Source organism: Thalassovita aquimarina (genome assembly GCF_018219815.1).
Lineage (GTDB): Bacteria > Pseudomonadota > Alphaproteobacteria > Rhodobacterales > Rhodobacteraceae > Thalassobius > Thalassobius aquimarinus.
This window is the reverse complement of sequence record NZ_JADMKU010000002.1, coordinates 169696-351433: the sequence shown is the minus strand read 5'-3', so window position 1 is coordinate 351433 and position 181738 is coordinate 169696. Positions and strand designations below refer to the sequence as shown.

174 protein-coding genes, 2 tRNA genes, 1 pseudogene and 1 riboswitch (1 of these 178 cut by a window edge) are annotated in these 181738 nt (G+C 62.9%); of the genes and pseudogenes, 86 read left to right on the top strand and 91 right to left on the bottom strand.

Features of this window, described 5'->3' with window-relative positions:
* Positions 1–543: 543 nt before the first annotated feature.
* Positions 544–630 (bottom strand) — tRNA-Leu (locus tag IT775_RS04200).
* A 147-nt stretch (positions 631–777) separates the two neighbouring features.
* On the opposite strand from IT775_RS04200, the gene IT775_RS04195 reads away from it, so the two are divergent.
* Positions 778–1761 (top strand): complex I NDUFA9 subunit family protein, encoded by a 984-nt coding sequence (locus IT775_RS04195; RefSeq protein ID WP_212699821.1) that lies wholly within the window; start codon positions 778–780, stop codon positions 1759–1761.
* Between the two features lie 48 nt (positions 1762–1809).
* On the opposite strand, the gene IT775_RS04190 is transcribed toward IT775_RS04195, so the two are convergent.
* Complete coding sequence (locus IT775_RS04190; RefSeq protein WP_212699820.1) at positions 1810–2613, bottom strand: undecaprenyl-diphosphate phosphatase; 804 nt, start codon at positions 2611–2613, stop codon at positions 1810–1812.
* Positions 2614–2838: 225 nt separating this feature from the next.
* Here IT775_RS04190 and IT775_RS04185 point away from each other — a divergent pair, with 225 nt between their 5' ends.
* Positions 2839–4272 carry an NAD(P)-dependent oxidoreductase gene (locus tag IT775_RS04185; protein ID WP_212699819.1) on the top strand — a complete coding sequence of 478 codons (1434 nt, stop codon included), beginning with the start codon at positions 2839–2841 and terminating at the stop codon, positions 4270–4272.
* An 88-nt stretch (positions 4273–4360) separates the two neighbouring features.
* A complete protein-coding gene (gene gltB / locus IT775_RS04180; protein WP_212699818.1) occupies positions 4361–8899 on the top strand; it encodes a glutamate synthase large subunit in 4539 nt (1512 codons plus the stop codon).
* Positions 8900–8957: 58 nt separating this feature from the next.
* Here the strand turns inward: gltB and IT775_RS04175 are convergent, their stop codons facing one another.
* On the bottom strand, positions 8958–9464 hold the full coding sequence (locus IT775_RS04175; RefSeq protein WP_212699817.1) for a hydrolase: 507 nt from the start codon (positions 9462–9464) through the stop codon (positions 8958–8960).
* Between the two features lie 118 nt (positions 9465–9582).
* On the opposite strand from IT775_RS04175, the gene mtgA reads away from it, so the two are divergent.
* From mtgA to msrA, 5 genes are all read left to right on the top strand, one after another.
* Complete coding sequence (gene mtgA / locus IT775_RS04170) at positions 9583–10308, top strand: monofunctional biosynthetic peptidoglycan transglycosylase (RefSeq protein WP_212699816.1); 726 nt, start codon at positions 9583–9585, stop codon at positions 10306–10308.
* A gap of 65 nt (positions 10309–10373) precedes the next feature.
* Complete coding sequence (gene fzlA / locus IT775_RS04165; RefSeq protein WP_212699815.1) at positions 10374–11039, top strand: FtsZ-binding protein FzlA; 666 nt, start codon at positions 10374–10376, stop codon at positions 11037–11039.
* A 75-nt stretch (positions 11040–11114) separates the two neighbouring features.
* Positions 11115–12164 (top strand): tRNA epoxyqueuosine(34) reductase QueG, encoded by a 1050-nt coding sequence (gene queG, locus IT775_RS04160; protein WP_212699814.1) that lies wholly within the window; start codon positions 11115–11117, stop codon positions 12162–12164.
* Between the two features lie 66 nt (positions 12165–12230).
* Positions 12231–12677: a peptide-methionine (R)-S-oxide reductase MsrB gene (gene msrB, locus IT775_RS04155; protein WP_212699813.1), complete on the top strand. Its 447-nt coding sequence runs from the start codon at positions 12231–12233 to the stop codon at positions 12675–12677.
* Entirely contained in the window at positions 12674–13174 is a 501-nt protein-coding gene (msrA, locus tag IT775_RS04150) for a peptide-methionine (S)-S-oxide reductase MsrA (RefSeq protein ID WP_212699812.1), read from the top strand. Before msrB ends, msrA begins: the two co-directional genes overlap by 4 nt.
* Positions 13175–13223: 49 nt before the next feature.
* Here msrA and IT775_RS04145 read toward each other — a convergent pair whose 3' ends face one another.
* Together IT775_RS04145 and IT775_RS04140 are read right to left on the bottom strand one after the other, a co-directional pair.
* Entirely contained in the window at positions 13224–13814 is a 591-nt protein-coding gene (locus IT775_RS04145) for an outer membrane protein (protein WP_212699811.1), read from the bottom strand.
* 139 nt (positions 13815–13953) lie between these two features.
* Complete coding sequence (locus tag IT775_RS04140; RefSeq protein ID WP_212699841.1) at positions 13954–15474, bottom strand: malonate--CoA ligase; 1521 nt, start codon at positions 15472–15474, stop codon at positions 13954–13956.
* A 129-nt stretch (positions 15475–15603) separates the two neighbouring features.
* Here IT775_RS04140 and IT775_RS04135 point away from each other — a divergent pair, with 129 nt between their 5' ends.
* Positions 15604–16527 carry a DMT family transporter gene (locus IT775_RS04135; protein WP_212699810.1) on the top strand — a complete coding sequence of 308 codons (924 nt, stop codon included), beginning with the start codon at positions 15604–15606 and terminating at the stop codon, positions 16525–16527.
* Positions 16528–16603: 76 nt separating this feature from the next.
* Here IT775_RS04135 and IT775_RS04130 read toward each other — a convergent pair whose 3' ends face one another.
* From IT775_RS04130 to IT775_RS04110, 5 genes are all read right to left on the bottom strand, one after another.
* Positions 16604–17932: an NAD(P)/FAD-dependent oxidoreductase gene (locus tag IT775_RS04130; RefSeq protein ID WP_212699809.1), complete on the bottom strand. Its 1329-nt coding sequence runs from the start codon at positions 17930–17932 to the stop codon at positions 16604–16606.
* A complete protein-coding gene (locus tag IT775_RS04125) occupies positions 17932–18747 on the bottom strand; it encodes an ABC transporter permease (protein WP_212699808.1) in 816 nt (271 codons plus the stop codon). The genes IT775_RS04130 and IT775_RS04125 overlap by 1 nt, the downstream gene beginning before the upstream one ends.
* On the bottom strand, positions 18744–19634 hold the full coding sequence (locus IT775_RS04120; RefSeq protein ID WP_212699807.1) for an ABC transporter permease subunit: 891 nt from the start codon (positions 19632–19634) through the stop codon (positions 18744–18746). Before IT775_RS04120 ends, IT775_RS04125 begins: the two co-directional genes overlap by 4 nt.
* A gap of 1 nt (position 19635) precedes the next feature.
* On the bottom strand, positions 19636–20763 hold the full coding sequence (locus IT775_RS04115) for an ABC transporter ATP-binding protein (RefSeq protein ID WP_212699806.1): 1128 nt from the start codon (positions 20761–20763) through the stop codon (positions 19636–19638).
* A gap of 66 nt (positions 20764–20829) precedes the next feature.
* Positions 20830–21915 (bottom strand): polyamine ABC transporter substrate-binding protein, encoded by a 1086-nt coding sequence (locus tag IT775_RS04110; RefSeq protein WP_212699805.1) that lies wholly within the window; start codon positions 21913–21915, stop codon positions 20830–20832.
* A gap of 147 nt (positions 21916–22062) precedes the next feature.
* Here IT775_RS04110 and IT775_RS04105 point away from each other — a divergent pair, with 147 nt between their 5' ends.
* Both IT775_RS04105 and IT775_RS04100 read left to right on the top strand, forming a co-directional pair.
* A complete protein-coding gene (locus tag IT775_RS04105) occupies positions 22063–22740 on the top strand; it encodes a GntR family transcriptional regulator (RefSeq protein WP_212699804.1) in 678 nt (225 codons plus the stop codon).
* Positions 22741–22849: 109 nt separating this feature from the next.
* Positions 22850–24247 carry an aspartate aminotransferase family protein gene (locus tag IT775_RS04100; protein WP_212699803.1) on the top strand — a complete coding sequence of 466 codons (1398 nt, stop codon included), beginning with the start codon at positions 22850–22852 and terminating at the stop codon, positions 24245–24247.
* Positions 24248–24356: 109 nt separating this feature from the next.
* Here the strand turns inward: IT775_RS04100 and IT775_RS04095 are convergent, their stop codons facing one another.
* Complete coding sequence (locus IT775_RS04095; RefSeq protein ID WP_212699840.1) at positions 24357–25637, bottom strand: M24 family metallopeptidase; 1281 nt, start codon at positions 25635–25637, stop codon at positions 24357–24359.
* A 522-nt stretch (positions 25638–26159) separates the two neighbouring features.
* Here IT775_RS04095 and IT775_RS04090 point away from each other — a divergent pair.
* The 4 genes from IT775_RS04090 to IT775_RS04075 all read left to right on the top strand — a co-directional run bounded on the left by IT775_RS04090 (position 26160) and on the right by IT775_RS04075 (position 31442).
* Positions 26160–27260, top strand: a complete 1101-nt coding sequence (locus IT775_RS04090; protein ID WP_212699802.1) for an ABC transporter ATP-binding protein — start codon at positions 26160–26162, stop codon at positions 27258–27260.
* Between the two features lie 115 nt (positions 27261–27375).
* Positions 27376–28467 carry an extracellular solute-binding protein gene (locus IT775_RS04085; protein WP_212699801.1) on the top strand — a complete coding sequence of 364 codons (1092 nt, stop codon included), beginning with the start codon at positions 27376–27378 and terminating at the stop codon, positions 28465–28467.
* A 67-nt stretch (positions 28468–28534) separates the two neighbouring features.
* Positions 28535–30187: an ABC transporter permease gene (locus tag IT775_RS04080; RefSeq protein WP_212699800.1), complete on the top strand. Its 1653-nt coding sequence runs from the start codon at positions 28535–28537 to the stop codon at positions 30185–30187.
* Between the two features lie 76 nt (positions 30188–30263).
* Positions 30264–31442 carry an ABC transporter permease gene (locus IT775_RS04075; protein WP_212699799.1) on the top strand — a complete coding sequence of 393 codons (1179 nt, stop codon included), beginning with the start codon at positions 30264–30266 and terminating at the stop codon, positions 31440–31442.
* Between the two features lie 126 nt (positions 31443–31568).
* Here IT775_RS04075 and IT775_RS04070 read toward each other — a convergent pair whose 3' ends face one another.
* From IT775_RS04070 to IT775_RS04060, 3 genes are all read right to left on the bottom strand, one after another.
* The gene (locus IT775_RS04070) at positions 31569–33137 is read right to left on the bottom strand and encodes an alkaline phosphatase D family protein (RefSeq protein ID WP_212699798.1); all 1569 of its coding nucleotides are present in this window, start codon (positions 33135–33137) and stop codon (positions 31569–31571) included.
* A gap of 131 nt (positions 33138–33268) precedes the next feature.
* Complete coding sequence (locus IT775_RS04065) at positions 33269–34645, bottom strand: citrate lyase subunit alpha (protein WP_212699797.1); 1377 nt, start codon at positions 34643–34645, stop codon at positions 33269–33271.
* Entirely contained in the window at positions 34645–35511 is an 867-nt protein-coding gene (locus tag IT775_RS04060) for a branched-chain amino acid aminotransferase (RefSeq protein WP_212699796.1), read from the bottom strand. Before IT775_RS04060 ends, IT775_RS04065 begins: the two co-directional genes overlap by 1 nt.
* A 164-nt stretch (positions 35512–35675) precedes the next feature.
* Here IT775_RS04060 and IT775_RS04055 point away from each other — a divergent pair, with 164 nt between their 5' ends.
* From IT775_RS04055 to IT775_RS04025, 7 genes are read left to right on the top strand one after another with little or no spacing between them, the layout of a single operon-like run.
* Positions 35676–36173: a MarR family winged helix-turn-helix transcriptional regulator gene (locus IT775_RS04055; protein ID WP_212699795.1), complete on the top strand. Its 498-nt coding sequence runs from the start codon at positions 35676–35678 to the stop codon at positions 36171–36173.
* Positions 36170–36871, top strand: a complete 702-nt coding sequence (locus tag IT775_RS04050; protein WP_212699794.1) for a response regulator — start codon at positions 36170–36172, stop codon at positions 36869–36871. The genes IT775_RS04055 and IT775_RS04050 overlap by 4 nt, the downstream gene beginning before the upstream one ends.
* A 60-nt stretch (positions 36872–36931) precedes the next feature.
* Complete coding sequence (locus tag IT775_RS04045) at positions 36932–37861, top strand: histone deacetylase family protein (protein WP_212699793.1); 930 nt, start codon at positions 36932–36934, stop codon at positions 37859–37861.
* The gene (locus tag IT775_RS04040; RefSeq protein ID WP_212699792.1) at positions 37858–38100 is read left to right on the top strand and encodes an exodeoxyribonuclease VII small subunit; all 243 of its coding nucleotides are present in this window, start codon (positions 37858–37860) and stop codon (positions 38098–38100) included. The genes IT775_RS04045 and IT775_RS04040 overlap by 4 nt, the downstream gene beginning before the upstream one ends.
* Positions 38101–38970: a polyprenyl synthetase family protein gene (locus tag IT775_RS04035; protein WP_343231105.1), complete on the top strand. Its 870-nt coding sequence runs from the start codon at positions 38101–38103 to the stop codon at positions 38968–38970.
* Positions 38971–38988: 18 nt separating this feature from the next.
* Positions 38989–40917, top strand: coding sequence for a 1-deoxy-D-xylulose-5-phosphate synthase (gene dxs / locus IT775_RS04030; RefSeq protein ID WP_212699791.1), 1929 nt, complete (start codon positions 38989–38991; stop codon positions 40915–40917).
* Positions 40914–41102, top strand: coding sequence for a hypothetical protein (locus IT775_RS04025; protein ID WP_212699790.1), 189 nt, complete (start codon positions 40914–40916; stop codon positions 41100–41102). The genes dxs and IT775_RS04025 overlap by 4 nt, the downstream gene beginning before the upstream one ends.
* Positions 41103–41109: 7 nt before the next feature.
* On the opposite strand, the gene IT775_RS04020 is transcribed toward IT775_RS04025, so the two are convergent.
* From IT775_RS04020 to thiB, 5 genes are all read right to left on the bottom strand, one after another.
* Entirely contained in the window at positions 41110–41964 is an 855-nt protein-coding gene (locus IT775_RS04020; protein WP_212699789.1) for an SDR family oxidoreductase, read from the bottom strand.
* 37 nt (positions 41965–42001) lie between these two features.
* Positions 42002–42820 (bottom strand): SDH family Clp fold serine proteinase, encoded by an 819-nt coding sequence (locus IT775_RS04015; protein ID WP_212699788.1) that lies wholly within the window; start codon positions 42818–42820, stop codon positions 42002–42004.
* A gap of 101 nt (positions 42821–42921) precedes the next feature.
* Positions 42922–43617: a thiamine ABC transporter ATP-binding protein gene (thiQ, locus tag IT775_RS04010; RefSeq protein ID WP_212699787.1), complete on the bottom strand. Its 696-nt coding sequence runs from the start codon at positions 43615–43617 to the stop codon at positions 42922–42924.
* Positions 43604–45136 (bottom strand): thiamine/thiamine pyrophosphate ABC transporter permease ThiP, encoded by a 1533-nt coding sequence (locus IT775_RS04005; protein WP_212699786.1) that lies wholly within the window; start codon positions 45134–45136, stop codon positions 43604–43606. The genes thiQ and IT775_RS04005 overlap by 14 nt, the downstream gene beginning before the upstream one ends.
* A complete protein-coding gene (thiB, locus tag IT775_RS04000; protein WP_212699785.1) occupies positions 45133–46110 on the bottom strand; it encodes a thiamine ABC transporter substrate binding subunit in 978 nt (325 codons plus the stop codon). The genes IT775_RS04005 and thiB overlap by 4 nt, the downstream gene beginning before the upstream one ends.
* A gap of 36 nt (positions 46111–46146) precedes the next feature.
* Positions 46147–46258: riboswitch (TPP riboswitch) on the bottom strand.
* A gap of 91 nt (positions 46259–46349) precedes the next feature.
* On the opposite strand from thiB, the gene aroC reads away from it, so the two are divergent.
* From aroC to IT775_RS03985, 3 genes are read left to right on the top strand one after another with little or no spacing between them, the layout of a single operon-like run.
* The gene (aroC, locus tag IT775_RS03995) at positions 46350–47456 is read left to right on the top strand and encodes a chorismate synthase (RefSeq protein WP_212699784.1); all 1107 of its coding nucleotides are present in this window, start codon (positions 46350–46352) and stop codon (positions 47454–47456) included.
* Positions 47456–48118 (top strand): HD domain-containing protein, encoded by a 663-nt coding sequence (locus tag IT775_RS03990; RefSeq protein WP_212699783.1) that lies wholly within the window; start codon positions 47456–47458, stop codon positions 48116–48118. Before aroC ends, IT775_RS03990 begins: the two co-directional genes overlap by 1 nt.
* Complete coding sequence (locus tag IT775_RS03985) at positions 48112–49056, top strand: AEC family transporter (protein WP_212699782.1); 945 nt, start codon at positions 48112–48114, stop codon at positions 49054–49056. Before IT775_RS03990 ends, IT775_RS03985 begins: the two co-directional genes overlap by 7 nt.
* A gap of 113 nt (positions 49057–49169) precedes the next feature.
* Here IT775_RS03985 and IT775_RS03980 read toward each other — a convergent pair whose 3' ends face one another.
* The 5 genes from IT775_RS03980 to IT775_RS03960 form a co-directional block, all read right to left on the bottom strand.
* Positions 49170–49586: a thioredoxin family protein gene (locus tag IT775_RS03980; protein WP_212699781.1), complete on the bottom strand. Its 417-nt coding sequence runs from the start codon at positions 49584–49586 to the stop codon at positions 49170–49172.
* Positions 49587–49600: 14 nt separating this feature from the next.
* The gene (locus tag IT775_RS03975) at positions 49601–50314 is read right to left on the bottom strand and encodes a cytochrome c biogenesis CcdA family protein (protein WP_212699780.1); all 714 of its coding nucleotides are present in this window, start codon (positions 50312–50314) and stop codon (positions 49601–49603) included.
* Between the two features lie 57 nt (positions 50315–50371).
* A complete protein-coding gene (locus IT775_RS03970; RefSeq protein WP_212699779.1) occupies positions 50372–51247 on the bottom strand; it encodes a DMT family transporter in 876 nt (291 codons plus the stop codon).
* Between the two features lie 88 nt (positions 51248–51335).
* On the bottom strand, positions 51336–51623 hold the full coding sequence (locus tag IT775_RS03965) for an HU family DNA-binding protein (RefSeq protein ID WP_212699778.1): 288 nt from the start codon (positions 51621–51623) through the stop codon (positions 51336–51338).
* A 130-nt stretch (positions 51624–51753) separates the two neighbouring features.
* Positions 51754–53238: an AMP nucleosidase gene (locus tag IT775_RS03960; protein WP_212699777.1), complete on the bottom strand. Its 1485-nt coding sequence runs from the start codon at positions 53236–53238 to the stop codon at positions 51754–51756.
* Between the two features lie 87 nt (positions 53239–53325).
* Between IT775_RS03960 and IT775_RS03955 the strand changes: the two genes are divergently transcribed.
* Together IT775_RS03955 and IT775_RS03950 are read left to right on the top strand one after the other, a co-directional pair.
* A complete protein-coding gene (locus tag IT775_RS03955) occupies positions 53326–53769 on the top strand; it encodes a glyoxalase (RefSeq protein WP_212699776.1) in 444 nt (147 codons plus the stop codon).
* A complete protein-coding gene (locus IT775_RS03950; RefSeq protein ID WP_212699775.1) occupies positions 53766–54188 on the top strand; it encodes a DUF1810 domain-containing protein in 423 nt (140 codons plus the stop codon). Before IT775_RS03955 ends, IT775_RS03950 begins: the two co-directional genes overlap by 4 nt.
* A gap of 190 nt (positions 54189–54378) precedes the next feature.
* Here IT775_RS03950 and IT775_RS03945 read toward each other — a convergent pair whose 3' ends face one another.
* The 6 genes from IT775_RS03945 to IT775_RS03920 all read right to left on the bottom strand — a co-directional run bounded on the left by IT775_RS03945 (position 54379) and on the right by IT775_RS03920 (position 58786).
* Positions 54379–54561: a Trm112 family protein gene (locus IT775_RS03945; protein ID WP_212699774.1), complete on the bottom strand. Its 183-nt coding sequence runs from the start codon at positions 54559–54561 to the stop codon at positions 54379–54381.
* On the bottom strand, positions 54558–55202 hold the full coding sequence (locus IT775_RS03940) for an LON peptidase substrate-binding domain-containing protein (protein ID WP_212699773.1): 645 nt from the start codon (positions 55200–55202) through the stop codon (positions 54558–54560). Before IT775_RS03940 ends, IT775_RS03945 begins: the two co-directional genes overlap by 4 nt.
* Positions 55203–55229: 27 nt before the next feature.
* Positions 55230–56153, bottom strand: coding sequence for a thioredoxin family protein (locus IT775_RS03935; protein WP_212699772.1), 924 nt, complete (start codon positions 56151–56153; stop codon positions 55230–55232).
* A gap of 87 nt (positions 56154–56240) precedes the next feature.
* The gene (gene xth / locus IT775_RS03930; protein WP_212699771.1) at positions 56241–57029 is read right to left on the bottom strand and encodes an exodeoxyribonuclease III; all 789 of its coding nucleotides are present in this window, start codon (positions 57027–57029) and stop codon (positions 56241–56243) included.
* A 112-nt stretch (positions 57030–57141) separates the two neighbouring features.
* Positions 57142–57819, bottom strand: a complete 678-nt coding sequence (locus IT775_RS03925) for a TSUP family transporter (protein WP_212699770.1) — start codon at positions 57817–57819, stop codon at positions 57142–57144.
* 280 nt (positions 57820–58099) lie between these two features.
* Complete coding sequence (locus IT775_RS03920; RefSeq protein WP_212699769.1) at positions 58100–58786, bottom strand: response regulator transcription factor; 687 nt, start codon at positions 58784–58786, stop codon at positions 58100–58102.
* Between the two features lie 164 nt (positions 58787–58950).
* Here IT775_RS03920 and ribA point away from each other — a divergent pair, with 164 nt between their 5' ends.
* Entirely contained in the window at positions 58951–60042 is a 1092-nt protein-coding gene (gene ribA, locus IT775_RS03915; RefSeq protein WP_212699768.1) for a GTP cyclohydrolase II, read from the top strand.
* Entirely contained in the window at positions 60039–60533 is a 495-nt protein-coding gene (locus IT775_RS03910; protein WP_212699767.1) for a L,D-transpeptidase family protein, read from the top strand. Before ribA ends, IT775_RS03910 begins: the two co-directional genes overlap by 4 nt.
* Positions 60534–60593: 60 nt before the next feature.
* On the opposite strand, the gene lpxK is transcribed toward IT775_RS03910, so the two are convergent.
* The 5 genes from lpxK to IT775_RS03885 form a co-directional block, all read right to left on the bottom strand.
* Positions 60594–61589 (bottom strand): tetraacyldisaccharide 4'-kinase, encoded by a 996-nt coding sequence (lpxK, locus tag IT775_RS03905; protein ID WP_212699766.1) that lies wholly within the window; start codon positions 61587–61589, stop codon positions 60594–60596.
* Positions 61589–62806, bottom strand: coding sequence for a 3-deoxy-D-manno-octulosonic acid transferase (locus tag IT775_RS03900; RefSeq protein WP_212699765.1), 1218 nt, complete (start codon positions 62804–62806; stop codon positions 61589–61591). The genes lpxK and IT775_RS03900 overlap by 1 nt, the downstream gene beginning before the upstream one ends.
* 241 nt (positions 62807–63047) lie before the next feature.
* Complete coding sequence (locus tag IT775_RS03895) at positions 63048–63836, bottom strand: inositol monophosphatase family protein (protein WP_212699764.1); 789 nt, start codon at positions 63834–63836, stop codon at positions 63048–63050.
* The gene (locus tag IT775_RS03890; protein WP_212699763.1) at positions 63823–65169 is read right to left on the bottom strand and encodes a TldD/PmbA family protein; all 1347 of its coding nucleotides are present in this window, start codon (positions 65167–65169) and stop codon (positions 63823–63825) included. The genes IT775_RS03895 and IT775_RS03890 overlap by 14 nt, the downstream gene beginning before the upstream one ends.
* Before the next feature lie 137 nt (positions 65170–65306).
* A complete protein-coding gene (locus IT775_RS03885) occupies positions 65307–66824 on the bottom strand; it encodes a DUF2125 domain-containing protein (RefSeq protein WP_212699762.1) in 1518 nt (505 codons plus the stop codon).
* Between the two features lie 127 nt (positions 66825–66951).
* Between IT775_RS03885 and IT775_RS03880 the strand changes: the two genes are divergently transcribed.
* The gene (locus IT775_RS03880) at positions 66952–67698 is read left to right on the top strand and encodes an SDR family oxidoreductase (RefSeq protein ID WP_212699761.1); all 747 of its coding nucleotides are present in this window, start codon (positions 66952–66954) and stop codon (positions 67696–67698) included.
* A complete protein-coding gene (locus IT775_RS03875; RefSeq protein ID WP_212699760.1) occupies positions 67695–68300 on the top strand; it encodes an enoyl-CoA hydratase/isomerase family protein in 606 nt (201 codons plus the stop codon). Before IT775_RS03880 ends, IT775_RS03875 begins: the two co-directional genes overlap by 4 nt.
* Before the next feature lie 99 nt (positions 68301–68399).
* Here the strand turns inward: IT775_RS03875 and IT775_RS03870 are convergent, their stop codons facing one another.
* A complete protein-coding gene (locus IT775_RS03870) occupies positions 68400–68696 on the bottom strand; it encodes an HNH endonuclease (protein ID WP_212699759.1) in 297 nt (98 codons plus the stop codon).
* A 91-nt stretch (positions 68697–68787) separates the two neighbouring features.
* On the opposite strand from IT775_RS03870, the gene IT775_RS03865 reads away from it, so the two are divergent.
* On the top strand, positions 68788–69957 hold the full coding sequence (locus IT775_RS03865; RefSeq protein ID WP_212699838.1) for a TIGR03862 family flavoprotein: 1170 nt from the start codon (positions 68788–68790) through the stop codon (positions 69955–69957).
* A gap of 17 nt (positions 69958–69974) precedes the next feature.
* Here the strand turns inward: IT775_RS03865 and IT775_RS03860 are convergent, their stop codons facing one another.
* The 9 genes from IT775_RS03860 to IT775_RS03820 all read right to left on the bottom strand — a co-directional run bounded on the left by IT775_RS03860 (position 69975) and on the right by IT775_RS03820 (position 82409).
* On the bottom strand, positions 69975–71372 hold the full coding sequence (locus IT775_RS03860; protein ID WP_212699758.1) for an O-antigen ligase family protein: 1398 nt from the start codon (positions 71370–71372) through the stop codon (positions 69975–69977).
* On the bottom strand, positions 71353–72864 hold the full coding sequence (locus IT775_RS03855) for a GumC family protein (RefSeq protein ID WP_212699757.1): 1512 nt from the start codon (positions 72862–72864) through the stop codon (positions 71353–71355). The genes IT775_RS03860 and IT775_RS03855 overlap by 20 nt, the downstream gene beginning before the upstream one ends.
* Positions 72861–74138: a polysaccharide biosynthesis/export family protein gene (locus tag IT775_RS03850; protein WP_212699756.1), complete on the bottom strand. Its 1278-nt coding sequence runs from the start codon at positions 74136–74138 to the stop codon at positions 72861–72863. The genes IT775_RS03855 and IT775_RS03850 overlap by 4 nt, the downstream gene beginning before the upstream one ends.
* A 2-nt stretch (positions 74139–74140) precedes the next feature.
* The gene (locus tag IT775_RS03845) at positions 74141–75682 is read right to left on the bottom strand and encodes a nucleoside/nucleotide kinase family protein (protein WP_212699755.1); all 1542 of its coding nucleotides are present in this window, start codon (positions 75680–75682) and stop codon (positions 74141–74143) included.
* The gene (locus tag IT775_RS03840; RefSeq protein WP_212699754.1) at positions 75679–77217 is read right to left on the bottom strand and encodes a lipopolysaccharide biosynthesis protein; all 1539 of its coding nucleotides are present in this window, start codon (positions 77215–77217) and stop codon (positions 75679–75681) included. Before IT775_RS03840 ends, IT775_RS03845 begins: the two co-directional genes overlap by 4 nt.
* 42 nt (positions 77218–77259) lie before the next feature.
* Positions 77260–79314 carry a DNRLRE domain-containing protein gene (locus IT775_RS03835; RefSeq protein WP_212699753.1) on the bottom strand — a complete coding sequence of 685 codons (2055 nt, stop codon included), beginning with the start codon at positions 79312–79314 and terminating at the stop codon, positions 77260–77262.
* Between the two features lie 440 nt (positions 79315–79754).
* Positions 79755–80573 carry an AAA family ATPase gene (locus IT775_RS03830; RefSeq protein ID WP_212699752.1) on the bottom strand — a complete coding sequence of 273 codons (819 nt, stop codon included), beginning with the start codon at positions 80571–80573 and terminating at the stop codon, positions 79755–79757.
* Complete coding sequence (locus IT775_RS03825) at positions 80570–81736, bottom strand: glycosyltransferase family 4 protein (RefSeq protein WP_212699751.1); 1167 nt, start codon at positions 81734–81736, stop codon at positions 80570–80572. The genes IT775_RS03830 and IT775_RS03825 overlap by 4 nt, the downstream gene beginning before the upstream one ends.
* A gap of 40 nt (positions 81737–81776) precedes the next feature.
* Positions 81777–82409 (bottom strand): sugar transferase, encoded by a 633-nt coding sequence (locus IT775_RS03820; RefSeq protein WP_246525290.1) that lies wholly within the window; start codon positions 82407–82409, stop codon positions 81777–81779.
* A gap of 780 nt (positions 82410–83189) precedes the next feature.
* On the opposite strand from IT775_RS03820, the gene IT775_RS03815 reads away from it, so the two are divergent.
* Complete coding sequence (locus IT775_RS03815; RefSeq protein WP_212699750.1) at positions 83190–84194, top strand: NAD-dependent epimerase/dehydratase family protein; 1005 nt, start codon at positions 83190–83192, stop codon at positions 84192–84194.
* A gap of 557 nt (positions 84195–84751) precedes the next feature.
* Here IT775_RS03815 and IT775_RS03810 read toward each other — a convergent pair.
* From IT775_RS03810 to IT775_RS03785, 6 genes are all read right to left on the bottom strand, one after another.
* Complete coding sequence (locus tag IT775_RS03810) at positions 84752–85330, bottom strand: hypothetical protein (RefSeq protein WP_212699749.1); 579 nt, start codon at positions 85328–85330, stop codon at positions 84752–84754.
* Between the two features lie 100 nt (positions 85331–85430).
* Positions 85431–87044, bottom strand: coding sequence for an ABC transporter ATP-binding protein (locus IT775_RS03805; protein WP_212699748.1), 1614 nt, complete (start codon positions 87042–87044; stop codon positions 85431–85433).
* Positions 87041–88117 (bottom strand): P-loop NTPase family protein, encoded by a 1077-nt coding sequence (locus IT775_RS03800; protein ID WP_212699747.1) that lies wholly within the window; start codon positions 88115–88117, stop codon positions 87041–87043. Before IT775_RS03800 ends, IT775_RS03805 begins: the two co-directional genes overlap by 4 nt.
* Complete coding sequence (locus tag IT775_RS03795; RefSeq protein ID WP_212699746.1) at positions 88114–88764, bottom strand: alpha/beta fold hydrolase; 651 nt, start codon at positions 88762–88764, stop codon at positions 88114–88116. Before IT775_RS03795 ends, IT775_RS03800 begins: the two co-directional genes overlap by 4 nt.
* Positions 88765–89950: 1186 nt before the next feature.
* Positions 89951–90163 (bottom strand): hypothetical protein, encoded by a 213-nt coding sequence (locus IT775_RS03790; protein ID WP_212699745.1) that lies wholly within the window; start codon positions 90161–90163, stop codon positions 89951–89953.
* Position 90164: 1 nt separating this feature from the next.
* Entirely contained in the window at positions 90165–90317 is a 153-nt protein-coding gene (locus IT775_RS03785; RefSeq protein ID WP_212699744.1) for a hypothetical protein, read from the bottom strand.
* 418 nt (positions 90318–90735) lie between these two features.
* Here IT775_RS03785 and IT775_RS03780 point away from each other — a divergent pair, with 418 nt between their 5' ends.
* The 5 genes from IT775_RS03780 to IT775_RS03760 all read left to right on the top strand — a co-directional run bounded on the left by IT775_RS03780 (position 90736) and on the right by IT775_RS03760 (position 94671).
* Entirely contained in the window at positions 90736–91923 is a 1188-nt protein-coding gene (locus IT775_RS03780; RefSeq protein ID WP_212699743.1) for a site-specific integrase, read from the top strand.
* A gap of 70 nt (positions 91924–91993) precedes the next feature.
* Positions 91994–92710 (top strand): hypothetical protein, encoded by a 717-nt coding sequence (locus tag IT775_RS03775; RefSeq protein WP_212699742.1) that lies wholly within the window; start codon positions 91994–91996, stop codon positions 92708–92710.
* Positions 92711–92808: 98 nt separating this feature from the next.
* Positions 92809–93036, top strand: a complete 228-nt coding sequence (locus IT775_RS03770; RefSeq protein ID WP_212699741.1) for a helix-turn-helix transcriptional regulator — start codon at positions 92809–92811, stop codon at positions 93034–93036.
* Positions 93037–93174: 138 nt separating this feature from the next.
* Positions 93175–93396: a hypothetical protein gene (locus tag IT775_RS03765; protein ID WP_212699740.1), complete on the top strand. Its 222-nt coding sequence runs from the start codon at positions 93175–93177 to the stop codon at positions 93394–93396.
* A 138-nt stretch (positions 93397–93534) separates the two neighbouring features.
* Entirely contained in the window at positions 93535–94671 is a 1137-nt protein-coding gene (locus tag IT775_RS03760) for a hypothetical protein (RefSeq protein WP_212699739.1), read from the top strand.
* Positions 94672–95006: 335 nt separating this feature from the next.
* Here IT775_RS03760 and IT775_RS03755 read toward each other — a convergent pair whose 3' ends face one another.
* From IT775_RS03755 to IT775_RS03745, 3 genes are all read right to left on the bottom strand, one after another.
* Positions 95007–95978, bottom strand: a complete 972-nt coding sequence (locus IT775_RS03755; protein ID WP_246525288.1) for an NAD(P)-dependent alcohol dehydrogenase — start codon at positions 95976–95978, stop codon at positions 95007–95009.
* A 369-nt stretch (positions 95979–96347) separates the two neighbouring features.
* Positions 96348–97301 (bottom strand): DMT family transporter, encoded by a 954-nt coding sequence (locus IT775_RS03750; RefSeq protein ID WP_212699738.1) that lies wholly within the window; start codon positions 97299–97301, stop codon positions 96348–96350.
* 260 nt (positions 97302–97561) lie between these two features.
* A tRNA-Lys gene (locus tag IT775_RS03745) sits at positions 97562–97637 on the bottom strand.
* Between the two features lie 226 nt (positions 97638–97863).
* Here IT775_RS03745 and dapF point away from each other — a divergent pair.
* From dapF to IT775_RS03725, 4 genes are all read left to right on the top strand, one after another.
* On the top strand, positions 97864–98718 hold the full coding sequence (gene dapF / locus IT775_RS03740) for a diaminopimelate epimerase (RefSeq protein ID WP_212699737.1): 855 nt from the start codon (positions 97864–97866) through the stop codon (positions 98716–98718).
* Positions 98715–99977, top strand: a complete 1263-nt coding sequence (mtaB, locus tag IT775_RS03735) for a tRNA (N(6)-L-threonylcarbamoyladenosine(37)-C(2))-methylthiotransferase MtaB (protein ID WP_212699736.1) — start codon at positions 98715–98717, stop codon at positions 99975–99977. The genes dapF and mtaB overlap by 4 nt, the downstream gene beginning before the upstream one ends.
* Positions 99978–100039: 62 nt before the next feature.
* On the top strand, positions 100040–100663 hold the full coding sequence (locus tag IT775_RS03730; protein WP_212699735.1) for an FMN-binding negative transcriptional regulator: 624 nt from the start codon (positions 100040–100042) through the stop codon (positions 100661–100663).
* A 55-nt stretch (positions 100664–100718) separates the two neighbouring features.
* Entirely contained in the window at positions 100719–101324 is a 606-nt protein-coding gene (locus IT775_RS03725) for a glutathione S-transferase (protein WP_212699734.1), read from the top strand.
* A 158-nt stretch (positions 101325–101482) separates the two neighbouring features.
* Here the strand turns inward: IT775_RS03725 and IT775_RS03720 are convergent, their stop codons facing one another.
* Positions 101483–102142, bottom strand: coding sequence for an outer membrane protein (locus IT775_RS03720; protein WP_212699733.1), 660 nt, complete (start codon positions 102140–102142; stop codon positions 101483–101485).
* 229 nt (positions 102143–102371) lie between these two features.
* Between IT775_RS03720 and petA the strand changes: the two genes are divergently transcribed.
* From petA to IT775_RS03705, 3 genes are read left to right on the top strand one after another with little or no spacing between them, the layout of a single operon-like run.
* Complete coding sequence (gene petA, locus IT775_RS03715) at positions 102372–102932, top strand: ubiquinol-cytochrome c reductase iron-sulfur subunit (RefSeq protein WP_212699732.1); 561 nt, start codon at positions 102372–102374, stop codon at positions 102930–102932.
* An 11-nt stretch (positions 102933–102943) separates the two neighbouring features.
* Positions 102944–104257, top strand: a complete 1314-nt coding sequence (gene petB / locus IT775_RS03710; RefSeq protein WP_212699731.1) for a cytochrome b — start codon at positions 102944–102946, stop codon at positions 104255–104257.
* Between the two features lie 15 nt (positions 104258–104272).
* Entirely contained in the window at positions 104273–105064 is a 792-nt protein-coding gene (locus tag IT775_RS03705) for a cytochrome c1 (protein ID WP_212699730.1), read from the top strand.
* Between the two features lie 141 nt (positions 105065–105205).
* Here IT775_RS03705 and IT775_RS03700 read toward each other — a convergent pair whose 3' ends face one another.
* A complete protein-coding gene (locus IT775_RS03700) occupies positions 105206–106423 on the bottom strand; it encodes a UbiH/UbiF/VisC/COQ6 family ubiquinone biosynthesis hydroxylase (RefSeq protein WP_212699729.1) in 1218 nt (405 codons plus the stop codon).
* A gap of 81 nt (positions 106424–106504) precedes the next feature.
* Between IT775_RS03700 and IT775_RS03695 the strand changes: the two genes are divergently transcribed.
* The 4 genes from IT775_RS03695 to IT775_RS03680 all read left to right on the top strand — a co-directional run bounded on the left by IT775_RS03695 (position 106505) and on the right by IT775_RS03680 (position 112828).
* Entirely contained in the window at positions 106505–107839 is a 1335-nt protein-coding gene (locus tag IT775_RS03695) for an amidase (RefSeq protein ID WP_212699728.1), read from the top strand.
* 134 nt (positions 107840–107973) lie between these two features.
* A complete protein-coding gene (locus tag IT775_RS03690; RefSeq protein ID WP_212699727.1) occupies positions 107974–109152 on the top strand; it encodes an aminotransferase class I/II-fold pyridoxal phosphate-dependent enzyme in 1179 nt (392 codons plus the stop codon).
* A gap of 16 nt (positions 109153–109168) precedes the next feature.
* Positions 109169–112108, top strand: coding sequence for a DNA translocase FtsK (locus IT775_RS03685; protein ID WP_212699726.1), 2940 nt, complete (start codon positions 109169–109171; stop codon positions 112106–112108).
* Positions 112109–112219: 111 nt separating this feature from the next.
* Positions 112220–112828 (top strand): LolA family protein, encoded by a 609-nt coding sequence (locus IT775_RS03680; protein ID WP_212699725.1) that lies wholly within the window; start codon positions 112220–112222, stop codon positions 112826–112828.
* Here IT775_RS03680 and IT775_RS03675 read toward each other — a convergent pair whose 3' ends face one another.
* Both IT775_RS03675 and IT775_RS03670 read right to left on the bottom strand, forming a co-directional pair.
* Positions 112829–113419, bottom strand: coding sequence for a transglycosylase SLT domain-containing protein (locus tag IT775_RS03675; protein ID WP_212699724.1), 591 nt, complete (start codon positions 113417–113419; stop codon positions 112829–112831).
* A gap of 83 nt (positions 113420–113502) precedes the next feature.
* A complete protein-coding gene (locus IT775_RS03670) occupies positions 113503–114384 on the bottom strand; it encodes an AEC family transporter (RefSeq protein ID WP_212699723.1) in 882 nt (293 codons plus the stop codon).
* A gap of 85 nt (positions 114385–114469) precedes the next feature.
* Between IT775_RS03670 and hspQ the strand changes: the two genes are divergently transcribed.
* Positions 114470–114796 (top strand): heat shock protein HspQ, encoded by a 327-nt coding sequence (gene hspQ / locus IT775_RS03665; protein ID WP_212699722.1) that lies wholly within the window; start codon positions 114470–114472, stop codon positions 114794–114796.
* Positions 114797–114884: 88 nt separating this feature from the next.
* Here the strand turns inward: hspQ and IT775_RS03660 are convergent, their stop codons facing one another.
* The 3 genes from IT775_RS03660 to IT775_RS03650 form a co-directional block, all read right to left on the bottom strand.
* Positions 114885–116462 (bottom strand): gamma-glutamyltransferase family protein, encoded by a 1578-nt coding sequence (locus IT775_RS03660; RefSeq protein ID WP_212699721.1) that lies wholly within the window; start codon positions 116460–116462, stop codon positions 114885–114887.
* A gap of 213 nt (positions 116463–116675) precedes the next feature.
* Positions 116676–117125 (bottom strand): ATP-binding protein, encoded by a 450-nt coding sequence (locus tag IT775_RS03655; RefSeq protein WP_212699720.1) that lies wholly within the window; start codon positions 117123–117125, stop codon positions 116676–116678.
* Positions 117126–117171: 46 nt separating this feature from the next.
* Positions 117172–117510 carry an STAS domain-containing protein gene (locus IT775_RS03650; protein WP_212699719.1) on the bottom strand — a complete coding sequence of 113 codons (339 nt, stop codon included), beginning with the start codon at positions 117508–117510 and terminating at the stop codon, positions 117172–117174.
* A 92-nt stretch (positions 117511–117602) separates the two neighbouring features.
* Here IT775_RS03650 and IT775_RS03645 point away from each other — a divergent pair, with 92 nt between their 5' ends.
* The 3 genes from IT775_RS03645 to rarD all read left to right on the top strand — a co-directional run bounded on the left by IT775_RS03645 (position 117603) and on the right by rarD (position 120325).
* Positions 117603–118775, top strand: coding sequence for a thiolase family protein (locus IT775_RS03645; RefSeq protein ID WP_212699718.1), 1173 nt, complete (start codon positions 117603–117605; stop codon positions 118773–118775).
* Positions 118776–118975: 200 nt separating this feature from the next.
* The gene (locus IT775_RS03640; protein WP_212699717.1) at positions 118976–119347 is read left to right on the top strand and encodes a GFA family protein; all 372 of its coding nucleotides are present in this window, start codon (positions 118976–118978) and stop codon (positions 119345–119347) included.
* Positions 119348–119416: 69 nt separating this feature from the next.
* Positions 119417–120325, top strand: coding sequence for an EamA family transporter RarD (gene rarD / locus IT775_RS03635; RefSeq protein ID WP_212699716.1), 909 nt, complete (start codon positions 119417–119419; stop codon positions 120323–120325).
* On the opposite strand, the gene IT775_RS03630 is transcribed toward rarD, so the two are convergent.
* Positions 120326–120736, bottom strand: a complete 411-nt coding sequence (locus IT775_RS03630) for a nuclear transport factor 2 family protein (RefSeq protein WP_212699715.1) — start codon at positions 120734–120736, stop codon at positions 120326–120328.
* A 100-nt stretch (positions 120737–120836) separates the two neighbouring features.
* On the opposite strand from IT775_RS03630, the gene IT775_RS03625 reads away from it, so the two are divergent.
* Positions 120837–121490, top strand: coding sequence for an RluA family pseudouridine synthase (locus tag IT775_RS03625; protein ID WP_212699714.1), 654 nt, complete (start codon positions 120837–120839; stop codon positions 121488–121490).
* Position 121491: 1 nt separating this feature from the next.
* On the opposite strand, the gene IT775_RS03620 is transcribed toward IT775_RS03625, so the two are convergent.
* A complete protein-coding gene (locus IT775_RS03620; protein WP_212699713.1) occupies positions 121492–122526 on the bottom strand; it encodes a phosphotransferase in 1035 nt (344 codons plus the stop codon).
* 73 nt (positions 122527–122599) lie between these two features.
* Positions 122600–124054, bottom strand: coding sequence for an aldehyde dehydrogenase family protein (locus IT775_RS03615; RefSeq protein ID WP_212699712.1), 1455 nt, complete (start codon positions 124052–124054; stop codon positions 122600–122602).
* Between the two features lie 266 nt (positions 124055–124320).
* On the opposite strand from IT775_RS03615, the gene IT775_RS03610 reads away from it, so the two are divergent.
* Together IT775_RS03610 and IT775_RS03605 are read left to right on the top strand one after the other, a co-directional pair.
* Positions 124321–124974 carry a peroxiredoxin gene (locus IT775_RS03610; protein ID WP_212699711.1) on the top strand — a complete coding sequence of 218 codons (654 nt, stop codon included), beginning with the start codon at positions 124321–124323 and terminating at the stop codon, positions 124972–124974.
* Between the two features lie 163 nt (positions 124975–125137).
* Positions 125138–125956, top strand: a complete 819-nt coding sequence (locus IT775_RS03605; protein WP_212699710.1) for a hypothetical protein — start codon at positions 125138–125140, stop codon at positions 125954–125956.
* Positions 125957–126010: 54 nt separating this feature from the next.
* On the opposite strand, the gene pnp is transcribed toward IT775_RS03605, so the two are convergent.
* Positions 126011–128146 (bottom strand): polyribonucleotide nucleotidyltransferase, encoded by a 2136-nt coding sequence (gene pnp, locus IT775_RS03600; RefSeq protein WP_212699709.1) that lies wholly within the window; start codon positions 128144–128146, stop codon positions 126011–126013.
* Between the two features lie 241 nt (positions 128147–128387).
* Between pnp and IT775_RS03595 the strand changes: the two genes are divergently transcribed.
* The gene (locus IT775_RS03595; protein WP_212699708.1) at positions 128388–129086 is read left to right on the top strand and encodes an SDR family NAD(P)-dependent oxidoreductase; all 699 of its coding nucleotides are present in this window, start codon (positions 128388–128390) and stop codon (positions 129084–129086) included.
* 97 nt (positions 129087–129183) lie between these two features.
* On the opposite strand, the pseudogene IT775_RS03590 reads toward IT775_RS03595, so the two are convergent.
* From IT775_RS03590 to IT775_RS03570, 5 genes and pseudogenes are all read right to left on the bottom strand, one after another.
* A pseudogene (locus tag IT775_RS03590) lies at positions 129184–129313 on the bottom strand (GTP-binding protein); the annotation flags it as partial.
* Between the two features lie 181 nt (positions 129314–129494).
* Complete coding sequence (rpsO, locus tag IT775_RS03585) at positions 129495–129764, bottom strand: 30S ribosomal protein S15 (RefSeq protein WP_212699707.1); 270 nt, start codon at positions 129762–129764, stop codon at positions 129495–129497.
* Between the two features lie 140 nt (positions 129765–129904).
* Positions 129905–130492, bottom strand: coding sequence for a hypothetical protein (locus tag IT775_RS03580; RefSeq protein WP_212699706.1), 588 nt, complete (start codon positions 130490–130492; stop codon positions 129905–129907).
* Positions 130493–130550: 58 nt separating this feature from the next.
* Positions 130551–130880 carry a DUF5665 domain-containing protein gene (locus IT775_RS03575; RefSeq protein ID WP_343231104.1) on the bottom strand — a complete coding sequence of 110 codons (330 nt, stop codon included), beginning with the start codon at positions 130878–130880 and terminating at the stop codon, positions 130551–130553.
* The gene (locus IT775_RS03570; protein ID WP_212699705.1) at positions 130877–131392 is read right to left on the bottom strand and encodes a DUF1643 domain-containing protein; all 516 of its coding nucleotides are present in this window, start codon (positions 131390–131392) and stop codon (positions 130877–130879) included. Before IT775_RS03570 ends, IT775_RS03575 begins: the two co-directional genes overlap by 4 nt.
* A 380-nt stretch (positions 131393–131772) precedes the next feature.
* Here IT775_RS03570 and IT775_RS03565 point away from each other — a divergent pair, with 380 nt between their 5' ends.
* A complete protein-coding gene (locus IT775_RS03565) occupies positions 131773–132621 on the top strand; it encodes a calcium-binding protein (protein ID WP_212699704.1) in 849 nt (282 codons plus the stop codon).
* 78 nt (positions 132622–132699) lie between these two features.
* Here IT775_RS03565 and IT775_RS03560 read toward each other — a convergent pair whose 3' ends face one another.
* Complete coding sequence (locus tag IT775_RS03560) at positions 132700–133116, bottom strand: MerR family transcriptional regulator (RefSeq protein WP_212699703.1); 417 nt, start codon at positions 133114–133116, stop codon at positions 132700–132702.
* A gap of 71 nt (positions 133117–133187) precedes the next feature.
* Between IT775_RS03560 and IT775_RS03555 the strand changes: the two genes are divergently transcribed.
* The gene (locus tag IT775_RS03555; protein ID WP_373050265.1) at positions 133188–133970 is read left to right on the top strand and encodes a transglutaminase-like domain-containing protein; all 783 of its coding nucleotides are present in this window, start codon (positions 133188–133190) and stop codon (positions 133968–133970) included.
* A complete protein-coding gene (locus tag IT775_RS03550; protein ID WP_212699834.1) occupies positions 133963–134598 on the top strand; it encodes a cation efflux transmembrane domain-containing protein in 636 nt (211 codons plus the stop codon). Before IT775_RS03555 ends, IT775_RS03550 begins: the two co-directional genes overlap by 8 nt.
* Before the next feature lie 10 nt (positions 134599–134608).
* Here IT775_RS03550 and truB read toward each other — a convergent pair whose 3' ends face one another.
* The 3 genes from truB to rbfA all read right to left on the bottom strand — a co-directional run bounded on the left by truB (position 134609) and on the right by rbfA (position 136737).
* On the bottom strand, positions 134609–135517 hold the full coding sequence (gene truB, locus IT775_RS03545; protein WP_212699701.1) for a tRNA pseudouridine(55) synthase TruB: 909 nt from the start codon (positions 135515–135517) through the stop codon (positions 134609–134611).
* A 75-nt stretch (positions 135518–135592) separates the two neighbouring features.
* Entirely contained in the window at positions 135593–136342 is a 750-nt protein-coding gene (locus IT775_RS03540; protein ID WP_212699700.1) for a phosphodiester glycosidase family protein, read from the bottom strand.
* Positions 136339–136737 (bottom strand): 30S ribosome-binding factor RbfA, encoded by a 399-nt coding sequence (rbfA, locus tag IT775_RS03535; RefSeq protein ID WP_212699699.1) that lies wholly within the window; start codon positions 136735–136737, stop codon positions 136339–136341. The genes IT775_RS03540 and rbfA overlap by 4 nt, the downstream gene beginning before the upstream one ends.
* 88 nt (positions 136738–136825) lie before the next feature.
* On the opposite strand from rbfA, the gene dapB reads away from it, so the two are divergent.
* Positions 136826–137635 carry a 4-hydroxy-tetrahydrodipicolinate reductase gene (dapB, locus tag IT775_RS03530; RefSeq protein ID WP_212699698.1) on the top strand — a complete coding sequence of 270 codons (810 nt, stop codon included), beginning with the start codon at positions 136826–136828 and terminating at the stop codon, positions 137633–137635.
* A gap of 70 nt (positions 137636–137705) precedes the next feature.
* A complete protein-coding gene (locus IT775_RS03525; RefSeq protein ID WP_212699697.1) occupies positions 137706–138059 on the top strand; it encodes a dihydrodipicolinate reductase in 354 nt (117 codons plus the stop codon).
* 132 nt (positions 138060–138191) lie between these two features.
* On the opposite strand, the gene IT775_RS03520 is transcribed toward IT775_RS03525, so the two are convergent.
* Positions 138192–138374, bottom strand: a complete 183-nt coding sequence (locus tag IT775_RS03520; RefSeq protein WP_212699696.1) for a DUF1674 domain-containing protein — start codon at positions 138372–138374, stop codon at positions 138192–138194.
* A gap of 64 nt (positions 138375–138438) precedes the next feature.
* On the opposite strand from IT775_RS03520, the gene IT775_RS03515 reads away from it, so the two are divergent.
* The 8 genes from IT775_RS03515 to IT775_RS03480 all read left to right on the top strand — a co-directional run bounded on the left by IT775_RS03515 (position 138439) and on the right by IT775_RS03480 (position 147416).
* Complete coding sequence (locus tag IT775_RS03515) at positions 138439–139707, top strand: RsmB/NOP family class I SAM-dependent RNA methyltransferase (protein ID WP_212699695.1); 1269 nt, start codon at positions 138439–138441, stop codon at positions 139705–139707.
* Between the two features lie 104 nt (positions 139708–139811).
* The gene (locus IT775_RS03510) at positions 139812–141545 is read left to right on the top strand and encodes a heparinase II/III family protein (RefSeq protein WP_212699694.1); all 1734 of its coding nucleotides are present in this window, start codon (positions 139812–139814) and stop codon (positions 141543–141545) included.
* Between the two features lie 20 nt (positions 141546–141565).
* Entirely contained in the window at positions 141566–143155 is a 1590-nt protein-coding gene (gene purH, locus IT775_RS03505; RefSeq protein ID WP_212699693.1) for a bifunctional phosphoribosylaminoimidazolecarboxamide formyltransferase/IMP cyclohydrolase, read from the top strand.
* Positions 143156–143256: 101 nt separating this feature from the next.
* On the top strand, positions 143257–143727 hold the full coding sequence (gene lspA / locus IT775_RS03500) for a signal peptidase II (protein ID WP_212699692.1): 471 nt from the start codon (positions 143257–143259) through the stop codon (positions 143725–143727).
* A 53-nt stretch (positions 143728–143780) separates the two neighbouring features.
* Positions 143781–144302, top strand: a complete 522-nt coding sequence (locus IT775_RS03495) for a DUF3035 domain-containing protein (protein WP_212699691.1) — start codon at positions 143781–143783, stop codon at positions 144300–144302.
* Positions 144303–144472: 170 nt separating this feature from the next.
* A complete protein-coding gene (locus IT775_RS03490) occupies positions 144473–145807 on the top strand; it encodes a M16 family metallopeptidase (protein ID WP_212699690.1) in 1335 nt (444 codons plus the stop codon).
* Complete coding sequence (locus IT775_RS03485; RefSeq protein ID WP_212699833.1) at positions 145807–147117, top strand: M16 family metallopeptidase; 1311 nt, start codon at positions 145807–145809, stop codon at positions 147115–147117. Before IT775_RS03490 ends, IT775_RS03485 begins: the two co-directional genes overlap by 1 nt.
* Before the next feature lie 125 nt (positions 147118–147242).
* Positions 147243–147416: a hypothetical protein gene (locus tag IT775_RS03480; protein ID WP_212699689.1), complete on the top strand. Its 174-nt coding sequence runs from the start codon at positions 147243–147245 to the stop codon at positions 147414–147416.
* A 94-nt stretch (positions 147417–147510) separates the two neighbouring features.
* Here IT775_RS03480 and IT775_RS03475 read toward each other — a convergent pair whose 3' ends face one another.
* The 6 genes from IT775_RS03475 to smpB form a co-directional block, all read right to left on the bottom strand.
* Positions 147511–149853: an aldehyde dehydrogenase family protein gene (locus IT775_RS03475; RefSeq protein WP_212699688.1), complete on the bottom strand. Its 2343-nt coding sequence runs from the start codon at positions 149851–149853 to the stop codon at positions 147511–147513.
* A gap of 32 nt (positions 149854–149885) precedes the next feature.
* Positions 149886–150875 (bottom strand): deoxyribose-phosphate aldolase, encoded by a 990-nt coding sequence (gene deoC, locus IT775_RS03470; protein ID WP_212699687.1) that lies wholly within the window; start codon positions 150873–150875, stop codon positions 149886–149888.
* 72 nt (positions 150876–150947) lie between these two features.
* Positions 150948–151523 (bottom strand): 2-dehydro-3-deoxygalactonokinase, encoded by a 576-nt coding sequence (locus IT775_RS03465; RefSeq protein ID WP_212699686.1) that lies wholly within the window; start codon positions 151521–151523, stop codon positions 150948–150950.
* A 144-nt stretch (positions 151524–151667) separates the two neighbouring features.
* On the bottom strand, positions 151668–152852 hold the full coding sequence (locus tag IT775_RS03460) for an amino acid aminotransferase (protein WP_212699685.1): 1185 nt from the start codon (positions 152850–152852) through the stop codon (positions 151668–151670).
* Between the two features lie 3 nt (positions 152853–152855).
* On the bottom strand, positions 152856–153713 hold the full coding sequence (gene sseA / locus IT775_RS03455; RefSeq protein ID WP_212699684.1) for a 3-mercaptopyruvate sulfurtransferase: 858 nt from the start codon (positions 153711–153713) through the stop codon (positions 152856–152858).
* A 132-nt stretch (positions 153714–153845) separates the two neighbouring features.
* Positions 153846–154322, bottom strand: a complete 477-nt coding sequence (gene smpB, locus IT775_RS03450) for an SsrA-binding protein SmpB (protein WP_212699683.1) — start codon at positions 154320–154322, stop codon at positions 153846–153848.
* A 637-nt stretch (positions 154323–154959) separates the two neighbouring features.
* Here smpB and IT775_RS03445 point away from each other — a divergent pair.
* A complete protein-coding gene (locus tag IT775_RS03445) occupies positions 154960–155676 on the top strand; it encodes a phosphatase PAP2 family protein (protein WP_212699682.1) in 717 nt (238 codons plus the stop codon).
* Positions 155677–155726: 50 nt separating this feature from the next.
* On the opposite strand, the gene uraH is transcribed toward IT775_RS03445, so the two are convergent.
* A complete protein-coding gene (uraH, locus tag IT775_RS03440) occupies positions 155727–156086 on the bottom strand; it encodes a hydroxyisourate hydrolase (RefSeq protein WP_212699681.1) in 360 nt (119 codons plus the stop codon).
* Positions 156087–156242: 156 nt separating this feature from the next.
* Here uraH and puuE point away from each other — a divergent pair, with 156 nt between their 5' ends.
* The 7 genes from puuE to IT775_RS03405 all read left to right on the top strand — a co-directional run bounded on the left by puuE (position 156243) and on the right by IT775_RS03405 (position 164498).
* Positions 156243–157655 (top strand): allantoinase PuuE, encoded by a 1413-nt coding sequence (gene puuE, locus IT775_RS03435; RefSeq protein WP_212699680.1) that lies wholly within the window; start codon positions 156243–156245, stop codon positions 157653–157655.
* Positions 157652–158464: a bifunctional allantoicase/(S)-ureidoglycine aminohydrolase gene (locus IT775_RS03430; protein ID WP_212699679.1), complete on the top strand. Its 813-nt coding sequence runs from the start codon at positions 157652–157654 to the stop codon at positions 158462–158464. Before puuE ends, IT775_RS03430 begins: the two co-directional genes overlap by 4 nt.
* A 72-nt stretch (positions 158465–158536) precedes the next feature.
* Positions 158537–159025 carry an ureidoglycolate lyase gene (locus tag IT775_RS03425; RefSeq protein ID WP_212699678.1) on the top strand — a complete coding sequence of 163 codons (489 nt, stop codon included), beginning with the start codon at positions 158537–158539 and terminating at the stop codon, positions 159023–159025.
* A gap of 41 nt (positions 159026–159066) precedes the next feature.
* A complete protein-coding gene (locus IT775_RS03420) occupies positions 159067–160416 on the top strand; it encodes a uracil-xanthine permease family protein (protein WP_212699677.1) in 1350 nt (449 codons plus the stop codon).
* A 323-nt stretch (positions 160417–160739) separates the two neighbouring features.
* Positions 160740–160952 (top strand): YgaP family membrane protein, encoded by a 213-nt coding sequence (locus tag IT775_RS03415; RefSeq protein ID WP_212699676.1) that lies wholly within the window; start codon positions 160740–160742, stop codon positions 160950–160952.
* 22 nt (positions 160953–160974) lie between these two features.
* Entirely contained in the window at positions 160975–162648 is a 1674-nt protein-coding gene (locus IT775_RS03410; protein WP_212699675.1) for a bifunctional protein tyrosine phosphatase family protein/NAD(P)/FAD-dependent oxidoreductase, read from the top strand.
* A gap of 71 nt (positions 162649–162719) precedes the next feature.
* The gene (locus IT775_RS03405; protein WP_212699674.1) at positions 162720–164498 is read left to right on the top strand and encodes a SulP family inorganic anion transporter; all 1779 of its coding nucleotides are present in this window, start codon (positions 162720–162722) and stop codon (positions 164496–164498) included.
* Positions 164499–164570: 72 nt separating this feature from the next.
* Here the strand turns inward: IT775_RS03405 and dapA are convergent, their stop codons facing one another.
* On the bottom strand, positions 164571–165443 hold the full coding sequence (gene dapA / locus IT775_RS03400) for a 4-hydroxy-tetrahydrodipicolinate synthase (protein WP_212699673.1): 873 nt from the start codon (positions 165441–165443) through the stop codon (positions 164571–164573).
* A 156-nt stretch (positions 165444–165599) separates the two neighbouring features.
* Between dapA and IT775_RS03395 the strand changes: the two genes are divergently transcribed.
* On the top strand, positions 165600–167561 hold the full coding sequence (locus IT775_RS03395) for a lytic transglycosylase domain-containing protein (protein ID WP_212699672.1): 1962 nt from the start codon (positions 165600–165602) through the stop codon (positions 167559–167561).
* On the opposite strand, the gene IT775_RS03390 is transcribed toward IT775_RS03395, so the two are convergent.
* Complete coding sequence (locus IT775_RS03390; protein ID WP_212699671.1) at positions 167535–168401, bottom strand: DMT family transporter; 867 nt, start codon at positions 168399–168401, stop codon at positions 167535–167537. The genes IT775_RS03395 and IT775_RS03390 overlap by 27 nt on opposite strands.
* A complete protein-coding gene (gene mnmC2 / locus IT775_RS03385; protein WP_212699670.1) occupies positions 168398–169075 on the bottom strand; it encodes a tRNA (5-methylaminomethyl-2-thiouridine)(34)-methyltransferase MnmC2 in 678 nt (225 codons plus the stop codon). Before mnmC2 ends, IT775_RS03390 begins: the two co-directional genes overlap by 4 nt.
* 66 nt (positions 169076–169141) lie before the next feature.
* Here mnmC2 and IT775_RS03380 point away from each other — a divergent pair, with 66 nt between their 5' ends.
* Complete coding sequence (locus IT775_RS03380) at positions 169142–170182, top strand: NAD(P)/FAD-dependent oxidoreductase (RefSeq protein ID WP_212699669.1); 1041 nt, start codon at positions 169142–169144, stop codon at positions 170180–170182.
* Positions 170183–170210: 28 nt separating this feature from the next.
* Here IT775_RS03380 and IT775_RS03375 read toward each other — a convergent pair whose 3' ends face one another.
* A complete protein-coding gene (locus IT775_RS03375; RefSeq protein ID WP_212699668.1) occupies positions 170211–171017 on the bottom strand; it encodes an HTD2 family dehydratase in 807 nt (268 codons plus the stop codon).
* Between the two features lie 41 nt (positions 171018–171058).
* On the opposite strand from IT775_RS03375, the gene IT775_RS03370 reads away from it, so the two are divergent.
* A complete protein-coding gene (locus IT775_RS03370; protein ID WP_212699667.1) occupies positions 171059–171457 on the top strand; it encodes a VOC family protein in 399 nt (132 codons plus the stop codon).
* Position 171458: 1 nt separating this feature from the next.
* On the opposite strand, the gene IT775_RS03365 is transcribed toward IT775_RS03370, so the two are convergent.
* The 3 genes from IT775_RS03365 to IT775_RS03355 all read right to left on the bottom strand — a co-directional run bounded on the left by IT775_RS03365 (position 171459) and on the right by IT775_RS03355 (position 173735).
* On the bottom strand, positions 171459–171989 hold the full coding sequence (locus tag IT775_RS03365; protein WP_212699666.1) for an NADPH-dependent FMN reductase: 531 nt from the start codon (positions 171987–171989) through the stop codon (positions 171459–171461).
* A gap of 105 nt (positions 171990–172094) precedes the next feature.
* Positions 172095–172751, bottom strand: a complete 657-nt coding sequence (locus IT775_RS03360) for a YiaD family glycine zipper/OmpA-like lipoprotein (RefSeq protein ID WP_212699665.1) — start codon at positions 172749–172751, stop codon at positions 172095–172097.
* Positions 172752–172877: 126 nt separating this feature from the next.
* Positions 172878–173735 (bottom strand): methylated-DNA--[protein]-cysteine S-methyltransferase, encoded by an 858-nt coding sequence (locus IT775_RS03355; RefSeq protein ID WP_212699664.1) that lies wholly within the window; start codon positions 173733–173735, stop codon positions 172878–172880.
* Positions 173736–173881: 146 nt separating this feature from the next.
* On the opposite strand from IT775_RS03355, the gene IT775_RS03350 reads away from it, so the two are divergent.
* From IT775_RS03350 to IT775_RS03340, 3 genes are read left to right on the top strand one after another with little or no spacing between them, the layout of a single operon-like run.
* Positions 173882–174022, top strand: coding sequence for a hypothetical protein (locus tag IT775_RS03350; RefSeq protein ID WP_212699663.1), 141 nt, complete (start codon positions 173882–173884; stop codon positions 174020–174022).
* Between the two features lie 53 nt (positions 174023–174075).
* Positions 174076–174720 carry an endonuclease III gene (gene nth / locus IT775_RS03345; protein ID WP_212699662.1) on the top strand — a complete coding sequence of 215 codons (645 nt, stop codon included), beginning with the start codon at positions 174076–174078 and terminating at the stop codon, positions 174718–174720.
* Positions 174717–175703, top strand: a complete 987-nt coding sequence (locus tag IT775_RS03340; RefSeq protein ID WP_212699661.1) for an adenosine kinase — start codon at positions 174717–174719, stop codon at positions 175701–175703. Before nth ends, IT775_RS03340 begins: the two co-directional genes overlap by 4 nt.
* A 284-nt stretch (positions 175704–175987) precedes the next feature.
* Here the strand turns inward: IT775_RS03340 and IT775_RS03335 are convergent, their stop codons facing one another.
* Entirely contained in the window at positions 175988–176806 is an 819-nt protein-coding gene (locus IT775_RS03335) for a sulfotransferase family protein (protein ID WP_212699660.1), read from the bottom strand.
* Positions 176807–176948: 142 nt separating this feature from the next.
* On the opposite strand from IT775_RS03335, the gene IT775_RS03330 reads away from it, so the two are divergent.
* Both IT775_RS03330 and IT775_RS03325 read left to right on the top strand, forming a co-directional pair.
* Entirely contained in the window at positions 176949–178526 is a 1578-nt protein-coding gene (locus IT775_RS03330) for a DUF5928 domain-containing protein (RefSeq protein WP_212699659.1), read from the top strand.
* An 8-nt stretch (positions 178527–178534) separates the two neighbouring features.
* Positions 178535–178918 carry a histidine triad nucleotide-binding protein gene (locus IT775_RS03325; protein WP_212699658.1) on the top strand — a complete coding sequence of 128 codons (384 nt, stop codon included), beginning with the start codon at positions 178535–178537 and terminating at the stop codon, positions 178916–178918.
* A 159-nt stretch (positions 178919–179077) separates the two neighbouring features.
* Here the strand turns inward: IT775_RS03325 and polA are convergent, their stop codons facing one another.
* On the bottom strand, positions 179078–181738 hold the 3' portion of the coding sequence (gene polA, locus IT775_RS03320; protein ID WP_212699657.1) for a DNA polymerase I. 141 nt of this gene lie beyond the right edge of the window; the window shows 2661 of its 2802 coding nt (coding positions 142–2802); its start codon lies off the right edge, out of view; its stop codon occupies positions 179078–179080.

Below are 181738 nucleotides of genomic sequence, written 5' to 3'. Positions count from 1 at the left end.
TTGCTCCACCTGCGCCAATCGGCGTATCAATCCAAAGGGCTCCGGTTCCGACTGGTTGAAAGTTCAGTGGCAGGTCATAATCCCGAAGATCCGTCACAGTTTTAGATGGTCACGTCAGGTTGGATCGCCTCAAAGCGGGTATGTTTGAAACACTATCTGCTTGAGCCGCGCCGGTTTTGCCTCATTGGGTACGGATGTTCCGCAGATGAGGCTGATGGTAGACCACACGCGCAGCAAGGGCCTTTTCGACAAGGTTCGTTCGAATGCGATCAAGGATGACATGCAATTCAATCGAGGCGTTGGCGGGTTCATATCAATCGATGCCCAACGGGCATCGCCGGCGGTGTAGAACATGTCACCGACGTTGATGACACCGTCGTAAAACGACTGTCGAAAGAGGCGATGCCGAGAAAGGCTTTTGCAAAGGTGGTGTATGGCCGATTGGTTGCTCAGCAAGCAACGAACAACAGGTGGGCCGCAGGAAGGGCCGAAATCGGCCCTGCCCCCTAAGGGGCTAACGAATATAACGATTTCGAGAAGTTTTGGTGCCCAGGAGAGGACTCGAACCTCCACGTCCATACGGACACTAGCACCTGAAGCTAGCGCGTCTACCAATTCCGCCACCTGGGCAGGTGTCGTGGGGGGCGATGTATCCCCGCCCGCAGGTGGTGTCAACGAGGTTTTTCAACTTTTTTCATCAAAGCCATATCTCCTTGTGAAAACGCCCTCGTGAAGCTAGGAACGACGCAGCGAATTCTATCTGCCGGAGTCATCCTCATGTCGAAACTCGTGACCATCTATGGCGGGTCGGGCTTTGTTGGCCGCTATATCACGCGGCGACTGGCAAAAGACGGCTGGCGCATCCGCGTCGCCGTGCGCCGCCCGAACGAAGCGATGCATGTAAAACCCTATGGTGCGCCCGGACAGGTCGAACCGGTACTGTGCAATATCCGCGATGATGCCAGTGTCGCCGCGGTGATGCAGGGGGCTGATGCGGTGGTGAACTGCGTCGGGCTGCTGGCGGAAGCGGGCAAGAACACCTTCGACGCGGTTCAGGCCGAAGGCGCCGGGCGCATCGCCCGCATCGCCGTCGAACAGGGAATCGAAACGATGGTGCAGCTGTCGGCGATCGGCGCCGATGCCGAAAGCCAAAGCGATTACGCCCGTACCAAGGCCGAAGGCGAAGCCGCCGTTCTGGCGCATATGCCCGGGGCGGTGATTTTGCGCCCGTCGGTGATCTTCGGGCCCGAGGACGATTTCTTCAACCGTTTCGCCTCGATGTCGCGGATGGGTCCGGTGCTGCCGATCGTCGGCGGCAATTCGAAGTTCCAGCCGGTCTATGTCGATGACGTGGCCCAGGCCGCCGTTCTGGCAGTCGAGGGCAAGGCCGAGGCGGGCGTTTACGAACTGGGCGGTCCCGATGTGAACACCCTGCGCGAACTGATCGGTCAGATGCTGAAAGTGATCCACCGCCGCAAGCTGGTGCTGAACCTGCCGTTCTGGTTGGCGCGCATCGTTGCCTTCTTCGGTGAACTGGGGGGCAAGATCAGCCTTGGCCTGATCAAGTCGCCGCTGACCGGCGACCAGGTGAAGCTGCTGGCCAATGACAACGTGGTGTCCGAAGGCGCCCGGGGGCTGGCCGATCTGGGCATCGCCCCGGTGGCGGCAGGCGCGGTTCTGCCCGACTACCTGTGGCGGTTCCGTCCGACGGGCCAGTACGATGCGATCAAGGATTCGGCGAAGAACCTGAAGATCGGTTGATCCGGTTCATATCGTGATTGAAGGGGTGGGCCGTGGTCCGCCCCTTTTTCATGCGTAGGCGATGAAAAGCAGGATCACGCCGAGGATCACGCGATAGATCACGTAGGGTGTGAAGCTGGTCGAACGCAGCAGTCGCATCATCAGGCTGAGCGCCAGCAGTGCGGACAGGAAAGACATCGCGGCGACGATGGCCCCGTCCCGCGCGGCGGCGGCATCCGCAGTTTCGATCACCTGGGCTGTCAGCAGTGCGCCGCTGGCGAAAATCGTCGGGATCGACATCAGCATCGACAGTTTCGCCGCGTCGTGCCTTTGATATCCAAGCAGCCGCCCGGCGGTGATGGTGATCCCCGACCGCGACGTGCCGGGTATCAGCGCCACCGCCTGCCACAACCCCATGACGATTGCTTCCTTCAGGGACCAATCCGTGTCGGATTTCGGCGACGGGTCCTTGCGGTCGGCCCAGAACAGAACCAGGCCAAAACCCAGCATCGTCCAGCCGATCACCGCCGTGCTGCGCAGCACCTCGTCGAACCCGGTCAGCTTCAGCGCCAGCCCGAACAGGATGACGGGAATGGTCGCAAGCGCCAGAAGAAAGGCCAGTTTTGATCCCGGCGTGTCGATCCGGCCGGTCAGCATCCGTGGAATGCCCGCCAGCCCGACCCGGACATCGGCCCAGAAATACAGCACCACCGCCGCCAGCGTGCCGACATGGGCGGCGACGTCGATCACCTGTCCCTGATCCTGCAGCCCGGTCAGATTCGGAATGAGAATCAGGTGGCCAGAGGAAGAAACGGGAAGGAATTCGGTAACGCCCTGAATCAACGCGATAATGAGCAGGTGGAACAGGGGCATTGGCGGCTCTGTGATGAAGGTGTCTCCTGTGGTATAAAGCATTGAGAATGTGGCGAAAGATTTTTTATGGGTCCGGATCGGACCTATAAGTTGCGCCAAATTGCTGCAGGGCGGCAGATTTTACGCTTATTTCTACATTATAGGTAAGCTCTTCTGACTTTTATTTCCTTCGCAGGTAACGTAAGAAGCGCTGACTCTAATTCTTCCTTCAGGAAAGGCAGCAACGTGGCAAAGCAACCGATGCTGAAATTCGTGACGATTGAACGCGACATGCCGGAAAAGCGTGACGCCGATCAGCGCAACAAGGATTTCAACGAAATCTACGCGGAATTCGCCGACGAAAAGGCCAAGGAACAGGCCAGCCGCTGCAGCCAGTGCGGCGTTCCCTATTGTCAGTCGCATTGTCCGCTGCACAACAACATTCCCGACTGGCTGCGGATGACCGCGACCGGCCGGCTGGAAGAAGCCTATGCGATCAGCCAGTCGACCAACACCTTCCCGGAAATCTGCGGCCGTATCTGCCCGCAGGATCGCCTGTGCGAAGGCAACTGCGTGATCGAACAGTCGGGCCACGGCACCGTGACCATCGGATCGGTGGAAAAATACATCACCGATACCGCCTGGGAAAAGGGCTGGGTGAAACCGATCGCACCGGCGAGCGAACGCGATCAGTCGGTCGCCATCATCGGCGCGGGTCCGGGCGGGCTGGCCGCGGCCGATATGCTGCGCCGCGAAGGGGTGCAGGTCACCGTTTACGACCGTTACGACCGGGCCGGCGGGTTGCTGACCTACGGCATTCCGGGCTTCAAGCTGGAAAAGGACGTGGTGATGCGCCGGGTCGATCAGCTGGAAAAATCCGGCGTCGAATTCGTTCTGAACTGCAACGTCGGCGAAGACATCAGCTTCGACGCGATCCGCGGCAAGCATGACGCGGTCCTGATCGCCACCGGCGTGTACAAGACCCGCGACCTGACCGGCCCGGGATCGACCGCCACCGGCATCGAGCGGGCGATCGACTACCTGACCGTGTCGAACAAGCTGAGCTTTGGCGACGATGTGCCGGAATACGAAGACGGATCGCTGAACGCCGCCGGCAAGAAGGTCGTGGTGATCGGCGGCGGCGACACCGCGATGGACTGCGTGCGCACCGCGATCCGGCAGGGCGCGACTTCGGTCAAATGCCTATACCGTCGTGACCGCGCCAACATGCCGGGGTCGCAGCGCGAAGTTCAGAATGCCGAGGAAGAAGGCGTCGAATTCGTCTGGCTGGCCGCGCCGAAAGGGTTCGTGGGCGATCCGGTCACCGGCGTGATGGTGCAAAAGATGCGCCTCGGCGCGCCGGACGCCACGGGCCGTCAGGCTCCCGAGGTGATCGAAGGCGCCGATTATGTCGAAGAAGCCGATCTGGTCATCAAGGCGCTTGGGTTCGAACCCGAAGACCTGCCCAAGCTCTGGGGCGTCGATGGGCTGGAAGTGACCCGCTGGGGCACCATCCGCGCCGATTTCCAGACCGGGCAGACCTCGCTCGATGGGGTGTTCGCCGTGGGCGACATCGTACGCGGCGCCTCTCTGGTGGTCTGGGCGATCAAGGACGGGCGCGACAGCGCCGAGGCGATCCTCGATTACCTCAACGACGCCAAGGCCGTTGCCGCCGAATAAGCCATTCCGGGCGGTCCCCCGCCCGCCCCACCGAATTCTCTAGGACCCGCTGCCGGGTCCTGACCCACCAGACAAGGAAGGGTTGGATATGACGAAATATGATGAAAACTGGGTCGCGGCCGAAGAAGCCAAGCGCCAATGGGTTGCCGAAAACGGCATGTACCGGGTCGAGGACGAACATTCGTCTTGCGGCGTTGGCCTTGTCGTGTCGCTGGATGGCAAACCGAGCCGCAAGGTCGTCGATGCAGGTATCACCGCGCTGAAAGCGATCTGGCACCGTGGTGCCGTGGACGCCGACGGCAAAACCGGCGATGGCGCGGGCATCCATGTGCAGATCCCGGTGCCCTTCTTCTATGACCAGATCCGCCGCACCGGCCATGAACCGCATGCCGACCGCCTGATGGCGGTGGGGCAGGTGTTCCTGCCGCGTACCAATTTCGGGGCGCAGGAAACCTGTCGGACCATCGTCGAAAGCGAAGTGCTGCGGATGGGGCATTACATCTATGGCTGGCGTCACGTGCCGGTCGACATTTCCTGCCTGGGTGAAAAGGCCAACGCGACCCGGCCCGAAATCGAACAGATCCTGATTTCCAACGCCAAGGATATCAGCGAGGAAGAATTCGAACGCGAACTTTACGTGATCCGCCGCCGGATCGAAAAGGCCGCCGCCGCCGCCGGTATCGGCAGCCTCTACATCTGTTCGCTGTCCTGCCGGTCGATCATCTACAAGGGGATGATGCTGGCCGAACAGGTGGCCGAATTTTATCCCGACCTGAAGGACGAACGCTTCGAATCCGCCTTCGCGATCTATCACCAGCGGTATTCGACCAACACCTTCCCCGAATGGTGGTTGGCGCAACCGTTCCGCATGCTGGCCCATAACGGCGAAATCAACACGCTGAAGGGCAACGTGAACTGGATGAAGAGCCATGAAATCCGCATGGCGTCCAGCGCCTTCGGCGACCTTGCCGAAGACATCAAGCCGATCATTCCGTCGGGATCGTCGGATTCGGCCGCGCTGGACGCGGTGTTCGAGGTTCTGGTGCGCGCCGGGCGCAATGCGCCGATGGCGAAAACCATGCTGGTGCCCGAAAGCTGGTCGAAGCAGGCCAAGGAACTGCCCGAAGCCTGGCGCGACATGTACAGCTACTGCAATTCGGTGATGGAACCATGGGACGGCCCTGCCGCCCTGGCGATGACCGATGGCCGCTGGGTCTGTGCCGGTCTGGACCGTAACGGCCTGCGTCCGATGCGCTATGTGGTGACCGGCGACGACCTGCTGATCGCTGGGTCCGAAGCCGGGATGGTGCCCACCGACGAAGCATCGGTGAAGGAAAAGGGCGCGCTTGGCCCGGGGCAGCTTCTGGCCGTCGACATGGAAGAAGGCCAGCTGTTCCATGACACCGAAATCAAGAACAAGCTGTCATCGGCCCAGCCCTTCGGCGATTGGGTCGGCAAGATCAACGACCTCGACGAAGCCCTGTCCGGCCTGACCGAGAAACCGGTCTATACCGGAGCCGAACTGCGCAAGCGGCAGATCGCTGCGGGCTACAGCATCGAGGAACTGGAACAGATCCTCGCCCCGATGGCCGAAGACGGCAAGGAAGCGCTTGCCTCGATGGGCGACGATACGCCCTCGGCGGTGCTGTCGAAACAGTACCGGCCGCTGAGCCACTTCTTCCGGCAGAACTTCAGTCAGGTGACCAACCCGCCGATCGACAGCCTGCGCGAATACCGGGTGATGTCGCTGAAGACGCGCTTCGGCAACCTCAAGAACGTGCTCGACGAAAGCTCGGCCCAGACCGAAATCCTGGTGCTCGAAAGCCCCTTCGTGGGCAACGCGCAATGGGAAGAACTGATGCGCCAGTTCAACGCTGATCTGGTTGAAATCGATTGTACCTTCCCGGCCGGATCCGACAGCGGCGCCCTGCGCGCCAATCTCGAACGGATTCATAACGAAGCCGAAGACGCCGTGCGTTCCGGCGCTGGCCACCTCGTGCTGACCGACCGGAACCAAAACGCAGACCGGATCGCGATGCCGATGATCCTGGCCACCAGCGCGGTGCATTCGCATCTGACCCGCAAGGGGCTGCGCACCTTCTGTTCGCTGAACGTACGTTCGGCGGAATGCATCGACCCGCATTATTTCGCGGTGCTGATCGGCTGCGGCGCGACTGTCGTGAATGCCTATCTGGCCGAAGACAGCCTTGCCGACCGGATCGAACGCGGTCTGCTCGAAGGCACCCTGACCGAGGCAGTGAAGCGCTATCGCGATGCAATCGACCAGGGCCTGCTGAAGATCATGGCGAAGATGGGCATCTCGGTTATCTCGTCCTATCGCGGTGGCCTGAACTTCGAAGCGGTGGGCCTGTCGCGCGCCATGGTGGCGGAATTCTTCCCCGGCATGACCTCGCGCATCTCGGGCATCGGCGTCAGCGGCATTCAGAAGAAGGTCGAGGAAGTCCACGCCCAAGGCTGGCGCGGCGGCCGCGACGTGCTGCCGATCGGCGGCTTCTACAAGGCGCGCAAATCCGGCGAAACCCATGCCTGGGGCGCTCAGACCATGCACCTGATGCAGCAGGCCTGCAATCGCGCCTCCTTCGAGTTGTGGAAACAGTATTCGGCCAAGATGCAAAGCAATCCGCCGATCCACCTGCGTGACCTGATGGATTTCAAGCCGCTGGGCACCGCGCTTCCGATCGAGGAAGTGGAATCGATCACCTCGATCCGCAAGCGCTTCGTGACGCCCGGCATGTCGCTCGGCGCGCTCAGCCCCGAGGCGCACAAGACGCTGAACGTGGCAATGAACCGGATCGGCGCCAAGTCGGACAGCGGTGAGGGCGGTGAAGATCCGGCGCATTTCGTGCCGGAACCCAATGGCGACAACCCGTCGGCCAAGATCAAGCAGGTGGCTTCGGGCCGGTTCGGCGTGACCGCCGAATACCTGAACCAGTGCGAAGAACTGGAAATCAAGGTGGCCCAGGGCGCCAAGCCCGGCGAAGGCGGCCAGCTGCCCGGCATGAAGGTCACCGACCTGATCGCCCGTCTGCGCCATTCGACGAAGGGCGTGACGCTGATTTCGCCGCCGCCGCACCACGACATCTACTCGATCGAGGACCTGGCGCAGCTGATCTACGACCTCAAGCAGATCAACCCGCGCTGTAAGGTGACGGTGAAATTGGTGGCGTCCTCGGGCGTTGGCACCATCGCCGCCGGCGTGGCCAAGGCCAAGGCCGACGTGATCCTGATTTCCGGCGCCAATGGCGGCACCGGCGCGTCGCCCGCGACCTCGATCAAGTTCGCGGGTCTGCCGTGGGAAATGGGCCTGACCGAGGCGCACCAGGTTCTGGCGATGAACAACCTGCGCGAACGCGTGACCCTGCGGACCGATGGCGGTCTGCGCACCGGTCGCGACATCGTCATGGCCGCCATGATGGGTGCCGAAGAATACGGCATCGGCACCGCCGCGCTGATCGCGATGGGTTGTATCATGGTGCGTCAGTGCCAGTCGAACACCTGCCCGGTGGGCGTCTGTACCCAAGACGAATCCCTGCGCGCCAAGTTCACCGGCAATGCCGACAAGGTGGTGAACCTGATCACCTTCTACGCGCAGGAAGTGCGGGAAATCCTCGCCTCCATCGGTGCGCGGTCGCTGGACGAAGTGATCGGCCGTGCCGACCTGCTGAGCCAGGTCAGCCGCGGGTCCGCGCATCTGGACGATCTGGACCTGAACCCGCTGCTGCTGATGGTCGATGGCGTCAAGGACATCACCTATGACCGCAACAAGCCGCGCAACGCGGTGCCCGACACGCTGGATGCGGAAATCGTGCGCGACGCGCAGCGGTTCCTCGAAGACGGCGAAAAGATGCAGCTCAGCTACGCGGTGCAGAACACCGACCGTACCGTCGGCACACGCGTTTCCAGCCACATCGTCAAGAATTTCGGCATGCGCAATGCGCTGCAGCCGGACCACCTGACGGTGAAGCTGACCGGGTCGGCCGGTCAGTCGCTGGGCGCCTTCGCGGCACCGGGGCTGAAGCTGGAAGTGTCGGGCGACGCCAACGACTATGTCGGCAAGGGCCTCAGCGGCGGTACCGTTGTGGTGCGTCCGCCGATGGCAAGCCCGCTGGTGGCCGAGGACAATACCATCATCGGAAACACCGTGCTTTACGGGGCGACCGACGGGTACCTGTTCGCGGCGGGCCGCGCCGGGGAACGCTTCGGGGTCCGGAACTCGGGCGCCAAGGTGGTGATCGAAGGCTGCGGATCGAACGGTTGTGAATACATGACCGGCGGCGTGGCGGTGATCCTGGGCTCCATCGGCGCCAACTTCGGTGCCGGCATGACCGGCGGCATGGCCTATCTCTACGATCCGGAAGGGCAGGCCGACACCATGATGAACATGGAAACGCTGGTGACCTGCCCGGTGACCGTGCCCTACTGGCACGATCAGCTGAAGGGCCTGATCGAACAGCACCTGGCGGAAACCGGCAGCCGCAAGGCGGCCGAGATCCTGCAGCACTGGGACCTTGAGGTGAAGAACTTCGTCCAAGTCTGCCCGAAAGAGATGCTGGTGCATATCCCGCACCCGCTGAGCCTTGAGGAAACCGCGGTCCCGGCGGAATAAAACCCGCTTTCAACGATATCGAGAACGGCGGCCCGTGCGGCCGCCGTTTTCATTTGGATCAGACCTCGGCCAAACCCACGACGTAGTTCTTGCCGTAGACGTTGGCGCATTTCGGGCAGGTGGTGTAGAAGAACCAGACCTCGCCGTCGGTCTTGCCGCGCGCGGCGGCCATGTCCTTCATTTCCTGATACCAGCCCTTGGCCTCGCGATAGGGGCCTTCGAACACCTTGGTGATGAAATTGCCCGACAGGGTCACCATCTCTTCGTCCTGCACCGGTTTCGAGACGGCGAACAGGTGTTCGGATTTCCACGGCGACAGATCCCGGCTCATCACGATCGTGTCGTCGGGATCGAACCCGCCGGCCTCCTCGACATGGGCCTGGACCCGGGAAAACACCTTGCCCATGTTCAGCGGTACATGCATCGCGGACCGGGTTTCGGCGCGCAGGAAGGGCTTGTCCATGAAATGCAGTGTCACCCCGTCCCAGCCCTCGGGGTGGAAGCGCGGACAGCATCCGGTGGGATTGTCGGTCATGTCGTAATGCGGCAGTTGGTTGGTCTTCATCGCAGAACTCCTTTGCAGCATGCCGATTGAATAAGGCGCTTCGCGAAGGACCGCCTTGATTTGGGGCAAAACGAGCAGAGGCCTTTTCTCGACCCCGGCCCGCGCCTATAGCTGGGACATGGCAGGCAAGACCCGGACATCGAGGAAAAAAACCAAGAAGAAGCAGCCGACTCGGCCGTTCCGCTGGCTGGCCCGCTGGACTCTGCGCGGATTGATCGTGGCCTGGGGGCTGTCGATGGTGTGGATCGCGGCCTATGCCTTCGTCGATCCGCCCGTCACGATCTACATGAAGCAGGAAGAAAACCGCCTTGGCGGGATCAAGCGGCAATGGGTCGACCTGGACGACATCGCGCCGGTGATGGCGCGGTCGGTGGTGGCGGCGGAGGATGCCAATTTCTGCAATCACTGGGGCTTCGACATGTCGGCGATTCGCGCCGCGATCGAGGACGGCGCGAATCGCGGTGCCTCCACGATCAGCCAGCAGGTGGTGAAGAACACCTTCCTCTGGCATGGCCGCAGCTGGCCGCGCAAGGCGCTGGAAACCCTGATGACGCCGATGGTCGAACTGGTCTGGACGAAACGGCGTATCGTCGAGGTCTACCTGAACGTGGCGGAATTCGACGAAGGCGTGTTCGGTGTCGATGCGGCGGCCCGGCATTATTTCGGTGTCAGCGCGGCGAAGCTGAGCCCGGTGCAGGCTGCGCGGCTGGCGGCGATCCTGCCCTCGCCCAAGGCGCGGTCGGCATCGAAACCCGCCGAATTCGTCCGCCGCCGCGCGGCGGTGATCATGGACGGGGCGGAAACGATCCGCCGAGACGGCCGCGCGGCGTGTTTCGAGGATTGAAAATCCACGCCCGAGCGGGCATTCAGGGTCACGCCCGTTCCCGTTAATCAGAGATCCGAGTGCCGATGGCCAAGCTGTACCATTTTCCCCTGTCCCCGTTCTGCCGCAAGGTCCGCCTGTGCCTGGCCGAGAAGCGCATCGAATGCGAACTGGTCGAGGAACGTTACTGGGAACAGGATGCCGATTTCCTGCGCCGCAATCCCGGCGCCAAGGTTCCGGTGCTGCGGCTGGACGGCAAGACGATGGCCGAAAGCGGCGCGATCTGCGAATACCTCGAAGAGGTCTATCCCGATCCGCCACTGCTGCCGCGCACCCCGGATGAACGCTACGAGGCGCGCCGGCTGGCAGCGTGGTTCGATGACAAGTTCCATCACGAGGTGACTTCGAAGCTGCTCTACGAGCGGGTCAACAAGAAGGTGATGGGGCTTGGCTATCCGGATTCGAAGAACGTGAAAGCTGGGGCGCAGAAGATCAAGTATCACCTCGATTACATGGCGTGGCTGTTGGACCAGCGCCGCTGGCTGGCGGGCAACGACATGAGCATCGCCGATTTCGCCGCCGCCGCGCATCTGTCATCGCTCGACTATATCAGCGACGTGGACTGGAACCGGCACGCGGTGGTCAAGGATTGGTATGCCAAGATCAAGTCGCGCCCGGCGTTCCGGTCGATCCTGGCCGACCAGATTCCCGGTTTTCCGCAGCCGGCGCATTATTCCGATCTGGATTTCTGATCCGGCCGCGCTTTGGGGGCGCTGCCCCCGTCGCCCCTTGGGCGACTCCCCCGGGATATTTGGGAAAAGAAGAAGATGGGAGTTGCGCTGAAACAGAGACTGGTCGAGCGGGCCCTCGAAGAGGGGTTCGACGCCTGTCGGATCTGCGGGCCCGGCGACATCCCGCAGGTGCCCGATCGTCTGGCCGCGTTTTTGGACGCAGGCCGGCACGGGCAGATGGAATGGATGGAGAATCGGGCGGAATGGCGCGGCAATCCGGCCGCGCTCTGGCCCGAGGCGCGGTCGGTCATCATGCTGGCGGAAAGCTATACGCCGCAGCATGACCCGCTGGAAATTCTGCAGCACCGAGACCGGGGGGCGATTTCGGTCTATGCCCAGAACCGCGATTACCACGACCTGGTCAAGAAGCGATTGAAGCGTCTGGCGCGCTGGCTGATCGCGGAGGCCGGCGGCGAGGTGAAGGTGTTCGTCGATACCGCGCCGGTGGCGGAAAAGCCTTTGGGGCAGGCGGCGGGGCTGGGATGGCAGGGCAAGCATACCAACCTGGTCAGCCGCGATTTGGGCAGCTGGTTCTTCATCGGATCGGTGTTCACCACGCTGGATATAGAGACTGATCCGGCCGAAACAGATCATTGCGGATCCTGTACCGCTTGCCAGGACATTTGCCCCACGTCGGCGTTCCCGGCGCCTTATCAGATCGATGCGCGGCGCTGTATTTCTTACCTGACCATCGAACATCACGGGCCGGTGGACGAAGACCTGCGCCCGATGCTGGGCAACCGCATCTATGGCTGCGATGACTGCCTTGCCGCCTGCCCGTGGAACAAGTTCGCGGTGCAGGCGCGTGAATTGCGTTACCATGCGCGCGAAGAACTGAAGGCGCCGGGACTGGCCGAACTGGCCGCGCTGGACGATGCCGGGTTCCGGGCGTTTTTTTCCGGCAGTCCGATCAAGCGGATCGGCCGCAACCGTTTCGTGCGCAACGTGCTGTACGCGGTCGGAAATTCCGGTGCGCCCGACATGATCCCGGTGGCGCAGCGATTGGTCGGGGACGATGACGCGACCGTAGCGGATGCGGCGCGTTGGGCGGTGGCGCGGCTGAACACGAATTCGCCATCGCAGTGAAACAAGGCTTTGCTTTCGCGCATTTTGCACCATCTTAGCAGGGCGAAACAGGACGGGAGGGCCGAGATGCCGAAATACGAGAAAAACCTCGACGTGGTGGCCAATCTGACCCCGGAACAGTTCTGGGTGACGCAGGAAAACGGAACCGAACGGCCCGGTTCGGGCAAGTTGCTGCGCAACACCGAACCGGGGATTTATGTCGACGTGGTGTCGGGAGAGCCGCTGTTCGCGTCGTCGGACAAGTATGAATCGGGGTGCGGATGGCCCAGTTTCACCAAGCCGATCGAACCTGCCAACATTGCCGAACTGGACGACACCAGCCACGGCATGGTGCGGACCGAGGTCCGCTCGGCCCATGGTGACAGCCATCTGGGCCATGTGTTCAACGACGGGCCGCCGGATCGCGGGGGCTTGCGCTATTGCATCAATTCGGCGTCGCTGCGCTTCATCAATCGTGACGACATGGAGGCCGAGGGCTATGGCGATTACCTGAACCAGGTGGAGGACGTATGATGGAACAACGCGCTGTTCTGGCAGGGGGCTGTTTCTGGGGCATGCAGGACCTGATCCGCAAGCTGCCCGGGGTGATCCGCACGCGGGTGGGCTATACCGGCGGCGATGTGCCCAACGCGACCTATCGCGACCACGGCACCCATGCCGAGGGGATCGAGATCATCTTCGATCCCGCCAAAACGAGCTACCGCAAGCTGCTGGAATTCTTTTTCCAGATTCACGACCCGACGACGCTGAACCGGCAGGGCAATGATATCGGGCTGAGCTACCGGTCCGCGATCTACTACGTGGACGAGGCGCAGAAAGAATGCGCGCTCGATACCATCGCCGATGTCGAGGCCAGCGGGCTGTGGCCCGGCAAGGTGGTGACCGAGGTCGAACCGGTGGGCGACTTCTGGGAAGCGGAACCCGAACATCAGGATTACCTAGAACGGTTGCCCAATGGCTACACGTGTCATTTCGCGCGCCCGGACTGGGTGCTTCCAAGCCGGAAATAGAGACTGATCCAGCGGAAAACGGGCGCTCTGACGAGCGCCCGTTTCAGTATCAGAAGCGGAAATTGACCTTGGCCGCGGCCGTGGTCGCTTCGACATCGATGCCCGATCCGTTGAAATCGTCGAAGGCGTGATACAGGACCTCGCCGCCGATCGACACCTTGTCGGTCAGCATGTGTTCATAGCCGATCCCGGCGAAATACCCGGTATCCTCTCCCAGGTTTGCCAGCGAGGCCTGGGCGGCACCGCCGGTGGCATAGAGCAGACCGCGCCCCATTTCGTAACCGGCGCGCAGCTTCAGCCGGGCCACGCTTTCCAGCGTATCGGCGCCGCCGACATCGATATCGGAGATGTCGTAATCAATCCCCGCGCCCAGCACGATATTGCCGAGGTCGTAGTCGTAGCCGAGGCTCAGACCGCCGATCATGCCGTCACCGCTGAGCGACGCGGCGCCCGAGGTGCTGACGTCGGCGTAGCCGAGGCTCAGGCCGCCATAGGCGCCGGTCCAGTCGATGCCGGGCGACGCAACCGGGGCCGGGGCGATGACGGGGTCTGCCGGGGCCGGGGCGACCGATCCGGCAAAGGCGGGGGCGGCGATCAGGGCCGCGCCCACGGTGGCAAGGCTCAATCGTTTGAAAGTCATATCCAGTTCCTTTCGTTCTTCGTTTTGGCATGGGGCCCGATGGCCGCATGCAGGGTTGAACGAATGGTAATCTGGGGCTCGTTGGATGGATTTAAACCCGACGGTTTCGTGTCGGCCAAAGCCTGCCGATGCCCTCGGGTCAGCTCGGCGGGTTCCGGCTGAACATGTCGCCACAGGTTTCCCGCAGTGCCTTCTTCTGCACTTTTCCCATCGTGTTGCGGGGCAGTTCCGGCACAAACAGGATCTTTTTCGGCTGTTTGAACTTGGCCAAGTCGCGACCGGTCACGGCCTCGATCTGCTCCGGCGTCAGCGCGGGGTCTTCGCGGACAACCACGGCCACTACCGCTTCGCCGAAATCGGGATGCGGCACGCCGATGACGGCGCTTTCCAATACGCCCGGGATGTCGTCGATCAGGCTTTCCAGCTCTTTCGGGTAGACGTTGAAGCCGCCGGTGATGATCAGATCCTTGGCGCGGCCGACGATGGTGACGTAACCGTCAGCGTCGCGCGTGGCCAGGTCGCCGGTGATGAACCACCCGTCGGGGCGCAGTTCCTCGGCCGTCTTTTCCGGCATCTGCCAGTAGCCCTGGAACACGTTGTCGCCGCGTACCTCGATCACGCCGATTTCGCCGGGGCCCATTTCCTTGCCGTCGGCCATGATCCGTAGTTCGACCCCCGGCAGCGGGAAACCCACGGTGCCCGCACGGCGTTCGCCGTCATAGGGATTCGAGGTGCTCATGTTGGTTTCGGTCATGCCGTAGCGTTCAAGGATGCGATGGCCGGTGCGCTGTTCCCATTTCTCGTGCGTGTCGACCAGCAGCGGGGCGGACCCGGAAATGAAAAGCCGCATGTTTCGGGACTGTTCCAGCGTCAGGCGCGGGCTGTCCAAAAGCCGGGTGTAGAAGGTCGGCACCCCCATCAGCGCGGTCGCGTTCGGCATCGCGTCGAGGATCGCTTCGGCATCGAACTTGGGTAGGAACACCACCGAGGCCCCGGCCAGCAGGCTGACATTGGTGGCGACGAACAGACCGTGGGTGTGGAAGATCGGCAGCGCGTGGATCAGCACGTCGTCAGCGGTGAAGCGCCACAACTCGCGTAGGCTTTCGGAGTTGGAGGCGAGGTTCTTGTGGCTCAGCATCGCGCCCTTCGACCGCCCCGTGGTGCCGGAGGTGTAAAGGATCGCGGCCAGGTCGTCGGCGCCGCGCGGCACCGGCTGAAAATCGGGATCGGCGGCGGGCAGGTCTTCCATCAACGTCCCCTTGCCGCCCTTGTCCAGCGTGAACACGGTTGCGTCGCCGGCCAACGGGATCAGTTCCGCCACCCGGCCCGGATCGCAGACCAGGATGCGCGGGGTGGCGTCGGTGACGAAATAGGCCACTTCAGAGCCTGTGTAGGCGCTATTGAGCGGCAGGAAGATGCCGCCGGCCAGAACCGTGCCAAGGTACAGCTCGACCGCTTCAAGCGTCTTTTCCACCTGCACCGCGACCCGGTCACCGGGGCGCAGGCCGGTTGCGATCAGCTTCTGCGCCAGCCTCTGCGCCCCTTCGAACAGCGCGGCATAACTCACGTCGGGCAGGCCGGGGCGGGTGGCGAAGACTTTGTCGGGGGTGGTGTCCGCGGCTTGAGACAGGCGGCTGACAAGGTAGTTGGCGTCGAACATGGTCTTCCCGATCCTCGTGAATTTTGCATTCTGGCCATGCTGTTTTCGCATGGATTTTCGCAAGTGCAAGGGGTGGACCTTTTTCATTAACCCGTTCAGCATCCCCGCGACCGCGAGGAGACCCCGAATATGAACCCGGCCAAAGGTATCACCCTGAAAATCGCTTCGGTGCTGATGTTCATTACCATGGCGTCGCTGATCAAGGCGACATCGGGCCACGTCCCGCCCGGCGAGGCGGTGTTTTTCCGCTCGCTGTTCGCCATGCCGGTGATCTTCGGCTGGCTCTGGCTGCGCGGCGATCTGCGCACCGGGCTGAAGGTGGCGTCGCCGATGGGGCATTTCTGGCGCGGTTTCGTCGGCACCGCCGCGATGGGGATGATGTTTGCCGGGCTGGGGCTGTTGCCGCTGCCCGAGGTGACCGCGATCGGCTATGCCGCGCCGCTGCTGACGGTGATCTTCGCGGCGATGTTCCTGGGCGAAAAGGTGCATCTGTTCCGGATGACGGCGGTGGGGCTGGGGCTGATCGGGGTTCTGATCGTGATCGAACCGCGGCTGACCCTGTTTGCGGGGGAAACGGTGAAGACGACGCAGGCGCTCGGCGCGGCCTTCGTGCTGCTGGGGGCGGTGTTCGCCGCGCTGGCGCAGATCCACGTCCGCAACCTGGTACAGACCGAACAGACATCGGCCATCGTGTTCTTCTTTTCGCTGACCTCGACCACGCTGTCGCTGCTGACGCTGCCGTTCGGCTGGGTCGTGCCCGACCTGCCCGAGGCGGGGTTGCTGATCGTGGCGGGGCTGGTTGGCGGACTGGGGCAGATATTCCTGACCTCGGCCTACCGCTTCGCCGGGGCCTCGGTGGTGGCGCCGTTCGATTACGCCTCGATGCTGTTCGCGCTTCTGATCGGGTATTTCGTGTTTTCCGAGATTCCGACACAGCAGATGTTGCTGGGCGCGTCGCTGGTGATCCTGGCCGGTGTCCTGATCATCTGGCGCGAACATGCGCTCGGGCTGAAGCGGGCCAAGGCGCGGTCGGGGATGACGCCGCAGGGCTAGGGCCGAAACGGCCGAATAAACCCATATTAGAGACTGTATCGGGCATGGTTGCCGCCCGGCCCCGAGGCCGGGCCGGTCATTTCCCGGTCAGCGCCGCATAGGCGTATCCCGGCGACATCAGCACCCGGCGGAACCGGCCCAGCGGGAAACGGCCCGGTATATCGCGCATCAGGGCGGGATAGAGCCTGTCAGGATCCTTCCCCCGGGCGATATCGGCCAGCAGCGCTCCGGCATAGGATCCCATCGCGACACCATTGCCGTGATAGGCGAATCCGACATAGGCCCCCGGCAGTTCCGGGATCGGTCCGACATAGGGCGCGCGCTTGGCCGAAAAGGCCAGGATGCCGTTCCAGCAATGGGGCGTTTCCACATGCGCCCAGTCGGGAAAGACCGCTTCGAAACGTTCACGGGTGCGCCGGTGCAGCGCTGCGTCGACCTTCGGCGATGAATTCAGGCCGCCGCGCATGCCGAACAGGAACTGCCCGTTCGGCATCAGCCGGAAATAATTCAGGAAGGTCTGGTGGGTATAGGCCATCTGATCGCTGCCCCACCCGGCGCGGATTTCGTCCGGGGTCAACGGCCGGGTGACCAGCACGTTGGATTGCAGAGGCATGTAGCGGCCGCGCATCCAGTCAGGCACGTCCTCGGAGGAATAGCCGTTGGTGGCAAAGATCACCTTGTCGGCCTGCACGTCGGCCCCGGGCGTTTTCAATGCGAAGGCTTCGCCGTCGCGCCTGACCGACAGAACCGGGCTATGCCCGTGGATCGTCACCCCAGCCGCAAGGCAGGCGCGGGCCAGCCCATCGGCATATTTGCGCGGGTTCAGTCCGAAACCGTTGGGCAAAGTCAGCGCCCCGAAAAACCGCCCGCGCATTCCCTGCGCGGCCATCTCTTCGGCCTCGATCAGGTCTGTTTTGACGCCGTAAACAGTCTCTAATTCGGCCTGTTCTGCGCGCAGATCCCGCATGGCGGCGGGCGAATGGGCCAGGATGGTTTCGCCGTCGGAATGGATATCGGCATCGGTGCCCGTCCGGGTCAGGAACGACCGGACCTGTTCGATCGCGGCGATTTCCGTGGCGCCCCATTCCTTCAGCCCTTGTTCTCCGTGTCGCTTGGCGATGGCCTTGAACGACAGGGCAGTCCCGCCCAGGCAACAGAATCCGCCATTGCGGGCCGAGGCGCCCCAGCCGGGGCTTTCGGCCTCTAGAACGGTGACGTCATGGCCAGCCTGCGCAAGCCGCAGAGCGGCGTTCAATCCGGTGAACCCGGCGCCGATCACCGCGAATTCGCTGCGGATTGTGCCCTGTGCCGGCGACAACGGGTCGCCGGGCAGAGTGCTCGCCCCCCAGAAACAGCGCTGGTGCGGTCCCGGGCCATAGGCGTACTCCGGCATGATCCGACGCATTAGCTTTTCACCGCCTCCAGTTCTTCGCGCTGCTGCCGCGCCACCGACCGTTTGGACACCAGTGAGGCGGAAATGACACCGACGGTGACGATCGCGATCATGATGGTCGACAGCGCGTTGATTTCAGGGCTGACGCCCAGACGCACCGCCGAGAAGATCTTGATCGGCAGCGTGGTGGCCGAGGGTCCGGCGGTGAAGGATGCGATCACCAGGTCATCAAGCGACAGGGTGAAGGCCAGAAGCCAGCCGGAAAGAACCGCCGGGGCTATGATCGGCAGGGTGACCAGCCAGAAGGACTGCATTGGCGTGCAGCCCAGATCGCGCGCCGCTTCTTCCAGCGATTTGTCGAAGCTGACCAGCCGCGACGACACCACCACCGAAACGTAGCACATCGAAAAGGTCGTATGCGCCAGAACGATGGTGAAGATGCCGCGATCCAGCCCGATCCCGATGAACAGCAACAGCAGCGACAAGCCGGTGATCACTTCGGGCATCACCAGCGGTGCGTAGATCATGCCGGAAAACAGCGTCCTGCCCAGGAATCGGCCGCCGCGCACCAACACATAGGCCGCCATCGTGCCCAGGACCGTTGCGATCGTGGATGAAGACACCGCCACTTGCAGTGTGACCCAGGCCGCGTCCAGGAAGGCTTCGTTCTGCATCAGTTCGCCATACCAGCGGGTTGAAAAGCCGGCCCAGACGGTGACCAGCTTCGAAGCGTTGAAGCTGTAGATCACCAGGATCACCATCGGCAGGTAGAGAAAGACGAAGCCGAGCGTCAGGGACGTGGCATTGAACCATGAAAACCGTCTCATTGATCCGCCTCCCGTGCTTTCTGTTCGTTGCGCTGGAACAGGATGATCGGGATGATCAGGATCAGCAGCAGAACCACCGCAACGGCGCTGGCCACCGGCCAGTCACGGTTGGAGAAGAATTCCTCCCACAGCACCTTGCCGATCATCAGCGTTCCCGATCCGCCCAGCAGCGACGGGATCACGAATTCGCCAAGCGCCGGGATGAAGACCAGGAAACTGCCGGCGATGATGCCGTTTTTCGACAGCGGGATGGTCACCAGCCAGAATGCCGACAGGCGCGAACACCCAAGGTCCTCGGCCGCCTCCAGCAGGCTGCTGTCGAGCTTTTCCAGAGCCGCGTAGATCGGCAGGATCATGAACGGCAGATAGGTGTAGACGATGCCGATATAAACCGCCGTGGGCGTGTTCATGATATGCAGGGGTTCCGAAATCACGCCGGTCCACAACAGGAACTGGTTCAGCAATCCTTCATTGCCCAGGATGCCCATCCAAGAATAAACCCGGATCAGGAAGCTGGTCCAGAACGGCAGGATTACCAGCATCATCAGCGTCGGGCGCCATTCATCCGGCGCCTGCGCCATGCCATACGCGATGGGATAGCCGACCAGCAGCGTCAGCAGCGTCGACAGGGCGGCGATTTTCAGACTGGACAGGTAGGCTTTCCAGTACAGATCGTCCTGGGACAGCCAAGTGAAGTTTTCGAAATCCAGCTGCGACAGGAAATCCTTGAAGCCCTGCCAGCCTTCCGACCATTCGATCACCGGCAGGTAGGGCGGGATCGCCAGCGCGGTGTCGCTGAGCGAAATTTTCAACACGATCAGGAACGGCACCAGGAACAGCGCCAGAAGCCAGACGTAGGGGGTGAAGATAAGGAGGAAACGTCTCATCCTATTGCTCCAGCACCGACCCGGCCGTCAGGGTCCAGCTGAGCCAGACATCGTCTTCCCAGGTGAAGCTGCGCCGTGACAGGCGGCGGGTGTTGGCGGTCTGCGCCTTGATCGTCTTCCCGCCAGGAATTTCGACATGGTAGGTCGAGATATTGCCCAGATAGGCGATGTCGACGATCTTGCCCTTGATCGAGTTATAGGCGCCGTCGGGTTTGTCCATCGACACGGCGATCTTTTCCGGGCGAATGGCGATATAGGCTTTCTGCCCGTCGCTCATTTCCAGGTTGCTCTTGGCGTGGAACGGTTCCTGGCCCTCGGCCCAGGTGATGTCATAGCCGTCTTCGCCGACCTTCTTGGCGGTGCCCTCGATGATGTTCACGTCGCCGATGAAATCGGCCACGTAGCGCGAATTGGGTTCTTCGTAGATCTTGTCGGGCGTCGCCACCTGGATGATCTTGCCTTCGTCCATCACCGCGACGCGGCTGGCGACGGTCATTGCCTCTTCCTGGTCGTGGGTCACGATCACGAAGGTGGTGCCGGTCTTTTCCTGGATATCCATCAGTTCGAACTGGGTGTCCTGGCGCAGCTTCTTGTCGAGCGCGCCCAGCGGTTCGTCCAGCAGCAGCAACTTCGGCGCCCGCGCCAGCGACCGGGCCAGCGCCACGCGCTGCCGCTGACCGCCCGAGATTTGATGCGGTTTTCGCTTCGCGAACCGTTCCAGCCGGGTCAGTCGCAGCATTTCGTCGACCCGCGCTTCGATTTCGCCTTTCGGCATGTTCATCCGTTTCAGGCCGAAGGCGATGTTGTCCCATACCGACAGATGCGGGAACAGCGCGTAGGACTGGAACATCATGTTCACCGCGCGCTCATTGGGCGGCACTTTCGCCATGTCCTGACCGGCCAGCAGGATCTGGCCGGTGGTTGGTTCCTCGAACCCTGCCAGCATCCGCATCATCGTGGTTTTGCCGCAGCCCGACGGGCCCAGCAGCGCGAAGAATTCGCGCTCGTATATGTCCTGCGTCAGATTGTCGATTGCGGTGAAGCTGCCGAAGCGCTTGGTGACGTTCTTGAACTGAATCAGCGGCTTTTCCCGGGGCTCCTCCCAAGGAGCGAATACGGTCTGAGTCATGGCTGTCCTTGCTGGAAAAAGGGCCCGCGCCGGTGTGGCGCAGGCCCATGTTGGAGACGGGTTCGTTCAGGTGCCCGACTTGATCTTGGTCCACAGGCGGGTCACGACCCGCTGCACTTTGGCCTCGTAAGGCGTCGTGGTGTAGAGGTTCTTCAGCGTTTCCTCATCCGGGTAAACTGCCGGATCGCCGATCACGTCCTCGACCAGCATCGGCTGCGACGCCTTGTTGCCGTTGGCGTAATAGACATAGTTCGACGCCGTGGCGATATTCTGGGCATCCATGATGAAGTTCAGGAACACATGCGCGCCTTCGGGGTTGGGTGCATCGACCGGGATCGCCATCTGGTCGAACCACATGAGCGCACCTTCGGACGGCGCGTTATAGGCGATTTCGACACCGTTATCGGCCTCGATGGCGCGGTCGCGGGCCTGCAGGATATCACCCGACCAGCCAAACGCCACGCAGATGTCGCCGTTGGCCAGAGCGTTGATGTATTCGGAGCTGTGGAACTTCTGCACATAGGGGCGGACGCCCATCAGCACGTCCTCGGCCTTGGCGATCACGTCCGGGTCGTGGCTGTCGGGATCTTCGCCGATGTATTTCAGCGCGGCGGGAATCATTTCCACCGGCGCGTCCAGGAAGTGCACACCGCATTCAGCCAGCTTTTCCATGTTCGCGGGGTCGAAGATCAGCGCCAGCGAACCGATCGGGGCACCGTCGCCCAGGGCTTCCTTCACTTTGCCGACATTCACGCCGATCCCGGTGGTGCCCCACATATAGTTGATCGAATAGGCGTTGTCGGGGTCGTATTTCGCGGTGCGCTCTTCGATCACGTCCCACATGTTTTCAATGTTGGGCAGTTTCGATTTGTCCAGCTTCTGGAACGCACCCGCGGTGATCTGGCGTTGCAGGAAGGTGCCCGAGGGAACCACCACGTCGTAGCCCGAACCGCCGGCCAGCATCTTGGTTTCCAGAACCTCGTTGCTGTCGAACACGTCATAGATAAGGTCGAGCCCGGTCTCTTCTTCGAATTTCGTCAGCAGCGAGTCATCGATATAGTCGGACCAGTTATACACCCGTACTTCTTCGGCTGCGGCTGCCCCGGCAACCAGTGCCAGGCCGGCGGTCGCGGCTAGAAAACGATTCTTCATGTCATACTCTCCCATTGATCGAGGGTCTTGGTGCCCATCGAGTTAATTTGATCAAAGTTTGTCGAACAAGGCAATATGGTAATATTTCCACGGTGCCGTTAAACTCGCAAGCGAAGGGCTGAACGCCGCGCCTTTAAAAGAGGCATTATGTATGGAGGTGCCGAAAAAGTGACCGTTGTTGAGACCGTTGAGGCGCGTTTGCCCGCGCATGAAGTTGTGTATCGCGAGCTTCGTGAGCAGATCCTTTTTGGCGAAATCGCACCGGGTCAGGCGGTGACGATTCAAGGTCTGACCGAACGTTTGGGGGCCGGAATGACCCCCGTGCGAGAAGCGATTCGCCGCCTGACCGCCGAGGGCGCGCTGAAGTTTCAGGGCAACCGCCGGGTCATTGTGCCGCTTCTAAGCGCCAAGAATATCGAAGAAATCATCGTCGCGCGCAAATGCCTTGAGGGCGAACTTGCGCGGCGCGCCACCGAACGCGCCAAGCCCGAGGACCTTCAGTTTCTGGTGCAGACCGACAAGTTGCTGGACCAGGCGATCGTGAAGGGCGACCTGCAGGCCTATCTGGAGCATAATTTCCGTTTCCACGAACGAATCTATGACATGGCGGACGCACCGATCCTGGCCGATCTGGCCGAGGGGCTGTGGCTGCGATTCGGGCCGTCCCTGCGGGTGGTCTGCGGCCGGGTCGGCACCCAGAACCTGCCGGACAAGCACAAGGATCTTCTGTCCGCGATGCAGGCCGGGGATGCGGAGCGCACGGCGCAGGCGAATGTCGAAGACATGATGCAGGGAATGGAGCAGGTGCGCATCATGCTGGCCTGAATTCGGGGAGTTGATCGATTCGATTGACAATCCATAATTTGATCATATTTTAGGTTGGGACCGACCACCTCGCGTGGTCTCACCCCATTTTCAGACTGGCGAGGATCTCATGACCACGATCTCGAATCACATGCCCACCGCGGAATTGCAGGCCCTGGACGCGGCGCATCACATGCATCCGTTCACCACCCAAAGCGAATTGGCCACGCGCGGCGCGCGGGTCATCACGCGCGCGGACGGTGTTTGGATCCACGACAGCGAAGGGAATGAAATTATCGACGGCATGGCCGGGCTGTGGTGCGTCAATATCGGCTATGGCCGTGACCGCCTGGCCGAGGTCGCGGCGCGCCAGATGAAGGAATTGCCCTACTACAACACCTTCTTCATGACCACCCACGTACCGGCCATCGCGTTGTCGCAGAAACTGTCGGAAATCGCGCCGGGCGATCTGAACCATGTGTTCTATGCCGGTTCGGGGTCGGAAGCGAACGACACCAATATCCGCATGGTGCGTACCTACTGGGCGGAAAAGGGCAAGCCCACCAAGAAAACCATCATCAGCCGCAAAAACGCCTATCACGGATCGACCGTCGGCGCCGCATCCTTGGGCGGCATGGGGGGTATGCATGCCCAGGGCGGGTTGCCGATCCCCGATATCCACCACATCGACCAGCCCGACTGGTGGAACGAGGGCGGCGATATGGATCCGGCGGAATTCGGGCTGGAGCGCGCCCGTCAGTTGGAACAGGCGATTAACGAGCTGGGCGAAGACAATGTCGCCGCCTTCATCGCCGAACCGGTGCAGGGCGCCGGCGGGGTGATCGTACCGCCGGAATCCTACTGGCCGGAAATTCAGCGCATTTGCGACAAGTACGAAATCCTGCTGATCGCGGACGAGGTGATCTGCGGGTTCGGCCGGACCGGCAACTGGTTCGGATCGCAGACCGTGGGCTGGAAGCCCGATATCATGACCATCGCCAAGGGCCTTTCCTCGGGCTACCAGCCGATCGGCGGCTCGATCGTTTCCGATGAGGTGGCAGAGGTGATCGGCGGTTGCGAATTTAACCACGGCTACACCTATTCCAGCCACCCGGTGGCGGCGGCCGTTGCGGTGGAAAACCTCAACATCATGCAGGAAGAGCAGATCGTCGAACACGTACGCGGCGATGTCGGCCCCTACCTGAAGGAAAAATGGCAGGCGCTGGCCGATCACCCGATGGTGGGCGAGGCCAATATCGTCGGCATGATGGGATCGATCGCCCTGACACCGCACAAGGAAAGCCGCGCCCGTTTCGCCTCTGACGCCGGCACCGTCGGCTACATCTGCCGCGAACGCTGCTTTGCCAACAACCTGGTGATGCGCCATGTCGGCGACCGGATGATCATCAGCCCGCCGCTGGTGATGACCCGCGCAGAGGTCGATATCCTGATCGACCGGGCGATCCGGTCGCTGGACGAAGGCATGGCGCGCGTCAAGGACGAAGGGCTGTGGAAACCCGCATCGTGATGTCCTGCCCCGGCTGATGGGGCAACGCCACCGCAGAAAAATTCGCGCCCGCATTCCGGTTCCGGATGCGGGCGCTTCCCTGTGTTCTGCCGGGGGATCTATGCGGGGATCAAACCGGCGGCTTTGTCTTGTTGATCTCCTGTGCCGCCAAGGCGGCGGCGGGGATCGAATCGCGGTGATCCACGGGAACCTGAACCGACGCACGACCCGGTTTCACGAACAGCTGGCGTGGCAGGTTGCAGAACGCTTCGGCCGGGCCGTTTTCGGTGATCAGGATCGGTTCGGTGATTTCCAATCCCCAGTTTTCCGACCAGATCCCGGGCATGAAATGGAAGGTCATGCCGGGTTGCAGCACGGTTTCGTCCTCGTCCCGCAGGCTGATGGTGCGTTCGCCCCAATCCGGCGGATAGGACAGCCCGATCGGATAACCGCACCGCGCGCCGCGTTCGATTCCGGCGCGTTCCAGCGGCCCGGCAAGGGCATTGGCGATGTCGCGGGCCTGATTGCCGGCGCGGGCGGCATCAAGGCCTGCCTCCAGCCCTTCGATCAACGCTTCTTCGGCCCGTTTCATGTCGTCGGGCGGAGTGCCAAGGAACACGGTACGGCAGAACGGCGTATGATAACGGCGGTACACGCCGGCCAGTTCGAAGAAGGTGCATTCGCCGGTTTTCAGCTCCGACCCGTCCCAGGTCAGGTGCGGCGCCGAGGCATCGGCGCCCGACGGGCACATCGGCACCAGCGCCGGGTAATCGCCCCAATGGCCGTCCGCTCCGGTCAGCGCATCCTGATAGATGCTGGCGACCAGGTCATTCTTTTTCAGCCCGGGTTCGGCCCGGTTGATCGCGCCGCTGACCATGCGTTCAGCGATCCGTGCGGCGCGGCGCATGAAAACGATTTCCTCGTTCGATTTCACCGCGCGCTGCCAGTTCACCAGCGCGGTGGCATCGGTGATGTCGGCCCGCGGCAGTTCCGCCAGAAGCGTGGTATAGGCCTTGGCCGAGAAATAGTAGTTTTCCATCTCCACCCCGATTCGGGAGGATTCGAAACCCATTTCCTTCAGCAGCAATGCCAGGTGCTGCATCGGGTGGCGGGTGGTGGATTGCACGTATTCGTCGCCATAGGGGCGGATCGAATCCGCGCTCAGCCACGCCGTTCGGCGGGCGCCGTTGGCATCCATGTTGCGGCCCCACCAGATCGGTTCGCCCTCATGGGTCACCAGGACCCCTTGGTGCACATAGAAGGACCAGCCGTCATATCCGGTCAGCCATGCCATGTTCGACGGATCCTCGATGAACAGCACATCCAGCCCGGCCGCCGCCATGGCGCGACGGGTCAGTTTCAGCCGACGGTCATATTCACGTGGTGTAAAAGGAATGGTATTTTGCGACATGGCAATACTCCGCACGATCACCCCACCAGTGAAGCAGGGAGCAAGCGGCGCCATCTGTTCCAGAACCGACACTTTCCAAGTCTGGAAGCGACTTCCGGGCCGCATCGGTATTTCCAAAACTCATTATATACCAAAATTCCGGCCTACTGGCGGGAATCGACCTCCAAAACCGTCTTTGCCGCGAAAATCGGTGCTAAAACGGGGCTTTGAAGGCGAAAAAGCCGATGCCGGAGGGGCCCTGCGGCGATTGATTTTGCGTGAATTTTGATGGACATGGTCGAGCGGCGATTAAATTTTAGGCGCGTGAACGGCTAAAAAAATCTTTGATTAGAGCTATTCCTGTCGATGTTTGGGCCGAAACACACGCAAAGGGCAATCGCAGCGACGGGAAACCGGCCAATTGCGCATGAGATGTCGCTTTTTGCTGAAAAGTGCCGCGAATTGGTTGCAACCTAGCGGGGGACTCGTTTTACTTAACTTGAAAGAGCGGGAAAAACCGCCACAAAATCACGGGGAGTAACTGTGTCTGACGCACCGACAAGCGATGCTTTTGTCGCGTTTGAACGCGTACAAAAAAGTTACGACGGCGAAACGCTGGTCGTAAAAGATCTGAACCTCAGCATGCCCAAAGGCGAGTTTCTAACGATGCTCGGCCCGTCGGGTTCCGGCAAGACGACATGCCTGATGATGCTGGCAGGGTTTGAAACCGCAACCCATGGCGAAATCCTTCTGGACGGGAAGCCGATCAACAACATCCCGCCGCATAAGCGCGGCATCGGCATGGTGTTCCAGAACTACGCCTTGTTCCCGCACATGACAGTGGCCGAAAACCTCTCCTTCCCTCTGGAAGTGCGCAAGATCGGCAAGTCCGATCGCGAAGCCAAGGTCAAGCGCGCGCTGGACATGGTGCAGATGGGCGATTTCGGCGGCCGCCGCCCGGCGCAGCTTTCGGGCGGTCAGCAGCAGCGGATCGCACTGGCCCGCGCGCTAGTGTTCGAACCTGAACTGGTTCTGATGGACGAACCGCTGGGCGCGCTGGACAAGCAGCTGCGCGAACACATGCAGTTCGAAATCACCCGGCTGGCGCACGAACTGGGCATCACCACCGTATACGTGACCCACGACCAGACCGAAGCGCTGACCATGTCCGACCGCGTCGCGGTGTTCGACGATGGCCGCATTCAGCAGCTCGATCCGCCGGATACCTTGTATGAATCGCCGCAAAACAGCTTCGTGGCGCAGTTCATCGGCGAAAACAACACGCTCGAAGGCGTGGTCAAGGAAATCAGCGCAGATGCCGCGGTGGTCCAGCTGGACGATGGCGAGCTGATCGACTGCAAGCCGGTGAACGTGTCGCAGGTGGGCGAACGCACCAAGGTGTCGATCCGACCCGAACGCGTGGAATTCAACAAGGAGCGGCTGAAGGAAGACGCGCATCTTCTGAAGGCGACGGTCAAGGAATTCATTTACATGGGCGACGTGTTCCGCACGCGCCTGAGCGTTGCCGGCAACGATGAATTCATCATTAAGTCGCGTAACGCGCCGGACCAGGTCCGGCTCAAACCCGGGGAGCAGATCGAAATCGGCTGGCTTCCCCAGGATTGCCACGCACTCGAGGCGTAACAGGACAAACCGTCTCCCCGCTCGGCGGGGGTACGGATCGCCTGAGACCCCGAGCGTTATGCCCGTGACACCGGGGTCCGAAATTAAAGAACGGGATAAAACTGGGAGATATTGCATGAAACTGACCAAGGTATTTTTGGCCAGCACCGCTCTTGCCTTTGCCGCAGGGGCCGTAGCAGCCGAAGACATGACCATCGTGTCTTGGGGCGGCGCTTATTCCGAGTCGCAGCAAAAAGCCTATCACGAACCCTACATGGCGAAGACCGGCGTCAACATCATCAACGACGAAAGCTCGAACGAAGCGGTGGCGAAGCTGCGCGCGATGAACGAAGCGGGCAACGTCACTTGGGATGTGGTCGATGTGGTCGCCGCCGACGCCATGCGCCTGTGCGACGAAGGTCTGGCGATGGAAATCGATCCCGACACCCAGCTGGCCCCGGCGCCCGACGGCACCTCGGCCGCGGATGACTTCGGCGATCTGCTGGTGTCCGACTGCTTCATCCCGCAGATCGTGTATTCGACCACCTTCGGTTACCGCACCGACATGGTCGGCGACAACCCGCCGGACGACATCTGCGATGTGTTCGATCTGGAAACCTATCCCGGCAAGCGTTCGCTGGAAAAGCGTCCGATCAACAACGTCGAATGGGCGTTGATCTGTGACGGCGTTCCTGCCGACGAAGTCTATGACGTTCTGGAAACCCCAGAAGGTCAGGACCGCGCGCTGGCCAAGCTGGACACCATCAAGGATCAGGTGATCTGGTGGTCCGCCGGTGCCGACACGCCGCAGCTTCTGGCCGATGGCGAAGTCGTGATGGGATCGACCTATAACGGTCGCCTGTTCTCGCTGATCGTCGAGCAGGGTCAACCGGTCGACATGCTGTGGGATTACCAGGTGTTCGATCTGGACGGCTGGATCATCCCCGCCGGTCTGAGCGAAGAGCGCAAGAAGCGCGCGCTGGATTACATCTACTTCGCCACCGACACCCAGCGTCTGGCCGATCAGGCCAAGTACATCTCCTACGGTCCGGCGCGTAAGTCCTCGGCTCCGCTGGTGGGCAAGCACGAAGAGCTGGGCATCGAAATGGCGCCGCATATGCCGACCGATCCGGCGAACTCGAAGACTGCGGTTCTGTATAACTTCGAATTCTGGGCCGATTACCGCGACGATCTGGATGCAAAATTCCAGGCGTGGCTGGCCAAGTAATCACGCAACGACGTGAAAAGGGCGGGCCGTGCGCGGCCCGTTCCAACCAAACCAACGGGGATCGACCATGAGCGAACTGAAAGGCTCCGGCCAGCAGACGTCCGACGCGCCCACTCCAGAAGATGCTTTTCACGAGGCGGCGACGCTTGCCTCACGGGAGCAGACGCATGCCCCGGGGGCCACGCCGGACGGTCCGGTCCTGGCCGCGGACGGCACCCCGCTCAAGCGCAGCCTGAACCGCGCCCTGCGGATGCAGAAAATTCGTGCGCTGGGGCTGATCGCGCCGCTGCTGATCTTCGTGCTGCTGACCTTCATCGCGCCGATCGCCGACATGCTGTTCCGCTCGGTCGAGAACCAGATCGTCGCCGAAACCTTGCCGGAAACGGTTGAGGTTCTGGCCGACTGGGATTCCGACAGCGGCGAGCCGCCCTCCGAAGCGGTGTACCAGGCCTTCTATGTCGACATGTTCCTAGCTCAGGAACAGAAGCTGCACACCCGTCTGGGGTCGCGGCTGAATTATGAACAAACCGGCATGTCGTCGATGTTCCGCAAATCCGGCCGCCGGGTCGGCAAGTTCGACACCGATACCTATACCGATCAGTTCACGGCCCTGGATCCGAGCTGGGAAGACCCGGCCAGCTGGGTCGCGATGATGGACAACAAGGCCAACCGCGCCGCGCTGCCTTTTACCGCGCGCAGTTGGGACCGTTGGGTCGCCTACCTCGAATCCGAGGGGGATGATCCCGCCAAAGAGGATATCGAGGATTTCCTCTTCACCACGCTTTACCTCGACCTCGTGGAAACCGGAGGCAGCGGTACCGCCGATGCGCGCATCACCAGCGCCGGTGCCGCGACGGGCGATTTCGAAACCGTCAGCCTGACCGAACAATTCGCAGATGCCGACAAGGATTGGGTCGACCCCGAAATCTGGCGGGTGATCAAGGCGTTCGCGCCCAAATATACCTCGGGCTATTTCCTGAACGCCGTCGACATGCAGAAGACCCCGGACGGGATCGAGGCGCGCCCCGAGAACCAGCAGATTTATCTCATGCTGTTCAAGCGCACCATGTTCATGAGCCTGGTGATCACCTTCTCCTGCATCCTGCTGGGCTACCCGGTGGCCTGGATCCTCGCCAACCTGCCGTCGCGCACGGCCAACCTGCTGATGATCCTGGTGCTGTTGCCGTTCTGGACCTCGCTGCTGGTGAGGACCTCGGCCTGGAAGGTGATGCTGCAGCAGCAGGGCGTGATCAACGATACGCTGGTCTGGCTGGGGCTGGTGGCCGACGACGCGCGGTTGGTGATGATCAACAACCAGTTCGGTACCATCGTGGCGATGACCCACATCCTGCTGCCGTTCATGATCCTGCCGCTGTATTCGGTGATGCAGACCATCCCGCCGACCTATCTGCGGGCGGCCAAATCGCTTGGCGCGACCAACTGGACGGCGTTCTGGCGGGTCTATTTTCCGCAATCCGTGCCGGGGATCGGCGCCGGTTCGGTGCTCGTCTTCATCCTCGCCATTGGCTACTACATCACGCCCGAAATCGTCGGCGGCAACACCGGGACGTTCATTTCGAACCGGATCGCCTATCACATCTCGTCCTCGCTGAACTGGGGGCTGGGTGCTGCGCTCGGGTCGATCCTGCTGGCCGTCGTGATGCTGCTTTACTGGGTTTACGACAAGATCGTCGGCATCGACAACGTGAAGCTGGGGTAAGCCGATGACGCACGAGACCGAAACCGATCACCGCTTCGCCGCACCTGTCGGCAAAATGCGAAAGGGAGACTGAAACGTGGCAGCTCTGACACCGATTTCCCGTAAACCCGTCAGTTTCTACGTGCCGGTGGTGGCCGTCGCAGGTGCGATTGCCGGGCTCTTCATCGGCACCGCGCAGGGCAGTGGCTTGCTCGGGGCCGTTGCCGGTGCCGCGGTGCTGGCGATCCTGGCCTTCGCCATGACGCAGTTTGTCGACAACGAAAAGCCGATGCGATGGGCGCTGTTGGCGCTGTTCGTGCTCGGCGGCGGCCTGCTGGGCGGGCCGGCCGGGCTCGTCCTCGGGCTGGGTTTTGGCTGGTTCTTCGGCTGGTTCATCTACTGGCTTTACGAGGGGCGCTACCGGGCCAAGCTGGTGCCTTACCTGACTCCGATGCAGGTGCTTTGGCATTACGCGTTCCGGGTGATCTGCGGTGCCATCCTGGTATTCCTGATCACTCCGATCCTGGTGGTGATGCCGCTGAGTTTCAACGCCGAGGATTTCTTCACCTTCACGCCCGAGATGCTGCGCTTCGACCCTGCCGGGTATTCGCTCAAGCATTACCGCGATTTCTTCACCAATGACGACTGGCAGAATGCGCTGCGCAACTCGGTGATGATCGCGCCGGTGGCGACACTCCTGTCAGTAAGCTTCGGCACGCTGGCGGCGATCGGGCTGAGCGCGGAACACGTGCCGTTCCGCCGCGCGATCATGGCGATCCTGATTTCACCGATGATCGTGCCGCTGATCATCTCGGCGGCGGGGATGTATTTCTTCTATTCCCGCATCGGGCTGCAGGGCACCTATTTCGGCGTGGTGCTGGCGCATGCGGCCCTGGGCATTCCCTTCGTCATCATCACCGTCACCGCGACGCTGGTCGGTTTCGACCGGTCGCTGACGCGGGCCTCGGCCAACATGGGGGCCGATCCGGTGACCACCTTCTTCAAGGTGCAGATGCCGCTGATCCTGCCCGGGGTGATTTCCGGCGGCCTGTTCGCCTTCATCACCTCCTTCGACGAGGTCGTCGTGGTGCTGTTCGTCGGTTCGGCCGGGCAGAAGACGCTGCCCTGGCAGATGTTCACCGGGCTGCGCGAACAGATCTCGCCGACCATCCTGGCGGTGGCGACGATCCTGGTGGTGATTTCGATCGGTCTGCTGACCACGGTGGAAATGCTGCGGCGCCGGTCGGAGCGTCTGCGCGGGATGAGCCCGGGCTGATCGGGGCCGTTTCGCCTCGCGGCGAAGCAGAGGGGGCGCTGCCCCCGTCGCGCAGGGCGCGACTCCCCCGGGATATTTTTGAAAAGAAGAAGATGGGGGCGGTTTTCAGACCACCCCCTCTTTTGTTCAGAGCGACAGGCCCTCAGGGTCGAGCGTGATCGACCACAGTTCGGTGTCGCCGCGGTCCATCAGCCGGACCTTCATCTGCTGGGTGGCGCCGTCGATATCGACCAAGCCGAAGAATTGCAGCCCCATCGAGGGCGGCAGGTTGATGCCCTGTTCCTTGCCCGGCGCCTTTACGAACTTGACCTCGGGCCCGAAGGTTTTGTCCAGGTCGTTCGGGCCGAAGGTGCCGGCATGCAGCGGGCCCGACACGAATTCCCAGAACGGATCGAAATCCTGCAGTTGAGCGCGGTCGGGGCTGTAGTGATGCGCCGCGGTGTAATGGACGTCGGCGGTGAGCCAGACCGTGTTGGCGATGCCGGCAGTCTTGATGAAGCGCAGCAGGTCGGCGATTTCCAGTTCGCGGCCCTTCGGCGCGCCATGATCGCCGTTGGCGATGCCTTCGGCCCCGGCTTGTTCCTTCCAGTTATCCCAGACGATCAGCCCGATCGGCATGTCGCAGGCGATGACCTTCCAGGTGGCTTTCGAGGCGGCCAGTTCGCGCTTCAGCCAGGCCATCTGTTCGGCGCCCAGCACGCGGGCTTCGTCGGACAGTTCGGTTTCCATCGAATCGTGGTTCGGGCCGCGATAGGAGCGCAGGTCGAGGAAGAACACGTCGAGCATCGGACCGTATGCGATCTTGCGGTAGACCCGGCCCGGTTCGGCGGGGGTGTAGCTGATCGGGGTCATTTCGTGGAAGGCGCGGGCCGAGCGGGCGGCCAGAACATGCACCGACTTTTCGCTGTAGCGGTCGTCGGCGGTCAGGTCCTTTGATGCCGACCAGTTGTTCACCACTTCGTGGTCGTCCCACTGGAAAAAGGTCGGGCAGATCGCGTTCAGCGCCCGCACGTGTTCGTCCATCATGTTGTATTTCCACTGGCCGCGGTATTCATCCAGGGTTTCGGCCACCTTGCGCTTCTCGTCGGTCATCACGGTGTTTTTCCAGCTGCCGCCGTCCTTCAGCGCGACCTCGTCCTGCATCGGGCCATCGGCATAGATCGTGTCGCCGGAATGGATGAAGAAATCGGGCTGGTGCCGGGCCATGGTGGCATAGGTGCGCATGCCTTCGTCGTCGATGCCCCAGCCCTGGCCGGCGGTGTCGCCGGACCAGGCGAAGCGGATCGAGCGGCGACCGGCGGGGGCGGTTTTGAACCGGCCCACGATCGGGTCCGACGTGGCGCTGATGTCATTCAGGTCGGCGGCGGTGAAGCGGTAGAAGATGTCCTGATCCGCGGGCAGGCCCGAAACCACGCGCTTCACCGCGAAATCGCTTTGCGGCAGCGCGTCGATCGCGGCCAGCTTGCGGGCATCGGCGAAGCTTTCGGTGGTGGCGACTTCCATCATCACCTTGGCGGGGCGGTCGGTGCGGGTCCAGATCATGCCGGAAGCATTGGTAACGTCGCCCGACTGCACCCCGTGGGTGAACACGGGGCGGGCATTGGCGCGGCTGAGCGACGGCATCGCCAGCGAGGCGGCGAAAGCGGTACCGCCTGCCAGAACGGCGCGACGGCTGGGTTTCAGGATCTTGGTCATTCTTCGGTCTCCGTTACGCGTTTCACGGGATTGGTGAACGCGCGGAGTGAAGGCCGATTCTGTAAAACCGTGCTGACCGTATGTTGAATTTTAGCGGAAGGTTTTGTGACGCGCAGCGAGCGCCGCCGGGATCAGGGCGCGCGGATGCGGTCGATGACGGTGCCATCGGGGGCTTCGCAATGGGCCACGTTGCGACCCGTTCCGCGACCGGAACCGGTCACATGACTCGCTTGCCGCCGCAGGTCTTCCAGCGTGGTGACCGGCAAGCCCGCCGCGCGGGCGGCGTGGTGCAGGTCGGGCCGGGCGGGATGCACGGCGATACCGGCCTCGGTCACCACCGCGCCGATTGTGTCGCCCGGAGTGGTCAGGCAGGTCAGCCGTTCGACCAGCTTGGCATGGCCGCCCGCCCTCAGGGTGGTGGTGACGATCGGCAGCTTCGCCCCGGCGGCGGTATCGGCATGACCGCCCGATCCGCCGATGATGCGCCCGTTGCTGGCGCAGGTGACATTGACGTTGAAATCGCGGTCCAGCTCGGCCGCGCCGAGGATCATCACGTCGAGCTGTTTGGCGATGCTGTCGGGGCGGGCGGGGCTGGCGTAGAGATCGGCGGACATCGCCGTGTGATCCGGGTCCGCGGAATAGGACCGGACCGCCGCGAGGTCGAAGGCCTGCACGTTCCAGAGTTTGCGGAACAGCCCGGCATGGAACATGTCGACCAGCGCGCCGGTGATGCCGCCCGCGGCGAAATCGCCCACAACGCCACGCGCGGCCATTTCCGGGGCCAGCGCCCGTGCCACGGCCAGAGAGGTCGCCCCGGCGCCGGTCTGAAACGAAAACCCGTCGCGCAGCAGCCCCGAACAGGCGATCAGTTGCGCAGTCAGATCGGCGATCACCTTGCCCTTTTGCGACGGCGCTCGCCCGGTGGTGCCCGAGGCGATCTGCGATGCATCGCCGATATGATCCACCTCCACGACCTGATCGACCTGGGAGCCGGGGATGCAGATGCGCGGCACCGTTTTGCAGCGGTAATCGGTCAGCGCGACGACATGTTTCGAATGGGCCGCATCCACCATCGCGTATCCCAGCGGACCGCAGGCCGCCGGCCCCGCCGCGCCGCTGAGGTTGCTCGCTGCGTCGACGGCCGGGGCGGCGATGAAGGCCGCGTCGATCGCAAGCCGCCCCGAGGCGATGGCATGCGCCCGCCCGCCATGGCTCTGTAGCGTCACCAGATGGGGCAGAAGCCCGGCGCGCACCGCATCGGCCAAGGGGCCTGTCATGTAGGAGGTGGTGATCCGCGTCACGGTTCCGTTTTCGACAAAGGGCACCAGCGCGCCATGCACCGGGAAGAGGGAGGAGGGCGCGATATGTAGGTCGCGCAGCCCCATTTCGGAACAGGCCGCTAGGACCTGCCGCATCGCGTCGTCGCCATTGCGCAGGTGGTGGTGAAAGGACAGCGTCGCGCCGTCCTTCACCCCGGCCCGTTCAATCGCGTCGCGCAGCGCCGCCATCAGGCGCGCACGAGCTTCTCATAGCTTTCCGAGATTTCGCGGGTCAGCGCGCCGACCTCGAAATTGTAATCGCCGATCTGGCCCACCGGTGTGACCTCGGCCGCGGTGCCGGTCAGCCAGCACTGTTCGAACCCTTCCAGTTCCTCGGGCATGATGTGGCGTTCGTTCACGGTGATGCCGCGATCCTTCAGCATCCCGATCACGGTCTGCCGGGTGATGCCGTTGAGGAAGCAATCGGGCTTCGGCGTGTGCACTTCGCCGTCCTTGACGAAGAAGATGTTGGCGCCGGTCGCCTCGGCCACGTAGCCGCGGTAATCGAACATCATCGCGTCGGAACAGCCTTTGTCCTCGGCGGCGTGTTTCGACATGGTGCAAATCATGTAGAGCCCGGCGGCCTTGGCTTCGCAGGGGATGGTGGCCGGATCGGGGCGGCGCCACTTGGCGATGTCCAGCTTCGCGCCCTTCATCTTGGCGTCGCCATAGTAGTTGCCCCATTCCCAGGCCGCCACGGCGACCTGAACCGGGTTGTTGCGCGATGCGACGCCCATGTCTTCGCCGGCGCCGCGCCAGGCGAGGGCACGCACATAGGCGTCTTTCCAGCCATTGGCCTTCAGTACGTCGTATTTGGCCTTTTCCAGTTCCTCGACCGAATAGGGCACTTCGAAATCCAGCAGAGTGGCGGAATTGCGCAGCCGCTGCGAATGTTCGGCGCTTTTGAAGATGGTGCCGTTGTAGCAGCGTTCGCCCTCGAACACCGAGGAGGCATAATGCAGCGCATGGGTCAGGATGTGGACGTTGGCATCGCGCCATTCCACCAGCTTGCCGTTCATCCAGATCTTGCCGTCGCGGTCGTCATATCCGGCCATGTCCTATCCTCCTGCGCCTTTGCGAATGTTGCGTAAGGTTGGTCCGAAGCGGACATAATCTTGCGCGAAAACTGCGATTCGGTACCAAGTTGATCTTGGAAAGTCAACAAGACTGACTTAAGCTGCCCCTACTGCAGGCATATTATTGATTTTCGGGGGTATTCATGGGGGACGTTTCCACAGGCGAAAACCTTCTTTTCCTGACTGATGAACAGCTGCGGCAGGGAATCGAAGCGATGTTCTTCGCCTATCGCGGCTTCACCGCCGATCCCGACCGCATTCTGGCGGGCATGGCCTATGGCCGGGCGCATCACCGGGCGATCCATTTCATCAACCGGGCGCCGGGCACGACGGTCAACAACCTTCTGATCCTGCTGGGCGTGACCAAGCAGTCGCTCAACCGGGTGCTGCGCACGCTGATCGAGGACGGCCTGGTCGAAAGCCGCGTCGGCACCGCGGACAAGCGCGAACGCCACCTGTACCTGACCGAGGCGGGAGAAGAACTGGAACACAAGCTGTCCGATGCCCAAAGGGCACGGATGCGCGCGGCCTATCGCGCGGCGGGGCCGCAGGCGGTGGCCGGATTCCGGCAGGTGCTGGAAGCGATGATGGATCCCGAAATGCGCCGCAGATACCACGCACTCAAGGAGAGCGGGGCATGAACGATATCGATGCGCACCTGCTGATTGTCGATGACGACGAACGAATCCGCGGATTGCTGCAGAAATTCCTGATCCGGCACGGGTTTCTTGTTTCGGCGGCACGCGACGCGGCGCATGCGCGGCGGCTGTTGTCGGGTCTGGATTTCGACATGATCGTTCTCGATGTCATGATGCCGGGCGAAGACGGGATCAGCCTGACCCGCGATTTGCGGCAGACGCTCAAGACGCCGATCCTGCTGCTGACCGCCAAGGGCGAAACCGAGGATCGGATCTTCGGGCTGGAAGCGGGGGCCGACGACTACTTGCCGAAACCGTTCGAACCCAAGGAATTGCTGCTGCGGATCAATGCGATCCTGCGGCGGATGCCCGACCTGACGCCGGAAGATACCGCGCCGAAGGTGCTGACGCTGGGCCCGATCCGTTACGATATCGACCGCGGCGAAATGTGGCGGGGCGATGAATTGGTGCGCCTGACCGCCACCGAAAGCCAGCTGATGAAAATCTTTTCGGCCCAGCCCGGCGAAGCGATCAGCCGCGCCAAGCTGGTCGAGGATCTGGGCCGCGACCGGGGCCAGGCGCAGGAACGCGCGGTGGACGTGCAGATCACCCGCCTGCGCCGCAAGATCGAGGATGATCCCAAGCAGCCGCGTTACCTGCAAACTGTCCGGGGCGCGGGCTACATGCTGGCGCCGGACTGACGTGGCGGGGGCGGCGGCGGGGGCTGGTGTTTCCCGGTGCTCTGATCCTAGAGTGGCGTCATGACGACTGCCTTATATACCCACAGCGATTGCCTTGCGCATCGAACTCCGCCCGGCCACCCCGAACAGGTTGGCCGTATCGAATCCGTTGCGAAGGCGCTGGAAGGTTTCGATGCGCTGGACCGGCGCGATGCCCCCGCCGCGCCGGATGGCGTGATCGGCCTGTGCCACCCGCAAAGCCACATTGACGCGATCGCGGCGGCCGAACCGAAATCCGGGACGGTGGCGCTGGACGAAGACACCCACATGTCGCCCGGGTCGATGCAGGCGGCGCGCCGCGCTGTGGGCGGCGCTGTCGCCGCCGTGGATGCAGTGATGGCCGGCGAGGTTGCCAATGCCTTCGTCGCGACGCGTCCGCCGGGGCATCACGCGGAATACGAAAAACCGATGGGTTTCTGCCTGTTCGGCAATGTCGCCATCGCGGCGAAACACGCCATCGCGGCGCATGGGCTGAACCGGGTCGTGATCATCGATTTCGATGTGCATCACGGCAACGGCACCCAGGACCTGCTGTGGAACGAGGAAAAGGTGTTGTTCTTTTCGTCGCATCAGTTGCCTCTCTGGCCCGGGACCGGATCGGAAAAGGAACGGGGCAAATACGACCAGATCGTCAACTTGCCGCTGGCTCCCGGCAGCGGCAGCCTTGAGATGCGCAATACCTACACGCGCCGGGTGTTCCCGATGATCGACGCGTTCAGGCCCGAACTGATCCTCATTTCGGCGGGATTCGATGCACACCGCGCCGACCCGCTGGCGCAACTGGAATGGGAAACCGACGACTACACCTGGATCACCGAACAGATTTGCGATCTGGCAGCGAAACATTGCGGCGGCCGCGTTGCCTCGACTCTGGAGGGCGGATATGATCTGACGTCGCTGGCGGCGTCGGCCGCCGCGCATGTTCAGGTTTTGATGGAGAAGGGCGCATGAGCGATAAACCCGTCGGCGAGATGAGCTTCGAAGAGGCGATGAAAGAGCTGGAAACGGTGGTCGGACAGCTGGAACGCGGCGACGTCGCGCTGGAGGATTCCATCAAGCTCTACGAGCGCGGGGCGGAGCTGAAGAAGCGCTGCGAAACCAAGCTAAAGGAAGCCGAGGAAAAGGTCGCCGCCATCACGCTGGACGGCGACGGCAACCCCACTGGATTGAAGCCGGTCGAAGGTCTGTAAGTGTTCGAAACCCGTTTGAAAGACGCCGCCGACCGGGTGCAGGCGCATCTGGACGGCGTGATTGCGCCGATGGGCGACCTGCCGGTGGTGCAGGCGATGCGCTATGCCAGCGCAGGCGGCAAGCGTCTGCGCGCCTTCTTGGTGCTGGAAACCGCGCGGCTGCACGGCATCGCGCCGGAACGGGCGATCTGGCCGGCCGCCGCGGTCGAGGCGCTGCATGCCTATTCTCTGGTGCATGACGACCTGCCCTGCATGGATGACGACGATCTGCGCCGCGGCTTGCCCACCGTTCACGTGCAATGGGATCAGGCCACCGCCGTTCTGGCCGGTGACGCGCTGCAGACGCTGGCGTTCGAGCTGCTGGCCCGGTCCGAGTGTTCGCCCGACGCCGCCGTGCGCGCCGATCTGGTGCTGGGGCTGGCCCGCGCCGTCGGAGCGCAGGGCATGGTGCGTGGTCAGGCGTTGGACATCGCCGCCGAAACCGCGCCGGAACCGCTGACGCTCGATCAGATCACCGACTTGCAGGCGGGCAAGACCGGGGCGCTGATCGAATGGTCCGCAACCGCCGGGGCGTTGATGGCCGGGGCGGATACCGGTCCGCTGTCGGTCTATGCGCGAAAGCTCGGTCTCGCCTTTCAGATCTGGGACGACGTGCTGGATGTCGAAGGCGATGCCGAAACGGTTGGCAAGGCCGTCGGCAAGGACGCCGAGGCCGGCAAGGCGACCTTCGTGTCGCTTCTCGGACTGGAGGCGGCGAAGTCCCGTGCGCAGAACCTGATTGAAGACGCGTGCAACGCACTAGATTGTTACGGGATCGAGGCCGAATGCTTGCGGGAAGCGGCCCGTTTCGTTATTGCGCGTCAAAGCTAAACTCCCCGGAGGGGACCAGTGCCAGACAGACCCGACACTCCACTGCTTGATCAGGTTCACGTTCCTGCCGATCTGAAACGGCTGAGCGACGCCCAGCTGCATCAGGTCGCCGATGAATTGCGCGCGGAAACCATCAGCGCGGTATCGGTGACCGGCGGCCATCTGGGCGCGGGGCTTGGCGTGGTGGAACTGACCGTGGCACTGCACGCGGTGTTCGACGCGCCCAAGGACAAGCTGATCTGGGACGTCAGCCACCAATGCTATCCGCACAAGATCCTGACCGGTCGACGCGACCGTATCCGCACCCTGCGGCAGGAAGGCGGGCTGTCCGGTTTCACCAAACGCAGCGAAAGCCCCTATGACCCGTTCGGCGCGGCGCACAGCTCGACCTCGATCTCGGCGGCTTTGGGATTCGCCGTGGCGCGCGATCTGGGCGGGATGGCCGAGGGCGGGTTGGGCGATGCCATCGCGGTGATCGGCGACGGGTCGATGAGCGCCGGCATGGCGTTCGAGGCGATGAACAACGCGGGCCACCTGAAAAAGCGCCTGATCGTCATGCTGAACGACAACGAAATGTCGATCGCGCCGCCGGTCGGCGCGCTGTCTAACTACCTGACCCGGCTTTATGCCGGCGAACCGTTCCAGGAATTCAAGGCCGCCGCCAAGGGCGCGGTCAGCCTGCTGCCCGAACCGTTCCGCGAAGGCGCCAAGCGGGCCAAGGAAATGCTCAAGGGCATGGCGGTCGGCGGCACCCTGTTCGAGGAACTGGGATTTTCCTATGTCGGGCCGATCGATGGCCATGATCTGGACCAGCTGCTGCCGGTGCTGCGCACGGTCAAGGCGCGCGCCACCGGGCCGATCCTGATCCACGTGCTGACCAAGAAGGGCAAGGGGTATGGCCCCGCCGAACGCGCCCGCGACCGTGGCCATGCCACCGCCAAGTTCGATGTCATCACTGGCGAACAGAAGAAAGCGCCGTCGAACGCGCCGAGCTATACCTCTGTGTTCGGCAAGGCGCTGGTCGACGAGGCCGCGCGCGACGACAAAATTTGCGCGGTGACCGCCGCGATGCCCGATGGTACCGGGTTGAACCTGTTTGCCGAACGCTATCCCTCGCGCTGTTTCGATGTCGGTATCGCCGAACAGCACGGCGTGACGTTCAGCGCCGGTCTGGCGGCGGGCGGGCTGAAACCTTTCTGCGCTATGTATTCGACCTTCCTGCAGCGCGGCTATGACCAGGTGGTGCACGACGTGGCGATTCAGCGGCTGCCGGTGCGGTTCGCCATCGACCGGGCCGGCCTGGTCGGGGCCGATGGCGCCACCCATGCGGGCAGTTACGACATTGCCTTCCTGACCAACCTGCCGGGCATGGTTGTGATGGCCGCCGCGGACGAGGCGGAACTGGTCCATATGGTCGCCACCGCCGCCGCCCATGATGACGGTCCCATCGCCTTTCGTTATCCGCGCGGCGAAGGGGTTGGTGTCGATCTGCCCGAATGCGGCGTGCCGCTGGAAATCGGCAAGGGTCGCGTGTTGCGCGAAGGGGCACGGGTCGCGATCCTGTCCTTCGGCACCCGTTTGCAGGAAGTCATGCAGGCCAGCGAAAACCTCGCCGCGAAGGGCATATCGCCGACGGTGGCCGACGCCCGCTTCGCCAAGCCGCTGGACGAGAATCTGATTCTCGACCTGGCGCAGAATCACGAGGCGCTGATCACCATCGAGGAAGGCGCCATCGGCGGTTTCGGCAGTCACGTGGCGCAATTGCTGGCCGAAAACGGCGTTTTTGACAGTGGGCTGAAGTTCAGATCGATGGTTTTGCCCGATATTTTCATCGATCAGGCCTCTCCGGCCGCGATGTATGATGTCGCAGGCTTGAACACACCTGATATCGAGGCCAAAGTCCTCGAAGTTCTTGGAATTGCTACGATCGGAGAGAAAAGAGCATGAAACGTTTTGCCGTCCTGCCGCTTTGCCTGACACTTGTCGCAGGCCCCGTTTTGGCGGGGAGCGCCGCCGAACCCGCGATGGAACCCGAGGTCATCATGGCCGATGCCGCATCGTCGTCTTCTGACAACGCGCTGGCGGTTTCGGTCATGCTGCTGGCCGTGGCGCTGATCGCGTTCACCGACTGATACGGTGTCAGCCGTCGCTTTGCAGCAATGCTGCAAGGCCATCCCGATAAGTTGGATATCTTAACCGGACGCCCAATTCGGATTTGATGCGGGCGTTCCGGACCTTTTTCGATTCTGCGTAGAAACTGCGCGCCATCGGCGTCATCTCGGCCGTTTCGAAATCTTCCGCCGGCGGCACCGGTAGCCCCAGAAGCTCTGCCGCATGGGCGATCACGTCCTCGGGCGGGGCGGGATCGTCATCGCACAGATTGTAGATCGCGCCGGGATTGGGCCGGGTGATCGAGGCGGCCAGCACTTGCGCGATGTCTTCGACATGAATGCGGCTGAACACCTGCCCCGGCTTGATGATCCGACGCGCGGTGCCATTGCGGACCTTGGCAAAGGGGCCGCGCCCGGGGCCATAGATGCCCGCCAGCCGGAAGATATGCAGCGGCAGGCCGGGGATGGATTGCCATTCCGCTTCCGCCGCGACCCGCATCTGGCCGCGTTTGGTCGACGGCGTCAGCGCGGTATCCTCGTCGACCCAATCGCCCTGATGGTCGCCGTAAACCCCGGTGGTCGACAGATATCCCACCCATTCGAACCGATCCGCCCGCGCCGCGATCTGGTCGCGGTAATGCCGCAGTACCGGATCGCCCGCGGTATCCGGGGCGGCGGAAACCAGGATGTGGCTTGCCTGATCCAGAAAGGGCGTCATGTCGGTGCCGGGCCACAGTGCCGGTTCCACCCCGGCAGCGGCCAGCGCGTCGCATTTTTCCGCGCTCCGGGTGGTGCCGATTATGCGCCATCCCTGCGGGATCAGAATCTTGGCGAGCGCTGTCGCCGAATAGCCGTGGCCGAAGGAAATCAGTGTCTTTGTCATATGCTGTATCTTGGGCAGGGATCGGGAAAGGCAAGCCCTAGGCGTGTTTGCGCGGCAGGTATTCGACACCGCCCTGCTTGTTCGTGGGCTGCGGGTAAAGCCGCATCAGGTCCATCACCTCGGTCGGCATGTCGGTGCTGATCGGCAGCCCCATCTCTTTCGCCTCTTCCGCCGAGATCGGGTAATCGTGGGTCCAGATCCCCGAAGCCAGCTTGTCCGCAACCTTTTCGGCCTCTGCCTGGTCCATGTGGCTGGCCAGAAGGGTCGTCGCGTCACCTTTCACCTGCGCGATGGCCTTCTTCGCCAGATCGGCGTTGATCAGTGTCGCATCGTCCACGTCCTTGACGTTCTTCTGTGCCACGGCGGCCAGGATGGACGCGGCGGCCTGCGGCGCCTGCATTCCCAGTTGCGGATCGACCGGGCCCAGCACCGCGTGGCGGTTCATCACGATTTCATCGGCGGCAAGCGCGATCAGCGTGCCGCCCGACATCGCGTAATGCGGCACCAGAACGCGCACATCGGCCTTGTGCTTACGCAGCGCGCGGCTGATCTGCACCGCGGCCAGGACCATGCCGCCCGGCGTGTGCACGACGAAGTCGATCGGCGTGTCGTCATCGGTACTGTCGATCACCCGCAGCACCTGTTCGCTGTCCTGCACGTCGATATAGCGGATCAGCGGAAAACCGAGGAAGCTCATGGTTTCCTGCCGGTGCACCAGAACGATCACCCGCGACCCGCGTTTTTTCTGAATTTCGTCGATCTTGCGCTGGCGCATGGCCTCTTGCAGCTTTTTCTGGAACATCGGCTGAAGGGCCGTGAGCAGAATGAAAATCCAGATGAGCGACATGAAATCCATCGGCGGGACTCCTTTCGGTGGCGATGACCCGACTGTGGCGGTCCCGGCGCCCGCGCGCAACCTCATGTTACGGATAAACCGCGCCTTTCCGCGCCCCGCGCTCAGGTGCCCAGGTAGTCGCGTAGCACCTTCGGCGGGTTTTCGAACAGCGCGGCGGTGGGTTTCGGCGCGGTTACCGTGCCCTGCGCCACGACCGAGGTCACATCGGCGATCATCTGTGCGTCCTCGGGTTCGTGGCTGACCATGAGCATCGTGCCGCCGATTTCCTGCATCAGATCGCCCACCAGCCGCAGCATGTCATGTTTCAACGCCGGTCCGAGCGCCGAAAAGGGTTCGTCCAGCAGCACCAGCGGCTTGCGTTGCACAAGCACGCGGGCCAAAGCGACCCGGCTTTGCTGCCCGCCCGACAACTGGCCGGGTTTGCGGCCGGCCATGCCCGCCAATCCGACCCGTTCCAGCGCGTCGTGCAGATATGCCCGTTCCGCCGCGTTCAGCCTCAGATCGGGGCGGATGCCCAGCCCGATATTCTGCGTCACGGTGAGATGGGGAAACAGGTTGTTGTCCTGAAATAGCATCGAAATCGGCCGCTGTCCCGGCGGCAGATCGGTGATGTCTTCACCTTGCCACAGCACCCGGCCCGAACGCGGCCGCAAGAAGCCCGCGATCACGTTCAGCAGGGTCGACTTGCCCGCGCCGGACGGGCCGATCAGGGCCAGGTTTCGACCCTGTTCCAGCGTGAAATCGGCATTCAGCGTGAATCCGTCCAGCACGATTTCCAGTTTCTCAAGCGTCAACATCGCCGCGTCCCAGTTTGTCGAACATCCAAAATAGGCCAAGGCTGAAGACCAGCAACAGCAATCCCGCACCGGCGGCGGCCTCCATCCGGAAGGCCCCCATCAACCGGTACATCTGCAACGGCAGCGTGGCGCGGCTGGGATCGGCGAACAGCGTGATGACGCCCAGATCTCCCATCGAAAAGGCCGCGGCAAGCCCGGCGGAAAACCCAAGCGCCCGCCGCGCCCGGGGCAGCAGCAGGAATCGCAGCCGTGCCCATCCGGTCAGGCCCAGCACATCGGCCAGCCTGCCGAAGTTCTTTTCCGACGCGCGCAGCGACGGGATCAGCACGCGCAGCACGAAAGGCAGCGCCGTCAGCGCATTGACCAGCCCGGTCACCGCGAAGGCCAGTCGCGCCGGATCGGCAAAGGGGTACACGATCAGGAACAGCCCGGTGCCCAGCACCAGCGGCGAGGAAACGATGCCAAGCAGCCCGATCACCTCGATCCAGCCGCGTCGCAGTGCCGCCAGCGCAATCGGCAGCGCCAGGGCCAGGGCCACGGCGGTCGATACCAGGGAAATGACCAGCGAGACCCTGAGCGCGGTGAAAACCTGGTCCGGCATTTTCGCCCATCCGGCGATCCCGTTGATTACCACCAGCAACAAGGGCAGCAGCAGGAACAGCGCGGTCAGGATCATCACGGCGGTATCGGTGATGCGCAACCCGGCCGATTGCGCATCCCAGCGGCGCACCACCCGGTCCAGTCCGGCGCCGAAGCCCTCGCCACGGGAATATTTCAACGCGACAAGCGCCACGATACCGGCCAGAAGGGTCTGGATCACGGCCAGAACCGCTGCGCGGCCCAGATCGAAATCGAAGCGGAACGCCTGGTAGATCGCCAGTTCCACCGTGGTCGCCTTCGGCCCGCCGCCCAGTGTCAGCGCGACGGTGAAACTGCTCAAACAGATGGCGAAGATGACGATGAAGGCGCCGGGCAAGGTTGTCCGCAGCATCGGCAGTTCCAGCCGCCGCATGACCTGCCCCGCGGTCATGTTCAGGCTGGCGGCCAGCCGGAACCGTTCCGCCGGGATCTGTTGCCAGGCCTGCAACAGGATGCGTGTCGCCAGCGGCAGGTTGAAAAACACATGCGCCAGAACCACCCCGTGCAGGCCGTAGATCTGCACCGGGGGCAGCCCTGCCCAGATAAGCACGGAATTCAACACCCCGCTGCGGCCGAACACCGCCAGCAGGCCCAGCACCGCCACGATGACCGGCAGGATGAAGGGCGCGCCCAGCAGCGTGATCAGCAGGCTGCGCCCCGGGAATTGCCGCCGCGCCAGTGCGCGGGCGACCGGCACCGCCAGGATGACGCTGAACAGGGCCGACAGCGTTGCCTGCGTGATCGAAAACCGCACCGCCGCCCAATCGGCGGGGCCGGGCAGCGTTCCGCCCCCGGCCCGGACAAACACCACGATCAGCGGCCCGAAAATGAACAGCAGAACCAAGGCTGCCGCTGCATATCCCGGGCCGCCTCTGATCACTTCGAAAGCGCCTCAAGCCATTCGGCCAGCGCCGCGTCGCGTACCTTGGGGGCCTGATCCGAGGGGACCATCAGGGCCTTTTCCGGCTGGATCAGGGTCTCGAACCCTTCCGGCAACCCGGCTTCGGGGGTAACGGCGGGATACATCCAGTTGGTGGTCGGGATCACCGACTGGAACGCATCCGTCACCATGAATTGCAGGAACTGATCGGCCAGTTCGGGCTGATCGGTGCCCGCGATCTTGCCCGCGACCTCGATCTGCATGTAGTGGCCCTCGGAGAAGCGCGCCGCGGTTTTCGACGCATCGCTTTCCGCGATCAGGTGATAGGCGGGCGAGGTGGTGTAGCTGAGGACCAAATCGGCTTCGCCTTCCAGGAACATGCCATAGGCTTCGGACCAGCCTTTCGTGACGGTGACGATGTTGTCGCTCAGCCCCTCCCAGATCGCCGGCGCGTCGTCGCCATAGGCCGCCTTCACCCACATCAGCAGGCCCAGACCCGGGGTCGAGCTGCGCGGATCCTGGATGACGATTTTCAGATCGCTGTCTGCCAATTCCCTGAAATCCGTGGGACCGTCCAGGTCGGCGTTTTGCACGAAGGCGAAATAGCCCCAGTCATAGGGCACGAAAACCGGATCGTTCCAGTCCACCGGAAGATCGTAATCGGCGCTGACCGTGGTTTCGGCGAACAGCCCGGTTTCCTTGGCGGCGGCGGTCAGGTTGGTGTCGAGCCCGAGAACCACATCGGCCTTGGTGCGCGCGCCTTCCAGTTTCAGCCGCCCCAGCAGGGCCGCGCCGTCGCCGGCACCGACGAATTGCAGGTCGCATCCGCAGGTTTCTTCGAAGGCTTTTTCCACCGCCGGGCCGGGGCCCCAGTCGGATACGAAGCTGTCATAGGTGTAGATCGTCAGTACGGGGATATCGGCCACTGCGGAAGTGGCGGCCAACAGTCCCGTGGCAAATGCAAGATACTTCACAGGTATCCTCCTAACTGCGACGGGCGGAGTTAGTGTGGAGAGTATCCATACCTTCCCTCCGCCGGTCTTAACCGGTTCAGGTTCAACGGGTTCGCAGGATTGCATCTCAGCCCGCCGCAACACGCGGCACGCACCCCGAGGTCGCCGCAGACCTAGCGCCGCCGATACACCGTTTCAAGGCAAAACCGCTTGAGCGCGCGGCCCGTGCTTTGTATTGCAGGCTGCAAAGGAGCGCTGCGATGAGCATCAATACATTCGGTCACCTGTTCCGCGTCACCACCTGGGGCGAAAGCCACGGACCCGCCCTGGGGGCGACAGTGGATGGCTGCCCGCCGGAAGTGCCTGTCGACGCGGCGATGCTGCAGCACTGGCTGGACAAGCGCCGCCCGGGGCAGAGCAAGCACACCACCCAGCGGCAGGAACCGGACGCGGTGAAGATTCTGTCGGGCGTGTTCGAGGGCAAGACCACCGGAACCCCGATCCAGCTGATGATCGAAAATACCGACCAGCGGTCGCGCGATTACGGCGAGATTGCCCAGACCTTCCGCCCCGGCCATGCCGACATCACCTATCACCTGAAATACGGCAATCGCGATTATCGCGGCGGCGGCAGGTCCTCGGCCCGCGAAACCGCCGCCCGGGTGGCCGCCGGTGGCGTGGCGCGCGAAGCGATCAGGGCGATGGTGCCGGGTCTGGAAATCAAGGGCTACATGACCGCGATGGGCGATCTGGAGATCGACCGCGACAGCTTCGACTGGGACGCGATCGACCAGAACGATTTCTGGATCCCGCAAGGGCCGGACGTGGCGCAGGACTGGGCCGATTACCTGCAGAAGCTGCGCAAGGAACACGATTCCGTCGGCGCCGTGGTCGAGGTGGTGGCGCGCGGCGTTCCCGCCGGGATCGGCGCGCCGATCTATGGCAAGCTCGACACCGACCTGGCCGCCGCGATGATGTCGATCAACGCGGTGAAAGGGGTGGAGATCGGCGAAGGCATGGCGGCGGCGAAACTGCGCGGGTCGGAAAACGCCGATGAGATCTTCATGGGCAACGATGGTCAGCCGGTGTTTTCCTCCAACCACGCGGGCGGCATCCTGGGCGGCATTTCCACCGGTCAGGACGTGGTGGTGCGCTTTGCCGTGAAACCGACCTCCTCGATCCTCACGCCGCGCCAGTCGATCCGCAAGGACGGCACCGCGATCGAAGTGATCACCAAGGGCCGTCACGACCCCTGCGTCGGCATCCGCGCGGTGCCGGTGGCCGAGGCGATGATGGCCTGCGTGATCCTTGATCACCTGCTGCTGCATCGCGGCCAGATCGGCGAAAACCGCGGCACCATCGGGTGATGGAAACCCTGCGCCGTACCCTGCGAAACATCGCGGAACGGGACATGGCGCAGGACAGCGCCCATGATCTGGCGCATCTGGACCGGGTCTGGACCACCAGTCAACGGATCGCGGAAACCGAGGGCGGTGACCTGCGGGTCCTGATCGCGGCGGCCTATCTGCACGATCTGGTCAACCTGCCCAAGGACGCGCCCGACCGGGCGCAGGCTTCGCGTCTGGCCGCGCAGGCCGCCGCGCCGCATTTGAGAGCCTTGGGATTTTCCGCGCCCGAGATCGAAAACACCCGCCACGCCATCGAAGCGCACAGCTTTTCCGCCGGAATAGAGCCTGAAACGGTTGAGGCCCGCATCCTGTGCGACGCCGACCGGATGGATGCCATCGGCGCCATCGGCATCGCCCGTGCTTTTTCCGTATCGGGGCAACTGGACCGGCCGATCTATGATCCGGACGATCCCTTCGCCGCCGAACGCGATCCGGACGACAGCGCCTTTTCGCTGGATCACTGGCCGGTCAAGCTGCTGCGACTGGCCGAGGGGATGCAGACCGCCACCGGCCGTGCGCTGGCGCGGGACCGGGTGGCGGTGATGCATCGTTTCCTGACCGATCTTGCCGGGGAAATCGGCACCGAACCGCCGCAACACTGGAACACCGCCTCATGCTAGACATCCTGTCCATCACCTTCCCGATCTTCGCGGCCATCGCGCTTGGCTTTGCCTCGGTCCGGTTCGGAATGTTCGCCGAAAGTGACATGCGGATCATGGGCAAATACGTGCAGAACATCGCACTGCCCGCGCTGCTGTGCGCGGCGCTGGTCAAACGCGATCTGGCCGAGGTGCTGGACATTTCCTATATGGCCGTTTTCGCCATCGGCGGGTTGGCGACGATCGGTGCGATGTATGCGATCCTGACGCTGCAAAGCACCGGCCCGGCGCGCCGCGCCGTTGGCGTGATGGGGGCGAGCTGCCCCAATTCCGGTTTCGTCGGTTATCCGGTGATGCTGCTGCTGTTCCCCGACAAGGCGGGGATCATCCTGGCGCTGAACTTCGTGGTGGAAAACTTCCTGCTGATCCCGATTGGGCTGGTGCTGCTGGAATCGTCACGCGATCTGACCCACAAAAGCCGTCTGCGGATGCTGGGCGCGCTGTTGCTGTCGATCCTGAAACGGCCGCTGTTCGTGGGGTTGCTGGCCGGCATGGTGATCATGCTTTCGGGCATCGACATTCCCCCGGCCGGAATACGGTTGCTAGACATGCTGGCGGCCTCGGCCAGCGCCTTGGCGCTTTTCATGATCGGCGGGTCTCTCTTCGGGTTGCCGCTGAAGGGCAATCAGGTGCTGGCGACGCAGATCGTGATCGGGAAACTGGTCCTGCATCCGGCGCTGGTCGCCTTGGCGGCCGCGCTGTTGCCGATGGTCGGCATGCCCGCGCTTGGCGCCGACATGTACAAGGCGGTCATCCTGTCCGCCGCGATGCCGATGTTCCTGATCTACACGGTCTTCGCGCTGGATTACGGTCATGAAGGCGTCGCCTCGATCGCGCTGGTGGGTGCGACCTTCGGGGCCTTCGTGACGCTCAGCGTGCTATTGGCGGTGCTGAACTAGGACAGCGTCCCTAAAGCCTACAGCCGCGCCCCGGGTCTGATCACGCGTCCGGTGACATCCCCGGCCTTCCCGTGGGGGCTCGGCGCTTTCACCCGGTTCCCCGGAGCGGAGTCTCAGCTGCCAGTCGCGATCGCCAGGGCGCTGTCCATCAGTTGCCGGATCTGGTCAACGCCGGTCTGTGCCACGATCCGCCCGTACTCCTGATCGCCCTTCAGCACCACGAGGGTCGACCGGCGCGGGATGCGCATGCGTTTGACCAGATCTGATTTCCCGTATTCGTCCCAGTCGACATCGATGAAGGTGATATTGGCCTCATAGGCGGGATTGGCCGCTTTCAGTTGTTTCAGAACCCGATCCTGCGCGGCGCAGGTTCCGCACCAGCTGGCCTTGAAATCCAGAAAAACGGTATCGCCCGCCGCCAGATGTTTCTGCAGCAGGCTCTCGGAATAGTTGAGTGGGTCCGCCATGGCGGGGCGCCCCAGCATTCCCAGCCCGGCGGCTCCAAGCGCGATGAAGTCACGGCGTTTCATATCGGTTCCTTTCCTTAATAGCGTACCGAAAAGTCCTGCAACCAGCCCGGCAATGCCTGAACCGCCCAGGCCTCGATCACGTGGTGCAGGCGGAACAGGATGGCGATTCCGACGAGGATGAAAATCGCCCCCATCAGCGGTCGCGCCCGTTCGGACAGCGTTCGCATCACTGTTTTATGCCGGATCAGCAGGCCGCGGGCCCCATAGCCAAGTGCGAAGATGATCGTGGAAACGCCAAGCGCGAAACTTGCCATGATTGTCGCCGCCCAGCCCAGATTGGTGCCTTGCGCCGCCAGCGATATCGCACCGCCCAGGGTGGGGCCGATACAGGGGCTCCACACCGCGCCCAGCAGCAGCCCGCCCAGGAACTGCCCGGCCAGGTGGTCCTGATCCAGCCCATCCATCCGCGCATCGGTACGGTGGGAAAATCCCGCGGTTGCGGTGGAAAACGCGATGCTGAACCGCGGCACCAGAAGGATCAGGCCGAAGCCCAGCATCAGGATCGCGCCCCCCTGCGCCAGCATCTGTTCATCGATGCCAAGGGCAAAGCCGAAGGCGGTCACCAGCAGGCCAAGCGTCACGAAAGACAGGCTCATCCCCGCCGCCAAGGCGACCGGCCCAAGCCGGTGCGCCTGCAATGCCCCGGTCAGAACGATGGGCAGCACCGGCAGCACGCAGGGATTGATCAGCGTCAGAAGACCGGCGAGATATCCGAACAGCAATTCCATGACAGCAGAGTGCGGTACCCGTGCCGTGCTGTCACCCAACAAAGCCCTGACGCGGGATCACGTCGCCGTGGGTTTCTGTTTCGAAAGCTGGACCGCCAGGATACCCGCCGCGATCACCGCCACGCCGATCACGTCGAGAACCCCAAGGCTTTCGCCCAGCAGCGCCGCCGCGATGGCGACGCCGAAGAACGGGTTGAGGAAGTGGAAGGTGGCGGCCTTCACCGCGCCGATCTGGTTGACCAGCGTGAACCAGACCCATGTCGCGGCCAGCCCGGGCACCAGCGTGGTATAGATGAAGGCCACGACCAGTTGCCAGCTCATTTCCAGATGCATCGGTTCGAACAGCGCTGCCGTCACCGCGAGGCAGACCGATCCGACAAGCATCTGCAGCCCGACGATCATCATCACGTTGCCCCCCGAGGAGGCGCCGCGCACCGACAAGGTGGCCACGGTCAACGCCGCGGCGGCAATGAAGCACAGGCCCACACCATAACGGTCGACCCCGTCCTCGATCCGCGCGCCCATGATCAGCATCACGCCGAGAACGCCAAGAACCAGCCCCACGATGCCAAGAATCGGCAGCCTGTCGCGGAACACCACCCAGCCGGCCAGCGCCACCATCAGCGGCATGGTGGATGCGATGATCGAGGCTAGCGATGCCTCGACCGTCTGCATCGCGATGAAATTCAGCCCGAGGTAAAGCGCGTTCTGGCAGATGCCGAAGACGATGGTGGCGCGCCATTGCGCCCGGGTCAGCCGGAACGTCTGTCCGAGCGCCAGGGCGATGCCGATGCCCAGCAGCCCCGACACAAGGAAGCGCAGCGACAATGAGGCCATCGGCGGCGCGTAGGTGACGATCACCCGCGCCGAGGTGAAGGCTGAAGACCACATCAGGGCAAAGCCCAGCCCCATCGCTATGGCGCGTAAATTCATCCCCGGATCCCATCCCTTGTTTGCATCGGCCCAAAAGAAAAGGGCCGCCCGAAGGCGACCCTTTCCGAAACTTCAAGAAGATGCAAGATCAGCCGTTCACGCTGTCTTTCAGCGCCTTGGCGATGGTCATCTTGACCACCTTGTCGGCGTCTTTCTTGATCTGTTCACCGGTGGCGGGGTTGCGCACCATGCGCTCGGGGCGCTCACGGCAGTAGATCTTGCCGATGCCGGGCAGGGTCACTGCGCCGCCGGCCGAAACTTCCTTGGTGATGATCGATACGATGGCGTCGAGTGCCGCGGTTGCGGTTTTCTTCTCGGCTCCCATTTCCTCAGCCAGAGCAGCAACAAGCTGGGTCTTGGTCATCGGTTTTGCCATTTTTTGGTCTCCTTAACATGCCCGATTATTTGGGCCTCATTGCGCGTATTTAACTGTATGTCGCGTATAAACACAACGAATTGTGGCCTGCTACAAGGGCAAAACAAGCAAAAAAATCGATTTTATGTGATCAAAGGAACGCGGTCTCGTCAAAACTCCGCAATTTCCGGCTGTGAATGCGTTCCAATGGCATCTTTCTTAGCCGTTCCATCGCCCGGATGCCAATCAGCAAATGGCGCGAAACCTGTGTTTTATAGAAATCGCTGGCCATGCCGGGCAGTTTCAGTTCGCCATGCAGCGGTTTGTCGCTGACGCAAAGCAGCGTGCCATAGGGCACGCGGAACCGGAACCCGTTAGCGGCGATGGTTGCGCTTTCCATGTCCAGCGCCACCGCGCGCGATTGGCTGAGCCGCTGTACGGGGCCGGATGTATCGCGCAATTCCCAGTTCCGGTTGTCGAGGCTGGCCACCGTGCCGGTGCGCATCACCCGTTTCAGGTCATAGCCTTCCAGCTGGGTTTCCGTCGCTACCGCCTGTTCCAGCGCGATCTGAATTTCCGCCAGCGCCGGCACCGGCACCCAGACCGGCAGGTCGTCGTCCAGAACCTTGTCTTCGCGCAGGTAGGCATGGGCCAGAACGAAATCGCCCAACGACTGGCTGGCGCGCAGCCCGGCGCAATGGCCGACCATGATCCAGGCATGCGGCCGCAGCACCGCGATATGGTCGGTCGCGGTCTTGGCGTTCGATGGTCCGACCCCGATATTGACCAGCGTGATCCCCGACCCGTCGGCGCGTTTCAGGTGATAGGCCGGCATCTGCGGCATCTTGAAGGTGCGCGGCAATTCCTGATCGGGGGCGGTAATTTCGGCATTCCCTGTCACCACGAACGAGGTATAGCCGCTGTCCGGATCGGCCAGCATGTCGCGCGCGAAGGCTTCGAATTCGGAAACGTAGAACTGGTAGTTGGTGAACAACACGTGGTTCTGGAAGTGCACCGGATCGGTGGCGGTGTAATGCGACAGCCGGGCCAGCGAATAATCCACCCGCTGCGCGGTGAACGGTGCCAGCGGCGCGGTGCCGTCGGCGGGAATCTGATAGGTGCCGTTGACGATGTCGTCGTTGGTGGTGCTGAGGTCGGGCACGTCGAACACGTCGCGCAGGATGAAATCGCCCGCCCCTTCCTGCGGCACCGTCATGTCGGTTTCGTTGGCCACCGCGAAATGCACCGGCATCGGCGTGTCGCTGATCCCGATCACCACCGGCACGCCGTGGTTTTCAAGCAGCAACCCGATCTGCTGGCGCAGGTAATTGCGGAACAGGTCGGGCCGGGTGATCGTGGCGGCGAAGGTGCCGGGTTCGGACACGTGGCCGAAGCTCAACCTGCTGTCGACCTTGGCGAAGGAGGTCGTGGTGATGCGGATTTCGGGGTAAAAGGCGCGATAGCGGCAATCGGCGCTGCCGCTTGCCATCGCTGCGCGGAAATTGCGGCACAGGAATTCGATCGCACCGTCGTAAAGCTCCTCCAGCCGGGCCACGGCGGCGGTGGCGTCGTCGAACGCTTCCGCTTCGGCCAGTTGCGGCGTTTCGATCCTGAGGTCGGGCTTGCTGGGAGTCATCGCGTGATCCTGTTTTCCGCTGACGTTGACACGGGTCCCGGGCAGGTTCAACCATTCCTGTAACGGGAAAATGATCAAGGGGTTGCAATGGATTTCGAAACGGTATCGGCCGCAGATTTCGGGGCGTCCCTGACGGGGATCGGATTGAACCTTCTGGTCCGCGACGTGCCGGCCGAGGTGGCGTTCCTGCGCAACGTGTTCGGCATCGAAGCGCACCGGGTATCGGCGGATTTCGCCATCGTTCCCTATCAGGGTCAATTGTTGCAACTGCACAGCGACGGCACCTTTGCCGACCATCCGCTGTTGACCCTGCTGCCGGAAAACCCGCCGCGCGGGGCGGGGATCGAAATCCGCCTGTTCAATACCGATCCCGACAAGGCCGCGGACCGGGCCGCGGCGGCGGCGGCGATGGTGTTGCAGGCCCCGGCGAACAAACCGCACGGGCTGCGCGAAGCGGTGATCCTGTGCGACAACGGTTATGCTTGGGTGCCGAGCCGGGTGCTGAGCCAGGAGGAGCGGGACGCGTCATGAAACAGGAAAGCCTGGATCGTTTCGTGCTGGCGCAGGAACGCAATTATACCGATGCGGAACGCGAAATCGCGCAGGGGCGGAAACTGTCGCACTGGATGTGGTACGTTTTCCCGCAATTGCGCGGGCTGGGCCGGTCGAACTTCGCCCATCTTTACGGCATCGCGGACCTGCAGGAGGCCGCGGATTACCTGGCCCATCCGGTGCTGGGGCCGCGGCTGATCCACATGATGGGGCTGATGCTGACCCATGCGGGCCAACCGGCCGAGGACATCCTGGGCGGGATCGACGGGATGAAGCTGCGCAGTTCGGCCACCCTGTTCGCCGAATTGCCCGATGCCGATCCGGTGTTCGGCCGGGTGCTGGATGCGTTTTACGGCGGGCAGCGTTGCGAAAGGACGCTGGCGTTGTTGGGCCGGTAAGCGAGCTTTTGAAGGGAGTCGCGGCCCGGAACAAGGCCGTCAGGCCGCCGGGCCCGCGCCAGTCCGCCCGAACGGGCTGGCGCTTTGGTGAGGTATGCTTTGCGATTTAGAGGAAGCTCGGACTTGGCTGGTATAAACTGCCATGCTCAAGGCTGCGCAGCGCCACCCCGCGGACTGGCGCCGACCCGGCTCAGTCCAGCTTGCGCGCCTCGTCGACCAGCATGATCGGGATGCCGTTGCGGATCGGGAAAGCCAGCTTGGCCGATTTCGAAATCAGTTCCTGCGCCTCGGCGTCGTATTCCAGCGGGCCATGGGTGACCGGGCAGATCAGCGCTTCCAGCATGTGGCGGTCGAAGGGCGGTGTATCGGTCATTGCAGCTTTTCCTCGTCTTCACCCCCGCGTAGCGCAAATTCGATCAGGGTGACAAGCGTTTCGCGCCGAGTGGCAAGGCAAGGCGCCTCCAACAGGGCCTGTTTGTCCTCGGGCGCGAAATCCAGCATCATCGACAGCGAATTGATCAGCAGTTCGTCATCGGCATCGGCCATGCTGTCCCAATCGGTATCGAGCCCGCGCAGCCTGAAGAATCGCGACAACAGTTCCATGAAGGCGGGTCGGTTGAGGCCGGCATCGTGTTCTTCCGCGCCCTGATCCTTTTCGAAGCCCGCCCACGACACTGCGCAGCGCCGGTAGGGGGTGAAACCCTCGACCTCGTTACGGATGCGGAACCGCGAAATGCCAGTCAGCGTGATCATGTAGCGCCCGTCTTCGGTTTCCGAAAACTGGGTGATCCGACCGGCGCTGCCGATGTGATGCAACTGAGCGCTGTGACAGCCCGGCGTCAGGCAGGGCTGCACCATCCCGATCAGCCGCTCCGGCGTTTTCAGCGCGTCGTCCAGCATCGCAAGGTAACGCGGTTCGAAAATGTGCAGCGGCAACCGTGCCCGGGGCAAAAGCAACGCCCCGGGCAGGGGGAAAACCGGTATCGTATCCGGCAGCTGGGTCGGTCTAGTCATGGGCGAGGACATAGCCCGAACCGACGGTCAGGCAAATATCATCGAGCTGAGTTTGCGACGGCCATTGAGAACGATCGGGTCGTTCGGCTTGAGAGCATCGAAAATGGTGAACAACTGCTGCTTGGCCGCGCCGTCGTTCCATTCGCGGTCGCGGCGGAACAGTTCCAGCAATTCATTGACCGCTTCCTCGACCTGACCGGCGGCATGCAGCGCCTGCGCCAGTTCGAACCGCGCCTCAAGGTTGCCCGGATCGGCCTCGATCGCCGCTTTCAATTCGTCCAACGGGCCGGAATTCGCGGCCTGCCGCGCCAGTTCCAGCTGTGCATGGGCGGCTTCGATCGGGGCGGCGTCTGAAATTTCGGCGGGAACGCCGTTCAGCACCGCTTCGGCCTGGTCCAGTTCGCCCATCGCGACATGGCAGCGCGCCAGCCCGCCGAAAGCGGCGGCGTTTTGCGGGTCTTCCTCGGCGATGGCGGCGAAGGTCTGGGCGGCATCGGCCACCGCGCCCTCGGCCAGCATTTCCTCGGCCGCGGCCAAAGCTTCTTCCAATCCGCCGCCGGCTTCACCGCCGCCCGCCTCAATGGCGCGCTTTATGAAGGCGTCGATTTCGGAGACCGGAACGGCGCCCTGGAACATGTCGGTGGGGCGGCCCTTGACGAAGGCCACGACGGTCGGGATCGATTGCAGCGGCAGTCCCTGCTGCGCCAAGGCCTGCGCCAGCATCTGGTTCTGGTCGACATCGACCTTGGCCATCTTCACGGCGCCCTTGGCCTTGGTCACGGCCTCTTCCAGCATCGGGCCCAGCGTCTTGCACGGGCCGCACCACGGGGCCCAGAAATCGACGATGACGGGCACTTCCTGCGAAGCTTCGACGACATCGGCCATAAAATTGGCCTCGGTCACGTCCTTGATCAGATCGGCGGCGGGCGGGGTGGAACCTAGTTCTAGCATGACAACCCTATCCTTGGGATTTTGCGTTTGTCTTTATATGCCCCTTGCGGGGCGGAATTCCAAGGTTGCAGCGTCTTCCCGAGCCGATCAAAGATCGAACGTCGCGAAAACCGGCGCGTGGTCGCTGGGCTTTTCCCAGCCCCGCGCGGCGCGCAGGATGCGGCTGGAATGGCCGGCGTTCTTGATGTCCGGCGTGGCCCAGATGTGATCCAACCGGCGGCCCTTGTCGGCGGCATCCCAATCCTTGGCGCGGTAGGACCACCACGAATAAAGCAGCCCCTCGGGGATGTCGTTGCGGGTCACGTCGGCCCATTTTCCGGCCTCCATCACCTGCTGTAGGTGATCGACCTCGACGGGCGTGTGGCTGACGATCTTCAGCAATTGTTTATGCGACCAGACGTCGTCTTCGCGCGGGGCGATGTTCAGGTCGCCGACCAGGATCGACTTTTCGAACTGTTCTTCCTTGAACCAGTCGCGCATCTCGGTCAGGTAATCGAGCTTCTGGCCGAATTTCTCGTTCACCTCGCGGTCGGGCTTGTCGCCGCCCGCCGGGACATAGAAATTGTGCACCGTCACGCCGTTTTTCAGCCGCGCCGCCACGTGGCGGGCATGGCCGAGCGAGGCGAAATCCATGTCGCCCACATCCTCGATCGGCAGCTTCGATAGGATCGCGACGCCGTTATATCCCTTCTGCCCGCGCGCCACCATGTAGTGGTAGCCAAGCGCCTTGAACGACTCCAGCGGGATCTTGTCCACCGGGCTCTTGCATTCCTGCAGGCACAGCACGTCGGGCGCTTCTTCCTCCATCAGCTTGCAGACGATGGGTTCGCGCAGGCGGACCGAGTTGATGTTCCAGGTGGCAAGGGTGAAGGACATGGAAAACTCCGATTGGCGGTTCGCGGCGCAGAATGCCCGCAGGGTCGGGCGGGGCGCAACCCGAAAACGGGGCAAAAGGGTGCGGCGCGTTGGACGTGCGCCGCCGAGATGTTCAGAAGTTGCGGACCAGCAGGATCACCGCCGCGGTGGCGGCCAGTCCAAGCGCCCAGGGCCGGATCGAGCCGCGCTCGAAACGCCGTGTCAGCGGGCGTGACAGATAGAGGCTCAGCGGCACGAGCGGGGCAAGCGAAACGGCGAAGGCGACCTGGGGCCAACGCATAACCCCCGCAATGGTAAGGGCGAGCACGGACACGACCATCCCGAACCCGAAAAAAGCATTCTGCGATGCCGCCGAACGGCGCGTTTCGACCCGCGAATAGAGGATCGCCATCGGCGGTGCCCCGATCCCCGTCAGAGTTCCCATGATCCCGGCGACCGTGCCGGCCCCGAATAGCGAAAACTTGTTGATCGGTATTCTCAGCCCCGCAAGGTTGAGCGCCACGGCAAACAGCACGATGCAGGCCACGACGATAGGCAGAGCGGGGGAGCCGACGACAATCGCGGCAATCGTCGCGGCCAGAACCGCCCCGAGAGTGCGTCCCATGAAGCCGGGCGGAAGGTCCTTCAGAACGATCGCATCCCGCGCGCTTAGAACCGATCCGGCACCTACAAGGAACCCCACAAGAAGAACCGTTCCGGGCACCCAGTCCGCGGCAACCAGCGTCATGATGGGCGCCGCAACCATGCCGAACCCGGCCCCCGAAAGCTTTTGAATTGTCGTGCCGAGCATGACGGCGAAGGCGCAAATGAGCCAAGGGCCCAGAGCCGGAAAGAGATGGAGTTCGGTGATCGTCATGCACGCGCAACGTAGAGGCTGTGACGGCCCGAGGGAATACCCGGTTTCGAAGGGATCATCAGGGACGTTGTCGACCCTGCCGGAGGTCAAAAAAAGACCCGGGGCAAGCCCGGGTCCAGTCCAACAGGGAGGTGCATAAGATAACCCGCTTATGCGACGGTATACATATTAAGTATCGTGGTCCGCATTGTGTCGCCTTGATCTTTGTCAAATTTCACGCGACCAGCTTATAGCCCCCGCTTTCGGTAATCAGGATGCGGGCATTCGACGGATCGGGTTCGATTTTCTGCCGCAAACGATAGATATGCGTTTCCAGCGTGTGGGTGGTCACCCCGGCGTTGTAGCCCCAGACCTCGTGCAGCAGCACATCGCGCGGAACCACGCCCTCGGACGACCGGTAGAGGAATTTCAGGATATTGGTTTCCTTCTCGGTCAGGCGGATTTTCTTGTCCTCCTCGTCCACCAGCATCTTCATCGCGGGGCGGAAGGAATACGGCCCCAACTGGAACACCGCGTCCTCGGATTGTTCGTGCTGGCGCAGCTGGGCGCGGATGCGCGCCAGCAGCACCGGGAAGCGGAACGGCTTGGTCACGTAATCGTTGGCGCCCGCATCGAGGCCTAAAATCGTATCCGCATCGCTGTCATGGCCGGTCAGCATGATCACCGGGCTTTTGACGCCCTGTTTGCGCATCAGCTTGCACAGTTCGCGGCCATCGGTATCGGGCAGGCCGACATCGAGGATCAGCAGGTCGTAAATACCTTCCTTGCTCCGCTTCATGGCCTCGGCACCGCTATCGGCTTCGAAGACGTCGAAATCCTCGGTCATCACCAATTGCTCGCTCAGCGCCTCGCGCAGATCGTCGTCATCGTCGACAAGCAGGATCTTCTTCAGCTGTGCCATTGCGGTGGCCTCCTTGCGTTTGCGTGTGAAACAGATGAGACCGGATGACGGATCAGACAAGATTTGCTGCAATCTTCTCACGTGGACGTGTTCTTTGACCGGGAAATGTTTCAAATTCCGACAAAAAGGACTAAGTCACAGGCCGGAACCCGAAGGAAGAGACCATGAGCTTCGCCCCCGATCTGACCGAACTTATCGCCCGCGCCCGCGCCGATCTGCGCATGGGCGTGCCCGTGGTGCTGGTGCAGGACGGTGAAGGAGCGCTGGTTCTGGCCGCCGAAACGCTGGACGCGCAGCGGCTTGCCGACCTGCGCGCGCTGGGCGGGCAGCCGGTTCTGGCGATCACCGCGCGGCGGGCCGAAACGCTGAAGGCGCGCGCCTATGACGGCGATCTGGCCCGGATTGTGCTGCCCCAGGACGTGTCGATGACATGGCTGCGCGGTGTCGCCGATCCGGCCGACGACCTGCAATCGCCGATGAAGGGCCCGCTGCAGACCCTGCGCGAGGGGGCCGCCGATCTGCACCGGGTGGCGATCACGCTGACGAAATCGGCGCGGCTGTTGCCTGCGGCGGTGATACTGTCGCTGCCCGATCCCTACGTTTTTGCCGGGGAACAGGCCCTGACCGTGGTCAATGCCGACCGCGCCGCGTCGCTGCTGACCGCCTCTCCGCATCCGCACCCGGTGGTCAGCGCCCGCTTGCCGGTCGAGGCGTCCGAGGCCGGCCGGCTGCACATCTTCCGCCCCGAAGACGGTGGCGAGGAACATTACGCTTTTGAGATCGGATCGCCGCCGCGCGACGAACCGGTGCTGGCGCGGCTGCATTCGGCCTGTTTCACCGGGGACGTTCTGGGCAGCCAGAAATGCGATTGCGGTCCGCAACTGCGCGGCGCGTTGGCCCAGATGGGCGAAGAAGGCGCCGGCGTCCTGCTCTACCTCAACCAGGAAGGCCGCGGCATCGGGCTGGCCAACAAGATGCGGGCCTATTCGCTGCAGGATCAGGGGTTCGACACGGTCGAGGCCAATCACCGGCTCGGCTTCGAGGACGACGAACGCGATTTCAAGCTGGGGGCCAGTATCCTGAAGTCGATGGGCTTTTCCCGGGTGCGGCTGCTGACCAACAACCCGCGCAAGATCGCGATGATGGAAAAGAACGGCATCGACGTGGTCGAACGGGTGCCGCTGAAAGTGGGCGAAACCCATCACAACCGCGGTTACCTGGCCACAAAGGCGGCGAAGTCGGGGCACCTGCTGTGACCCCCGCCGACCTGGTGCTGACAGCGCGCGGCATCCGCTTCCAGGGGCGCTATTTCCCCTGCAGCATCGGCCGCGGCGGACTGAGCGGCAACAAGCACGAAGGCGACGGCGCCACGCCCAAGGGCACCCATCGCATCCTCGGCATGCTCTACCGCCCCGATCGACTGGCCCGGCCCGCATCCTGGGCCGACCCGATCGGCCCGAACGACCTGTGGTCGGACGACGCGTCGCGGCCCGACTACAATCACCCGGTCCGCGCCCCCTACGGCCACGGCCACGAACACCTGCGCCGGGCCGATCCGCTTTACGACATCGTGCTGATCACCGACTGGAATTATCCCGATGCGACACCCGGCAGGGGATCGGCCATTTTCCTGCATCAATGGCGCCGGCCGCATTACCCGACCGAGGGCTGCATCACCTTCCGCCGGGATCACCTGATCCACATCGCCCGCAGCATCGTCCCGGGCACCCGGCTGATCGTCCGCTAGCTTCTTCTTTTCAAAAATATCCCGGGGGAGTCGCCCATCGGGCGACGGGGGCAGCGCCCCCTACTGCCGGAACAGCGCGCGCAACATGTCGCCAAGCGCCGCCTCGTCGTCCAGCTCCAGCCGCACCGGCAGCGTCACCACCTTCGAACGGAAACCGTCCGGCAGCCGCACCGCGTCCTTCTCGGTCGTGACCATCTGGGCGCCGCGCAGCTTGGCTTCGTTTTCCAGCCGGGCCAGCAGCGCCGGGGTCAGCATCTGGTGGTCGTCCAGCGCCTCGGCCCGGACCACATCCGCGCCCAATTCGCGCAGCGTGCGGAAGAACTTTTCCGGATGGCCGATCCCCGCAAAGGCCAGCACCGGCATCCCCTGCCAGTCCATGCCGGTCTGCAGCGGCGCCAGGCGGCCGGTCAGATGCGGCAGCGGGATCGCGGCGGCCCATTGGGCGGCAAATCCGTCCTGCGCCGCGGTGTCGCCGATCGACAGGACCAAATCGGCGCGTTTCATCCCCTCTGGCACCGGTTCGCGCAGCGGGCCGGCGGGCAGGCAGCGGCCATTTCCGAATCCCCTGGCCGCATCCACGACGATGATCGACAGGTCCTTGCGCAGCGCAGGATTCTGCAACCCGTCATCCATCACGATGACATCCGCGCCGAGGTCGCAGGCCAGCCGCGCGCCTTCGGCACGGTCGCGGGCCACCACCACCTTGGCAAAGGCCGCCAGCAAAAGCGGTTCGTCGCCCACCTGCGCCGCCGTGTGGGATGCGGGATCAACCTCGACCGGTCCCTGTTCCGACCCGCCATAGCCGCGCGAGACCACGACCGCTTTCTTGCCCATCGCCATGAGCTGTAGGATCAGCGCAATGGCGGTGGGCGTCTTGCCGGTGCCACCCGCATTCAGGTTGCCGACGCAGATCACCGGCACCGGGGCCCGGTAGGGCGTGCCGCGGCGCAGCCGCCTTGCCGTGGCGGCGGCATAGAGCCACCCCAGCGGCGCAAGCAGCCGGGCCACCAGGGCAGGCCGACCGGGCGGGGTGAACCAGAACCGCGGCGGCCGCATCACGCCGTCCCCCGCAGGTCCAGTTCGTCCTGGATCATCTCGATCAGCGCATCGGTGACTTCGGCGCCCGAGGAACTGACCTCCCAAGCGGCATGGGCCATCGCGGCGGCCTGGTCGGGGGCGGAGAGGCGCGAAATCGCGCTGGCCAGCGTGTCGGCATCCTTTACGATCTGCGCCGCCCGCGCGGCGACCAGGCGGCTGTAGGCCGGCAGGTATCGGCTCACGTTGGGACCATAGAGAATGGCCGAACCCAGGGCGGCGGGTTCATACGGATCACGGCCGCCATGGCCGGACAGAAGCGAACTGCCCATCAGCGTGATCGGGGCCAGCCGGTACCACAGCCCCAGTTCGCCGCGGGTATCGGCCAGCAGGATCTGGGTGGTTTCCTCGGGGTATTCGCCGTTTGACCATTCGGCGATATTCCAGCCCTTGTCGCGCAGCTGCTTGGCGTATTGCGGTCCCCGGGTTTCGTCGTCCGGCACCAGGATCAGCAGCTGGCGATGGGCGAACCGCATCGAGGTCCTGTGCGCCCGGGCGACGATATCGAGCTCCTCGCGCTGTATCATCGCTGCCAGCCAGACCGGCCGCCCGGCCAGCATCGCGGCCAGTTCATCGCGGGTATCTTCGTTGCAATCGAGCGCCGCACGCCCTTCCTGCAGAGCGCCGGTGATTTCGACAACCTCGCCATTCGATCCGATCCGGCGCAGCCGCTGCGCGGCGGCGGCGTCGATTGCCATGATCTTGCGGAACCGGCGCAGGATGCCGCGTCCCATGTCGGGCAGCCAGCGGAACCGCGCCTCTTCCAGCGCCGCGGCGTCGGCATCGACGAGGAAGAGCGGTACATCGCGCCGCGCGGTCATTTCGACCAGCGCCGGGCGCAGGTGGCCGCCGCTCCACAGGCAGAGATCGGGTTTCCAATGCGACAGGAAGGCGTCGATCACGGGGACGGATTCTTCCGGCACCTGCTGCCAGATCACGTCGCTTTTCAGGTGATCGGGGCGCGGCAGGTCCGGCGCGGTGGTCAGCAGGAACTGGATTCCCGGGCGTAGCGGTTGGATCCGGTGAAACAGTTGCAGGATCGCCGCGGCCTTCGGCAGTGACGAAACATGCGCCCAGATCAGCTCGCCCGCGGGCCGGTTGGATGGAAAAGCGACCGGGTTTCGCGGCGCGCGCCGGGCAAGTGCCATATAGGCCGCAAGGCTGAGAGAGCGTGCCATCGCGACCGGTCTACCCGCGCACGACGGCGCAATCGGCCACCGCCATCGCACCGCGCGGACATGTGACCTGCGGGTGGGCGTGAGGGCCGGCAAAGGGCTGTATGCGCTTGGTCATCGGGGCTCCTGACTGGACGGGGCCAATCTATGCGCTGGTCCGGGGGGCTGCAAGGCGGCGCGCGGCGTTCGGGGTCGGGATACAGGCTGGTTGCTGCCGGGGCGCGTCACCCGCGAGGACGGAAATTCATTCCGGCCAGAAAGCCAGCCTTTTCGCGATGTCGCCATGCAGGCCCGGCGGTGCCGCGATCACGCCCTTGACCTTGGGATGGGGGTTGTTGAACCGCAACGGTTCCCCGCGCTTGTCTGACACTTCGGCGCCTGCTTCGCGCAGGATCAGGTCGCCTGCGGCGATATCCCATTCCCAGCTGTCGCGCAGGGTCAGCATCGCGTCGTAGCGGCCCTCGGCCACCAGGGCGAGCCGATAGGCCAGCGACGGGCGGTGGGCGCGCTTGAACTCCGGCACATGCTGGCCCTTCCAGTTGGACGGGGCCATGTTCGGCCGCGCCGCCAGCACCGAGGCACCGCTCAGGTCATGGCGCGACGATACCCGGATCGGGTCGCCGTTCAGGAATGCGCCCTGTCCAGCCGCGGCGCTGTAGAGCTTGTCCTTTTCCGGCAGGTAGACCACGGCGGCGGTCACTATGCCGTTTTCGGCCACCGCCAGCGAATGCGCCCAGGTCGGCGACCCTTCGATGAAGCTGCGGGTGCCGTCCAGCGGATCGACGATGAAGACGCGCGGACGGGTCAGCCGCCGGGCGCTGTCTTCGTCTTCCTCCGACAGCCATCCGTAAGAGGGCCGCGCTTCGGTCAGCCTGTCGCGCAGGATGTCGTTCACCGCCAAGTCGACCTCGGTCACCGGACCAAGGTTGCCGGGCTTGTCCCAGGCGCGGGCCCTTGGCCCGTGAAAGCTGCGGGCGACCTTGCCGGCTTCCTTCGCGGCGTCGATCAGCAGGTCGATATCAGTCGCCGGCAAGGGTCATTCCTTCGACCAGAAGCGACGGGACCACGCGCGACAGATACGTGCGCGCGTCGTTCGCCGGGATGATGGTGCTCAGCATGTCGCGCAGGTTGCCCGCGATGGTGCATTCGTTCACCGGGTATTGGATTTCGCCGTTTTCCACCCAGAAACCGCTGGCGCCGCGCGAATAGTCCCCGGTGTTTGGGTTGATCGTCGACCCGATCATCGAGGTGACCAGAAGCCCGGTGCCCATGTCGCGCAAGAGGTCGTCCTTGGTCTTCGCTCCTTGGGTCAGCGCCACGTTCCAGGTGGTGGGCGACGGCGGGGCGGAGGTTCCGCGCGCCGCGTTGCCGGTCGATTGCAGCCCCAGCTTGCGCGCGGTGGCCAGGTCCAGCGTCCAGCCGGTCAGCACCCCGTCGGTGACGATCTCGCGCCGCGATGTGGCCAGGCCCTCGGCGTCGAAGGGGCGCGACCCGGTGGCGCGGGGGCGGTGCGGATCCTCTATCAGGTTCATTCCCTTGGGCAAAACCTGTTCGCCTAAGGCCCCCAGCATCCAGGACGATCCGCGCGCGATGGCGGTGCCGTTGATCGCGGCCAGCAGGTGACCGATCAGCGACGCGGCGATGCGTTCGTCGAACAGCACCGGGTAAGCGCCGGTTTTCGGCTTGCGCGGGTTCATCCGTTCGACCGTCCGCCGGGCGGCGGTTTCGCCGATATCTTCGGGGCTTCGCAGGTCGGACTGGAAAATCCGCATGTCGCCGTCATGGTCGCGTTCCATCGCCGTGCCGCTGCCGGCGATCGCGACGCAGCTGGTGGCGCGGTCGGTGCGGGCATAGCCACCGGAAAACCCGTTGGTGGCGGCCAGATGTACCAGCCGGTGCCCGTAGCCAGCCGAGGCCGATTGCACCTGGCTGACGCCCTCGACCGCCAGCGCGGCGGCCTCGGCGCGCTGCGCGTCTTCCTGCAACGCTGCGGGGTCGGGTTCGGGCGTCGGATCGGCCATTTCCAGTGCGGCGATGTCCCCGTCGCGCGCCAACTGGTCGGGAGCGGCCAGCCCGATATAGGGGTCCTCCGGCGCTTCCTTGGCCATGGCCACCGCGCGTTCGGCCATCATCGCCAGCGTTTCGGGCCGGGTGTCCGAAGACGACACGTTGGCCTGCCGCTGACCGATCATGACGCGCAGCCCGATATCGGTGCCTTCCGACCGGTCCGCCTGTTCCAGCTTGCCGGCGCGCACGTCGATCGAAACAGAGGTGCCGGCAACCGCCATCGCGTCGGCGGCATCGGCCCCGGCCTTGCGCGCGGCGTCAAGAAGGGCATGGGTCAGGTGTTCAAGCGTTTGTGTCATGGGCCTTGATCGCTATGAAGAGGTTCAAGTCAGGTAACCCTCGGACGGGCCCGGTGCAAGTTCCGGGGCCGAACGGAGGTGTAAAAAAGGGCCGCGGACAAATGCCCGCGGCCCGTTTTTCCGGCGTTCCGATCGGATTATTTCAGGCGCTGACCATTGGCCATGAGATGGCCCTGATCGTTGACCTCGATCGTGGATTTCAGGCTGTCGGGGCCGTCGCCCGGCACCGCGAACATGCCCATCATCATGCGGGCGCCGTTGGCGTCATCCTCGGGCAGGAACCCCATCGCCACGAGGGTGTCCAGTAGCGCATTGCCGCCGGTCAGGGCCAGGTTCAGCGCGCCTTCGGGGCGCGGTATGCCGTCGAAGGATTGCAGGTCGCTGTTGTCGAAGGTGAACGCGCCCTTGCCGGTCAGTTCGGCACCCGCCGCGCGCACGGCCAGACTGTTGATGTCAAGCGCATGCAATTCCCCCGGCGCCGCATCGTCCAGAGATTCCATCGTGGCCGGATCGAAGATGTCAGCCAGGATCTTGACCTTGCCGGTCAGGTTGAAGGCGATGGTCGCCGGATCGCGCGGCAATTGCGCGGCCGGATCGAACATGCCCCAGATCATGTCGGACATGGTGAAACCGTCCAGTTTCAGCCCGAAACGGAAATCCTGCGGGTCTTCGGTCTTGGCCACCGGGATGGCGATGTCGAATCCGGTTTCCGCCAGCGCCAGTTCCACCGGGAACGGCAGGTCGGAGGATTGCAGGCTCAGCTTCGTGCCCGACGATCCCAGCGAATAGGCGATCTGGTCCGCATTCATCGAAAGCGCGAAGCTGCCGGATTCCGACGCGCTGCTGCCGCTTACATTCTCGCCGTCTCCGACGAAGGAAAACTCGGACTGCCCGCCTGCGTATTCAAAGTTGCCATCCACCGCGAAACCGGCTTTCAGCGCCGCAGCCATGTTTTCCATGTCCACGTTTTCCGGCATTGCCGAGGTGGACCGAGCGGACAGGTCATTGATCTGGCCCGTCAGCTTGAGCTGCTCTTCGGCATTGTCCGGGTTGGCCATTTCGACGTTGTAAAACAGGGCTTCGGCGCGGAAATCCTGCTTCCGGTTCTTCAGGGCACTGCCCGAGGTCGAGGCGCTGCCGCTGACATTGTTCAGCGTGATGCTTGCCTCCCCCAGATCGACGGTTTCCCCTTCGGCCATGATTTCGGCCAGGGCCATGCCCATCGAGGCGGCGGTGTAGTTGTAGGTCATGCTGTCGGGCGTGCCCGACACGATCATCGACAGGCCGGTGGTGGTATAGTTCACCTTGATATCGACCGGATCTTCGCCTTCCGCCTCGACCAGGATGTCGAGCGGCATGATCGCGGGCAACTGAACCGCGACGGTGCCGTCCCCGTTATCATGGAACGTCATGCCGGCCATCTTCACGGTCACGTTGCCACCTTCCTCGGGCATTTCGACACGCATCTGCAATTCGCTGACCTGCAGGTCGGGGCCGGACAGGGTTTCCTTGGCGGTGATATCATAGCCGAATCCGGCCATTTGCGATTTCCAGTCACCCCAGACGTCGGTGGGCGCGACATCGGCAAAAACAGGTGTAGCGCCAAGCAGGATTGCTGCCGTCAGCGGTGCCTTCAGGGTGGAAAATTGTTTCATGAAAGAACCCTTCGTTTCAATTGTTGCGCGCAGTTTCCGCTTTCGGTCTCCGAGGGTCAAGAGGATACGGGCTGGACCCTCGCAAGGGCGCGGTTTACCACTTGGACCGTTCCGAGGGAGATGACAGATGAGCGATGTTCAGGATAAGACCGTGTTGATCACCGGTGCCAGCCGCGGCATTGGCGCGGCGGCGGCAAGGGAGTTCGCGGCGGCGGGTGCCAATGTGGTTCTGATGGCCCGCTCGGGCGATGAGATCGCCCGGATTGCCGAGGAAATCGGCGGTATTGCCGTGACCGGCGACGTGGCCGAATACGCTGACGTGGAGCGCGCGGTGACCGCGGCGCAGGACCGGTTCGGCGGGCTGGACATCCTGATCAACAACGCAGGGGTGATCGAACCGATCGCCTCGCTTCTTGAAGCCGATCCCGACGGCTGGGGCGGTGCCATCGACATCAATCTCAAGGGGGTTTTCAACGGCATGCGCGCGGCGCTGCCCGGGATGACCGAACGGGGCCGGGGCACCGTCATTACTATCAGTTCCGGCGCGGCGCATAACCCCCTCGACGGTTGGAGCCACTATTGCAGTTCCAAGGCCGGGGCGGCGATGCTGACCCGCTGCGCCGACCTGGAATGCGGCGACAAGGGGGTTCGAATCATGGGGCTTTCACCGGGTACCGTGGCCACGCAGATGCAGCGCGAAATTAAGGCCAGCGGCATCAACAAGGTGTCCGAGCTGAACTGGGAAGACCACATTCCGACCGAATGGCCCGCGAAATGCTTGCTGTGGATGTGCGGCCCGGCGGGCGACGGGCTTTGCGGTCAGGAAGTGTCGCTGCGCGACGAGGAGATCCGCAAACAGGTGGGGCTGATATGATCGGGCTGGAAAAAGACGGCGGGTTGTGGATCGTGACGATCAACCGGCCCGACAAGGCAAATTCGCTGACCGCGGACATGCTGGAACGGCTGTGCGAGATCGCCGAAAGCGCGCAGGAGGCGCGGGTTCTGGTGCTGACCGGGGCGGGCAAGGTGTTCAGCGCCGGGGCCGACCTTGAGGCGGCCAAGGCCGGGCTTGCCACTTCGCCGCTGTGGGAACGGCTGTCGGGGGCCATCGCGGCGCTGCCCGGGCTGACCATCGCGGCGCTGAACGGCACGCTGGCGGGGGGCGCCAACGGGATGGTCCTGGCCTGTGACATCCGGCTGGCGGTGCCGGGGGCGAAGTTTTTCTATCCGGTGATGAAGCTGGGGTATCTTCCGCAGCCGTCCGACCCGGAGCGCATGGCGGCGCTGATCGGCCCGGCGCGGACCAAGTTGATCTTGATGGGCGGGCAGAAAATCAGTGCCGAGGAGGCGCTGCGTTTCGGTCTCGTGGACCGCCTGATCGATGGCGACGTGGTGGAAGCGGCGCGGGAGATCGCGGCGGATACCTTGGCGGCGAAGCCCGAGATCGCCGCGGGGATCAAGGAGATGTGCCGCTGATCGGGGGCTTCGCCTGAACGGCGAAGCAGATTGGGGGCGCTGCCCCCGCCGCCCGTGCCGGGCGACTCCCCCGGGATATTTATGAAAAGAAGAAGCGGATCAGCGTTTGCGGCGGGGGCCCGGGATTTTGGAATGGAAGCCGGGCGGGCGTTTCGCGACCCAGGTGATGAATGTAGCGAGCCGGGGGTGCGATTGGAGCGCCGCGATGGTGTTGTAGTCGCGGGCGAGGTCCGCTTCGCTCAGCGTGGCGTGAATTTCATTGTGGCAGATCTGGTGCAGCAGCACGGTGGGGCCGTGTTTGCCGCCCTTCAGCCGGGGCACCAAGTGATGCAGGTTTTGTTTCGCATCGCCCGGAATGGAGCGGCTGCATAGCGGGCAGATCGGATCGTCGGGCATCGCGGGGCTTGTTCCTGGCAACTCGGCGCGGCATGACGGAGTGTGCGGCCCTGCGTGGCCGCTGGCAAGGGGATCGGGCGTGGCGGAACGTATCGCAGCATTGGTGATCGGGGCGGGACCCGCCGGGTTGATGGCGGCGGAGGAGCTGGCGCGGGCCGGTCACCGGGTCGTGGTGGCCGAGGCCAAGCCCTCGGTCGCGCGCAAATTCCTGATGGCGGGGAAATCGGGGCTGAACCTGACCAAGGCGGAGGATTTCGAGGGTTTCCTGTCGGCCTATGGGGACGCCGCGCCGGTGCTGGAACCGATGCTGCGCGATTTCGGGCCGGAGCAGGTGCAAGCCTGGGCCGAAGCGCTGGGGCAGGAGTTGTTCACCGGTTCGTCGGGCCGGGTGTTTCCCAAGGCGATGAAGGCCTCGCCCCTGCTGCGTGCCTGGCTGGGCCGGTTGGCGCAAAGCGGTGTGGAGATCAGGACGCGCTGGCGCTGGGTTTCTTGGGATGGGGGTTTCGGGTTCGATACCCCCGGGGGGGCGCGCGAATTGCGGCCCGATATCTGCGTCCTGGCCTGTGGCGGCGCAAGCTGGGCGCGGCTGGGATCGGACGGGGAATGGGCCGGGATGTTCGAGGCGCGGGAACTGGCGCCGTTCCAGCCGGCCAATATGGGATTCGTGGTCGATTGGTCGGATCACATGCGGCCCCATTTCGGCCAGCCGCTGAAGAACATTACCCTGCAAGCCGGGGATGAACGGGTGCGCGCCGAATGCCTGATTTCCGAACGCGGATTGGAAGGGGGCGGTATTTACGCGGTGTCGCGGCAGTTGCGCGAGGGGGCAAGCTTGCACCTGGACCTGCTGTCCGATCTGTCGGTGGAAGATATCCGCGACCGGTTGAGCCGGGTCGGGCCGAAACAGAGCCTGAAAAACCGTCTTCGCAAGGCGCTGAAGCTGGATCCTGCGAAGCTGGCCCTGATCATGGAATTCGCCCGCCCCCTGCCGTCCGATATCGCCCCGGTACTGAAGAAATTGCCGGTGCCCCTGGTCGGGCCCCGACCGATGGACGAGGCGATTTCCACTGCCGGCGGGGTACGGTTCGATGCCGTCGATGACAGTTTGATGCTGACCGCGCGACCCGGTGTTTTCGTCGCCGGCGAGATGCTGGACTGGGAGGCGCCGACCGGGGGGTACCTGCTGACCGGGTGCCTGGCGACCGGGCGTTGGGCCGGGCGGGCCGCGGCGGCGTATCTGCAGCGGCGGGCGCGGCCATGATCGCCAGGCAAGGGGGCTCAGGGGCCTTCGGATGGCTGTGACCGCCTGCGGTCCGCATGGTGTCGGTACGGCATGAGACGCTTGCCGGCATTGGGCGAAGATAAAAGGCGGCGCGCGGCGAAAGAGAGATATGCGAACAGCCAGAAATACGGGCTTGTCGACGGCCCGAAGGAATCACTAGACATGTTCGCCGCGACATAGATCAGCGGGCTGAGCGACAGGCCGAAGCAGATCAGGCGGGCAGAGGGCGCCGCGCCCGTCCGGCGCAGCGACCCGGCCATCGACCACAGGCACAGGAGCACCACCGTGCCGATCATCACCGTAACGGGCAGCAGTCCCGGCGCTCCGAGCGTGCGCATGTAGTCCAGCAGCACGTTGTGGCTGTGGGAAACGTCGGCTTCGCGGTAGAAAATGTCGATGCGTTGGCTCGCCCCCTGACCCAGGAACGGATCGGCGAGAAACTGGTCGATGCTGTAGGACCACAAAAATCCCCGGGTCGTCAGCGAATCCAGTTCCTGCTGGCTGTTGAAAAACTGGGTCAGAAGCCCCAATGCGCGCGGGTTGAGGAAGTTGAGCGCCAGGACGCCAAGCCCGGTAAGCGCTGCGCTGCAGGCCAGGTACAGCGTCATCATGCCGATCCGTTTCACGCCGGAATGGGCGATGACGGCATAGCCCAGCAGCATCGCGTTGATCGCCCCCCAGGCGAGCAGCAGGTTGGTCTTGGACCCGGAGGCCACCAGGCCGAGGAGCATCAGGAACAGGCAGAGCAGCCGGAACAGGCGCCGCCGACGCCCGGATAAAAGCAGCGCCATGGCGGCGGGGATCGAGGTCGAAATCGCCATCCCGAACTGATTGGGGTTCTTGAACAGGCCGGCGGCGCGGTCGGTCCCCTTGAAAACGATCTGGTGCAACGGCGCGATATCGTAGGCGAGCAGGCTCACTATGGCGGTCAGGGCCAACGTGCCAGCGACGATGTCAACGTAGCGCGCCACCCGCTGCCGCGTGACCGTGCCGCGGACAAGCAGGTAGATCGCGAAGCCGGAGGCCAGCGTGGAAAGATAACGGCTCGCCCGCAGCGGCTGGGCGGCGCCAAAGGTCGACAGCAGCGACCAGACGATGAGAAATCCGGCGCAGGCAAGCACGACCGTGATGGCGCGGTTGGCAGCCGCGTCGAACGGCGTGCGCCGGGCCCGTGCCGCTTCGTACCAGATCGGCAACCCGACCAGCATCACCACGAGGGCCAGCGGCGCGCCGCCCGGCAGGTCGATGAGAGCCGGGACGGCAAGCAGCGCAAGGTAGAGCGTGGCGAAATAGACCGGCAGGGACCCCGTGGCCGGGGCGGGCGCGGACATCGCGCCGCCCGGAAAGAAGCCCGCGCCGCCCGGCGGCGGCCATTCAGGCCCGCGAACGCTCATTGCGTTTCCATTCGATCAATCCGGCAAGACCAATCCCCAGGAAGATGCCCAGCGTCAGAGAGATCGCCAGCACCACCATCTTGTTCGGTGAACTGGGCAGGGTGGGGGGGACGGCGTCAGCGACGATGCGCAGGCCGGAATGGTTCTGCGGCGCGAGCTGGGCCTGTTCGAGCTGGCTCAGGTATTCGTGATAGGCGCCGTCGTAGAATATCTTGTCGCGCCGCGCTGCCTGCAGCGTCGCCCAGGTATCGCTCGCGACGTAATCGTTCAGGCGGCCGATCTCGGAACTGACGCTTTGCCGCTCGGCCCGGGTGGTTTCGAGCTCCACCTCGATCGCGCTGGCGGCAAGGCGCACTTCCTGCCTGAGGCTGGCCTCGAGGGTTGCGATGCTGCCGGTGATGGCTGCCACGGATTGCGGCGAGGCGTCCGAGCCCTGCCGGACCTTGGCAAGCCGATCCTTTGCTTGGGCGAGTTCGGTCAGCAACCGCCGGCTGGCCGGGGTGTCGATGGTGATGGCCGATGTATCGCCGGTCTGTTCGTACTGCGCGATCCGTGACAGCTTGGCCGTCAGGGCCGCGGCCTTGGCCTCGAGCGCCGAGAGCTGCTGGCGCAGCGCGAAACTTCGTTGTTGGACCTGTTGCGGGTCAGCGGCGACCCTGTCGGTTCCGCGCAGCAGGGAACGGACATGCGTGTCGGCGTCGGCCGCCTTCTCGCGCGCCCGTTCGGAAAGGATTTCCAGCTGGGCGATCCGTTGCGCCGTTACGGTCGCATCCCGATCCGCGGCTTCAGCCAGATGAGTGCGCGCGAAGGCATTGGCGATGTCGGCCGAAAGCGTCGGCGAGGTCGAGGTGAAGCGCAGTTCGATGAGCCGCGTATTGCCCTTGCGGGCGACGTTCAAACCTTTCCTGACCTTGCCGATCACCACCGGCATCGTATCGGACGGTTCGCTGTCCGGCGCGGCGCGACCCGTCCATTGCCTGAGCGTGGCAACCAAGCGCCCGAGGGTGCTGGGCTGCGGCGCGAATTCCGGCTGCGTGTCAAGGTCAAGCTGGCGGATCACGGCGGCGGTGGTCGTGTCTGAACGGATCAGTTCCGCATTGGTGTCGAGATCGATCGCCGTCCCCAGTTCGGAGCGCAGATCGTTGCCGGCGGCGGATTCGAGATAAAGCGAAACACGCGCCGTATACATCGGCGTCGAAAAGACGATGATCGCCATCGCCAGAAGCAGGCTGGCGGCACCGCAGAGCAGCACCGTCTTCGCCTGCCGCCGGACGGCCCCGAGGAAGGACGCGACGCTCGGCGGATTTTCCCGCCAGTCGACCGTGAGCGGATCGTCGGAATTTTCGAAGCCGTCCATCATTACACCGCCTCCTGTTTCGCCAATCCTGCGCCCGCGCACCGTTTTCGCCACCCCGAGAAAGGATTCGACCGTCGGGTTCTCGTATTGCCAGAAGGCGTCGAACGGATCGTCGGATTGATCGGAATCTTTCATTGCGTTTCGGCCCTCTGTTCTTCGGACGTCACGGCCATGCCCGGGGGCAGCAGGTGGAACTCGACGATGTCGCCCGGCATCAGGGCGAGCGATGGTGTCGTTTCGGCCGGGCCAAGCGTGACGCCGTCGCGGGTTACCTTGGCCGTCGGCTTGATCCCATAAAGCTGCCGCAGGGTTTCCCCGGCACTCGCCGACAGCGCCGCGAGGCTGGCCTGCCGTTGCTGGGCGCGGGCCACGGCTTCGCCGAGATCCTTCCAGGCGCTGATGCGCGCATCGCTGTCGACGGCGCTGAGTTCGGCAGCGAGCTTCGCGGCCTCGGCCCGGGCATCTTCCAATGCGACGTCGATCTGAAGCGCCCGGCTGGCGGTGACCAGCGCGGCGCGGCGCACTTCGGCGACCCGCGACAGCGCAGCGAGCCCCTTTTCGTGCAGGGCCCGGACATCTTCGAGGTACTTTTCGTCGATGGCGAGGCCGTCGTCCTCGTTCTGCTTCTGCTGGCTCAGAACGGCGATGCGTTTGCGCACGCGTGCGATTTCGTCGCGCAGCTGCAGCTTCTGTGTCCGGATCGCGGCGCGGGTTTCGGTAAGGATCGACCGTTCGACACTGACGATGCTGTCGATCGCCGGAACATGGGCAACGAAGATGCGTTCGTAATCCTTGGGCGTGTCGGTTCCCAGAAAGGATTTCAGGCGCCAGATCCTTGCGTATTCGTTGGCAAGCGCGGTGGCGGCGGCCGCGATTTCGTCGCTGGAGGCCGGGCGTTGGGTGTCGCGCGGCGGTCCGCCGCTTGTCAGCGCCGTCACGTGATGCAGGGTCATGCCGCTCCGGAACGGAATCTCACGCACGCCGACGGCGTCGCCGGAGACATAGATCGGCCGGTAGGCGACCACGGTGACAAGTACCTGGTTCGTTTCGATGACTTGGGGCAGCCCGCCACCGGGCGCGACCCGGCGTGACAGGCTCATCGCGGCATAGGCTTCGGCGGTTTCGCGGCGGACCTCGTCAAGCGTCTTGCCGTTGGCCTCGATCGCGCCCACCAGCGGAAACCATGCCGCACCGTTCATTTCGATCGGCACGTCGATGCTGAGGTCAGGGGCCCCGACGACCAGCACATGCAGCACGTCGCCCGGCGCCAGCCGGTATTCTTCGGCACCGGCCATGACCGGTGCCGCCAGAAGCGTCAGCAGCGCGACCAGGAGAAGGCGCAAGGCCGCAATGGGGTTGCCGGGCTTCGGCAGGCGCCATGTGGTGGCGGAACGGATCGGCGTGGTCATCATTACAGAACCTTCCAGATCAGACGGCGGACGGATTGCACGACCTCCTCGAGCGGTTGGTCGGCATCGATTTCGAACACGAGCGTTCCGTCGATAAAACGAAGCGCGCGGACTGCGGCGATCCGGCTCTTGATCTCCTCGTCGCTCATCTCGGGGCGGCGGGACAACGCCACTTCCGGCGAGGCGATGAGCTTGATCACCACGTCCGGCGGAGAGCGACGGGCATCGGCATAAATGCGGGCCTCCCACTTCGCCAGCGCCCGGACAAGGCGCGAGGGCGATGCGGCAAGACCACCGAGCAGGCAACCATCGTTGAAGCCCTGGAACTGGTCCTGCGGATAGCGGTCGCAGACAACCACCATACCACGATTGCGGGCACGAATCATCCGCCGGTGCTTCGCCCGCTTCTCGAGGCCGAGGCTGAGCGCCCACGGAATCAGCGCGATGGCCCGCAGCCGGCCGCGCCAGCCCTTGCGTCGCTGGCTCGGGGTGCCGCTCGGGGCGCGCTTGTCGACAAGCCGGCGGGCGATCTGCAGGGGCAGCCGCAGCAGCGAACCGGGACCGTCACCGCTGCCGAAATAGATCGGGACCACGTCGAGTTTCTGTCCAAGCCACGAAACGGTATCTTCACGCAACGTCGACTTGCCCGACCCGTCGGAACCAAGAAAAGCGATGACGACACCGCCCCGCGGCGACGTGCGGCGCAACGGGATCGCCCAGTGGAACCATCGGCGGCTCAACCCGCCGAGAATCCAGTAACCTTCCCTTACCTTCATGCGCAGTGCTGCCGAAACGGCGCCAAAGGTTCGGTGCGGGCGGAGCGCGGAGCGCACCGCCGCCGCGAATGCCGCCCGGTCGGGGTGCCGGGCCCCGCCTGCGAGGATGCGGCGCAGCGGTTCTTCCACGGCCGGCCCGATCAACTCAATGGCAAGAGAGACAACCGCGTCCGCCTCGGTCCGTTCGACCAGCCAGTCGAATTCGCGTGCGAAATCGCCGTTCCCCGCCTCTGGCCGCAGCACCGCCGCGACGCGCGTTCTCAGCCGGCGCTTGAGAGCGTCGCGCACCAGCAGCAGCACGAGTTCCATTTCGGGCGCAGTGGCATAGACGCCGTGATCCGGGTCGAGCCTGCGGGTGGCGAGCGCTTGGGCTTCCCATGGCAACCGGTAGCCCTTGAGGTGCTTTTGACCGAGCGTCAGGCGATGATGCAGATGAAGGTGAACGAGCGTTCCCGTCGCTTCGTCAAGGCCGAGGTAATCCTCGACCGCCGGGTAGGCGGTGAGCGCGGTGGCCTGGAAACGGCGAAAGCCGCTTTCGGCAAGGATGCGCTGCAGGTCGTCGCCGCGCCGCTGTTCGACCAGTACGTCGAGGTCGGTCTGACCGTGGACCGCGGCGTCGAGATGTTCGTTACTTTTCCAGTGGCAGTAGCGCAGGTCCGCAGCATGCAGGCGGCCGAACAGCTGCTGCACCACGGCAAGGCCGGGATCCGGTGCCGATGGGATTTCGCTTGCCGGGGCGCCCAGCAGGTGTTGTCTTTCACTCTTCATCCCGAAATCCGCCTTTGAAGAAGCGCAACGCCGCGCCGCATCCGCATGGGTCCGACATTGGCGAGCGCGCGCAGAAGCTGGACCCGGTCGGGCCCGAGGAAGAACCGGGGCCGGGTCCAGACGAGAAGCGGCACCAGCAGCGCGGCAAGCAGGACCGTCCCGGCCACGACCGCGCCGGTTGCCGCGCCAGCATCGCGCAGTCCCGTCGCCGCGACAAGGCTGCCGCCGCCCAGGATCGCCGCGAACAGCAGCCCGGGCAAATGGGCCTGCCCGAAGGTGCGCCAGCTCATGGAGGTCAGCCGCAGGCTGAGATGCGCCATCATCAGAAAATTGAACGCGAGCGCGCAGAAGACGCCGGTCGCCACACCGATCAGGCCCCAGTTTTGTCCGATCAGGGCGCCCAGCAGGACGGCCACGGCGAACAGGCCCTGACGCCAGGCGCGGGCATAGACCGCGCCGGTGGCGCGGACGATTGAATCGCTGATCTTGGAACTGGTGCGGAACAGCATGCCGAGGGCGAGCAACCGCAGTGGCACCGCTGCGCCGATCCAGGCCGGCCCCAGCAGGATGAGCACGATTTCGGGGGCCAGGATGGCGACGACGACCCCCGTGGGGAACATCACCGTGGCGCAGACATAGACGCCGCTACGATAGGCGCGCGCAAGGCGTTCGCGCTGGTGCTGGACGCTGGCCATGGTCGGGAACATCACCCGGTCGAGCGCCTGACCCACAAGGATCGCCGGGGCGGCCATCAGGTGGTAGGCGTGACCGTAGAGGCCGAGCGCCGCCGGCCCGAGCCAGCGCCCGACGACCAGGTTGTCGGCCTGGGTCGCGAAGTAGTTGCAGAACTTCGCGATGGTAAAACCGGTGCCGAAATAGATAAGTTCGCCGATCGCCCGGCGTTCGAGCATCGGCCGCTTTTCATGCGGCTGGCAGGCAAGCAGAACCACCGTTCGGACGGCGTTTTGCGTCAGGTAGGCCCCGACCAGCGCATGCACCCCGAAGTCCAGCAGGCTGAGCACTGGCGCCACCACGATGAAGCCGATCCCGAAGGCGCCCGCCTCGACCAGCGCAAGCCAGCGGAAGCGGAAATCGCGCAGGGCAAGAGCCTCCGCCACCGTCGCGATGCCGCGCAGCGGGAACCCGATGGCCATGACCCGGACCACGCCCGCAAGTGCCGGCATCTGAAAGAAACCGGCGATCGTATCGGCCAGCAAGAATGCGATCAGCCCCACGAAAAGGCCCACCGCCACCGACAGGGTGAAACCCGTCCGGATATGGCGCGGTTCAAGCGCCGGGCGCTGAACGATTGCAGGACTGACGCCGAGTTCGGAGAAGATCGCGCAGAAACTGCCGACGACCATTGCGGCCGCATATAATCCGAACTGTTCCGGCGACAGCAGGCGCGCCAGAAATATGATCGCGATCATTTGCAGCAGGGCCCGCGCCCCTACCGCCATCGAGGTCCAGCCAATACCGGCGATCGTCGTTTCCGTGAGTTTGCGCCCGCCCGCCATCGCGTCAGTCTCCGACACGACGAGGGATATGCGTCCCGATTTCGGTCGCCCCTCCGTCAATCATGCAATGAGCCAATCGTGGTGGAGGTCGATTTCGAACAAGCGCCCGTCCGGCACTTGGTCGTGGCCATAATCAACGGCGTAGAGAGACATCTTGTCGCCGTCATCCGGATCGCTGCTGGGCGCGATTTCGAGCCCCTTCAGCTTCGGTTTGCCGCCGGTGATCGGGCTTCTGTAGTCGTTCAGCAGGTCGGTCTGGTCGAGGATGTTGCCGTCGCGGTCGATTTCGAAGATGGTGCCGCGTGTCGAACCGCTCGCGACGTAGAAGACGTCGTGCGCGGCATCGTAAGCCAGCCCCTCCGCATCGCTGATTGCATCGGGCAGGGTGATCGTTTCGATCAGATCGCCGGTTTCGGACAGTTCGACCAGCTGCCGGCTTGACCCGTTGAGCAGATATATATGCCCGGTCACCGGATCGATGACCGGATCTTCGGCGTCCCTGATCCCGAGCGCACCGACATCGATCGATCCGATCAGCGTTGTCGGGTCGTTCGGGTCGGTGATGAAAATCCGCCTGGCGTCGTCGTCGCTGATATAGAGAAGGCCGTTGAACGGGTTGTAGGCGACGCCCGTCGGTTCGTCGCTGTAGCTTTGCAGCGAGAAGGACGCGACGAATGTCCCGTCGAGCCGTGTCGCGAAAAGGTTCACGGGGCTGTAATACGGGCTTTCGTTATGTTCGGAATCCGCGATGAACAGCAGGTCGAGTTCGGGCACGTATGCAATCCCGGATGGATCGCCCGAACCATAGCCCGACGGATCGCCCGCCGAGTACTGTGTCGTGTCATGGATCGCGATGACCGCGGGGGAAAGCGGCAGCTGCGTGGCGTCGTTGTCGATGACCGAGACGCCGACATTCGTATGCATGCCGTCATAAGCCGTATCGAGGCTTGTCGCCGTCAGAGACAGTGAAAAGCTCTCGGTGCCCTCGGTCAGCGCGTCGTCGATCGCGCTGAGCGTGACGGTCTGCGCCGTCTGCCAGTTCGCGGCCGTGAAGGTCAGCTGCTGGGGCGCGTAATTGATGTCGTCCAGACCCGTCGTGGTTATGGTGATCGTCACGTCGGAGGTCGGCGCGTAATCCAGCACGATGGAAATGCCGTCACCGGCACCGCCTTCGGTGACGACCGTCGATCCATCGCTTTGGGTGACCGTCATGCCCGGCACCGGATCGGTCGGAATCGTGTAGGTGACCGACAGGATCGGGGCTCCGCTGCTTTCGGATGACTGGAACCGGAAACCATTGTCGCCGGCATCGCTCAACAGCCAGCCGCGGTTCAGCGCGGTCTGGTCTGACCAGGACTGCAGGCTGTTGGTCACATCGATGATTTCGGTCCCCTTGCTGATGCGGCTGAGGACGACATCGGGCGTTGTGTAGGCTTCGATGCCATCCGTCTGAATGCCGTCGGTGAAGCCGTTCCAGCTCAGGTCCTGGCGGATCGTCCAGTCGTCAGCCATCATGTAGAACGATACCGGGTTCCGCGTCCCGTTGGATACCGTCAACGACAGCGTCGCCGAGGTTATGGTCGCGCCAAGCGGAATCTGCCCCGGCCCATCGCCGAAGATATCCGAGAATTGCAGCAGTCCCTGAATCTCGCCCCCCCTCTTGTCCGCGCCATCGACGTCGATATAGGGCTTGGTGTCATAGCTGTTGCCGGGGCGGCTTTCGCGCAGGAAGGTGTCGATCGTCCCGACATAGCCCCCGACATTCTGCTGGAAGGAGATGGTTATTTCCGACGCCGCCGCGGCGAGAAAGGTGGACGACAGCGCGGTGGAGAGCGAACCGCCGTCTAGCACCGAAAGGTTTGAATCGTCGGCGCTTCTTGATGCCTGGAAATTCCAGATGTCGCCGCCGTTGCCGCTGTGCAGCCAGCCAAAGTCCTGCCAGGATTGCAGGTCCCGCTTCACATCAACAAATCCCGATCCTTCGGTGAAGAGGGTGTTGGCCCGCACGACCGATGTGGGGTAGACCCAGCCCGTGTCCGATTGGCCGTCATCTTGAGTGTCATCGCCGGATGGCGCCAATGACCGGATCGACTGGCCCGTGCGGCCATCGATCAAGCCGTGGAGCCCGGCCGAACCGCGGGTTTCGTCGGTTAGCGAGGAGGACGATGTCACTGAATTGTTCGCCGGATCGGGAAGAATTTGGTCGTCCCAGAAAATGTTCGGAAAACAGAGAAATCCCTGGCTTTCACCACTTGAATTATCGGACTCTTCGAGTCGGGTTTCGGAACTTTCATTCGAAAGGGTTTTCCAAATGAAGGTGTCGATTGTGTCACCATGCCCAGTGACATTTTTATGATTTGCGGTCGTCGACATTTGCTTACCTATAAATGAGAGGAATTCTCATGAACTCAAAAGCCAATACCGAAACTATATAATTACCATATCCTCGATCAGCTGGGAACCTTTTGGCGTTTGGTCCGCTCGCAGGAATCCGGGAATTGGGAACCGTTCGGCGAATAGACGAATTGTCATGCGACGTATTGTTGCGAACATATTCACGCTTTCATCTCCTGATGTTCTGTCTTCCGGTGCGGCCGGTGCGGCCGGTGCGCGGGCCGGTTTTCCCGCAGTTGCGCCACGATCTGGCCCGTCGTGTCGGTCGCATCCGTGGTCCCGTCGATGACGATGATCCGCGGCGCCACGCCATGCCTGCGGCCAGCGGTCTGAAGGTCGCGAAGGAGCGCCCGGCGCAGGAACTCCGCCCTTTCCCAGGTACGGTCGGCGTCGGCGGTTCCGAGCTTTTGCAGGCGCGAGTGCTTCGAGTGCCTCGCGGCGAGGCGATCGATGCAAATCCTTGCGGGCGTTTCGACGGAGACATAGACGCGGCCCGTGCCGGCCGCGTTCGACAAGCACTCGCGGACGAGCGCACGGCAACCGTCGTCCTCGGTTCGAAGCTGGACCGACCAGAGCGCTTGCAAAAGCCCCTGGTCGAGTACCGCGCTCAGGCCGCGCCGTTCGAGCCGCGCATAAAGAGACATCATCGTTGCAATCCCGAAGACGGCGCGGAACTTGTCGCGCAAGCGCGGTTGCCGGATTGCCATGGCCAGCCTGACCGCGTCGCGACCGGCGCCATCATGGCCGAGGTCGGACAGGATGAGCCCGAGCTTCGAGGTTGCGCGCGCCGCGGCGCCCGCGCCGTCCCCGAGAAGGGCGGGCGCGAAGATCAGGTCGGGCTGCGTTGCTGAAAGCATCGCATGAAGCTTGCGTGCAACGGTGGTCTTGCCCGATCCCGGCAGGCCGAAGAATTCGATGATCGGTCCTGATTCCGGCGCGACCGCGATTCCTGGCTTCCACGTTTCGGAAAACTGGTTCATGCCGAAGCCTCGCTGAATACGGCGCGCGGCAGCAGTTCCTCGTAGATCGCGAGCGTTCGTTCCGCCATGAACTTTTCGTCCCATCGTTCAAGCCGAGTGGCGCGGGCCTTGCCGGCCATTGCCGCCCGCCGTTCCGGCGACGCGGCCAGTTGACCGACCCTTTCGAGGAAGCTCCCCCAGTCATTCTGGGGCACGACAAACCCGTTTTCGCCATGGGTGACGACTTCCTCGATGCCGGGCAGGTCGAACAGTACCACCGGGCGTCCCGCCGCAAGATACTGCAGGACAGAGCGCGGCAGCCCTTCGCGTTCGGCCGTGTGGATGCAGATGTCGGCCATCGCGATGATGCGCTCGGGATCGTTGCGGTATCCGAGCAAAGCGACCTGTTGATCCAGACCGAGTTCCTTGATCGCGGCCTCGACCTCGGCCCTGAGATGGCCGTCGCCCGCGAAGACGAGGCGCACTTGGGGGAATTGCTTGAGAAAGCCCGCGCTCTGCCGCAGCAGATCGAGGTGCCGTTTGCGCGGTTCGAGCGCGGCAAGCATGGCGATAACGAACGGTTGCGGATCGCCGGGGGCGATGCCGAGAATCTGGCGCCAGTCCGACGGCGGTTCCGCATTCCGGAACCGCGACAGATCGAAGCCTGAAGGAACGACATAATGCGCCCGGTCCGTGCCGACACCATGTTCGTGGCAGGCGCCGCGCATTCCTTCGCTGACATGTATGAATCCGTCGGTCATTCGTGCGGCCGCCCGTTCGAGCCTGAGATACACGGCCTTTTGAGCCGGTCCGACACCCAGGAAGGGCAGGATATGAACACCGTGAACGACGAGAGGAACACCGGCCGAGGCGGCGGCGAAGCGGCCGACGATGCCCGCCTTGGACTGGTGCGTATGCACCACGTCGGGGCGGATTTTCGCAAGGCTTCGCCTGATCTCGAGGACGGCACGCGAATCCTGTATTGGACTGAGATTCCGCACCAGGCTCGGCGCGGTGACAAGCCTTGCGCCCGGGGCGAGATCCCGCGCGAATTCCGGCAGCACGTCGCGGCCATGCATAAGAACCACGTCGTGCCCGGCGGCCACCTGACCGGCGGCCGTCAGCAGCGTGTTCTCCTCGGAACCCGCGCGAAGAAGGCGCGTGAGGATGTGGACTATTTTCATCCTGTCACCCCGCGCCATGGTGTTTCGTGCGCAATCAAGATCAACCTCCCGTCATCCGGAGAACGGCCGGCAGTGTCATGAGCATGATCCGGAGGTCCTCAAGGAACGACAGGCGCTTGGTGTAGCGCCGGTCAAGTTCGACCCGGTCCTCGTAGCTGATCGCGTTGCGGCCCGAGACCTGCCACAAGCCGGTCACGCCGGGGCGCACACTCATGTAGCTGTCGACGACATGCCGGTAGAGCGGCAGTTCATCCTTGGTGACGGGGCGCGGCCCGACGAGGCTCATGTCGCCCCGGATCACGTTCCAGATCTGCGGCAGTTCGTCGAGGCTCGTCTTCCGCAGGAACCGGCCGATGCGGGTGATGCGCGGATCGTTGCGCAGCTTGAAATCCTTTGCCCATTCCGCGGCCGCCGCGGGGTCTTCGCGCAGGATCTTGTTCAGGCGCGCCTCGGAATCGACGGCCATGGTGCGGATCTTGAAACATGGGAATACCCGGCCATTCAGCCCGACGCGGCGATGCGCGTAAATAGGCTTGCCGCCGTCGAGAGCGACGATTGCCGTCAGGATCGCGATGGCCGGCAGAACCAGGGGCAGGAGCAGAAGAGCGCAGACAATGTCGAAAACCCTCTTTCCCCATTGCGCATAAAGGGTGGCGATGGGGCGCCGGTCCAACCTTGGTGAGAATTTGCGGTTTCGGGTGGGGCCGTAAACTGCATTCGAAAACGCAGAAGAATTGCTGTTTCTGGATGCGTGTAACATGAAATAGTTCCTCCTGGCGCGGAAGCGCACTTCCAGCGGCAGCTCAATAGAGCTGTCTGCGATACAAAACGCATCGCCTGAATTTCAGGACTCAGAGAGAATGCGTCCGATTCCGAAATCCAATTCGGGTCGGCTTCAGTAGGGGTCGAAATACGTCGCGAATTTCCGACGCACGAAATTCCGGAGTGAAGTTGTATGGTCCGGAATTTAGGTTCTTCGGTTTGCGGAGTTCCGCCTTTCCCATTGATTAGGCAAACGGCGAAATCCCAAATCTCGAAGAGATCAAGCAATCTCTCAAGCAATAAGCATTTTAATTGACACTCATCATGGCGTGAGTCAATGATTCTGTCACGATATTGACGCAATGCCGACGTAATTTTGACATGATTTTGCCGCATTTCCGTTACAATCCGGCTTTGCCGAAGGCGCCCGGAAAGACGGCCCCGGACCTGCCGTAAAGGCACTTTCTGACGCAGGGCCGAGGCTGTTCAAGACGGTTCCCGGTCGCCAGCATACCGCGATTGAGATGACGCCGAGGACTGAGGAAATTTGTTACCCGCGAAGGCCACAACGGATTGTGGTCCTCGGCACAAGGAAGGCAAGATTTGGGTCGTAAGGCGATTTGTCTGACACAGCCCAGTCGGGAAGATTTAAGGGTTTGAGTTACTGATTTTTCCAGAGCGGGACGTTGATATGCCTAAAGCTCTTGTGACCGGCGCCGCCGGTTTTATCGGATTTCATCTCTGCCGCCGCCTGAGCGCAGAAGGTTTCGAGGTTGTTGGCCTGGACGCCATGACCGACTATTACGACGTTTCTTTGAAACAGGCGCGGCTCGACCTCCTGCAAGGCCCCGATTTCAGCTTCGTGCAGGGCAGGGTCGAGGAGCCGGGTCTTCTGATGCGGCTTTTCTCTGAACAGCGATTCGACCTGGTTTTCCACCTCGCCGCCCAGGCCGGGGTGCGCCATTCGATCGAGGTGCCGCGCGACTATCTCGACAGCAATATCGTGGGAAGCTTCGAATTGCTCGAAGCGGCCCGCGCCTACCCGCCGCGCCATTTGCTGCTGGCTTCGACGTCTTCGGCCTATGGCGCCAATACCGAAATGCCCTATCGCGAGACGATGCGGGCCGATCACCAGATGTCGTTCTATGCCGCGACCAAGAAGGCGACGGAAGCGATGGCGCATTCCTATGCGCATCTGTTTGCCCTGCCGACGACGATGTTCCGATTCTTTACCGTTTATGGCCCTTGGGGCCGGCCGGACATGGCCCTGTTCAAGTTCACCCGCGCCATCCTGAATGGCGACCCGATCGACGTTTACAATTTCGGCGACATGAAGCGCGACTTTACCTATATCGACAACCTTGTCGAAGCGCTGTGGCGGCTGGCCGGCCAGCCGCCCCCGCCCGACGGGAAAAGCGTCTGCGCCGAAGATAGCCTGTCGCCGGTGGCCCCCTGGCGGATCGTGAATATCGGCAATTCGCAACCGGTCCAGCTTACTGATTTTATCGCTGCGATCGAAGCCGCCACGGGACGATCCGCTGATCGCAATCTGATACCGATGCAGCCCGGTGACGTACCGGCGACCTGGGCCGACACCATGCTGCTGACGCGACTGGCCGGCCCGATCACGCCGATTCCGGTCGACAAAGGGGTCCAGTGCTTCGTCGACTGGTACCGGGAGTATTACGACTGCTAAGCGGCGCCATGACGGCGAGCCCGGTCAACCGGGGGGAAACCACCCGAGTGATTGGTCATATTTTGGTAAGTGGTAAGTCGTTCAAGTCATGGACCCCATTCAAGAACCGTGTACGGCGGGATCGGGTGCTTCTGACTTCAATTTCCACGACCTCCGCCGCACCTTCATGACGGTGCTGGCGGAACAGGGGATCGGCGATCCGGCTGTCGCGGACGCTTTGCTCAACCCCCGACAGTCTGCGACCCGCGTGGGAGTGTCCGCAGCATATAACCAAGCTGCGCTTTCGCCTCAGAAGATCCGCATGATGGAGGCCTGGGGCACATTGGTGGAAAATGCCCTTGAGCGGGGGAAATGGTCCTCAGAGGCTGACGTGGTGCCCCTGAGGAGCTAGTTGGGCGGATGTGTCTTATGCTCCTAGAGCTCTTGCCATTGTTTGTTGCATGGAGCGCCTGAGAGGCTGGCAGCAGCTGTCATCGGAATATGATCCGGCGGTTTCAACCCTACCACCTGCAACAAGATTTCAGACACGTCTGATTCGGTCTGAGCCTCCTGTTACGTTAGTTGAGACGATTGTCGAACCTCACGAACCCGACTCCCGGGGAGTAGTCGAAACGTTCGTGATAGACGACTTTGCGACCGGATTTTGCGATCCATTCATAACGCATGGAGTTGCGAACACCGCGATAGGTTCTGGCCGGGTCGAGGACCTGCAAGGTCAGCTGATAGGTCTTTTTACTGCGTCCGCTGTATTCCTGCATCGTGTAGTTGCGGCTTTGACCGGCGGACCACTGGCCTTGCGGCATGAAGGCGTCGCCGACAAATACCCGGTCTGGGCGACCCGGGCGGCGGTCAAAGACGCGGGCCAGCGCGGTCCCGTCCTCGCGCAGGGTGAAATACTGGGTCCGCTTGCCCTTCTTGTCGTGGTTGTCGCGAATGTAGATCGTCAGTTTCTCGCCGGTGACGGGATGCGGCCAGGAATAGGGGCCGTGAATGTGGCGGCTTTTGCTTCTCACGTCGATGCGGTTGCCGAACCGTGACCAGCGTTTGCCTGTCCACAGACCGAAACGGAGGTTTCTTGATCCCGCGGCCTCGGCCATGGTCGGTGGAAGGATAAGGCTTGCTCCGGTCGCAGCCATGACCAGTCCCAGGCCAAATTCTCGTCGTGTTGGGGAATGTTGCATTTTTATGATCCCTTGCGTTTCTTGAGTTGAAGTTGAGAAGTGTAGGCAGACATCTTCATGCTGCGTTGTCCGCGACGTCGACCGGTGGCGCGGGAAGGGCCAGCGTCGATCCAAGCTGGTCGAGAACCCTGCGCGACGAGGTCGCCAGAAGGCAGGTGGTGCCGTTCGCCTTGAAATGTTCCAGCAGCAGGGTGCACATCGACGCGTCCAGCCCGATTTCGTCGGCATCCACAAGCGCGAGCCGGGCTTTGGACAACAGGCCCCGCACCACGTGCAGGCGCGCCGTTTCGCTGGCGGTCAGGTTGCGGCGCCCTTCGGCCACTTTGCCGTCCAGTCCGCCGATCCGTGCGCACAGCCCATCCAGACCGGCGCGGGAAATCGCCTGCAGGATATCCGGGTCCGACGGCATGGGGTCGACCCCGATCATTGCATCGCGGCGCAGGCTTCCGCGCAGCATCGGAGCGGCGGGCCCGAGGTAGAGCACGCTGCCCGGCGCAGGTTCGGTCGGCTTCATGCCGAAGACGCGCGCGGACCCGCTTTCGGGAGCATCGAGACCCGCCGCCACCATCAGCAGGCGGCTCTTGCCGGCGCCGGGTGCGCCGATCACCGCTACCGTCTCGCCAAGGTCGATGCTGGCGCTCAGCTCACCGCCGTCATGCAGGCGGACAGCTTTGAGTTCGAGCGCGGGAGATTCCGGGTCGGGCTTCTTCGCGCCGCGACCGGAGCGCGTGGCGGCCATGCGGGGCGCGTTCAGGGCGCGGCGCAGGTTACCGGTCGCAACGATCCATGCCTGACGTTTGTCCGACACGCCAGCCAACTGGCGCAGCGGGCGCACGATCAACCCCAGTGCCGTCAGGGCTGCCGCGGTCTCGGGCAGGTCGATGCCGCGCAACATCGCGACCCACAGAACCAATGCCACGGTAAGGCCCGACGCGGCATCCGGGGCGGCGCGAACCAGCCCGGCCAGAAGGGCGCGTTTCCCCGCCGCCTGCGTCACCGCCGCGGAATGACCCGCCAGCGCCCGCCGTTCAATGCGCAGCCTGCCAAAACGGCGCAGCGCGATGCCCTGGGGCAGACGTTCCGCCAAATCCGACGCCATATGCGCCCGCCGCTTGCGAAGTGCGGCATGCGCCGCCCCGAGCGGCGCGCGCATGAGGATATAGAATAGCAGCGTGAAGAGAATCGGACCGAGGGTTGCGAGCGCCAGAACCGGCGCCAGCCAGTACAGCACGAGCAGCATCGCCGGGATGGTTACCGCCGCCGATACCAGTCGCGCGATGCCGCCCGAAACCCAGCTCTTGATCGCCGTCAGGTCCCCGACAAAGCGGAGCGACAGCGCACCGTTCCGCTTGCCCCGCATGGCACCGACAGGCATCCGGCTGATATGAAGGAAAAGGCGTTCGCGGACTGCGGCGGCGTATTTCTGGCCGACATGTTCGGCAAGAACCGCCTCGGCGGCCCGGAAACCAGCCAGCACGAGCGCCGATCCCGCAATGATCGTCAGGGCCGCGACCGGCAGGTCGCCCACCGGTGCGCGCAGCGCGCCGAACGCCGCGCTGACCCCCAATGCCGTCGCCCCGCCCGCCACGGCCTGTCCAAGCGCAAGCGCAACCAGCCCGGCCAATTGCAGGCCCCGCCCGTCAGCGGTGATGCGGGGAATGCGGCTCATGCGGCCAGACCGTGTCTGGTCTTTCTGCGCTGCCGGATCGTCTGGCTCAGGGCGCTGGCCGTGACCGGATCGGCAAGGGCTTCGCGAGACAGAACCGGCACATCGGACAATGCCGCAACCTCGGCCACGGCAAGCGGCGCCGAGGTGATCCGGCCCGTCACGGCCAGAGGCGTGATGCCGCGATCGGAAAGCCACGCCATGCCGGCCATGGCGGCGAGAGGCTCGGCGCACGCGAACAGGACACCGTCCAGACCCTGGGCAAAGGACTTGTCGTTCAACAGCTCGGCGGTTTCGACCTGTGTCACGCCGTCAGCCAGTTCAATCACTGCGACGTCACAGCCCTGTGCCGCGGCCTCGGACATCAGCAGATCATGGGCCGCCACGATGCGCGACACAGGTTGCCGATAGGACGAAGACATGCCTGCATCCGTGAAATCCAGCGCCATCGCCGCGCCGGCGTCGGTGTAGGCCTGCGTATCTCCGAATGATCCGGTGCCGGTCAGTTTGACCCCTACCGTCCGCAGCCCCATCAGCGAGAACCCCCGCAGAAGCCACGCCGTCGCATCTGTCTTGCCCGCGTTCATGCCGCTGCCGACCACGGCCAGAACCAGGTCGGGGCGGGAGGGGTTCTGGTGAGGGGGCAGGGCGTGATCAGCCACGGATATGACCGCGCCGGCGCCGTCGATAAGCAGCCCCAAAGGCCGCAGGCGCGTGGGGGTCGACACCCGCGCGTTGCGCGCGATCATGGTGCCGAGCACACCGCCCGATGCCAGCATGTCGCTGCCTCCGGCCTGCAATTCGGCGTGACCTTCGAACTGGTCCATTGCGAAACGGTCTCCGCAGGCCAGAACGACGAAATCGCCCGGAAACAGGGTCGAACGACGCCCCTCACGCGTCTGAAGGCGCTTGTGGCTTCCAATTGAAACGACTTCGGCCAGAACCAGATCCCCGCTGCGGGCGCGGTCCAGCGCAGGCGACAGCCCCGCGACCCGTTCCGACGGCACGCGCCGTGTCGTGAAGGCCCATTTCGCGGCTGTTGTCAGGTGGGTGAAACATTTTGCCTGTTGGGTCATGCGATCCGCCTTTCGGGATTGTTCTGCTCCACCGCGTTCAGGAAGTCCGCATCGAGCCCGCCTTTGGTGACGCAATCTGCCACACTATGGCCGCAGCCGGGCAGGACCGCGAAGTTGATGTCTGGTTTGATGCGATGCGTGAGCGCAGCATCGCGCAGGGCGCCGGCCCAGAGTGTGGCGCGGGTGACCCGGTCCTGCCCCTGTCGGGCGTCCAGTTCAGGATCGCGGCGAGTGTTGGAATCCGGTATGTTGTCCAACGCCCCGACCCTCACGACGATTTGCCGATCAAGAAAGGCAGGCAGGTTCGCCGACAACCAGAACTGGAACAGCGGTTGCCTCCGTGTCGCCCCCATACCCATCGGCCACCGCGCGGTTTCGGGGAAGGTCCACCATCCGGCAGAGGACAGGCAAAGCCGCCCGACCCGGTCCGGGTAGAGCCAAGCAAAGCGATGGGCGAACTGTGCGCCGCCGGAGAACCCGGCCAGGTCAGGGATCCCCGGCGGGATGATCCCGTCCTTTTTTAGGCTGCCCAGAAGCCGCAGCAGCGCGAGGTCTGCCCGGTTCTTGCAATAGGCCAGTTGGAAGCGCGGCCAGTTCGGTTTGTCGAAATGCGGGGCAATAACCGTTCGCCCGGTTCTTGCAGCCATGGGCGCCAGTAGTCTGGCCATACCTTCTGCGTCGCGCGAAATCCCATGCACGGCCACCAATGGTCGCTCCGGTGCTGGGTTTTTAGGTTCGACGATCCAAGCGGCGGGGATAGAGCCTCCAAGAGCAGGGCGGAAACTGATTTGTGCGTCGTTCACGAGAGGCGCACCTCTTTCGGACACGCATGCCTGAGGCGGAAAGAAGCGGCGAAACGCTGCTTCCAGATCGGCGGTTGGCCGAATTGTGCCGTAGTACGGCTCGAAAACTTCATGTTTGTCTCCTGGTTTCGGGGGGGCACCCCCTATCAATGTTCGTTACGAGTGCTGATAATGTTCCGGAAACCTGACAAGAAGCTGATAGCTCGAAAACTAACGGCGGTAGGCCGAAATATGCCGAAAATCTGATGTGAAGCTGACAGGTTGAAAACTAATGACGGTAAGCTGAAATATACCGGAATACGTTTCAAACGCTTCTTGGCGGTCTCCTTGTTTCGAAGGAGGGGGGATGCCTATCAATTCGTCTTGCTGGCGGTAATAGTATGCCGGGAATCTGACCAAAAGGTGCCGGGTTGAAAATTTCAACTTCAGCTTCCTGTTCGAAAGTCCGGCGACGGCTTGGGTGAGCGAATACTAGGCGCACAATCTGGAGCGTTCTTCATCATTCGTTGCGCCGAGCGCCTGAGAGGCTGGCAGCAGCTGCCATCTGGTCTGGATAGAAGGCCACTACCGAAAGTGAGCCTGAGCACCAACTGCATGAAGCCCTGCGGATTGAGGGGAGGATAACTTGGTGTTGAGGTGAAGGACGACCGAAGCTCCACGCGAGAGATTTTCGGCAGGGAGGGCATAGTGACCATTGGTTTCGAGAAGCCAGAGCGTAGTACAGATTGGACGACTGTTGCGTTGGAGACTTTGTCCGCCTTGATAAAGGGATGGTCCGTAGTCACGGCTACTACAACCGCTCCGGCAGCGCTCAAGGCCATCCCCGGCGTCTATTCTAATTATACCAAGCTCTCCAAAGCGCTGAAGGGCAGCGAGAGTAGCTCTCCCGAGAACCTCGCGTGGAAATGGCTTTATCTTAAAGCCATGTCTCCACCTTCAGCTTGCCCGCCTCTTTGATCAGCTTGTCGGTCTCCTCCCGGTCACGGGCGATCTTGGCTAGTACCCTTTCGAGTTCTGCTTGGTCCATGTGTCAGCCTCTGGCTTCGAGCCGGTCGAGGCGTTGCTTGATGTTGGACAGTCGCGCCTCGTACTCCTGTGCCTGCTCCTGCATGGCCAAGTCCATGGACGCTTCGACTTTTTGGAGGTGTCGGTCGAGCGTCTTGCCCATGCTGTCGAGGGTTTCGCCCATGACCTCTCGCACGTCCGCCATGTGATCCCGCAGGATACCCCGCAGTTCGTTCATGTCACATAAACATTTTTGCGAGGGCTGCACCTGCGCCCATCAACCCTGCGGCCACGATGAACGGGTAGTAGCGGTGTTCCGTGTTGATCTTCATGGTCTCGGCCATGAGCTTGGCGATCGCCTCGTCAACCATGTGCGTTTGCTGTTTGTTCATACCGCTCACCCTCGGTCTCTCTCCTGTTAATGTGGGCCTCTTGCGAGGCCCGGTCAAGTTTGGCTCCCGTCATGCCGCATACCGGTCCTCCTCCACCTTCTCGGCCTGTCCCAGACCGCGAGGCCCTCCAGAAGCGGCTGTACGCTTGTTGTACGGGCGCGGAGGAAGCGGCGGGCGATCTGTTCGGGGGTGGCCTCGCCCATCTTGCCCAGCGCCATACGGACGGTTGATCTTAAGATAACACAGGCGGGTTTCGCTGGATTTCTCCGAGTTTCGCTGACCTGACAAAAATGAATTGAAAACAATGATTTACGTTGACCGTCTTTGCGCCGGTGACTCATGAATAACGCCAGAATTCGCCGTCACTTGCTTCCGTATAGCTTCCGGAAGCAGACCGGAAGCAAAGGATGTTCTGGCAATGTTCAAGCTGACCAAGCGCACCGTTGACGGGCTGGACCCTCGCGAAAAGGACTATCTCGTCTGGGATGCCGACATGCGCGGTTTCGGCCTGCGGGTCTATCCGTCCGGCAAGAAGGCCTATCTGGTGCAGTACCGTTCCGGGCGGCGCACCCGGCGCTTCACAATCGGCCAGTATGGCGTTCTGACCGCCGAGGAAGCGCGCAAGCGGGCGCGGCAGCTTCTGGGCGAGGTGGCGCATGGTGGCGACCCGTCCGGCGACAAGCAAAACCGGCTGCACGCGCCCACGATCGCGGGCCTCTGCGACCGCTTTCTGGAAGAATACGTGGATCAGCACTGCAAGCCGACAACCGCGCGCGACTATCGAAGTATCATCCGCCGCCTGATCCGGCCTCGTCTTGGTCCCCTGCCGATTGCCGAGGTCACCCGCGCCGACGTGGTGGCGTTTCATCACGGGTTGCGAGAAACGCCGTATCAGGCCAACCGCGCCGCCGCGATGCTGTCCAAGCTCTTCAACCTGGCCGAGGATTGGGGCTTGCGTCAGGCCGGGTCGAACCCCGCCCGCCGGATCAAGAAATTCCGCGAAGAGGAAAAGAAGCGTTATCTGTCCGACGAGGAACAGACCCGCTTGGGGAATGTGCTACTGGAGGCTTTGGACGAGGGAAGCGAGACGATCTACGCCGTCTCGGCCATTCTGTTGCTGCCCTATACAGGCTGCCGCCTGAATGAAATCCTCACCCTGAAATGGTCCTATGTGACGACGCATCATCTGGAATTGCCTGACAGCAAGACCGGGCGGCGGCGCATTCCGCTGCCCCGTGAAGGCTATGACATTATCCAAAGCCTGCCGCGCCAGCCTAAAAATCCCTATGTGATTCTGGGCGAGTCGGAGGAAGGCCCATTGGTGAACCTGCAAAAGCCTTGGCGGCGCATCCGCAAACGGGCGGGCATTCCTGACGTTCGCATCCACGATCTTCGCCACACCTATGCATCCGTCGCCATGAAGGACGGCATCGACCCGTTTACGCTCAAGGAAATCATGGGGCACAAGAACCTGACGACGACGTTGCGCTATGCCCACCTCGCAGACGAGGCGGTGCAGCGCGCGGCGGGATCGGTGGCGGCGAGGTTGGCCGGTGCGATTGGGCGGCGTCCGAGTGATCGGAATGGGCTTCGCGTCGTGAAGTGATTTTTCCCGCAGCCTCATAAGCTTTTGAAATTTCGTTGCAAATGCTCTCGCTTTACGCTCGAGTCCCCTCATGACCAATGAATACGAACACTCACACCAATCATTTGAAGAGTTCTACGGGTGGGATCCTGCCAAATCCTTTATCAAGCTGCCACAAGAGTTGCTTGAAAGCCTGTATGAAATTTTGAGTGCGGACATCGACTTTGAGAAATTTTCACTTCGGATTCGAGAGTTGGCGACACGTTACAGAGTACGGAAGAGACACCCGCCGGCCTCGTTGACCCGTGAAGAACGCGACAAGCTTTCAGCGTTAGGAAACAGCCTAGAGAAATCCCTGAAGCTATATTTCGCGCTACCCAAAACAGCTGCGGAAACACTCGACAGCAACTTGAACTTACTTGAAGTGAGCGAGCACGTTCTAAATATTGATTTCCGCAATGCAAATAGTCGGCCTGCACTTGAAAGCCATAGTTTCAGTGAGCGCCTCGAAACACTCAAGCAAATTGTTCGAAACGCTCAAGATAGCAAACCAGTGGCAAAGGGCCGCCCTTCAACCAACGGCGCTCTGACAGAACTGATCCTCGAACTCGGCGCGATGTTCGAGATGGAAGCGCGCGAAGACGTGGGAAAGCTTTGCTACTACGACGGCTCGACAGGAGAATACACGGGCCGTTTTTTTTTCTTTGTGGACATGTTGTTGACCGAGAGCGAACTTAGCAGCCCATATAGCAATGTCGCACTCGGCAAGACAATTCAACGCGCGTTCAGCCAAGAAAATAAGAGCTAGGACAAATAGCGCGGAAAAAGCCCCGACTTAAGTCCTTTGTTCCTGAACAGCACAAACGCCACTCTACTCATGGATGTTTCAACAACCGTGAGATTAACATGACTAATCAAGCACCAACTTTTTCCTCCGACCCGAACTCCCTCGTGAATGAACGCGAGGCAGCGTCTATTCTTTGCTATTCGGTGCGCGCGCTTCAGAACTGGCGGCACCGTGGGGGCGGACCCCGCTTCGTCAAAGTGTCGTCCAGGTCGGTTCGCTATCGCCGCGCCGACCTTCTGAAATGGATCGAAGAGCGCACCGTCGCGCATACGTCGCAAGCCATCTGACAATCAGTTTTGCCCCCGATGGGTTGGTAGCGCTTCGGGGGATTTTGGGGCCGGAAGGCTCTTTAAAGGGCGCGAGGTAAAAGCACCCCGCGCCCTTTCTTTGTCTGCCACCAACCTCAACCTTTGAAAGGAAACGCCTTGAGCAACCAACCAGCCTACAAGGTCAAACTCGGACTGATCACCGCGACAGTCTGGAAGAATGACGGTTTCTATTCCGTCGATATCGCCCGCTCCTACAAGAACGGCGAAGGCAACTGGATGAGCACGTCCAGCTATTCCCACTCGGACCTTCTCAATGTGGCGAAATGCGCCGAGCGGGCGGAAATCTGGATCAGCCGTCAACTGAATGGAGCGAAGTGACATGCAGATGGAATCCCAATTCCGGCCCCAAAACCTTCGCTGCCCCGCCGGAGGCGCAAATAGCAGCCAACAGGACCAGAGAGGGGTGATAGTAGCACCCCCTCTGGAAATACAGATCAACCGGAGTCCTATCAGGTCTTGCACACCGGGTTCGATACGCTGGCGATTGCCGTGAAAACCATGCTTCCCCCGGACCTGTTAGAATATCTGGAAGAGCAAAAGCAGATTGAGGAACAGGAACAGCGCGAAGTGCTGATCGATTGGAACGGCGTGCAACTGCACCTGAAAGGGCATGGCGGCAGCGGTTACCGTTTCATTACCAGCGGCGGGCCGATGGGGGCGAACTGGGCTTTCAAGAAACCAAATGCGAAAGACCCGTGGGGCGTGCGGGTTTCCTTCGGTGCAACCTTCCTTGCGACGCTTGGGCTGGGCGCTGCACGGGCGCACCTGGACAAGGTTCTGGAACGTCTCGGAATGCGGACCAACGCAGACGATATCAGCATTTCTCGCGTCGACATCTGTACCGATATTCTCTCGCCCGATTTCGAGCTGTCGCCGGAAGCGTTCGTCATGCATTCCAGCGCGAACCGCCGGGACTACGTGTCGGGCTTCGACGCGTCGGTGAATGGCAAATCCGGGCGGGTGACGTCGGTGACCATCGGCAGCACACGCGCGCGTCAGGTCATTATCTATGACAAGCGGCTGGAGGTGATCCAGAAACAGAAATCTCATTGGTGGGCGATCTGGAACAAGACCCTAGAAGCGCGGGGAATTCCGCCCCTGAACCCGAAGGATAGTTCTGCAAAGGTCTGGCGAGTGAAGTTCCGTGCCGGAAAGGACCTGTTGAGAGATACTTGGAATATCCGCACATGGGCGGATTTGTTTGCCCGTTTCGGCGACCTTTGCGCGCAAACCGGCCAGGTTGTCCGCTATACCGATCCGGTGGTGAGCGACAGAAACCGGGCGCGTTGGCCGAACCATCCGCTATGGGAAATCGCCTGTGCCGAAATCGGGTCGGAACTCATCGAAATGCGGGAGGGCGAAGATTCGAACCCGGTCAAGGCGGTCATTCGTCAGCAGCATATCTCGACCCTGCTGAAGAACATACGGGGCAGCACAGTGACGCTGGCCGCGCTGGAAGGTGTGGAATTCGACGCATTGTCGGACTTTTTCGTACAAACCGGGAAAAAGCTTGCGAAAGACGTACAGGGTGAGCCTGAGCACTTGGCGAAAATGCTCGTGAATGCTGGTGAAAAGTACACGTTTGTACAGTAAAATAAGAAGAAATATACGGAATAAAGCGGAAAATTCCGGAACCGAAAAATACCTGAAGATATCACTTTTTCGCGGTTTTTCGTGGAAATTCACCCCGTGAGAAATCGCGATTTTCACACATATTCAGTTAGAAATGGCTAGTTTTGTGTTTGAAAAAGCCGAAGTTGGCTCGACGCAATCGGCAAAAAACAGCCCTTCGTCCGTCTTGCAGCGAATGACCGCTCCCAGCCCATAGCGGACATGGCTGATCGGCTAGAGTGAGCGGCAAGCGGCCATTCGCTGCCTTCCGACACAATAACCACGGGGCCGTGTCCATAATGGCATCAGGAAACCGTTTACGTTACATTGAGCACGACGATCCCAGTCTTTTGACCTTTTTCCACGTATTGAAAGGCTTCGACGATATCGTCCAGGGGATAGCGCCGGTCAAACACGCCCTGAAACTGCCCTGTCGTCATCAGTTTGGCAAGGTGTCGAACAAACCCCGGTGCATCCTTGGGGAACGGAATCTGAACGCGTTTGCTTCCGGTAAGCCCAAACCATGCGCTGAGCAGAATGTTGGACCAGCCAGGGCCGAGATCGGTGGCCGCAAATATCCCGTCGGCCTTCAGCAGCGGTCGGCAATGGAAGAAAGAGGTCTTGCCAACGGCATCAAAAACGACGTCGAATTTTTCTCTGATCGCGGTGAAGTCCTCTGCCTCATAGTTCACGACACGGTCCGCTCCGAGGCGTTTCGACAAGGCAACGTGCCGGGTTCCGACGACCGCCACCACATACGCGCCCCTGGCCTTGGCAAGTTGAACCGCAGCAGTTCCAATTGCCCCGGAAGCCCCATAAACCAAACATCGCATACCCTCTGACAACAGTTTTGCGGTCCCTTCGGCGTACCAGGCACCTTCGCCAACTACAGTCTGATGAAATGGTAGGTCTCCGGGAATGCGTGCAATGGCTCCTTTTGCAGGAACGCAAAGATACTCCGCATGGCCGCCGAACGTATCCGGCGATAGACCGAAGACTCTATCTCCGATGTCGAAATCGGATACATCTTCGCCGAGCAGGTCGACAATGCCCGCAAAGTCCATACCCAACGTTTTTATTTTGGGTCGGAACGTGCCTGTCATCGCTCGCGCGAAGAATGGATGCGCCCGCAGAGTGGCCGTGTCGGTCCGACCAACCGTTGAGGCGTGTATCTTCACCCGAACCTCGCCCTTCTCTGGCAGCGGACGAGGTAGCCTGCCTAGCTTTAACACCTCAGGCGGACCGTAGCGGTCCGTCACTGCCGCCTTCATATCTTCGATTGCATCCATATTTTCAGAATACCATACGGTTGCCTTGTTGTGCGATCGCTTTCGGTGTTCAAGAGTTTGCTGTATCTATCGATGTTCTTTGTGGAATGATGATCCGCTTTGGGCTTATAACTGTCGTTCGCTACACATTGCGCCAATGTCGGCTTTCCGGAAGCCGCAAGGACTTTGCAAAGTCGGCTTCCTGCGCAAAGCTGCCGTTCGGGCAGGCCGCAGCGAAAGCCGAATTTCCCAACTACGCGGACAATGGGCTGCTCACGGCCCACACCCGAACTTTGGCTGTCTTGCAACCAAGGTCGGCTTTGAATAGTTCAGTCGCTTTCAGTCAAAGCGCCGCACCGAGCACGCCCTTACAAGTGTGTTTTGTGGGGTTTAGGATGTGGCTGCTGCCCGCGCCTTGCTTAGAACGCCCGAAGCGAGAAAGACGCCGACAGCCACCAGGGCGACGCCGACGACCTTGAGCGGTGTAACGCTTTCGCCCAGGAAAGCCACGCCGCCCAGCAAGGCAAGGATAGGGGTCAGTGCGCCAAAGGCGGCAGCTTCGGCGGCACCGAGAATCTGCACCGCGTAGCCGAACAGGAACATTGCCAGAATGCCAATGACGAAACTCTGAAGCACGATCATGACTGCAATGTCGCCCAGGCTGGACGTGGTGAAGGTAACGTTGCCAGTCGCGAACAAGAATGGCGTAAAAAGCAGGGCGCCCCAGAATAACCCGATGACAAGCCCATGCAAGGGGCTGAGCCCGCTTTGGCGGAAAATGACGGAATAGACTGCCCAAAGTCCCGACCCTGACAGAAACATCAGGTGCCCCTTCCATGCCCCGTCGTCCGCCCCTGCGAGGATCTGCCACAGGCTTACGACCATTGCGCCCGTCAGGATCAGCGCCAGCCCAAACCGGCGACGCGGGCCGGGGATTTCTCCGATCAGTGCATAGGCCGCCAGTGCGGTCCAGAATGGCAGCATGCCGGGTGCTAGCGCCCCGCCATCAGATGCGGGCGCATAAGACAGCCCCTTGGACACCACGAAGGGAAAGACAGCGCTGGCGCCAAGCATGAGCATCGCTGCGCGTGGCCAGGACTGACCGCGCGGCAAGACACCCAAACGCCACATGACCGGAGCCATGACGAGGGCTCCGGGGATGAGGCGCAGTACGAGAACCTCTTCGACCGTGAAGCTGCCCCGCACGGCGAAACGGGTGACCAACAGGAACGCCGCCCAGATCGTCACGGTGGCAAGCGCTGCCACCAGTCCAAGTGCCCGCGTATTGGGGAGGTTCATCTGTACGGCCTTCCAAGAGTTGATAACCGCGCGACTAAACGCCATTTCGTGGGGGCATGCTAGCCGAAAGCTGATGCTCGGTGGTTCATGTGAAACTGCCCCAGCCGATGGGGCCGTCCGCGAATCTTATTGTGCGTGGGTTCTGAGCCGTCCAAGACAGGCCCTATACACGTGTGGCAAAACCACAACGCCGAACCAGGTCAATCTTTTCATTTCGGTTGCTTCCGTAGTGCTTCCGGCAATCCGGAACGCGCGAACCGCGCCCGAAGGCGCGGCGCGTAATCCATTGATATTTCAGGATTAAGTGGTGAGCCGTGCAGGATTCGAACCTGCGACCCACTGATTAAAAGTCAGTTGCTCTACCAACTGAGCTAACGGCCCACTGTGGAGGCAGCTTCTAGAAACTGCGGGCAGGAGGGTCAACCCTAAAATCTTCATTTCCGGCAATGTTTTCTCATTTCCTTAGTTTTGCCTTGAAAAACAAGGGAATCTGTTCGGCGTGGCGGTCAGGCCTGCCGGCAGGGCAGGATATGGAATCCATCCTTGTCGCCGGACCATGCCGGGGTTGCGCCGGGCGGTACTGGAAAGCGGGGGGAATCAGGCGTATATGGGCGCGATGGAAAACAGCGCGGATACCCCTTTGCCCTTCATGAAGATGCACGGGCTTGGCAACGACTTTGTCGTCGTCGATGCGCGCGCGCATGCTGTCGACCTGCCGCCCGAGCTGGTGATCGCCATCGCCGACCGGCACAAGGGGGTCGGCTACGATCAGCTGGCGGTGATCGAACGGGGCGCGGGCGACGCGCATCTGGTGTTCTACAATTCGGACGGATCGACCTCGGCCGCCTGCGGCAACGCCACCCGCTGCATCGCGCGCCACCTGATGGAGGAGACCGGCAAGCGCGAACTGCACCTGACCACCGATCGCGGCGATCTCTACGCTGTGGATGCGGGAAACGGGCTGACCTCGGTCAACATGGGGCAGCCGCAGCTTGCGTGGGATGAAATCCCGCTGGCACGCGACATCGACACGCTGGAACTGCCGATCGAGGGCACGCCCACCGCTACCGGCATGGGCAACCCGCATTGCACTTTCTTCGTGGAGGATGCCGAGGCTGTCGATCTGCAAACCCGCGGGGCGGAGATCGAACATCATCCGCTTTACCCCGAACGCACCAATGTGCAGTTCGCGTCGCTGATCGGGCCGGATCACCTGCGCATGCGGGTCTGGGAGCGCGGCGTCGGGGTGACACTGGCCTCGGGTTCCTCCTCCTGCGCCACGGCAGTCGCCGCGGCACGCCGGGGCCTGACCGGGCGCTCGGTGCGGATCGATCTGGATGGCGGCAGTCTGCAAATCGACTGGAAAGATGACGGCGTCTGGATGACCGGCGAAACCATGCACGTGTTCACCGCCCATCTGACCCCCGGCTTCATCGCCTCGGTGAAGGAGCAGGTCCAGTGACCGCCAAGCCCCCCGTTTTCGCCACGCTCGGCTGCCGGCTCAACGCCTATGAAACCGAAGCGATGAAGGACCTGGCCCAGCAGGCCGGGGTCGAAGGCGCCGTGGTAGTCAATACCTGCGCCGTCACCGCCGAAGCGGTGCGCAAGGCGCGGCAGGAGATTCGCAAACTGCGGCGCGACAATCCCGATGCAAGGCTGATCGTCACCGGCTGCGCCGCCCAGACCGAACCGGAAACCTTCGCCAAGATGGACGAGGTCGACCTGGTCATCGGCAATTCGGAAAAGATGCAGCCGGAAACCTGGGCCAATATGGGCCCCGATTTCATCGGCACCACCGAAAAGGTGCAGGTCGACGATATCATGAGCGTCACCGAAACCGCCGGTCACCTGATCGACGGCTTCGGCACCCGGTCGCGCGCCTATGTGCAGGTGCAGAACGGTTGCGATCACCGCTGCACCTTCTGCATCATCCCTTACGGCCGGGGCAATTCGCGATCCGTCCCCGCAGGCGTGGTGGTCGATCAGATCAAGCGGCTGGTCGACAAGGGCTATAACGAGGTGGTGCTGACCGGGGTCGACCTGACCTCCTGGGGTGCTGACCTGCCTGCCGGGCCGAAACTGGGCGATCTGGTGATGCGCATCCTGAAACTGGTGCCCGACCTGCCGCGGCTGCGCATTTCATCCATCGATTCGATCGAGGTGGACGAAAACCTGATGCAGGCCATCGCCACCGAACCGCGCCTGATGCCGCATCTGCACCTGTCGTTGCAGCATGGCGACGACCTGATCCTGAAACGGATGAAGCGCCGCCACCTGCGCGACGACGCGATCCGCTTCGCCGAGGAGGCGCGCAGGCTGCGCCCCGACATGACCTTTGGCGCCGATATCATCGCCGGGTTTCCGACCGAAACCGATGCGCATTTCGAAAACTCGCTGAAGCTGGTCACCGAATGCGACCTGACCTGGCTGCACGTCTTCCCCTATTCGAAGCGCGAAGGCACGCCTGCGGCCAAAATCCCGAACCAGGTCGACGGCAATGTCATCAAGGCCCGCGCCGCCCGGCTGCGCGAAGCGGGTGCGGCGCAGGTGGCCAGGCACCTGGCGGATCAGGTGGGCCGACCCCACCGCATCCTGATGGAAAACCCCCACATGGGGCGCACCGAACAGTTCACCGAGGTCACGTTCGCCACCGCGCAGACCGAAGGCGCGATCGTCGAGGCGCGGATTTCCGGCATCTCGGGCACGCAACTGACCGCATAACCCTTGCCTTGGGTGGTCATCTGCGGGACCGTGCCGCCGAACCAGACAACAGAGGGGCCGCCATGCATCCCAATCCCACCTATCGCAAGGTGCCGCGCCAGCAGAACCTTGAATTCGCACGGGAAACTGGTTTCGGTATCCTCGCCGTCACCGATCAGGACGGCGCGCCGCTCATGTCGCATATCCCGTTCCTGATCGAGGGCGACGACCTGCTGTTTCACCTCGTTCGCTCCAACCCGATCGCGGCGCGGTTGAAATCGGCCCAACCGGTGAAAATCGCCATTTCCGGCCCGCATGGCTATGTCTCGCCTGACTGGTACGGGATCGAAGACCAGGTGCCGACCTGGAATTACGTTGCGGTACACGTGTCAGGCCCGGCGGAATTGTTGCCGCAATCCGAACTGCGGCCGCTGCTTGACCGTCTGTCGGACCGGTTCGAGGCCGATCTTGCGCCGAAACGGATCTGGAAAAGCGACAAGATGCCGTCCGAGGCGATGGAGCGACTTATGCGGATGATCGTCCCGGCGCGGCTGCGGATCGAAGATGTCGACGGAACCTGGAAACTGGCCCAGAACAAGCCGGAGGAAGCGCGCCTTGCCGCCGCTGCGGCTATGGAAGCAACGGGTTTCGGCAGCGAGGTTGCCGCGCTGGTGGCCCTGATGCGGAATCTGCCGCCACAGCAGTGATGGACAGCCCCGTTCGCGATGGTAAGCTCGCCCCGAACTAGAGGGAGAGAGCACAATGAAACTCGTCTATTCGCCCGCGTCGCCGTTTGTCCGCAAGGTCGAGGTGGTGCTGCGCGAAACCGGACAGCTCGACGATGTCGAACTGTTGCCGGTGAAGACCACGGCGGTATCGACGCCGGTCGAACTGCAATCGGTCAATCCGCTGGGCAAGATCCCGGCGCTGATCCGCGGCGACGGGCCGGCGCTGTATGACAGCCGGGTGATCTGCCAGTTCCTGAATGACCGTGCGGGCGGTGGGCTCTATCCGGATGCCAGCCGCTGGGAGGTGATGACGCTGGAGGCCACCGCCGACGGCATCCTCGATGCTGCCGTCCTGATGGTCTACGAAAGCAGGGTGCGACCGCCGCACATGGTGTTCGAGGACTGGGTCGAGGCGCAATGGCAAAAGGCATCGCGCGGGGTCAAGGCGGTCAACGACCGCTGGATGAGCCACCTGACCGGGCCGCTGAACATCGGCCAGATCGCCATCGGTTGCGCGCTCGGATATCTGGATTTCCGCCATGCCGACCGCAACTGGCGCAAGGGCAACGACGCGCTGGACGACTGGTTCGCGGTGTTCAACAGCCGCGACAGCATGAAGGCGACTCAGCCCAGCGACTGACGCTGCCTGCTTTTTCTTGGTGAAAATACCCCGGGGTGAATGCGCGCCCCTGGCGCGCAGAGGGGCTGCGCCCCTTTATCCCCGAGACGTCAGGCCAAGGGCCTGCGACGAGGCAGACAGGCGCGCGCCGGCGGCACGCACCTCTTTTCAGGTCCCGCTCAGAACGCGAAGCTCACACCGACATTCAGCGCGTTGGTGATGATCCGCGTATGCAGGTCGCCGCCGCCGGTCAGGTCCACATCGTTGTCCGAAATGGTGAACTGGTATTCCCCGAACAGCCCCCAGCGGTCGTTCAGCTGGTAACTGGCGCCCGCGGTCAGTCGCGCGGCCGGGCCGGTATACTGATACTCATAGGTATGCTGGCCGCCGGCCGGGGTGATGTCGACATGCGGAACCGCGATGCCGACGCCAGCGCCGACATAGGGGGTGAACTTGTCCCATTTTCCGGGCCAGCGCTTCATGTAGTTCACGGTCAGGATGTTGTGGCCGTCGGTGAATTCCAGCCGGGTGAATTCCGGCGACATGTCCGACCCGGCATAAGCCTTGTCATGGCTCAACTCGACCCCCCAGCCCCAGTTGCCGCCTTGCCAGAAGGTGACGCGGGCACCGTAATAGGGCGGCATGGTGAAGGATTTGCCGTCCCAGCCGATCGATTTGCTGAACGACCCGGGATAGGTCACTCCCGCGGGCAGCGTGCCGGTGACGCGGCTGTGCGGCGACGTCTGCCAGCCGCCGTAAAGGCTGATCTGGGTTTCCGCACTCACGGCACCCGCCGTGCAAAGGATCAGGGCCGAGGTGGTTGAAAGAAGGCGTGACATTGGGGTTTCCTTCAGGAAAAGGGCAGCGTTTCTGTGCCGCAGCATAGACCTTGAAACAGTGCTGCTCAACCGCGACAGATAGGCATCTGTTGCAACCGTGCAACCCCTCCGGAACATTGTCTGCTGGACTGAGCGGGAATCCCCCGCTAAATAGCGCCTCGGAAAGGCTGCACATTTTGCGGCCCCAACCGATATTGGCCAGGTCTGGCCGAAAAATGGAGAGAACCTCGTGTCCCACGCAGAAGATCACGAAGGCACCCGCAGGGACTTCCTGTACTACGCCACCGCTGGTGCCGGTGCCGTCGCCACAGGTGCCGCTGTCTGGCCGCTTGTCAATCAGATGAACCCCTCCGCCGACGTGAAGGCGCTGGCCTCGATTCGTGTTGACGTTTCAGGCGTTGAGACGGGCACCCAGCTGACCGTTAAATGGCTGGGTAAGCCGGTTTTCATCCGTCGCCGTACCGAGGAAGAAATCGCCGCCGCGCGTTCGGTGGACCTGGGCGACCTGATCGACCCGAAATCGGAAAACGCCAACAAGCCCGACGCCGACGCGTCGGACGAGAACCGTTCGCTGGACGAAGCCGGCGAATGGCTGGTGATGATCGGGGTCTGCACCCACCTGGGCTGCGTGCCGATCGGCAACGGATCGGGTGATTTCGGTGGTTGGTTCTGCCCGTGCCACGGGTCGCACTACGATGCCGCCGGTCGTATCCGCAAAGGTCCCGCGCCGCGGAACCTGGATGTGCCCATCGCCGTCTTCGAAGACGAAACCACGATCAAGCTGGGTTAAGGGAGCGTAGCATGTCCGGAATTCCTCACGACCATTACGAACCGAAAACCGGCGCGGAAAAGTGGCTGCACGGCCGCCTTCCGATCGTCGGTTTGCTTTATGACACCCTGATGATCCCCACGCCGAAGAACCTGAACTGGTGGTGGATCTGGGGCATCGTCCTGGCCTTCTGCCTGGTGCTGCAGATCGTCACCGGCATCGTGCTGGTGATGCATTACACGCCGCATGTGGACCTGGCCTTCGCCAGCGTCGAACACATCATGCGCGACGTGAACGGCGGCTTCATGCTGCGCTACCTGCATGCCAACGGCGCCTCGCTGTTCTTCTTCGCGGTCTATATCCACATCTTCCGCGGCCTGTTCTACGGTTCCTACAAGGCGCCGCGCGAAATCACTTGGATCGTCGGCATGATCATCTACCTGCTGATGATGGCGACCGGCTTCATGGGCTACGTTCTGCCCTGGGGTCAGATGTCGTTCTGGGGTGCAACCGTGATCACCGGCCTGTTTGGCGCGATCCCGTTCATCGGTGAATCGCTGCAGACCTGGCTGCTGGGTGGGCCTGCCGTGGACAACGCAACGCTGAACCGCTTCTTCTCGCTGCACTACCTGCTGCCCTTCGTGATTGCCGGTCTTGTGATCGTGCATATCTGGGCGTTCCACACCACCGGCAACAACAACCCGACCGGTGTTGAAGTGCGTCGCGGTTCGAAAGAGGAAGCCGAAAAAGACACCCTGCCGTTCTGGCCCTATTTCGTGATCAAGGACGTGTTCGCGCTGGCGGTCATTCTGGCGGTGTTCTTCGCCATCGTCGGCTTCATGCCGAACTTCCTGGGCCACCCCGATAACTACATCGAGGCCAACCCGCTGGCGACGCCCGCGCATATCGTTCCGGAATGGTACTTCCTGCCCTTCTACGCGATCCTGCGCGCCTTTACCGGCGATGTCTGGGTGGTGATGGCGGCAAGCTGGATCACCGGCGGCATCATCGACGCCAAGTTCTTCGGCGTGCTGGCGATGTTCGGCGCGATCCTGGTGATGGCGCTGGTGCCGTGGCTGGATACCAGCCGGGTGCGTTCGGGCCGGTTCCGGCCGATGTTCAAGTGGTGGTTCTACCTCCTGGTGCTGGATTTCGTCGTCCTGATGTGGGCCGGCGCGATGCCCGCCGAACCGCCCTATTCGACCATCTCTCTGATCGGCGCCACCTACTGGTTCGCCTACTTCCTGGTGATCCTGCCGATCCTCGGTGTGATCGAGAAACCGACCGAGGCCCCGGCCACGATCGAGGAAGACTTCAACGCCCACTATGGCAAGCCTGCCGAGTAAGAAGGAAACGGGATAATGCTTAAGAAACTCGCGATTACCGCAGTTGCCGCCCTGACCCTTTCGGCGGGTGGCGCGGCCGCCGCAGGCGGGGAAAACCACATCGAAGATGTCGACTTTTCCTTCGAAGGTCCATTCGGCACCTTCGACCAGATGCAGCTGCAACGCGGCCTGCAGGTCTATACCGAGGTCTGTTCGGCCTGCCACGGCATGAAGTTCGTGCCGATCCGCACCCTGGCCGACGAAGGCGGCCCGGCGCTGCCGGAAGACCAGGTCCGCGCCTACGCGGCGCAGATGGACATCTATGACCCGGAACTGGACGACATGCGCCCGCGCACGCCGGCCGATCACTTCCCGGCATCGGGCCTGGCAGCCGCGCCGGACCTGTCGCTGATGGCCAAGGCCCGTGCCGGTTTCCACGGCCCTTACGGGTCGGGGATCAACCAGTTCTTCAAGGGCATCGGCGGGCCCGAATACATCGTCTCGATCCTGACCGGCTATACCGGCGAGGAGAAGGAAGAAGCGGGCACTACCTATTACGAAAACACCGCCTTCCCCGGCGGTTGGATCGCAATGGCGCCGCCGCTGGCCGGTGAGGATGTGGAATTCGCCGACGGCCATTCAAACGAGCTGCATCACGAAGCGACCGATGTTGCCGCCTTCCTGATGTGGGCCGCCGAACCCAAGATGATGGCGCGTCAGCATGCCGGTTTCGTCGCCGTGCTGTTCCTGTCGGTGCTGTCGGTTCTTCTCTACCTGACCAACAAGCGCCTCTGGGCGCCGGTCAAGAAGAAGGCGAAGGAAGCGTAAGTATCCTTCCTCTGGAATTGAGAAAGCCCCGCCTTTTGGCGGGGCTTTTTCTTTGTCTGGTCTGGGGGCGCTGCCCCCGCCGTTGAAAATCCGGGGATTTTCAACGACTTCCCCGGGGTATTTGGGCCAAGAAAAAGCGGCTTAGCGCATTAGTTCGGGCAGGTCGCCGGTCAGGCCCGCGGCTTCGCGGATGAAGTTGCGGCGCAGGCCCGGCATCGCGTTGATCATCCCCATGCCGAGGTCGCGGGCGGCGCGCAGCAGCGGGTTGTCGTTGGAAAACAGCTTGTTGGTTAGGTCGGTGGTCAGCGCCAGCGTCGCGGTGTCGAAGCGGCGCCATTGCTGGTAGCGTTCGAGCACCTGTTCCGAGGCAATGTCTTCGCCGCGGCGGCGTGCCTCGGACAGGACCTGGGTCAGCGCGCCGACATCGCGCAGCCCGGCATTCAGCCCCTGGCCGGCAATCGGGTGCATGCCATGCGCAGCGTCCCCGATCAGCGCCAGCCGGTCGGCGATGAAACTGTCGGCGATGGTCAGGTTCAGCGGATAGGTGAAACGTTTGCCGGCCAGCCGGATATCGCCGAGGAAGTCTCCGAATCGCGGCCGCAGCACCTGCAGGTAGTCTTCGTCCGGCAGGGCCTGGAACGCGGCGGCGTTTTCGTCGCTTTCCGACCAGACGATCGAAGACATGTTGCCCGGCAGCGGCAGGATTGCCAGCGGCCCGGGCGGCATGAAGAACTGATGCGCGATGCCGTGATGCGGCAGGTCGTGTTCGATGGCGCAGACCAGCGCGGTCTGACCGTATTCCCACCCCGTCCGGGTGATCCCGGCGCGTTCGGCGGTGCCGGATTTGCGTCCGTCGCAGCCGATCAGAAGCTGCCCGCGCAGGGTCTTGCCGGAGGCAAGCGTCAGGCTGACGCCATTGCCGCTGGTGTCCTGTTCGGTGACGGTTTCGCCATCAAGCAGCGTGATCCGGTCGGATGCCGCCATCGCCTGAAACAGCGCCCGGCGCAGGTAGCGGTCCTCGAGCATGTAACCCATCGGGCCTTCTTCGATCTCGGCGTGATCGAAATGCAGGAAGAAGGGCGACAGCGGCCCTTCGCCGGCGCGGCCGTCGCTGACCTTGATTTCCAGCATCGGCTGGCTGTGATCGGCGACCTCCGGCCAGATGCCGATATTGGCCAGGAGCCGTTGCGAGGCGAGCGCCAGCGCATAGGCGCGGCCGTCGAAATCCGCCTGATTCTGTGCGGCGCGGGGCAGGGCATCGATCACGGTGACGCCAAAGCCGGCCTGCGCCAGAGCCAATGTCAAGGCCGGGCCATTGAGCCCGCCGCCCACGATGAGGATTTCGCTGTCATAGGTCATGGGATGCAATATGCGCCTCTAATCGGGATTGTCCATGCGTTCCGCTGCCGCTACCGTTCCCGCAAAGACGAGGAGTTTGCGATGCAGGACTGGTTGGAAAAAAGCGCGGCTGATCTTGGGCGGGGAATTGCCGAAGGATCGATCGACCCGGTGGCGCTGACGCGCACCTATCTGGACGCGATCGAGGCGCACCCGTTCCGCGACCGGATCTATGCCCGCGTCACCGCCGACCGAGCCATGGCCGAGGCCGAGGCCGCGTCCGAGCGGGCCAAATCCGGCCACCGGCTGTCGCCGCTGGATGGGATTCCGATCAGCTGGAAGGACCTGTTCGATACCGCCGGCGTGGCGACCGAGGCCGGATCCGCTCTGCTGAAGGACCGGGTGCCGGAGCGCGATGCGCCGGTGTTGCGCAACGCGACCGCCAACGGGCTGGTCTGCCTGGGCAAAACCCATATGAGCGAACTGGCCTTTTCCGGGCTGGGGCTGAACCCGGTGACCGCGACCCCGCCCTGCGTGAACGACCATGACGCGGTGTCGGGCGGATCGTCGTCGGGCGCCGCGACCTCGGTCGCCTTCGGGCTGGCGGCCTGCGGCATCGGGTCGGATACCGGCGGGTCGGTGCGGATTCCGTCGGCCTGGAACGACCTGGTCGGGCTGAAGACCACGCCGGGGCGGATCACGCTGCAGGGCGTGGTGCCGCTTTGCGAAAAATTCGACACCGTCGGCCCGCTGTGCCGCACGGTCGAAGACGCGGCGCTGATGCTGGCCATGCTGGAGGGCGGCAAGGCGGCGGACCTGCGCGGCGCGACCCTGCAGGGCAAGCGCTTGGCCGTGCTGCAGACGGCGGTGCTGGAGCCGTGCCGGGAAGAACCGCTTAGGGCCTTCGACGACGCGGTGGCGAAGCTGGCCGAGGCCGGGACGGAGATCGTTAAGATCGACGCGCCGGAAGTGGCGCAGGCGATGGACCTGGCCGCGATCCTGTTCACCACCGAGGCCTATGGCACCTGGCGCGAGGTGATCGAGGCCAATCCGGGCCTGATGTTCGATCGCATTCTCGACCGGTTCCGGGGCGGGGCGCATCATCTGGGTTCCGATTACGTTGCCGCGTGGCAGGAACTGGAAGGGTATCGCAATCGCTGGTACGCCCGTGTCGCGGGCTTCGATGCGGTGCTGTGCCCGTCCTCTCCGAACCTGCCGCCGAAACTGGACCGGCTGATGGGCGAGGACGATTATTACGTCACCGAAAACCTGCTGACGCTGAACAACACGCGGGTCGGAAACCTGATGGGAAATTGCGGTGTGACCCTGCCCACCGGCGTGCCCAGCTGCGGTATCCTGTTGAACGGATTGCCGTTTCAGGAAGAACGCCTGTTGCGCGTCGCGGCGGCGGCCGAAGCGGTTCTGCGCGCCGACTGACGCCATCACCGATTCGTCAAAAAGGTCACAGGGCCCCCGGGCCCTGCTGCAATAATCTGGACGAAACCCATGTCATTGGGTAATCTGACAAAAAATCGGGGCGCAAATGATCCCGTAACCTGAGGCAGTATTAGATGTTTCCCGAGCGGTTTTCGAACCTACCCGCTTATGCTTTCCCGCGTCTGCGCGCCCTGTTGGACGTGTTTGAGCCGGGTGGCGAGGTCATGCACATGACCATTGGCGAGCCGAAACACGGCTTCCCCGATTGGGTTGCTGGGGTTCTGGCCAAGAATATCGACGGCTTCGGCAAATACCCCCCGAATGACGGCACGCCCGAATTGCAGGGCGCGATCGCCGATTGGATCAAGCGCCGTTACGGCGTGTCGGTCGACCCGTCGGCGCAGGTGATGCCGCTGAACGGCACCCGCGAAGGGCTCTACAACGCCGCGATGGCGCTGATCCCAGAAGCGAAGAACGGCCAGCAGCCCGTGGTGCTGATGCCGAATCCGTTCTATCAGGTCTACATGATCGGGGCGATTTCCGTGGGGGCCGAACCCGTGTTCGTTCCCGCGACGAAGGAAACCGGCCATCTGCCCGATTTCACCGGCCTGTCCGAGGACGTTCTGAACCGCACCGCCGTGGCCTATATCTGTTCGCCCGCGAACCCGCAGGGCGCGGTGGCGTCGCGCGACTATTGGGCCGATCTGATCCGGCTGGCGGAAAAGCACGATTTCCGCATCTTCGCCGATGAATGCTATTCCGAGATCTACCGCGACGACCCGCCGGTGGGCGCGTTGCAGGTGGCGCAGGAACTGGGCGCCGATCCCGAACGGGTGCTGATTTTCCATTCGCTGTCGAAACGGTCGAACCTGCCGGGCCTGCGGTCGGGCTTTGTGGCCGGTGGGCCGGATTGCCTGAAGCGGATCAAGCAGTTGCGCGCCTATGCCGGCGCGCCCTTGCCGCTGCCGCTGCAACGGGTGGCCGAGGCGGTGTGGGCGGATGAGGATCACGTGATCGAAAACCGCCGCCTCTATCGGGAAAAATACGCCGTCGCGGACAAGATTTTCGCGGGCGTCGAGGGCTACATGAGCCCCGAGGCCGGGTTCTTCCTGTGGCTGCCGGTCGAAGACGGCGAAGCGGCTGCGCTGAAGCTCTGGCAGGAAACCGGCGTTCGGGTGCTGCCGGGGGCCTACCTGTCGCGGGACGTGGACGGGTTCAATCCCGGCAAGGAATACATAAGGGTCGCGATGGTGGCCCCAAAAGAAGACATGCGGCGCGGGCTGATCCGGTTGCGCGACTGCATCTATGGGTAAGTGGACGAGGGCAGGAATGGCATATCAGACACGAGGGCGCGATCCGCTGTTTGACAGCGACATGCAGGCCGCGATCGAAAAACGCGGCAAGGAGCTTCTGGGCATCGTCCTGGCGATCCTGGGGCTAGCCGTGGCGGCGATGGTGGTGTCCTATCATCCCGACGATCCGTCCTTCATGTCGGCCACCGATGCACCGGTGCAGAACTGGCTGGGCCGGACCGGCGCGTCGATTTCCGCCTTCCTGTTCGTGGTCGTGGGCAACGGCAGCTGGATCATTTCGCTGGCCCTGATCGGCTGGGGGCTGCGGCTGGCGCTGCATCAAGGGTCTGAGCGCGCCTTTGGCCGGCTGATCTTCCTGCCGATCCTGATCGCGGTCACCTCCGTCTATGCCTCAACGCTGGTTCCTGGGGCCGACTGGTCCCACGGTTTCGGGCTGGGCGGGCGTTTCGGTGACACCGTTCTGGGCGCTTTCCTGAATTTCCTGCCGGTGGGCATGAGCATCGGATTGAAAATCGCCTCGCTCCTGCTGGCAGTCTCGATGATCGCACTTGGTGCTTTCGTCCTGGGCTTCACGTTGCCGGAACTGCGGCTGATCGCGCGTTTCCTGCTGGTCGGCGTGATCATGACCTATGCCACGCTGATGACCCTGCTGGGTCGGGGCGCGACCGGCGCGTTCGGTGCCGCGCAGGCGCTGCAGGCCCGCAATGCCGCCCGGCGCGAGACCCGCCAGCAGCTGGCGCAGCAGCAGGCCGAATGGCAGGTGCAGAATGCCTGGGCCGAGGACCCCGAACCGGTGATCGAGGACGACCCCGAACCGGCCAGGCCCGGGTTGCTGAAACGGATGCCGGCGCTGATCCGGCGCCCGGACCCGGCGCCCGAGGACCTGCCCGAACCGGAACTGGTCGAAAGCCCCATGGCTGCGGATGTCGCCGCCCCCGAGGACGACCGGATCAAGGCCAAGATCGCCGACGTGATCAAGAGCCGGGTACGCCAGAACCCCAATGTTCAGGTCGAAACCGTGGCGCCGCTGACCAAGGGTCGCGGCCGCGGGCCTGATCCCTTGATCCTGAACGCACAGCCGCAGGCCGGCTTGCCGCCTGAACCGCCGCTGACAGCATCGCATGTCGCGCCCCTTGCGGGGACCGCGCCGCAGGACATGGGCTATGACGACACGCCCTTTGCCGAGGATGTGCCGCTGGAAGAGGCGCCGGTCGAGCAGTTCGATCAGGTCGCGTATCAGGCAGAGCCCTATCAGGACGACGCTTATCAGGCGGAACCTTATGAGGAAGAACCCTATCAGCCGGTCGCCCCCGCTGCCCCGCGCGCCATTCCGACGCCGGAACCGCGCAAGGTGGTGCAGCACCTGAACCGCAAGCCGGTGCAGCCCTCGACCCGCGCCAAGGCCGAAGCGCAACCGTCGCTGCAATTCGACGACTCCAACCGGCCGCAATACGAATTGCCGCCGCTCAGCCTGCTGACCAATCCGACCAGCATTCAGCGCCATCACCTCAGCGACGAGGCGCTGGAGGAAAACGCCCGGATGCTGGAAAACGTGCTGGACGATTATGGCGTGAAGGGCGAAATCGTGTCGGTCCGCCCCGGCCCCGTCGTCACAATGTACGAACTCGAACCCGCGCCGGGCCTGAAGGCCAGCCGCGTGATCGGTCTGTCCGACGATATTGCCCGGTCAATGTCGGCACTGTCGGCGCGTGTTTCCACCGTGCCCGGGCGAAGCGTGATCGGCATCGAACTGCCCAATGAGAACCGTGAAAAGGTGGTGCTGCGCGAAATCCTCGCCGCGCGCGATTTCGGCGACAGCAACATGAAGCTGCCGCTGGCTCTGGGCAAGGATATCGGTGGCGATCCGATCGTGGCGAACCTGGCCAAGATGCCCCACCTGCTGATCGCGGGGACCACCGGGTCGGGTAAGTCGGTGGCGATCAACACGATGATCCTGTCGCTGCTTTATCGCCTGACGCCGGAAGAATGCCGGTTGATCATGATCGACCCGAAAATGCTGGAACTTTCCGTCTATGACGGCATCCCGCACCTGCTGTCCCCCGTCGTCACCGACCCGAAGAAGGCCGTGGTGGCGTTGAAATGGGTCGTCGGCGAAATGGAAGACCGTTATCGCAAGATGTCCAAGATGGGCGTGCGCAACATCGACGGCTATAACAGCCGCGTCGCCGATGCGCTGTCCAAGGGCGAAACGTTCTCGCGCACGGTGCAGACCGGGTTCGACGACGACACCGGAGAACCGGTGTTCGAGACCGAGGAAATCCAGCCCGAGAAAATGCCCTACATCGTCGTCATCGTCGACGAGATGGCCGACCTGATGATGGTCGCGGGCAAGGAAATCGAAGCCTGCATCCAGCGCCTGGCGCAGATGGCGCGGGCATCGGGCATCCACCTGATCATGGCGACGCAGCGGCCCTCGGTCGATGTGATCACCGGCACGATCAAGGCGAACTTCCCGACCCGGATTTCGTTCCAGGTCACGTCCAAGATCGACAGCCGCACCATCCTTGGTGAAATGGGCGCCGAACAGCTTCTGGGCATGGGCGACATGCTCTACATGGCCGGCGGGGCAAGGATCACCCGTTGCCACGGGCCCTTCGTCAGCGACGAAGAGGTCGAAGAAATCGTCAACCACCTGAAGGCCTACGGCCCGCCCGATTATATCGGCGGCGTGGTCGAAGGGCCCGACGAGGACAAGGAAAGCGATATCGACGCGGTGCTGGGGCTTGGCGGCAACACCACTGGCGAAGACGCGCTTTACGATCAGGCGGTGGCGATCGTGATCAAGGACCGCAAATGTTCGACCTCCTACATTCAGCGCAAGCTGGCGATCGGCTACAACAAGGCCGCGCGGTTGGTCGAACAGATGGAAGACGAAGGCGTGGTCAGCGCCGCCAACCATGTCGGCAAACGCGAAATCCTGGTGCCTGAACAGTAATCACGGCAGCACGTGACGCGGCGCGCCGCCGGGCGCGCCGTTTTCCGCCTTTTCGCGAATTCGTGAGGAAAGACCAGGTGTATTCCGGTGCCGAAAGCTTACATTGGTGACATGATCAACCGACGCACACTTATCGCCTCAGCGGCCGCTTTCCTGATCCTGTCTCTGCCGGTTTCGGCGGAACAGATTTCCCTGAATGATCTGTCCGCATACTTGAATCGGATGAAAACCGCGCAGGCGGATTTCACCCAGATCAACGATGACGGTTCGATTTCCACCGGCAAGCTGATGCTCAAGCGCCCCGGACGGATGCGGTTCGAATATGCCGGTCCCGACAATACGCTGGTTCTGGCCAGTTCCGGGGCGGTGGCGATCTATGATCCGAAGACGCCAGAATACGGGCCGGAAACCTATCCGCTGAACAAGACGCCCTTGTCGATCATCCTGGCCGAACGGGTGGATCTGGCGCGCGCCGACATGGTGGTGGGCCATTCCTATGACGGTACCGCGACCACGGTGACCGCGCAGGATCCGGAACATCCCGAATATGGCAACCTGCAGCTGGTGTTCACCGACAACCCGGTGCAGTTGCGTCAATGGGTGGTCAATGACGATTCCGGCGGCAGCACCACGGTCGTGCTGGGGCAGATGGAAACCGGCGTTGCGCTGAACAACCGGCTGTTTACCATCACCAGGCCCAGCAATGCCGACAATCGCTGATCAGCGGATTCGCCGCGGGCAGCTTTGCAGTTGTTGCTGATACAGGTCCGACCGCGCTTCGACCGCGCTGGAAATCCTGAGAAGCCAGCTTTTGTAGCGGTAGGACTTGCGTGCGTATCCGGTGTGTCCTTCGTGATAGGCTAAGTACTGATTGCGCGCATCACTCAGCGACACGCCGTTTTTTTCCCGGGTCGTGGTCATGTACCAGCCCATGAAATCGGTCGCGTCACGGATGTTGTCGCGTCTTGCCCGGTAATTGCGGGTTTCGCGCTGATACTGCTTCCAGGTCGCGTCCAGAGCCTGGGCATAGCCATAGGCCGAACTTTGCCGCCCCATCGGGATCACGCCCGCCACATAGCGGAACGGCGTGCGCGCATTGCCCACGAACTTGCTTTCCTGGTAAATCGTCGCCATCTGAACGTGCACCGGAACACCCCAGCGGCGTTCAACGGCCTTGAAGGCGCGTCCGTATTTCGGGCGCTGGCTGAGGATCGAACAGGCGTTATCAAGGTTCCGCGGCGCGGAAAAATTGCCGCCGCCGCAGGATGCCAGCACCATCAACAGGACCAAAGCGCGAAGAGTTCTGCTCATCTGCCTCTCGCTTTCACTTTTTTTGGCAGTGTAGCTGAAACGACGCCCGCTGCAAATGGAGATGCTGCCGCAGAACCGCCGCGTTACAGCAAAATTCCCAGCATCAGCGGAATTGCGATCACCGACATCAGGGTGGATACCACGACCAGCCCCGCCACCGATTCCGAATCCGCCCCGTATTTTTCCGCCAACAGGTAAGAGGTTACCGCCACCGGGGTCGATATCTGGATCACCAGCACCGCAAAGGCGATCTTGTCGAGCTGAAACCAGCGCCCGACCACCCATGTGATGCCAAAGCACAGCACCAGCTTGACCAGCGAAATCCAGGTCGCGCGCCGGATATGACCGGGATGCATCCGCGCCACCGCAACGCCTAGGGTGATCAGCATCAGGGGGATCGCCATCTGGCCGATCAGGTCCAAGGCATTGGTCAGAAACACCGGCGTTTGCCAGCCCTGCCACAGGAAAATCCCGCCCAGCACCGTGGCGCCCACCAGCGGTTCCTTGACCACCTTGGTCAGCGATCCGCCGCCCGCCACCAGCCAGACCCCGAAGGTGAAGGACCAGATCGCCATGATGGCGAACACCACCACCGCGTAACCCAGCCCGGCCTGCCCGAAGGCGAACATCGCCAGCGGCAGGCCCAGGTTGCCGGTGTTGCCGAAGATGATCGGCGCCATGTAGGTGCGCAGGTCCAGCCTGCCGATCCGCACCAACAGAAACGCCAGCACCGACACCGCCGCATAGGCGGTGACCGCGGCCAGAGACAGTTTGGTTAACGCCTGCGGATCGATTTCGGTCCGCATCAACGAGGTGAAGATCAGACAGGGCACCGAAAGGGACATCGCCAGTTGGGTGACGAATCGGACCTGGTAATCGAAACCGGCTTTGACCCAGCCAAAACCGATGGCGGCCAACAGAAACACCGGCGCGGTGATTTCGAGGACTGTAAAGGCAAGGTTCACAAACTGTTTCCCTCAGAATTGGGGCTCTGACATGGACATTTACTGCCCAAAGCGTCTATCTCTGGGTTATGGGGGCTGCAAGACCATGTTGAAAACGCGTGCAAAATATCATCTGGGCCAGGTAGTGCGGCATAAGAAGCACCCGTTCCGCGGCGTGGTGTTCGACGTCGATCCGGAGTTCGCCAATACCGAGGAATGGTACAACTCGATTCCCGAGGAAAGCCGCCCGTCGAAGGAGCAGCCGTTCTATCACCTGCTCGCCGAGAACGAACAAAGTTACTATGTCGCTTATGTTTCGGAACAGAACCTGGTGGCGGATTATTCCGGCGAACCGGTGGATCACCCGGACATTCCCGACCTGTTCGGGCCGTTCGAGGATGGCCACTACCCGCTGCATTTTCAGCTGAATTGATCATCCTGTCCTGAACGCGATGTCCCACGGGCTGGGAAAGCCCGTGGGCCGGTATCGTTGCAAGCGGGGCCATTGAGCGGTCCGCGTGTCAGTAGCCGAGCGCGCAGCCGTCCTTGCGCGGGTCCGACCCGCCTTCGAGAGTGCCGTCGTCGCGGATCACGATCGCCTGGGCGCCGCCGATCGCCTTGTCGGGGATGACGACATCGTGGCCCAGATCGGTCAGTTCCTGCCGCACCTGGTCGGAATAGCCGCGCTCGACCTGCATCTTGCCGTCGAAGCTGAACGTGCGCGGCGCATCGATCGCTTCCTGCGGGGGCAGTCCGAATTCGTGCATGTTCGACACCAGCCGCGCATGGCCGTTCGACTGGTACTGGCCGCCCATCACGCCGAAGGGCATCAGAACCCGGCCCTCCTTGCGCAGCATGCCGGGGATGATCGTGTGCATCGGCCGGTTGCCGCCCGCCATTTCGTTCGGGTGCCCTTCCTCCAGCGTGAAGCCCGCGCCGCGGTTCTGGAACAGGATGCCGTATTTTTCCGACGCGATGCCCGACCCGAAGCCATGGAAGATCGAATAGATCAGCGACACCGCCATGCGGTCGCGGTCCACGACGGTGATATAGATCGTATCCTTGTGCACCGCTTCGGTCAGCGGCGCGGCGGCGGTCATCACCTTTTTCGGGTCGATCAGCACCGCCAGCTTGGCCGCCGTTTCCGGCGCAAGCATGTGGTCCAGCCGCGCCATGCGATCGGGATCGGCGATGAACCGGTTGCGCGCATCATAGGCCAGCTTGGCCGCTTCGGCCTCGATATGCGCGCGTTCGCTGCCAAACGGATTCATGCCGGCGATGTCGAAATGCTTCAGGATATTCAGAAGCAGAATCGCGGTCGCGCCCTGACCGTTCGGCGGATGCTCGACCAGGTCCACCCCGGCATAGTTGCCGCTGACGGGGGTGGTGTATTCGCAGGCGGTGTTGGCGAAATCTTCCATCGTGTGGTTGCCGCCCATCGCCCGCAGGGTGTTGACCATGTCTTCGGCGATTTCGCCTTCGTAGAAGGCTTTGCGGCCATCCTTGGCGATCCGCTGCAACACCTCGGCCTGACCTGGGGCGCGGAACATTTCACCCACCTCGGGCACCTGACCCGAAGGCATGAAATGGCGCAGCCCGTGGCCTTGCAGCACCTTGCCGTCATTGGCCCAGTCGGAGGCCACGCGCGGGGCGACGGGAACGCCTTCTTCGGCATAGCGGATCGTGGGGGCAAGAACAGCGTCCAGGCCGATCCGGCCGTGATCTTCCGACAGGCGGCAGAATGCATCGACCGCGCCGGGGATGGTCACCGCCTCGTGGCCGTGAACCGGTACCGCCGACAATCCGCGCGCGCGCAGCGCCGCCGCATCGGCGGCCTTGGGCGCCCGGCCCGAACCGTTCAGCGCGAGGATGTCATCGCTGCCGGCTGGCGAAAATAGAACAAAGCAGTCGCCGCCGATGCCGGTCATTTGCGGTTCGCAAATCCCCAGCAGGACCGCCCCGGCGATCGCGGCGTCCATCGCGTTGCCGCCACGTTCAAGGATATCGATCGCGGTTTTCGCCGCCAGGGGGTGCGAGGTGGCACAGACACCGTTAGCCGCAATGACGGGCGAACGGCCGGGCAGGTGGAAATCTCTCATGGGTTTTCTTCTCTCCGCTGTTCAAGCGGCACATTAAAGATGTCCACGAGGATTTGAAACTGATGAAAATTCCTCGGCGCCATGTACTGGGTGGGGGCTATGAACACATGACGCCGAGGGAAGCCTGTGCAGCTACGATCTTCTTTATGCCGGGCCATTCGGGCGGGATTGAGAGGGCAATATGGCAAATCTTGGACTGCCGGGGCACAGGCCCTAGCTTTCGATGTGGCCACCGGAATAGGGGATGTGCAGACGCAATTCGTTGCGGTCACCATCGCGCCGGTAGGCATGGTTCGCGCTCAGTTCGCGAATCAGGAACCAGCCCCAGCCGCCTTCGGGGGGATTGTCGGAGCGCGCCGAAGGGGGCGGTGCCGGGTTGGGAAGCAGGACGCGGCGCGGTATCCGGGCCCCGCAATCGGACAGGACGAGGTCCAGTCCCGCTTCGGTCAGCGTGCATTGCAATTCGATCGGCCCCGACTGCGCGCCGGGATAGCCATGTTCGACGATATTGTTCAACGCCTCGGCCAGAACCAGCTGAATCCGGCCGCGCTCTTCTTCGCCGACGGCGTGGTTCTGCAGGTGTTGCATCAGCTTTTCCAAGGCCCGCCGCACGGCGCTTCTGCTGCTGGTGAAGCTGAGATGGATCGTGTCGGGCAGTGTCATGGCCCTTCACCTTTCCGGGGGGCGGACATGGGGTGGTCCGGGGCGGTCATCCGGTCGCGGCGGCAAGCGCCTGATCCACCGAATCGTGGATCCTGAAAATGGTATCCATCCGGGTCAGGCGAAACACCTTGTCGACATTGGGTTGCAGACCGGCCAGATGCATGACCCGGCCGCGGCCCAGCTGTTTCATCGCCGCCACGATGGCGCCAAGCCCGCTTGAATCGATGAAATTAACCCGCGACAGGTCAAGGATCACATGCGTGGTGTCGCCGTCGGTCAATGCGCGCATCCTGTCCTTGAAGGCGATCACCACCGCTGCATCGATGCGATTTTCTTCGACCGACACCACCTGGGTGTCGCCGAAGTTGTTGCTGATTATCTGCATGGCACCTCCATCGCGCGGAAAGCAGTTGTGCCTCAGGCTAGACAGCAATCCTTACCATTCGGTATGCACTGTGCAGCATAGGAGGAATTGTCATGAAACCGGTCGTCATCGCAGGAGCGTCGAGAACCCCAATGGGTGGGTTCCAAGGGGTATTTGACGGGGTCGAGGCCTCGGTTCTGGGTGGCGCCGCGATCCGCGCCGCATTGGCCGATGCCGGCACCGCGACGGTGGACGAGGTGCTGATGGGCTGCGTCCTGCCCGCGGGCCAGGGCCAGGCGCCGGCGCGGCAGGCCGGGTTCGCCGGGGGGCTGGGCGAAGAGGTGCCCGCCACCACGCTGAACAAGATGTGCGGATCGGGGATGAAGGCGGCGATGATGGCGTTCGACCAGATCGCGCTTGGCCATGCAGGTACGATGATCGCCGGCGGCATGGAAAGCATGTCGAACGCGCCCTACCTGCTGCCCAAGATGCGCGGCGGCGCCCGGATCGGACATCAGGAGGTCAAGGACCACATGTTCCTCGATGGGCTGGAAGATGCCTATGACAAGGGGCGCCTGATGGGCACCTTTGCCGAGGATTGCGCCGAGGAATTCCAGTTCACCCGCGAGCAACAGGATCAGTATGCGCTGGCCTCTCTGTCCAACGCGCTGGACGCCGAACGCAGTGGCGCTTTCGAGGGCGAAATCGCCCCGATTACCCTGCATCACCGAAGCGGCGAACATGTCATTTCCACCGATGAACAACCGGCCAAGGCGCGGCCTGAAAAGATCCCGCTCTTGAAACCCGCCTTCCGCAAGGACGGCACCGTGACGGCGGCGAATTCATCGTCGATTTCGGACGGGGCCGCGGCACTGGTGCTGGCCTCCGAAGAAGCGGCCGAAGTGCAGGGATTGAATGTCCGGGCGCGGATCCTCGGTCATGCCAGCCATGCCCATGCGCCGTCGAAATTCCCCACCGCTCCGGTGCCGGCCGCCCGCAAGCTACTGGACCGGTTGGGTTGGAGCGTCGAGGATGTCGACCTGTGGGAAGTGAACGAAGCCTTCGCGGTGGTGCCGATGGCCTTCATGCGCGAAATGGGCATTCACCGCGACATCATGAACGTGAATGGCGGCGCCTGCGCCCTGGGTCACCCGATCGGCGCTTCCGGCGCCCGGATCATCGTGACGCTGCTGAACGCGCTGGAAAAGCGCGGGCTGAAACGCGGCGTGGCGGCGATCTGCATCGGTGGCGGCGAAGGCACGGCGATCGCCATCGAACGGGTCTGAGCCATACGGCCCCCCGTCCCGGCTAGGGGCGGGCGGCCGGTTTTCGGGCGCTTGGGCGATCTGTAGCGAAACGGGCTACAGAAGCCTCATATGTGTACAAAGGACTGTGCGTTAGCCCCGGGCGGCGCGGCCCCTTGCCGGGCCTGTCGGTTCACGCCAGCGTTGCATTGGAACAAAGGGCGAACTCAGAAAGGTTGGGCATGCTGAAAGGAAGCTGCGCCTGCGGCAAGGTACATTTCAAGGTCACCGGGCAGCCGCGCGGCGCGACCGCCTGCCATTGCGGCCAGTGCCGGAAAATGGCCGGGATCGCATGGGCCTCTGCCGATGTGCCCGAGGATCAGTTGCAGATCGAGGGGCCCGTTCACTGGCTTTCGCTTACCGATGCGGCGCGGCGCGGTATCTGCCCGGACTGCGGGGCGTTCCTGTTCTGGCACGGCACCGGCGATCACCATGTCAGCTTTGCCCTGGGCGCGATCGACGGACCGACGGGAGTGAAGATCGCGCAGCATATCTTTGTCGCGGACAAGGGCGACTATTATGGCCTAGCCGATGGTGTCGTGCAGAAACCCTGACCGGGTTTTCGCGGTCTTTCACCCGTCGCACTTCTGGGATAAAGCCGTGGGGCAACAAGGAATTTCATGATGTCCAGCACTTCCGTAAAACCTGAAAACGTCGATACGCCACAAGGCATTGCCTTTGCCATGGCGGCCTATCTGATGTGGGGCTTCATGCCGCTTTACATGAAGATGCTGGCGCATATCCCTCCGACCGAAGTGGTGGCGCACCGGGTGATTTGGTCGGTGCCGATCGCGGCGGTGGTGCTGATCGTGCTGCGCCGGACCAATGATCTGATCGAGGCGCTGCGCACGCCGCGCACCCTGATGATGGCCTGCGTGACGGCGATCCTCGTGTCGATCAACTGGGGCATCTATGTCTGGTCGATCGCGGCCGACCGGGCGATCGATGCGGCGCTTGGTTATTACATCAACCCGCTGTTCAGCGTGGCGCTCGGCGCGCTTCTGCTGGGTGAGCGGCCGACCAAGGCGCAGGGGGTGGCGATCGCGCTGGCCGCGCTGGCGGTCGTGGTGCTGTGGGTCGATGCCGGAACCCTGCCCTGGGCGGCGGTGGGATTGACCGTGACCTGGGGCTTCTATGCCTTCTTCAAGAAATCGCTACCGGTGGGACCCAACCAGGGTTTTCTGCTCGAGGTTCTGATCCTGCTGCCGCTGGCCTTGGGCTATGTCATGTATCTTGTCATGACCGGGCAGGGGCATTTCACCGCTTCCGGGTCCGACATGGCCCTGCTGATGGGGGCCGGGGTGGTGACCGCGGTGCCGCTGATGACCTATGCTAACGGCGCGAAGCTGCTCAGGTTGTCGACTATCGGCGTGCTGCAATATATCGCGCCGACGCTGATCTTCCTGAATGCCGTTCTGGTCTTCGGCGAACCGTTCGACCATGCCCGGATGATCGCGTTCCCGATGATCTGGATCGCGCTGGTGATCTATTCGGTGTCGATGTGGCGACAGCTGCGCCACTCGAAACTGTGATCAGCGCATCGCGTCCCTGAATTCGAGGAAGCGGGTATCGGTCATCACCCGCTTGTTCATTTCCTCGCGCAGGGCGCCGACCGAACTGTGCGGCCGCATGACGACTTCGAATTCCGCGATCAGCCCGGCATCGTCGAGCGTGATCAAGTCGACGCCCACCGCGTCGCGGTCGCCGATTCGGCACTGGAATTCCAGTGCCCAATCCTTGCCCTCACCCATGATCCGGCGATAGCGGAAATCCGAAAATACCTGCCCGACATGGCCCAGAACGGCCGCAACAGGCGCGCGGCCGTGCCATGTTTTCCAATAGGTGGGCGGCAAAAATCTCACGTCTTCGGCCAGAATTTCCACGATCTTGCTGTCATCGCCCGAAGCGACGATTTCGGTCATGCGTTCGATTGTCGGATGCATTGCGGGTCCTCCCTTTTGACGAAAGGGTGCAAGCCGGTGTTCGCGCAGGCAAGCATGACGTCGGGTTGCGCCTGTGCGCGGCGACGCGTATCTCGGCGTCATGGCCTGGAGCACAGAATACAATCCGCCGTCCGATCCGCTGGACATCCTGCACGAGGATCACGAAATCGTCGTGGTGAACAAACCCAGCGGCCTGCTGTCGGTGCCCGGTCGCGGCGAACACTTGGCCGATTGCCTGATTGCCCGGGTGCAGGCGGTGTTCCCGCAGGCGTTGCTGGTGCACCGGCTGGACAGGGATACCTCGGGCGTGATGGTGTTCGCGCTGACCCCCCATGCACAACGCAACCTGTCGATGCAGTTCGAAAAGCGCGGCACGAAGAAAACCTATGTCGCGCGGGTTTGGGGCCGGCTGGAGCCGAAAACCGGTACCGTCGACCTGCCGCTGATCGTCGACTGGCCCAACCGGCCGCGCCAGATGGTGGATCACGAGAACGGCAAGCCGGCGGTCACCGATTGGCGGGTGCTGCGCTATGGCGACAACGAAACCCGGGTGCGGCTGATGCCGCGGACAGGGCGCAGTCACCAGTTGCGGGTGCACATGCTGGCGCTTGGCCACCCGATCCTCGGCGATCCGCTTTATGCCGAAGGGGAGGCGCAGGATTTTCCGCGCCTGATGCTGCATTCCGAGGAATTGCGCATCAAGCACCCAGAAAGCGGCAAGGGCATGGCATTCCGGGCCAAGGTCCCGTTCTGAATCAGCGCATGCTGCGGTCGGTCAGGTTGAGCCGTCCCGAGACGATGGGCTTCACCACCGCGTCCAAATCCGGCGCGTGAGCAAGCAGCTGTTCCAGTTCGTCCAGCCGGTTGGTGGCGATCAGTTCCAGCAAATCCGACCGGACCGCGCCGCCCGGGTCGCGCGGCAGTTCTGCCACCATCTGCATGAGGTTCGGTTTCGGATCGGCTTGCGGCAGGTCGTCGCCCGACAGATCGCCTTCGACGAAGGCATAAAGCCCGACACCGCCGGCGGGCAGGGCATAGGTGGCGAAGGCCACGTCGCGCGCCCCGGTTTTCAGCAGCGCCGCGCGGATGGCGGGGCCGTCCTGTTCGATCCGGTTTTCCGACCCTTCGCTGTCGGACCAGTTCATCAGCCGCCGGGTGACGAAGTTATAGAGCTTCTTGCCGGTGGCCATCCAGATCCGTGACGGCAGCGATTTGCGCGCAAGCATCTTCTTTTCCGCGGGGGTCAGTAATGCGCGGGCGAAGCTGCGTTTTTGCTTCAGCATGTGCCGCAGATCTTCGCGCGCGGCGATGCGGAACAGCTTGCCACGGCGACGGTGCACGCTGGCCAGCTGGAAATCGATCACAGCGGCGCGGCCGTCGGGTGTCATCAGCCAGTTCTGCGGCTTTGCGATGTCATTGTGACAGACGCCGCGCCGCTTCATCTCGCGCAGCAGCCTCTTGGCGTCATGGTACCATGCCGGGTCCGACGGTTTGGCCAGGTGGATGGGTGTGCCCTGTGACCAGATTCTCAGAATGCCCGCCTTGTCGGCGGCCAGGAGCACCGGAACCCCTTCGATGCCCTGCACCGCCCTGAGGCCGCGTGCTTCCTTGCGGGCCAGCCATTGCGACAAGGGCCGCGCATACCACGGAACCCCGTCGAGCTTGCGCAGAACCACCTTGGTCGACGGATCCGAAGCCAGGTGCCCCGAAATCGTTTCCGAAAAGATGTCGCGCTTCAGCACCGTTTCGGGCACGAAGTCGGCTTGCGATTTTGCTTTGGTACCGGCCATCGAGCCCTCACAAAAGGAAAACATCCGGGACCGTCATAGCCCCGGATGTCTTGTTTCGGCAATGACGAAGGGCTTATTCCGCCGCTTCGGCCTCGGCAGTCCAGCCTGCGACCGATTTGACTTCCAGGAAGTCCTCAATGCCCCAGACGCCGCCTTCGCGACCGTTGCCCGAATGCTTCATGCCGCCGAAGGGCGCACCCGCGCCGCGGCTCTGACCGTTGATTTCAACCATGCCAGAACGCAGCTGTCGCGCCACGCGATTGGCCTTCGGACCATCTTGGGTCTGGATGTAGTTGGTCAGGCCGTAATCGGTGTCGTTGGCGATCTCGATCGCTTCCTCTTCGCTGTCGAAGGGGATGATCGACAGGACCGGGCCGAAGATTTCTTCGCGCGCGATGGTCATGTCGTTGTTCACGTCGGCAAACACCGTAGGACGGACATAGAAGCCCTTGTTCAGCCCCTCGGGGCGGCCCAGGCCACCGGCGACCAAGCGGGCGCCTTCGTCGATGCCCTTCTGGATCAGGCCCTGGATCTTGTTCCACTGCGCTTCGTTCACCACCGGGCCGATATGGCGGCCGGAGTCGTGCGCGCTGCCGACGGTGACCTTGTTGGCGACCTCGGCGGCGGTTTCCACCGCCATATCGTAGGCGCCTTTCTGGACCAGCATCCGGCTGGGGGCGTTACAGCTCTGGCCGGTGTTGTTCATCATGTGCAGCACGCCGCGCTTGACCGCCTTGTCATCGGCATCGGCGAAAATGATGTTGGCGCCCTTGCCGCCCAGTTCCAGATGCACGCGCTTGACGGTGTCGGCGGCATTCTTGGAAATCGCGATGCCGGCGCGGGTCGAACCGGTGAAGCTGACCATGTCCACATCCTTATGTCCGGTCAGCGCGGTGCCGGCGCCAATGCCGTCGCCATTGATGAGGTTGAACACGCCCTTGGGGAAACCGGCTTCGTCCATGAATTCGGCGAACAGCATCGCGTCGAGCGGGCTTTCTTCCGACGGTTTCAGAACCATGGTGCAGCCGGCGATGGCGGCCGCGATCACTTTCAGCGTTACTTGGTTCATCGGCCAGTTCCACGGGGTGATCAGCGCGCACACACCGATCGGTTCATAGATGATCCGGTCGTCCGGGGCGTGATCGCCAAGCGGACGGATGAAATCGAAATTCTTCGCTGCCTTCAGGAAATTCGAGATGTGCCAGGTGCCGGCGCCGACCTGCTGGGTGTTCGCCATGTCGATCGGCGCGCCCATCTCCATCGACATCGCTTCGCCCATTTCGGCGCCGCGACGCTTGTAGATTTCAAGCAGCTTCTCGACCAGCGCGATGCGGTCTTCCACCGGCTTGGCCATCCAGGCCGGGAAGGCGGCCTTGGCAGCGGCAACCGCCTTATCGACATCGGCCTGGGAACCCAGCGAAATGACCGCGCAGGGTTCTTCGGTCGAGGGATCGATGACGTTACAGTCGGTTGCTGCGATCGGATCGACCCATGCGCCGTTAATGTAGAATTGCCGTTTTTCGATCATCACTCTCTCCCGTGAGAAGATTAATTTCCGGTCGCGAATTCCGACAAGCGGAATATGAACCGCAGATTCCCGCGCACTCTGACAGGGGTTTTGGAAAGCTTCAAGCAGGGTTCTGCCGTCCGGCTAAATTTGATCAAATTTTTGTGTTTGTCAAACCCTGCGACTCTCTGTCCGAGGTTGAATTTGGGTAAAAAGGGGGCTGGAAAATCGGGGCCTTGGGCGTATCTATTTGTGAAACATATTTCTTCATAAGAAAGGATAAGACCATGGGTTTGCGTATCAACGATATCGTCCCCAATTTTACCGCTGAAACCGATCAGGGCACGATTTCGTTCCACGACTGGATTGGTGACAGCTGGGCCATCCTGTTTTCGCACCCTAAGGATTTCACTCCGGTCTGCACCACGGAATTCGGTGCCGTGGCGCAGCTGGCCGACGAGTGGGCCAAGCGCAACACCAAGGTGATCGGCCTGAGCGTCGACGGGGTCGACGAACACGTGCAGTGGAAAAACGATATCGAAAGCTACGCCGGCGCACCCGCCGGTTTCCCGATCATCGCCGATGAAACTCTGGACGTGTCCAAACTGTTCGACATGCTGCCAGCCGAAGCTTACCTGCCCGACGGCCGCACCGCTGCCGACAGCGCGTCGGTTCGTTCGGTTTTCATCATTTCGCCGGACAAGAAGGTGCAGTTGACCATGACCTACCCGATGTCCGTAGGCCGCAATTTCGCCGAGGTTCTGCGCGCGCTGGACGGTCTGCAGGCAACCTACAACACCCCGATCGCGACCCCGGCGAACTGGACCGTGGGTCAGGACGTGATCGTGGCGCTGTCGCTGACCGACGAAGAAGCCAAGGAAAAGTTCGGCGAAATCGACGTCAAACTGCCCTACCTGCGCACCACCAAATACGAAGGCTGATCGCAAGCGATCTGAAGGCATCGGAACCCCCGCAGTTTCTGCGGGGGTTTTTCTTTGCGGCTGGGCTGGGACTGTCGTTCGGCCTGAGATAGCCTTTGATTGAGTTCCAGATACTTGGTTCGCGCATATTGAGATTTCAGACCGAAATCTACATGGTCGTCCAATGACGACGACTTTCTCATTAGACAATGTCCCGCGCCATTTGCGGCTGCCGCCAATCGATACGCCGATACTGGAATATTGGGCTGATTGTTTCGACCACGCGTTTGTTGCGCTGAACCCGTTTTTCCGGGTGCCCGGGTACACGCCCGAAACCGCTGCTTATGGGGTTGTTCATCTCGATCTGACCAACGAACAGCTTATTGAGCATCCGCAATCAGATCCTCCGAGACGCGGCAACGAAGCGCCCGATAATTTCGACGACTTCATCAAAGCGCATGGGGAGCCTGTTCGTTGGTCAGATATTCAAAAGGAGATCGGAGCAAAGGATTTCATGAATTTCGCGCGCACGGTTTGGCTCTGGACGGTGGCGGTTGAGCGGGAAGACCGTGATCCGAATATTTCCTTCCTACTTGATGCCTATTGCCAAAAGCATGGCGTGTACCGACCGGAAGAGGACCAGTTGCCCGCAATCATGGAGCCGATGCTGGGGAGGTTTCTGGAGGTGCTTGGGATCGAAGAGGTCACGCTTTGGAGCGAGTGGATGAACGTGTCTTCTACGGTCCCTGCTTCCGACTTCGCTACAGAGAAGCCTTGTGTCTCTCTCCCCCGAGAAAAGACCAGCGTAATTACAGCGCCCGGATTCCTGATCGGGTGGGAATTTGACGACGTCGCAGGCTTGATGGGAATTAGCGATGAGCTGAGGCAGAAGGCCGATCCGGAACAGTTTCTGGAAGGTTTCTGGGTGACGCCGGAAATGTACGCTGACGTCTTTAATCCCGTAGGAAGGGAGAAGAGGAAGCCACCAGTCTCGAAAATGTGAAAGCCCCGGTCAGATGACCGGGGCTTTGGAATGTTTCCGAAAAGAGGACGAGGATCACTCCTCTTCTTTTTCCTCTTTCGCGATTTCTTCGCCGGTTTCCTGATCGACCATCTTCATCGCCAGGCGCACCTTGCCGCGGTCGTCGAAGCCCAGCAGCTTCACGTAGACTTCCTGGCCTTCCTTCAGAACGTCCGAAGGATGGTTCAGGCGGCGGTTTTCGATCTGGCTGACATGGACCAGGCCGTCGCGCTTGCCGAAGAAGTTCACGAAGGCGCCGAAGTCGACGATCTTCACGACCTTGCCCTTGTAGATCATGCCTTCTTCCGGCTCTGCCACGATCGAATGGATCATGTCATAGGCCTTCTTGATGCATTCGCCGTCGGGCGACGCGATCTTGATGATGCCGTCGTCGTTGATGTCGACCTTGGCGCCCGACACTTCGACGATTTCACGGATCACCTTGCCGCCCGAACCGATCACTTCACGGATCTTGTCGGTCGGGATCTGCATGGTTTCGATGCGCGGCGCATGGACCGAGAATTCCGCGGTGCCCGAAAGCGCCTTGTTCATCTCGCCCAGGATATGCATCCGGCCTTCCTTGGCCTGGGCCAGGGCTTTTTCCATGATTTCCGGGGTGATGCCCGCGACCTTGATGTCCATCTGCAGCGAGGTGATGCCGCTTTCGGTACCCGCCACCTTGAAGTCCATGTCGCCCAAGTGGTCTTCGTCACCCAGGATGTCGGTCAGAACGGCGTAGGAACCGTCATCTTCCAGCACCAGGCCCATGGCCACGCCGGCCACTGCGGATTTAAGCGGCACGCCCGCGTCCATCATCGACAGCGATCCACCACAAACCGATGCCATCGACGACGACCCGTTCGATTCGGTGATCTCGGACACCAGTCGGATGGTGTAGGGGAAATCGGTGGAGGCCGGCAGAACCGCCTGCAGCGCGCGCCATGCCAGTTTGCCGTGGCCGATTTCACGGCGGCCCGGCGAACCCACGCGTCCCACTTCACCGACCGAATAGGGCGGGAAGTTGTAGTGCAGCAGGAAGTTGGATTTGAAGTTGCCGTGCAGCGCGTCGATGAACTGTTCGTCGTCGCCGGTGCCCAGGGTGGTCACGACCAGGCCTTGGGTTTCGCCGCGGGTGAACAGGGCCGACCCGTGGGTCCGCGGCAGCATGCCGGTTTCGGCCACGATCGGGCGAACCTGATCCAGCGCGCGACCATCGATCCGCTTGCCTTCTTTCACGACAGAACCGCGCAGAACGGTGGATTCCAGCTTCTTGAGCGCCGAACCGAGGTTGGCGTCTTCGAGCTGTTCTTCGCTCAGGCCGGCCTTGATTTCTTCCTTCACCGCGGCAACAGCGGCAACGCGCTCTTGCTTGTCGGTGATGGCATAGGCGGCGTGCATCTTGTCCGCGCCGGCGGCTTTCACGACCTCGTACAGATCAGAGTAATCCGGCGGGGTGAAGTCGAACGGTTCCTTCGCGGCTTCTTCGGCCAGCGAAATGATCAGGTCGATGACCGGCTGAATCTGCTCGTGCGCGAAGTTCACCGCGCCCAGCATTTCGGCTTCGGACAGTTCGTAGGCTTCCGATTCAACCATCATCACCGCGTCCTTGGTCCCGGCAACCACTAGGTCCAGACGCTGTTCGGGGTTGTTGCGCAGGTCCTGCATGTCGTCGACGGACGGGTTCAGGACGTATTCGCCATCCACGAAGCCAACGCGGGCACCGGCGATCGGGCCGCGGAACGGCGCGCCGGAAATGGTCAGCGCGGCCGAGGCGGCGATCATCGCGACGACGTCGGGGTCGTTGACCAGATCGTGGCTCAGCACGGTGCACATGACCAGAACTTCATGCTTGAAGCCGGGTACGAACAGCGGGCGGATCGGACGGTCGATCAGGCGCGCGGTCAGCGTTTCTTTTTCGGTCGGGCGCGCTTCGCGCTTGAAGAAACCGCCGGGGATCTTGCCGGCAGCATAGTATTTTTCCTGGTAATGCACGGTCAGCGGAAAGAAATCCTGACCGGGCTTGGGTTCCTTGGCGAAGGTCACGTTGGCCATGACCGAAGTTTCGCCCAGGGTGGCGATGACCGAGCCATCCGCCTGACGGGCAACCTTGCCCGTTTCCAGAGTGAGGGTTTCGTCGCCCCACTGCATAGATTTCGTCGTTACGTCAAACATTTGCGTATCCTAATTGGAAGCACTCCCAGGCGTATCCCGGGTCTTCCGTTGTCATGGCGGCCCCATTGCCGCCGACCCCACTATCTTTCTTTCGAGCGCCGGGGTCAGGGCGCAACGTCTCAGATGATGCGGCCATACATCAGTTTGGCGCATTTTGAAAGAAAGATGTCATCTGCCGGGGCGAGGCAGGGCTTTCGCGCAAATATGCTAACTTGTTGCCACCGGCAGGGAGGTTGCGACGATGACGAAGACGATATTGATCACCGGGGCGTCCAGCGGGATTGGCCGCGGCGCGGCAATCCGGTTCGCCCGCGCCGGCCATCATGTTCTGGCGCATGGCCGACGACAGGACGCGCTGGACGAAACGCTGGACATGGTGCGGGCCGCGGGCGGCACCGGCGACAGTTTTCGGGCCGAAATGGGCGACATGGACGAACTGGCGGCACTGTCGGACTGGGCGTCGGCAAGCGGCCGGCTCGACGCGATGATCCATTGCGCCGCCAAGTTCACCTTTGGTCTGGTATCAACCGACCGGTTCGATGACTGGGACCGTTCCATCGACCAGGTATTGCGCGCAACGATCCGGCTGACCGCGCACGTGCTGCCAGCCATTCGCGCCGCAGAAGGGGCCTTCGTCTATATCTGCGGTCCGACATCGTGGCTGGGCTGGAAGAACCATTCGATCCATTGCGCCCTGCGCCACGCGCAGGCGGGGTTTGCCAAGGCCCTGTTCGAGGAAGTGCGCGAAGACGGGGTTCGCGTCACCATGGTGCATCCCGGGTTCGTGAACACGCCCTCGGTGAACGATGCGGGCAAGGATCGGCCGCTGATGATCCAGCTGGAGGATATTTCCGAAATGATCGCGACGGCGGTCAACCTGCCGAACACGACCGCAGTGACCGAACTGACCTTGCGCCCGCAGCGGTCGCCCTATCTCTGACACGGATCAGGCGGCGTGCATTCTGTCGTTGGCGTCAAGTGGCGGTCCCGGTTTCGCGCCAGCGCGGGAACGGATAGGGCCGCCCGGCCCATGCCGCGATGTCGGCGTCGATAATCGCTTCCGACATGTTATTCACGATCGTCGCCACCCGTCACCCGCCTGCCGTCGCGATTGTTGAGGATGCGGTTCGGAAATGATGTGTTTCCGGTACCTAGAAAACTGGGCAAACACGTAACGGGAAGGCATTGATTGGTGGGCTTTAATGAGAGTTACGTTAACATGCCTCGACTGGCTTGAGCGAACTCCGCCGGCAAGTCGGTTTCCGGAAAGTGCACTGAAAAGAAGGCCAAAAAGAAAAACCGCGCCCCGGATGGGACGCGGTCAAACAAATCGCTTTGTCGTCAGGTCTTAGCGACGCAGGCCCAGACGCTTGATCAGGTCCTGGTAGCGCGCTTCTTCCTTGCCCTTCAGGTAGTCCAGCAGCTTGCGGCGCTGAGCGACCATTTTCAGAAGGCCACGGCGACCGTGGTTGTCTTTCTTGTGGGTCTTGAAGTGCTCGGTCAGGGTCGCGATGCGCGACGACAGGATGGCAACTTGGACTTCGGGCGAACCGGTGTCGCCTTCCTTGGTTGCGAATTCCTTCATGACGCGTGCTTTTTCTTCAGCGGTGATCGACATCGGGATCTCCTTTGTTCTAAAGGGTTGAGGGCACAAGCCGGGATGTCGTCCAGCAAGGTCCATGATCGTCGCCCGGCGAATCCGGGCAGATGCGGGCGTATAGGGCAGATTCCCTGCAAAGGAAAGCCAAAACGGACCTGTCAGGACGCGTTGCCGCCTGCCAGGCTCGATTGCGGCAGCAGAACGATGCTGTTGGTGCTGGTTTCGTCGATATGGTTCAGCGTCGCAACGGCGTCGCCGTTCATGGTCAGCACGATGCTTTCCGGATCGGTCGGCGACGGCACCAGTTCCAGCACCGGTTCGTCCTCGGCCGTATCGTCATAGATCAGCAGCAGGGTATCTTCGTTGACGTCGAAGTCGGTCAGTTCAACCGGATCGATGATCCAGTCGCCGGTCAGAGCGGAACCCGCCCCGTCGTCCAGCGACACGACATCGCCGCTACCGGCATCTATCGCGGTATCGCCGCCACCGACCACGCTGTCGTTGCCTCCAAAGCCGTTGAATTGGTTTTCGCCCGCACCGCCTGTCAAGATTTCATCCCCCTCGGTCCCGGAAGCAACGGATGGCGGAAACTGCGCAACCGATTCCTGCGGCGGGGTGCCGCCGCCGCTGCCGTCCGGCTCTGTTTCAGGAAGGGATTTTTCGTCGGAAAGGTCGAGGCCGGATACCAGTCCGACCAGTGCCACGCCGACCATCATGGCGCCCAGCACACCCGTGAGCATAAACATCTGCACCCCGCTTTCGCCCCCTGTCAGGGTAGCGCAGTTGGCCGGGCTGTGCCTAAGCCTATTGATTGCCTTGGTTAATACCGCCATTTCCGGTGGCGCGTTCGAATTCGTCGGCCAGTTGCGCCATCCAGTCGCCGATGATCGGCAGGAACTCGAACTGCGACAGCCACCATGTCAGGACCGACACCAGCAGGGATGCGCCCAGCACTGATCCCAGCCCGAAGGCCAGGCCGCGGGTGAACTGGAACAGGATCAGCCGGGGCACCGAATTCTGCACCGCGATGAAACGATGGCCGTTCAGTTTCTCGACCTCGCGGGTCAGGTGCCGGATCGCGGCGACCGCTTCCTTGGTGTCATCGGTTTCGGGGGTTTCGGTTTTTTCGGTCACGGTCGGAAATCCCATGGTTCGGGTTGCTGGCGATAGGCAATGTAAAGCGGATGGCGCGGATGTCCGGCTTTGGTCAGGCCAAGATGGAAAACCGGGCGGCCGGTGTCGCGCAGCAGCCTTGCCACTTGGGCGCCCCGGCCCAAGTGATCGCCGTGGCTGCCCCATCCGGCGATGATCCTGTCGGCCCAATCGCAGCTTTCCGTGAGAATGCGGTCGTTGTCCGGGCCGACCGGTGCCTTGGCCTTGCGCAGGGCCTTGGGATCGGTGTCGCGCCAGGCGAAGATGTTGGTCACCCGGAAAGCCCCGAAGCCGAGCGCCCGCGCCCGCCTTTCGCAGCGTTCCACTGTCGGATCGTTCTGCACCTCGGTCGCGGTGGACGGGTTCAGCATTACGAATAGCGCCTTTTCCCCGGCCCGGTCCCATGTGCGGGTCAGCTGGTAGCGGTAGTGTTCGCATTCCGAATAAACGGCGGTTGACCGGGCGTCGCCCTTTTGGAATTCGCGGATGATCATGGCCCCTGTTTGCCCGGTTTCGGGGCGGGTGCGCAACATCCGTGCGCTGCGGAATTAACCAACGTTACCGATTTCCCGGTGCCGAATGCCGGGTCGGAAGGCCCTGCGGGATGGTGCCGCCGAATCCGGATAGGGTGGATTCGTTGGGGCGTTTGCCGGTGCGGGTCGCCGTGATGTGTCGGCCGGGCAGGTGTCCAGAACCGAAAAACCTGCGCGAAACGACTGGAAACAGGACCGAGGTCGGCAATTTACATCACCGCACAGGACCTTGGGGCTGTTGGGAATTTGTCTTTCGTCGTCAACTAGATGACTCAGTGTGACCCGTAAGTAGTGGTAGAAGGTTCCGTAAGTTGAAGCGGTTACATGCTTGAGGTTCTTCCGTGTCTTTCCTTTTGATACTTAGTACTCTGTTGGTCGGTTCCTTTGCCATCGTCGGTGATGACGGTGACAGCAGCGAGGATGGCCCGGTCGAGGCCAGCCGGGAAGACGAGATGATCCAGGCCGATCCCGAAGCTGCCCTGGCCGAGGCCGATCCAGGCGAAGAAACGCTCGACCTGGTCGGCGCGTGGCTGACCGGTGGAGACGCGGCAGACGACCTGACCGGCACCGATGGTGACGATTCGATCTTCGGCGATGACGGTGCCGACACGATCGAAGGCGGCGCCGGCGACGATCAGCTGTTCAGCGGTAACGACCATTCCTTCCGCGAAGACTGGAACCACTACCCGGGCGACCTGACCCGCGTTGACGATGCCGGCGATGTTCTGGATGGCGGTGCTGGTAATGACGAACTGTGGATGGGGCAGGGCACGGTGGCCACCGGCGGAGATGGCGCCGATGTCTTCCACGCTTTCGGCGCCACCTATCCCGAAGGCGCGGAAGCCGCCGAGATCACTGATTTCACCGCCGGCGAGGATCAGCTGGAAATCGATTTCCCGGTGCATGAAGGCTACTACGCGCAAGACTTCACCACCGAGGATGCCGTCAACGGGCTGCTGAGCAGCTATGACGAAGACACCGACACCACCCTGATCGAGATCGACGGCGAAGAGGTCGTGACGCTGAACGGCGATCAGACCGGCCTCAGCATTGCCTTCCACGACAATGTCAGCGGTGGTGTGGAATGGCAGGACATCGAGGGCAACCCGATGACCGAAGAGGAAGGCGAGGCCGCCGATATCATCCTCTGCGCCCGCGCGCTGCAGGACGTGATCGGCGAACAGTCCTGAGACGGTGCGCTGCCGGTAGGGTTTGCGGTCATCGGCGCCGTCTTCCCCAAGCGGCGGACGCCATATCTGCCGTGCACCTCAGTGATCGGATTTGCAGAGCCGGTGATCCGCCAGGGATGCCAGTACATAGCAATCCTGCGTCTCGCCTTCGCCGCTGCACCCTTTCGTTATCCTGGCAAGCTCGCGCTCAAGAGCCTTGAGCTGCTTGATCTTGTTGCGGACGGCAGCGAGTTGCTCGTTGGCGATCTGGTTTGCTTCGCGACAGGACCGGTCGGGGTGGTTCTGCAGTTCGATCAGCGCTGAAATCTCTTCAATGGAAAACCCAAGCGTTCGTGCGTGCCTGATGAAGCTCAGGCGTTCCAACCCTTCTGCATCGTAGCGTCGTTGATTGCCTTCGGTGCGGTCAGCCGCTGCCAGAAGCCCGGTCTGTTCGTAGTACCGGATGGTAGGAACCTTGACGCCGGTACGTTTCGAAAGTTGCCCTATGGAATACACGAAATTTCCCCTTGAACCTCTAGTGGCTAGAGGTTCTATATAAATCGGGACACACAAAAATGCGAGTCGTCATGTCCCAAGAAACACTACTTTCCCCAACCCCAATGCTTGATTTTCAAGCGCCTGCGATTCAGGAACTCATCGATCGGCGCGGCTGGCGCGATCTATCCGAAGACGCACGGATCGGCGCGGCCTACGATTTCGTCAGGAACGAAATTCCGTTCGGGTACAATGCCGACGATACCCGCAGCGCGTCTGAGGTTCTCGCCGACGGCATCGGGCAGTGCAACACCAAGGCAACGCTGCTGATGGCATTGCTGCGCGCTTTGGGCATACCGTGCCGGTTTCACGGTTTCACCATCGACAAACGCCTGCAGCGCGGGGTCGTTCCGGAATTGTTTTACCCGATCGCACCCCGCAGCATCCTGCATTCATGGGTCGAGGTCCTGCGCGACGGGCGCTGGATCGATCTGGAAGGATTCATTCTGGACGACGCCGTGCTCGCGGCGCTGCAAAAGCGCTTTCCGGACCGGAACGGCCTGTGCGGCTATGGCGCGGGGACCAATTGTCTTCAGGCCCCGGCGGTCGATTGGAACGGGTCCAGCACCTATATCCAGAGCACCGGCATCAACCGCGATTTCGGGGTCTTCGACGCACCGGACGACTTTTTCGCGCAGCACAGGCAGCTGACCGGATTGCGCGGGGGGCTTTATCGCCTTTTGATCCGCAAGCTGATGAACCGGCGCGTGGCGGCCATGCGGCGGGGACGGGTGCCGGAAATCCCGGGTGGCCCGGAAAACCTGGAACCGCCAGCCTCGCAAGGCAACCCCGTCGGAGGGCATGGCAATGGCTGAGTGCTGCAATCACAACGCCAAATTCGACGGGCTGTCGCGCAATTATCGCAGGCGGCTCTGGATCGTGATCGCGTTGAACGCGGCGATGTTCGCCGTCGAAATCGGCGCCGGGCACATGGCCCGGTCGCAGGCCTTGCAGGCGGATGCGCTCGACTGCCTGGGCGATGCCCTGACCTATGGCATTTCGCTTGCGGTGATCGGCGCGTCGGTGCGCACCCGCACCAATGCGGCGCTGGCCAAGGGGATCAGCCTGTTGCTGATGGGGATATGGGTGTTCAGGTCGACGATTTACCGGGTTTTTTACCTGGGCGTTCCCGAGGCGCAGATCATGGGCGGTGTCGGTTTCATGGCGCTGGCGACCAACATTGCCAGTGTCCTGCTGCTGATGCGCTACAAGGACGGCGATGCGAATGTGCGGTCTGTCTGGCTGTGTTCGCGCAACGATGCCCTGGGCAACGTCGCCGTCATGCTGGCCGCGCTTGCGGTCTGGGGGACCTCGACCGGCTGGCCGGATCTGATCGTGGCGGGGGTCATGGCGTCGCTGTTCCTGTCCTCGGCCTACCAGATCGTCCGGCAGGCGCTGGAAGAGCGGCGAGAAGTGACGGCGCAGAGCCACAGCGCGACCTGAGCGCCGCGCCTTATTCCTGCACGAAAACCCGGTTCGGGTGCAGTTCGCCGGCCTTGAACACGCCCACCGCCACGGCGCGGCCGTCGAACGACGCCCAGCATTCTTCGCCGTATTCGATGTCATACGCGATCACCATGCCGGGATTGCCGTTGCGCATCCGCGCGGCGCCCTGCTCGGTCGCCTTGACTTCGGGCAGGTCGGCCAGCCCTTCCTCAAGCGGGCGGATGTATTCGTCCAGCTCGGGCGTGCGGGCCAGTTCCTCGATCTGGTCCCAGCTCATCCCGTCTGCGGCTTCGAACGGGCCCGACCAGATCCGGCGCAGTTTCAGGACGTGACCATAGCAGCCCAGCTTTTCGCCCAGATCGCGGGCGATCGAACGCACATAACCGCCCTTGCCGCAGGTCATTTCCAGTTCGACGTGGTCGGCATCGGGCCGGTCGGTCATCACCAGTTCCTCGACCCACAAGGGGCGCGCGGCGATTTCGAAATCCTCGTCCTCGCGCGCCAGCTTATAGGCGCGCTGGCCGTCGATCTTCACCGCCGAGAATTTCGGCGGCACCTGCATGATGTCGCCGAGGAACCCGTTCAGCGCCTCCTTGATTTCGTCATCGGTGGGGCGGGTATCGCTGGTCGCGATCACCTCGCCCTCGGCATCGTCGGTGTTGGTGGCCTGTCCCAGACGCACGGTGAAGCGGTAGGCCTTCAGCGCGTCGGTGATGTAGGGCACGGTCTTGGTCGCCTCGCCCAGGGCCACCGCCAGAACGCCGGTCGCCTCCGGGTCCAGCGTGCCGGCATGGCCCGCCTTGTTGGCGTTCAGTGCCCAACGCACCTTGTTCACCACGGCGGTCGAGGTCATCCCTGCGGGTTTGTCCACGACCAGCCAGCCCGAAATGTTCCGCCCCTTGCGTCTGCGCGCCATGATGATCCCCGATTTGCTAAGGTGAGGCGCGCGACCTAGCGCACCCCCGCCCACCTGTCAAACGTCAGCTTGCGTTCAGCGCGGGGCGACGATGCCGACGATGGGGCCCACCGGCAGCCCCGGGTCGTGACGGTTCAACGCGGGCGCGTAAATCCGCGACACCTTGCCATCGAAATAAAGCGCCTGCGGCAGGTTCAGCCCGTCACGAAACAACCGGCCGAATTCGTGGAAGGTGACCCGTTCGTTGGAGATGGCGAAAACCACCCGGTCGCCATTATCCGTCGTGCCGACCCCGTTGCGCAAATAGCGCGACGTGCTGTCGGACAGGAACCGCGGATGCAGCGCCCCGTCGATCACCAGCATCGGGCCGGACTGGGTGGCATAAAGGCAATCGGGCCGGTCCGACTGGTAGGCCTCGGTTTCATAGACCCGCGCCATCCGGTCGCCGATGCAAAACACGCCGTTCGGCAGCAGGCCGAAATTGCCCGGCCCGGCGCTGGCGATCACCCGTCTCTCTTCCTGTCCGTCTTCGATGTAATGGCCGACCGGGCTGCGGTCGGGATGGAACATGCCGGCATTCATCGCGAAGATCAGCGTTTCGCCGCGTCGCTCCAGCGCCGTGTCTACCCGGTTGAACTGGCCCAGTATCCGGCCTTCGCCGTCGCGCAGGAACAGGCGCAGGTCTTCCCGCGCCGGGTCGGCTTCGCAGATGGTATAGGATTTCCCGTCGAGTTCGGTGTCCTGGCAGGTCAGGGCAGCGGCCGGCAGGGCGAAGGAAAGCGACAGGGCCGCCGCCAAGGCAGGGAAGCCCCCGCCCCGGATCATTCCTTGTCCAGGTCCCGGCGGACGTCTTCGCGTTCCAGCAACCGGCGGGTTTCGTCCATCCGGTCGAAGGTGTCGTCCAGCAGGAACCGCAATTCGGGCGCGTGTTTCAGCCCGCATTTGCGGCCGATGATGCGGCGCAGTTCGCCCTGGTTGCGGGCCAGCGCCTTGATCGCCTCGTCGCCGTTCTTGCCGCCCAGCGGCAGCACGAAACAGGTCGCCACCCGCAGGTCGGGCGACGTGCGCACCTCGCCCACTGTGATCGACATGCGGTTGAGGTCGGTGTCGTGGATGTCGCCGCGCATCAGTACCTCGGACATCGTCCGGCGGATCAGTTCCCCGACCCTGAGCTGACGCGTGCTGGGGCCGCCCCCATGAGAATAGTTACCTTTGGCCATGCCCCGCACTTAAGCCTTCCGCCCCCCTTTGCCAAGCGGGCAATGCTTCGCTATGCAGGCTCAAACGCAATTTATCGGAGCGACAACCATGACCAACTTGCCGGGGATCGTGATTACCGGGGCGTCGGGCCGGATGGGCCAGATGCTGATCAAGACCGTGCAGGCCAGCGACAAGGCCCGGTTGGTCGGCGTGGTGGACCGCCCCGGTCATGACTGGATCGGCCATGACGTGGGCGAATGCATGGGCGGCGCCGCGCTTGGCGTCGCGGTCAGCGACGATCCGCTGGAGGTTTTCGCCCATGCCCAGGCGGTGATCGATTTCACCTCGCCCGCCGCGACGGTGGAATTCGCCGGGTTGGCGGCGCAGGCCCGCGCGGTGCATGTGATCGGCACAACCGGGATGAGCGAGGACGACCTGAAGAAGATCGCCGCAGCCGCCCGCCACGCGACGGTGATCCGCGCCGGCAACATGTCGCTGGGGGTGAACCTGCTGGTGCAGCTGACCAAGAAGGTCGCGGCGGCGCTGGACGAAGATTTCGACATCGAGGTGATCGAGGCGCATCACAACAAGAAGGTCGACGCGCCCTCGGGCACCGCCCTGATGCTGGGCGAGGCCGCCGCCGAGGGCCGTGGCGTGGTGCTGGACAATGTTTCCGACCGGGGGCGCGACGGCATCACCGGCGCGCGCGAAAAAGGCCATATCGGGTTCAGCGCCATCCGTGGCGGCGATATCGTCGGCGAACATGACGTGCTGTTCGCGGCCGTCGGCGAACGTGTCGTGCTGCGCCATGTCGCCACCGACCGGGCCATTTTCGCCCGCGGCGCGTTGAAGGCCGCGCTGTGGGGGCAGGGCAAGGGCCCGGGCGAATACGACATGGTGGATGTGCTGGGGCTCTGATCGGCGCGTTTCAGGGTTTGGCATGGGATTTGCAGGGTTTGCGCCGCGTCGCGAACCAATGTGGAAGACCATGATACGAACCCTGATCCTTTCCCTCGCTCTGCTGAGCGTTGCCCCTGCTCACGCCGCCGGATTTCGCACGATCACGGACCGGAGCAGTTTTCTGGAACTAATCGAGGGGCGGAAGCTGACGAAGTTCCTGTACACCATGCGCTTCAGCGAACTGGGACAGATCAAGGGGTGGGCCTGGGGTCGGCCGATTCTGGGCAACTGGTATTGGCAGAACAGGCAGCTGTGCAAACGGGTGTTTATCGGCACTTCCGATCAGGGCGAATTCTGCGTGACCGTCAGGTTCGACGGCGAGACGATGATCTTCGTTCCGAAACCTGGCGATGGTGAGATCGAGGAATTCCGGGTGAAGTGATTGAATATACCGGGTGGCGGTTCGATGGTTCGATGCCAAAGCTGAAGACGTTGCTGGGTCTGATATGAAGCAGAGTGGTCGGGGGCGGATGCCGTCCGCAGTTCTGAATACCAGGACTAACCGGCCCTACGCTTAAAAATCGATCGCGATGCCCTTCTTTTCCCAGTCGCCGTAGCGCACCGGTTCAGGCCCGTCGCGCCCGCCCAGTTCCTTGGGCAGTTTCTTCGCCTCGGCCTCGGCGGCCTTGCGGCGTTCCTCGGCTTCGGCCAATGCGCGGATGGCGGCGGGGGGCAGGTCCTTGCGGGTTTCGGTCATCGTGTCTTCCTCTCGGGTCTTGCCCCTGATATACGCCCGCATCGCCCAAGATCAAAGGGATCTCATGTCGCCCAAGCCCAAACAAACCGCCCGCAGCGCCGCCCTGACCCTTCTGAACCGGGTTTTGGACGAAGACCGGTTGATGTCCGAACTGCTGGGACAGGGGGTGTTGCAGGGGCTCGATCCGGCCGACCGGGCGCGGGCGCAGCGGCTGGCGCTGGACACGATGCGCGGGCTGGAGCGGGCCGACCGGCTGCTGCAGAAACACCTGCGTAAGAACCCGCCGCTTTACGTGCGCAACGTGCTGCGGCTGGCGACGGTGGAACTGTGCCAGGGCGGCGATGCCCATGGCGTGGTGAACGAGGCGGTCAACCTGACCGCCGCCAACAAGCGCACGCAGGCGATGAAGGGCATGGTCAACGCCGTTCTGCGCAAGATCGCGGCGCGCGGGCCCGAAACCTGGGGCAACCTGCGCGCGCCGCGACTGCCGAAATGGCTGCGTGATCCGCTGGTCATGGCCTATGGCGGCGATGTGGTGGGCGCATTCGAGCAGGCGCATTTCAAGGGCGCGCCGCTGGACCTGACCGCCAAGGGCGATCCGCAGGCGGTGGCGCAGGCCACCGGTGGCGATCTGCTGCCGACCGGATCGGTGCGGCTGCAGGAACCCGGTCAGGTTTCCGCCCTGCCGGGATTCGAGGCGGGCGATTGGTGGGTGCAGGATGCCGCCGCCGCCATTCCCGCCAAGGTTCTGAACGCGCAACCCGGCGAAGCGGTGTTGGACATGTGCGCGGCCCCCGGCGGCAAGACGATGCAACTGGCAGCAAGCGGCGCCGATGTGACGGCGATCGACCTGTCGGCGGCGCGGATGGAACGGGTGGCGGAAAACCTCGCCCGGACGCAGCTTACCGCGCGGCTGATCACCGGTGACGCGCTTGAACATCAGGGCCAGTACGACGCGATCCTGCTCGATGCGCCCTGTTCGGCGACCGGCACGATCCGGCGCCACCCCGACCTGCCGCTGGCTAAGGATGGCAGCGATTTCGGCGCGTTGATGGATTTGCAGGCGCAGATGATCGACCATGCTTTGACCTTGTTGAAGCCCGGCGGGCGGCTGGTTTTCTGTACCTGTTCGCTGCTGCCCGACGAAGGCGAATGCCAGGTCGAAGAGGCGCTGGAACGTCATCCCGGCCTGAAAGCCGACCGCGCGCGGTTGGACCTGCCCGGCATCGAGTCCCAATGGATCACCGAGGAAGGCGGGCTACGCCTGCGCCCCGATTACTGGGCCGACAAGGGCGGCATGGACGGGTTCTATATCGCCTGCCTGACCGCCTGATCGGTCGAAATCCGCAACCGGAAGTTTTCGCCGGGTGACATAAGAAACATTGCGGGCTATCCTCGCGCCAATACCGCCGACAGAGCGTAAAAGGCAGGGAGCAGATGTCCAGTCGCGAAGGTTTATCGGCGCGCTACACGCGCTGGATGCACCGCCTTCATGCGCGGTGGAGCAGCCTTGCGCGTCCCGCCATCGGCTTCGTCAGTCAACCCGAACCACGCACGATCGGATCGTTCGCCCAAGGCAGGCAGCTTCTGGCAGGCAACTACCTGTTCGCCGGCCATTTGATCGAAGCGCGGGGGATACGGATCTGGGATATCGATTCTCCCGACGCGATGTTCGAGGAGGAAATCCACGGTTTCGGCTGGCTTGACGATCTGGCCGCCGTGGCCGATCCGAAAACCCGTGAACTGGCCGCCGACTGGCTGTGGGGCTGGATCGACCTTTACGGCGCCGGCAAGGGCGCGGGTTGGACCCCTGACCTGACCGGGCGCCGCATCATCCGCTGGATTCACCATGCGCTGTTCGTGCTGCGGGCACAGAATCAGGATGCATCGGACGCGTTTTACCGGTCGCTGGCGCATCAGACGATTTTCCTCAGCCGGCGTTGGCACAAGGCGACGCCTGGTCTGCCGCGATTCGAGGCGCTGACCGGGCTGATCTATGCCGGGCTGGCGCTTGAGGGGATGGAACAGCACGTCGCCCCGGCGGTGAAGGCACTGGAAAAGGAATGCCGGACGCAGGTGGACGATCAGGGCGGTATCCCGACCCGTAACCCGGAAGAATTGCTTGAAGTCTTCACCCTGCTGACCTGGGCGGCCGCGGCCTTGCATGAAACCGATCGCGCGGTGGGCCGTGAACATGCCGCCGCGATCGAACGGATCGCCCCGACCCTGCGGACCCTGCGCCATGCCGATGGCGGGCTGGCGCGGTTCCACGGCGGCGGACGCGGGTTGGAGGGGCGGCTGGACGCGGCGCTTGCGGCGTCGTGCGTGAAGGAACGGCATGCCGACGGGCTGGCGATGGGCTATGCCCGCCTGAGTGCCGGGCGCACCAGTATCATCATCGATGCTGCCGCGCCGCCGGGGGCGAAGGCGTCGGGCAACGCCCATGCCTCGACGCTGGCGTTCGAACTGACATCGGGGCGCCGCCCGGTGGTGGTCAATTGCGGATCGGGCGCCGTTTTCGGCATCGAATGGCGCCGCGCCGGGCGCGCCACGCCGAGTCATTCGACCCTGTCGATCGAGGGCTATTCCAGTTCCCGTTTCGGGGCCGGCACCGCCAAGGCCGACATGTTGGTCGACGTGCCGAAGGACGTGCGGATTCAGATGTCGCAATCCGCCGAGGGCATGCTGTTCGAGGGCGGCCATAACGGGTATCTGAAAACCCACGGGCTGACCCACGCGCGGACGCTGGAACTGAGCATGGATGGGCGCGGCTTGGCGGGCGAGGACCTGCTGGTCGCGATCGAACCCGCGGACCGGCAGAGTTTCGACAAGGCGCTGACCCGGTCGCAATTGCAGGGCGTGCCGTTCCAGGTTCGATTCCACCTGCACCCGGAGGTCGACGCCAGCGTGGACATGGGCGGCGCGGCGATTTCGCTGGCGCTGAAAAGCGGCGAATTATGGGTGTTTCGCCATGATGGTAAGTTGAAAATGACGCTTGAAGCGTCTGTTTACCTCGAAAAAGGCCGTTTGCGGCCCCGTGCGACCAAACAAATCGTTTTATCTGGCCGCGCGATGGATTATGCGACGCGCACCCGGTGGTCGCTAGCGAAGGCACAGGAAACGCCGATCAGCATCCGCGACCTGAACCGGGACGAGCCGGACCTGACCTGAACCAAGCAGAGAGCTGCCCCATGACCGACCTATATCCCGTGCGCCGCGCGTTGATTTCCGTATCCGACAAAACCGGCCTGATCGACCTGGCCAAAGCCTTGTCGGCCCGTGGCGTTGAGTTGCTGTCCACCGGCGGCAGCGCCAAGGCGATGCGCGAGGCCGGGCTTGAGGTCAAGGACGTGGCCGACGTGACCGGTTTCCCCGAAATGATGGACGGCCGGGTCAAGACGCTGCACCCCAAGGTGCATGGCGGTCTGCTGGCGCTGCGCGACAACGCAGATCACGTCGCGGCGATGGACGAACACGGCATCGGCGGCATCGACCTGCTGGTGGTGAACCTATATCCGTTCGAGGAAACCGTGGCCAAGGGCGCCGATTACGACACCTGCATCGAAAACATCGATATCGGCGGTCCCGCGATGATCCGCGCCGCAGCCAAGAACCACGGGTTCGTCACCACCGTTGTCGACGTTGAGGACTACGACGCGCTGCTGACAGAACTGGATGCCAATGACGGCCAGACCAGCCGCGCCTTCCGCCAGAAGCTGGCGCAGATCGCCTATGCCCGCACCGGCGCCTATGACGCCGCGGTTAGCACCTGGATGGCCGACGCGATCGGCGAGGAAGCCCCGCGCCGCCGCGTCTTTGCCGGCACTTTCGCGCAATCGCTGCGCTACGGCGAAAACTCGCACCAGAAGGCGGCGTTCTACACCGACGGGTCGAACCGGCCCGGTGTGGCGGCCGCCAAGCAGCTGCAGGGCAAGGAACTGAGCTACAACAACATCAACGACACCGATGCGGCGTTCGAACTGGTGTCGGAATTCCTGCCCAAGGACGGCCCGGCCTGTGCCATCATCAAGCACGCCAACCCCTGCGGCGTGGCGAAGGGCGCGACGCTGGAGGAAGCCTATTCCAACGCCTTCGACTGCGACCGCACCTCGGCCTTCGGCGGCATCGTGGCGCTGAACCAGCCGCTGGACGCGGCCACCGCGACCAAGATCACCGAGATCTTCACCGAAGTCGTCATCGCGCCGGGCGCCGATGAGGCGGCTCAGGAAATCTTCGCCAAGAAGAAGAACCTGCGCCTGCTGCTGACCCCGGAACTGGCCGATACCGCGGCCCCCGGCCTGACCTATCGCCAGGTGTCGGGCGGCATGCTGGTGCAGGACCGCGACAACGGCTTCATCGGTATGGACGACCTGAAGGTGGTGACCAAGATCGCGCCCACCGAGGAGCAGATGAAAGACTTGCTGTTCGCCTGGAAAGTGGCCAAGCACGTCAAGTCGAACGCCATCGTCTACGTCAAGGACGGCGCCACCGTCGGCGTCGGCGCGGGCCAGATGAGCCGGGTCGATTCGGCGCTGATCGCCGCCAAGAAGGCCGAACGCATGGCCGAGGCCCTGGGCCTGCCCGAGCCGCTGACCAAGGGATCGGCCGTCGCCTCCGACGCGTTCTTCCCCTTTGCCGACGGTCTGCTGGAAGCGGCCGCCGCGGGCGCGTCCTGCGTCATTCAGCCGGGCGGGTCGATGCGTGACGATGAGGTGATCGCGGCCGCGGACGAGGCCGGTCTGGCGATGGTGCTGACCGGTATGCGCCACTTCCGTCACTGATCATGGCAGAAAAAACGATAGTTTCCGGCGAGCCTGTGCTAAACTCGCCGGAGACGGCCAATACAAGAGGCGCAGCAGCGCCCGGTATCGAGGACGAGCAGATGACCAGCGTATTCTGGGCAGGGTTCTGGACCTTCCTGGCCGATCAGGCCAGCAAATACATCGTCGTGCACATGCTCGACCTGCGTGTGCGCGGTGAAATAGACGTGATTCCGCCTGTCCTGAACCTGCGCATGGCGTGGAATTACGGCGTCAATTTCGGGTTGTTTTCGGAAGACTCCAACCTGACACGCTGGTTTCTGATCGCACTGGCGCTGATCATTTGCGTCGCGGTGTTCTGGTGGGTGGCCCGGGACCGGCCCGGCAAGATCGGGCTGATCGCGGCGGGGCTGCTGATCGGCGGCGCATTGGGCAACGTGGTGGACCGGTTGCTTTACGGCGCGGTTGCCGATTTCCTCAACATGTCCTGCTGCGGCATCGACAACCCCTATGCGTTCAACGTGGCGGATATCGCGATTTTCGCCGGCGCGTTCGGGCTGGTTCTGTGGGGCGGGGGCAAAAAGGCCACGTGACGGGGCCGATGCAATCCGCTAAGACGGGTTCGGATGTATCAGGAGGGGTGGCAATGCCGCGTGCGTTGTTGTTGATCGCAGTTCTGGCCGTGGCGGCCTGTTCGGGAAATGAACGGGACATTTCCATGCGCGACCTGCGCTCCTTCACCGGGGGGCCGGACGAGTTTTCGATCATCCCGGGCAAGGAGCTTCAGACTCCGAAGGATTTCAACACCCTGCCGGCTCCGACGCCGGGGGGCAGCAACCTGACCGATCAGGATCCGCTTGGCGATGCCGCCGTCGCCTTGGGTGGTCGCGCATCGGCGCGGCAGCCCGGCAATGGCGTTCCCGCCGCAGATGGCGCGCTGATTGCCCATGCCGGCCGCAATGGTGTGCCTGCGGATATACGCGAATCTCTTGCCGCCGAGGACAAGGAATTTCGCCGCCGCCAGTCGCGCTTCACCAAGCTTCGGCTGGTCCGGGTTGACCGTTATTCCCAGGCCTATAAGCGTTTCGAACTCAATTCCCAGGCCGAGGTGGCCTGGTGGCGTCGTCAGGGCGTAACCACGCCGACCGCCCCGCCCGCCGCGCGCTGATTCGCGGCGCCGCGCTTTCGGTGTGGCGGGGGCGAATGACGCTCGTCGAAAGACCATTCTTTGGCTACGCAAGGGGTGCAGGTCCGAACGGTCGCTCACATCCTCGTAACCGCACTTGAAGCCCGCCAGTGAGGGCGTATCTTTCCGGTAACTGACAGGAGAGCCGCCGCATGATCCGTTTCGTCTTGAGTCTCGCCACACTGATCGCCGCCAGCCTGCCTGCCTGGGCCGGAGATCAGGTTTCAACGTTCTATCTGGACAACGGGATGGAGGTCGTGGTCATCGAGGAGCACCGTGCCCCCGTGGCGGTGCACATGGTGTGGTACAGGGCGGGATCGGCGGACGAACCGGTGGGCCAGTCCGGCGTCGCGCATTTCCTCGAACACCTGCTGTTCAAGGGCACCGAGACCTTGGCGCCGGGTGAATTTTCCGCCACCGTGGCCAAGCAAGGCGGCAACGACAACGCTTTTACCAGCTACGATTACACCGCCTATTTCCAGCGGGTGGCGGCCGACAGATTGGAACTGATGATGCGGATGGAAAGCGACCGGATGGTCAACCTCCAACTGGACCAGTCCGACATCAAAACCGAACGCGACGTGATCCTCGAAGAACGCAACATGCGGGTGGAAAACAACCCCTCCGCGCTGTTCCGGGAACAGAAGAACGCGGTGCAGTACCTCAATCACCGGTACGGCGTGCCCGTTATCGGCTGGCGCCACGAGATGGAGGAACTGGGGCTCGACGACGCGCTGTCCTTCTACAGCACCTATTATTCGCCCAATAATGCAATCCTCGTCGTGGCGGGCGACGTGGACCCTGAAGAGGTCCGCCGACTCGCCGATAAATACTACGGCGTGATCCCGGCCAATCCCGACCTGCCGCAGCAGCGCTATCGCAGCCAGGAACCGCCGCAGACCGCCGAACGGCGGATGACCTATCGCGACGCGCGGGTGGCGCAGCCCTATGTCAGCCGGTCCTACCTGGCCCCCGAACGCGATGCCGGAGCGCAGGAAAAGGCGGCGGCGCTGACCCTGCTGGCCGAAATCCTCGGCGGCGGGCAGACCTCGGTTCTGGTCGAGAAGCTGCAGTTCGAAAGCCAGAAGGCGGTTTATGCGGCGGCTTTCTATGAGGGCACGTCGCTGGACGATACGACCTTTTCGTTGGTCGCGGTGCCGGCGCAGGGCGTGTCGCTGCAAGAGGTCGAGGACGCGATGGACAAGGTGCTTAAGGACTTCATGGCAACCGGCATCGACCCAGACCAGCTTGAGCGGATCAAGACGCAGATCCGCGCCTCGGAAATCTATGCCCGCGACGATGTCGAAGGGCTGGCAAACCGCTATGGACGTGCCCTGACACAGGGGCTGACGGTGCAGGATGTGCAGGACTGGCCCGATATCCTGCAGGCGGTCAACGCCGACGATATCATGGCCGTGGCCCGCGAGGTTCTGGACCGGCGGCAATCCGTCACCGGCTGGATGATGGCCGAGGAGGTGACCCAATGATGCTGCGTATCCTTTCATTTTGCCTCGTTCTTTTCGCTGCCCTGCCTGCGCGGGCCGAAGTCGACATCCAGCCGGTCACGTCGGAGAGTGGCTTCAAGGCGTGGCTGGTCGAAAACCATTCGATCCCTTTCGTGGCGCTGGAACTGCGTTTCAAGGGCGGTGCTTCGCTTGACCAGCCGGGCAAGGAAGGCGCGACCAACCTGATGGTGGCCCTGCTGGAAGAAGGGGCAGGCGATATGGATGCGCGCGCCTTCGCCCGCGCCTCCGAGGAACTGGCAACCTCCTTCGGGTTCGATCAGAGCGACGATGCGGTCAGCGTTTCGGCCCGCTTCCTGACCGAAAACAGTGACAAGGCGGTGGCCCTGTTGCGCGCGGCCCTGACCGAGCCGCGTTTCGACCCGGACGCCATCGAACGGGTCCGGGCGCAGGTGATTTCCAACATCAAGTCCGACTTGAAGAATCCCCGCGCGATCGCCTCGCGCGCTTTCGGGGAAATGGTGTTCGGCGACCACCCCTACGGCCGGCCGGAAAGCGGCACACTGGAAAGCGTTGCCGCGCTCAGCCGCGACGACCTGGTCGCGGCGCATAAGGGCGCGCTGGCCAAGGATCGCGTCTATGTGTCGGCGGTGGGCGATATCGACGCGGTGGAACTGGCCGCGCTAATGGACCGGCTGCTTGGTGACCTGCCCGAAACCGGTGCGCCTCTGATCGGTCCGGCGAACCTGAATTTCCCCGGCGGCGTCAAGGTCGTACCCTTCGACACGCCGCAATCGGTCGCGATTTTCGCGCAGCAGGGCATCGACCGCGAAGACCCCGATTTCTTCCCCGCCTTCGTGCTGGACCTGATTCTGGGCGGCGGATCGTTCGAAAGCCGCCTGATGCAGGAAGTGCGCGAAAAGCGCGGGCTGACCTATGGCGTCTACAGCTACCTGGTGGACAAGGATCAGGCCAAGCTGTGGATGGGATCGGTGGCCTCGGCCAATGACCGTGTGGCGCAGGCGGTGCAGGTGATCCGCAACGAATGGGCCCGTCTTGCCGAACAGGGCGTGACGCAGCAGGAACTGGACGACGCCAAGACCTATCTGACCGGGTCCTATCCGCTGCACTTTGACAGCAACGCTTCGATCGCGCGTATCATGGTCGGGATGCAGATGGATGATATGCCGGTCGATTACATCGTCACCCGCAACGACAAGGTCGAGGCGGTGACGCTGGAGGATGTGAACCGGGTGGCGAAGAAGCTGCTGGACCCGGAACACCTGACCTTCGTGGTGGTGGGGCAGCCCGAGGGCTTGCCGGTGAGCCAGTAGGGTATTGTGAGGCCCGATAGGCCGTCATGAAGGCGTTGTGACACGCGTTATTTACAGAGAAACTTTTTAAGCTGCTGCTAACCGCAGCTTTAAATCAACTGTACTTCGGCCAAAGGGGCCATCATTTGCTGGGACTTATCTTTATTTTGGGCTCTCTGATTTGCTCAGGAATTTGGGTTTTTATGCTGGTTTCCGGCAACAAAGAGGCTTCTGTCTTCGGAAAGAGTTTTGAAACCTACATGTTCTTAAGCGTTGGTTTCGCAGGGGTTGCCACGATTTTGTTGCGTATCGGCATCTAGACCGCGAGCGAGCTTTTTTGTCGAACCTTTCCGGTTCGAGCTCAGTTTCCTCCACTCATTGGGTCTTGGTCACTCGCCTATTGGTTGGGTTGCCTCACTCCCCGTAAGGCACCCAGATCGTCTTGACCTCGGTCGCGGCATCGAGGAATTCGCGGCCTTCGCCCGCCGCCCCCATCCAGTCGCGCGCCATGCCGTTATTGACCCAGGTCCGTTTCAGGTTGCCCGCGCTTTCACGCTCTATCAGCCCCGAGATGTCCGAGGATGAGAAGCTCCAAACCGCGTCCACATCCATGTGCTTGGCCAAGGTGCCCGCCAGTTCCTCGTGTGATCCGGTCAGGATGTTGACCACCCCCGCCGGGACGTCGGAGGTTTCCAGAACCTGATAGAAATCGGTCGCCGTCAGCGGCATCGCCTCGGACGCCACCAGCACCGCGCGGTTGCCCATCGCGATCGCCGGGGCCATGGCCGAGATCAGACCCAGCAGCGGCGCCTCGTCCGGGCAGATCGCCCCGATCACGCCGACCGGTTCGCGCATCGACAGGGCGACACCACGGATCGGCACGCCCTTGGCCTGTCCGTCGTATTTGTCGGCCCAAGCGGCATAGGTGAACAGGCGCCGGATCGAGGCCTCGACCTCCTTGGCGCCGTGGTGGCCGGTCAGGCTGTCGATCCGATGGGCAAATTCATCCGCCCGCGCCGACAGGTTTTCGGCGATGTAATAGAGGATCTGGGCGCGCAGATGGCCGGTGGTTTTCGACCACCCGGCGGCCCCGCGTGCTGCTTCGACCGCGTTGCGGATATCCTTGCGGCTGGCGATCGGCGCTTCGCCCAGGTGCTTGCCGGATTTCGACCAGATGTCGCGGCTGTACCCGCCATCGGGCCGCGCCTGCTTGCCGCCGATATAAAGCTTGGCCGTGCGATCCACTGCTTCCGGCTCGATCTTGTCGCCGCTGAACGGTTCCAGCCGCGCCAGCGGCTTGGCCTTGCCCTTGGGGCGGGTATAGGCCTGCAGTCCTTCCCAGCCGCCTTCGCGACCGTATCCGCTTTCGCGTACCCCGCCAAATCCGGCGGTGGCGTCGAACAGGTTGGTCGCGTTGACCCAGACCACGCCCGCCACCAGTTTCGGCGCAATATCCAGCGCCAGGTTCACGTTCTCGGTCCAGACCGTAGCGGCCAGCCCGTAACGGGTGTTGTTGGCCAGCGCGACCGCCTCGGCCGGGGTGCGGAAGGTGGTGGACACCAGAACGGGCCCGAAGATTTCTTCCTGCATCAGCTGATGCGACGGTTCCAACCCGGTGATCAGGGTCGGCGGATAGTAGCAGCCCCCCGCCGGCAATTGCGTATTCAGCCGGTGGATTTCGCCGTCCTGACAGCCGTCGACCATGTCGCGCACGGTCTGCAGCTGCACCGGATCGGCCAGCGCGCCCATGTCAATGCATTTGTCTAGCGGGTCGCCGACGCGCAGCTTGTCCATCCGCGCCTTCAGCTTGTCGATGAAGCGCTCGGCGATACCTTCCTGCACGAGCAGCCGCGACCCGGCACAGCAGACCTGACCCTGGTTGAACCAGATCGCATCGACCAGCCCTTCGATCGCGGAATCGATATCGGCGTCGTCGAAGACGATATAGGGCGACTTGCCACCCAGCTCCAGGGTCAGCGCCTTGCCGCTGCCTGCCGTCGCTTGGCGGATCTTGCGTCCCACCTCGGTCGAGCCGGTGAAGGCGATCTTGTCGATGCCTGGGTGGCCGACGATCATCTCGCCCACCGCGCCGTCGCCGGTGACGATGTTCACCACGCCCTTGGGCAGCCCCGCCTTGCGGCAGATATCGGCGAACAGAAGCGCCGTGAGAGAAGTGTATTCGGCCGGTTTCAGCACCACCGTGTTGCCCATCGCCAGTGCCGGTGCCACCTTCCAGGCCAGCATCAAGAGCGGGAAGTTCCACGGGATGATCTGACCGCAGACGCCCAACGCCTCGCGGTCGGGCAGTTCAGCTTCCATCAGCTGCGCCATGCCCGCGTGGAAATAGAAATGCCGCTGCACCAGTGGTATGTCGATATCTCGCGATTCCCGGATCGGCTTGCCGTTGTCCAGCGTTTCCAGAACCGCGAACAGCCGCGCGTGTTTCTGCAACAGCCGCGCGATCGCATAAAGGTGCTTGGCCCGGCCATGGCCGCCCAGTTTCTCCCACTTGGGCTGCGCCTTCCGGGCGGCGGTGACGGCGGCATCCACGTCGACCTGCGTGGCCTGTGTCAGCGTCGCAAGAACCTCGCCGGTGGCGGGATTCGTTGATGCGAATCCGTCGCCCGGTGTAGTGAAGTCACCGTCGATGAAATGGCCGAACCGGTCGCCCTGATCGACCAGCCAAGCCAGCGCTTCGGCGGCGCTTTCGGGGGCGGGGCCGTAATCCATGGTTTCGAAGATATCCTTTACGGTCATGCAGGTCGCTCCTGTTTCGGCGCGCGGGCGCCTTACCCCATCGCGTGGCGGTAGCTGGCCGAATAGGCCCCGGTGACATGGTGTTCCAGCTGCCGCTCGATATCGCCCAATAGCGACGAGGCCCCGAAGCGGAACAGGTCCGGCTGCAGCCAGCGGTCGCCCAGTTCCTCCTTGATCAGCGCCAGGTAAGTCAGCGCGTCCTTGGCCTTGGAAATCCCGCCCGCGGGCTTGTAGCCGACGCGGTACCCGGTCCTCTCAAAGTAATCGCGGATCGCGCGGATCATCACCAGCGACACCGGCAATGTGGCGTTGACGCTTTCCTTGCCGGTCGAGGTCTTGATGAAATCCGCCCCTGCCATCATGCAGATGAGCGAGGCGCGCGCCACATTGCGCAAGCTGCCCAGTTCGCCGGTGGCGAGGATTGCTTTCACATGCGCCTCGCCACAGGCTTCGCGGAAGGTTTTCATCTCGTCGTAAAACGCCTGCCAATTGCTGGTCAGCACGTGACGGCGCGAAATCACGATGTCGATTTCCTCGGCCCCCGCCTTCACGCTTTCGCCGATCTCGGCCACCCGCAGGTTGAACGGCGATAGCCCGGCGGGGAACCCGGTGGACACGGCGGCGACCGGGATGCCCGAACCGTCGAGCGCCTTCACCGCGGGCGCGATCATGTCGTGATAGACGCAGACTGCGCCGGTGGTGATGCCGGACACGCCCAGCCCATCGAGGATATCGGGCCGCACCGGCTGCCGCGCCTTGGCGCAAAGCCGCGCCACCCGACCGTCGGTGTCGTCGCCCGCCAGCGTGGTCAGGTCGATGCAGGTGATCGCCTTCAGCAGCCAAGCCGCCTGGTACTCCTTCTTCACCGACCGTCGCCCCGGCAGGGTTGCCGCGCGCCGTTCGATCGCCGAAGTGTTGGCCTGTGCTCGCATCACCCAATCGAGGTCCAGCGCCATCCCCGGATTGCGCGGTTCGGTGACTTGCGGCAGCTGCGCGGTCTTGTCCTCGATGTCGGTTTGCACCGGATCACTCCACTTTACCAATTGGTCAATAGCGTGGCACGGCGCCCCGACCTTGGCAAGCCGCGCGTGGCGTCAGCCGCGGGCGTCCTGCAGCGCGGCGCGCCCCGCCTCGGCGCAGTCGCCGGGGGAAAGGATCTCGGCCGGAACACCCTGTTGGTCAAGCAAGGCCGCATAGGCGCGGGAAAGCACCCCATCGCCGATCACCACCACCATCTGGCCCAGCCAGTACGGTCGGGTCGCGGCGATCTCCGCCCCGATCAGGTGGCCCAGGATCGCGTCCTTCGATCCGGCGATATCGGCGCTGCTCAGATGCGTCGCCAACCGTTCGGGGCGTGACAACGTGTCGGCGGCGGACTCGCTATCCGCACCCTCGGCATCGGGGGCGAGCGTGGCGGCCAGCCGCGGGGTCAGGAAGCTTTGGAAACTTACCGCCTCGTCGGCGCTGATCTGCACCCAATGGGTCCGGTCGGCCCCGATCACACAGGCGGCGCCGTCCCAGTTCTTCTTCAGCCGGGTCAGCCCGATCAGCGACAACCGATCATCCGCCGGCAACAGCCCCAGGGGCGCCGCCTGCCGCAGATCGCGCAGCGTGCCGTCCTCGGGCAACAGCCGGGCCGGAACCGTTTCTGCCTCGATGCGTTCTGCCATCGCGATGTCATCCCTGTTTCCGGTCCGGCGGGAACAGCTCCCACCGGATCAGTTCTTTTTCTTGGTCAAAATACCCCGGGGGAGTCGCCGCTCGCGGCTGCGGGGGCAGCGCCCCCTCCCCCGGTCCTTAACTCCGGGCCGGTCTCAGATACCGCAGTCGATGATCGCCTTGGCCAGAATCGGTACCGAATTTTTATTCAGCCCTGCGATGTTCAGCCGCGAATCCCCGACCATGTAGATCGCGTGTTCCTCGCGCAGCTTGTCGACCATTTCCGGCGTGGTACCGAGGCGCGAGAACATGCCGCGGTGTTCGGCCAGGAAGGCAAACCGGTCCGACCCGGACAGGCGCTGCAATTCACCGGCCAACTGTTCGCGCAGGCCCAGCATCGACAGGCGCACCTCTTCCAGTTCGGCGGCCCAGTCGGCGCGCAGGTCGGCATCGTTCAGGATCATCGTCACCACCCGTGCGCCGTGGTCCGGCGGGAAGGAATAGTTCTGACGGTTGAGGTAATTCAGCGTGCCCTGATTGAGCCCGCGTAGACCCTTGTCCTGCGCCACCGCCATCAGGATACCGGTGCGTTCGCGGTAGACGCCGAAATTCTTCGAGCAGCTCGCCGCGATCAGGCATTCGGGCATCGAGGACGCCACCAGCCGGGTCGCGGCGGCGTCTTCTTCCAACCCGTCGCCGAAGCCCTGATAGGCGATGTCGATCATCGGCACCGCGCCGGTTTCCAGCAGCGTGTCGACCACGATCTGCCACTGCACCAGGTTCAGGTTGGCGCCCGTGGGGTTGTGGCAGCAGCCGTGCAGCAGCACCACGTCGCCCGGCTTGGTTTGCTTCAGGTCCTCGATCATGCCGTCGAAATCGACGCCGCGGGTGGCGCTGTCGAAGTAGCGGTATTCGACCATCGGCATGCCCATGAATTTCAGGATGCTGACGTGGTTCGGCCAGGTCGGGTTCGACACGAAGACACGCGCGTCGGGGTTGGCCATGCGGACCATTTCGAACGCCTGGCGCACCGCGCCGGTGCCGCCCGGCGTGGCGGCTGCGGCGATGTTGTCGCGCGCCACGACATCGCCCAGAACAAGGCCGATCATCGCGTCACCAAAGGCCGGATCGCCGGCCAGGCCGACATAGGACTTGGTGTCCTGAATTTCCCACAGCTGCTTTTCCGCCGCCTTGACGGCGCGCATCACCGGGGTCTGGCCTTCGGCGTTCTTGTAGACGCCGACACCCAGATCGATTTTCTGCGGCCGCGGGTCGTCCTTGTACAGCTGCATCAGCGCAAGGATCTTGTCTCCGGGTTGTTCTTTCAGGTTGCTGAACATGTCTCAGGCTTCTCCAGTGGCGACGGGCAGGGTGGGGAAGGCGCCCCATTCGGACCAGGACCCGTCATAAATCGAATGATCGGTTTTGCCGATGCGTTCCAGCGCCAGGCACAGGACGGCAGCGGTCACGCCCGACCCGCAGCTAGCGATCACCGGCTTCTTCAGGTCGACGCCGGCGGCTTCGAAACTGGCGCGGATGTCATCGGTGGCTTTCATCGTGCCGTCATCGTTGAGCAGATCGGTGAAGGGCACGTTTTTCGATCCCGGGATATGGCCTCGGCGCAGCCCTTCGCGGGGTTCGTCCACCTCGCCCCGGAACCGTTCGGCGGAACGCGCGTCGACGATTTCGTAATCGCCCAGCTTCGAGGCAGAGGAGACCTGCGTCACGTCCTTGACCATGTGGTTCTGGCGCCGCACCGTCATGTGGCGGTCGCGTACGATGGGCGGCATGTCTTCGACCTCGCGCCCCTCGGCGATCCATTTCTTCAGCCCGCCATCCAGCACCGCGATATTGTCCTGTCCCATCAGCCGGAACAGCCACCAGACGCGGGCCGCGGAATAAAGCCCGGCGGTATCGTAGACCACCACCTGGTGGCCGTCGCCCACGCCCATGGCGCGCAGCCGGCTCATGAATTTTTCGACCGGCGGCACCATATGCGGCAGTTCCGAGCGGTGATCGCTGATATCGTCGATATCGAAGAAACGCGCATTCGGAATATGCGCCTTTTCATACTCCGCCCGGGTGTCGCGTGTTTCGCCCACGAACGGCATGGTGGCATCGATAATCCGCAGATCGGGATCCTTCAGATGCGCGGCCAGCCAGTCGGTCGAAACCAGTGTCTTGGGATCGTCAATCGCCATGAGGGCCCCCTTCGATAGCTCCTCGTTGTGCCTACATCGCAGGGCGCATGCTGGCAAGACCAGGGGCGCCGAGAAGCGCGCTTCGCGTCAATATTGTGGTCTGCTCAGGGACTGGTGCCCGCGCGGGCGATCCTAGCTGTTGTCGCGCAGCAACCGCTGCTTTTGCCGATTCCAATCGCGCTTGGCGTCGCTGGCGCGCTTGTCGTGCAGCTTCTTGCCCTTGGCGATACCGATCTTCAGCTTGGCCATGCCGCGGTGATTGAAATACAGAACCAGCGGCACCAGGGTCATCCCCTTGCGCTGCGTGGCGTTCCACATCTTGGCCAGTTCCTTCTTCGACACCAGCAGCTTGCGCTTGCGCCGTTCCTCGTGGCCCCAGGTCTTTGCCTGTTCATAGGGCGCGATATAGGAATTGATCAGCCACAACTCGCCGTCTTCGACCGATGCGTAGCTTTCGGCGATATTGGCGGAATTCACCCGCAGCGACTTGACCTCGGACCCCTGCAGGACGATGCCGCATTCGATATCTTCCTCGATCGCGTAATCGTAGCGCGCGCGCCGGTTCTCGGCGACGACCTTGTAATTGGGATCTGTCGGTTTCTTGGCCATGGCGGTTCTCTAGCGGGCCTTGGAGGGCCTGTCCATCGGAAGCCGGTATTTAAGGGCGATTGGTGGGGAAACCAAGGGGGAGGCGGGGCAAGATCGGGTTTTGCGGACATGCGGAGGTCGGGCCAAACCATGCCGGTTTCCAAGATGCGCCACAAAACGCGACTACTCAGGTTTTAGTAATTTGCTGTAATCGAACGTCATCCGTTTTTCGTCACGATAGCACGATATCACGAAGGGGCGCTCGGGCGAGCTGAAGATGACCGACCTCATCTCGGGCATGTCTATGACGACGAAACGATGCTCAGGAAATTCATAGGAAAACTGCTCAATCTTTTCCAAGCAATACCGGAATGGAACGCCCTCAAACGTTTCGGATTTCGCGGCCGTGCAGCCCATCGAAACGACGCCAAGAAAATAGACTATCAATCTCATTTGGCTGCCGTGCCTGCTTGTCTTCCCGTGGATTCCATTTTCGCCTTTAGTAGCAGTTCAGGCGGCGGAAATACAGCCTATGGGCGGCGAGTTTTGTCGGGTTGCGCGATATGAAGGCAGAATTGTCCGCACGGGTTGATCGAAAACGGAAACGTAATCTACCTTTCAAGTATAGATTTATAGATTGCGTGTCGGAGCGTTGACGATGGACAACAAGGCGACATCCTTTTCACCGGGCCATTATGACGAGCTCATTTTTGGCTGGTTCAATCAATGGAATGGCCGGTACGGCGCGCTGGACACCTTTCTGGGGCTATCCGAAGGCGTCTATGTAAAGGCGCTCCCGTTCATGCTCGTGATCTGGGCGCTTTGGTTCCTTCCGTCGGCGCAACACGACAGAACCGCGTCACGTGAACGCCTGACCGCCGTGTTGCTGGCGGCTCTTCCGATCATCGCGATCACCCGGGCGCTTGCCAATTTCCTGCCCTACAGCGTGCGCCCCCTGCATTCGAAAGGCTTGGCGGTCAATCTTAGGGAGGGGCAAAGTCCCGTCACCCTCGACGGTTGGAGCTCGATGCCGTCGGATCACGCATCGCTGTTCATCGGGCTGGCCGTCGGGATACTGTTCGTCGATCGGCGATTTGGCGCGTTGGCGCTGTTCTGGGCGGTCTTCGCCGTATCCCTGCCCCGCATCGTGGGCGGGTTCCACTGGCCAAGCGATATTCTCGTGGGGGCGTTAAGTGGCGGCGGCCTCGCCCTGGTGTTGGTGCCATTGCTCACGCGCTTCGTAAGATGGGCGCGCATCGTCCCTTTTTTCCAGGCGCGCGAGGCGCTCGGCTATCCGCTTTTGTTCCTGGCGACATTCGAAATCGCACAGATGTTTCACGCCACCCGCGCCGTGGTCCGGTTGATCATGGGATGATCTGTTCGGGGGCATCCGTTCCCGTCGGCCGAGGCGGGTAAGGAACCGTGTCAGCTGCCGCGATAGGTGCTCATCCCGAAGGGCGAAATCAGCAGCGGCACGTGGTAATGCGCCTCCGGGTCGGAAATCCCGAAGCGGATCGGCACGATGTCGAGGAAGCGCGGCTCCTCCGCCGGCACGCCCGCCGCGTCAAGGTAATCCCCCGCTTCGAACACCAGTTCGTAAATGCCCACGGAAAAATCGCTTTTTGGCAGGATCGGGCTGTCGGTGCGGCCATCCGCGTTGGTTGTCATCTGCGCCAGAAGCGACCGGGTTTCGCCCTCGATCCGGTACAGCGAAACTGCGAGATTCGCCGCCGGACAACCGCGGGCGGTATCCAGGACGTGGGTGGTCAGATATCCTTCGGCCATCGGAATGCTCCTTTATCAGGCGGGCGATTGACGTGTTGCCGGAAGGATAGGCGCATCCGGTTCCGAAACACACGCCTGAAAGTGTTTCAAAATAATTTTGAAAGAGGCAAGCGCCTCCGGTGGCGTAGAACAGGGAAGATCACGGAAAGTACAGAAATGAAGCGTTACCCACGTAATATGACCGGATACGGGGCCGACCGTCCCGATGCAAAATGGCCCGGCGGCGCCCGGATCGCCGTGCAGTTCGTGCTGAACTTTGAGGAAGGCGGCGAAAACTGCCTGCTGCATGGCGATGGCCAGTCCGAAGCCTTCCTGTCCGATATCGCCGGCGCCGCGCCCTGGCCGGGGCAGCGGCACTGGAACATGGAATCGATCTACGATTACGGCGCGCGGGCCGGGTTCTGGCGGCTGCACCGGCTGTTCACCGGCGCGGGTATCCCGGTGACGATCTATGGCGTGGCGACGGCGCTGGCGCGCAGCCCCGAACAGGTCGAGGCGATGCAGGCGGCGGGCTGGGAAATCGCCTCGCACGGGCTGAAATGGGTCGAACACAAGGACATGCCCGAGGCGGAAGAGCGCGCCGCCATCGCCGAGGCGGTCCGCCTGCATACCGAGGTGACGGGCGAACGCCCACGCGGCTGGTACACCGGGCGCTGTTCGGTCAACACCGTGCGCCTGGTCGTCGAGGCGGGCGGCTTCGATTACATCAGCGACACCTATGACGACGACCTGCCGCACTGGATGGAATTCGGCGACCGCGATCAGCTGATCATCCCCTACACGCTGGAAGCCAACGACATGCGGTTCGCCACCGCGCCGGGCTACATCACCGGCGAACAGTTCTTCACCTATCTGAAGGACAGTTTCGACACGCTTTATGCCGAAGGGCAGGCGGGGAAACCGGCGATGATGAGCATCGGTCTGCATTGCCGGCTGATCGGACGCCCCGGCAAGCTGGCCGGGTTGAAACGCTTCCTCGACTATATCCAGGGCTTCGACGGCGTCTGGACCCCGCGCCGGATCGACATCGCCGAACACTGGGCGACGACCCACCCGCATCAGCGCTTCGAGCGGCCCAGCCAGATGGACAAGGACCGCTTCGTCGCCCTTTATGGCGGCGTGTTCGAACATTCGCCGTGGATCGCTGAACGCGCCCATGGGCTGGAACTGGGCCCGGCCCATGACAGTGCCGCCGGGCTGCATAACGCGCTTTGCCGCATGTTCCGCTCGGCCTCCCATGATGAACGTCTGGGCGTGCTGACGGCGCATCCAGACCTAGCGGGCAAGCTCGCGGCCGCCAAGCGGCTCACCGCCGAAAGCACCTCAGAACAGGCCAGCGCTGGGCTCGACGCGCTGACCGATGCGGAGCGCGCACGGTTTACCGAATTGAACACCGCCTATGTTGCGAAACACGGTTTCCCCTTCATCATCGCGGTGCGCGATCACGACAAACCGGGCATCTTGGCGGCGTTCGAGCGGCGGCTGGACAACCCGACCGAGGTCGAATTCGCGCAGGCCTGCAAGCAGGTCGAACGCATCGCACGGCTCAGACTGGAGGACATGTTGTGACTTACGCCTTTCCCCCCGGCGGATTGCCGGACCAAAGCGGCAATCCCGAAGGCCGGGCGATCTTCACCGACGCCTATGCCTTCATCCCCGCCCTCACCATGCGCGACATCGTGGCCAGCTTGCTGCCCGGCTGGCAGGGCACCCGCGCCTGGATCATCGCCCGGCCGCTCAGCGGTTTCGCCGAAACCTTCGCGCAATACGCGGTCGAACTGGCCCCCGGCGGCGGCAGCGATGCGCCCGATCCCGATCCGCAGGCGCAGGCCGGGATATTCGTCGCGCGCGGGCGCCTGCGCCTCACGCTGGACGGCGCCGATCACGGCCTGGTCGCGGGCAGCTACGCCTATATCCCCGCCGGTGCCAAATGGGCGCTGTGGAACGCGGGTGATGACGTGGCGCAGTTCCACTGGATCCGCAAACGCTACGAGGACGTGCCGGGCCTCAATCGCCCCGGTCCGATCCTGACCTCGGACCATGACGTCGCGCCAACCCCGATGCCCAATACCGACAAATGGGCCACCACCCGGTTTGCCGATCCGGATGACCTGCGCCACGACATGCATGTCAACATCGTCACCTTCCAACCCGGCGGCCGCATTCCGTTTGCCGAAACCCACGTGATGGAACACGGGCTTTACGTGCTGCAAGGCACCGCGCGCTACCTGCTCAACAAGGATTGGGTCGAGGTCGGCCCCGGCGATTTCATGTGGCTGCGCGCCTTCTGCCCGCAGGCCTGCATCGCCACCGGCAACGAACCCTTCCGTTACCTGCTCTACAAGGACGTCAACCGACACCCGAAGCTCGCCCTCTGAGCTTCTTCTTTTCACAAATATCCCCGGGGGTGCGGGGGCAGGTAGCCCCCGCCGGTCCGACAGGAACCACAGATGACCAACGTGATCAAAACCGAACCGCTGACCGCCGCCGCCTTCGCCCCCTTCGGCGATGTGCTGGAGGCCGAGGGCGCACCGGACAAGATCATCAACCAGGGCTTCTGCGGGCGCTTTCACGACCGGGCGCAGCTGGATTTCGGCCCCGGCGGACGGGCCGGCATTTCGATCTTCAAGGCCGAACAGCGCAGCCTGCCATACACGCTCGACCTGGTCGAACGACACCCCGAGGGCAGCCAGGCCTTCATCCCGATGTCGCAGCATGAATGGCTGGTTGTCGTGGCCGAAGACGACCGGGGCGCGCCCGCCCGTATCCGCGCTTTCATCGCCGCACCGGGGCAGGCCATCAACTTTCACCGGGGCACCTGGCACGGGGTGCTGACCCCGCTGCATGCGCCCGGGCTGTTCGCCGTTGTCGATCGCATCGGCGACACCAAGAATTTGCAGGAGTACCAGTTCCGATCACCGTATCAAATCAAACGCTGAGCCCCCGGGAAGAGGGGCCGCATCCAACAGGAGAACGAGGGATGACAGACACGACACTAGGCACGCCGGTCCAGATGACGGACCCGAATTACACACCGCCCCTTGCCAAGGCGGTGCCGCTGGGGATTCAGCATGTGCTGGCGATGTTCGCCAGCAATGTCACCCCGGCGATCATCGTCGCGGGGGCGGCCGGGTTCGGATTCGGATCGAACAGCCCGGATTTCCCCAACATGATCTACATGATCCAGATGTCGATGCTGTTCGCCGGCATCGCGACGCTGTTCCAGACCATCGGCATCGGCCCGGTGGGTGCGCGGTTGCCGATCGTGCAGGGCACCAGCTTTGCCTTTCTGCCGGTGATGATCCCGGCGGTGGCCGGGCAGGGTACCGCCGGTCTGGCCGGGCTGATGACGGGGGTCGTCATCGGCGGTGTCTTCCATTTTCTGCTCGGCACGGTGATCGGCAAGCTCCGCTTCGCGCTGCCGCCGCTGGTGACCGGTCTGATCGTGCTGATGATCGGGTTGTCGCTGGTCAAGGTGGGCATCCAGTATGCCGCCGGTGGCGTGCCGCTGATCGGCAAGCCGGAATTCGGATCGCTGGCGATGTGGACGCCGGCGCTGGTGGTGATCCTGGTCACGCTGGGCTTCAAATTCTTCACCAAGGGGCTGAGTTCGGTCGCGGCGGTTCTGATCGGGCTGATCGCCGGCTATGTCGTGGCGTTGCTGATGGGGCAGGTGAATTTCGGCAATGTCGGCCGTGCCGCCATGTTCGCCCCGCCGATGCCGTTCAAATGGGGTGTTGAATTCAACAGCGCCATCATCATCGGCATGTGCTTCATGGCGGTGATCTCGGCGATCGAAACCGTGGGCGATGTCAGCGGCATCTGCAAGGGCGGCGCCGACCGCGAAGCCACCGATACCGAAATTTCCGGCGCGACCTTTGCCGACGGTCTGGGCACCGCGATCGCCGGGATTTTCGGCGGCCTACCCAACACCTCGTTCAGCCAGAATGTCGGCCTGATTTCGATCACTGGCGTGATGAGCCGCCACGTCGTCACCATCGGCGCGCTGTTCCTGATCGTCTGTGGGCTGATCCCGAAATTCGGCGCCATCGTGTCGACGGTTCCGATCAATGTTCTGGGCGGCGGCGTGATCGTCATGTTCGGCATGGTGACTGCGGCGGGCGTGAACATGCTGTCTGAGGTCAACTGGAACCGCCGCAACATGGTGATCTTCGCGGTGTCGCTGTCGCTTGGTCTGGGGCTGCAACTGGTTCCGGATGCGTTGCAGCATTTGCCCCGCACGAAGCAGATATTGCTGACCAGCGGGCTGCTGCCCGCGGCGGGGCTGTCGATCGTCCTGAACCTGGTCCTGCCCGAGGATCTGGACTGATCGCATCCTGACCGACATCGAAACCCCCGCCTATCCGGCGGGGGTTTTTCACTCGCGCGCCTTCGTGGCGGATATGCGTGCAAGCCCCGTTGCGGCGCCCGTGGAACGCCGGTCGGAATCGAGGTCAGGAAGAGGGCAAGCCGGTACCGGTCCGTCGGGTGCCCGGCCAAGTGGGCAAGAAAGGGCGACCCAGTACGAAACCCCATCTTGTGCCGTAACTCATTGAATAAATTTCAAAATCAACGATTTTGAGCCGCTGTCTCGGATTCAGGTTGAAAAATATATTCATAATACCTTATATGTTACGCATTGAAGGAGACTGCATGACCTGCAATGTCGGAAACCTGGACCGTCTGATCCGCCTCGTCCTGGGCGTCGGGTTGTTCCTGTCGCCCTACCTGACCGATTTCGCGGTTTGGGACATCGGCGCGACCCGGATTGCGGTCATGGTGGTGGGGGCCTTGCTGGCGTTCAGTTCCGTACTCAGGTTCTGCCCACTTTACCGTCTGCTTGGCATCAATACATGCCGCGTGTGACCCCGTGAAAGGATTCCAGATCATGGACCCCAAGAAGATTTCAGACGAACTTTCCGTCGCCCCCCAGATCCAGCCCGATGATGTGGCCAAGCTTGCCGCGCAGGGTTTCCGCTCCATTATCTGCAATCGCCCCGACGGCGAGGCGGCGGACCAGCCGACCTTCGAGGAGATCGAAGCGGCGGCGGAAAAGGCCGGGCTGCAGATTCGTTACCTGCCGATCGTTGCGGGCAAGGTGCGCGACGAGGATGCCGACGATTTCGGCAAGGCTCTGATCGAACTTCCGGGGCCGACGCTGGCCTATTGCCGCACCGGCACTCGCTCGACCACGCTGTGGTCGCTGTCGGTGGCCAAGGACAAATCGGCCTCCGAAATCCTCGCCGCGACCAAGGCGGCGGGATACGACATGGCCGGCGTCGTGCGCCGCATCGTCAATGGCGGCAAGACACCGACCGATACCGGCGACGCCAAGTTCGACGTGGTGATCGTCGGTGGCGGTGCCGCCGGGATCGCGGTGGCGTCGAGCATCCACGCCCGCAAGCCGGATCTGGACATCGCCATCCTCGATCCTGCCGACATTCATTATTACCAGCCCGGTTGGACCATGGTCGGCGCCGGCATCTTCGATGCGCAGACCACGGCCAAGACCATGGGCAGCCTGATCCCCAAGGGCGTGCACTGGATCAAGTCCGCTGTCGCGGCTTTCGAACCCAAGGATAACGCCGTCATCCTCGATGGCTGCCGGGTGGTGAAATACGACCGCCTTGTGGTGTGCCCGGGTCTGAAGCTCGACTGGCACAAGGTTGACGGTCTGGTCGATACGCTGGGCAAGAACGGCGTGACATCGAATTACCGCTACGACCTGGCGCCCTATACCTGGGACCTGGTCAAGGGACTGAAATCGGGCCGGGCGCTGTTCACCCAGCCGCCGATGCCGATCAAATGCGCCGGCGCGCCGCAGAAGGCGATGTACCTGTCCAGCGACCACTGGCTGCGCACCGGTGTGCTGAAAGACATCGAGGTGAACTTCATGAATGCCGGCGGTGTGCTGTTCGGCGTGAAGGACTACGTCCCGGCGCTGGAAAAATACATCGAGCGTTACAATGCCAACCTGAACTTCTTCCACAACCTCGTGGCGGTGGACGGCGCGGCCAAGAAGGCCTGGTTCGACGTCGCCAAGCCCGACACGCCGGTCGAGCGCGTCGAGGTCGAGTTCGACATGATGCATGTCTGCCCGCCGCAGACCGCGCCGGATTTCATCCGGGTGTCGCCGCTGGCCGATGCCGCCGGCTGGGTCGACGTGGATCAGGCGACGCTGCGCCACAAGGAATATGACAATATCTGGTCGCTTGGCGACGTGATGAACGCGCCGAACGCCAAAACCGCCGCCGCGGCGCGGATGCAGGCGCCGGTTGTGGCCGAAAACCTTGTCGATGACGTCAACGGCAAATCGCCGACCGCGATCTACAACGGTTACGGGTCCTGCCCGCTGACGGTGGAGAAGGGCAAGATCGTCCTGGCCGAGTTCGGCTATGGCGGCACGCTGCTGCCGTCCTTCCCGAAATTCGTTCTGGATGGGACCAAGCCGACCCGCGCGGCGTGGATCCTGAAGGAACAGATCCTGCCGCCGGTCTACTGGAAGGCCATGCTGCGCGGCAAGGAATGGATGATCAAACCGGAAAAGGTATCGGCCAGCTGACCGGCCTCACCATGACGTAAGCGCTGGCGGGAACTTCCCGCCAGTTCCTCTTTTGCCCCAAGGATACCCTCATGCGATTGCCTTCTCTCTCTCGCGCTTCGCTGGAACGGCACCTGCCGATCCTGGAATGGTCGAAAACCTATGACAAGGACACCCTGACCAGCGACCTGGTCGCGGCCGTCATCGTGACGATCATGCTGATCCCGCAATCTCTGGCCTATGCGTTGCTGGCCGGGCTGCCGGCGGAGATGGGGCTTTACGCCTCGATCCTGCCGCTGGTCGCCTATGCGATTTTCGGCACCTCCCGCGCGTTGGCGGTCGGGCCGGTGGCGGTGGTGTCGCTGATGACGGCGGCAGCGGTCGGCAACCTCGCGCTGCAGGGCACGGCGGAATATGCCGCCGCGGCGATCACGCTGGCCTTCATTTCCGGCATGATCCTTTTGGTGCTGGGGATCTTCCGGCTCGGCTTCCTCGCCAATTTCCTGTCCCACCCGGTGATCGCAGGGTTCATCACCGCGTCCGGCGTGTTGATCGCGACGTCGCAGCTGAAGCACATCTTCGGCATCGACGCGCATGGGCACAACCTGATCGAACTGGTGACGTCGCTGTTCGAAAATCAGCACCTGACCAACCCGATCACCCTGTTCATCGGCCTGACGACGACCGGGTTCCTGTTCTGGGTGCGCAAGGGGCTGAAACCGCTGCTGCTGGGCCTTGGGCTGAAACCGCGCCTGGCCGACATCCTGGCCAAGGCCGGCCCCGTCGGCGCGGTTGTGGTGACAACGCTGGTGACGTGGGTTTTCGGCCTGGCCGACAAGGGCGTGAAGATCGTCGGCGACGTCCCGATGGGCCTGCCGCCGCTGACCATGCCGTCCTTCAACGGAGAAATCTGGTCGTCGCTGTTCGTGTCGGCGCTGCTGATTTCGATCATCGGTTTCGTTGAATCGGTGTCGGTCGCGCAGACCTTGGCCGCCAAGAAACGCCAGCGTATCACCCCGGATCAGGAACTTGTGGGCCTTGGCGCGTCGAACATCGCTTCGGCGATTTCCGGCGGCTATCCGGTGACCGGCGGCTTCGCCCGCTCGGTGGTGAATTTCGACGCCGGCGCGGAAACGCCCGCCGCGGGCGCCTTCACCGCCGTTGGCATCCTGTTCGCCGCGCTGCTGCTGACGCCGCTCTTGTTCTTCCTGCCCAAGGCGACGCTGGCCGCGACCATCATCGTGGCCGTGCTGAGCCTGGTCGATTTCTCGATCCTCAGCCGGACCTGGAAATACTCAAAGGTCGATTTCGCCGCCGTCGCCGCGACCATCTTCCTGACCCTGGGCTTCGGGGTGGAAATCGGCGTGTCGACCGGCGTGGCGCTGTCGGTGCTGTTGTTCCTGTACAAGACCTCGCGCCCGCATGTGGCCGAGGTGGGGCTGGTCCCCGGTACCCAGCATTTCCGCAACATCCTGCGTCACGATGTGCAGACCCATCCCAGCGTCCTGACCCTGCGGGTCGACGAAAGCCTCTACTTCGCCAATGCGCGCTTCCTCGAGGATTACGTCTATGACCGCATTGCCGGGGATCAGCCGGTCAAACATGTGGTGCTGCAATGTTCCGCGGTGAACGAAATCGACATGTCGGCGCTGGAAAGCCTCGAGGCGATCAATCACCGCCTGCACGATGCCGGCATCAGCCTGCATCTGTCCGAGGTCAAGGGCCCGGTGATGGACCGCCTGCAGCGCAGCCATTTCCTCGAGGAAATGACCGGCGAGGTGTTCCTGTCGCAATATGATGCGCTGGTGGCGCTGACCCGTCCCGATCTGGCGGACGACATCGAACACGAAGAAAAACGCGCCGCGGAATAACGTCGCCAATCAGCAAACGAAAAAACGCCCGGTATTGTGCCGGGCGTTTTTGCATTTGATATTCAGGGACTGTCAGATCAGTCCGGCATGCGCCATGGCTGCGTCGATCTTTGCCTTGGTGCTGTCCTGCAGACCGGTCAACGGCAGGCGGACCTCTTCGCTGCACAGGTCCAGCTTGGCCATCGCGTATTTCGCGCCGACCAGCCCCGGTTCGATGAAGATCGCTTCGTGCAGCGGCATGAGCCGGTCCTGGTAGTCCAGCGCCTTGGCGTAATCGCCCGCCAGCGTCGCCGCCTGGAATTCGGCGCACAGCCGCGGCGCCACGTTGGCGGTGACGGAAATGCAGCCGACCCCGCCATGCGCGTTGAAACCAAGCGCGGTGGCGTCTTCGCCCGACAACTGGCAGAAATCGGCGCCGCAGGTGGCGCGCTGCTGGCTGACCCGGGCAAGATCGCCAGTGGCGTCCTTGACGCCGACGATCCGGGGCAGCTGCGCCAGCTCACCCATGGTTTCCGGGATCATGTCGACGACCGACCGGCCCGGGATGTTGTAGATGATGATCGGCAGATCGCAGCAATCGTGCAGCGCGGTGAAATGCGCGATCAGCCCGCGTTGGGTCGGCTTGTTGTAATAGGGCGTGACCACCAAGGCGGCATCGGCGCCGACCTTTTCGGCGTGCTGGATCAGCCGGATGCCTTCCAGGGTGTTGTTGCTGCCCGCGCCCGCGATCACCGGCACCCGGCCCGCTACCGCTTTGACCACTTCCTCGACCACGGTTTCATGTTCGCGGTGGGTCAGGGTCGGGCTTTCGCCGGTGGTGCCGACCGGCACGAAACCGTCGCTGCCTTCGCCGATATGCCATTCGATCAGTTTCTTGAGCGTCTCCAGATCCAGCTCGCCGTTCTTGAACGGCGTGACCAAAGCAGGAAAAGATCCCTTGAACATGACACGCTCCTTCTGTCGTATGGCCGATTGCGGCCCGGTGAGTTCGATCTGCTGACTGCGCCCGGCGGGCAATATTTCGCCTTCGTGATTTGCCCCGGAAGGCGCGCAGAATTAAGCTCGCGTTGTCTATCCCTTGTTCCTTTGTAAAAGCAAGCCATGTTGCGTCTTATTCCCCCCTTCCTGATCATTTGTGCGACGATTCTGCCGGTGCAGGCACAGCAAACTCCGGGGCCTCAGCCCCTTGCCAGTGCCCTTGATGCGGCGCAGGGCCGCGATTGGGACCGCGCGGCGCAGTTGGCGGCGCGTGCGGGAGGGCAGGTATCCGCCGATATCGTCGAATGGATTCGGTTGCGGGCGGGGCAGGGAACAGCCGAGGAGGTGACGGGATTCCTGAACCGCAGGGCCGACTGGCCCGGGCTGAAACTGCTGCGCAAACGCAGTGAAGAAGTGATGGCGCAGGCCAAGCCTGCAGAGGTGATCGCGTTCTTCGACGGCGCGGCGCCGCAGACCGGCACCGGATTGCTGGCCTATGCCAAGGCGCTGAGCGATGCCGGTCGGCAGGGCGAAGCCGAGGCCGGGGTGGTTCTGGGATGGCGGACCCTGTCGCTGACCAAGGAAGAACATGCCGCGCTGCTGGCGGCTTATCCGAAGCTTCTGGCGCCGCATCACGAAGCGCGTCTGGACATGGTGCTGTGGCGCGACTGGAGCAGCAACGTGGCCGACATGCTGCCGCTGGTGCCGGACGGTTGGCGCAAGCTGGCGACGGCGCGGCTGGGGCTGCGGGCGCAGCGCAAGAATGTCGATGCGCTGATTGCCGCCATCCCAGAAGAATTGGCCGGTGATCCGGGCCTTGCCTATGAACGGTTCCGCTGGCGGATGAAGAAAGGGCGCACCGACGAAGCGATCGAATTGCTGCTGGAAAGCAGCACGTCAGCAGCCAAGCTGGGCGCCCCGGATCAATGGGCCGGGTGGCGGCGCAGCCTGGCGCGCGAAAAAATGCGGGCGGGGAAGATGCAAACCGCCTATGCTCTCGCCTCGGCCCATGGCTTGGTCGAGGGGTCGGATTACGCCGATCTTGAATGGCTGTCGGGCTTCATCGCGTTGCGGTTCCTCAACGATCCCGATCTGGCTCGCGATCATTTCCAGCGCTTCCGCGCGGCGGTGGACACGCCGATTTCGCTGGGCCGGGCCGGATACTGGTTGGGCCGCGCGCAGGAAGCGGCGAGCGATGCCGAAGCGGCGCAGGCGGCCTATGCCGAAGGGGCGAAGTACCAGAGCAGTTTCTATGGCCTTCTGGCGGCGGAAAAGGCCGGGATCGGTTTCGATGCGACGCTGGCCGGGGGCGATGCGTTTCCCGATTGGCGGCAGGCCGGTTTCGCCAACTCTTCGGTGTTCGAGGCGGCGATGCTGTTGCTGCGCGCGGGCGAGGTGAACCTGTCGGTGCGCTTCCTGCGGCACTTGGCCGAAACCCTGTCGCCGACCGAACTGGGCCAACTGGGCGACCTGCTGGACGAGATGCAGCAGCCGCACCTGGCGGTGATGGTCGGCAAGCAGGCGGCGCGGCGCGGTCTGGTGATTGCTCAGCCGTACTATGCGCTGCACCCGATGCGGGACATGACATTGCCCGTGCCGATGGAACTGTCGCTGGCCATCGCCCGGCGCGAAAGCGAATTCAATTTCCGGGTCGTCAGCGGCGCGGGTGCGCAGGGCCTGATGCAGCTGATGCCGGCCACCGCCAAGCTGGTGGCGCGCGATCTGGGGCTGGATCACGATCCGGACAAGGTGCTGAGCGACTGGCGCTACAATGCCAGGCTCGGCAGTGCCTATCTGGCGTCGCTGGGGCAGCGCTTCGACGGCAATATCCTGATGGTTGCCGCTGGCTACAATGCCGGGCCCGGGCGGCCGGAACGCTGGATGGACCTTTACGGCGATCCGCGCGCCGGGGCGGTGGACGTGATCGACTGGATCGAATTCATCCCGTTCCGCGAAACCCGAAACTACGTGATGCGGGTGGCGGAATCGTTGCCGGTCTATCGCGCCCGGCTGGGCCGCGATCCGCTGCCGCAGCCATTCAGCAAGGAACTGACCGGGTCAAGCGTTCTGCCGCTCTCGCCATAGGGTGAACAGCCCCGCCGCCACGATGATGCCCGCGCCGATGGCGACGTTTAGGCGGATGGTTTCGCCGAATACCGCGATGCCGATCGCCGAGGCGAAGACCAGCTGCAGATAGGCGAAGGGCTGGACCGAGCTGGCCTCGGCCACCTCGTAGCATTTGATCAGCAGGAAATGCCCCAATGCACCGGTGATGCAGAGCGAGGCCATCCAGCCCCAGTCGGGCGCCGACATCGGTTCCCAGAACCACATGCCGATCAGGGTCATCGCTACCGATCCCACCGTGCCGGTCCAGAAGAACGAGGTTGCGGCGCTGTCTTTGCGGGCGACATAGCGGGTCAACAATCCGTACAGCGCGAACATCAGCGCCGACAGCACCGGCAGGACCGCCAGCGGTTTGAACACGCCGACGCCCGGTTGCAGGATGATCAGCATGCCGATGAAGCCGACCGCGATCGCGCTCCAGCGTTTCCAGCCGACGGTTTCGCCCAGTACCGGCCCGGACAGGGCGGCGATCAGCAGCGGGTAACCGGCGAAGATTGCGTGGCTTTCCACCAGCCCCAGCCGGGTGAAGGCAAAGACCAGAACGCAAATCTCGGCGATCAGCAGAACAGCACGGAAGCTTTGCAGCAGCGGCTGGGTGGTGCGAGCGGCGGCGCGCACGCCACCGGCCTTGCGGCCCGCGATTGCGATCACGAAGGCGGCGAAGAACCAGTAGCGGATCATCGTCACCATGAACACGTTGTATTCCCCGGCCAGGTGGCGGGAAATGCCGTCCTGCACGGCGAAAACGAAGGTGGTGGCCACCATCAGCAGGATGCCGAGCCGGGTATTGGTCGAACTCATGCCGGGGCCTTTCGCGCAACGGTCATGTGCCGTTTGCGGCCGAAGCCGGGGCGGCGGTCGACCTCGAACCCGGCGTCCTGCAGCCCGCGGCGGACGAAACCCGCCGCCGTGTAGGTCGCTGCCGTGCCGCCGGGCGCGGTGTGGCGGCAGACCTCCGCCATCAGCTTGGCCCCCCAAAGCTCGGGGTTCTTGGCGGGGGAAAACCCGTCGAGGAACCAGGCGTCGGCGCTTCCTTCCCATTGCGGAAGGGTCTCGCGCGCGTCGCCGCGGATCATCTCGAACCGCAGGTCGGGCAGGTCGATCCGGTGCAGATCATCGGACCAGTGCGGCGCCAGGTCGGCGGCGACCCCGGCGATTTCGGGAAACGCCTTCTGCGCGCGGATCATTTCCGCCGGGGACATCGGGAACGCCTCGAACGTGGTGAAGTGCAGCACGCCCTGCTGCCCGGTTTCACGCCACAGCCTCAAGGCCGCCAGCAGGTTCAGCCCGGTGCCGAAGCCCAGTTCGGCGATGTGGAAGCCGGGCCTGAACCGCGCGGGCAGGTCGTTGCCTCCCAGGAACACGTAAGAGGTTTCCGCCAACCCGTTGTCGAGCGAGAAATAGGGATCGTCGAAACGGGTCGATACCGGCACCGTTTCATCGCGCCATTCCAGTTCGGCACGCTGGTCTTGCATCGTCTGATCCCTTAAGGGTTGCGGTTGAGAATGGCGCGACAATGAAAGGGAATGCGGGGAATGGCAATGGCTGACGTGACCGTTTACGGGGCCGGGATTTTCGGCCTCTCCGTCGCCTGGTCCTGCCTGTCGCGCGGGGCATCGGTGCGGGTGATCGACCCGTACGGCCCGGGGGGCGGGGCCAGCGGCGGGCTGGTCGGTGCGCTGGCGCCGCATGTGCCGGAAAACTGGAACGACAAGAAGCAGTTCCAGTTCGAAAGCCTGATTGCGGCCGAAGGGTTCTGGCGCGGGGTCGAAGCGGCGGGCGGTAAGCGCGCCGGTTATGCAAGGCTGGGCCGGTTGCAGCCGGTGGTCGACGACAAGGCGCTGGAACTGGCGCGGTCGCGCCGCACGGGCGCGGCGGAGCTGTGGCAGGGCAAGGCCGTCTGGGAGGTGATCGAGGCGGCGGAGGCCGGCGACTGGGCGCCGCTGAGCCCGACCGGCTGGCTGATCCGCGACACGCTGAGCGCACGGATGCATCCGCGCATGGCCTGCGCCGCCCTGGTTGCGGCGATCGAGGCCAGGGGCGGCGAGATCGTGGCGGAAGGCCCGGCGCAGGGTCGTGTGGTCTGGGCCACCGGAGTAGCCGGGCTGGAGGAGATCAACCGCGAGGTCACCCGGACCTTCGGCAACGGGATCAAGGGGCAGGGCGCGTCGTTGCGGATCGGGTTCGACCCACGCGATTGCCCGCAGCTTTTTGCCGACGCGGTGCACGTGGTGCCCCATGCCGATGGCACCGTCGCCATCGGGTCGACCAGCGAACGCGATTACGACGATCCCAAATCGGTGGACGGCCAGCTGGACGCGGTGCTGGAACGCGCCTTCGCCGCCGTCCCCGCATTGGCCGGGGCCGAGGTGATCGAGCGTTGGGCCGGTGTCCGCCCGCGCACGCGCAGCCGCGCCCCGGTGCTGGGTGCGCATCCGACGAAACCGGGCCAGTATATCGCCAATGGCGGCTTCAAGATCGGTTTCGGCATGGCGCCGAAAGTGGGGCAGGTGATGGCCGATCTGCTGCTTGAGGGGATCGACCGGATCCCGGACGGGTTCCGGGCCGAAGCGAGTTTGTAGGCCGCTGCGCCGAAATGGCGCGGGCGGGCTAGGCGGCCTCGGCCTGCATGCATTGGCGGCCGTCGGGGCCGCGCACCCACATCCGGCCGTCCGATTTCCAGCACAGCGTGGCGGTTTCAAAATGCATCAGCGGTGACGTGGCGCGGAAGCTGAAGCGTTTGAGCGTTCCCAACTGCCGTTCAGCCATCAGCATCAACAGCTGCGCCAGAAGCGGCCCGTGGGTGACCAGCCCGCCGTAGCCTTCGACATCGCGGGCGTAATCCAGATCGTAGTGAATCCGGTGGCCATTGAAGGTCAGCGCCGAATAGCGGAACAGTAGGGTCGAGGTGAAACTGGCCTCTTCGGCGTGGTCTTCGTCGGTGGCAGCGGCGGGGGCTTGCGGTTTCGGCGCATCCGGCGCGGGATCTTCGCGATAGACCAAGTCCTGATATTCGGTGAGGCAAAGCCTGCCCTGTTGGTGGATGTCGTGCTTCAGGGTGACGAAACCCAAGGGGCCGCTGCGGCCGTCCTTGTGGCTGACCTCGGCCACCGTTGTGTGTTTTTCCGCAAGGGTCCCGGCCAAGAGCGGTGCGTGGAATTCCAGCCGCCCGCCGGCCCACATCCGGCGTGGCAGGCCCAGGTCGGGGATCAGGCCGATACCGGTTTTCGGATGCCCGTCGCGCCCCAGACACGGCGCCGGTTCCGGCTGCCAGAAATAGATCTGGTGGAAAAACGGCGGCAGCTTGCTGCCTTCGACGATATTGGCAGGCAGGCCCAGAGTGGTCTGAAGCGCGGCACCGCGCGCCGGATCCATCACGTCTTTTTGGCGGGTTTCTTCTTGCAGAATGTCAGGCATGGCGGAAAGGTAAGAGCGGGTTCTTCAAGGAGCAATGGAAAATGACACCCGAACTTGTCGCGCTCGATCACCTGGTTCTGACCGTTGCCGAGCTTGCCGAGACCGTGAGTTTCTACAGCGAGGTGCTGGGAATGCGGGCCGAACGGTTCGAGGCGGCCGATAACAGCAGCCGCTGGGCGCTGTATTTCGGGACCCAGAAAATCAACCTGCATCAGGCCGGCGCAGAATTCCTGCCCAAGGCGCGGCATGCGACGCCGGGGTCGGCGGACCTGTGTTTTCTGAGCGAGGTGCCGGTTTCCGTGTGGATGGATCATTTGGCGGAACAGGGCGTGCCGGTCGAAGACGGCCCGGTGCCGCGCAGCGGCGCGGAAGGGCCGATCCTGTCGATCTATCTGCGCGATCCAGACGGCAACCTGATCGAGATTTCCAACCCGGTTTGAGTCAGGAGATTTCAGCCCGCAGCCGCTCCATCAATTCGCCGAGCGTCTTGAGGTAGCGTTCGTTTTCCAGCGTACCGGTTTCGAATTCCTTCGCGGCATTGGCGATCATGACGCCGGGACCGGCCAGAACCCGCGCCCGCAGCGGCACCAGGCAGGACCGCAGCATGTACTGCCCGGTCTCGCCGCCGCTCCTCCCGGCATTGGCCGACATCACCGCGACCGGTTTGTCCTTCAGCACGCTCCGCTTGTCGCGGCTGATCCAGTCGAGCGCGTTTTTCAGAACCCCGGTGATCGCCTTGTTGTACTCCGGCGACGCGATGATCACGGCATCGGCCGCCACGATCTGATCGGCCAGCCGGATCACCGGTGCGGGCAATCCGTCGCGGTCTTCCAGATCGCCATCGTAAAGCGGCAGGTTGAGGTCGGCTTCGATCCGGTCGGCGGGGCCGAACAGATTTACGGCCTCGCTCAGAAGCTTGCGGTTAAAACTGCCCGCGCGCAGCGAGCCCGAAATCGTCAGAAGCGTTGTCATGACGGCCCCTTTTTGCATCAATCATCGCGCGGCAATCTAAGGCGTGGGGCGCGCAAGTACAGGCGGCGGTCGCAAGCCGCCTGTGCATTTTCGCAGAGACCCGGATCAGTTGGGCAGGATCACGATGTCCACGCGCCGGTTCCGCGCCCGGCCTTCCGGGGTCAGGTTGGTGGCGACCGGTTGGTCTTCGCCGCGCCCGATCGTCTGAATCCGGTTGGCCGACACGCCCGCCCCGATCAGGATCGAGGATACGGCGGCCGCGCGCCGCTGGCTGAGATCGAAGTTGTATTCGGCCGACCCGGTATTGTCGGTATGGCCCAGAACCTGAACGGTGCTGTTGGGGTAGCGGCGCAGGCTCGTGGCCACGGTGCGCAGGTCGTCCCGCAGGACCGGCTGCACATAGGTGCTGTCGATTTCGAACAGGATGTCCTGCGGCATCGACACGATCAGCCGGTCACCGGTATTGGTGATCGCAACCCGGTTGTCGAGGCTGCCGCGCAGTTCGGCTTCCTGTTTGTCGAGGTCACTGCCGATGGCTGCGCCGGTCACGCCGCCCAGAATGCCGCCGATGACGGCGCCCTTGCCCTTGTCCTTGCTGATCGCGGCGCCGGTGATCGCGCCCAGGACCGTGCCGAGAGCGGCACCTTCCTTGGTGCGTTGATACGGATCGGTGCCGTTCATCATGGCGGGATCGGTACAAGCGGTGGTGGTCAACAGCGATGCGCCTGCCAGGAACAGGGCAAATTTGGATGCTCGGGTCATAGTCTTCGTGCCTCTCGTAATGTCTCCGCCAGCGCGGGTCACGCGCAATATAGACCTTTGTTTGAGCGACGAAATACATCTCTGCGTGAAGATCGGCGGCAATCCGCGTATGAAGCAGGGGGCTTGTCAGCCCTGCCGGGCTGCATCGCCTTCGGCGCGGGCGGATTCATAGGCCAGAAGCGCGCGTTTCACCGGCAATCCCCAGTGATAGCCCCCCAATGCGCCGGATTTGCGCAACGCCCGGTGGCACGGGATCAGCCAACTGACCGGGTTGCGCCCGACCGCCGTGCCCACGGCGCGCACCGCCTTGGGCTTGTCGATCGACTGGGCGATTTCGGAATAGGTGGTGACATGGCCCGAGGGCACGTGAAGCAACGCCTCCCAGACCTTGATCTGGAACGGCGCGCCGATCATGTGCAGAGCGGTTTCGCCCTTCTGTGTGAAGGCCGCGTCGACCAGCGGTTTCAGCGCCACCGGATCTTCGATGTAATTGGCTTTGGGCCAGCGCCCGACCATGTCCTGCAGCGCAGCTTCGGTACCGGTTTCGGCGGCAAAGCCGAGACCGCAAAGCCCCTTTGACGTGCCCATTACCAGCGCCAGGTCGAACGGGCTGTCGAACCAGCCCCAGAATATGTCCAGGCCTTCGCCGGCGCGGGCATATTCACCCGGGCTCATCGCTTCCCACCGGACGAAAAGATCGTGCAGCCGGCCATTGCCGGACAGTCCGACCCGATGGCTGACCTCGAGCGTCGTCATGTTGTCCCTGAGCAGCGCCTTGGCGTGATCGAGCGTCAGATATTGCTGATAGCGTTTCGGCGACACGCCGACCCATTGCGAAAACAAGCGCTGGAAATGCGCCGGGCTCATTCCCATCTGCGCCGCCAGATCGTTCAGGCCCATCCCCGGCCCGGCGGCATCGATCAGCTCGATGGCGCGGCGCATGACATGGTAGTGATAGCCGGTTTCGGGGGGCTGGTGCAGCATTACGGGTCCTTTCCTCGGTCACAGCTTACCGCATCGAAACAGCCGCCAGCGACCCGAAACTTGCGCTTTCGTCCGCTGGCAACGGACCGGGTACGGGCCGGGCCTGATGATTGGCCAGACCGACAGCGGCGTTCCTGTTATCAGTCATGTTGGTGGTGGGGGGGGCGTTTTCGGCAAACCTCGTTGCCTCTTTCCCCGATCAGGGCCTGACCGGGGCCAGTTTCGTGCAGGGCAGCGATGAAACACCTGCGGTATGGGAGGCGCTGCGCGTTGCCGCGTCCCATTGAAATGCCGGGGCGACCCGGCTAGGGGAAGGGAACGCAAACAATCCCGACCGGACATGGCCAAGCAACTCGACTATCACACCATCCGCGAAATCTTCACCCGCTTCCAGGACTCCGAACCGGAACCGAAGGGCGAACTGGACCATGTCAACGCCTACACGCTGCTGGTGGCGGTGGCGCTGTCGGCGCAGGCCACCGACAAGGGCGTCAACAAGGCCACCGCCGAATTGTTCAAGATCGCCGACACGCCGCAAAAGATGCTGGACCTGGGCGAAGAGGGGCTGGTCGAACATATCAAGACCATCGGGCTCTACCGCAACAAGGCCAAGAACGTCATGAAGATGGCGCGTATCCTGGTTGACGAATATGACGGCGAGGTGCCCTGTTCGCGCGCCGCGCTGCAAAGCCTGCCGGGCGTCGGGCGCAAGACCGCCAACGTGGTGCTGAACATGTGGTGGCGTTATCCGGCGCAGGCGGTGGACACCCACATCTTCCGCTTCGGCAATCGCTCCGGCGTCTGCCCGGGCAAGGATGTCGTCGCCGTCGAACGCGCCATCGAAGACAACATTCCGGTCGATTTCCAACTGCACGCGCATCACTGGATGATCCTGCACGGCCGCTATACCTGCGTCGCGCGCAAGCCAAAATGCAATGCCTGCCTGATCCGCGACCTTTGCCAATACGAGGATAAAACCCCATGAAAAAATACCAGGTTGTCGGCATCGGCAACGCCGTCGTTGATGTCATCAGCCAAAGCGATGACAGCTTCCTTGACCTGATGGGCATCCAGAAGGGCATCATGCAGCTGGTCGAACGCGAACGCGGCGAACTGCTTTACGGGTCGATGACCAATCGCACCCAAGCGCCGGGCGGATCGGTCGCCAACACGCTGGCGGGTCTGGGCAATCTGGGGCTCGGCACCGGTTTCATCGGGCGGGTGCACGACGATGCACTGGGCCGGTTCTATGCCGATGAAATGGTCAAGGGCGGCACCGATTTCGTGAACCAGCCGGTGGCGGGGGGCGAATTGCCGACCTCGCGCTCGATGATCTTCGTGTCGCCGGATGGCGAACGCTCGATGAATACCTATCTGGGGATCTCCTCGGAACTGGGCCCGGACGACGTGTCCGACGACGTGGCGGGCGCGGCGGAAATCCTGTTCCTCGAAGGCTATCTCTATGACAAGCCGAAGGGGAAGGAAGCTTTTGAGCGCGCCGCCAAACTGTGCCGCGCGTCGGGCGGCAAGGCCGGTATCGCGCTGTCCGATCCGTTCTGCGTCGACCGCCACCGCGACGATTTCCGCCGCCTCGTGAAGGAACTCGATTACGTGATCGGCAACGAACACGAATGGGAATCGCTCTATCAGACCGACCTCAGCTCCGCGCTGGAACAGGCCGCCGCCGATGCCGGCATGGTGGTCTGCACCCGCTCCGGGCATGACGTCGTGCTGGTGCGCGGAGCCGAAGAAGCGGTGGTGCCGGTGACCGAAATCGTTCCGGTCGACGCCACCGGCGCCGGTGACCAGTTCGCCGCCGGTTTCCTTTATGGCTATGCCACCGGTGCGCCGCTCGAGGTCGCGGGCCGCATGGGCTGTGTCGCCGCGGCCGAGGTGATCAGCCATGTCGGCGCCCGTCCCGAAGCGAACCTGAAACAGCTGTTCCGCAAGGAAGGCCTGATCGACTGACCCTTTGGGGACTGTTGAGACCGGTAAAAAAACAGCCGAACCGCCCCACCGCTCAGCCGTTCGGCGCAGCACCGATGCTTACTGAACTGGTGGGGCGGCTTTCCCTTGGGCGGTCATCGGCTCCCCAGCCTGTACCGCAGCGACAAGGAAGCCCGATTCTGGTTAAGAAAGCCTTGCCGCTTTTTCTTGGCGGAAATACCCCGGGGTGAATTGGCCAAAGGCCAAGAGGGGCAGCGCCCCTTTCCCCGCCCGCCGCAGGCGGCGGCATCGCAAGAGGGCCTGTCTCAGTCGCCCAGCTTGGCATGCACTTCGTCGAGGTCAATCTCTCCGATCGGCATCTTGTTGCCCGGGTTTTCGAAATCGTATTTGAACAGCTCGAAATCGCGTTTGTAGATTTCATAGACCAGGTGCATCGACAGGTCGTCGAAATAGTCTTCGATCGGATGGGCGCGCTTGGGGCCGTGGCCTTCGGATTCGTTGAACCGCGGGATCGCGGCCAGGTCGACCGGATGGGGCGTTTCGATATGGTCCAGCACCTCCTGCATGCCCTCGTTGAACTTCTCGGTGAAGAAGATCTTGTCGTAGGTGCCGCCGTTGACGATGAAGGTCGAAATATGCCCGGACATGGCCGACCAGTGGATGTCCGGGTCCATCGGCTTGCGCCAGCGGATGGTGTCGCGGGCGAACAGCAGGAAGCGGCGGAAGCTCCTGATCTGGTCGAAGTCTTCCTTGCCGTCCTCGCCGCCGACCTCGATGCCGTATTTCTGGATCAGCATCGGCACCAGGTTACCGCGATAGCGACGGCCGTTGCGCTGGATGCCGCAGATCTTGTCGAAGAAGCTCGACAGGATGCGGCCATAGGGATTGCGCACGCAGGTGAAGGCATAGGAACGGTGGTTCTGCACGTTGCGGCTGATCAGCGGCTGGCTGTCCTCGAAGGCCCATTTGTGCATGCCCTCCTTGGCGTCATGGATGTCGCCGTCGAAGAATTTGCCGTGGTCCGAATAATACATGATCTGACCGATGGTCGAACACGCGCATTTGGGAACGACGCGGTACACGACGCTTTCGCTTTCGGTCATCCATGTGCCGGGAAATCCCATGAACCCATGCCTCCTGTTGCGTCCCCTGCGGCCGGGAACTTTGCTTTTGTTTACAAAAACCAAAGAAACCCGGTTTATTCAATCTTCGATCGGCCGTATCTATGTAAACAATCTTTTAAAGCAGGGGCGATCGTTTCCGTAGATGGCAAGAATTGCGTTCATCCTTCTGTGCCACAAGGACCCGGAGGCCATCATCGCCCAAGCCGAACGCCTCACCGCGGCGGGCGATTACATGTCGATTCATTTCGACGCCCGCGCCAATCCGGAACATTTCAACCAGATCAGCGAAGCACTGCGGGACAATCCCAACGTGACCTTCGCCCGCAAGCGGATCAAGTGCGGCTGGGGCGAATGGTCCCTGGTGCAGGCGACGCTGAACGCGATCGAAGTGGCGCTCGACGCCTTCCCGAGGGCGACCCATTTCTACCTGCTGTCGGGCGATTGCATGGCGATCAAATCGGCCCAGTATTCGCATGCTTTCCTGGACGACAGAGATCGCGATTTCATCGAGAGCTTCGATTTCTTCGAAAGTGACTGGATCAAGACCGGGATGAAGGAAGGCCGGCTGATCTATCGCCACTTCTTCAACGAACGGACCCAGCCCAAGCGCTATTACTGGGCGCTCAACCTGCAGAAGAGGTTGGGGCTGGAACGGGACATCCCGCATGACCTGCAGGTCCAGATCGGCAGCCAGTGGTGGTGCCTGCGCCGCCGCACCGTCGAATGGATCATGGATTTCACCAGGCAGCGCAAGGACGTGATGCGGTTCTTCCGAACCACCTGGATTCCGGATGAAACCTTTTTCCAGACGCTGGTGCGCCACATGGTGCCGGAAGAGGAAATCGATCCTCGCACGCTGACCTTCCTGATGTTTTCCGATTACGGCATGCCGGTGACCTTCTACAACGATCACTATGACCTGCTGGTCAGTCAGGATTTTCTGTTCGCCCGCAAGATCAGCCCCGAGGCGCGCGAGCTGAAGGCGCGGCTGGGCGCGCTCTATGCCACCGAAGGGGTCGAGTTCAAGATCTCCAACGAAGGCCGCAGCCTGTACAAGTTCCTCACCGGCCGGGGCCGCATCGGGCGGCGTTTCGGCATGCGGTTCTGGGAAACCGAAAGCTCGCTGGGGCGCGAGCGCGAATTGCTGATCGTGGTGTGCAAGAAATGGCACGTGGCCAAGCGCCTGCTGGAACAGATCCGCAAGGCGACCAATATCCCGGCGATCGAATACCTGTTCAACGAGGAATCGACGCCGCTGCCCGATCTGGGCGGGATCCAGAAAACCATTGCCAAACGCCACCGTCACCGCCGCGCGCTGATGCGAATGCTGTTCGATTATTTCGCCACAGACCGGCTGATCATCTGCCTCGATCCCGGCGCGCTGGACCTGTTGCAGGATTTTTGTGGCGACCGTTCGACAACCCGGTTGCTTGAAATCGACGTGGAGTTCACCGACGAGTTCCTGACAGGCCACGCGATGCGGATCGGGTTGGCCGGCGAACAGACGCCGCCGGAAACGCTGGAGCGGCTGCTGCCCACCATCCGTCATGACATGGCCTTCGAAAGCGACCGCATCCGCGACGCGAATTTCGCCAACCATCACCGCATCCGCGAAGCCGGCAGGATGGAAGAAAATGCCGGCGAGGTGGCACAGTTCCTTGCCATTTCCGAAGACAAGGCGCAAGAAATCGTCGACATCGACTACTTGTTTGCAGACTGAGAGGACCGATGACCTACGCCTATGACGACCAGAACATCTTTGCCAAGATCCTGCGCGGCGAAATCCCCAACAAGACGGTGCTGGAAACCGAGCATTCGCTGGCCTTTCATGACATCCAGCCGCAGGCGCCGGTGCATGTTCTGGTGATCCCGAAGGGACCCTACGTTTGCTATGACCATTTCGCGCTGGAAGCTTCCGATGCGGAAATCGTCGATTTCACCCGCACCGTAGGCGAGGTCTGCAAGCTGGCCGGGGTGCAGGCGGGCGAAAACGGCGACGGGTTCCGGTTGATTTCAAATTCCGGCGAGAACGGCGTGCAGGAAGTGCCGCATCTGCACGTGCACGTGCTGGGCGGGCGCTGGCTGGGCCGGATGTTGCAAAAGGCCGGATGAGGATGGATTGGGGGCCAGCCCCCAAACCCCCGGGATATTTGTGAAAAGAAGAACGGGTTTCTTCCTGGCTGAAATACGCCTGCGCGGCAGGCGGCCTGGGCGAAATTGGCGCTGGCGAATTCGTGAGGTATGAAGGGCGCGGTCTGGGCCGCGCCCCCTTTAATGCGCCTCGGCCCAGTTGGCGCCGCGTCCGGCATCGACGGTCAGCGGCACCGACAGCTGAACCACGGGCGCGGCGGCGCTTTCCATCACCTCGCGGGCCTGTGCGATCACGTCGTCGGCGCGGTCTTCGTCCACCTCGAACAGCAGTTCGTCATGCACCTGCAGCAGCATCTTGGCGGGCAGGCCGGCGATGGCGTCGGGCATCCGGATCATCGCGCGGCGGATCACGTCGGCCGCGGTGCCCTGGATCGGGGCGTTGATCGCCGCGCGTTGGGCAAATCCGGCGCGCGGCCCCTTGGCGGTGATTTCCGGCGTGTGGATCTTGCGGCCGAACAGGGTCTGGACGTAGCCGTGTTCCTTGGCGAAGCCCTTTGTGTCGTCCATGTAGGTGCGAATGCCGGGGAAGCGTTCGAAATAGCGGGTGATGAAATCCTGCGCCTCGGCCCGCGGAATGCGCAGGTTGCGCGCCAGCCCGAAGGCGGAAATGCCGTAGATGACGCCGAAATTGATCGCCTTGGCGCGGCGGCGGATTTCCGGCGTCATTTCATCCAGCGGCACGTCGAACATTTCGCTGGCGGTCATCGCGTGGATATCGAGCCCGTCCTTGAACGCCTGCTTCAGCGCGTCGATCCCCGCGATTTCGGCGAGGATGCGCAGCTCGATCTGGCTGTAGTCGAGCGACAGCAGTACCTTGCCCTCTTCCGCCACGAAGGCTTCGCGGATGCGGCGGCCTTCCTCGGACCTGACCGGGATGTTCTGCAGGTTCGGATCGGTCGAGGCCAGCCGGCCCGTGTTGGCCCCGCTTTGCAGGTAGGAGGTGTGAACGCGTCCCGTTTCGGGATGGATGTGATCCTGCAGCGCATCCGTGTAGGTCGATTTCAATTTCTGCAGCTGGCGGTAATCCAGAACGCGGGCGGCGAAATCGTGTTCGGTGGCGAGGTCTTCCAGCACGTCGGCCGGGGTCGACCATTGCCCGGTCTTGGTTTTCTTGCCGCCTTCGAGCCCCATTTCCTCGAACAGGATCGCGCCCACTTGTGCGGGGGACTGGACATTGAATTCGTGGCCCGCGAGTTCGTAAAGTTCGGCTTCGAACCCGGCCATTTTCTGGGCGAAGGCGTTGGACATGCGCGACAGGGTATCGCGGTCGACTTTGATCCCGTGCATTTCCATCCGCGCCAGCACCGGCACCAGCGGGCGTTCCAGCGTTTCATAGACGGTGGTCACCCGGGTCTGGTGCAGTTGCGGCTTGAACAGCTGCCACAGGCGCAGGGTGATATCGGCGTCTTCAGCGGCGTATTTCACCGCGTCGTCCACCGGCACCCGGTCGAAGGTGATCTGCGATTTGCCCGAACCCAGCAGCGATTTGATCGGGATCGGTGTGTGGCCAAGGTAGCGTTCCGACAGCGTGTCCATGCCGTGCCCGTGCAGTCCGGCATTCATCGCGTAGGACATCAGCATCGTGTCGTCGATCGGCGCCACGTTGACGCCGTAGCGGGCGAAGATCTTGGCGTCGTATTTCATGTTCTGGCCGATCTTCAGGATGCTGTCATCCTCCAAGACGGGCTTCAGCAGGTCGAGCGCCTCGTCCAGCGCGATCTGCCCTTCGGCCAGGTTGTCGGAACCGAACAGGTCATCCGCCCCGTCCTTGTGCGTCAGCGGGATGTAACAGGCCTTGCCCGGTTCGATGCACAGCGAAATGCCGACCAGATCGGCGCGCATTTCATCCAGCCCCGTCGTTTCGGTATCCACCGCCACGTAGCCGCGTTCGCGCGCCAGACCGACCCAGGATGCCAGAGCGGTGATATCACGCACGCATTCGTAATCCTCGGGATTGAAGGGCAGGTCGTCCGGCTTGTCCGCCTCGCCCGGTTCGGCGCCGCGCGGGTCGGTGTCCTTGATCGCGGGCGGTTCGACGCCCAGCTGATCCGCGATCCGCTTGGTCAGGGTGCGGAATTCCATTTCCGCCAGGAAATGCATCAGCTTCTCGGGGTCGGGATCGCGCGCTTCCAGATCGTCAAGCGTGAAGTCGAGATCCATGTGGCAATCGAGCTGCACCAGCGTCTTCGACAACTCGATCTGGTCGCGCTTTTCGATCAGGGTCTGGCGCCGCTTGGGCTGCTTGATTTCTTCGGCGCGGTCCAGAAGTTCCTCCAGCGATCCGTATTCGTTGATCAGCAACGCGGCGGTCTTCACACCGATGCCGGGCGCGCCGGGCACGTTGTCGACGCTGTCGCCGGCCAGTGCCTGCACGTCGACCACCCGGTCCGGGCCGACGCCGAATTTTTCCATCACGCCCTCGCGGTCGATCCGCTTGTTCTTCATCGGGTCGAGCATTTCGACCCCGTCGCCGACCAGCTGCATCAGGTCCTTGTCGGAACTGACGATGGTGACGCGCCCACCGGCGTCTCGTGCCTGATGCGCCAGCGTGGCGATGATGTCGTCGGCCTCGAACCCTTCGATTTCCTCGCAGGCGATGTTGAAGGCGCGGGTGGCTTCGCGGGTCAGCGGAAACTGCGGCACCAGGTCTTCGGGCGCGGGCGGGCGGTTGGCCTTGTACTGGTCATAAAGTTCGTTGCGGAAGCTCTTGCCGGAATGATCGAAGATCACCGCCACGTGGGTTGCCGCATCGGACCCGTTGTTGCCGTCGATATAGCGCTG

Coding starts and splice junctions, on each gene's coding strand:
- IT775_RS04195 (WP_212699821.1), top strand. CDS start 778: ATGTCGAAACTCGTGACCATCTATGGCGGGTCGGGCTTTGTTGGCCGC.
- IT775_RS04190 (WP_212699820.1), bottom strand. CDS start 2,613: ATGCCCCTGTTCCACCTGCTCATTATCGCGTTGATTCAGGGCGTTACC.
- gltB (WP_212699818.1), top strand. CDS start 4,361: ATGACGAAATATGATGAAAACTGGGTCGCGGCCGAAGAAGCCAAGCGC.
- IT775_RS04175 (WP_212699817.1), bottom strand. CDS start 9,464: ATGAAGACCAACCAACTGCCGCATTACGACATGACCGACAATCCCACC.
- mtgA (WP_212699816.1), top strand. CDS start 9,583: ATGGCAGGCAAGACCCGGACATCGAGGAAAAAAACCAAGAAGAAGCAG.
- fzlA (WP_212699815.1), top strand. CDS start 10,374: ATGGCCAAGCTGTACCATTTTCCCCTGTCCCCGTTCTGCCGCAAGGTC.
- queG (WP_212699814.1), top strand. CDS start 11,115: ATGGGAGTTGCGCTGAAACAGAGACTGGTCGAGCGGGCCCTCGAAGAG.
- msrB (WP_212699813.1), top strand. CDS start 12,231: ATGCCGAAATACGAGAAAAACCTCGACGTGGTGGCCAATCTGACCCCG.
- msrA (WP_212699812.1), top strand. CDS start 12,674: ATGATGGAACAACGCGCTGTTCTGGCAGGGGGCTGTTTCTGGGGCATG.
- IT775_RS04145 (WP_212699811.1), bottom strand. CDS start 13,814: ATGACTTTCAAACGATTGAGCCTTGCCACCGTGGGCGCGGCCCTGATC.
- IT775_RS04140 (WP_212699841.1), bottom strand. CDS start 15,474: ATGTTCGACGCCAACTACCTTGTCAGCCGCCTGTCTCAAGCCGCGGAC.
- IT775_RS04135 (WP_212699810.1), top strand. CDS start 15,604: ATGAACCCGGCCAAAGGTATCACCCTGAAAATCGCTTCGGTGCTGATG.
- IT775_RS04130 (WP_212699809.1), bottom strand. CDS start 17,932: ATGCGTCGGATCATGCCGGAGTACGCCTATGGCCCGGGACCGCACCAG.
- IT775_RS04125 (WP_212699808.1), bottom strand. CDS start 18,747: ATGAGACGGTTTTCATGGTTCAATGCCACGTCCCTGACGCTCGGCTTC.
- IT775_RS04120 (WP_212699807.1), bottom strand. CDS start 19,634: ATGAGACGTTTCCTCCTTATCTTCACCCCCTACGTCTGGCTTCTGGCG.
- IT775_RS04115 (WP_212699806.1), bottom strand. CDS start 20,763: ATGACTCAGACCGTATTCGCTCCTTGGGAGGAGCCCCGGGAAAAGCCG.
- IT775_RS04110 (WP_212699805.1), bottom strand. CDS start 21,915: ATGAAGAATCGTTTTCTAGCCGCGACCGCCGGCCTGGCACTGGTTGCC.
- IT775_RS04105 (WP_212699804.1), top strand. CDS start 22,063: ATGTATGGAGGTGCCGAAAAAGTGACCGTTGTTGAGACCGTTGAGGCG.
- IT775_RS04100 (WP_212699803.1), top strand. CDS start 22,850: ATGACCACGATCTCGAATCACATGCCCACCGCGGAATTGCAGGCCCTG.
- IT775_RS04095 (WP_212699840.1), bottom strand. CDS start 25,637: ATGTCGCAAAATACCATTCCTTTTACACCACGTGAATATGACCGTCGG.
- IT775_RS04085 (WP_212699801.1), top strand. CDS start 27,376: ATGAAACTGACCAAGGTATTTTTGGCCAGCACCGCTCTTGCCTTTGCC.
- IT775_RS04080 (WP_212699800.1), top strand. CDS start 28,535: ATGAGCGAACTGAAAGGCTCCGGCCAGCAGACGTCCGACGCGCCCACT.
- IT775_RS04070 (WP_212699798.1), bottom strand. CDS start 33,137: ATGACCAAGATCCTGAAACCCAGCCGTCGCGCCGTTCTGGCAGGCGGT.
- IT775_RS04065 (WP_212699797.1), bottom strand. CDS start 34,645: ATGGCGGCGCTGCGCGACGCGATTGAACGGGCCGGGGTGAAGGACGGC.
- IT775_RS04060 (WP_212699796.1), bottom strand. CDS start 35,511: ATGGCCGGATATGACGACCGCGACGGCAAGATCTGGATGAACGGCAAG.
- IT775_RS04055 (WP_212699795.1), top strand. CDS start 35,676: ATGGGGGACGTTTCCACAGGCGAAAACCTTCTTTTCCTGACTGATGAA.
- IT775_RS04050 (WP_212699794.1), top strand. CDS start 36,170: ATGAACGATATCGATGCGCACCTGCTGATTGTCGATGACGACGAACGA.
- IT775_RS04045 (WP_212699793.1), top strand. CDS start 36,932: ATGACGACTGCCTTATATACCCACAGCGATTGCCTTGCGCATCGAACT.
- IT775_RS04040 (WP_212699792.1), top strand. CDS start 37,858: ATGAGCGATAAACCCGTCGGCGAGATGAGCTTCGAAGAGGCGATGAAA.
- IT775_RS04025 (WP_212699790.1), top strand. CDS start 40,914: ATGAAACGTTTTGCCGTCCTGCCGCTTTGCCTGACACTTGTCGCAGGC.
- IT775_RS04020 (WP_212699789.1), bottom strand. CDS start 41,964: ATGACAAAGACACTGATTTCCTTCGGCCACGGCTATTCGGCGACAGCG.
- IT775_RS04015 (WP_212699788.1), bottom strand. CDS start 42,820: ATGGATTTCATGTCGCTCATCTGGATTTTCATTCTGCTCACGGCCCTT.
- thiQ (WP_212699787.1), bottom strand. CDS start 43,617: ATGTTGACGCTTGAGAAACTGGAAATCGTGCTGGACGGATTCACGCTG.
- aroC (WP_212699784.1), top strand. CDS start 46,350: ATGAGCATCAATACATTCGGTCACCTGTTCCGCGTCACCACCTGGGGC.
- IT775_RS03990 (WP_212699783.1), top strand. CDS start 47,456: ATGGAAACCCTGCGCCGTACCCTGCGAAACATCGCGGAACGGGACATG.
- IT775_RS03985 (WP_212699782.1), top strand. CDS start 48,112: ATGCTAGACATCCTGTCCATCACCTTCCCGATCTTCGCGGCCATCGCG.
- IT775_RS03980 (WP_212699781.1), bottom strand. CDS start 49,586: ATGAAACGCCGTGACTTCATCGCGCTTGGAGCCGCCGGGCTGGGAATG.
- IT775_RS03975 (WP_212699780.1), bottom strand. CDS start 50,314: ATGGAATTGCTGTTCGGATATCTCGCCGGTCTTCTGACGCTGATCAAT.
- IT775_RS03970 (WP_212699779.1), bottom strand. CDS start 51,247: ATGAATTTACGCGCCATAGCGATGGGGCTGGGCTTTGCCCTGATGTGG.
- IT775_RS03965 (WP_212699778.1), bottom strand. CDS start 51,623: ATGGCAAAACCGATGACCAAGACCCAGCTTGTTGCTGCTCTGGCTGAG.
- IT775_RS03960 (WP_212699777.1), bottom strand. CDS start 53,238: ATGACTCCCAGCAAGCCCGACCTCAGGATCGAAACGCCGCAACTGGCC.
- IT775_RS03955 (WP_212699776.1), top strand. CDS start 53,326: ATGGATTTCGAAACGGTATCGGCCGCAGATTTCGGGGCGTCCCTGACG.
- IT775_RS03950 (WP_212699775.1), top strand. CDS start 53,766: ATGAAACAGGAAAGCCTGGATCGTTTCGTGCTGGCGCAGGAACGCAAT.
- IT775_RS03945 (WP_212699774.1), bottom strand. CDS start 54,561: ATGACCGATACACCGCCCTTCGACCGCCACATGCTGGAAGCGCTGATC.
- IT775_RS03940 (WP_212699773.1), bottom strand. CDS start 55,202: ATGACTAGACCGACCCAGCTGCCGGATACGATACCGGTTTTCCCCCTG.
- IT775_RS03935 (WP_212699772.1), bottom strand. CDS start 56,153: ATGCTAGAACTAGGTTCCACCCCGCCCGCCGCCGATCTGATCAAGGAC.
- xth (WP_212699771.1), bottom strand. CDS start 57,029: ATGTCCTTCACCCTTGCCACCTGGAACATCAACTCGGTCCGCCTGCGC.
- IT775_RS03925 (WP_212699770.1), bottom strand. CDS start 57,819: ATGCTCGGCACGACAATTCAAAAGCTTTCGGGGGCCGGGTTCGGCATG.
- IT775_RS03920 (WP_212699769.1), bottom strand. CDS start 58,786: ATGGCACAGCTGAAGAAGATCCTGCTTGTCGACGATGACGACGATCTG.
- ribA (WP_212699768.1), top strand. CDS start 58,951: ATGAGCTTCGCCCCCGATCTGACCGAACTTATCGCCCGCGCCCGCGCC.
- lpxK (WP_212699766.1), bottom strand. CDS start 61,589: ATGCGGCCGCCGCGGTTCTGGTTCACCCCGCCCGGTCGGCCTGCCCTG.
- IT775_RS03900 (WP_212699765.1), bottom strand. CDS start 62,806: ATGGCACGCTCTCTCAGCCTTGCGGCCTATATGGCACTTGCCCGGCGC.
- IT775_RS03890 (WP_212699763.1), bottom strand. CDS start 65,169: ATGACACAAACGCTTGAACACCTGACCCATGCCCTTCTTGACGCCGCG.
- IT775_RS03885 (WP_212699762.1), bottom strand. CDS start 66,824: ATGAAACAATTTTCCACCCTGAAGGCACCGCTGACGGCAGCAATCCTG.
- IT775_RS03880 (WP_212699761.1), top strand. CDS start 66,952: ATGAGCGATGTTCAGGATAAGACCGTGTTGATCACCGGTGCCAGCCGC.
- IT775_RS03875 (WP_212699760.1), top strand. CDS start 67,695: ATGATCGGGCTGGAAAAAGACGGCGGGTTGTGGATCGTGACGATCAAC.
- IT775_RS03870 (WP_212699759.1), bottom strand. CDS start 68,696: ATGCCCGACGATCCGATCTGCCCGCTATGCAGCCGCTCCATTCCGGGC.
- IT775_RS03860 (WP_212699758.1), bottom strand. CDS start 71,372: ATGAGCGTTCGCGGGCCTGAATGGCCGCCGCCGGGCGGCGCGGGCTTC.
- IT775_RS03855 (WP_212699757.1), bottom strand. CDS start 72,864: ATGAAAGATTCCGATCAATCCGACGATCCGTTCGACGCCTTCTGGCAA.
- IT775_RS03850 (WP_212699756.1), bottom strand. CDS start 74,138: ATGACCACGCCGATCCGTTCCGCCACCACATGGCGCCTGCCGAAGCCC.
- IT775_RS03845 (WP_212699755.1), bottom strand. CDS start 75,682: ATGAAGAGTGAAAGACAACACCTGCTGGGCGCCCCGGCAAGCGAAATC.
- IT775_RS03830 (WP_212699752.1), bottom strand. CDS start 80,573: ATGAACCAGTTTTCCGAAACGTGGAAGCCAGGAATCGCGGTCGCGCCG.
- IT775_RS03825 (WP_212699751.1), bottom strand. CDS start 81,736: ATGAAAATAGTCCACATCCTCACGCGCCTTCTTCGCGCGGGTTCCGAG.
- IT775_RS03815 (WP_212699750.1), top strand. CDS start 83,190: ATGCCTAAAGCTCTTGTGACCGGCGCCGCCGGTTTTATCGGATTTCAT.
- IT775_RS03810 (WP_212699749.1), bottom strand. CDS start 85,330: ATGGCTGCGACCGGAGCAAGCCTTATCCTTCCACCGACCATGGCCGAG.
- IT775_RS03805 (WP_212699748.1), bottom strand. CDS start 87,044: ATGAGCCGCATTCCCCGCATCACCGCTGACGGGCGGGGCCTGCAATTG.
- IT775_RS03800 (WP_212699747.1), bottom strand. CDS start 88,117: ATGACCCAACAGGCAAAATGTTTCACCCACCTGACAACAGCCGCGAAA.
- IT775_RS03795 (WP_212699746.1), bottom strand. CDS start 88,764: ATGGCTGCAAGAACCGGGCGAACGGTTATTGCCCCGCATTTCGACAAA.
- IT775_RS03790 (WP_212699745.1), bottom strand. CDS start 90,163: ATGAACGAACTGCGGGGTATCCTGCGGGATCACATGGCGGACGTGCGA.
- IT775_RS03785 (WP_212699744.1), bottom strand. CDS start 90,317: ATGAACAAACAGCAAACGCACATGGTTGACGAGGCGATCGCCAAGCTC.
- IT775_RS03780 (WP_212699743.1), top strand. CDS start 90,736: ATGTTCAAGCTGACCAAGCGCACCGTTGACGGGCTGGACCCTCGCGAA.
- IT775_RS03775 (WP_212699742.1), top strand. CDS start 91,994: ATGACCAATGAATACGAACACTCACACCAATCATTTGAAGAGTTCTAC.
- IT775_RS03770 (WP_212699741.1), top strand. CDS start 92,809: ATGACTAATCAAGCACCAACTTTTTCCTCCGACCCGAACTCCCTCGTG.
- IT775_RS03755 (WP_246525288.1), bottom strand. CDS start 95,978: ATGGATGCAATCGAAGATATGAAGGCGGCAGTGACGGACCGCTACGGT.
- IT775_RS03750 (WP_212699738.1), bottom strand. CDS start 97,301: ATGGCGTTTAGTCGCGCGGTTATCAACTCTTGGAAGGCCGTACAGATG.
- dapF (WP_212699737.1), top strand. CDS start 97,864: ATGGGCGCGATGGAAAACAGCGCGGATACCCCTTTGCCCTTCATGAAG.
- IT775_RS03730 (WP_212699735.1), top strand. CDS start 100,040: ATGCATCCCAATCCCACCTATCGCAAGGTGCCGCGCCAGCAGAACCTT.
- IT775_RS03725 (WP_212699734.1), top strand. CDS start 100,719: ATGAAACTCGTCTATTCGCCCGCGTCGCCGTTTGTCCGCAAGGTCGAG.
- IT775_RS03720 (WP_212699733.1), bottom strand. CDS start 102,142: ATGTCACGCCTTCTTTCAACCACCTCGGCCCTGATCCTTTGCACGGCG.
- petB (WP_212699731.1), top strand. CDS start 102,944: ATGTCCGGAATTCCTCACGACCATTACGAACCGAAAACCGGCGCGGAA.
- IT775_RS03705 (WP_212699730.1), top strand. CDS start 104,273: ATGCTTAAGAAACTCGCGATTACCGCAGTTGCCGCCCTGACCCTTTCG.
- IT775_RS03700 (WP_212699729.1), bottom strand. CDS start 106,423: ATGACCTATGACAGCGAAATCCTCATCGTGGGCGGCGGGCTCAATGGC.
- IT775_RS03695 (WP_212699728.1), top strand. CDS start 106,505: ATGCAGGACTGGTTGGAAAAAAGCGCGGCTGATCTTGGGCGGGGAATT.
- IT775_RS03690 (WP_212699727.1), top strand. CDS start 107,974: ATGTTTCCCGAGCGGTTTTCGAACCTACCCGCTTATGCTTTCCCGCGT.
- IT775_RS03685 (WP_212699726.1), top strand. CDS start 109,169: ATGGCATATCAGACACGAGGGCGCGATCCGCTGTTTGACAGCGACATG.
- IT775_RS03680 (WP_212699725.1), top strand. CDS start 112,220: ATGATCAACCGACGCACACTTATCGCCTCAGCGGCCGCTTTCCTGATC.
- IT775_RS03675 (WP_212699724.1), bottom strand. CDS start 113,419: ATGAGCAGAACTCTTCGCGCTTTGGTCCTGTTGATGGTGCTGGCATCC.
- hspQ (WP_212699722.1), top strand. CDS start 114,470: ATGTTGAAAACGCGTGCAAAATATCATCTGGGCCAGGTAGTGCGGCAT.
- IT775_RS03660 (WP_212699721.1), bottom strand. CDS start 116,462: ATGAGAGATTTCCACCTGCCCGGCCGTTCGCCCGTCATTGCGGCTAAC.
- IT775_RS03655 (WP_212699720.1), bottom strand. CDS start 117,125: ATGACACTGCCCGACACGATCCATCTCAGCTTCACCAGCAGCAGAAGC.
- IT775_RS03650 (WP_212699719.1), bottom strand. CDS start 117,510: ATGCAGATAATCAGCAACAACTTCGGCGACACCCAGGTGGTGTCGGTC.
- IT775_RS03645 (WP_212699718.1), top strand. CDS start 117,603: ATGAAACCGGTCGTCATCGCAGGAGCGTCGAGAACCCCAATGGGTGGG.
- IT775_RS03640 (WP_212699717.1), top strand. CDS start 118,976: ATGCTGAAAGGAAGCTGCGCCTGCGGCAAGGTACATTTCAAGGTCACC.
- rarD (WP_212699716.1), top strand. CDS start 119,417: ATGTCCAGCACTTCCGTAAAACCTGAAAACGTCGATACGCCACAAGGC.
- IT775_RS03630 (WP_212699715.1), bottom strand. CDS start 120,736: ATGCATCCGACAATCGAACGCATGACCGAAATCGTCGCTTCGGGCGAT.
- IT775_RS03625 (WP_212699714.1), top strand. CDS start 120,837: ATGGCCTGGAGCACAGAATACAATCCGCCGTCCGATCCGCTGGACATC.
- IT775_RS03620 (WP_212699713.1), bottom strand. CDS start 122,526: ATGGCCGGTACCAAAGCAAAATCGCAAGCCGACTTCGTGCCCGAAACG.
- IT775_RS03615 (WP_212699712.1), bottom strand. CDS start 124,054: ATGATCGAAAAACGGCAATTCTACATTAACGGCGCATGGGTCGATCCG.
- IT775_RS03610 (WP_212699711.1), top strand. CDS start 124,321: ATGGGTTTGCGTATCAACGATATCGTCCCCAATTTTACCGCTGAAACC.
- IT775_RS03605 (WP_212699710.1), top strand. CDS start 125,138: ATGACGACGACTTTCTCATTAGACAATGTCCCGCGCCATTTGCGGCTG.
- pnp (WP_212699709.1), bottom strand. CDS start 128,146: ATGTTTGACGTAACGACGAAATCTATGCAGTGGGGCGACGAAACCCTC.
- IT775_RS03595 (WP_212699708.1), top strand. CDS start 128,388: ATGACGAAGACGATATTGATCACCGGGGCGTCCAGCGGGATTGGCCGC.
- rpsO (WP_212699707.1), bottom strand. CDS start 129,764: ATGTCGATCACCGCTGAAGAAAAAGCACGCGTCATGAAGGAATTCGCA.
- IT775_RS03580 (WP_212699706.1), bottom strand. CDS start 130,492: ATGTTTATGCTCACGGGTGTGCTGGGCGCCATGATGGTCGGCGTGGCA.
- IT775_RS03570 (WP_212699705.1), bottom strand. CDS start 131,392: ATGATCATCCGCGAATTCCAAAAGGGCGACGCCCGGTCAACCGCCGTT.
- IT775_RS03555 (WP_373050265.1), top strand. CDS start 133,188: ATGTCCCAAGAAACACTACTTTCCCCAACCCCAATGCTTGATTTTCAA.
- IT775_RS03550 (WP_212699834.1), top strand. CDS start 133,963: ATGGCTGAGTGCTGCAATCACAACGCCAAATTCGACGGGCTGTCGCGC.
- truB (WP_212699701.1), bottom strand. CDS start 135,517: ATGGCGCGCAGACGCAAGGGGCGGAACATTTCGGGCTGGCTGGTCGTG.
- IT775_RS03540 (WP_212699700.1), bottom strand. CDS start 136,342: ATGATCCGGGGCGGGGGCTTCCCTGCCTTGGCGGCGGCCCTGTCGCTT.
- rbfA (WP_212699699.1), bottom strand. CDS start 136,737: ATGGCCAAAGGTAACTATTCTCATGGGGGCGGCCCCAGCACGCGTCAG.
- dapB (WP_212699698.1), top strand. CDS start 136,826: ATGACCAACTTGCCGGGGATCGTGATTACCGGGGCGTCGGGCCGGATG.
- IT775_RS03525 (WP_212699697.1), top strand. CDS start 137,706: ATGATACGAACCCTGATCCTTTCCCTCGCTCTGCTGAGCGTTGCCCCT.
- IT775_RS03520 (WP_212699696.1), bottom strand. CDS start 138,374: ATGACCGAAACCCGCAAGGACCTGCCCCCCGCCGCCATCCGCGCATTG.
- IT775_RS03515 (WP_212699695.1), top strand. CDS start 138,439: ATGTCGCCCAAGCCCAAACAAACCGCCCGCAGCGCCGCCCTGACCCTT.
- IT775_RS03510 (WP_212699694.1), top strand. CDS start 139,812: ATGTCCAGTCGCGAAGGTTTATCGGCGCGCTACACGCGCTGGATGCAC.
- purH (WP_212699693.1), top strand. CDS start 141,566: ATGACCGACCTATATCCCGTGCGCCGCGCGTTGATTTCCGTATCCGAC.
- lspA (WP_212699692.1), top strand. CDS start 143,257: ATGACCAGCGTATTCTGGGCAGGGTTCTGGACCTTCCTGGCCGATCAG.
- IT775_RS03495 (WP_212699691.1), top strand. CDS start 143,781: ATGCCGCGTGCGTTGTTGTTGATCGCAGTTCTGGCCGTGGCGGCCTGT.
- IT775_RS03490 (WP_212699690.1), top strand. CDS start 144,473: ATGATCCGTTTCGTCTTGAGTCTCGCCACACTGATCGCCGCCAGCCTG.
- IT775_RS03485 (WP_212699833.1), top strand. CDS start 145,807: ATGCTGCGTATCCTTTCATTTTGCCTCGTTCTTTTCGCTGCCCTGCCT.
- IT775_RS03475 (WP_212699688.1), bottom strand. CDS start 149,853: ATGACCGTAAAGGATATCTTCGAAACCATGGATTACGGCCCCGCCCCC.
- IT775_RS03465 (WP_212699686.1), bottom strand. CDS start 151,523: ATGGCAGAACGCATCGAGGCAGAAACGGTTCCGGCCCGGCTGTTGCCC.
- IT775_RS03460 (WP_212699685.1), bottom strand. CDS start 152,852: ATGTTCAGCAACCTGAAAGAACAACCCGGAGACAAGATCCTTGCGCTG.
- sseA (WP_212699684.1), bottom strand. CDS start 153,713: ATGGCGATTGACGATCCCAAGACACTGGTTTCGACCGACTGGCTGGCC.
- smpB (WP_212699683.1), bottom strand. CDS start 154,322: ATGGCCAAGAAACCGACAGATCCCAATTACAAGGTCGTCGCCGAGAAC.
- IT775_RS03445 (WP_212699682.1), top strand. CDS start 154,960: ATGGACAACAAGGCGACATCCTTTTCACCGGGCCATTATGACGAGCTC.
- uraH (WP_212699681.1), bottom strand. CDS start 156,086: ATGGCCGAAGGATATCTGACCACCCACGTCCTGGATACCGCCCGCGGT.
- puuE (WP_212699680.1), top strand. CDS start 156,243: ATGAAGCGTTACCCACGTAATATGACCGGATACGGGGCCGACCGTCCC.
- IT775_RS03425 (WP_212699678.1), top strand. CDS start 158,537: ATGACCAACGTGATCAAAACCGAACCGCTGACCGCCGCCGCCTTCGCC.
- IT775_RS03420 (WP_212699677.1), top strand. CDS start 159,067: ATGACAGACACGACACTAGGCACGCCGGTCCAGATGACGGACCCGAAT.
- IT775_RS03415 (WP_212699676.1), top strand. CDS start 160,740: ATGACCTGCAATGTCGGAAACCTGGACCGTCTGATCCGCCTCGTCCTG.
- IT775_RS03410 (WP_212699675.1), top strand. CDS start 160,975: ATGGACCCCAAGAAGATTTCAGACGAACTTTCCGTCGCCCCCCAGATC.
- IT775_RS03405 (WP_212699674.1), top strand. CDS start 162,720: ATGCGATTGCCTTCTCTCTCTCGCGCTTCGCTGGAACGGCACCTGCCG.
- dapA (WP_212699673.1), bottom strand. CDS start 165,443: ATGTTCAAGGGATCTTTTCCTGCTTTGGTCACGCCGTTCAAGAACGGC.
- IT775_RS03395 (WP_212699672.1), top strand. CDS start 165,600: ATGTTGCGTCTTATTCCCCCCTTCCTGATCATTTGTGCGACGATTCTG.
- IT775_RS03390 (WP_212699671.1), bottom strand. CDS start 168,401: ATGAGTTCGACCAATACCCGGCTCGGCATCCTGCTGATGGTGGCCACC.
- mnmC2 (WP_212699670.1), bottom strand. CDS start 169,075: ATGCAAGACCAGCGTGCCGAACTGGAATGGCGCGATGAAACGGTGCCG.
- IT775_RS03380 (WP_212699669.1), top strand. CDS start 169,142: ATGGCTGACGTGACCGTTTACGGGGCCGGGATTTTCGGCCTCTCCGTC.
- IT775_RS03375 (WP_212699668.1), bottom strand. CDS start 171,017: ATGCCTGACATTCTGCAAGAAGAAACCCGCCAAAAAGACGTGATGGAT.
- IT775_RS03370 (WP_212699667.1), top strand. CDS start 171,059: ATGACACCCGAACTTGTCGCGCTCGATCACCTGGTTCTGACCGTTGCC.
- IT775_RS03365 (WP_212699666.1), bottom strand. CDS start 171,989: ATGACAACGCTTCTGACGATTTCGGGCTCGCTGCGCGCGGGCAGTTTT.
- IT775_RS03360 (WP_212699665.1), bottom strand. CDS start 172,751: ATGACCCGAGCATCCAAATTTGCCCTGTTCCTGGCAGGCGCATCGCTG.
- IT775_RS03355 (WP_212699664.1), bottom strand. CDS start 173,735: ATGCTGCACCAGCCCCCCGAAACCGGCTATCACTACCATGTCATGCGC.
- IT775_RS03350 (WP_212699663.1), top strand. CDS start 173,882: ATGTTGGTGGTGGGGGGGGCGTTTTCGGCAAACCTCGTTGCCTCTTTC.
- nth (WP_212699662.1), top strand. CDS start 174,076: ATGGCCAAGCAACTCGACTATCACACCATCCGCGAAATCTTCACCCGC.
- IT775_RS03340 (WP_212699661.1), top strand. CDS start 174,717: ATGAAAAAATACCAGGTTGTCGGCATCGGCAACGCCGTCGTTGATGTC.
- IT775_RS03335 (WP_212699660.1), bottom strand. CDS start 176,806: ATGGGATTTCCCGGCACATGGATGACCGAAAGCGAAAGCGTCGTGTAC.
- IT775_RS03330 (WP_212699659.1), top strand. CDS start 176,949: ATGGCAAGAATTGCGTTCATCCTTCTGTGCCACAAGGACCCGGAGGCC.
- IT775_RS03325 (WP_212699658.1), top strand. CDS start 178,535: ATGACCTACGCCTATGACGACCAGAACATCTTTGCCAAGATCCTGCGC.